Below are 181,365 nucleotides of genomic sequence, written 5' to 3' on the forward strand. Positions count from 1 at the left end.
AACAGAGTAGCCACCTACACCAGGATCTTTTGAGCCAAAGACCACATTATAGGGGCCCGGAAGCCAAGTATCCCCTTCTACAATAAAAGAATTATTTGTCCCCACCGAGAACAGCAAAGCCTTTTCATCTAAGCAGAAATTTCCATGAATCGTCGGAGCGAATTCATTTTGGCTCGTAAACATGGTATCTTTAAGGAATACATTTCCCCCGACATTAAAACCAGGTTGCGCCTGAGAGCCCATTCTGACGGAGCCTTCAAAATAAGCGTTTCCGGAAATTTGCATCGTCAAACTGTAAACATCGCCTTTGACATTAAGATTCTCACCCGTAAAACCGTTATTCGGGTAAAGATTTCCGCCAATACAAGCATTATGACCAACATGAATATTATTACCGGACAATTCCGCATTACCAGTGACAACGAAATTTCTCGACACCGTATTGGGGTTTCCATTCCAGTTTCCATTCACCAACATTGAAGTCGGATTCATATCACCGCTATTTTCCACGGAACTTCCAAAATAAGCGTAGTCAAAATCGGAATGGGCCTTTTTCTTACTTGCAGGAATATTAACCTTATACAAGCCATCTACTTTCAAAATGGCGATTTCCGTATGTTCAGCAGAATGATCCCTTGACACACCTTTAGAAATAATTTTCAGCTTATAGGTTGGGTTCTGTGTATCTACACCCGTAAGCCAAACAGAATAGTTCTGTTTAGCGGATTTAAGTTCAGCCAGCTGATTATCAATTCGTATGGGCTGATTATGGCCATCTTGATACTGTTTAATAAGAGCGCCAACATCATTCGCATGGAAAGTCATCCAGGCTCTTGTGGCGCTAATACCTGCGTCAGCACTTTGGAACGCTTCTCGTTTTTGCATACGACTTGCACTAGAAAAGCCCTCACTAGAAAGCCATTTCCAGGTAGCAGTAGCAGCAATAGTTGCAATCAGCATAAACAAAAGTACGGCGATCAAAGATACACCGGACTTATTAAGATTTAAACTCGTGCGCATAGGAATCTCCTTGCCTTAATCTCTGGGACCATTACTAGGAATCGGTATGACGATATCTACATTACCAGTTTCACCACTACCGCCATTTTTCACGCCTCGTTTAACGGTCAAAATCAACCTCAACGCTTTCACGTTCTTTTTGTCCTTGATAGGAACATTATGCACAGTCTCATCAAATTTGTAATTGGAAGTCGGAATTCTTTTCAAACGAAGATTCGATATAGTCAATTTTCCGCCAGCAACAACCGGAGAATAAATCGCAAAAGTAAATGCGAGACAAACTTTTTTCACGGTATCAGGAACCGTAAATCGCATGGTACGATCAATATTATTCGCATCCGTTGCCGTCGGCGGATAGAACATAAAGTCACTCATACCAGCCGGTTTCTGTCCTGCCAGGTTAATGAAGCCAACCTGCATATGGTCTCGGCCAGGCACAAACATCTGCATTTTCGCAGGAGATCCGTCATTAGCCGTTTGGGTATACGGAATTTTAAACGACACCTCATATTCTTCATGCGGATAGAACGTAAAATTATTTCCTTCATTCGAGCAGAGCGCCGACCATGAATCGCTTACTTCATCAGTATTTGCCAGCGCAATTACCTGCTGACTGGTTTTGTCTGATTCCAAAATCGCGCCTGTAGCCATATTGTAATTCGTGTGAAAACCACTCAAAGTAACAAATGTTCCGCCACTTGAAACATCAATCTGCGTAAAGTTTCCTTCTGCATATCTGGAGAAAAATTTGAATTGGTCACCATCTCCTGGCGGGAAAATTTGTTCTTTTTGATAATCTAATGAAGCCGCGTTACTCCTAATTAACGGAAGACCTGGCAACACTCTAAAATCAGTCACGCCTGTCGCCATCAAAACCGCATACGAATCCAATCCAGCCCCGTTCGTTCCTTGAGGAGCACAGGGAGCATCGTCCACAGTTGTGGAAGCCTTGCTTATAATAACGCATTGCCTTTTTAGAACAGTGTCGCCACCAACTACATCCAAGAACCACGAGACTTCTTCAACGGCTTGAAAAACTCCGTTATCGTTATACCGCATACGACGGAGAACCAAGCTATCTAATTTTGCTGTTGCCGCCGCACTAGAGTACACAAGCTTAAAGGACGACGAATCCTTGTTGTCATCAACAGCATTCGCAGGATCCATATATACTTCAGAAATATGAGCTGTATTAAACAAATCGTTTGCATCAGCAACATTTGCATCCATAGAACTTTTCGCACCCATCTGTGCGACATCCTCTCTTAACAGCATGCCTACATTTTCCGCTTCCTGTGTAGCACGAATCATATTATCGGTGCGAATACGGAACTTGGTCGAATTACTGAAAGCCTCTCCTGCAATTACAACGATAATGCCTACAATAGCCATGTAGACAAGGAGTTCCATAAGTGTAAAACCAGCCTTAGAGAACTTCATCGGATGACCCCCGAGACCGTAATAGATTGTATAGAACTTTTGAAATGCCAACTCACTTTAACATCAAGTCTTTTCGCATATACATGTTCTGTGCTATCCGTACCCAAAAGAAGCGAAGACGTTTTAGCAGTATATTCTGCATCCGGAGACACCGTAATTTCAGCGTCATAAACTACTTTCATAGTATTCGTGACGGTACCAGGTTGTCCCTTCCATTCTCGAACAATATTATGAACTTCTATCGGATGCAAAGAGCCATCAGCACCCATCAATTTATCATCCGACAGACTAGCAATTCCCAAAGCGCCCAAAGAATCAATCAAATTCTGAGCAACCTCCGTAGCACCATCACGTCCACGGATACGCAACAGAGCATCATGATTTCCACCCTGCAGGTTGAGAATAGCCATGTACATAAAACCAAGTACAGCAGCAGCTATCAGCGCTTCTACAATGCCAAAGCCTTGCTTATTTTTTAAGAACTTTCCCATAACACCACCTACACCTACAATTCTGTCCATGAAGACCAACCACCATTCGTCGGATCATTACCCACCTTCCACATGGGCTTGACACGATTCACGGTTCTTTCTTTGAGTACCGCTCCAAAAACCTCATCTGTACCATACTGGATGCAAATTCCCCCTTGTGGAGGCGTTGCCGAAAGACCCACACGCGGTTTAAACGATTTATCCGCCGAATAAGATCTACTAAACCAATTCACATCCACTACGCCACAAGTAGCCATACTTATGTATTTGCAGGGCGCATCAAGTTCAAGAGAATCAACAATACCACCTTTAGGGGAAGAACACGTCTCGTCATCGTCGTCGCGAACTACATATAGTTTTTGATCATTTCCCGGAGCCACCCTCAAACAAAGCACAGCCGAAAGCTGACTAGCCCTATTCGCTACCCTTTCTACAAAAGCAGCAGTGTTAATTGCAGCATCTTTCACGCGGGCATTCGCAACAGCTCGCTGCAGACCCGCGACACCCATTGCCGAGAGAACGCCCATGATAGAGACAACCACCAGGACTTCGACTAGGGTGTAACCCGCCTTAGCATAACAAGCTGTTCGCTTTGCAAACACCATATACCTACCTTACACAACTTTCCATAAAAATAGAACAAAGTACTGCGGGCGTCCGACTGCAGGCGTTTCCGACAGGCATATTCTAAAATAACTTATTTTTTTACAAAACGCTCAAAAATTTTACAAAATTGGCGAAATATTCAAAAAATCGCCATTTTTTTGTAAATTTTCTAGCAAAAAGAGTGTTTTTTCGCACACCCTCAAAGTTTGCAAGTTTTTTGTAAGATTACTTGGTGCTGTTGCGTTCCCCTAGCCTCATAACCGTTTTTTCTAAAAAGAGATTATTTTAAAGACAGGTTGTTTTTAAAAGGGTGTTTTATGAAAAGTATTCTGACCGCGGTCTCCACGAAGGCAGGCCTTGCCACCGTGCTCATCGCAAGCGCTGCAACATTGTCCACCGCAGCCATCAACATCACCGTTGACGCGCAAAAAGGCATCAAGAAGATTTCGCCGTACCTTTACGGGCGAAACATCGACAAAATCAGCGACGGCAACACCGAAGTCACCGCAGACGAATCCACATTCATCAACCAGATGCTCGATGCGGGCATTCACTTTTTACGCGCGAACAACGGCAACAACGCCACCCGCTACAACTGGCGTCGCAAAATGACGGTTCACCCGGACTGGTTCAACAACGTCTACTCGCACGATTGGGCGATTACCGCGCAAAAGGTTCTCGACAAGATGCCGGGTGTCGACGCGATGTACGCCTTCCAGCTCACGGGCTATGCAGCAAGCAGCACCGAATACAATTTCCCCGACTGGAACTGGTATCAGGAACACGGCTCTTATCCGTCGCAGACATTCGACCTCGCGGGCAGCGGCGAAGTTTCCGACGATGGCGAAACACTCATCAAGGCGGGCGACGCCTCGCTCTACAACATGGAATGGCCAGCCGACTCGACCGTCGCGATTATCCCACACTGGAAAGACGAACTTAAGTTCGACATGAGCCGTTTCAAGTACTGGAGCATGGACAACGAAATGGAAATCTGGCGCGGCACGCATTCCGACCTGGATTTGCCTGTCACGGGAGACTTTCTCGTTGAACGCTACATCGATGTCGCCAAGAAGGCCCGCGCCGCCTGGGGCGACATCAAGCTCACCGGCCCGGTGGTCGCAAACGAATGGTTCTGGTGCTCCGTGTCCTCGTACAACAAACAGGATAGACCCAAAGGCCCCGATCGCGATTACTGCTGGCTAGAATACTTCATCATGAAAGTTGCCGAGGCGCAAAAGTCCTCTGGCACACGTCTTCTCGATGTTTTCGACATTCACTGGTATCCGAGTGAAAAAGATTACGAATCGCGCGTGAACTGGCATCGAGTTCTATTCGACACCACCTATAACTATCCCGGAGCAAACGGGATCAAGATGGTGAACGGAGGCTGGGACAACGACAACCAAAAGGAATACATCTTCAAGCGTATCAACGACTGGCTCGAAAAATATTTCGGCAAGGATCACGGCATTACGCTCGGCATTACCGAAACCGACCTGAACGATTCTGATCCTATGGTGACAGCGCTCATCTATGCGTCTTTCCTCGGAACCATGCAGGACAACGGTGTCGAGATTTTCACCCCGTGGACCTGGGGCGACGGCATGTACGAAACGGTGCACCTGTTCAGCCGCTACGGCCACCCGAATCGTGTGCAGTCCACCTCCAGCAACGACTCGCTGGTGTCCGCATACAGTTCCATCAGCAACAAGGGCGACTCGCTTACGGTCATCTTCGTGAACCGCACCGAAAAAGACGCCCAAGACGTGAACCTCAGTCTCGCAAACTTCGCCTCCGACGGGACTGTCAAAACGCTCTCCTTGCAAAATCTCCAAGGCGAAACGTTCGTTTCGCATACGGAAAACGCGCTACAGGCAGGAACCGCGACAGCCACCGGCAACAAGGTTGCGCTCAAGCTCCCCGCAAAGTCAATTACCGCAGTACTGCTCACTACGTCAACGCCGACCGTCGTTGACGGCATCAGGCCCAAAGCCACGATTCGACCCGCGCCCCAATACGGAACCACAAGCCGCTTCGACACCAAGGGCCGAAACGTCACGCACACCCGCACAAGCCCCGGGTTCTACATTCTGCGATAATAAATAGATTCCACCTTAAAGCGGAATTTTCCGTATAATAAAGAAAGCGCCCTTTCGCAAGGAAAGAGCGTTTTTAGAGTTTTTAAGTATTTTCCTTACGCGTTGATGCTTCGCATCCAAGCCCCAGCGGCTCGGTCATGCCCGTGCAAGCACGGTCGCGACTCTCGCCTTGCTAGGCTTTAACAGTCGTAAACGAGAATGCTTCGCCGTCGGCGTCGTTGGCTTCGAGGCCATCGGCGGCGGCAGCCCAGGCAATCTTCACGGCCTGCGTCTCTCCGGCAATGTAAGCTTCGTTCTCCGCGACTGCTTGCTTGAATACGTCGCTTGCAGAGAACAGCGTCACTTCGATCTTGTCGGTGATGGCGTAGTTCTGGTCCTTACGGCGGTTCTGGATGCGGTTCACGAGTTCGCGGGCCACGCAGGCGCGGCGGAGTTCGTCCGTAATCTTCAAGTCCAGAGCCACGGTGAAGTGCTGGTTGGCTTCCACGGCCATGCCGTCGGCCACGATGCGGTTGAGCATCAAGCAGTCGGCTCCGACTTCACCGAATTCGAACTTAATCGTCTCCCCATTCTGCAGAGCCTTGATTTCATCAACCGAGAGGCTGTTCAGCTTGGCAGAAATCACCTTCATGTTCTTCGCGTAATCCGGACCCTTTGCCTTAATAGCGAGGAAGTTCGGCTTAGCAGAAAGCTTCACGAGCTTCGTCTCATCTTCCAAGAACTTCATTTCACGAACGTTGAGTTCTTCGAGGATCAAGTCCTTCATGCTCTCGGCGACGTTCTTTTCTTCGTTACCGTGAGCAACAACCGTCATGCTTGCAATCGGCATACGATTTTTTACGTTGTTCGTAGCGCGAATCACACGGCCCATTTCGACCATGCCACGCACCATGGCGATGCGTTCCACGAGCTTTTCGTCCATCAGGGACTTGTCGGCGCTCGGGAATTCGCAGAGGTGCACGCTCACCGGAGCATTGGCATCCACTTCGCGAACGAGAATCTGGTAGATTTCTTCGGCGAGGAGCGGGAGGAACGGAGCGAGAATCTTGGAGAAGTCTACGAGCACCTTGTACATGGTGGCGTAGGCGGCGTTCTTGTCGCCATCGTTTTCGGACTTCCAGAAGCGGCGACGACTGCGGCGCACGTACCAGTTCGTGAGGTCATCCACCGCGGCAATCACGGCGGGCACCACGTTGTACAGGCGGTAAGCCTTCATTTCCACTTCGACCTTGGCGGCCAAATCTTGCAGCGTTGCAAGCATCCAGCGGTCAAGTTCATTGTCGCTCTTGACTTCTTGACCCGGCTTCCATGTGAGCTGGCCCTTAGCGGCGTCAGCGTTGTGGTTAGACACAAAGAATGCCACAGCATTCCAAAGCGGCAACATCACCTGCTTCACGATGCCCTTCACACCTTCTTCACTGAAGCGGAGGTCTTCAGCCTTCAAAGCGGCGGAGTTGATCATAAACAAGCGAATGGCGTCGGCACCCGTGCGTTCGATGAGATCGTTGGGGTCCGGATAGTTGCGCTTGGACTTACTCATCTTGGAACCGTCTTCGGCCAAGATAATACCATTCACAATCACGTTCTTGAATGCGGGCTTCTGGAACAGAGCGTTCGAAAGCACGGTCAGCGTGTAGAACCAACCGCGGGTCTGGTCGAGGCCTTCGGCGATGAAGTCTGCCGGGAAGCTGCGTTCCACCAGTTCCTTGTTTTCGAACGGATAATGGCGGCTGGCATACGGCATGGAACCGGATTCAAACCAGCAGTCGAACACTTCAGGCGTGCGGCGGTAAACCTTGCCGTTCTTTTCAATCGTAAGCTTGTCCACGAAGTGCTTGTGCAGGTCGTCGAGCTTCACGCCGGTGAGTTGCTGCAGTTCTTCGATGCTGCCCACGGCAATCATGTCGCCGTCGTCAGAGAGCCACACCGGAATCGGCGTACCCCAGAAACGGTTACGGGAAAGGTTCCAGTCGCGGGCGCCTTCGAGCCACTTGCCAAAGCGTCCGTTCTTGATGTGGTCCGGAACCCAGTTCACGGTCTGGTTGTTTTCGACCATCCATTCCTTCAAAGTCTTGGTCACGCCATCCTTGCTCGTGACAGGGGCGTCAATCTTCAAGAACCAAGTCTTGAGGGCGCGGTAAATCAGAGGAACACCGGTACGCCAGCAGTGCGGGTAGCTATGGACAATCACGTCCTGCTTGAACACGCGGCCCTGTTCCTTGAAGTAGCGGATTATTTCCTTGTCGGCTTCCTTGGCACCCAGGCCCTTCCACATCGGGACCTTGTCGGTGAACTTGCCTTCGGTATCCAGCGGGTCGAAAAGGCCGAGGTCGAGTTCAGCACCCTTCTGGAAGTCTTCTTCACCGAAGGAAGGAGCGGTATGCACGGCGCCGGTACCGTCTTCGGTACTCACGTAGTCGGCGGGGTAAATCTTGTAGTGGCGGGACAGCTGGTCCGGCGTCACGAACGCATCGGAAATGCGGGAGAGCGGCTCGTAGTCCTTGCCCACGAGTTCGGAACCCTTGCAGGTATCCACGATGTTCGGGTTCTTGAAGTAGGCGGCGGTGCGGCTTGCGGCAATCCAGTACTTCTTGCCATCCTGCTCCACCAGGTTGTAGTCCATGTCCGGGCCCACAACGATGCAGAAGTTAGAGTACAGCGTCCACGGGGTCGTCGTCCACACGAGGATGCTCGTGTCCTTGAACTTGGGCTCGTTCGAGTTGATCGGGAAAATCAGCGTGAGGGACGGGTCCTGACGGTCCTTATAGCCCTGGTTCGTTTCGAAGTTCGAAAGCGGGGTCGCGAGAGCCGGGCTGTACGGCTGGATGCGGTAGCCCTGGTAGATGAGGCCCTTGTCGAAGCACTGCTTGAACACCCACCACACAGATTCCATGAAGTTCTTGTCCATGGTCTTGTAGCCCTTGTCGAAGTCGACCCAGCGGCCCATGCGGCGAACGGTCTTCTTCCATTCGCTGGTGTACTTGAGCACCTTGCCGCGGCAGGTTTCGTTGAACTTATCGACACCGAGCTTCTGGATTTCGGCAACGCCCGCGAGACCGAGTTCGTTCTGAACGAGAGATTCAATCGGAAGGCCGTGGCAGTCCCAACCGAAACCGCGGGGAACCTTCTTGCCCTTCATGGTCCAGTAACGCGGAACGATATCCTTGATGGTACCGGCAAGCAAGTGACCGTAGTGCGGAAGACCCGTTGCAAACGGAGGGCCATCGTAGAAAGTGTACGGTTCAGTTTCCGGACGGGAGTCCAGCGACTTCTTGAACGATTCATCCTTATCCCACAGGGCGAGCACGCGCTCTTCGATCTGCGGGAAGGTCTCTTCTTTCTTTACTTCACGAAACATGGGTTACCTCAAACCCCGCAGCACAGCGCTGCGGGCACTAAATTTTCGGCGGTAAATATAGAAATTTAATCAAGTCCTCTAATTCGGAATATTCCAAGTTGGAATAAGAAATTCCTTTTATTTTGGTTATCCAATATGGCATTTTTGCGCATAAACAAATATATTGATTATCAATAACCACCCTTAACGGTAATAGTTATGACAAATACAAATTCCAATCTCAGGCACATCGTGCTAATTACCCTATCCGCCGCAATCGGCGGGTTCCTCTTCGGTTTCGACTCGTCCGTGATTAACGGCGCGAACGGAGCCCTAAAAGCACACTTTCACGCGACAGACTATGAACTTGCCTGGTCCGTTTCGCTCGCACTGATTGGCGCTGCCATCGGTGCATTTTTTGCAGGTAAAATCGCAGACGCCTTAGGCCGAGTGCGTTGCATGCTTTTCGCATCGGATCTTTTCGTTTTAAGCGCCATCGGTTCGGGCATTCCCTTCGGCATTCCTGACTTTATCATGTGGCGCGTCATCGGCGGCCTCGGCATCGGCATGGCATCCATTATCGCCCCGATTTACATCGCCGAAACGGCGCCCGCCCATTTGCGTGGGCGTCTTGGTTCGATGCAGCAGTTCGCCATCGTGATCGGTATCTTCGTGGCGCTGCTGTCGAACTACCTGATCGTGCGCATCGCGGGTTCTGCCAACGCTCCCATGTTCGGCAACATCAAGGCCTGGCAGGTGATGTTCTGGGTCGAAGTCATTCCGGCCGTGATTTACGGTTATGCCGCCTGGAAACTTCCGGAATCGCCGCGTTACCTTGTCCGCAAGGGATACCTAGATCAGGCCAAGAAAGTACTCGCCATGATCAACCCCGAAGGCATCGACAAAGAAGTCGAAACGATTCAGTCCACCTTTAAAAACAAGAAACCCGCCAAATTTACCGACATGCTCGAAATTATTGACGGCAAGGAAAAGGTTTCGCCGGTTCTGTGGGCTGGCCTCGGCCTCGCCATTTTGCAGCAGCTGGTGGGTATTAACGTCATCTTCTATTATGGCACCATGCTTTGGCAGAGTGTGGGCTTCGGTGAAAGCGACGCTTTCCTCACGAGCGTGATTTCGAGCGGAGTGAACCTGGTGATGACCGTGGTCGCAATTATGCTCATTGACAAGATTGGCCGAAAACCGCTCTTGTTGATTGGTAGTATCGGCATGGCAGTCACCTTGAGCACACTTACGCTCTGCTTCATGAGTGCGGGCGAAAGCGGAAGCCTCCCGGGACATGCCGCCATCATCGCCCTGATTGCAGCGAACCTCTACATCACCTTCTTCGCCGCAACGTGGGGACCGGTCATGTGGGTGATGCTCGGCGAAATGTTCAACAACCGCATCCGTACCATCGCGATTGCCATTTGCGGACTCGCCCAGTGGTTCGCGAACTTCGTGGTCACCTGGACTTTCCCGGTGCTTACCGGCAAAGATGGTATTGGTGTTGGACCGACTTACGCCATCTATTCGTTCTGCGCCATCTTCAGTATCTTCTTCGTAGCGAAGTTCATCAAGGAAACGAAGGGCAAGGAATTGGAGGAGATGTAATTAGCTTGAAAAGCCGATTCCGGGGCAAGCCCGGAATAACATTAAAAAGCAAAAGGTCCTCGGCATTGCCGAGGACCTTCGCTTATAGTCTTTCGCTATTCAGCAGGATTACTTGACGTTCACCTTAGAGAGCTTGCCGTTCACGCGAACCAGGTAGATACCCTTGCTCGGAACAGTCACGGAAGCCTTGCCAGCGGCAACCAGCTTACCCTGCAGGCTGTACACAGCAATCTTTTCTGCACCGGCAGAGATATTCATGCCAGAGACAGTGAGCTTGGTTGCAGCCGGAGCCGTAGCAACAGCGTTGATGCCAGTCCTGATTTCGATACCAGTAATCTTGGCCGGATCAATCACATTGCCGCTTCCATCGAGGAATTCGATAGACTTGATGGAGAGTTCACCGATACCGCCCTTAGCGTCCTTAACTTCCCACTTGAAGCCAGTCACAGCGGTAACGATCTGAGAGCCTTCCGGAGCTTCATTCTTGTCAACCCAGCTCATAAGGCCACCAAAGTTATCGTCATCGAAGCCCTTGACACCCAGATCATACGGAGTCATGTCATAAGTCGTAGCCTTGTATTCAGAACTCGTCGGGACGAAAACACCCGGTTCAGCACCAGCTTCGGCAGTGAATTCGTTAAGGATAGCCATACGAATCGGACCAGATGCCTTCATGGTCACACGAACAGCCTTAATACCGAGAGTATTGAAGTTCACGCCCTTCTTGTCGTTAGCGAGGAAGGACATGGCGATACCGGCAGACGGATACTTGAGGAGGCCTGCTTCAGCCTTTTCCTTAGTCCATTCCGGTTCCGGGCCGATTTCCATGGATGCTTCAGCATAGATCTGACCATCTTCCTTGAGGAAGAGCGGAGAAGAACCAGAATCCGGAACCATCTTGGTACCGATATTGAGCTTGTCATGGTATGCACCCCAGTTCCAGAAGCCAGAAAGACCAACAGTCGTATCCTTGGGCTGCATCTGAGTACCACCGATTTCAGAAACGGACGGAGCCTTGCTCGGATCCGGAGTGAACTTGGTGAACTTGGAAATATCATAGAGGTTCGGCATGTTACCGGTCATGAGGAGGAGGTAAAGGAGGTTCAAAGTAGCGGGATAGTACTTTTCACCCGGATTAGAGCCTTCACCACAATTTTGAGCCTGTTTGCAGCTAGTAAGTGTGGAAAGAGCCTTATAGGTCGTGCCGAGGTAAGCCTTAGCGTCATCACCATCAACAGAAGAAGTTGCGAGGCCGAGACCGCCAGAGAAGGTAGAAGAAACAAAACGACGCTTGGTAGAGAGTTCCGGCTGACCATCAACATAATAGCCGGAGTTCACGCCACTAGCAGTGTGGGTAGTCGGGATAAGCCAATCAGAGACCTTCTTGTTAAAGGCCTTTGCATCGGAATTGCCATACCAGTAGTAGGCCCAAGCCATACGCCACGGAGTACGGGCTGCGTCATCGAAGAAGCCTGCATTTTCAGACTGAGCCACAGAGGCAGAAGTCTTGGTCGGTTGATGAGAGCTCCAGTCGCACCAGTCCGGGACAAGACCCGTAGAGGCATTCTGGCAAGCCTTCAAGTCAGAAGCAGTGGTAGAAAGCACGTTGGACCACGGACCAGAAGCGTCAACAGACTTGAAGAGTTCAAAGTTAGCGAGCGTACCATAGCTCGGGTTGAAAGCATCGTTCCACTGATTACCCGGCTTAACGTGGCCACCGTTAATATCGTTGGTGCCAATCCAAGAGATAATCTTCTTGGCATCGCTCAGGTAATTATCATTATTCCACTGCTTAGAAGCCATTACGAGAGCAAGAGCAGCGTCAACGTCTGCGTCAGTTGCGGAACCGGTACCGCCACCATCACCGATGCGCCAGTTCATACCACCGCCATTGCCGCCGTTGGATGTCCAGACGCCATAAATCTTTTTGAACATTGATTCATCGTCCATGTAGACGGTAATCAACATACCGTAAGCAATAGCTTCAGAAACGGTGGAACCAGTACCTTCCGGTGCATAAATCCAACCATTGCTGGGATTGTACCAAGCACCCTTCCACTGGTTATAGTGAGCCTTGATCATATCCGTATCGGCATACTCGATAGTCGTGCCGTGCGGATGTTTCATGTTCTGCGGGAACGGGTACTGTCCCGCATAGGCAGCGGCAGCCGTAAAGGCAAGTGCGCCGATTGCGAATTTGAAAATGTTCTTCATAGATTTTCCTTGTTAATGACTTTACACCCGTTTGTAAATATAAAATAGAACCTCCAAAGCGGTAAGGTCTGGATTGTAATAATTCAGTTGCAAAAGTGGCGTTTTTTGGTAAATTTCTAGGAATATAGTGATTTCGTTCACACTGCAAAGCGCGATTTTCGTTCACCAAATGTTCCCAAAATTTTTTCGGGAAATCATGTTCCGACGCAATGTTAACAGCAGGTTACTTTGCCGAATTTTGCGCCAACTTGGCTTTTGCCTTTTTGCGGCGCCAAACTTTGAACTCGCTATACAACGTACTGACCGTATAAATGAAAATCAAGAGCAGTATGGTGTTCTTGGGCTGATTCAAGTTGCAAAGGCCCCACGCAATCGTGATGATGGGCAAGTGAATCAGGTACGGATAGAACGAGGCGCGGCCAATTTTACGGACAATTCCGATACAGAAGAAACGAGCCATGAAGCCCTTGCCGGTCAAAAGCGAGACCAAGAAAAGGCCGTACAGCAAAATCGGGAGTGAATGGTGGAAGAAATAGTTGAAGCCGGGATTCAGTTCCGGGCGCATCAGAAACAGGCTTCCGTAAATGGCGGCAAGCATCACAAACTGGGCTATACCACTTGCAAAGTTTCGCTTGAGAAAATCGAAATGGCCTTCTTTGAAGAGTCTAAAGAGCACCATGCCGAACAGGTATTCAAATACGCGGACTGGCGCAAAAATGTGGAAGAAACGGTACTTGGCGTCGTAACTGTCGAACCAGAGATTGTCAGAAAGGCCGAAGAACGTAGCCCACAGAATACCCGGAATAAAGAGCGTTCCAAAGAGCACCCAAAGCGTACGATCGTTCTGTTTGAAAAGCCAGCGGCTGAACCAAGGTGTCACCGCGTAGCACACAAAAAAGCTGGTAAGGGACCACGAAGGTTCATTCAGTTTCATGCCCAAATCGGGCACAATGGACCAAGTAAGCGACAGGTGCAAAAACAGGCTTCGCCACGGGTGAGTCATCTTGGCAAGGCCCGCCGCGGCGCAATCACCGATTTCAGAGAGACCGGGCAGATGCGTGTAACCGCTGAACTTGAAGACAAGCACGATGAACATGAGGAGTGTCATGAAGAAGTGCAAGCGGTAAAGTTTCGAGATGCGGGCAAACATGAACGGGATTACAGGAATCTGGCGTTCCGGATCGCTGAACTTGCTTGCGAAAAGGAATCCGGCGAGCACGTAGAAGATGCCGGCTGCAAACGCCGGGGCATTAATGATAGGCATGATCCACTTGTAGTCGGACATGTAATTGAGGGCCGAAGAAGAGCCCAAGTGCAGCATCACGATGTTAATGCTTGCGAGGAGTCGAAGGCCATCGAGAGCCGGGAAATAATTCGGTTTTGCTTTTTCCATATAGAAGTAATAAAAATCTTTTTTATTATCACACTGATTCGGGAAATCTAACGATTTCCCTAGTTTTTAAAATTTGTTATTTTTTCCCATTTTAATGATTTTTCACCAAAATTTACCAACAAGCCTACTTTTTTGTTTGCAGCATTTAAATAATTCCAGTTCCAAAGCTTCTTGATATACCGGTTCAAGAAAGCCATTGCCCAGCTCATTATGAACTTCAAAGCAAGCTTTCAATATTTTAAAACTTTCTTCTTTTCGATAAATATTTACATCAGATTTGACGTTAGTCAAATCGAATTCGTGTGACACTTTTTTCATTTTTCAGCATCCTTTTGCATTTTGCTTTGTTGGCGGATGCGGGCAAGGGCTTTGGAGCGGCGGCGGGCAGTTTCCTGAAGGTCTACGTTTTCGTCATATTCATCGACAATTTCGCGACCGAGGATTTCTTCAAGAACGTCCTCTAGACTGACGATACCAGCAATGGCGCCCCACTCATCGACCACGCCCACGATATGTCCGCGTTGCTTTAGGAATCGGAGCAAAAGTTTGTCTAAGGTCAGGCTATCGGGAATGAGCTGCAGCGGGCGCATCATCTGACGAAGTTTGACATCGCGCATACCCTCGGCAAGCTTGTTGTAAGCGTCGCGGCGAAGCACAATCCCGATCCAGTTGTCTTTCTCTTTTTCGTAAAGCGGCACGCGAGAGAAAGGCCAGTTGCCACGTTCATCAAGAGTCTCGCCTATAGAAGAATCGGCCTTGAGCGAAAACACCACTTGACGCGGAGTCATGACTTTACGCACCGGCACCGATTTTAGAGCGAGAATATTCTTGATAACCACAGACTGCTGGCGATCAATGACATCTTCGCGGAGCCCGAGACTCACCAGGCTGTTGATGTCATCGATACTCACGTCTTTCTTGTCTTCTTTTTCGCGGGTCCAGTGCTTGGTGAGCGTGAGACAGAGCCAGATAATGCCTGTCCACGAAAGAACAATCGTGATGTAGTAGAACGGTACTGCGACCAAGGGGGCAACAATTTTTGCCTGCTTGACGCCAAGCGTTTTCGGCGTAATTTCGCCAAACAGAAGAATGAGCACGGTAAGAATTATCGGGAGCGACACCTGCCCGAGCGGTGGCAGATTTTTAACAGCCAGCGCCGTCGCAAGCGATGCACCCACCGTATTGGCAATCGTATTCACCACCAACACCGATGCAATGTATCGATCGATATTTTCTTTCACATGCACAATATAGCGTGCCGTAAACTTTTTCTGTTTTTGCAGTTGCTCAATAGTAGCAGGCGGCATGCTATAAAACGACGCCTCTGTTACCGAACAGAACGCCGAAATGGCAAGGCAGCCTAAAACAGTCAGAACGATATAAAGCATTATTCCATACCTAACAAAGCCGGTTCAAAAAGCGCAGGTTCGACCGCCCAAAGTTGCGGACGGCTCAAGTCATAAATGTAATCGGTCCAGTCCGACAGTTCATACAGCATCTTGGAACCAGAAGTCGGAAGTGTAAAGGAATGGCCGGAACCCAGCACCTGCAAATCCACATCGGTATTCTCGCCGATATCGGCAAGCTGTTTTGCGATATCAATGGCATCGTCAATTCCGCCGAGGCCGTGAACAAGACCCGCCGTAAGAGCCTTAAGGCCAATCATGACGCGGCCGCCACCGTAGGCGGTATCGACGGTCGCCTGCGGAATTCCCGTAGCCTTAGAAACGACACCCGTGAAGCGTTCGTAGAATTCATCCATGTATGCTTGCAACGCCGCCTTTTCGTTGTCCGTCCAGGGGCGTGTAAACGTGGTGGCGTCGGCATACTCATGTGTTTTTACAGTTTCTGCCTTGAGGCCAACCTTTTCCATTAGGCCCGAAGCATCGATTTTACCGCCATAGATACCAATGCTTCCTACAATGGCCATCGGTTCTGCAAGAATCTTGTCACCGGCGCAGGCGATATAGTAACCGCCCGAAGCCCCCATATAGCCGATGCTCGAGACAACAGGGATTCCCTGTTCGCTGACATGGCGGAGGGCGGCCCAAATTTTATCGGAAGCAATGGCGGAGCCTCCCGGTGAAGAAATACGCACGATTAAGGCTTCGGCACCGGTGGAGGGCAATTTGCGGAGCGATTCAAACACCGTACGTTCCATACGGGAATCGATGGTGCCATCGATATTGAGGAGCGCAATCCTTGCACGCGGAGTCCAGCTTTCGTTGAAGATCTTTTTGTCTGTCGGATACCACGTGCGGTACGCCGCATTCGGGTAATCGATATCGAAGAAGGTCTTCAATGCGTAAGATGGCACTTGATCCAGGTAAAGCAAGGTGTCTACAAGGCCCGCGCGCTTAGCCGCAGAAGCTGTCACCAAAGGTTCACTCGCCAAGGAATCCAAATGCTTGTATGCCTGGTCAGCATTCATCTTGGTTCCCACGCCACGCATCGAAATGTAAGTCTGCAGGGAATACCACAAATCGTTATACAGCGTATCGAAATTGGCGCGGGCTTCAGCCGACATGGAATCTGCAATGTAGGGTTCCACAGCGGACTTGTAAGCCCCATGACGGAGAAATTCAACCTTCACGCCCAATTTATCGAACAAGCCCTTATAGAAGAGAATGTTTCCGCCAAGGCCACGCCAATTCATGTGAGCCGAGGGTTCCACCACAATGCGGTCTACGTGCGCAGAGGCAAGCAATACCGCAGGACGAATATCATCCATATAGGCGATCACCTTGCTTCCACGGGCCTTGAGTTTTTTGACGTAGCGGTCAATTTCACTAGAAATGCCGATGTTACCCTTGTAGCCTGAAAAATCCAAAATAATCAGTCCGCAAGCCGGGTCGCGCAACATGTGTTCAAACAGGTTACGGACATGCCAGATGCAAATGGAATTCTTTCTAAAGAAAGCAAATTCCTCTTCCGTTTCCGAAACCTCCATGTCTAGCGGAACACGGACAATCTGCGCACTCAGAGAAGCGTTTGGATTGCGGGCACTGTGGTAACCCCAAGCACCCCCCTTGGGCAGCATGTCGTCATACACATGCAAGGCGACATTGTTGTAACCGCCGAAATTCGTGGAAAATGTAAGGCGGTATTCGTCATCGCCCTGCAACGGCATACGGAACCCCCAACGAACGCCGTAAAGCCCCAGTTCAAAAAGTAAGCGGTGGTCTTCGAAATCTTCGACATCGTAGCTTACGCTAAAGAGCGAGCCGAGACGCAAGGTAGCACCCAGGTTCTGCACGCGTTCGGGCGCTTGCGGGCCGGCATAAAGCACATTGTCGCAGGAGTAACCAAGCGAAATGAATGAAAGCGGCCGAAGCATGACACCCAAGTCAAGGCTCCATTCCGTCCCCGAATAATAAGACGTACGGACGGCGTTAACGCGTTCACCCACAAAAATCGCCCGATTCCACAAGGAATTTCCATGCGTCAAGCTCCAGCGGGAAATATCCAAACGGTCCGGGCCCCGAGTGTAATCAAAGCCTGCCGCCCAGTGCTCAAGATTTCCGCCAATACGGAAATTATTGATTTCATCGTCGTAATCGTAACTGACGAGCGCACCTTTGGAATCAAAGGCGTTAAGGCCTGCCGGGTTTCCCCAAATCCCATGTTCATTTTCGAGCGAAACAAAGCCCGACTCGCCAGGAATGTAGGCAAGGGCATGTGCAGCGCAAAACAAAAAAAGCGCCGGTACAAACTTATTTTGCATCAATTTCATTCGCTCACCCTTTTTTGTACAATTCACCAATCAAAGAAACCAGTGCGACCGCATAGCAGGCATCGTAAAAAGCACGATACCAACCGCATTCGGGAACATCATCTTGTGCCGCATTCTTATAAGAGCTCAAACAATTTAGAAAAGCCTGATGTTCTTTTTGCAGGGCGTACGCAGGACTTTCTTTGCGATAGGCACCCAAATCCAGTGTAACGGAACGACCGTTCATCGAAATTTCTAACGTACGGGAATCGGAGGCGGAGTTTCGGTCTGCTATAAATTCGGCCTTTAACGTTCCAAAGTCGTAGAAGGCATGGACGCGGTCATCCGATACATCCTCACAATGAAGCGACTTGTACATCAAGGCGTTCTTGTCGACAAAGTGACAAAGCAAGTCCATGTCATGGATCATCAGATCGTATTCCACGGAGACATCGCGGTTACGCGGCGAAAAACCGTGCGTTCGCGTAAACTTAAAACTCACCGGAGAGGCGTCTTGCTTTCGGAGATACCAGAATTTCAAGTATTCCTGCATTTCCTTGCAAAAGTCAGTCTTTGCAAATTCTTCAATTGCCGGGTTGAAACGTTCCGAATGTCCCACAAACACAAATGCGCCCCGTTCCAGGGCAAGTTTCTGATATTCAAGAGCATCCATCCCGGACACGGACACCGGCTTTTCCATAAGCACCGGGAGATTCGTTTCGATGCACTTTTTGACATACTCATCGTGCGTTACGGCAGGAGACGCAATGACAGCAAAGTCCGGAGTAAGCTTACCGGCAGCGATTTGTTCAAATAGGGCGCTAGCCTCTGCCGCCGTGTCTGCAACACCGATAAATTCGACACCATCGGCCTCGAGCAGCCGCTTGTGCCGCTCCCCCATGGTGCCATTACCAATCAGGATTGCCTTATAAGAACATGAACTTTGCATAAATCCCTAAAGTATGGCCCGTTTCCATTCCGAACAAGTGTCCACGATTCATTTCGTAAAAGAGGGCTGCTCCCAAGGAATTCCGGAAAATCGAGAAATAGTGGGCCGCATCGACGCGCAACCTAAAGCCTCGTTCCAGGTCATCCATTTTTTGATAGGGTTTGTCCAAATTCAAATTTCGGGATTCTTGAATACGCCAACGGTACAGGATAACGTAATCCAACTTCCAGCCAGAATATTCGTCAGAGTCCCAAAGTAATTTCCAGGAAAACGAACCCTTCAGCCCTAATTCGTCACCAGGCTGAAAATTTCGTTCTTCGAGGAACGTTAAGTATTCCAGCGCCGCTCCAATCGTCATTCTGCGGGATACATCATAAAGGCCATAGGGGGTAACACCGATTCGGTAAAAGCGATTTACCCGAGAACCTTCGCGAGGCGGAAGTCTCCAGTTGACATCGACACCCGCAAAGGAAAAGGGCATCAGTTTCACCCCTAAGTACGATTCATTGAGGCCGTTCACCTGTAGATTCACCCTTTCGTGAATCTGGTCGTGCGCCATCGTATTCCACTCGTAACTCACGAGTCGGTAGGCAAAATCGCCATAAACGCTAAAGCAGTTGCAAGGAGCAAATTCCCCCGCCATATTGATATCGCCGCTGTACACGTCATCGCGAAGTTCAGCAATGCCCCCCAGTAGCACGTAACTTTCGGGGGCACGCACCGGAGAAACCGTCTCACGAGCAAACAGCGAGAGGGGCATCAGAGCGAACAATAGAAACCCGAAGAGTTTCCGATTCAAAACAGGCAAACGCATAAATTACCTTCACAAATTTAAAAAAGATTGACTGACCAATTTTTTTCATCTAACTAAATTTGTCCTATGCTCCGATGGTCGGCCCTTCTCATCCTTTGCTTTTTATGCAGTTCCTGCGTCTGGAACGACCCCGAGGGCGATCCCAGCTATCTGCCGTGCGACGATTCGGAATATCCTTATGCCAATTTGCCTCGGTTTGTCATCGAGACTGAAGGCTTCGCGCAAATTCGTGATCGAGAAACAAAAATCCCCGCAAAATTGCAAATATACGGCAAAAATTCACCCGAAAGTGACGTTCTTGAATTGACCATCAGGGGCCGCGGAAACTCAAGCTTCAGGGGAATGCCCAAGCCAGGTTACAAGATCAAATTTGAAAAAAAGCAGGAACTTCTGGGAATGCCCAAAGACAAGGAATGGGCACTCGTCGGCAATTCCGCCGACAAGACTCTCCTCAAGAACTTTATCACATACAAACTCGCAGGCTGGCTCGGCGACGAATACACTCCGAGAAGCCAATTCGTTGAACTCTATCTGAACAGGCAATACCAAGGCGTCTATCAGTTGGTCGAAACGGTCAAAGTCGGCGAGCACCGAGTCAACATTCCCCAAAGTGACAGTTCCTTCCTGCTGGAAAGAGGCCCTACGGAACATGGCGGAGAACACTTCGTCATCACGGAACAAGGCACCAAATTCGAAATCAAGTCGCCCAAGGAGCCGACCGATTCCTCGACGGCTCTCATCAAGAAAGCTCTAAGCCAATTTGAAAATTACCTGAAAAGCGACAATCCGAAAGGCGAAATTACGGACTACCTCGACTTTGAGGATTACTTGCGCTACTACTGGATTCAGGAACTTTCCAAGAATATGGACGGAGCCTTTAGACGCAGCATCTTCTTGACTTGGCAAAAAGGGGACGTTATCCGCCTCGGTCCCGTCTGGGATTTTGACATAGCCTACGGAAACTGGGAAGTCGATTCCCTTCGCACCATAACCGACTGGTATATCCGTCCCAGCGGCTGGAACGGCCTAATTTTCAAGCGTGAAAAGCTTTGGCAGGAGGCAGCCCGCTACTGGGAAAAGCACCACGCTTTTCTCGCCACCGTCCCCGATTCAATCCTTAAGTACGCCAAGGAACTCGCACCGGCCACCAAGAACGAATTCAAACGCTGGCCTGTGCTCGAAAACACCGAAAACTGGACCTACAAAGAAGCTTACGACAGCTACGACGAAGCAATCGATTCACTCAACAGCTGGATTAACCAGCGAGTGGATTGGATAGACAATCACCTATAGGCGATAACTTTGCGGTATTCGTCCAAATACCGTAGCGCGGTCTTCTTGATGCTGTAATTTTGCATAACGTGCTGGCGGCCGAATTCGATGTTTTCGTCATTACGACCCTGTTGCACAAAGGCCGCAATTTGACGGGCGAGATCTTCGGGATTTTCGGACTCGAACGTATAGCCGATCAGTTGCTTAGCGCCATTTTTGACGACCGACATAATTTCTACGGGACCTTCGATATTACTCGACAATACAGGAACCTTGGCCACCATCGCCTCGGCAACAGTCAAGCCAAAGCCCTCATAGCGGGAAGGTTGGACAAACAAGTCGAAATTGCAGAGATTCTCGTAGATCCAATCTCTAGGTTTGTTGCCTTCGAAAACCACCAAGTCTTCAATCCCCAGGGATTTCGTCATGTTCTGCAGCAGTTCCCTACTGGAACCGTCGCCGACAAAGTGCATTTTAAAACTTTTTTCGCACAAATTATTATTCTTGATTTCGGCGAGAGCCTTTAAAAGAATGTCCTGACCTTTCTGCTTGATATAAAGCCTTGATACTTGAACAAAATGCAGCAAGCCGTCGTTAAAAAGCCCTGTTTTTTCACAATTGATGCTATCGCAGGAAATTCCGTTTTCAACTAAAATTGTTTCTTTGCCGGCCTGCATCCATTCTTCCTGAACGGCTTTCGATATTGCATAGCAAGCCTTGAAATATTTCGATTCGCCAAAATCGTTTGTGGTATTGTGAATGGTACGGACCATCGTCCATTTGCCAAAAATGAATCTCGCCATTTCATCATAATGGGCATGGACAATGTCAGGTTGGATCTTTCTAAGGAAATAATTGAGCTTGAGAATCGGGAGCGGGTTCTTGCTTTTGACTTTACGGCCACAACAATAGATACGGATACGCTTGTCCAAACGGGCCTGAATGGACTCGTCTAGCATATTGTTGATCACAATTAACGATATTTCATTACCCTCAACCTGTTGGTTGACGATATCTACTAGCATATTTTCGATGCCGCCAGTAGCAAGGCCCCATAAAAGGTGTACGATCTTCATAGTATTCTATAGTCCAATAATAGCTTTTTTCCCAATTTTCTATATTTGATGATGGTACAAGAAAAACTTGATCTCATGAAAAAAGTCATTACTTACGGAACATACGACCTACTACACCAGGGGCACATCAATTTGCTGAAACGAGCAAAGGCTCTTGGTGACTACTTGATTGTTGGTGTCACCAATGACAATTTTGACCGCGACCGAGGAAAACTCAATGTACGCAACAACGTTCTTGAACGAGTCGAGGCCGTAAAAGCGACCGGAATTGCCGACCAAATCATCATCGAAGATTACGTCGGCCAAAAAATTGACGATGTCCAGAAATACAATGTGGACATTTTCGCCATCGGTTCCGACTGGGAAGGCAAATTCGACTACCTGAACGAATTCTGTCAGGTCGTATACCTTCCCCGCACCGAGGGTATTTCCTCTACTATGCTCCGCGAAGAAACCCAAGACATCGTCAGGGTGGGTATCATCGGTTGCGGCCGTGTCGCCAACCGCTTCCCCAGCGAAGCGCAAGTCGTGAGCGGAGTGAGCATTTCTGCCGCCTACGATACAGATTTTGAAAAATGTTCCACTTTCGCAAAGCAATTCGATGGTATCACCCCCTGCAAGAGCCTAGACGAATTCTACAGCCAGGTGGACGCCGTTTACGTAGCGACCCCGCACCTGGAACATTACCAGTGCATCAAGGATTCCCTCCTAGCCAAGAAGCATGTCCTTTGCGAAACGCCCCTCGTCCTTGACGGATTGCAGGCAAAGGAACTGTATAATTTCGCCGAATCCAACGGTCTTATTTTGATGGAAGCCAACAAGACCGCTCATTGCCCCGCCTTCAACCACCTGATGGTCATGATCAAGTCCGGACTGATCGGCGAAGTCGTCGACATTGAGGCATCCCTTTCGCAGCTGCTGGACAAAGGGGGGCGCGAATTCGACCCGAAGCAGGCCGGCGGAGCCATGTTCGAGCAGGGGTCATACCCGTTACTTCCCATTCTCAAGCTGATGGGCGTCCAGTACGAAAGCCTGCAGCTTTTCTCACGCATCGAAAACGGCGTAGACATCCACACCAAGGGGGTTTTCCGCTACCCCAAGGCCGTATGCTCCTTCAAGGTGGGCCTGGGCGTAAAAACCGAAGGCGACCTGGTCATTTCCGGAACCAAGGGCTACGCCTACGTTCCCGCTCCCTGGTGGAAAACGGACTACTTCGAGCTGCGCTACGAGAACCCCAACGACAACAAGAAGTTTTTCTACAAGTGGGACGGCTTTGGACTGCGCTATGAAGTCCAAGAATTTATCAGTTGCATCTTCAACCATCGCTTTTCTTCTGCACGCCTGCGGCGTCGCGAAAGCATCCAGATGGCATTCATCATGCAACAGTTTAACGAACGAAAGAATTTCTACGAGATTTAGAGGTTGTTATGATCAATTTTACTGTAGGCCCTGTACAATCCAGTGACGCAGTACGCGCCATCGGCGCCGAGCAGGTTCCCTATTTCCGTACGGCAGAATTTTCGGAACTGATGCTCGAGAACGAACGCCTAATCAAGAAGTTTGCCAAGACCACTGACGACTCCAGGGTCGTATTCATTACGGGTTCTGGTTCTGCCGGCATGGAAACGGCCATCATGAACACCCTGACCCCCGCGGACAAGGCCATCGTCGTGAACGGCGGTAGCTTCGGCCACCGTTTCGTGGAACTCTGCGAACTGCACGAGATTCCCTTCGACGAAATCAAGCTCGCCCCGGGCAAGGCCCTGAAGGCTGAGCACCTCGCCGCTTACGAAGGCAAGGGCTACACCACCTTTATCGTGAACAAGCACGAGACCTCCACCGGCGTTCACTACGACATGCAGCTCATCAGCGATTTCTGCAAGAGGAACAACCTCTTCCTGATTGTCGACTGCATTAGCACCTTCCTGACCGACCCCTTCAACATGGCCGAACTCGGCGCCGACATCATGATTACGGGTTCCCAGAAGGCTCTCGCCTGCCCGCCGGGCATCTCGGTGATGGCCCTTTCGCCGAAGGCGCTCGCACGCATTGAACGCACAAAGTGTTGTTGCCAGTACTTTGACCTTAAAATCGCCCTGAAGAACGCCGAACGTGGACAGACTCCGTGGACTCCGGCCGTCAGCATTTTGCGCCAGATCAACGCTCGCCTCAAGGAAATTGACGCGAATGGCGGAGTCGAAGCCGAAATCGAACGCACGGCAGCTCTCGCCAAGTACTTCCGCGAACGCATCAAGGACATGCCTTTTGAAATCGTTTCTGAATCACTCTCGAATGCAGTGACTCCGCTTCACCCGACAACTGCTTCCGCCTACGACATCTTCCTCAAAATCAAGGACGAATACGGCATGTGGATCTGCCCCAACGGCGGCGAAATGAAGGAAACCGTATTCCGCGTGGGACACATCGGTGCGTTGACTACTGCCGATTACGACAAGCTGATAGATGCTTTCCGCGACCTGATGAAGAAAAAATTCATCTAACAGAATTAGGGTTTAGTATGAAACGAGTTATTACCTACGGAACTTTTGACCTTCTGCATTACGGGCACATCAATCTTCTGCGCCGCGCCAAGGCTTTAGGTGATTATCTCATCGTCGCCCTTTCGACCGACGAATTCAACTGGAACGCCAAGCAGAAAAAATGTTACTTCAGCTACGAAAAGCGCAAGCAGCTTCTTGAAGCAATCCGCTACGTAGACTTGGTCATTCCCGAAGAAAACTGGGAACAGAAGAAAACTGACGTCAAGGAATTCCGCATCGACACATTTGTCATGGGTGATGACTGGAAAGGTAAATTCGACTTTCTCAAGGAACAATGCGAAGTCGTCTATCTGGAACGCACTCCGGAAATCAGCACAACCCAAATAAAGAAGGATTTGGAATGTCGATAGTCGCAAAAATCAAAAGACGCATTAAAAGGCCTTTCAAGTCCTTTTACAATTACGTCACTCAAAAGAAGCTGAGGGAAGAAGTTGAATCGTTGCGATTCCAGGTGGAATATTTCAAGCACCATGTTGATATCGGACAAATAAAGCCCGCGACAGGCTACCTGCGCGAATACCAACTCAAGGAACTGAAGTTCACGCATGAAATCCTCGAGATGCTCAAGTCCTACGACATCAAGCCGTTCCTTGAAGGTGGCGCCCTGCTTGGCGCCCAGAGACACGGCGGGTTCATTCCTTGGGACGATGACATCGATGTGGGCGTGACCCGAGCCGACTACAACAAGCTCATTGAAATCGCCAAAAGGGACTTTGTCTGGATTGATTCTAGCAAGAAGACCGGAAACTACGCCGAATTTTACGACAACGCCATTCGCGCAAACCCGGGTAAATACGTCTTCTTGATGACGCCTTACTGCTTGCACCTTTACAAGGGCACCTGCCTTAAGGACGCACTTAACCTGGAATTCTTCTCGAACGACTTCGTGAAGGAAGGTGTCACCGAAGAAGCCTACATCGCTTACCGCGAAAAGATTATTAACTTCGTGCACGGGAAGCATTCCTGGAAAGAAATTTTCGATTTCTACGAAGCCGAACTGAAGAACAGCGAAATTTATTCCCTCGAAGAAACTTCGCGAATCACTCCCGGTATCGGCAACTGGGTCCTGACGGAATACAAGTTCCACGGATTTAGGAACTATAACGAACTGTATCCCCTGAAGCCGATTGCCTTCGAAGGCTCCACTCTGCCTGGGCCGAACGAGCCCGACATCATGCTCGACAAGCAATTCGGCAAGAACTGGAGAGGTTTCCCGAAGGATATCGGCATCCCCCACACCCTCAAGGACCTTAACGAATATTTGGAAACCATCGGTACGCCGATTGACTATAAAGAATTCTAGAAATTCCTTTTTTCAAAAAGCGCATTCATGAAGCAGATGACACTGAAAGACATCCAGCAGGTTTCGCTGGAAATTTTGAAAGAAGTTCATTCGTTCTGTACCGAAAACGGCATCCAATATTCCCTTGCCTACGGAACACTCTTGGGAGCCATTCGTCATAAGGGATTCATCCCCTGGGATGATGACATCGACATCTACATGACGCGTCCGAACTACGAACGATTCGTCAAGACATTCCGTTCCGCAAACGGTCTGAAAGTCATCGCCAAGCAAGACAGCTATATTGCCTTCGCTAGAATCTGCGACACTCAAAAGACGGGTACTTGCACGACTCTGCCCTGGACAAAAATCGAGGGCACTGGCATGTGGATTGACCTTTTCCCGGTAGACCCCGTCGAAGATGATGCCGACACCTATCAGGCAAAGCTGCAAAAAGCTCTCGATTTGTACGATCGCCAACTTGGAGCAAGAAGAGCATTGCCAAGCGTTTCATTGAAGCTTGGCCTCAAGGGTGCGCTTAAGCAAGTCTGCAGAAAACTGAAATACAGAAACTGCCGCCTTTCTGATATTAACGCTCAACTGGAGCAGCTATGCACTTCTGCAGCGGCCAGCGCAACGGCCCACTGCACCCAGCTGGCCTGTCCCGATGCAAACTGCATCGAGCACCTGCCCGCCGACTACTTCAACGACTATGTTGATGTCGATTTCGAAGGAAACAAGTTTAAGGCAATCAAGCAATGGGACGCCTGCCTTTCGAAGCTCTACGGAGACTACATGCAACTCCCGCCGGAAGAAGACAGACGCCAGCATAGCTGCGACCACACTCAGTTTTACTGGAAAGCGGAATGAAGAAAATCGCTCTAGACGAAATGAAGCGTATCCAGGTGGACATCTTAAAAGATGTCCATCAGTTCTGTATTGAAAACAACATTCATTACACGCTCATTTTCGGCACGCTCCTCGGCGCCATTCGTCATAAGGGCTACATTCCCTGGGACGACGACATCGACATCGCCATGATGCGTCCCGACTACGAAAAATTCGTCGCTCACTACAAGCATAAAGATGGTTGGTATCACGTCTACGACTTTCGCAAAGACAAAGACTACCACAACCCTTACGCCAAGGTGGCTGACACACGCACCATTCTTGAAGAAAACGTGTCCACAAAAGATATCGGGATCAACATCGACGTATTCCCCTTCGACTACATGTTCGACACCAAAGAAGAATGCAGGAATTTCATCCAGTCGCTCAACAAGCTGAAGACCCTTTTCCGCATCAAGTTGGTGAAACCGGGCAAGAAGAATTCCTGGTGGAAGCGCATACTGATTCGGCTTTCTAAGGTGGCCGCTCTGCCGTGGACCATAAGAAGCATCACCGAAAAGGAATACGCAAAGATCGGTGAATTGAACAATAGCTCGGCCCAATTTATCGCACTGCCAGTTGACCCTGAAAAAGACGCCGCCTTGCGTTCTATCGTGCCACGAGGCATGTTCGAAAACTTTGTCCAAGTTCCCTTCGAGGGCTCGGAATTCATGGCCATCGCCGATTACGACCAATGGCTCACGGGAATGTACGGAGACTACATGACGCCCCCCGCCAACAAGAACCGCACATCGCCCCACACCTTAAGCAACATCTACTGGATTTAGTTATCAAGGATTATCATGGGTATCGTTCATAAAGTTTACACCCTCCTCGGAGGAAAAGAAGGTTCCTTTCTTCAGAAGAAGTGGTCCAAATATTGTATCGGCAAAGACCTGAAAAGAAAGCAGAAACTGTTGCGTCAATACGGTATCGAAGCCCTGCAGGCATTCAAGGACGTCTGCCAGGAATCCGGCGTAGGCTATTGGCTGGAATTCGGCACCCTGCTTGGAGCGGTAAGGCACAAGTCCTTCATTCCCCATGATTTCGACCTGGACGTGGGCATCCTCGAAGATTCCTATACGGAAGACTTTGAGAAGAAACTGATTGCCAAGGGATTCGTCAAGGACCATTCCTTCGATATGGTCAAGGTGCCAACTGGCGAACGCAAGCCTTCGGAATACGCGTTCCACTACAAGGGCCTCGCCTTCGACATCTTCCTCGGCATCCGCGAAGGTGACACCCGCACCGTGTACTGCTACGAAGTCGAAAAAGGCGACGTTGTTTCTTCGGCAAGGTCTTACACCTTCAGCACCAAGGAACCGCTGTCTACCGTAACGATCAACGGAGTCGAATTGGGCGCCCCCGCCGACCCGGTCAAGACGCTGTCCATGTATTACGGCGAAGATTTTATGACGCCGAATCCGAACTGGACCGGCAAAAACGGCGGCAACAAGTGCGCCACCTACTACACCCCCGAAGAAATTACCGGCATCTTGATTAGGCCCAAGACCGATGTCAGATAAGAAGAACACGCCCTTTCTCGCTGCAGTCTGGAGCCTTCTCGAAAGGCTCTCTTCGCAGATTGTAAGTTTTGCCATCGGCATCGTTCTCGCCCGACTGTTGACCCCTAACGAATACGGCATTGTGGGGCTCACGACCATATTCATTTCGCTGTCCAACACGTTCGTCGACTCCGGCTTTGCGAATGGACTCATCCGTAAAATTGACCGTACCGAAAAGGACTTGGCGACCGCCTTCTACTTCAACGTAGTCGTGGGCCTTGTCGCCTATGCGATTCTCTGGGCATGTTCACCACTCATCGCGAATTTCTTCGACGAACCGCTGCTGATTCCGCTCATCAAGATTATCGGCCTCAGCGTTCTCCTCAATTCCCTCTGTATCGTCCAGAATGCCATCCTGACGGCGAAACTGAATATCAGACTTCAGACCATTATCGGTTTGTGCGGCCAGATTCCCGCCGGCCTCGTGGCAATCGTCCTCGCCTTTTACGGATGGGGCGTCTACACGCTCGCCCTACAGACAGTCCTCGCGGCCTTCATCCGCACCGTTCTCCTTTGGATTTGTGCCAAGTGGCGCCCGCGCGAAGGCTTCAGCAAGGAATCATTCCATTACCTGTTCGGATTCGGTTCCAAGCTGCTCAGCGCAAACCTCATCGGAACCGTCTTCAACGAAATCTATTCTGTCGTCATCGGTAAGTTTTTCACCAAGGCTGACCTCGGGTATTTCACGAAAGCAAACGGCCTAAGGTGCAATGTCAACTCCATCAGCTCCGGCATCGTCCAAAAGATTGCCCTACCCGTTCTTTCCAAGTACCAGAACGACACCGAAGTCCTTAAGGACCGTTTCCGCGAAGTCATGCGCCTGCTTGTCATGATCACGGCGCCCCTGTCAGCGATACTCTGCTTTACCGGGCGAGACATCATCGTTTTCCTCTGGACCGAAAAATGGCTACCGGCCGTCATCTTTTTCCAGATTCTTGTCACAAGTAACATCTGGAATCCAATTGGCCAGCTCAGCCTCAGCCTGTTGCAAGTCGTCAATCGCACGGGAACAATCCTGAAACTGGAATTCCCAAAGAAGTCCCTTTGCGTCCTCTTTATCGTTGTAGGTATTCAATACGGAGTGATTGGCCTTGCGTTCGCGCAATTCTTCATCAATTTCTCCGCCGCCCTCATCAACCTGTACCCCACCAAAAAGATTCTGCAATACAGCTACGCCATGCAGCTTTTTGACCTCGTCAAGTACATGCTCATTGCCTACCCGATTGCCTGGGGAATTACGAAGGGAATCCAGACCGACATTCACCTGCTGAACATCATCCTGTCAACAGCGCTCTATGTTCCGGCCTATTGCCTCGTACTCTACTTGATCCGCGACGCAATCGCCCTGAAATATTTCAACAAGATTTCGGCTAAATTCAAGAAGAAATAATCGTTATTCTTCTTCGGCTTCTTCTTCGGTCTTTTCGGAGAATTCATGAGTCTTGATCAACATCATGCAAAGGATAAAGAAGTAGTTCAGGTCCAAGCCAAGGAATGTTGATAAAGTGTAGCCGACAATGACAGCCATGGGCAAAGCCCAACGTCCCTTGCCCAATACCGGTTTGAGACTCTTGGCCATATACACAATACAAACGGTATAAGCAATAGCGCCCAAAAGGCCAAAGTCCACCAACAGCTGCAGCCATATACTTTCGGCGCCCAGCAAGTCCGCATCTACAGCCTTGACAAAGGTCCATGTGTACGCATAACCGCTACCCCAAATCGGCGAATTCAAGAAGAAGGGGATAATCACGGCGAACTGCATCAAGCGCATATCCAGACTGCTGCCTGCCACCGCCGTATCCGAATGAATAAAAGAATCTATCAGCGTCAGCATCCAATCACCTAAAATAAAGATAGCGCCACCAATCAGGCCAATCTTGAAAAGCATGAATTTCCCTTCTTTCATCACGACATTCATGATCGGGAACAACAAAATAAACACAGCGGCAAACACGGAACGCGAACCTGTCAACCAAGGCATGACCAAACAAGCCACCATGAGCATCTGTATATAGGGGTTTTTGTTCTTGGTCATATCACGGAATTGGAACAGGAAATATCCAAAAGCTCCTAGAGCCAAGCCCATAGACATCGGGGTATTGTAGACACTCTGCAATCGTTTCAGGCCAAAACGGACTTCCGTATAATTTAGAACGTTCTCGTTGACAATCCTCATCGTTATGATTTTTTCCAATATGGGGTTCTCGCCAAGAGCCAATTCCACCATGGCGTATATAATGCAGAATGCCATATAGGCGGCAAAACCGTACACGAGCACTTTCAAGTCGCGTTCTTCTTCAAAAACACACCACACTATGAACGGATAAACATAAACCGTATTCAAAATAAATATGCAGCTCGGCCAATGCGGTTCACCCAAAAGGTTCGTCACCACATAGGAAGCCAAGACGCATAAACTAGGCACCATAAAAGGATACGTACGGAATTTCGCTATAAAATTTGTCTTGATAGGCAACAAGACCGTCAGTCCCAAGCAGCAGAAATCGAGAATCGAAACATACTGTCCGTCATACGCCGGGAACATATGAAGAAGCAACGCAAAAGGAGCCAACAGCAAAACTGCCAGGCGGTAATTCAAGAGGGCAAAAACCCAGAAAGCTCCTATCAGGTAATAAATCATTGTTTCTTCTGCCCCCCCTTCATGTTCAAGCCCCAATAAACGCCCTGGAACAGGCGACGGATACCGAACACCATTTTATAGGGTAACCCTTTAGCGATGCAATATAGGAAAATTTTGTCCTTCTTCCGAACAACCGATTTTTCACGCAAGCCAAACTGATAACGACAAATATCTTCTACCAGCGAAGGAATTTTCGACTTCAGGGCAGAATCTTTTCCCTTTTCGACTTTCGCGAGGAAATTGAAACTACTCACCGCAAGCCTTGCAACAGCGACATCTTCAAGCAAAAAAGCTTTTGCCGCCACAGCATTCTTTCTCAATTCGTCAATCAAGGTAAACTGAGACAGATTCACTGCAGAATTGACAATGCTTCCCTGACGTTGGCGATAATGGTAAGAACATTTCCCAGTCAGGGCGCAACGTTCTATCTTGGTAAAAATATTTCGGGCCACGGGAATATCTTCGAATGCCTGGGTCGGATACTTCAAATCCGGAATCAAGTCCTTGCGATACAACTTATTCCAAGCCCATGCCGTCAACTTGCCATTAAAGAAATTGCGACGGACATCGGAGGCGTCCCAGCAGGAGCGTTCAGCGGCAAACGTTTCATATTCAGTAGGCCAGCCACATTCCCAATCCACAAAGACATTGCAAACAGCAACGGGAGCTTTATACTGCAGGCAGGATTCCAGAAGTTCCTGGAACATGTCCGGTTCGCACCAGTCATCGCTATCGACAAAACCGATATAGTCACCCGTGGCAACAACAAGGCCCGCATTGCGGGCATCACCAAGGCCGCCGTTCTTCTTATGGATGACTTTGATTCTTGAATCCTTTGTCGCCCACAAGTCGCACATTTCGGCGCAACGGTCCGGAGAACCATCGTCGACTAGAATAATTTCCAAGTTTCGGTAAGTCTGCTGGACAATACTTTCAACGCATTGATCCAAATAGGTTTCCACCTTATAGACCGGAATAACGACTGAAATCAGAGGCAAATCCTGAGTCATCGGCATTAACCATAAACAGACATCATCTGTTCCAAGTAATCGTCCTTGGAAAAATGCTGACGGAGAGGTTTCACGTCAAAGGAATAGTCTCCGGAAAGCATCTTGCGGATTTTCGCTTCAAGATCTTCGGCGTTACCCATCTCAAAAAGTTCGCCGGTCTTTCCCGGTTCGATCAGTTCGGGAATTCCGCCGATGTTTGCGCCCAGCACGGGAGTTCCGAGGCAAAGCGGTTCAATTACCGAGAACGGGTTGTTTTCGTACCATTCGCTCGGCACCACGCTGAACTTTGACTTGAGCAGCACGGACTTGCAAGTTTCCCAGTCGCTGTGTCCCATAAACCTAATCTGCTTTGCTGATGCGTATTTCGCCTTGAGTTCGTCCTCGAGCGGACCCGTACCGAGCACATAGAGAGTCGCCTCAATTTTCGGCGCCACGCGCAGCAGGGTTTCGACACCCTTTTCGTTGGAGAGACGTCCCACGAAGCAGTAGGATTTTTCGCGTTCCACCGGCCCATGAGCAAATTTCGATTCATCGACAAAATTATGGAGAGCAACCAGCTTCGAAGCATCGAAACCGCCCTGTTCCATTTTCTGTTTCATGAAATGGCTCGGGCAAATAAACTGGTCCACGCAACGTTCCAGACGTTCGCGGTTCCACGCCACGGCTTCCTTCTCGGCAATCTTGCTTGCAAGCCAGTTGTTCTTGAGGCATTTTTTCGCGGTGCAGTTCCGCTTGTTGCCACCGATGCAGTCTTCACAGATTTTACCGTTGCAGAGGCACGTATAGGCGGGGCAAACCAGCTTGTAGTCGTGCAGAGTCCACACCACCTTGATGCCGCGTGCGTGCGCAATTTCGGCCATTACAGGCGAAAGTTGCGTATGGATGTTGTTCAGGTGCAGCACGTCGGGCTTAAATTTATCAAGCAGCGCGGTAAATTTCCTTACGGTTTCTGCATCGCCAAACGGACGCTTGAACGCCTTGAGAAAAGCGACTGGTTTCTTCGGAGAAAAGGCGACCTCACTCGGCCAGTAGCTTTTCCATTCGCTGTCCTGGTTTTCGGGATAGTCCATCGCAAAGAAAGCGACCTCATGCCCCGATGCCTTGAGCAGGTTTTCCAGTTCTATAGAATAAACGCAATCACCACCGCGACGGTAGTAGAACTTGTTTGCAAGCAGAATCCGCATCGTGCGCTCACTACCCTTCGATTCTCAGGTCGCCCTGACGCGGATCCTGGCCGACATCGAATGTCGGAAACTTGGAGCAATCGATTTCCTTGCCGAACAGGCTCTTGAGTTTCGCCGTGAGCACCCACGGTGCCACGTGCGCAATGTACTTTTTCATCACCGGAGCGGCAGTACCCACCATCCAGCAATTCTTGGGGCAGGTACGCACCTTTTCGCGCACCTTCTGGGCCTGTTCGCTAAACCAGATTTCCTCGAAATTCTTCGCGTTATGGATGTTGCCCATGCTTTCTTGCCAGTAGCGCGGTTCAAGACCGTTGCAGGGGTAAACTTCGCCCCACGGGTCAGTAAAGAAGTTCACGGAACCCGCCTCGCAAGGGAGCATTCGCTTGCCGCCCTGAATGTACTTGATGAGACCCAGGTTGAAGAAAGCGCGGAACCAGGACTTCGGATGGTTTTCCTTGAGGAGGCGGTTCACCAGCTTGCCGATATTGTCGCAGAGTTCTTCCTTGTTACTGATCTGGTTGTCTTCCTTGTGGAAGTAGTAGCTGTTATGGAAGGCGGCCGTCGCGAATTCGAAATTCATCGAAAGGGCAAGTTCGTAAAGCGGAATCAAGTCGTTGCTGTTCCAGTTGCTGAGCGTCTGGCCAAAGCCGATATCCTTCACGCCCATTTCATGCAGGGTCTTGAGCGTCTTCATGCCGCGTTCAAAGCCGTCGTCGCGGCCGCGCAAGAAATTGTTGGTGCCTTCAAGGCCTTCGATGGAGACGCGGATGCCGATATTCGGGAAACGTTCGGCCAGTTTGATAACACGGTCTACCCACCAACCACTCGTACTGATCACGATGCGCGGGGCCTTGGTATAAAGGACTTCGACAATATCTTCCAGGTCCTGGCGGATAAACGGTTCACCACCGGTCACGTTTGCAAACTTGAGCTGCGGGAGGATTTCCAAATCCTTCGCCTGGATTTCTTCACTTTTCTTGGTCGGGTTCTTCCAGATGTTGCACATTTTGCAGCGCATCTGACAACGATAAGTTGTAATTACCGACACGTCCGTCGGCATCTGAATCTTAGAATTACAATGACTACAATTCGAGCAAGACATAAAACCTCAGCAAGCCTCCATTTCTACCCTAAAACAACCTCTATAATAATAGCAATTTAAGTCTGCCCGCCGACACCACGGCCTTGCTTTTCGCCAGCTTTCAGCAGGACTTTCAGGGGGACCGGTAAACAAAAAATAGCGACACCCGCGACAAATGCGTCCCCCCGTTCATCGGAACTGATACTTCCGGGCGAACGCACAGGTTTCCCGATTCAAAAACGAGCCCGCCCATAAAGCGCCGTTCCACATTCCTAAAATCGGGCAGGTTCTTCGCTCCCGCAAACACGCCAATTTCTTTCAGCGGAAAAGTCTGCGCATAAGCCTGATACCCGACCAAGCCCTTCAAAGAACTGTCGTAAAAAGGCATCAGCGTTCCTCCTACCTGCAAGTAGCGGTAATGCTGCCAAAGGACATCCAGACGAGCCCCCATATCGTAATAGTCTCGGTCATAGCGCATCCCTGCATACAGGGCGTAGCTTCCCACTAATCCCTCACCTAAATTCCAGCGGTAATAAGGCAACACGCGTACATACTGTTTTTCGGTTCCCTGAGTAAAAACCGAATTTTCGACTGCAACTCCAAAACGCGCCGCATACTCCATTCCCGCAAACACATAACGGTTATTCCGCATTCCCATCAGGTAAGAGAACGATTCTTTTGCAAACAAATTCACAGTACAAAGCAGCAAAGCAAGCAAGATTACCTTTCTCATAAGGCCCTCTGTATTTGGCGAGACAAGATTTCATAGCCTTCATCATTCGGATGCAGTCCATCCTTAAACAGATCCTCGCGAATTTCGAAATCGTCATCCAGGAATAAATCAAACACATCGATAAACCGGCTACCAGGAATTTCTTTTTTTAGGGCATCGCGAAGCAGGCCATTTTGAATTTCGATGTTTTCGTTTACAGAAGGATCTTCGTCCCCCATGAAATTCCTCGGCAAAACGGACAGGACGATTAGTAGGTCCGCCCCAATTCGTTTTGCACTCTTGATAAACCTGTCCTTGTAATCTTCACGCAAAAATTCAATGTTTTTAGTCGTTGTTTTCCAGTAGCCTATATCATTGGTTCCGATTAGAAGGACTGTCGTACGTCCTTTGCAATCGGACACATTCCAAGTATCCATCTGTTTCAGCCCCGCACCGCTAACCGCGTGCTTATGGACTATGTAATTGGGGAAATAGTATTCAACATCCCACAAGTACGTAATGGAATCCCCCACAAAGCACAGCTCATCTTCGCCTTTTTCAAAGGCACAGTCACTAAACACGATCGCCAAAAGAAATGACAGCAAGAGCCGTTTCATCTCAAGAAAAATCCGTTATCGATGAATGCCACGGAAGATTGTTTTCTTGACGGCAAAGGAAAACGCAATGGCCCCCGCCAAAGTCAGTACCAAGCAAACTAGGAATCGCGCAATTCCCGAAGAAATGGGTTCCAAAACATGAGCTTTTTCAATGGCCCTGAAGAACATCATGTGACACAGATACACTTCCATCGAGACTCCGCTCAAAAAGGCAACATACTTGTTTCTCATCAGGGTCCATTTGGCCGGACGCAAGCTGTCTGCAATGGCAAAGATAATCCACGAAACGAACACGAGCATCTTAAATACAAAAAGATCCTTTCCCAGAATAAAAAACAGGGCCGTGGTCAAAACCGCAATCGCAAGCGCCCACAAAACAGGAATCTTCTTGATTTTGTCAATATAAAGATAAATGATGCCGCCACTAACAAACATGGGCATGCAGAACAGAATACTCCACTTGCTCACGGAACGCACGACTAATTCGGGCCTCGAGAAATACGACGACGCAAAATACATCATCGCAATCGACAAGGCAAGAACAAACCACGCCCTTTTCTTGTTATCCATCAGGAATACGAAAAAGGGAAATATTGCATAGAAAACAAAAATCAGTCCGAGGAACCACCCCACCCCAATCACATGGATGTCCGGATTCGGCAAAAAGCCAAAAAAGAGCGTCAAGTCCGCAAAGGCCTCGATAAGAGATTCCTTTGAAAAGCCCAAGGCAACATCAATCAGAACCATCAATGCAAAGAAAGGCCATATCCGAAGGTAACGCCTCTTATAAAAAGTATTTAAATCAACTTGACGGTCTTTGAATTTTTGATAATAGGCGCAGCACATCGAAAACGCACTGAGCATCATGAACAGGAAAACATATTCCGACCCAAATGGGAGAAACTTCTGGAAGAAGAAATTTTCAGGCAAGTTCAAGTCCGCGTTCGAAAGAACGTGACAAATGACGACACCAATTACAGCAAAAGCCCTTAAGCAATCAAGCGAATCAAACCGATTCATAACCAGAAGTCAGCCTACTTCTTCCTGACGAGACTCTTGTACAGATCCATCGTCTGGTCAGCTATCTTGTCCCAATCGTAATGGTATTCAACAATATGCCTGAAATCCCTTTGTACGGGGCTTTCCATAAACATCGTCATCTTGTCGGCAAGTTCGTCGACGTCACCCAGTTCATAGAAGCACTCTTCAGGTAGCGGAACTTCCATGTTCGCCGGGATATCGCTCGCCACGACGTTCCTGTTGTAGCCAAGAGCCTCGAGCAATGCGATCGGCAGCCCCTCATGGTAACTCGGAATCACAAACAGGGACGCATTTTCAAAAAGGACCTGCAGTTCTTCGCCGTGAATAAAGCCAGGAAGGATAGCCCCGACTTCCGCAGCGTCGTTCTTCATCTTGGCCGCATAGTCTGATTCAAAATCAGCCGCACCGGCAATCACGAGTTTCACATCGACAAGGCTCGCCTTCTTGTAGGCTGCAATCAAGTCGTGGAACCCCTTTTCCTTGACGAATCTACCCAGTGCAAAAATGTAGCGTGTTCCTTCGAGCCCATACTTGCCAAGCCATTTCTTTTTCGTTTCTTCAGGAAGGGCAGACAACAAGGTCACGCCGTTGTTGATGCGGACCGTTGTTTTACAGTGGAATTTCTTCTTGAGCCACTCTTCCAGCAAATCCGAAATTACAATCACGCGATTAGAGAATTTCGTTCCCACGAATTCGCTAATTCTAAGAACCGCCTTCGCAAACCAGCCCCACTTGGCGCGGTTGTAGTCCTGACCATGATGGGTATAGACCACCTTCAAACCGGCAAGCCTGAATATGGGCGCTACAAAGGAAGGGCCAATCGCATGCAAATGGACAATGTCCGGTTTCCATGCCAAGACCTTATAAAGGCACCTAAACGTGTGGACGAATGTTTCTAGCCCCGCAATCTTGGGAGCATAAACAGGAACAACCTGCACACGCTTATATCTGTAAGGCGTCTTTTGAGGAGTGTAGGCCTTTCTTGCGAAAATGACAACCATGGCCCCACGGTCCACAATACGCGGATACAATTCCTGACAATGGGTTTCAATTCCACCCATAATATCAGGAATTCCGCGTGTACCTAAAACAGCAATTTTCAAGGTGACTTACTCCGCCTTCCCCTTACCAATACTTGATACTTCGAAACCGATCTTACGAAGGGCTTCCGCATCCAGGATGTTACGACCGTCGAATACGAAGGCTGGCTTAGCCATACCCTTGTAAATGCGGTTCCAATCCAGTTCAGCAAAGCACTTCCATTCGGTGCAAACCACCACGGCGTGTGCGCCTTCGGCGGCCTTGTACGGGTCTTCTTCAAACTGGACCTGGTCAATCACATCCTTCAAGTCGCGCTTGGCATCAGGAATAGCCTTCGGGTCGGTAACGACCGGCAGTGCATGTTCGGCGAGCAAATCACGAACCACCAAATTTGCAGGGCTTTCGCGGGTGTCACCTGTATTTGCCTTGAAGGCGAAACCGAACACGGCGATTTTCTTGCTAGCAATGGTGTTGAACATGGTCTCAAGCATGCGGTCCACCACGCGGTGGGTCTGCCATTCATTAATCTTAACCACCGATTCCCAGTAGGCGGCCACTTCGGGGAGTCCATAATAGCCACACAGGTACACGAGGTTCAAAATATCTTTCTTAAAGCAAGATCCGCCAAAGCCGATAGAGGCCTTCAGGAACTTGGGACCGATACGGCGGTCCTTGCCCATCACGTAGGCAACTTCATCCACGTCAGCACCGGTCTTTTCGCAGAGGGCACTAATGGAGTTGATAGAGCTGATACGCTGCGCCAAGAAGGCGTTAGCGGTAAGTTTCGTGAGTTCAGAGCTCCAAAGATTCGTCGTGAGGATTCGGTCGCGCGGCACCCAGTGGGCATAAACGTCAACCAGCTTCTGGCAGGCGGCAAGGCCCGATTCCGTCTGGTGGCTACCGATCAGCACGCGGTCCGGTTCAAAAAGGTCGTTAATGGCGGTTCCTTCGGCCAGGAATTCCGGGTTGCTGAGCACTTCAAAGTGCAGGCCCTTGTCGTTAGAATTCAGGATTCGTTCCATGGCGGCAGCGGTACGCACCGGAAGCGTGGACTTTTCCACGATAATTTTGCCTTCGTCGGCAATTTCCAAAATATTGCGAGCCGTCTTTTCCCAGTACTGCAAGTCAGAAGCCTTGCCGGCACCGTGGCCAAACGTCTTCGTCGGGGTATTCACGGAAACAAAGATAATGTCCGCTTCCTTGATCGCAGAGGGAATATCGGTGCTAAAGAAGAGGTTACGGCCGCGGGCACGCTTCACCACGTCATCGAGGCCGGGTTCAAAAATCGGGAGGTTGTCGCTGTTCCAGGCATCGATACGGGCCTGGTTGATATCGACCACAGTCACTTTCACATCGGGGCACTTGTCGGCGATAACAGTCATAGTGGGGCCACCGACATAGCCCGCGCCAATGCAAAGAATCTTGGTATTGTAACTCATAATGTGCCCAAATTTAAAAAATTACCGCCTTTCTGACCTTGATTATAACTAAAGAAAGCTTTATTGGGTATATCCGCAAGCGATATAAAGCAACTTTCCGTTCACGGGGCGTTCGCAGGGGATTTTTTGTAAAAACAAGTTAAAGAAACTCACTTGAAAACGGCGGTGAGCGATTCAATTTCGCCCGGGACAACCGTACGGGTCATCTCCATCACTCCGTCGCTCCATCCAGACCAAATGCTGCCGGCATTTGCCACTGCAGTGACCGTCACGGGGAACCCTTCAAAGAAATTGATGGTCATGGGACTAGCATCCAGCTTCAAGCCGTGAACCAGAATGGCACCCGAGCCGTTTACAGACAACGTTACGGGAGCTGCATGGCCAAGGCCAAAGAATTCCTGCAGTTCGCTGTAAATAACGCCGGGACGTTCTTCCGCAAAGTCCTTGATGTCATTCAACTGCTTCGTCATTCTCGATGCACTCAAGTTCCAACGCTTTTGGTCGCGAGGAATCTCCGATTCGATTTCAGACATCATTTTGTCGATTCGCTCCAACACCCGGGAACTTTCAAAGTTCATTTTCAGCAAGGCGGCCATTCGATTGATAAACGCAGCCTTGAAACCATCGTTTTCCAACATCCGACGGAGCAAAAGCGTGAATTCGGGGCCATTGGGCCAAGAAGGCCCATCTTCGGCAGTCGCAAACTCAAAAATGTTGTTCGTGTATTCGCTATAGGAATTCCCGTATCCGAAATCAAGATCGTACAAGAACCATTTCCATTTCGTTTGGGGACTCGTACCACGCCATTTTTTCAGGTTGTTGCCAGGCCAATCGCGATTGTTGGCAAATATTTCGGTATGCATGTAATTGATAAAATTATCCACGTCGATTTGCGATTCCACATAAGCAAAGTTTTCTTCGTTTTCTAGAGTGTGATATTCAAGCCAATCCATCAGGGCCACATAATCTGTTGCAGAACCCGCAGAGACAGAATTGTCCGCCTTCAGCAAGTCAATTTTTTCAGGATCGAGGCCGTAATGCGTCTCGAAGTAATATTCCGTCGAACGTTCGCGGATGCTATGGATGCCGTAGTATTCGCCATTGTAATACACCACCGCAAAACGGCCGCGCTGATAGTCCACCCCTAGCCCCTCGCTCACCGAACTTGCGAGCCTGTCGCGAATGTAATCGTTTCCAAAGTTGCTACCGTTGTTGCGAAGCAAAAATACCTTGAATCTGTTCAACTCCGGAAATTCAGGGAACAAGGCATACTTTAAACGACTGTCACCATACTTTTCACGGAATGTAATCGCCACCGACTTCTTGTCGTTTTGGCGGCTGTAATTTCCAAAAATCTTGAGGCCCGCACGTTTCGCAAATACAGGCGCATTCACGCCCGGTTCCATGAATTCCACCGTAACGGGAACTTCCTTGTCAAGCCAATAATTCGCGCCGTAATGCGGCTCCTTGCTCTGCGCAAAATGGCCTTCCATGTAGATTCCCGAATCCGGATCAAATAAGGAATTCGGATCTGCCGTCAAGAATACCGCCGGTACAGCAGGCGCACTTTCGAACACATAAGTGCGATTTGTTTCTTCGCCGGCGAGCGCCCCCGTCACAAAAGAAGCGCAGCGAACCGTCATTGTCGATTCAACCGTCAACGCCGTTGCGATAGTGGATTCTGCTGTAGGTGCAATGCCACCCGTTTCACAACGAACCGCCGCATTTTCCGGGAACGAAATCGCAAAGGGCTTATCGTAAAAACCAGAGGGAGGAATTTCCGTCAAAGTATCGAGCGCCGGCGATCGCAACGGCACCACCGATTGCGTTACAAGGCCATAAGGCGAAGCCTCGCCGAATCCAAAGCCAGGCATACCATCCAGAAGCGTTCCATAATTCCACGTTTTTCCCACAGGCATTTTCGGGTAGGCGACAGAGTCTACAATCGCTGTATCCGCATTCACCAAATACAGGTGCCCGCCCGACTTGTTCAACTTGAACGAAGCGTGCGGTTCATGCCCGCGGTTGCGAGCAATGTAGCTGAAAACCTTGACAGCCACTTCTTGAGACTCGTTCGCTTCCGGGCTCATTCGAGTACCGTAAATATTTTGAAGGTCCGGGAATGTTGTTCCCATCGGTAAAGGGGCACGGTACACCGTCGAAGAATCGCCCGTTCCCGTAAATACGATTTCATAGCCCTTCCAGTCATCGACATCGGGCTGCGTGAGCCTGAAAGATACCTTGCGGTCCTTGGTAATGTAAGCCTGCATCAAGATTTCGTTTGTCGCCGAAATATCAAGTACATCGTCCTTGTCCGAATTTCCCGTGCCTACAAATACAGCGATAGACGACCAGCCCAGTTCCTCATTTTCGCCAAGCCTCATCACGGCGCCAAAACGACGCTCGCCCTCTTCCTTGAAGCAATTTTTATTCCGGTCCGGCAAAGGGTCTGCATAGCTTTCTCCGGCAGGGTCATTCTGCGAATCCGTCCATGTCCAACACCCCGGTCCAATCATATCTAACGAATCATGAGCCAGTACATAATCCGGATAATTCTTGCCCGACATGAACACCAGCAAGAATGCATTCGGTGCAATTTTTGCATTGCCAAATTTCCACTTGAAAGGATCCGCCTGCGAATCGGTCAAATACATCCCTGACAAATCTACCGTATCAGCCGAGGTATTAAAAAACTCCACCCAACCAGCATCGTTTCCCTCATGGTCTTCATAGACGATATTGATGGGGTCCACTTCGGTAAACATGACCGCACCGCCGACAAACGGAAGCGTTTTTTGAGAATCCACCTTAGAGGTATCTTGAGGAACTTCATCTCCGGAAATCGGTTCCACCTTCGTCGATTGGCTATTCGAATCAGAACAAGCCAAGACTCCTGCCAATAACAATAAAAAACAAGAGAACGGACCAACAGCCCTACAGACTTGAGACGAAAGAAAACGCCAATACACCATGTATTAAATATATACTAAAAGGTCGACAATTGGCAATTAGTAAGATTTTCTTAAACCGGTTTCTTATTCTTTCTTCTGGGGCGACGCACAATAAAGAGGCAGGCGCCAATCAGCACGAGGCTCACCGAGATGACCTTACCCACAGGGAACATTTCAGAAAACACCAAAGCACCGGCAAGAGTCGGCACCGCAGCACCCACCGCCGCACTGAACGGAATAATGAACAAGGCTCGACCGCGAGAGAACGAGACCTGCGAATACAAGAAAGCGATGCCGTAAGTGACAATATAGCCCAGCGTCCTAAAATCCATCAAGAGGTACGCCACCGATGAAAGCTCAATATGGTCCAAGTCAAAATCCATCGCGAGGCTCTTATAGAATGCGGCCGAGAGTCCAAAGCCCACGCCCATAATCAGGGAGTCGACCATTTCACGGTCCTTGACCCACAAGTGGGCTACCAGTGTCACAGCAGAGAGACCGCCGGCATATGCCCAAAGCATGCCAATGTTCTGTACCGCGGTCGATTCACCCAAGTTTTCGACGGAGTACAAAAGTCCCGCCACCACAAAGCAAATCGCAATCACAATCCGCTTGGTCAAGGCCTCCTTCAAAATGCAAAAGCCCATCAGGGCGGTAAGCACCGGATTCAAGACCATCATCGGCTGCACCTGGCTCAAGTCGTACTGCGCCATGGCGATGTAATAGCCGAGCGTGGCAAGTCCCGAGCAGCAAATACCAAGCCACCAGAACTTGTTGGTGATAACGCCCTTAAAAAATTCCCATGGTTTCGAAGTGCCGCCCGTACGCTTGCCAACAGTAGACACGCCCGATTTTTCGAGAATGTTTCCGCAGGCAAAAAGGAACGCCGGTCCGATTGTCAACAGCAGAAAAAGCATCGATTAAAGTCCGTCGTAGATTTCCTGGTAGATCCAATAATTCCCCATGACGCGCTTTACGTAGTCGCGGGTTTCCCAGTAGCTAATGTCTTCGGCGCGGATATCCCAGGACTTGCCTTCACCGGCCGCCTGCCAGCGTTTGGTGGGCTTGGGACCTGCATTGTAGTTCCCCAGCACATACATGTAGTCGTCATTGTATTCGGCCTTCAAGTCAACCAAGTAGCGGATTCCCAGGCGAATGTTCATGTAGGCATTAAACAGCTGACGCGGCTCAAAATTCGGGATGCTTTCTTTTTCGGCGAGCATCTTGCCTGTTGCAGGCATAATCTGCAAAAGTCCGCAAGCTCCCGCCGGCGACATGATTTCAAAGTTGAAAATCGATTCCTGGCGCATCACGCTGTATACAAAGAACGGATCGATGCGTTCACCCGAATGGAACTTCACCTGGTCCATATACGGAACAGGGAACAGGTAATGCAGCACATCGATGGGCGGCGCCATCAGGCGACGTCGATCGATATTGTTCTGGAACTGACGAGCGAGGCGATACCCGGCAGCGGTTTCGCCCATTTCGTAGAAGAGTTTGCCGTATTCGTACAAGAAATCCAGACGTTTCGCGTTCTTCTTGCGGGCTTCGTCGTAAAGGGCGAAGGCCTGATCGCTAAAGCCGTACTGGAACAGTGTGCGAATGCGGTTGTAACGTTCCGGGTTGTAAGTCGTATCGGGCTTGCCCACCTTCTGCGAGGCACGCACCCAGGCAAGCGTCTGTTCCGGAGCCATACGAACGCCGTGTGCATACGGCACATCCTTTTCTGCCATCAGCTTGTATTCCACCAACTTCATGCGGCTGCGGTGAGCGTAGTATGCAAGCGGAAAATCGCGAATACAGTCGAGGTAAGCTTCGCGGGCCAAGGAATCCTTCCCGACTTTCATGTAGGCATCACCCAAGAACATGCGAGCGCCGCTTCCGCTCCACAGGAACGGTTCCTTAGTCGCATCGATTAGCGCCGGAATCGCTTCATTCCACTTTTCCTGTTTGAAGTACACAAAGCCAATACGGAACTTGGCCCACTGGCGCTTGATATTATTCTTAAAGCGTTTGTGCGAAAGCGTCTTGTAGCAGACAATGGCGCTATCGTACTGTTCCTTCTGTTCGTATTCGAAGCCCTTCACCCACAAATTGTTCGCGTTTTCCTTGCTGAACTGGTTAGCGTCTTGCAAGGCGGCATCCATCTTGCGGATTTCTTTTTCGTAGCGGCCGGCATTGTTACGGTAAAGGCGCAAAATGGACTGCATCCACAAGGCGCGCGGCTCTACGGATTCTAGCAGGAACTTGAACTGCTTAATGGATTCGTCTTCGCGCTTAAGCGTACGCAACGTCACCGCACGTTTTTCCCACAGCATAATGCGAGTCGCCATATCCAACGAACTCGGCGGGAGCTTTTTCTGCAAGGAATCTTCCGGCGGCGGGAGCGCCGCTTCCGGCGAAAGGGAAACTAGCATGGAATCCAGAATGTTGATAGAATCCAACAGAGTCAGGCATTCGTTGGCATTATCTTTGGCGCAAGCCATCCTGGCATAAGCCACCTTTTCTTCCAAAGTCTCGGGAGCGCCACGCACTTTGCGAAGCCTGCGGATTGCGGCAAAAGCGGAATCCTTGTAGTTAGAGGCACTCGTCAGGAGCCTCAGGTAAATTCGCTTTGCCTCTTTCATCTGCTTGAACTGTTCCAGATACTGGGCATAGCGATAACGCAAAGCCGCCGCATCGTCGGACTTCGGGTACTTTTCCACGAAAACCTTCAACGAATCCGCATGGGCGCGGTCACTCAACGTAGAGTCAGCCATCGCCGCCTCAATGCGTAACCTGGATGCAACGCGGTCAAAAGAAGCATCCTGGTCCAGATTCTTGTACAGTCCCAGCACCACGCGCATATTCTTGTAGTCACGCAGCTTGAACAGGCACTTGGCCATTCGCAAAATCACGGAGCCATCCAACAAGGCGTCGCGACCGCGCAGGGAATCGTAGGCAAAGTAGGCGCTGTCCCACTGTTCCTTGTAAAAGAACTGAGCCGCACGGGCAAAGTCACGCACGTTCTTGGGTTGCGACTGGTCTACGCTCAAAGCCTTCAGACGGTCGTAACGCACCACCACATCTTGGAACTGCGAAGGAGGAACTTGTTCCAAACGCTCATACGGATCCGGAGGTGTCAAAGGCATCGAAGCAATCAAGCTGTCTGTCGCCTGCATCGGAAGCGGCCCCGGTTGAGCAGAATCCTTCACCTGCGCCATAACCCCTGCGCAGAACACAACCACCAATACAATTAATTTTCTCATTTCTTATTCTTGATTTTTATTTCTTGCTGCTATCAACTTGACCAACAAAGCTCGATATGCCCAAGTCGCGAATCGTCTGAGCATATTTGTTGTGCATAAATGTATTCACGCTGTCGGCATCATCCATCTGCAAGACCGTCAGTGCAGAATCGCGCACATCTTCAAAGTTTATTGAACGGATGATTTTCTTGGTAGACATCACGCTCCACGGAGTCATCGAAAGTTCGTCGACACCAAGGCCCACCAGCAACAACACACTCAACGGGTCCGCACTCATTTCACCGCAAACCGCCACAGGGATCCCTTCGCGGTGTGCCGCTTGAACCGTCTGGTAAATCATGCTAAGTACAGCCGGATGATGAGGCTGGAACATATCCGTAATCAATTCGTTGGTACGGTCCACGGCAAGAGTAAATTGCACCAGGTCGTTCGTACCAATGCTAAAGAAATCCACTTCCTTAGCGAGCTTATCCACAATCATCACCGCAGCAGGCACTTCGATCATCACGCCGATTTTCACCTTCGCGACTTTCTTGCCCGCCGCTTCCAGTTCCTTACGGCACTTGACAATGCAAGCCTTTGCACGACGGAATTCCGTCATGCTAGAAATCATAGGCAGCAAAAGACGCAAGTTTTCTTTAGTGTTGGCCAACAACAGAGCCTTGAGCTGCGTGCAGAAAATATCTTCGCGGTCCAAGCACACGCGAATGGAGCGCCACCCCATGAACGGGTTCGATTCATTCACCGCCGTAATACCACTCACCAACTTGTCGCCACCGGCATCCAAGGTACGGATTGTCACCGGGCACGGGTGCATGGTTTCAAGAATGTAGCGGTAAGCATCGCGCTGTTCATCTTGCGTGGGAGCCTCGTTGCGCAAGAACAAAAATTCAGAACGGTATAGACCGATACCCGTCGCACCGAAGTCGGTCACCTTTTCCGATTCCGACGGGAGTTCAATATTGGCGTGCAAAGTAATGTACTTGCCGTCGCGGGTCATCGGTTCCAGCTGGCGCATCGTGAACAATTCACGGCGTTGCCTTTCAAAGATTTCCTGACGCTTGTAGAAATCCTTGATGTCTTCCTGGTTCGGGTTGATTACAACCTGACCACTCGAGCCATCAATAATGACCGTATCGCCCACTTTGACGAGGGCTGCAAAATTTCTCAAACCAGACACCAACGGAATCTGGAGCGAACGCGCCAAGATAGCCACATGGCTAGTACGGCCACCGGTATCCATGGCAAGCCCCGCCACCTGGCCAGGCTTAATGGACATCAACAGACTGGGCAACAGTTCGTGGCCAACCAGCACGACACCTTCTTCGGTAGCTACATCCTCAAGCACCGGTCCGGAGTCTTCCATGGCTGCCATCAAGCGGTTGTACACGTCCCTCAAATCAGCCGCCTTGTCGCGCATGGCCGGCGAATCGATCTGTTCAAACTTGTCAATGAAGGCGCCAAGAACCACATGCACCGCCCAACGGGCATTCTTGCGTTCCTTGCGGATTTTGTCTAGCACCCCGTTAATCAGAGTGGGGTCCTGCAAAATCATCAAATGAGTCGCAAAGATAAGGCTGTCCTTCATCCCTGTGCGACCTTCGGAAATTTCCTTAATCTGCGAAACTTCCTTAGTCGTCTTATGAACCGCTTTCAAGAAAAGCTGTTCTTCGTCAGCTAGACGGCTTTCGGGGAGAGTCTCTTCTACCACCGAAATTTTCCGGTTTGTCACCGGGAAAACGCACCCCATGGCAAAGCCCGGGGATGCAGGAACACCCTTTAAGACTGTTCGGGTGAGTTCCGGCTTCTTAGCAGGGTTCTTCGTTGAAGTGGTCATTAAACAGACTTTCCAACTGCGAAGCGACCTGTTCTTCGTCTTCGCCATCAATTTCAAACTTGACTTCGGATCCTGCAGGAATAGCAAGCATCATCACGTTCAGGATGCTCTTGGCATTAGCCTTGGAGCCTTCGAACACAATGAATATGTCACTCTTGGCCTGGCCGGTAATGTCCACTATCATCCCGGCAGGTCTAGCGTGTATCCCTAACTTGTTGGTTACCACCAATGTTTTTTCGATCATTGTTTTCCTCAGAAAAAATCCACGTTGATGTCTAGACCATCTTGTAAGATAATGCGCACCAAGCTGTCCGCCGAATGAACCGTCTTGACCAAGTCGTCATGCAATGTACGGTCGTTCAGCAAAATACCCACCGTGTTGTCCTTAGATTCGATCTTCTTCTGGACCTTCACGACGAGTTCGTCCAAATGGCTAGTCACCTGTTCCAGTTCGCCCAGCAACTTGTCGGCGTTACCCATCACCTTTTCGGTATTTGCAAACATATTGTCAATAGGCGGCTTAACGCCATCAATCAGGTCATTCACCTTCACCGTCACCCGGTTCAAGCCTTCAAGGCTCTTCCTAAGCTGCGGGTCGGCAGTATTCAGCATCACCAGCACGCGGTCTTCCAGCGTTTCGGCCTTCACAAGCAGCGTCTTGAAACGTTCCTGGAATTCCGGGTTCACAATCGTCTGGTTCAAGGCCTGCTTCACTGATTCCAAAAGCACCTTCGTCGAGTCGCAAACCTCGCCCACAAGACCAAGAGCCTCAGCAATACCGGCATCGAACTGACCCGTAATGGTATCACCCGGAGCAAAGTAGCTCGCCGAATCACCCAGGATCATGCCAATCTGGCGTTCGCCCATGATACCGATGTTTTGCACGCGGATTTCGGAATCCTTCGGGATTTTCACGTCGGTGCGGAGCCTGATGGTCACCACCACGCGGTGGCCAGCCAAGTCGATAGACTCGACCTTACCGAGCTTCACGCCATTCACCTTCACGGGGTCATCGAGCACCAGAGTACTCACCTGGGTGAATCGCAGGTAGTAGGTATTAAAGGTTTCGCGGGGGTCCTTCTCATTTAAGAAGAATATTCCAAAAACAAGAATAATCAGGGCTAGGATGACCACCAAGCCAACTGAAAAATAAAGAGCCGAATACTTTTTCATTTGAAACTTAATCTAGCATATTTTTGTATACAATACAGAAAAAAGCTCTCCGAAAGAGAGCTTTTAAGGCCAGATTTAAGGGGGCTACTCGTCGATTCGTACGATCGGACTGTTATTTTCGATGCCGTTCACATGGCGATCGAGCCAATCCAAAAGCAAGGCATCGCGTTCTTCCTTCTTGAGCAAGAACTTTTCGCGGCCCATTTTCTGCATGTACACGTCCAAATAGGTCATCAAAACGCCGCCGGCCACCGACACGTTCATCGATTCGGTAATACCGTACTGGGGCAGTTTGAATTCGTAATCGGCGTGGGCCAAGGTATCAGGGTGGTTCCCATGGAATTCACTTCCCAAATAGAACGCGGTCGGTTGGCTCAGATCCAAATCCAGAACAGAATTGGTGGTGTTTGTGCTGGCCACGGCAATCTTGTAACCCTTGGCACGGAGCTTTTCCATGCAAAGCATACGCTTCTTGTAAAGGTACAGACTCATCCACTTGTAAGATCCCTTCAGAATGGACTTGTTCACGCTGTAGGCGTTATCTTCTTCGATAATGTGGACGTCCTGGAGTCCGAACACTTCGGCAGTACGAATCACGGCCGAAATATTGTGAGGGTCGAACAAGTCTTCAAGCACCATGCAAAAATGCCTAGTACGGCGATCCACGACAGACGTCAAAAGTTCGCGACGGCGTTCCGTCACACGTTCCAAAAGGGATTCAAGAGTTTCGTTCGTCATTTCTTTTCCTTGATAGCCTGAATATCTTTCACCATGATAGGAACCGCCTGCATGTCCTGCTCACGCTTTTGGTTACGAGCCTTCTGCAGGCGTTCAAAATCACCGAGTTCCCAGTGGGCACCGTTCACCACTTCTTCAAAATCAAGTACATACTGAACATTGTCGGCAGATTTCAGCTGGGCACTCTTGAGCATAGGCTCCTTGTTGCCGCCAAAATACATACCGGCCGCCTTCTTGATGTCATTGACGATGTGTTCAATCTTCGTATTCACCACGCTCCGGAACACCTTCATTTGCATAATGTTGTTGAGCACGGAATTGCCAGGGAACACAATTGCGGTTAACTTGTACTTAATCTGGTTGCCAGGAATAGGATCCATGTCCAAGTAGGCAACAGCCGTTCCATGAAGAGCCCAGCGCAAAATCTTGGCATGTCCATATCCAAAGAACACATCGCGCATGCCTAGCTTTTGGCCAGCACTATCCTGCAGAGCCCAATAGAATTCGCCCGAAAGGCTACGTCCGTTACTACCGTTAAAGAAGCGCCTATTCGGATGTGTGTATTCGAGCGTATAGTTTTCGTCCAAGTAAGCGTTAATCAACAGCGCCGTAAACGGCATGTTGTCAAACAAGTACTTGATTACGTTTTCGTTCAACGGAAGCTTTCCCTCGTAAACGTACTCCACACGATACTGTCGACCGAGCCTAGCATAAATCTCGGGAACCATGGGAGCACCGGGAACCGCCTTGTAGCCGCGATTTGCAAGTTCCTTGAAAGGCTTGCAAAATTCGCCATCATACTTTACTTTAGGCCAAGGATGTTTGTCACCCACAGAGCACCCCGGAAAATCCATATCCATGCACTTTTTGAGTCCAGAGCATAGCGAACGCAAGTCGTCTTCGTTTTGCAACTGTTTAAGCAATTTGTGACGAGCGAGCGTATCTGTCGCAGGTCCTTCAGCCGCAAAGGCGCACACCCCGCACAGCAGGGCTACAGCCAAGGACTTCGCTATGTATGCAAGAATCTTCATTAATCCCTAAACTCCAGACTATCCTGTGGAATTACTGTAAAAGGCTTAATCGCATCAAGCTTCGAAACAGGGGCAACAATAGAAGTGGTCATTTTGTCCATGTCAAAATACTTTTTGACCATCGCCTTCACCTGGTCGGCAGTGACTGCATTAATTTCCTTCACGTAATCCAAGTAGTGGTCGTAAGTCTTACCGACCAGTTCACCCCGTGCGAAAATAACCGCAGTCGCCTCGGGGCTATCGAACAGACTCGGCAAGCTTTCGATCAGCGACTTTTTGGCCTGGGCGAGTTCTTCTTCGGTCGGGCCCTGCTCAGCGAATTCATTCACCACTTCGCGAATGAGCTTCAGGGCGAATTCCACCGATTCCACCTTGGTCTGCAAGGCAATAGTCACCATGGCCGTGTCGCGGTAGTCGTTACCCACCGAACTGTACACGCTGTAAGCAAGGCCTTCGTCGCTACGGACGCGATTCATCAGGCGGCTCGTAAAGCTGCCTCCACCCAAAATAAAGTTTGCCACCGCAGCCGGATAATAGTCGGCATGGGGTCTTTTCACAAAGGGCTGGTTCATAGAAATATTGGCCTGCGTAATGTCCTTATCCACCACGTAGATTCCGGGCTTTCTCAAGAACGAAAGCGGAGTCGGTTCCTGAAAGGGATTCTTCGCCTCTTTCTTTACGTTCTTTGCAACGGCGGCATTCCAGCTTTCAAAGAATTCCTTGAGCATCACGACTGCAGAATCCTTATCCACGTCACCCGAAAGAGCAAACAAGATACGGCCGTTGGCGAACACACCCTGGGCCATACGCTTAAGATCAGCCACCTTCACCTTTTTGTAGTCGGCAGCATTGGCGTCCCACAGTCTCGGGTTCGGAGCATAATTCACCTTGGAACGAAGCGCCGACAGCACCTTCGCCGGAGTATCATAACGGCGGTCATAGGCGGTCAGGAAATTCGCACGCATAATTTCAAACTGATCCTTGTCAAAGGCGGGAGCCGTCAGCACCTGCTTCGAAAGAGCCAACATATTCGGGAAATCCTTGGACAAACAGTCAATATCGAAAGACGCCGTAAAAGTTCCCACCGAAGACGAAATTCCGGCACTGATAAATTCCAAGGAATCGTCCAAAGCCTTGGCCGAAATTCCACCACCGCCACCACGACGCAACAAGCCTCCCATCATAGATGTAGCCGCTTCGTCCTTAAGCGCCAACGGAGCTCGGGGCTGTTCAAAATAGACCGAAAAATTCACCAGCGGAAGGCTTCGGTCACTCACGATATAGCCTGCGATACCCGGTGCGATTTCAACTCGGTAATCCTTGGGGTAAGGCGCTACGTACTTGTATTCCGGGAACTGAATATCTTTATAGCTTGCAGGAACTGCAGGCTCAGCCTTTTTTTCAACGGCAGGGGTTACCACCGTATCGGCTTGCACAGTTGCCGGTACAGGCTCCGTTTGGAGTTCCGGCGAACCAGAACAAGCAACCAAAGTGAGCGCCGAGGCAGCCGTCAAAAAGAAATCTTTCAAATCAAAGTTCATCATCATGAAAGATAGTAAATCAGCATATAAAACCACACAGATTCGAAATGCCTAACGGCATTTCTGATAAAAAAATAAATATTCAACCAACCGTGTAGCTCTAAAAAAAAGCTCTTGAAGCGTAATTCTTTTCTATCTTTCGCCACATGCCAGGCATTATCCGTTTTGCACCGAGCCCCACAGGCTTTTTACACGAAGGGCATCTGCTCTCCGCTCTTTACGTGTGGGCCGCCGCCCAAAAATGGAATCTCAAAATACACCTGCGCATCGAGGACCACGACCAAGGTCGCGCCCGCAAGGAATACATCGACGGCATCCGCGAAGACCTCGCCTGGCTCGGCTTCGAATACGACAGCGAAAGCATCCAAAGTTCCCATTTCGATTTCTTTCAGAAAATCCTCGACAAACTTACCGACAAAGGACTCGTTTACCCCTGCACCTGTAGCCGCAAGCAACTGCAATCCGAGAATCCCATCAGCGAAACCGGAGAGGTGATTTACCAAGGCAAATGCCGCACGCAAGTGTTGCCCTGTTGTAAGCCGCATAGTCTGCGCATCGTCATTCCAGACAAAGTAATCAACTGGCGCGATGAGCGGCTCGGCAACTTTAGCGAAGCCCCCAAAAAACAATGCGGCGATTTCCCGATCCGTGACCGCGACGGGTTTTGGACCTATCAATTCGCCGTCTGCATTGACGACCTTACCGAAGGTATCACCCACATTGTCCGCGGCGAAGATATCCGCAATTCTACCGCCCGCCAAATCGCCCTTTCAGAACTCATAGCCAATGTTTGCCAGAGCGAACCGGACCTTCATATTCCTCCGTACAGGCGCCCGCTGTATTTGCACCACCCCCTCATCGTAGATTCCTGTGGGAAAAAACTTTCCAAGCGCGAGCATGCCTATAGCCTCCGCCAAGACAAAGATGCAGGCAAGACACCGCCGGAAATCCTCGGGCAAATCCTGTACAAAGCAGGATTTTTACCAAACAACACCCCCACACCGTTAGAACAAGCGATTACAATCGTTTCAAAGCGGCTTTAAACACGTCTTTTACACTCCTTTTTAAAGCCCTAATTTCGCAACCGGCAATAAATTAGGTATATTCAAGGTATGTCTTCACCTTCTGCTATTGTCGCCAAAATTCGGCAAGAAGCCGCCCTCTTTGATTCCAAAGACCGTTTACTCTGCTTTTCGACCAAAAACGACTTACAGTCCCCTTTGATTACCGAAGCAGGAGACCTTTTCTACGAAAAGTGGTTGCAGGCTCATGGGCCCCTTCCCCTGGAATCCTTTTTCCAGGTTTCCCAGAATTTTACCGCACAGCAAAAGATAACCGCCCTGGACTCCATTACGGCGGTTTTACGTCATAAACTTGACGACTATGGTGAAACAGACCTTTACTTGCTTCTTGGCTTTTTAAAGTGGGATGGCAACGCCCTAGCCCCGAGCCTTCTGGTTCCGCTGGATTTCGACGCGACCAAGAATACGGTTTCCATTTCGGCCCGTCAACCCATCGAAAACGTGATTCTGCGCGAACGTCTCAAGGACTCCATCGCACTCCCCTCCGCCGAAGACGCAACCATCAACGGCAAGTTCAGCCTGCTCCTCTATTTTTCACAATTTGAAAAAGCTATTGCAGGCGAACGCAACTGGCGCTTTACCCGTCATGGGGTTTGTCTCGGATTCTTCAATTCCAACCTGCTGAATCTCAAGAAGCGCTACGACCAGGGCTTTTCGGAAAAAGCAATCGCCGGCAATCCGATTCTGACATCCCTCCTCCACGAGGACGGTTTCCAGACCCAGGAATCCCTGTTCGAAGAAAAAGACTTTGACAAGGTGTTCTCCCCAGCCGACCACCACTTCCTATACACTACCGATTCCCACACCAACAAGGTGACGGTGGATGCCGAAAACGAAAGCGCCTGCGCCTACGCCATTCAGGCCCTCCCCGGCACCGAGAAAATGAAGGTGGCCGCAAACATTGTAGCAGACCAAGTGGCCCAGGGCAAAAAGGTGTTGGTGGTCCACAAGCGTGCCGTCAGCAAACGAAACTTCCATAACGCATGGCGCCCGCCCTTCCGCAGTTTCCCGGACTCTAACCGTAGCGAACTGGAACAGAAAATCCGCACCATGCGGAACAGCTTCCTGGAATACTACGACGCCGTCAACAAGCCCATTCCGCCCACTAACGTCGTACTGGCGGACTTGTTGCGCGAATTCAAGGATGTCAAACCTCCTAAGAAGAAATTCCCCGACCGTATTTTCCGCGGAATCAACCAGCTTGATTTCAACGGCTATCAGGAACTCAAGAAAGACATCCAGACCCTGTTCGAATTGTACTTCGACAAAAAGGGAGTCAACGCCCGCAAGGCTTTCCAGGGAGTCAAGGTTGCAAACCTGTCCCCGGAACAGCAACAAATCCTTTCCGAAGAACTCCGCTGCGCCGCAGACCGCGCCAAGGAATTGGAACCAGTCATCAAGAAGATGGAATCAACGGGCCTCTTCCCCACCGGAATGTTCCTGACGGGAATGGTGGATATCCTTGAACTCCTGCGCGACAACTTTGACGAAAACACGCCGACTTTCGAGGACTGGCAGCTGCGTAGCCATAACTGGAACGCCTACAAGGACACGCTGACTCACCTCCCCGAAGCAGGCGACCAATGGGTGCGGTATCGCAGGCAGACCTCCGACATTTACACCGACAACGCTGTCGACGAAAACATCCAGAATGCCCGCGACGACTTTGCCGAATGCCAAAATATTTCGCTCAAGGGTCTTTCGGAACGTTACCGAACTTCCCGTAAGCGTTTGCTGCAAGTAATCCGCAAACCAAAGACGGTCGACTCCGATGCCAAGCTCCTGGACTTGATCGACACACTATTGGAATTGCAGGCCAACAAGAAGTCTTACAAAGAAAGCGCCGTACTCGGCAACCACCTGCTCGGACGCGATTGGCATTTCGAAGGCTCTAACTGGGTCGAACTGAACCAGAAGATCCAATACATTTACAATTTCCGCGAACAGCACAAGGACGATCCCAAGCTGGACTTACTCCTGCAGTTGCTGGAGCAATGGCACAACTTCAAGGAACTGCAACCGGAATTGTCAAACCTTTGGAATTCCGTCATCGAACTCCAGACGTCCATCAAGCAAATCAACAAGGACATGCAGCTTGAAACTCCGCTGGAAAGCCTGAGCATTGACAAATGGCTCGGCCAGATCCAGTCTTGGAGCGACAACTGGAACCATTTCGATATTCATCTGCAACTGGCAGCACATTTCAAAAAAATGGAAAGCTACTGCGGCATGGCCCTCGTCGAATACCTCAAGGACCCCGATAACGCAGATGCCGATTTCAGCAACGCCCTCGCCCACTATTGGACCGGGGCCCAGATTCAGGCGGCGACCAAAGCCTGCCCGAGCCTGTTCTCGGAAAGTCCTAAAACAAAGGCCCAAAAGAGCAAGGAATACCGCACGCTCTTGGACCAGTTCTCGGGAGCGAACTTCAAGGAACTGCACAACGCCGTCGATAGCGATCCGAGCGTTCTAACCGAAGTTTCTATCGCCGACGCACTTCGCATCTCCGACAAGCAATCCTTCGACATCACAATCATTCTCGATGCCGATGCGATTTCACTTGCTGAAGCTACGCCGATTTTACTTGCCGCTCCCAAGACCATTCTTGTGGGCAACCCCCGTAACCCGAGCCGCGAATACCTGCCCATTGACGCCTTCTACGAAGAATCCTTTGCTCGCAGCCCCTTCTTCCAGGAAAGCATTCTCACGGCAGCCCTTCGCCAGGGGGCACCGACCCGCGAACTCTGGTTCTCGGCACAATACAGCGACCCCGCCATTGTAAGTTTTGCAAACGAACGAATTTACAACAACGGAATCAAGCAATTCCCGCCTGCAAACAACGATATTTTCAAGGGCATTTCTATCAAGGAAGTCCCCGACAAGATTGAAGCGATTGCGCTTACCGCTATACGCCATGCAGAACGTCACCCCGAAAGAACTCTCGGAATCATCGCATTCCACCAGTCCACCTGTCAAGAAATCGAAGACAGCATCCGGGCCAAGCTGATTGCAGGTTCTGCAGCCGCAGCCTTCTTCGCAAGGCCCAACGCAGACATCCGCTATTTCGTAAAAACCCCCGAAAGGGCCGTGGATCAATTCCGCGACACCATTCTTGTCTGTATCGAAGCCGAAGGTGCCAGCGGACTGGCCGCCGACCACAAGGTCACGGTTTGTACAACGCTCGCAAAGCGCGAACTCCGCGCCTTTACCACCGAACTAGACCTTTCGAAGATTGCATCCCAAAAGAATTCGCTCTTCCGCGAATGGATCAACTTCATGCAATCCAGACAGTACGACCCTGTCGTGGATATTGAACCTGCGGTATCTCCGCTCCGTAACGAAATCATCCAAGTTCTTAAAGATGCAAATGTCGTCGTGCAGGAATACTCCTGCAAAGGCGGGATTCCCGTGGGCCCGGTCGTGGTCGATGCGAACAACCCCACCCATTTCTTGTCCCTCATCGAAGACGACTGCACGACGGAACGTTTCCGCGATTCTATCGAGGACCGCGATTACATCCGCCCGCTAATCTTGAAGCAATTCGGCTGGAAGGTCATGAACGTTTGGCTGCCGTTCTGGTACATGTCTAACCAAGATGAAGTCGGCCACCTGATTGCAACTATCGCCATCGAGCAGAGTGTGGCTCCCCCGCCCACGACTGAACCCGACGAAGATGACGGCTCCGATGTATTTGATGCAGCCACCCAGCCCATGACGGAACCCTATGTGGTGCAGCACCCCAAAATCGAGGGTACCGCCCACGACAAGCCGATCGCAGAACTCCCCATTGCCGCACTTATCACGCAGCTCAAGTTCTACGTCGACAGTGAAGCGCCCATTCACGAAGAAATCCTGAAGCAGCGCGTTCTGGAACTGCACCATGTAGACAGGGCAGGTCCTGTGCTACAGCAAGTTCTGACCGAAGCAATCCACCAGGGTTTGCAAAAGAAGCGCTTTATCAAGACCGGACCGTTCTACTATTCGCTCAAGGCCAAAGATTTGGTCGCACGCAACCGTTCGAACCGTCCGGACTTTGAACGCAAGCTTGCGTACGTGGCACCTGAAGAACGCGCCCTCATGCCGCAGAGTATGGACGAGCACGCCCTGAAGCAGGCCATGGGACTGTTAGAATAACGTACGATGTGTAACGTGGAACGGCAAATGTGGAATGAATAATTTCACATTCCACATCTCACACAGCACATTTTTATTTCACCTTCACGACAAAAGCGGTAATGTTGTAAGCGGAAAGCTCGCGGGCTTTGTCTTCGGCCGCCTTCTTGCTGCCCCATCCGCCGCCACGAAGCTTGTAGAAGGGAGCATCGAACACCACCTGAATAGAGTAACCGGTGCTCGCAGAAAGCTGGGCACGACGACGCTGGGCCGCATCGAAATCTGCCACCGATTCAAACTGGAGCATATAGTAGCCGTCAGACTTGGACGACTTTGCGGCTGCCTTCGGCACAGCCGATTCGTTCTTGGAACTGTCGCGCAAAGAAGCGCTCAGAACAGGCTTATATTCCCTGCCGCGGAAAAGGGAATCCAAATCGGTCGGTTCAGCGGCAAAGGCAACGGTGCTCAGGCACAAGGCAAATAAAATCTTTCGCATAGGTCAAATATAACAAAAAGCTCCCGTGAAGGGAGCTTTTCAAGTTCATTATGTCAGGGTTTACTTTCCTGCATTCAGGTAATCTGTTACAGGCTTCGGCGAACGCTTGATGCCCCATACAGATGTCGATTCCTGCTTTGCGTCCTTACCGGCAGAACCGAGCTTCACGTAAGAATTGAGCTTCACGATGTAGGCACCAGTGCCCACCACGCGGCCCTTGTCAGAACGCATGTTCCAACCGATGAAGTAGTTGCGGTCGTTACCGGCATCAATACAGGTACCGCCATTGAAGTACTGGATCGGCTTGCCATCGGGGCCAACAGCCGTGTTCTTCTTGTCGTCGCAGTAAATCTTCTGCTTCTTGCCGGCAACGAAGTTGCCCAAGTTAGTGAAGTACTGCACTTCGTAGTAGAAGAAGATGTCGTCGGCAGTGACCTTAGCCTTATCTTCGTCAGGGAGGCCGTTGTACAGAGCGTACATGTCAGCTTCGACGAAGTGACCCGGCTTACCGCCTTCAGCAGTGAAGACTTCGTTCTTGGTCATCGTGGTACGGTAACTGGTCACCGATACGGCAGGAACGTTATCGCCAGCCGGAGCGTTAGCCGTAGAGGCAAACTTGTTTTCGTGCACAGCCTTGTTAGCGTCACCCGTCACCGGAATCCAGATAGACGGCAAGCGCTTGGTTTCCTTGTAACCCGTCGGAGAGTTCCAGACATAGCCTGCATCTGCCGTAGAACGGATAGAATCAGCACCACCAATGGTCAGATCCACATCGTCAGACCAGATGATGTTTGCAAGGTCGCCAGCCAGACGCACATAGTCACCCACGTGCGGAGACACGCTACCGCGCATGTACATGAACTTGATACGGCCTTCGCCATTGGCAGAGCCCAAAGCCGGATCGCTCTGAGCGGTCACCACAGCAGAGGTGTTGCTCAAGGCAGAGGCATAGCGGGCATTTTCAGCCAAGTCAACTGCAGAATTCAGGTAGAAGTCCAGAGAACTTCTCTTGTTAGAAGTCGTCACGAGCTTGACCGGTTCAGACATGATCACCACGAGGCTATCGTAATCAGTCAGGTCGTCACCGTTCTTAAGAGTACGCACTTCGGCACGCAGCGGCACCGGAGCAATACGGTCGGTCAAGGCGCCAGAGAAGCCCTGCTTCACGTCGCGGCCCTTGTCCTGGAATATGGCGTAAGAATGAACCTTACCCACACCAGCCGTCTTGACACTCTTGGAAAGTTCGAGGTTGCCAATCGTGATCAAGTTGGTGCAGTAACCGCCCACGCCATTGTATTCAGTCAAGTTAGAGCAGTCGATATTGCTCTTGTCCACGTTCAGCAAGGCGTTACAAGTAATCGAGACATCCTTCGGAATGTTGGAGTAGCCTTCTTCAACCGGGTTGTGCTCTTCGGCAGAGGCAGAATCCCACATCACGCAAATCTTGGTCGGCAAGGAGTCCTGATGGAGACGACGGTCGTAGTAAATGGCGATAGAGTCGCCAATACCATCCAGGTATTCCTGGCTCATGCTGAAGTAAGGTTCAGGAATCTTGTGTTCCAGAGAAGGCGTAGCGCCACGCACGTCGAACACGTCAGCCAAAACCGGAATAGGTACCGGCGGTTCACGGAAGTAAATCGGGCTAAATTCAGCCTGAACAAAGTCATTGTATTCAGCAACGATCTTTGCCGGGTTGTTCACACCCGGATCCTTATCCCAGCGGTAAACCTTCAGGGAACGAACAGATACCGTAGCGTAACCATTTTCGAATTCGACTTCTGCAGGAACAAAGTCAATACCTTCAGAGGTCAAAGTGGCACTGCTATGAACCTTAAGGCCGTTGCAGTCTTCCAAGCAGGGGCTGTAGCTGCCATCGGCATTGGGTTTCAGAACAGCAAGGTAGAAGTCGTAAATAGAACCAGACCAGTATTCTTCATAAGAGCCGTCAGCCTGAGCCGTCATACCACTGACAGACTTGGCGTTTTCGCCAGCTTCAGGAATCTTTTCGATAAAGGTGATCTGCGGCAGGTAGAAGTTAATGGACATTGCCTTTTCACGACCAGTTACGCTGACCTTGAATTCCTTGATGGCAGCAGTCATGTCATCCATCGGAACAGTCACGTATACGGTATCGATACCGCTTTCACCGATCTGGAGTTTGTCCGTTTCTCTAATTCTTGTATAGGTTTCCGTTCCCAGGAGCGGATCCACGGTTCTCTTGTAGACAAGCAAGGCATTGTCGTGAGAAAGCGTGTATTCAACACCCTTTGCATCTTCCGGATAAATTTCCACATCCTTGGTGGCACCTTCGCCGGCAGCCACAGAAGAAACATAGACCGGAACCATATCGCCAGCCATAGCGGTGGTCTGCAAGACATACTTGCCACCCGGAATATCAACACCGTTGGTATCCTTGGCAACGCCATTAGCATAAACCACGTCCACTTCACCACTCATACGGAAGGTTGCCACCTTCTTGGTCTTGCCATCAATGTTGATAAACAAGGTGTAGCGGCCACCGCCAAGGCAAACCTTGGACTTGTCCACCTTCGGAGAAGTCAGAGAAGTCAAGTCAATACCGCACTTGTACACATCCGGAGTAGAGACGTTTTCAAAGCCAGGCACAGCCGGAGAGCTAATGGTGTTACCCTGGACCAAGGTAAAGGAAATGGGCAAGTTTGCATTCTTGATTTCTTCACCGCAGTACTTTTCTTCCTTTTCGGCACCGGTCATTGCAGAGGCGCAAGAGCCGTCACCCGTCTTGGTGTAGCAAATATCGTAAGACGTTTCAGCCGGATTGTCCTTGTTCTTGGCTCCCTTCACATCGATAGCAGTCTTCTGCTGGATGTACATGTTCGTCTTGATACGCACGTTACTCATCGTAGTACGGCGGTCGCAGAAGAAGATATCGATATCGTACTGGTTACCGACAACGAGTTCGCCACTGCGCCCCTTGAACTTATCCAAGTCAACGTAACCCGGAGCGGCCAAGTGGGTACCGCCAAGGTCCACGGCAAGTTTGTTGTCAATGAACACCCAAATGTCATCGTCGCCACGGAAGTTGAACTTCAGGCCCGGCTTGTGAGTGAACTTGGCATGAGATTCAAAGCAGTAATGCTGGTTACGTTCAGCAGACCAGCGGTAAGATGCACCCGGAGTAGACTGATCAATTTCAGTATCAGTTCCTTCCTTGAAGAAGTGCCAACCGGTCGGTGCGCTATTAGAGCAAGACCAACCCATCACGCAGGTACCATTCATACCGCCAACGAACTTCACGGCAAAAGCCATTTCTTCTTCATTGCCAGTATTGAACTTGCCTTCGCAATCTTCACCACCGTCCCAACCGGGGCCGTTACAAAGAATGTCAATCTTCGGCATGCCGGTCGCCGCGTCGATTTCGCGGAAGGCCGGGCCGTAGAACACCGGGCCTTCTGCAGCACGCTTGGTACGAGCTTCTTTAAGCGGCTTCTGGGTCGGGTCTGCAGCCAAAATGATTTCATTAGTATTTTGTTCTGCCGGATAGAAACCACCGGGACCATTGGCACCCGGGCTGTGGTAGAAGTCAGAGTCGAATTCCCACTTACCGTCATTAGAACGCTTGAAGGGCATGTCATAGCAGCTCTTCTCGTTTACGCCTTCGGAATAGTTGAACATCTGGTTGAAGAACTTGTCATTAATGAAGCACGTCTTACCCAAAGCACTCAATTTCGGCTTTTTCATAGCCTGCGGCAAGCTTGCATTAAGAGTATCTTCCACAAGGCCATGATGAACGCCAAGGCAAGCATTCACAGCATCAACGGCTTCCGTCTGAGAAACTCCTTGGGCGCCCCTCTGGCATCCTTCGCCACCGGCAGAATAGCAAGAGAAAGCCGGGTGCAAATCGGCATCAGTATCATAAATAATAGCAGCCATGGTGTAAGAGCAGGTCCCTTCGATACCTTCCACATCGGCAGCATGGTAGAAATAGCCGTTCGGGCTTTCACCCTTCTGTTCTTCGTCCGGAACAAAGAAGAGGGAGTCCGTATTTTCAAGAATCTGGCCCAGAGGAATAGGCGTTGCAGTTGCAGCCACTTCCCAGTTACCGTTCAAGCCAAGCATGTCTTCACGCAACAAATCATCGTCGCGGTAAAGGACCACGTCGTCGGTGATTTCTTCACCAAAGAACACATAAGAGTACCAGCCGCAAAGGTCTTCCACAGCCGTCATGGGCTTACCGGTCTGGCCACCATCCATACTGATCATGGGCACAGAAGACATCCATTCTTCCATGTCAGGCGGAATCATGACAAAGAAATACTTGGCATCCGGGGGGTTCGGTCCGAAAGAAGTCTTGTTGGCTTCTGCGGGATTTTCATAAATATAAATGACACCCGAGGTCATATCGGCACAGGTGAACGGGTCGGTCTGCTGCCAGCCGTCCTGGCCGCCACCGATGTTATAATCGACTCTCGTAATACCGGGGTCATTCCAGTCAGCCTTCATAAACCAGAACTTTTCAGCATACTGGCCACCATAGGTCAAGGCATCCAGCACATACCAGCCGTTTTCTTTCAAATCAGCCGATAGCTCGGTCTTGGTACCGTCAACCATGATGTACGGTGTTGTCCAAGAATCCGGGAGCTGTACATAGATTTTACCTTCGCACTTTAAAGCAAAGGCGTTCTGCACTCCTGCGAAAAGCAGACAGACACCCAAAGCCCACTTGCATAGGAGGTTCGTTGTTGTTTTCATCATTTTAGTTTCCATCGATGTTTTTACTTCAAACAGCGCATAACAAAAAGACGGCCTTTTTGAAATGCAATAGACCGCCCTCAAATTTACCCTTTTTTGACCAAAAAGCCAAATGATTTTTCTCGTTTTTTTGTGAAAAAAACGTGACTTTTGTGTACAGAAAGTTATCAAAACGAAACAAAGTGAGTTTCGTCACAAGAAAAAAAGCCCAGTGTAAAAATTCCTTTTCAACACTAGGCTTTTTGAAACTTTAACTCAGACTTACTTGGTCGCCGCTTTCAAGTATTCCGTGCTCGGTTTCGGGGAACGTCTAACACCCCAGACCGACGTACTTTCTTGCTTAGCTTCCTTACCAGAAGAACCGAGTTTTACATACGACTTAAGCTTCACGATGTAAGCACCGGTGCCCACTTCGCGGCCATTGTCCGCACGCATGTTCCAACCGATAAAGAAGTTGCGGTCCATACCGGCATCGATACAAGTACCGCCATTGAAGTACTGGATCTGCTTACCCGTTATCGGATCAATTTCGGTATTCTTCTTGTCGTCGCAGTAAATCTTATGAGCCTTGTGAGCAACAAAGTTACCCAGGTTGGTGAAGTACTGCACTTCGTAGTAGAAGTAGATATCCTGCGGAGTGACAGCAGCACGTTCTTCATCGGAAAGCCCGTTGTACAAGGCGTACATGTCAGCCTTGACAATGTGACCCGGCTTGCCGCCTTCTTCAGCCAAGATTTCAGCCTTGGTCATGGTGGTGCGGTAGCCATGCACCGTTACAGGCGGAACTTTTTCGCCAGCAGGGGCATTCGATGTAGACGCAAACTTGTTTTCGTTCACAGCGATTTCGGCATCACCCGTGACAGCCACCCACGGAGACGGCACGCGCGTCGTTTCGTTGTATGCCGTCGGAGAGTTCCAGTAGTAGCTAGCATCGGCAACGGCACGAAGCGTGTCGGCACCAATACCAGCAGCAATGTTAGTCGTATCAGACCAGAACACCGTGGTCAGGTTACCGCCAAGGCGCACATAGTCGCCCACGTGCGGAGACACGCTTCCACGCTGGTACATATACTTAATACGGCCATAACCGGTCTTTTCTTCGGAGCCCAAAGCCGGATCGTTCTGGGCAGTGACCACTGCAGAGCCACTCAAAGCAGACACAAAACGGCTTTCATCCGTTAATTCGATAGCCGAATTCAAGTAGAAGTCCAAAGCAGTTTTTTTGTTCGAAGTGGTCACAAGCTTAACCGGTTCAGACATAACAATCACAAGGCTGTCGTAGTCGGTTAGCTGATCACCGTTCTTAAGGGTACGCACTTCGGCACGCAGCGGAACCGGAGCGATACGGTCAATCACGGAACCCTTATAGCCTCTCTTCATCTTCTTACCCTTGTCTTCGAATTCAGCGTAAGAATAGACCCTACCCGCACCTGCTGTCTTGACCGATTCCGAAAGTTTGAGACCACCAATCGTAATCACGTTGGAGCAGTAGGCGGAATCTTCACGAGCCATAGAGCAGTCAATATTGTTCAAATTGACCGACACCAAGTCATTACAGAAAATCGAGTTGTCATTTACGTCATTGGAATAACCATCGGCATAGGGATTATGTTCCGTTGCCACGGTAGAGTCCCACATCACGCAAATGCGCGTGGGCAAGGAGTCCCTGTGAATACGACGGTCATAGTAAATAGCAACAGAGTCACCAATACCGTCCAGGTATTCCTTGTTCATGCTAAAGTAGGTTTCCGGCATTTTGAATTCCAATGTCGGCAAAGCACCCTTGGTATCGAATATATCCGCAAATCTCGGGAACGGTACCGGCGGGTTGCGGAAGTACATCGGATAGTAATCGGCAAATACATAGTCATTGTGTTCGGCCACAATCTTTGCAGGTTTGTTGTATGCCGGATCCAAGTCCCAACGATATTCCGTAAGCGCAGTAATAGAAATCGTGGCATACCCGTTCATAAAGTAGGGGTCGCTACCGGGCTCCAACGGATTCGTAATGATAATGTTCGGAGAAGTCTTGCCATCACCCACTCCCGCGTGAATATCAAATCCGTTACATTCTTCGATACACGGGCTATAAGAACCATCGGGATTCGGACGCACAATGGCTAAATACATATCATAGATAGAACCGACCCAGTATTCGTCATAAGAGCCGTCTGCCTTAGGCGACTGTCCGCTGACAGACTTGGGCGTTTCACCCGGTTCCGGAATGGCTTCGATAAAGGTAATCTGCGGCAAGTAGAAGTAAATGGTCGGGCCATTATCTCTACCCTGCACAGTCACCTTGAACGGCGTAATTGGCAGTTTCAGGTCTTCCATGGGCACAGTCACATAAAGGGTATCTACACCCGAATCGCCAATTTCACGCTGCGTACCCAAACGAACAGGCTTATATGCCTCGCCACCTGTAGCAGGGTCAATCGTCTTTTCAAACACCTGCAGTAACGGATCATGATTAAGCGTGTACTTCATTTGGGCAGCATCATCCGGGAAGATTTGCAGTTCGTCCGAAGCAGAACCTTCATCCGGCGGAGCTACGTTTGAAACATAAATCGGAACCATTTCGCCACCCATAGCAGATTCCTGTAACACATAAGAACCTCTTGGAGTAACATCACCCGTTTCATCATCAACAGAGATAGCATTACCGTTCTTGTAAATCACATCCACTTCGCCCGAGGTCTTGAAGCTCATGATCTTTTGAGTCTTGCCTTCAATCGTCACAAACAAGGTATAATAGCCACCCGGCAAACAAGTCTTTTGCTTGTCAACCTTGGGATAAGCAAAATCGGTCAGGTCAATACCGCACTTGTAAACACCCGGCTGGGTAACGCCTTCAAAGCCAGTGACCGTATTTACGCCGAACTTCTTGCCGCTCACAAGAGTATAAGAAGCCGTCAAGTGACCCGCATTGATTTCTGCAGCAAGTTCATCACCGCAGAAGGTCTTGTTTTCACCAATACCTGCTGCTGCTGCGCAGGAACCATCACCAGTCCTGGTAAAGCACAAGGTGTAGTCAGTTTCTGCAGGATTAGTCGCACTCCTTTTGCCCTTAGCCGAAATAGCGGTTTTCTGCTGGATGTACATGTTCGTCTTGATACGCACGTTACTCATGTCGGTACGACGGTCGCAGAAGAAGATGTCGATATCGTAGGTTTCGCCAGGAGTAAGCAAATTACCGGAAGCCCCCTTTAACGTATCCAGCTTTACGTATCCCGGAGCAGCCAAATGGGTACCACCAAGGTCCACAGCAAGCTTGTTGTCGATAAACACCCAAATGTCATCGTCACCACGGAACATGAACTGCATGCCAGCGCGGAAGGTGAAGTTGGCATGAGATTCAAAGCAGAACATCTGGTTGTTATCGTTCTCAATACGCAAATCCCAAGTGCTATTATCATAAACGTTGGGTTCCGTACCACTTGCAAATTCTCCATCAGAAACCGGATACAAGTCAATATAGGGGAATCCCGTATTCGGGTCAATGGCCGACCAGTCCGTCACGCCAGGGAACAGCTGTCTAGCCTTAACAGAAATATTATTCTGAGCCTGCGTTTTACCCTGTTCACCCACACCATAGCGCACATTGCCCTTGCCGGGTCTAGGAGTAGCCGCCTGCTTGCAATAGCCCGTGCAGGTCGGATCGGTCGCCAGGTCGTTCAACGGAGTAAACGCACCCGCAGGTTCGTTATAACTGTCATATTCCCACATGCCATCTTTAGTCTGCTTAAACTGAACGTCGCGGCAATGCTTCACGTTAACACCGGCGGTTTCCTCAAACATAACATTGAAAGCTTCTGCAGAAACAAAGCAACCGCTAGACGCATTGTAAGTCGGTTTTTTCGTCGTCGGGTCCAAAACGCTATTCACGATACCCGTGGTCACACCGATACAGGGCACGCTATTGTCGGCGCCAGCTCCCGGATAGTTATACTTCGCCGTTGGCGAATAGCATCCGTTCGAACCCACACGCGGATAAGCATCGCACGTAAAGGCGCCATGCATGCTGGCATCGGTATCGTAAAGGAAGGCAGCCAATTCGTAAGTGCAGTTACCATCTACATGCGGATCCACTTCCGTAATGGACTTTTCCAACATCAACTCTTCTACTTTTTCAGGATCGGCAATAAAGTAAAGCGTCTTAGACGTATACGAGTCATAGAACACATCCATCGGGAACGGCACTAAATTTTCGGCCTGCCAGCCTTCAACACCAATGGCGTCTTCCAAAAGTTCGTCGTCATCCTTGAAAATGATAAACTCTGACGGCAGAGTTTCGTCCATCCAAACCGCATAGTACCAACCGCACATATTGGGATCCACCTTCAACGGTTGAGCACTTGCAAAGGTTCCATCTCCCGACCACATCGGAACGGTGGACTTCCAAGCTTCATCATCGGGAACCAAGACATAGAAATATCTGATATCGGGAGCGGTGTTCATCACCAAAGTCGTATTCGCCTTTTTCGGATTTTCTAGCACATAAACGTCTTTCCCAGCACCAGGACACTTAATGTCACGATTGTTTTTCGGGAAGTTTGCATCGCCAGCATTAGCAGGAATAGCGTTCCAAACATTGGAAAGAATATATTTCATTCCCGCAGCCTTACTCGATTCAAGGGCGAAAGCAGTTTCAACATTATCGCCACCAGCATCGGCAAGATCATACTCATAATACCCTGTAGCAGCATTATAATAAGATCTTGTAACAAGAGCGTCGACATTGTTCATGGCGACGTAAAAATTATTTGGCCAATCATCAGGTTTCTTAAAGTGCAATGTACCTGCACAAGCAGCAACTGCGCTTTGCACACCAGCACAAAGCACACAACCAAACACGACCAATTTCCACCAAGAAATCTTTGCTTTTCTCTTCATATGACTTCCTTCCAACTGGCATACCAAAAAGACCGGTCTTTTTGGGACGCCAATATCCACCCGTAAAAATATCCTTTTCTGTTAAAAAACGGACATTTTTTTCTGTATTTTTCTTTACACAATCAAAAAGCCGTATATATAATCACGTAAAATTGGCGAATTTGAAAAAAATTCGGCAACTCCAAGCAAATCTGTAAACAAAAGTTTGCCGCAAGGATGGCATTTCCCCCCATTTGGACAGTCCACAAACAACCTATTCCCACCTGCGGTCTACAGTCCACTTATTTTACTACATTTCTGGGCAACACGGAGTGCTTATGCAAGACATGGACCGAACAATCGCCAGCGGAAACACCATCAAGTTGCCAGTCGCCCCCATGCGACCGCACCTGATCGTTTTGTACCCGCAAAACCAATTCAAGCAGATTCCGCTTGAAAAGGGAACGGTGGTTCTAGGTCGTAGCCAAGACGCCGACATCCGCATGGACGACGAACTGGTAAGCCGCAGGCACTGTGCCGTCACCTTCGACGGCATCGACGTGACCGTCAAGGACCTGGGCAGCACCAACGGCACCTTTGTCGATGGCACCCCGATTACAGAAAGCAAACTCGAGGATCACAACCGCCTGCAAATCGGCAAGATGGTTCTGAAAATCGACTTCAAGGATGCGAGCGAAGAAGCCTTTGACCGCGAACTTTACGAAGCCGCGACCATGGACCCGCTGACCAAAATCAGCAACCGCCGTCCCTTTATGGACAGGAGCCTCGGCGAACTCGCGCTCGCCCGCCGCAACAACTACTACGTTCACGCCATCATGGTCGACGCCGACCACTTTAAGCGCGTGAACGACACCTGGGGTCACCAGTGTGGCGACATGGTGCTCAAAGAAATCGCCCGCATTCTCAAAGAAGAAAAGCGCGAATCCGACCTGCTCGCCCGTTACGGCGGCGAAGAATTCGTGCTGCTTTTGAGCGGCATCGGCCCCGAAGACGCCAAAAAGAGCGCCGAACGCCTCCGCTCGGCAGTGGAAAGCCACCGTTTTTCGTGGAAAGACACAATCATTCCGGTAACGATTTCCTTGGGGCTCGCTAGCCGTCAGGGCGAAAATATCGGCAAAATCGAAGATTTGATTGCCGAATGCGACCGTCTGCTCTACGTCGCCAAAGAGAGCGGCCGTAACCAAGTTGCATTTTAATATAAAAAAGCTAAATTTGCGCCCGAAATGTCTAAACTGAATTCCGAGCGCCTCAATTCCTTTGGTTCTGCAAGTATCCCGAAACTGGTCTTGCAGTTCTCGGTTCCCGCTATCATCAGCATGCTGGTGAACGCCCTCTACAACGTAGTGGACCGTTTCTTTGTGGGCCAAGGCGTCGGCAGTCTCGGCATCGCAGGCATCACACTATGCTTTCCGATTTGCCTATTTATAATGGCAATGTCGATGATGGTAGGCGTGGGCGGCAACACGCTTTTTGCCATCCGCCTCGGTCAGAAGAAGTATATCCAGGCAAGCATCATCCTGAACAATTCCTTCTCGCTCCTGATTCTGATGGCAATTGGAGCGTTCACGCTGGGCGAAATCTTCATGGAGCCGCTCTTAAAGCTGTTTGGCGCAAGCGAGCAGACCCTGCCTGTCGCCAGCAGCTACATGCGCATCATTTTGTGTGGAGCCGCCTTCCAGACAATCGCCCCGGGCATGAACCACTTTATCCGTTCGATGGGACATCCGAAAACGGCCATGTTCCGCGAAATCGCGGGTGCTGTCACGAACATCATTCTCGACTACCTCTTTATCATGAAATTCCACTGGGGTATCGAGGGCGCCGCCTGGGCGACCATCGCATCGCAGCTGGTAGCCTCAGCTCTCATTACGCAATTCTTTGTCAAGAAGTCATCGCCAATCAAGATTCGCTGGCGCCACATGAAGTTGCGCGCCGCCTATGTGCGTAAGATTTACATTTTGGGTTTGCCGCCTTCGGTGATGCAGATTTGCAACAGCCTGATGAATGCGATTTTGGCCTGGAGCCTGACCACTTACGGAAACATCAGCGTCAAGACGACTGGCGCACTCTCCGGCGGCGACATGGCGATTTCAGCATTCGGCATTACCAACAGCATCATTTCAATCATCATCCTGCCGCTCCTGGGATTCGTTCACGGAACGCAGCCGATTATCGGATACAACTACGGGGCACGCCTCAATAGCCGCGTCAAGGAAACTCTCAAGTTCGCCTTCATTTACGCCGGCGGATTCATGTTCGTCACCTGGGCAGTCCTCATGTGGCAAGCGGAAACATTCGTGGCACCGTTTGCACCGAACGACCCCGAGCTCATCAAGCTTTCGGCCTGGGCCATGCGCATTTTTGCAGCCGCCTTCTTTATGATTCCCTTCGGCATGGTTTCGGGGAACTTTTTCCAGGGTACAGGAAAGGCATTCAGGGCCATGTTCCTGAATGCCTGCCGTCAAGTGATTTTACTGATTCCGTTTTTGCTGATACTGCCCCACTTCTTTGAGCTGAAGGGCGTGTTCATGGCGCAGCCCATTGCCGACACGGGTGCGGCTATTATCGGGCTTGCCATGCTTTGGCATGAACTGAAAAAGTTAAAATAGTTCTGACATAAAAAGGAGATCCCGGCTTCCCCGTTCCGAGGACCATATCCACTAAGCAGCAAAGCTGCAAGTGGATATTGGCAAGGCCGGGATGACATTTAGCGCACGTTTACGCGGCGGGTTTCGCGGGCAACCTTCACGATGTAGGAACCAGGTTTGAGGTTCGGAACAATCGTTTCAGCACCAGCGGTAACGCCCTGACGCACCACGCGACCCTGCAAATCCATAACCGCAAACTTAGCGAAAGCCGCATTCGTCACGGAAATAGTAAGTGCGGAGCGCATGTCGTTTCTGACCGCAAAGAGAGACTTAACTGCAGAAGCCACGGGCTTGATTGCACTATCATCTTCGCCTATACGGAACGACGTTACCTTCTTTGACTTGCCATCAATAGTCACAAACAAGGTGTAACGGCCATCCGGCAAAGTAGTAACCTTGGAAAGATCAATCTTAGGCTGCGAAAGATTCGTGAGGTCAATGCCACCCTTGTACACACCCGGAGTAGAAACCTTTTCAAAGTCAGCCACAGCGCTATCCTTAACAGAGCTTCCGTTGACCAACGTATAAGATATAATCGACGGAGCAATCGAATCGCAAATAGTCACAGGTTCAGTAGCCATTCCGCAAGTACCGACATTAGCCGACTTGGTGTAACAAATGCTATAAGACGTTGCAGACGGCTGTTCCGACATTTTTGCACCCTTTACGGTAATAGCAGACTGAGGCAATTGAGCCAGGAACATATTCGTACTGATTTCGAAATTGCTCATGGTCGTGCGGCGGTCGCAAGCAAAGATATCTACATCGTACTGCTGGCCGACTTCAAGTTTGCCGCTAGCGCCTTCAAAGGCATCGAGATCTACATAGCCCGGAGCATCTAGGTGGACTCCGCCCAAGTCAATGGCGAGTTTGTTGTCGATGAACGCCCAAATGTCATCGCCACCGCGAAGAGCTAAGCGAAGCCCCGGCTTGTGGGTAAACTTGGCATGTGTTTCATAACAGAAGTGATGGTTGCGTCCACCGGTTCCATCTTCTTTGACCAGGGATGTCCAACGGTATTCTGAGCCATTCGTCCCTTTCCTCACAAGGGAGTCGGTTCCATATTTAAAGAACGGCCAACCTTCAGGAGCAGCGTCGGGGCAAGACCAGCCTAACACACAATTATCAGGATATGTGCTCGGCATATTAAGAGCGGTCTGAATAAACTCTTCAGCAGTTGAACCATCAGCAAAAATGCCCTCACAATTATGTCCCTTGCTCCAACCCGGGCCATTGCACAACAAATCAAATACAGGAACGCCTTCCAAAGAATCGAGCTTTCTAAGCGATGGGCCATAGAACACCGGCCCCTCGGCATCGCGCTTGGTGCGAGCCGCCGAAAGAGGAGTCTGGTCCGGGTTTGCAAGTTTCACAGAAGCATCATCCGTTTGTTCTACCGGGAAGAATCCTCCAACAGCAGAGGTTCCTAACGGCATATAGTAATCGGAGCTGAATTCCCACCAACCGCCACGTTCCATGTGCGGAACCGGCATGTCATAGCAGCTCATTTCGTTTACGCCTTCAGTGTAATTGAACAGTTGGTTAAAGTACTTTTCATCAATAAAGCACTTCTTTCCGGCAGTAGTCAGCTTGGGCTTTTTCGTTGTAGGATCAAGAGTCGTTTCTACAAGTCCCGAAGTCACACCGATACAATCATTCACCGCTTTGAGAGCCGTTTCAAGGTCAACTCCTTGAGCACCGGCCTGGCAACCTTCACCCCCCTGAGCGTAGCAAGAGAATGCCGGGTGCAACTTTGCATCGGAATCGTAGACGATCCACGGAATCTCGTACGAACAAGTACCTTGAAGCACATCCGCTTCGGCAAAGCTATAAAGCCAACCGTCCTCATTGAGCTTTTGACTTTCGTCTGCAACAAAGAACACACTGTCTTTTCCCAATTCAAATATCTTTTTCAGGGGAATCGGAACCGCCGAGTCTCCCGTTTCCCAGTTGCCGTTCATGCCGAGCATATCTTCGCGGGCTGCGTCGTCGTCACGGTAGATTAACACGTTATCGGTAATTTCATCTTCGGCAAAGGCGTACTTATACCAGCCGCACATGAAACCATCCATTACCATCGGCTTGCCAGTTTTGCCACCATCAGTACTGATCATCGGCGCAGATGATACCCAATCTGCACTCCCAGGCAACAGTACAAGGAATTGTTTTGTAGAACCAGCCCAAGCCGCAGAACAAGCAAGGGCTGCACCAGCCATAACACATAAACATCTTTTCATTCGGACCTCCTAATTACTCCTAATTATTCCATAATGAACAAGCAAAATATATAAGAAAAACTTACTTTGTGCAAGCGATTTTTTTACAAACGATTTTGAAAAAGCAAAAAGATGTAACGTGTGTTACATCTTTTACTGCACAAAGAATATCAGGATTCAGCTAGTAAAGCTTCTTCATGTCGGTCAGTTCACCGCCCTTTTCGTGGAAGAGCACCAGCGAGCCTCCCTGCACCTTCTTGAAAATAGCGGTAAGCTTAGCAACCACATCGGCTTCTTCAAAACCGATTTCGTTGTAGGCGGTTTCGCCAATCACAATGCCTACGTTCACAAGATCCGGAGACTTGCGTCGCAGATAATTCAGCAGGTCTTCGTCGTTGTTGAGAATGTCTGTTGCGGTCGGCTTTTCAAGTTCAGCCGGGTCGCGTGTGCTCACCAAGAGGGGGTACATCGCATCAGAAATGACCTGCTTGGAGTTCAAATAGAACGTATTGCCCACGAACAAGCTAATGGAGTCGTTCAAAACTTGGCGAACTTCGAGAATCACGTCGCTCTGGGAAGAGGCTTCCTGGATTTCGAGTTTGGAAGGGCCGCAGGCCATAAAGGCAAGCGAAAACGAGACAAGGGCCATAAGGGCAAGTTTCTTCATGTTTTCTCCTTTCGGCATTGCAAGGGGCAACGCCTGTATTCCGCCCTTTAATATATAATTTATTTATGTAAAATGCGCATTGCACGCTCAATGAGCTCGGGTTTTAGGTCAAAAACGCGGCTCAGGGTTTCGACACGTGCCGATTCCTCGATTTTTTCGATACGGGAACCATTCGCATCGCGGGTCACGAGATTACCCTTCTGGTAATAGTACTGCACGCCACGTTCGCGGTCCAGGCGGTTGAGCACCGGGTAAGTCATCATTTCGCGGTAAAAACTTTCGTTCCAGTGCTGCTTGAATTCTTCGACGGAGACTCCCTCGACAGGGTATTCGAAGCGGAGTTTCATGGGGGCTCCCGCACCGCCCGTCCACAAGGCCATGCTGTCCATTGTAGGGCGGTCCAGCCTTACCGTATTCGGCACGAGCGGGAAAAAGGCTGTGCCCGTTCCCAACGGGGGCGGGAGCGGAATCGGGAGCGGATCAAAAATCAAATAGCCCGGGTCAAAGAGGAATTCGGAATGGATTGCAGTACCTTCGGATCGCAATAACGAAGCAGAATCGTCGTCGGGCAAAATGAGGGCGCAGTGAATGTTCTTTTCCTTGCGCTTGTGGCCCATGACAAGGCGCGGATTCAGTCCCATGTCTTTAAACACTTGGTACAAGTGCCAAGTCATGCTGAAGCAGGTACCGCCGCCCATCCAGGCGTCTACATCGTTCTGAAAACTGTCATCCAATTTTTGCGCGGCAGTAGAACTCCCCGTGGATTCCAGACGGATAATCTTCGTCAGGTTCTCGTAGGTAACTTTGGACAACTTGTCGCAGACGTCCTGGATTCTTTTCCATTGTTCGGGGAGCATGAGACAAATTTAGCTAATGGCGGCGGTTTGAATCGTGTAAAGAGCTCTTTCGGTAGATTTTCATGGTCTTTTTCAGGGGGGGCGGCATATAAATCCAAGAATTCCATTGAATTTATATGCATCATTTAATTTATCTAAAATCAATTGTTCGTCAAAAAGCATATAAAAGACACTTTTAGCGAAATTTATATGCACGAGAAATCAAGCACGTGATAAAAACAGCCCCAAAAATAATTTAATTTGTACGAAAAACGCATATAAATCCGGTCAAAAACCCATTTTATATGCTCACCCCTGTTTTTTGGGGTCCCATTTTCGGCAACATAGGCTCACATGAATCGTCACGCCTGCGGCTCGCGATGATGCACTTAAAGCAGCATCGAGATGCCGTCGACACCAAGAACGGTCACGCAAGCGACCACGGCAACGCCCACCAAGCCAAGGCCGAAAAGCGAGGCGACAACAGCTGCCACTAGGGCACACGCGCCCGAAAGTTTGCTGTCGGTCGAATAGAGAATCGCAGGCACAGTCATCGCGGCAAGTACCGTGTACGGCACATACGAAAGGAACGAACGCCAAAAACGGCTCTTGATTTTACCCTTCAAAAGTACGAACGGTACCGCACGCAGCAAGTAGGTAACGCCTGCCATTACAAGCAGGAACAAGAAGTAATCTCTTAAGTGCATGATTCCTCCTCGTCTTTAACCGGGAAAAATGCCGCCCCCAAAAGCGAAGCCACGAGCGCACAAATAATAATTGCAAACCCGACCGTCACACCGCTCAGTGCCGGAACGTACTTGAACGCAAGGCTGCAGGCTATCGCAATCAGCACGGCAACTAAAGTCGGGCGGTGCGCCTTCATTTGCGGCACCACGATGGCAATAAACATTCCGTACAAAGCAACGCCCAAGGCATTCGTCACGACCGCGGGCAAGATTTCGCCACAAACGGCACCGCACAATGTACCCGAAGACCAACCGATATACGGGAGCACCATGAGGCCTGCAAAGTAACGCGCCGTCACAGGCTCGCTCTGGCTTACGGCCAAGGCGTAAATTTCATCGGTGATTCCCGTAGCAAGCATCAGGCGCTTGAAAGTGCCAAACGAGGGTGCCACCTTTTGCGACAAGGAAATCGCCATCAGGCTATAACGCAAATTGATAAAGAACGTGGCAATTGCCATCTCGATAAATGTACCGGCAGCATCGGACATGATCTGCAACCCCGCAAATTGCCCCGCCGAGGTAAGATTCGTCATCGAAATAAAGGTGACCAGCGGCCAAGAAATCAACTTGGAGCCGGCAATTCCGAACGAGAAAGACACGGCAAAGTAGCCGAGCCCGATCGGAAGTCCGTCTTTTACACCATTCGAAAATTTCATGGGCACAAATATAGAAAAACTTTATAGCAAAACTATGCAGATATATAAATTTATGCATAAAAAATCCCCGCAGCGTGGACTTCTCGTCGCGGGGATTTCTTTTTTTAGGAGGGTACAATTACTTCACTACGATTCTTGCCGAGCGCGTTTGAGTCTTGCTAGAGACTCGCACCATGTAGTTGCCACGTTCCAACCTTGCAAGGCTAAAGCCCTTGGAGCCCGCAACCGGTTCATAGAAGGCAATCACCTCATGACCGATCATGTCGAACACCTGCACACGCACCATTGCCGGGCTAGACTGCACCACCGTCAACAGGTTGTTCGCATAGCCGAACTTGAGCATGCTTTGAGCAACATTCACGCTCGTGGTTCCACCACTCGAACTGCTTGCAGGAGGTTCAGCACTACTAGAGCTAGGCGGAATGACACTACTGCTGGATACAGGCGGTGTCACGCTGCTGCTCGATGCAGGAGGTTCGCTAGAACTGCTTACAGGAGGCACGACACTGCTGGAGCTTGCAGGAGGTACAACGCTACTGCTGGACACAGGAGGTGTTACACTGCTGCTCGATGCAGGAGGTACGCTAGAGCTACTTGCCGGCGGAACAACGCTGCTAGAGCTTGCAGGCGGCACCACGCTACTGCTAGACGCAGGAGGCGTCACGCTGCTGCTCGACACAACCGGAGGTTCGCTGGAGCTACTTGCAGGAGGCACGACACTGCTGGAACTTGCAGGCGGTACAACGCTACTGCTAGACGCAGGAGGTGTCACGCTGCTGCTGGAGACAACCGGAGGTTCAGAGCTACTAGATACCACAGGCACTTCAGAACTGCTGCTTACCACAGGAGGTTCGCTAGAGCTGCTTGCAGGAGGCACGCTAGAACTGCTTGCAGGAGGAACGACACTGCTGGAGCTTGCAGGCGGTACAACGCTACTGCTGGAGACAGGAGGTGTCACGCTGCTGCTGGAGACAACCGGAGGTTCGGAGCTGCTGGAGACAACCGGAGGTTCGGAGCTGCTGGATACCACAGGCACTTCAGAGCTGCTGCTAGAGACTACCGGAGGTTCGGAGCTACTAGACACCTCAGGCACTTCAGAACTGCTGCTTACCACAGGAGGTTCATCGCAAATATAATCATATACAGCCCTGTATTCGGTATCACGAGTCACATCGACGATTGTAGGATTCCAACCGGTAAAGTGGAAAGAACAATCATCCATAGTCGTATCCATCACCACCTCAGGAACATCCAAAGCATCAGCCTTTGTTCCATAGGCATAACTATCACCGTACCAACGATCTCGAATTGGATCATAGAACTCAACATAATATGTCTGTTCCTTACATTCAGACGAATTGGTCGCGATATATTCCATATCTGATTTCACGACATTTCCATCACCGACTATCTGAACCCATTTATCGAATTCATAATAGCAGGCAGGCGTTTCCTTCGTCGGGCCATAACTCGGAAGACTTACGACCTCATTGTAATAGTACGGTTCAGTTCTCCAAACAGATCCATCTTCACGTTTGAAGGTAACTGTATAGGTTCGCTTGTTGTTACCATAAAGGGCCTTATAAGTAACATCGCCAACGACAGTTCCGATTAAAGGATTCCAACCAGCAAATGTGTAGACATAGTTTTCATTCGATGCTCTGCCCGGAGCCTCAGGAATTTCAATATCATCCACCGAGGTGCCATATTCATAAACGCTCGAATCTAGCAGGGTTTCATCGTAATTTACGAATTTGACATAATACTTGCGAGTCGTAGACCTGTATGTAGCGGTGTATTCGACATCCTTAGCGACAGCGACCACAGCAGGCGACCAACCATCGAAAGTAAAGTCAAACTGCGCTGAAGATTCCTTGACCGGCGTTTCCCCGTCAAACACAGGCATATCACCCTCTGCATAGGTTTTTTGTGCCAACAGAGAACCATCCTCATTGCGCCATGTGACTACAAATTTATTGTTTTCAACGTAATTCGCCTTATATGTTGCAGCCTGAGTCACATCGGCAATTTCAGGAGTCCAACCCATGAACTTATACCCAGACTTCGCAGGAGCATTGGGCGTCACAATCGCCGACGCCAGCGTTCCATACTCGTAATCAGCGGCTTCAATAACCGATGTTTCATCTTCATCCACAAAGGTTACCGTGTACTTTCTGGGCGATTCATTATACGTTGCCACATATGTCACATCTTCTGTTACCTGATCAAGGAACCAACCCGCAAAGGTATAAGTCACCGTTTCGGTCGGATCCTTTTTCGGGTCAGCCGGAAGAGCAATGCTATTCACCGGAGTTCCATAATCGTAATACACCGCTTCTTTAAGAACGGTACCATCTTCGTCTTCAAATGCGACAGCATACTGACGGAGCGTACTATCAAATAGAGCCGTGTAGCTTGCGGAGCCCCTTATCGTATCCAAAGCCGGTTCCCACTTACCATTCCAATTATAAGTATGAGAAACAGTCATCGTCTTAGTCGGTATCAGCATCAGGTTTGCAATTGTGCTGCCATAACGATACCAACCGGTACCAAAATAATTATACATTCCTCCAGGCATACCAGAGTATCCGCTACCCAACAAAACTCCATCACCATTGTAGAAATTGACTTTATAGAGAATGTTGGCTACATAAGTGACATTACCTGTTACAGTCTTCAAACCCGGATCACCGCAATCTATACTTCTTCGTACAACTGGTTCTGGCAAGCCTGTTTCTTTATCATACGTATAATAGCTAGTCCAGACATACATTGTACACCATTCATCGCTATATTCATATTCGCCAGACTTGCTAGCAAGAACAGTCGCCTGCGACGGAGCATCGGTAATCGTTGCGCCATAGTCATACATCTTGCGAGAAAGTTCTGTACCATCATCATTGACGAATACCACTTCGTATTGCTTACGAGTTTCCTTGAACTTGGCTTGATATTCCATTGGTCCTGTCACAGCAGAGAGTTCCGGTTCCCAACCATCTTCAGGATCCCACGTGTAAGTAAATTCTTCTGTATCATACTTATAAGGCGTTTCCCATCCTTCATATACAGGTACAGAATCCTTGGACACTTCATATTGATATAGGACGTTATCACCATTCTTAAAGACGACGGTATACTTATTTTCAGAAGACTTGTATGCCGCCTTGACGGTGACAGGTCCAGTCAACGCCACATCACTACTCATTGCCGGCAACCAGCCAACAAATTCGTATTCTATGTTTTCACCCGTCTCATAACTATATCCCGATTCACGAGTCGGATTTTCTTCCGGCACCGCGATTTCGTTAAGTAACGTTCCCTCAGGATAGAACTGCACATATTCATCATTTACAGTTAAACTACTGCCATCATAGTTTTCAAATCGAACCGCATACTTTTTATTGTACTTGGGAAGAATTGTCATATCACTCCGAACAAAACCATCTCCTGTCTGGTCAAGATCCCAACCCGCAAATTCGTATTGGGTATCATAATCAGAATCTTTTTCAGGTTCGTCACTCGGCAGAGCGATTTCACTATAGGACGTTCCATACGGATACTCTATTTCATATTCACCATCGACGTAAACTGTATAGCCCCAAGCATCTTCAAAACGAACAGTATATTTACGTTCATGAGTTTCGAACTGCGCCGTATAGGTAGCATCTTCATGGGCCCAAGAATCAAATTCTGGTTCCCAGCCCGTAAATTCATATTCGTATTGCTCCGTAGACGTCTTTTCCGGGTAAGGGTCATCCACATATTCGCCATACGTATATTCACCTGAAGAGATTACATTACCTTCATCATCCTTGAAGGTGATTGTATATTTTACCTCTTGTTTACAGGTAAATGTTGCCGTATAAGATCTGTATTCTGTAGCCGGGAACAAGCCTTTTTCGCATTCCTCCTTCATACCATAATTAGAATCCATTACCCATTCGCAAGCAGACTTCCAATTATCGAATTCGTACTGACTACAAGACTCATCCGCTTCGCGAGTCGGAGTTCCGTCATACACAGGAGTCTTTCCGTATTCAACAGATTGACAATCATACATTCCGTATCCCTTTCCGTAACTGGAGCCCGGAATCGAGAAACAGATATTGAATGTTTTAAGGGACTTGTTAAATTGAACCTGATACGAGACATCGCCGTTTACAGGCGCTCGTTCCGGAGACCAACCCGCGAATTCATAATTATACTGTTCGTCACCACGCATATAAGCCAGGCTCCACAAATCTGTTTCGCCATTATACTCAGGCATTTCACCTTGAGCAAACTGAGCGCTATCCAGCAAATTTTCACCATCATAAAATTTCACGGCATAGCTCGGTTTATGCAAGCACCTGACATTATCCAATTCTAGGGATCCTTCGTCATCCAAATCATCCCAAACAAACTGAGTCAAATGCGAGAAGACTACAGAAGTTCTTTCTCCACCATTCCAGAAAGAACGACGATAAATTGTTGCGGTAGTCCAGCCTTCGCTACTTCCAAGGTAAGTTTCCAAGTGGTTATCGTTTTCATCATAGACGCTTCCTATACTGAATCTATGAGAAACTCCACGATAATCATACTGGATTGCATTACACTGGGACAGATCTAAAGATGTTCCATTCGATGCCAACGGCAATCCTACACCAATTGTGCCGTTGCAGTAATCACAATTTTGTTTGTAAGAAACCTGCAATGCCTTGCCACCATCTACATTTACGACCGTTTTGGAGATTTCAGATACATTGGTTGTACCACCTGCAGCGCTTTCGTCAAAGACATACCAATTCGTTCCCAATTTTGAAACGTCATCGCCATCTTCAAAATCGTCAGCGAGCCATGCTCCTCCTTCTGCAATTTCAACCATTGTTCCTGCCGGAACCGGTTTAGCCATAAATACAGCCGTATAGGTCGTTGTATCGGTCACAGGAGTATATTCCTTGTCCCAACCGACAAATTCATAAATATAATCCGAAGTCGCAGCCTTTTTCGGCTCACAATACTTACAATCCGGGGTTTCTCCCTTGCGCAACCATTCTTGATTGATTTCATTTCCCGAATCATCAACAAAACGAACCCTATAACTGTAAGACACCTGATAAACAGCACGCCCCTTTACGCGAGTGAAAGCGGGAGTCCAGCTATCTTCATCATAGCCATAACCGTCTTCTTGAGATTTAATCGGAATACGGGATTCAAGTTCATACGCATAGATTTCATCACCATACTCATACTGGAGAGAATCAATAACCGAGCCATCTTCATGCAAGAATACAATCCAATACTTTCTGTATTCTTCATCAAAGAGCGCCTCGTACACCGCATGACCTTCTACTTCATGAATCCCATCATACCAATGTTCCTGATCTTGCCAATCATAGAAAGAATAAACATAATTGGCCGAAGGATCCTTGAAAGGAGTTTCACCCGTATATTCCGGCGTTTCTCCCCAGGCATATTCACCCGTCTGCAAAATTTCAGAACCATTAACAAAGGCTACTGTATAGAGTTCTACATTTTCCTCTTCTTCGTCAACAACAGTCTTTGCATTATAGCTCGCCACATACGCAACATTTCCTGTCACTTCAGAAACATAGGGAATCCAGCCTCGGAAGCTAAAGGTCGTGTCGTTCTTGGGAGCACGAGTCGGATTAGCCGGCCTTACAATATCTTCGGGCATCGTTCCATAAGCATACTTCTTTTCACTTAAAACAGTACCATCATAATCGGCAAATTTGACTGTATACATATTGACAGTCGTATCATAAACTGGAACATAGCGAACCGATTCCGTTACAAGGGGCAGATTTTCAAAGTATTCCGTCGAGCAAACATAATCTGTCCAGTTGTAACAGTAATCGCCCTTTCCATAATTCTCGCACTCTTCTCTTTCCACTTCTTCACAACTACGTTTTCCCCATCCCTTAAAGGAATAGGTATTTCTAGAAGAAGGCAATTTTTCAGGAGTCATGCCCACATAAGCGGGAACCTGCCCGTATTCCAAATTCTGTCTCATCAACAGATCACCATCATCATCAACAAAATCCACTTGATAGGTGCGGACTGAACTATCCAAAACGGCTTGATAAGATGTTGCCGCGCTCACCGCACTTAATTCAGGAGTCCATCCATTGATATAATAGTTATAACGTTCATTTGAAAAACTATAGTCCCCATAATATGCCGGAATATCCCCTGCAAGGAACTCACCGCTATAAAGCAAAGTTGTTCCTGCATAGAAACTTACCGTGTATGCAGATTTGTGTAGGCAACGTACATTGGCAATTTCAAGGTATCCCGATGTACCATCATATTCTTGAACTTGCCACATCAATGCAGCCATGTTCTTTTGTACATCATTGATACTGGCTTCTATTCCCCACCAGTTAATTTCATCTTGATTCAATTCACTCCAATGAATCTTAGCCGTTCTCCAACTTGAGTTTTGGCCGACCCTTTTTCGATGGAAATTGCTTGCAACATCAATATCGCTTGCCACCTTGAAATAATGTTCCACATTTCCACGGTAATCATAAGCGATTTCGTTACAGTTAGACAAATCCTTCGTAGAATTGTCATTAGACAGAGCAGCCTTGATTTCGATGTACGGATCGTAACCTAAGGTACCAGAACCATCCAAAGAGTAATCCACTCGCAAAGCCTTAGAAGCGCCATCAACGCCCGCATTAGAAACGAACGTTTGTGCCACTGTAGTTTTACCCCCTTCATCAGGGTAAATCAACCATTCGCCGAATGCAGAATTCAAATCTTCATCTGCGAAGTTGTCGATAACGATAGAATCACCAACCGCAATATCAAGCGGTGTACCTGCAGCCCAAGCAGAAGTGCCTAAGCCAACGGTCAAAATAGAGCTAAGGATTGCGGTTTTCATGGTGGACCTCCGGGGTTTAGGTGAATTCCATGTTAAAACAACCTCAATATCAATTGTGAAAAATCGACATGTAAACAAATATATACCTGGAAATGAGACCCGGCGCTAGAAAAGACGATTTAGCCTAGTCCAAATTGGAATATTTTTATAACATTTCCGTAAGAAACGAAAGAACCCCGGCTAGACCGGGGTTCACGAAATCACTTGTCTTTTTGGACAAAAACGGCTTATTTAATCGAAATTCGGCGAATTAGGCTGTTAGAGCCTGCTCTCACGCGCACGATATAGTTGCCCTGGCGGAGCATGTCGAGGCTGACGGAGCCCTTTACCTGCTTAAAGCTTTCCACCGGGCGCCCCTGCATGTCGAACACGTCTAGACGGACCATTTCAGCACCCGACACATGGAGCGTGCGGTTTTCCACCGTCAGCAGAACCGGGCTTGTCACAGATGCTGCGGCAAAGGTCGTCTGTTCGGTTACGGTAAGCTTGATTTCATACTTTTCACCATTGATAGTCAAGGTGTCCGCATACTCGCCAGGCCTAAAGTAGTCCGGCACCGTAGTTGCGGAAACGACATACTCATTTCCAGACTGCGCCATGGTCACGAAATGCAAGTGATAAGTATTGCGAACAGCCGTTACCACATTCCGGAACACGATTTCTTCAAATTTGCCGTTTGGCACTGCAAACTGTTCTACGCTGCCAACCACCAACACATCGACATTCGAGGAGCTGCTAGATTCTTCAACACTGGAGCTAGATTCGACACTGCTGCTGGACGATTCCGGTTCAGAGCTAGAAGATTCCGGCACAGAACTGGAGGACGCAACAGAACTGCTTGACGACTTCGGTTGAGAACTCGAGGATTCAACAGAGCTGGAGGATTCTTCGCTCGAGCTAGAAATTTCTTCGGAGCTGGAACTAGATTCTACGGAGCTAGAAGACTCTATAGAGCTGCTGGACTTGGGCGCCACAACCATCACCTTCGCTGTAGCAGAGGCATTATTGTCCGGTCCAAAGATATCCAACTTCAAAGTGTACTCATGGTCACGGAGCGTTTCCTTGACGGCACCGGCAAGCGTAATCGTCTTCGTAGACTTATCCATCTGCAAGTTAATGGTTCCTTCGGGAAGGCCGCTCGCCACAATAGAATCCAAATATTGATAGCGGAATACAATCGGCAAAATGGAGTCGCCGGCGACAACCGTCTGCGTAGCGTTTTCTGCAACGACAACCGTTGTCGTAACAGGCTTATGCTTGACGGTAATCTTACCCGTTGCAGTCGTATTCGAATCAACTCCGGTCACAGCCACCGTGTAGGTAAACTCATGATCACGCAAGGATTCTTCAGAGGCTCCCTTAATGGAGTAGGTTCTAGCACTCGTATCAAGTACGCCTGCAAAACCTGTCGGAAGACCGGACAATTTAAGACCAGTCACGTTGTCGTTATAGCGATAGACAATTGGATTAATGGAATCGCCAGCAATAACGGTCTGGTTTGTATTACCACTAGTGAGTTCAAAAACAGTCACGCGCTTTACACTGGAGCTAGACGGAACAGAGCTAGAAGAAGAAACTACGTTGGAGCTCGATGACGCAGGCGTTGCCGCGCAGGCGGTGTATACCTTATTACGAATCGGAGCAAATACATTCTCGTTCACCCATTTACCGCTTTCCGAATAATTCCAAGCGCCACCACTAAAATAGGAAGCAGTTTCATTCTTATTCGATACAGACCAGTTTGCACCCGACAACTGATTTTTGGTCATCCACTGATACCAAACACTGCTATAATCTTTGTTAAAGCCACCATCGCCGCTCGGCGCAGAATTACCCCATTCGGTCACGAAGACAGAAAGTCCGCCTTGCATCGCCTTTTCGGCTCTAGCACCCTGGTCATCAGTCTTGTGACGATACGGGTCATCACCCGCATAGTAGTGGAACGAATATGCCACATTCGCATCATTGAGCGGTTCAACAAGAGCAGCATTGGTATACTGATCATAGTATGGAGTTCCCACCACAATCAGGTTGTCGGAATAAGTGCGAATTGTTTTGATAATCGTTTTTGCATACGGAGCAATTTTTTCTTTCCAGTAGTTTTGTGCTCCGCTCAAATCAAACCAGGCGTCAGAACAATTGTTCTTGGGTTCATTATAAATTTCAAAAATCACATTGTCGTAGCCGCCCCATTTTTGAGCCATATAGCTAAAGAACGACTGTGCATCACTCGTAATCTGTTCTGCACAATGACTATGGAAATCGATAATCACATAGATGTCGTTTTTAATGGCAGCCGTCACCACCGAATCCATCAAGTTCCTATGGAAATCCGTATTCGTAAAATAGTTCCCGTTCCCATTTTTCCAGTCGCCATCAACACCGACAGGACCACGAATCAATTGGATGTTTTGTTTTTCTACAAGTCCTGAGATCGTTTTTCCGTTCCAATAATCCGGTCCTTCGTCACCTTTAGCCATACTCCAGAAAAGGCTCATGCCCTGCACGGCAACTTCGTTACCGGCAGTCACGCCCTTACAGCTGCCATAGATACGTCCGTAGTTCTGAGAGTTTTTACCGGTCATCAGCTGACCGTACTGGCTGACGGGACCCACGCGGGTGGGTGTGATATCCGCAGCACCGAACGCCGTAGAAACTAAACCGAAGGCGAGAACGCCCAAACCAAATATCTTTGCACTAAAATGAATTGCCATATATCCTCTGATACACCAATTTTCGCAACCAAATTTAGATTATTAGGCCTTATTTTACACGTGATTTGAAGCACATAAGTTATTGATAATGTTTACATGAGTAGACAAGTTTTTAGCCGCGGAGGGCATAAGAAAAAAAGAAGCCCGGCTTTTAAGCCAGGCAACTAAACTGCGAGATGTCGCGAAACGAATTAGTTTTCGTTGTTGTGCATTTCCATCTGTTCGCGGTCCATCGTGTGCTGCAAGTATTCCTTGAAGTCACGGTCGATGTTCACACCGTCGAGGTCGAGGTCGTCGTTTTCCAACACGAACACGGCGCTCGGGTTATCGAGCCAGCCGACCACGTCCACCTGATCGAGTTTCATGGACTTGTCGCCTGCAGCCTGGGCAACGTATTCAATCTTGGACTTCTGAACCCAACCCTGTCCGCAAGGACCCTTCACGAGCACTTCCGTTTCGCCGTCCTTAAGGATCGTCAGTTCGTCATTGAAGCCTGCGGTACAAACAACGGAACCACCATCTTTTTCCTTGGTCAGGTCCACGTCACCCAGCTTAGATTTGACCTTCTTGCCAGCAGCGAAAGAAACGCTAACCATGAGAGCAAGAGCAATTAAAAGCACCTTTTTCATATCTTTCCTCAGAAACAGGTTAAAAACTTGACAATGCAGATACGAATATACCTTTTATTTTTGACTTTCGTCACAATTTCTTTTAAATTTTTGCGATATGAAGAAGATTTTACTTATTTTGGCCATCATTTTGGCACTTTTGGGCACCTTTTTGACCGTAAACCTCAAGTCGAGGATGGGCGAAAAGGCCCAAAACGGTCAAACCGTGCTCCTGGAAGTCCCCAAAGGAAGTTCTCCCGCTAAAATTTTCCAGATTCTAAAACAAAATGGAATTTGGAGCGACGACCTCGCCTTCCGGTTGACCATGAAGAGATTGAACCCGAGCCTCAAGGCCGGATGGTTCGAAATTCCCGCCGGGCTCACACTGCCACAAGTTCTGGACATTATCGCAAGCGGCAAGGTCGCCGTGCGACGCGTGACCATCCCCGAAGGTCGAGCCTCCTGGGAAATCCCCGACTACCTCAAGAAGGCTTATCCGAACCTGGACGAGAACCGCTGGAACAAGCTCGTCCAAGACCCGAAGTTCGCCCGCAGTCTCGGAGTCGAGGCCAACTCCCTGGAAGGCTACCTGCTCCCCGACACCTACCCCTTCCCGATTGACGCCGACGAAGAGACAATCCTCAAACACATGGTAGCAGCAAACCTCAAGGTCCGCGACGAAATGGAAAAGCGCCCGGGCTCCATGTGGAAGACTCTCGGCAACTGGCACAAGGTGCTCACGCTTGCAAGCGTGGTCGAAGAAGAAACCGGCATTCCCGAAGAACGCCCGCTGATTGCAGGCGTATTCCATAACAGGCTCCGCATAGGCATGCCGCTCGGGGCAGACCCCACGGTGCGGTTCATTTTCAAGAACTTGACCGGCCCTATTTACAAGAGCCAGTTGAACAGCAACAGCCCCTACAACACCCGCAAGTTCAAGGGACTCATGCCAGGCCCGATTTCTAACCCAGGACGCAAGGCGATCGAAGCGGCACTCTTTCCGGCCAAGACAGAAGCCCTGTATTTTGTCGCTAAAGACGACGGTTCCATGACACATTTCTTTAGCTCCAATTTGGCCGACCACAACAAGTACAAGGACGTCGCCGCCAAGAACCGCGGAGAATAAGTCAAAACATTCTAACTCATTGATAGTTGCAGAATTACAAAAGCAGCAGGTCTCTTGAAAAAAGAGGCCTTTCTTTTTGCTCCATAAGTGGCCTAAAGGAAAGCAAAATATAGTCCGCCAAATCCCTTTGGGAGCACCCCCTTATTTTCTATATTGGTGTTCAAACAAAAATCAACAAAAAGAAAGACTCGGCTGTCTGAATTTATGGCGTTGGCCAGCCGAGCAAAGAAGGAAAATCATGAGCGAAGCATGGAATGGCTTTGAGGGCGGACTCTGGCAAGAAGAAATCAACGTCCGCGACTTTATTCAACGCAACTATACCGCTTACGAAGGCGGCAAGGAATTTTTGGCTGGTCCGACAGACGCCACCGAAAAGCTCTGGGGTGAACTCCAGAAGCTGCAGGCCGAAGAACGCAAGAAGGGCGGCGTGCTCGATATGGACACCGATATCGTTTCGAGCATCACAAGCCATAAGCCCGGCTACATCAACGAAGGCCTCAAGGACCTGGAAAAGGTCGTGGGTCTGCAGACCGACAAGCCGCTGAAGCGCGCCTTCATGCCGTTCGGCGGCATCAAGATGGCCGAAGAATCCTGCAAGCAGTACGGCTACGAGCCGAGCGCCGAACTCCACAAGATCTTTACCGACTACCACAAGACCCACAACCAGGCCGTGTTCGACTGCTACACGCCTGAAATCCGCGCCGTCCGCAAGGCCCACTTGCTGACCGGTCTTCCGGACACCTACGGCCGTGGCCGTATCGTGGGTGACTACCGCCGCGTAGCCCTTTACGGTATCGACTACATCATCCAGCAGAAGCAGAACGACCTCGCCCACGTGGGTGACGGCACCATGACCGACGACGTGATTCGCCTGCGCGAAGAAGTCGCCGAACAGATCAAGGCCCTCAAGGCCATGAAGGTGATGGCCGCAAGCTACGGTTTCGACATTTCGAAGCCGGCTACCAACGCAAAGGAAGCCTTCCAGTGGCTCTACTTCGGCTACCTCTCTGCCATCAAGACGCAGAACGGCGCCGCCATGAGCGTGGGCCGTATTTCGACCTTCCTCGACATTTATATCGAACGCGACCTCAAGAACGGCGTGCTCACTGAAAGCGAAGCCCAGGAACTCGTGGACCACATGGTCATGAAGTTCCGCATGGTCAAGTTCGCCCGTATCGAATCTTACAACCAGCTCTTCAGCGGCGACCCGGTGTGGGCCACCCTCGAAGTCGGCGGTATGGGCCAGGACGGTCGCCCGATGGTCACCAAGAACGACTTCCGTTTCTTGCACACTCTCGAAAACATGGGCCCGTCTCCGGAACCCAACCTCACCGTCCTCTACACCAAGCGCCTCCCTGAAAACTTCAAGGAATACGCCGCCTACATCTCTGTGACGACCAGCTCGATCCAGTACGAAAACGACGACGTGATGCGCCCGGTCTGGGGTGACGACTACAGCATTTGCTGCTGCGTTTCTGCAACGCAGACTGGTAAGGAAATGCAGTTCTTCGGCGCCCGCGCAAACCTCGCGAAGGCTCTCCTCTACGCCATCAACGGCGGCAAGGACGAAGAAGGCGGCCTGGTGCCCGGCATGCAGATTGGTCCGGAACTTGCCCCGATTACCGGCGACGTGCTGAACTACGACGAAGTGATGCACAAGTACGACATCATGCTCGAATGGCTCGCAGGTATCTACGTGAACACGCTGAACCTGATCCACTACATGCACGACAAGTACTACTACGAAGCTGCTGAACTCGCCCTCATCGATACCGACGTGCGTCGCACATTTGCAACGGGTATCGCAGGATTCAGCCACGTGGTCGACAGCCTTTGCGCCATCAAGTACGCCAAGGTTTCCGTGGTCCGCGGCGAAAACGGCCTCGTGAAGGACTTCAAGATCGAAGGCGACTTCCCCAAATACGGCAACGACGACGACCGCGCCGACGAAATCGCCGTCTGGCTCCTCAAGGAATTCATCGCGAAGATTAAGAAGCACCACACCTACCGCGGTGCCGAACCGACCACGTCGATTCTTACGATTACCAGTAACGTTGTTTACGGCAAGGCCACCGGTGCCCTCCCCGACGGCCGCCCGGCTCACGCCCCGTTCGCTCCCGGTGCAAACCCGAGCTACGGCGCCGAAAAGAACGGTCTCTTGGCCTCGCTCAACTCTGTCGCCAAGCTCCCGTACGAATACGCGCTCGACGGCATCAGCAACACGCAGACCATCAGCCCGAACGCTCTCGGCCACAGCGACGATGAACGCGCCCAGAAGCTCGTGACCGTCATGGACGGTTACTTCGCCCAGGGCGCCCACCACCTGAACGTGAACGTGTTCGGCGTGGAAAAGCTGCTCGACGCCCAGGCGCACCCGGAAAAGCCCGAATACGCGAACTTTACCATCCGCGTTTCCGGCTACGCTGTCAAGTTCCTCTCGCTCACGAAGGAACAGCAGGACGACGTCATCAGCCGCACCTGCCACGGCGTGCTCTAAAAGACCGGACTGGCTAAAACCAACAGAATCCTTACTCTGAAGCCAGTCCTCTCGCAACCGCCCCCGGTTAACACCCGGGGGCTTTGTTGCTCACGGAATACCGCTCATTTAAAGCATATGAAAAAACGCCTCGGAAGTAAACTTCCGGGGCGTTTTGCTTTTATGGAGGAGAACAATAATGAAAATCGTTTGCGGTTCTAGATTCTAGATTACTCCGGTTCGCGGGTCATGAGCATCTTGCAGTAGCCACCTTCGACCACCACGTTTTCGGTAGAAAGGGAAACCTTTTCCATTTCCCAGTTACCGGCACCCCAGTGTTCCCTGTCAATGTCATCGCCATTGAAGTCATCTTGCCACAGCTGGATAAAGCCCTTTGTTGCTTCATCGTAAGAGTACACACGAACGTAGTCAATCCACTGCACCTGCGGACCGTTAGCGAGTTCATCACCCGTAAACTTGCCCACCCAGCCACTGCTCTTGGATGCCCAAAGATTGAAGCGCAGAGACTGATCTTCAGTCAAGAAGGCAACCTGGTCAGCATCGGCATGCGTACCGCGGCTAAGGCCAATCGAGTCGCGACGAACTTCGACGCTATCGATTTCCCAAGCAACGTAGTCCGGAGTCCAGATGATGGCATAGAGGTGGAAACCTTCGGTGGCATCGAAACCATATTCATGAATTGCTTCAGAAGAAGTGTTCTTCTTGATAGATTCATCACCTTCACGGGTAATGATATTGGACTGCCAAGAAGAGCCTCCCTTACCGAGAACTTCGATATCGATTTCGTTCCAAACATACGTGCCATTCCTGTAGGAATCATCGTAGTAAAGGAACATGGAGCTCACGGAACCCGGAATCGAAACCATCTTCATGCAAGCTTCGAAACGGCCATACTTGAACTGGTCCTTACCGGAAAGTTCAGCACCGTAGTAGTTGTACTTACCGGTCGGGCTCACTTCGGAGGGAACAACCGGAACAGTCAAATTCGTACGAGCAATAGCGTTACAGCCACTTGTGGCCGGCGGAGTTACAGGATCCGGAGTCACAACCGGATCAGGAGTCGGGTCAGTCGGAACCGGATTGGTTGTTGCAGGATTAGTAGCCGGATCGATCTGAGTCTGAGCAGGATCTGTCGGGGTGGTTGCCGGATCGGTCGTTGCAGGGTCTGCCGGAGTAGGATCTACAACGACAGCCGGATCAGTGGTAGGCGTTGTGTCAGCTGCAGCCGGGCTGCTACTATCATCATTACAGGCGGCAAACAGGCCAAGCGCGATAATCGGGAGAAGGAATTTCGTTTTCATAAACTACCTCGTTTCTTTGAATATAAATATACCCCCTTTTGAATGCTGCCGGTAGTCTTCGGAGCACAAATTAAGCATAACTGTACCAACTGTACCCACGCATATATTTCTACATTTACAATATGCTCGGACGAATCAATAAATTAGAGACCTTTGGCTCGGTAGACGGCCCCGGAGTGCGTTTTGTCGTATTCACGCAGGGTTGCCCCATGCGTTGCCAATTCTGCCATAACCCCGAAACGTGGGATTTCGGTGCACAAAGCGCCAATGGAATCAACAACGGTTCGTTCGAAATTTCTGCAGAAGATTTGCTCAAGAAAGCCCTGCGCTACCAAAGCTACTGGGGCAAAGACGGTGGCATCACCGTCAGCGGCGGCGAACCACTAGCACAAATGGATTTCATGATTGAATTCTTCGAAGCCGCCAAAGCCGCAGGTGTACACACCTGTATCGACACCTCTGGCGTAAACTTTGTTCGTAACGAACCCTACTTCGGCAAGTTCAAGCGCCTTATGGATGCAACAGACTTGCTCCTCGTCGACATCAAGAACATCGACCCCGTGGAGCACAAGAAACTCACCGGTCACGACAACAAGAACATCCTCGACATGTTCCGCTATCTAGATGAAATTCAAAAGCCCATCTGGATCCGCCACGTACTCGTACCCGGCGGCAGCGACAACGACGAGTTCCTTATCAAGACGCGCGAATTAATCGATACGCTCCACAACGTTGAAAAAGTCGAAGTCCTCCCCTACCATGCTTTAGCGCTTGCCAAGTACCAAGAACTCGGCATCGACTATGCACTCAAAGACGTAAAATCGCCAAGCCCCGAACGGATTGCAAACGCCAAGAAAATTTTAGGAATACTTCCATAACAGTAGGAAGTAGACAGTCGACAGTAGGAAGTAAAAAGGCTGCCTAGCGCAAGTGAAGCCATTTTGTCAGCGGAATGGCAATAATAAAATTTATAATAAAGTTCTCTACGAAAATGAAAAGCAAAGGAAGTTCAATTTCTGGAGTAAGATTTATCGAAATAGACCTCACTCCGCGATTCTCTGGATCAAGTATCAACATAACCACACTCATGACAAGTGCGAAAACAAAACACTTGATAAAATTTTTTATAAAGTCTTTTGATTTCTGTTGCATCGTGACGTACTAATATGAGTAAAGGCTAAAAGGCTTTTTGTAAAAAGTCAATACTTAACTAAAACGAAATTTTGCAGAAAAACGAGTGAGGCGAGGCGACCTTACCGGCCGTAGCGTACTATAGTACGTGAGGCCGGGGGCAACGAAGCATCGCGATGTGTTTTCAGCGAAATTTTAGCCCTTGATTGCGTCGCCCATCGAGAACATCGGCATATACATTGCGATTAGGAGACCACCGACAGCACCGCCGAGGAACACGATAATCAGCGGTTCCATCATACCAACGACGCCATCCACCGCAGCATCCACTTCTTCATCGTAGAAGTCTGCCAACTTCAAAAGCATGCCGCCAAGGTTACCGGTTTTTTCACCCACGCCCGTCATCTGGATCACCATGGGCGGGAAAAGGCCCGTTTCCTGCATAGGATCCGCAATACTCTTACCACCGGCAATGCCGATAGCAATTTTATTGATACCCTTTTCCACCACCTTATTCGTAACGGTAGAGGCCACCACCTTCAAAGAATCCATAATGGACACACCGGCGTTCAACAAGGTTCCCAGCGTTCTAGAAAAACCAGCCGTTGTCGATTTGATTTGAAGGTCTCCTAATTTAGGCACCTTCAACATAAACCCGTCAAAGGCAAATCTGAATTGAGGAACACGCATCGCCAACTTAAAACCTACGCCAACAACAATCGCACCGATAAACAAGAAGGCACCGTTATCGCGGAGGAAGTCGGAAATACTCATCACCGCCAACGTCGGAGCCGGAAGTTCTGCATCAAGGGCTGCGAACTGTTCAGCAAAGGTCGGCACCACGAAAGTCATAAGGGCAATCACCACCAAGATACCCACGATAACGAGCATCACCGGGTAAGTCAGAGCCTTTTTCACCTTACGTTTCAGGCGTTCGTTGTTTTCCAAAGTTTCTGCAAGACGAGCCAAGATGCCATCCAAGATACCACCCGCTTCACCGGCAGCCACCATGTTGGTGTACAAAGAGCTGAACACTTTCGGGTGCTGAGCCAAGGCATCGGCCAAAGAAGAACCACCGTTAATGGACTGCGTAATCTTGTGAACGACATTCTTGAGTTCCGGGTTTTCACACTGGTTCTCCAGAATGTTCAAGCACTGCAACATCGGCAGACCAGCAGAACTCATAGAAGAGAACATACGGGTAAAACGAGCAATTTCTGCAGGCTTGATACCCGAACCGATCTTGATCTTGATTTCTGTAGGTTTCTTCTTGAGACTTACAATCACCAAGCGGCGACGCATGAGCATGGCTTCGGCTTCAGCCTTGTCCTTTGCTTCAAGTGTACCTTCGAAATTGTTACCCTGGCTATTGGTTGCTTTATAAAGGAATTCTGCCATAAGCTACACACCTTCTTTCACAAACAATTGTTCCAACTGGTCCGGACTCGGAGAACGGGCAAGAGCATCGAAACGGTCGACCTTGTGGTTCTTCACCAAATCACACAAGCACATGTTCATGGTGTTCATACCGAACTTCTGGCCAATTTCAATCATCGATTCAATCTGGTGCACCTTGTCATCGCGAATCAGGGCACGAATACCCGGGGTCACGTTCATGATTTCGTATGCCATCACGCGGCCACCGCCAATGCGCGGGATAAGCGTCTGACATATCACGCCCTGGAGCACAAACGAAAGCTGCGTACGCACGGTCTGCTGTTCGCCCTTCGGGAAAGCATCCACCACGCGGTTGATGGTCTGCACACAAGAGTTGGTATGTAACGTTGCAAAAGCCAAGTGACCCGTTTCTGCAATCGTGAGTGCCGCACGGATTGTTTCAAGGTCACGCATTTCGCCGATAAGCACCACGTCAGGGTCCTGACGCAGCGCCATCTTAAGCGCCTGAGCAAAGCTGTTCGTATCGCTACCAACTTCACGCTGGTTAATCATACAACCCTGGTGCTTATGCAAGAATTCAATCGGGTCTTCCACCGTCAGAATGTGGTCGTGACGTTCCTTGTTGATCTTGTCGATCATGGCAGCCAAGGTCGTCGACTTACCGGAACCGGTAGCACCCGTCACAAGCACTAGGCCAGACGGGCGGGTTGTGAATTCGGCCAGAATTTTCGGAAGGCCGAGATCCTTAAAGGTCTTAATTTCAAGCGGAATAATACGCAAGGCCAAGGCCACGCAACCGCGCTGCAAATAAGCGTTCGCACGGAAACGAGCGAGGTTTGCAATACCGAAAGAGAAGTCGCATTCCTTCTGCTGTTCGAAAGTCTTCTTTTGGCTTTCGTTCATCAGACTATATGTCATGCGCATGGTTTCGTCCGGTTTCAGCTTGTCTTCACCAATAGGCGTAAGCTTGCCGGAAAGACGGATGAGAGGGGGCGCACCTGCCGTAATGTGCAAGTCAGAAGCGCCACGCTGGACCATTTCAGAAAGAAGATCTTGAATATTGTATGCCATGCTTAAGAATATAACTTAAAAAAGGCCAATTTTTCCATTAAAAACCCACATTTTTCAAAAAAAACGCTATTTTATTATTCTAGAATGGAACTTGGGCGTAAAATAACCTCCTCGCGAGGCGTTTTTTCCGTAGTATGCACGCTGCTTTTGGCGTTTGCAATCCTGTTTTCTGCATGCGGGCAGGAACACTTTCAGGCGGCACCCACCAAAATCGAAGACTTTAAAGGAAAACTGCTAGACGGCAGTCTTTCAACTTACCAAGCCGAAAAGGGAACCGTTACCTTAATCGCTCTTACCGCCTCGTGGTGCCCTGGCTGCCGCGCCGAACTTCCGTTACTCAAAAAACTTGACGAAGAATTTGCCGACAAGGGTTTCAAGATTTTAATGGTGAACGAAGACGACTCCCCTAGAATCGGAGCTAAGTACAACAAGGCTGCAGGAATCACCTGGACCACCTTCCACTGGAATTACGACATGATGAACGTGCTCGGAAATCCGGGCGTGATTCCCGTAACCTACCTCGTGAACGCACAAGACAGCATCGTGAAAATCAACGTCGGAGAATTCGACGAGAACAAGATGCGCAAGCTAATCGAGAAAGCCCTTAAGCAATAGGGCTTGGGAAGAGGATTACGTCCTTGATTTCCTTTTTTCCCATCGCAAGCATAAACAATCGGTCTAGACCTAGTGCCACGCCAGAACAGGCGGGCATTCCCGATTCAAGCGCTTCCAAAAAGTTTTCATCAATCGGCGGCAAGGGTTTGTTCATGCCGCGGCGAATTTCAAGGTCAGCAGCAAAGCGCCTGCGCTGTTCGGCTGCATCGGTGAGTTCCGTGTAGCCGTTGCAAAGTTCCACCTGGTCTACAAATAGTTCGAATCGACGCGCCCAAGTGAAGCCGTCTTCGCCCACGTACGTCTGTGCAAGCGCCGCCTGCGACTGCGGGTAATCTAAAATGAACTCGGGACCGTTCTTGGCAAGCGCGGGTTCTACCGCAAAAACCATCAGGTAATCCCACCAGTCTTCGCGGGACATGGCGGTACCATCGGCCGGGAGCGGAATTTCGCGGGCGGTACAGGCCGCGGCGAATTCTTCGCCCGAAGCCGTCAGCGGATTCACGCCGGCATAATTCTTGAACGCATCGATCCAGCGCGTGCGGCGAGCGTTAATGGGCTTACCGATAATTTCGGAAACGAGCGCCTCGACCTCGTCCATCAACTTTTCTTGCGGCATGCCCACACGGTACCATTCCACCATGCTGAATTCATTGTTGTGGTGGGCGCCGAATTCATCTTTGCGGAAAGACTTTGTAATCTGGAAAATGTCTCCGAACCCAGCCGAGAGCAAACGCTTCATGTGGAATTCGGGGCTCGTCATCATAAAATGCCTGCCCTCGACTTCGAAGTAATCCAGCTGAGGGTCGGTGCCACCCGCATTCGAAAGCGTCGGCGTTTCAACTTCCAACACCCCGCGACCCTCAAAGAAAGCACGCACCTTGTTCATCAAGGCTTGACGCTTTACCCAGGAATCTCGACTGCAAGTAGGAGAGAACATAGTGTGAGGTGTGAGGTGTGAGGTGTGGAGTGTGAGATGTGAGATGAGTGATTATTCATTACTCATTTCACATGACTCATTACACATCATTCAACAGCAGCGGGGGTGGGTTCTTCTGCAGGGGCTGCATTCACGACACAGCGAACAGAGAGCCAGAATTTCTTATCGACCGGAATGGCAGACACTTCTTTATCGGTATTGAACATGGAACGTGCGATACCGCGACCATCACCCACATCCTTGCTTGTCCAGAAGTAAGCACCTTCGCCCTGAATCACCGAGATGCCGTTCTTGTTGGCATAGCCACCGAACATGGCAGTGAAGGCGTAATCGTCAGAGCCGTTACTACGCAGGCGGACTGCAGCAGTGTTTGCACCGCCAGCATAAATTTCAAGCATTTTCCAGTCGTCATCGGTAGCAAGGCGAGTGCCTTCGGGGCAAGCCGTCAAAGCCGCGTCATGCGTATACAGGCGACCGTAGGTTGCGCAGTTTTCTTCTTCGCGGTCATAGCACATGGAATTTTCTTCAATCGCAAAGTTCAAGTTCTGCACAAACCAGCGCGTGCCATTGATTTCTTTAACTCTGTAAGTCTGACCATCGCGATTGTCTACGAACGATTCGAACACCGGGCAACGGGTTTCAAATTCCTTGGCGCCCAAAATAGAGTCCACCGCAGGCTGCCATGAGGTGCAGAAACGGAAGAGTTCACCACCCGGGAGCGCCGTAGAATCAGCCTTGTGCTTTTCAGCCCAGCGGTCTACGTAAGCTAGGTTAATGACAGCAGTATCCGGAATCGAAAGCGCCTTGGCAGAGGCCTGCATAATCTTCGAATACTTTTCAGCAGCGCTCTTCGGAGTCTTCCAGTAACCTTCGAGCAAGCCCTTGCGGAGCTTTTCATAAAGCGGAGAAGGAACCTTCACCTTGATAGTCGTATCGACAAAGTGTTCCGGCTTGGTAGCGCAAGCGGCTTCGCGAATGGTATCGCGCAGGCTGCCTGCCTTTTCATAACATTCTTCAATGCACTTGTCACGGGCTTCGCCCTTCTTCTTGGGGCAAGGAACCCAAATGCTCGTGTCGGCATCAACCTTGACCGGCTTGGCATAGCCCTTCGTCTTCAGAGCAACCTTCGCCACCGATTCCAAAGTTTCAAGAGCCTTCGTGTTGCCCGATTCGCCTTCCAGGAGCAAGAACGAAATCACCTCGGTACATGCATCCATGGCCTTGGCGTTGGCGCAGACCTTGGTGCCGTAACCATAAGAGAACTGCGATTGGCAATTCGAGAACGATTCGTAAGGCATGGCCTTGAAGATTTTTTCGTAGACCTTGACGGCATCGGTCGGCGTCATCTTGCCGCAATAGATTTCTTCGGCAGCACCCTTTTTCACGATTTTCTGGGCAGTAGCAATATCGCCGTTATCGACAGCATCGCGAAGTTCCGGCTGGGCAAAAGCAGTTGTAGCGCCCAAAGCAAGAACTCCCACACACAATACACCTCTAAGAATTTTCATTTTAACCCTCACAAAAAATTCCGCAACAAATATACAAAAAGTAAGAAGTAGGCAGTAGGAAGTAGACAGTGATTAGCGTTTTATAGCCAGCCATAAAACAAACATATAGCCCGGTACAGAAAATTCCTTTTAGCATTTTCTATATTTGGGCGCATGATTGATGCTGAAAAAATCCGCAACGAATTCCCGATGCTTGTCGCAGGTGATAAGGATGCAAAGCCTCTCGCCTTCTTGGACAGCACGGCCACCACGCAAAAGCCCGACTGCGTAATCGACGTGATGAACGACTTTTACCGCGAGCACTACAGTTCCGTAAAGCGCGGCGTGTACCGCCTGAGCGCTCGCACCACCGAAGCATTCGAAGCCACCCGCAAGAACGTGGCCAAGTTCATTAACGCCAAAACCGAAGACGAAATCGTATTCACCCGCGGCACCACCGAAAGCATCAATCTGGTGGCGTGGAGTTACGGTCGCAAGTTCTTCGAAGCGGGCGACGAAATTCTGATTAGCGGACTCGAGCATCACGCCAACATCGTGAGCTGGCAAATTGTCGCCGAAATGAAGGGCGCCAAGATTAAGGTCATCCCGGTTCTCGACAGCGGCGATTTGGACTTGAGCAAGCTTCCCGAACTTTTGAATGCGCGCACCAAGATGGTCGCCGTCACCCACGTGAGCAATTCCGTCGGTACCGTGAACCCGATTGCAGAAATTATCGCGACCGTTCGCAAGCTCGCCCCGCAAGCAAAGATTTTGATTGATGCCGCCCAGAGTTCAAGCCACATCAAGATTGACGTGCAAAAGCTGGACAGCGATTTCCTCGCCTTCAGCGGACACAAGATGTACGGCCCCACCGGCGTGGGCGTACTCTACGGCAAGTACAACGTTCTCGACAGCATGCCCCCCTGGCACGGCGGCGGCGAAATGATCAAGAACGTGACCTTCGAAAAGACGACTTACGCCGATGTTCCCGCCCGCTTTGAAGCAGGCACGCCCATGATCGCCGAAGTCATCGGCCTTGGCAAGGCCATCGAATGGATTAATGCGGTCGGCATCGAAAACATCCGCAAGCACGAAGAAGAAATTACGCAGTACGCCTTGGAACAGCTTGCCACTATCCCGCAGGTGAAAGTTCTCGGAAACCCGAAGGAACGTGGAGCACTCATCAGCGTAACACTCGACGGCATCGCCGTAAGTGACGCCGCCATGATCCTCGACGAAGAAAACGTGGCCGTCCGCAGCGGGCACCACTGCGCCCAACCTGTGATGGACCGCTTCGGCGTCGACGCCACGCTTCGTTTGAGCTTCGGCGCGTACACCCTGAAGCGCGACATCGACCGCTTTATCGCCGGCATCAAGCGCGTTCTCCGACTCTTCGGTTAACCGGGACTCGTATGGGAATCGAGAAAGGCATCTTTAACCGCACATCGCTCCTGCTCGGAGACGACGTGATGGGCAACATCTACCAGAAGCGCGTCATCATCTTCGGTCTCGGCGGAGTCGGCAGCTGGTGCGCCGAAAGCCTGGTGCGTTCCGGCATCAAGGAACTCGTGCTCGTCGATTCTGACCGCGTGTGCGTCACCAACGTGAACCGCCAACTGATGGCCACCACCAAAACCGTGGGCCAAGTCAAAGTCGAAGTCCTCAAGAATCGTTTGCTAGAAATCAACCCGCACGCCAACATTGTCGCACTGCAAGACATCTACGAAGAAGCGAATACGGACAAATTCCAACTGGACACCTTCGACTACATCATCGATGCCATCGACAGCCTCGAAAACAAGATGCAGCTGTTGTGGCACGCCACGCGCACAAAGGCCACGGTATTTTCTTCGATGGGGGCGGCCCTCAAAATGGACCCCACGCGAATCAAGGTCGCCGAATTCTGGAAAGTGGCCGGCTGCCCGCTCGCCCGTGCGCTACGCGACAAGTTCAAGAAAAAGAAAATGGCGCTCAAGAAAAAGGTACTGTGCGTCTACAGCGACGAACTCCTGAAAAACCGCGGCAAGAATTCCTCTTGCGGAACGGACGCCTGCATGTGCCCCAAGGTGCGCCACGAAAGAAGCGAAGCCGAACTCCAGAATGCAAACCTGGTCGATCACGAATGGTGCAGCAGTAAGGCGCAAATCAACGGCACCATGGCACACTCCACCGCTATTTTTGGATTCATGATTGCAGGCCTCGTGATGCAAGACATCTACAAGAAGGCCTTAGCAAGCGCCGAGTAAAAAGCTAGAATTCCGGCATGCTGAAATCGCCGTAAAGTTCACGACCGTCAAACACCCAGACCACCATCTTTTTTCCTTCCAAGAATTCCGAACGGTCTTTGAACAAGGTCGGACCATAGTTTCCGCCACCGATACGGCTGCGCGTAAACGTTTCTATCCCTGTCGCCTGAGCAATGTAAGCGCCTATATTGGAAGAACTATTCCAGCCAAAATCGGCATTGCTGTCGCCAATTACCACAATGGGAGCATCTTTGGATCCGCGGTAGCGTTTACCTTCCGCATCCACGGTCTTTAACACGCGCACATCGTAATCAGGGTAAGAATTGTACTTCAAGTGATAAAGATTTCCGGTACCGGGAACAACCGTATCGCGCAGGAACCATTCTTCCCTCGGAACATCCAAGTCCATCTCGTTGATGGAATCGGCAATCATTTGGGCAAGCAACTGCCGGCCGGCACTTGTATAATGGCTTTCGTACGCCTCGAACATGGGCGTTTCCTCGTTCTTTTCAAGAAACTCTTCTACCGCATCGACAACGACAACCCCTTCGTCTTGCAGTGCATCCACCCATTCTTCATATTGCGGAGCGACTATTCCTCCCGACAATTTTTCCGAATAATGTTCCGCCTCGATTTGTAGCTTGTCTGGAACAGGCACGACCACCAACTTGATACCGCGCGCTTCCAGCGAATCATTGAAGGCTACAAAAGAATTCAAGTTTTCTTTCCAGTCCACCACCAGGTTGACAAGACTTTCCTGCAGAAAAATCCAGTCGCCTTCACCGCTTACCGCACAGCGAGTCTCTTTCAGTTGTCCGCCACATTTTTCAATATCGGCCTCGATCTGTTCCTGAACGACCAACGGGATGAGCGGACGAGAAGAAAGGTAGAGCATGGCAAGCGCAACCACAGCCACTCCAAATCCAAAAATAAACCCCAAATGTTTCCTCAAAAACATGACAGGGCCAAATTTAGAATTTTTTTAGAATCCTTGGCAAAGGCCAAGCAGCCTCCATGCTTCGGCAGACGAACTGCTTTCGCATAAAAAGACGACAATTATTGTCGTCTACATTTTATATATTAAAAAATACTCCCCGCCTCGCGGGGATTGCATTTTGCAGGAGGCTTTATGGCGAATCAGGCTCGTGGCGAACGAATGATACAGATATTCGTCTACATGATGGCGCACTACAACAACCGCTACAGTGTAACAGACATTATGCAACATCTGAACTTCTGCGAAGATGATTTGCGGAGCATTCAGCGTGATATGCAAGCGCTTTCCAATATAGGGGGAGGCTACATCAACCGTATTGTCGAAAGCGGCAAAATCTATTACAAGGTGGCGCTTGAACGCGCGAATAAGCTCATATTTCCTGAATTCGGCGATACACTACTGCACTTCATGTTTCTGCAGCGCATTGCAAACATCTATCCGGCAACCTCGAACCTTATCGAAGACTTGACCAAGAGAATCACGCAGGACTTGCCCGCCAAGGAACAATCGACTTTAGCATATTACGCGAAGGAATTGAATGGACGCATCCTATTCATGGGTACGCCACCGAGCGTTGACGAAAACGTAGGCAAGAATCTGCCAATCATCCTCGATGCCATCCGCAAAAAACAGAAAGTACAAATCACCTACACCGACAACTGGGGCAACACAACCAACAAGCCTCGCATTCCACTGATGGTCGCCATCAATCAGGGCGAAATCTACATCGGCTGCGTATCGCAACACCTCCCCGACAAAACATACGCCCTCAAGCTCCGCCGCATCCAATCCGTAAAGCTTTTACGTGAACAATTCGCCGAAGACCCGAAAGTCGTTGAGACGCTCCGCAAGCGCATCCGCACAGGCACGCTGCTTTCGGGCGATCAGGACCAACAAGAAGAAAAAGTCGTCATCTATTTCCCAGGATACGCCAAGAACTTTCTACAAGAACGTCCCTATCACCCCAGCATGAAAATCAAGGAACTGGATTGTGGCGACATCCACGTGACCATGAAGGTCGCCGTCAACGGCCTGCTCAAGCAATGGGTCATGTACTACGGTTCCATTGCCGAAGTGCTAAAGCCCGCTAAGCTCCGCCAAATGGTACTTGAAAGTGCTAAAGACTTGGTGAAACTGTACGAAAGGAAGTCTACTTAATCCTGTCGCCGCAGAATTCTTGGCGACCACATTTTTTGCAGTGCGAGCCCATCCATAGCGTATCGAACTGTTCTATAGCAGGTTCAACAAGTGCAGGGTCATTCGTGAGGATTCCCGCCTCGAAGTTACGGCGTAGAGAGCTTTTCATGCCGATTCCCGCACCCGTCAAATTCGCAGAGCCAATATAAGCGGTTTCAAGATCGAAAATCATCATCTTGAAATGCACTCGCGGACACATTACGCGTTCCAAATCCGTCACCAGAATCGGGAACCGGTCAAAGTCCTCACGAAAATTCGGGCCAGGCTCCTTCGCATGAATCAAACGCACGCCCACGCCGCGTTTCAAAAGTGTAGCAAGTTGCCCCAGCAACGGAATGGCATCACCATCCTGTTTCACATACACATCCTTGATATCGGCAGTACCAATCCACAAGTTATTGCGGACCGACATGATTCGTGAAATCACTTCGGAATAGTGTTCTTCGTTTTGGATGTATTTAGTGAAAATGGACATCGCGGTAAATATAGATTTGTTAAACTCTACAACCCCAGCCTACGGCCTTGATGGTCGTCTTTATTGGCGAGTTCTTCGAGCATGTTCTGCAAGATGAGTTCTTTCGTACGCAGCTCATCAGGGACATATTCTAGCTTGCGGCGAACATTCTGAAAATCGCTAATTGCCACATTATCGCAACGAAGGATTTCCTTGGGGCAATGTCCCCCGAAAAATGTCGTCCAAGTTTTTGAAATTTGCGGCAGATCCATATAGTCAAACGCCAACTTCAGCTGAAAGCGTCTACGAATCGCCCAATCCAAGACATTCTCGTAGTTTGTCGCAGCAATCAGCATTCCGTTAAAGGAATCCATCTGGCAAATAAACTCGTTCACCAGAGTCACTTCCCAATGATTTTTCGCGTTGCCACGATTTTCAAAGAAACTGTCCGCCTCGTCGATAAACAGAATCGCATCACTCCGTTCCGCTTCACGGAACATCGCGCTAACATTATGTTCACTTTCACCCACATGGCACCCCAGAATATCGCTTGCCCGTTTCACGATAATCTCGCGATCTAGAATGTCATGCGCGACATGCTTTGCAAAAGCCGATTTCCCCGTACCGGGAGGACCATACAGGAATACATTCAAGTTCTCCCTGCGACCCGTCGCCTTCGAATCTTTCCATCGGGCATCAAAATTCTTGAGCATCGGCACGACATAATCAATATTCCGAATATCTCCACTCGAAATACGGACGCAATCCAGATTATAATCCGGCTTCGATTCCTGTGGCAAAGTTGATATACCCAAAAGTTTAGCATGCGAAGACGCAACTTCGCGAACCACATTTAAAGGCGACATATCCTGAGACTGCATCCGTTGCGCAAGCCGAACCGCCAAAGTGGCGCTCCCTGCCATCACCGGAATTTCCTTGGCGACACATTCGATTTCTTCGCTACGCATCATCGATTCCGCCTGTTGTGTTTTCAGAACGGACTGCCAAATCGCAATGCGTTCACTCTTGCTGAATGAGAAAAATTCTAGCGAATAATCGAAACGGCGACGGGTACTATTTTCAATCATCGCGATATTATTCGTAATCCAGATGACAGGCGTTTTCAGGCTCTCGAAAATAATATTCAGCAATCCCTTTTCCGCCTTATTCAAGACCAAGTCTGCCTCATCCATCAAGATGACGCCGCCACTCCGCTCACATTCCCAATCGGCCAAAAGCATCGAGCGCAAGCGCGTCTGCAAAAGGGATTCCTCGCTCATCGATTCTTCACCGATGCCCACCGAAAGCAGTGTAACATTCAACTCTTGCGCAATCGCCTTGGCAAGTTCCGTCTTGCCCGTACCCTCGCGACCATAAAAAAGGATGTTCAGTGGAGTGCCCCTCTGGTGCGATTTCAGCATCTGTAAAACAAAAGACGCCTGCGGATTCGTCTTGACTATCTGCTCATAGGGGACACACGGTTTTGCTGCCGGTCTGAAATCCATAATCTGCGACATATCTGAGAATCCATACAGATAATTGCTCACATCATCTGCCAGGTACAATTCCTTGCGTTTGATTCTCAAATCCGTATTGCGGAACGATTCTTCCATTTGGACCAGCTGGAACTTAAGAAGCGGACTCTCCTTGGAACAAAGTTCCTGAAGCGTTGCGCCATCAAGTCCTGTCAGCAAGGCAATTCGACTAAAGGCTCCACGCTCATTCGGGTCAAAAGTCTCCCCCTCTTTCACCCGAATGTTTTCTAACCTCAAATACAGTCGCTGATGGTTCCGAAGCCACAAATAAAGCACCAGTTCCACCGCCTCATCCGACAAATGGAAAAGACGCTTTAACTCAAAAGCGCGTTGCAAGGCTTCGTCATCGTGCGAGCAACCTTTTGCCAGCTTTTCTTTCACGCAATTTTCAATCATCTGCACGATAATCGGCCGCAGACAATCGTTCGCCCGCTCCAAATAAGCCATGATCTCAAAAAACTGCTGAGCAAAGCGAATATTCCTGGTCTCGTGATACGCCTCCAAAAGCTCCCGTACCCCATAATGCTTGTCATCAATCGAAGTCTTGATAGTACTCGAAAAATCAACCTGGTCGCGAATCTCGTAAACACGGTCCGCAAATTCGCCATAATAACGGACCGGCAAATAATTCTCGCAAAAACTGCGACAGCAACCATCCGGATACGCCCGCATAAAGCGCACCCAGTATTCCATAATCTTCAAGTCGATAAAAGAAGTCCTCGACTCCGCCTTCGCCGCAGGCGACTCCCCTTCTAACCGATTCAGCGCATTCCCGAAATAATTCTCTGCCGAATTCTGATAATGTAACTGCATAGCAAAACCTCTTGATTCTACTATGCAATATAAAAGAAGCGCATGACAATTAATGTCGTGCGAGAGGGAATATAAAAGAAATATATTTTTGGACTATTTAAGAATTGAATTTATTGTACAATTATGGCATCAAGTTCCTTTAAAAGGTCTAGCCCATCCGAATAATGAAATTTTTTCCCAATGCTTTCATCATTTTCCAACACGCACACATCGTCATTTAGCAACCACTTAAAAAATCTATTTTTGTATTTGAATTTTATGTCTGTGCCCCAAAAGAAATCGCAACCATCTATTTTTTGATCTGTATATATTTTTTCTTGTTGCTGAGGATTGGAATTTATTTTTCCACCATAGAACTTAGCAACAACTTTATTTCGATTATTCCCAATGTAAAACTTTTTCCATTCTTGTCCATTTCCACGACCGGCTATTTTCAACAAATAGTTATCACCATCTTTATCTAATTGATACCTATCTTTCACACCTGAAAGAATTTCTTCTACATCCTTGAACACATTTCTTTTCTCATCATTCCAAGATGTTCGGTCACATTCTAAATTCATCAAAAATCTATCAACACTTCCAACTACTTTATCATTCAATAAAATCGTAATCAGCCATGTTGGAATAGACGCATTAAAACAAACATAGGTCAAATCATTGAAATCAGATATTTTTTCTAAAAACATTTTAAGCAAATCCGTATTCTTTTCAACCGCACTAGCGTTTTCTTTTTCATCAAAAAGAATCTTAATCCGATTCCACTTTAAATCATAATTCGTCCAATCCACGGAGCCTTGTCCATTAAGGAACAAAAATTTTATAGAGCCTCTAAAAAAGGCGTACTTTTCAGCATCCGTAATCACTTCTTCCCAATTCTGATAGCCGGTACCATTCTGGCGTTTACAAACACCATCATATTTCCGCGCATTTCCATTTTCATCCAGAATTTGTTTAGCCTTTTCACATTCTTCGTAAAATCTTCTTGAAACAAGATTATTGCATTTTGGACATTTTTTCAACGATTCATACACATTATGGCTATCTATAGTTTGAATTGCTTCTATAGCCGCCCTTATTGCTTCCGTACTTCTAATCTGGGGATCTCCATCCATTTGTATGCCCGACACAAGATTCCAGACAAAACGCATCCAACGGCGGAGGGTTGTAGGTTCATAATCGCCATCTATAAAATATTTACAAATCGCCGAAAAAACTACACGGTGAACCTGACTTAACGTTGTAATTTTATCAGTTATTTTCACAATTTGCACATCATCTTTTACATCTTTTTTATACTCAGGAATAAACCTAAAGCTATCATCCCATCCACACAAAATGTTTTCTTCAAAATCTTTTATTTGACCAGTTTTTTTCAAAAGAACAATCTTGTCCAATATAACTTCTAATTTTTCAAAGCATTCAATTGGAATTGATTTATCGTAATATTCATACGGTTCAAATAACGAATATAACTCATTCTCATTGTTTAAGTATTTGTATGATTTATTTACATTTTCTCGTTGGCGAATTACCTTACCATCTATCTCTCCCTTACCGACCAATAAAACGGGTTTTCTATCATCATATTTGGCAATAATAAGTTCATTCCAAAAGAATCTATTGATGAAGGCTAAATATATATCATCTACTTCATTTTTCTTTGACCTTTTATCCCAAAAAACATTTATCCACATCGTATCCATTTTTATGGGAATACCTTGCTCGGGATCAAGCATTCGACTCCAACGATCTTTATTTGAACTGAGTTTCGATTGATTCTTTATATAACCAATCATATCTGCTTTAAAATTCTCAAAATTTGTTAGTTGTTTACCTCTAGCATTCATTTTAATATACAAGTCGTCAGAAAGACCAAAATCCTTAAGAGGTAAATGAGAGAAAACTATTTTCTTTTGTTCGGTCAAACACTTCCAATACAACAAGAATTTTTCATCATCTGTATCTTTAAAAATATTTTCAATACAATCAAAAGCATCAGTATTCTGAGAGACGTTTCTTCCAAGCATTCTCAACATAGACTGTATTGTGGGATCCAGTTTCCACGCAGAATAGAACCACGTTTGTTTTTCTATAAAATCAACTATACTCCCGTCTTTATATTTAGAGAAGAAATTAGAATTACACAAACTCCGGCAGAATTCACGCGAAGATATTCTCGTTTCATAGGTAAATCGATTCAATATTTTACAATTTTCATCCTTTAACACTCCTGCCATCAACGCAATATACCAATGCAAAAGCCATAACGTTGTAAGACGTTGTTGTCCATCAAGCGGATTCAACCTGGATCCTTCCGAACTGTAAACGAAATCTAATTTTAATTCATTTCGTTCATCATCCAACGCTTTTTTTAAATCATTCAAGAAAGTTTTGCGTAAATTTTCTTTACCTATTCGACCTTGAGCATAATCTCGTTGAATTATAGGAATTTCTATTTCATTATTTTTTATAAAATTCCAAAATGTAGTTGTATTTTCCATAATTATTCCCCCAACTCGTTTAAGCATTCCTCAAGACTGTTCAAATAACCTTCCGCATCATTTTTCGTCCAATAGTTTGGATCATTCATTGTTGTAGAATAATATTTCATGAAAACATGTTTAGTACATAAAGGAACAAATGATGATTTTGCATTTTTTTCTTCACCTATCTGAATTTTCCCATTGCCATCAAATTCAGGAATTGGAATCAATTTGCCTTTATCTTTACCAATAATAACACGTCTTTTCCCTGAAAAAATAGCATTTCCATACCCACGATTTGTCCCTGAATCCAAAAGAGTATAGTTCCAGATTCTATTTTTTTCTTGTATCGACCAATCATTCTTTTCAGGGAACATTTTTTTTACAGATTCAAATATCTTTCTTTTCTCATCTTCATCAACTTCAAAATATTTTTTTATACTTTCTTGAGTTCCACTATCCGCACCCAAGTACACATTTAGCAACCATTCTTTTTGCGTTTCAACATCATTCTCTGGATTTGTTGTATTCGAGTTTATATGTTCAACATCCCACTCTTCCAGTTTAAACAAATGGAACGGGAACTTATAAAACACCCCCATTTGGTATTTATCGTTTTTCAAATTATTTGCATTTTGATTAATGACTGTTTGGATGTTATGAAACAATAAAATTGGTTTACACTTTCGTTTATCGCTTCCATCTTCTTTATATTGCGCATCTAAAGGAGGACATTTTTCAATTATATTCTGTATACGGTCTTTCAGTTTTCCTTCAAACGATTTCTTATCAGAAGCTCCCTCCCATAGTTTTACAAATGTTTCTAAAGAGCCTTCTTTACAAGCAATTAAAAAACCGACATAATGATATATTTCCAAATCATTATACCATTCAGAAAAAATTCTAAAATAATCTTTTACGCATTTCCAACACGCATCAATGTTTTTCTTTTTTTCCTTAAACAATTCATAGAAATAGCGAAATGTTCTGTATTCATCATCCCCTATTTCCTTCAATTGCTTTTCATCTAAGCCAAATTTGTTTTGATCACAAATCAACTTAAAAATTAAATCTATTCGTGTTTGCGGATTATATCCCTTTTCATTCAAGAAAAGCCAAAATTCGTCATTTTGCAGAGTGTATTCAATATTATCCCACTCACTCGCCATCTCCTGCTGCCTTAATTTCAAATGATTTACTTCGTTCTTATCAAAATTAGAACTATTCAAAAATAAAGCTTTAATTAGTTCTGCATTTGTCAACGGAATCTTGCCAATATTCAAGCGAGTAAACACTTTTATCGGATTTTCCTCAACCGATTCATACCAAATAAACCTAACATTATTAGCTTTATCACATTGCGGTTCTTTGCCATCCAATTTATATGTAAGCAGCGCTTTACAAAAATCTGCCATGTTTACATCGCTGTTTTCAAGCCATTGTTCAACAACAATCGCTGCACGGCTCATATAATGAAAATCAATATATGAATTACATTCTTCGTGCACATCCGCTATCTTTTCAAGAAAAGATACTATTGACGAATCACTTGGTTCACGCTGATATTTAAATTGATAACATCCTGTTGACATCTTTAAAAGCTCAAGGACTTTTTTTACTTTTTTCAGTATGATATACATTGTAGTCAGGCGTTGCTGACCATCGATTACCTCATACCAAACTTCATCTATCGCAATATTATTGATTTTCTTTTCTTCACTTGACATTTCTCTCACAACAAGCGGCTGAACACAATAAAATTCATAATCTTTATTCTTTTTGTCTGCAAACTCCCACAAATCGTTAAGCAAATCTTTGACCTGCTGATCCGTCCAACGATAACCGCGCTGATAACTCGGAATAAAGAACTTCATTCCAAGAAGCTCTTTTACAGATTTTAATTCGATTTTATTTTCTACCATAAAATATTCCTATTCAAAACTTTTTAAATATAACCAAACTGAGTTAAATCACAATAATTGCCTTATTGGGAAAAGGTATATCTGCAACGTCGTTACTCCAGCAAATTTTTCAAGAATAATAGGTTTAAAAATCCAATAGACCAATATAATGTATAAAGAAAACACCGAAACAAAGGTAATGACATCCTTTGCCAAATAAATAACAAAATCCCATATTATCTCGTCAGATGTGCGTAATTTTCGAAATCGTGAAGAAAAATGCGCCCCAATTTCACACACCATATCATATACACTAGAGCCTGTAGTAGCTTGAGGGAATCTCCATTTAACGAACTCAATTATCCCTATTCGCATACTCCGTTTTTGTATAATTTTTATCGGTAGCATACAATATGAAGCCGATTCAACAACCGACCACAACAACATTGCAATAAACAGAAGTGATGACATCCATAGTGAACAACGTTCACCAAAGGGTGTAAAGACGGCTAAACAAACAGCAATTACACAAAAAGCCAATTTTATCTCGGCCTCTACGATAGTTTTCTTGAACTGCGAGCGCAATAGTTCGCGAAGCCTCGGCTTCAAAGCTTCGGGCGTTGCTTGTAACACGATGCCTGCCGCATCCGGCAACGTTCGCAATACAGAGCGAAGTTCCCCGAAAAATTTTTCACTTTTGTTTCCCATTATCTCTCATTATTTCATAATCAGCGCCACAATCGCAGCAATCAAACCGCCGAGCAACAGCGCGGTGATTACGACGGCGATGACCATAAACCATTTGGCGTATTTCAGGATTTTCACCATGGCACTATTTTGGTCCTTTGTGAACTGCTGGACCGCATTCATGGTTGCTGTCACAAGGAAGCCGACATCATCGAGCCAGCCAACTACGGGTATTGCGTCGGGCGCCAGGTCAATGGGCGACACGGTGTACAAAAGCGACATGATGACAAAGAAAACGGCGAGCCCCTTTTGCAAAGGGGATGCGCCGTTCATATCCATAACTTCGGGTTCTTTATCCATATTTTTCCTTCTTCTTTAAAAAGAAATATATCCTATTTTCTACAAAAGAGCACAAATCCCCACAAAAACTATAGTTTTCCCTCAAAAAACGTTATTTTGGGCACTCCAACTTGGAATAAGTTCCTTTTTTCAGCAGTCTTTCACACAGCGGATTGAATTTGCGCAAGAAAAGTCGTTCCAAAAGCGGTCAAGAACGGCATCGTCGTAGAAGTTGTCTAAGCAAACGCGGTACGCCCACTTGTTTTGCCCGACGGAACTCCAGAAGCGCGTGTGTCTGCCACGTGCTCCGCAAAAGCCGAATTCCTCCATGCAGCCTGCCGGATACGCCGTAAAACCGAAAGCATCGGTACTTTTACCGACAGGGAACAGTTCGTCTTCCTCCCAATCGTCTTTGGACTTTAACGCAAGAGCCGCCCCAAGGTAAGTTTCGGCACCATGCTCGCCCATTTCACATTTTGCGCCAACTGCATTAAACAAGTCTCGCCAATCGTCATTGTTCGGCAAGCGCCAACCTTTGGGGACCGCGGCTTCTGCAAATTTCCAGTAGTAGCACAAGCCATATTTCTTCACATCTGGGTCGCAGTTCCAATCGTAAGGCGGCGTTTCGCCATTCAAGCACAAATACCCCATGCCACCGGCATACGCCTGCGCGCCTTCGCTTTTATGCCGCAAGTTTTCGGCGAACCAAATCCGATTTCCGATTTTCACGGTGCGGTAGGTTTCACCGTCTCGCGGGTCTGTAAAATATGAGTTAGTCATAAGCACCACCTACATAATCAAGTTCACCACGAGTTTGGTCATGGTTTCGCGTTCTTCGGGTTTGCTTTCGGCGATGAGCAGCGTGAGCGTGACCAGAGCGCCATCGCTTACAATTTTGGAGCCATCCACACGATAAAGGATATCGTTGCGCGACATGTACCACAAGAAAATGAACGCAGCAATGCGCTTATTGCCGTCAACAAAAGAATGGTTCTTGACAAGCAGATACAGGAGTGTTGCCGCCTTCATCTGCACGGTCGGATAAAGTTCCTTGCCGTCGAAGGTCTGGTAAATTTGTCCGAGGGAACTCTTGAAAGACGCATCCTTTTCGACACCGAAGATTCCGCTGTCGCGGAATTTTTCCTTGAGCACAGCAATCGCTTCCATCGCCAACTCATAGGTGATGGGGCCGTTCGTTTCGCTGTAGTCCACACCTGTCTTCGGAAATTCCAGTTGCTGGTGGTCGTAACGGTCCAGGGTTTCAAGGGCCGCACGAAAGTCACCGATGACATTCGATATTTCAAGTTTTTCCAATCTGTTCATGACGAACTCCTTTTAGGGGAACATCACGAATATAGATTGAGCATGCGACAATTAGCGTCGTTTGCAGATACAAAAAATCCCCGCCCGAAGGCAGGGAAAATTTTCGACGGAAGCCCATGCTTTTCATTAGTAAATGAAAAGCATCTCTCTGTATTTCGGCAGAGGCCACATTTCGTCGGGGACAACCTTTTCGAGGCCATCGACGACTTTGCGGAGCGCAGCCATTGCATCGAGAATGCCTTCGTGCAGACCGTTCAGGCTTTCTTCCATCGTAGCGATGGCGGCACTCAGGTTCTTGACGCCTTCGCCGAGAGACTTCACGTAGGCATCGACGCCGGGGAAGCCTTGGTTGAGAGCCATTTCGTTGGTCTTGAGGGCGCTGGAGTAAGCTTCGACGACCTTCGGCAAGATGATGTTCTTGGCCATGTCGCGGCAGACTTCGCCTTCGATGTGGATGCGCTTGTGGAAATCTTCGACGTTGATTTCATAGCGGGATTCCATTTCGCGGCGGTTCATGACGCCATACTTTTCGAACAACTGAATATTTTCTTCCTTGGTGAGAGCCTTGAGGGCTTCCACGGAGGTGCGGATGTTCGGAAGGCCGCGGCGTTCGGCTTCGGCAACCCATTCATCGGTGTAGCCGTTACCGTTGAAAATGACGCGCTTGTGTTCCTTCACAATCTTCTGCAGGATCTTTTGCAGGCCCGTGTGGAAGTTTTTCTCATCAAGCTTTTCGAGCTGTTCCGAAATCATATCGAACGCTTCGGCCACGATGGTGTTCAGCACCACGTTCGGTTCGGAGCAGCTCTGGCTGGAGCCCGGAGCACGGAATTCGAACTTGTTGCCGGTGAAGGCGAACGGAGAAGTTCTGTTACGGTCGGTGGCGTCGCGCGGCAAAGCCGGAAGCATGTCGGCACCGATGCGGAGTGCGCCAGCTTGCTTACTGGACTTGGGCACGCCTTGTTCGATCTGTTCAATGACGTCCATGAGCTGGTCGCCGAGGAACATGGAGACAATGGCCGGAGGCGCTTCGTTTGCACCGAGGCGATGGTCGTTGCCGGCGCCAGCAGTCGTCATGCGGAGCAAGTCAGCATGGGTGTCGACGGCATAAATGATGGCGCAGAGCGTGGTGAGGAACACGGCGTTCTGGTGAGGGTCCTTACCCGGATTGAGCAAGTTACCCTTACCGTAAGACACGGACCAGTTGTTGTGTTTGCCGGAACCGTTCACGCCAGCGAAAGGCTTTTCGTGGAGCAAGCAAACGAGGCCATTCTTGTCGGCCACGTTGCGGAGCACTTCCATGATTTGCATGTTGTGGTCGCAAGCGAGGTTCACTTCTTCGAACATCGGGGCGAGTTCGAACTGGGCAGGCGCCACTTCGTTGTGGCGGGTCTTCGCCGGAATGCCGAGCTTCCAAAGTTCGATTTCCACTTCGTTCATGAAGTTCAGAATGCGAGCCGGAATACTACCGAAGTAGTGGTCATCCATCTGTTGGTGCTTTGCCGGAGCGGCACCGAACAGCGTGCGGCCAGCCTGGTACAGGTCGGGGCGTTGCAGGTAAAAGCGCTTGTCGATTAGGAAGTATTCCTGTTCGGCACCGAGCGTGACCGTCGTCTTCTTGGGACCCGCCTTGAAGCAGGTCATGAGGCGGCGGGTAGACTTGGAAAGAGCTTGCAAACTGCGCAGGAGCGGAGTCTTCTTGTCGAGCGCTTCGCCGGTATAGCTGCAGAACGCAGTCGGGATACAGAGCGTAGCCCCGTTGCCGTGGCGCTTGAGGAATGCCGGAGAAGTCGGATCCCAGGCGGTATAGCCACGGGCTTCGAAGGTGGAACGCAAACCGCCGCTCGGGAAGGACGATGCGTCCGGTTCGCCGACGATCAAGTTCTTGCCGCTGAAGGCCATGATGGCGCGGCAGCCGTCAGGTTCAAGGAAGGAGTCATGCTTTTCGGCAGTGGAACCGGTGAGCGGCTGGAACCAGTGCGTAAAGTGCGTGGCACCGCGGTCCATCGCCCACTTCTTCATGGCGTGGGCCACATCGCCTGCGATACTCGGATCGAGGGCAGCACCTTCGTTAATGGTTGCAATCAGCTTTTCGCAGACATCCTTGGGCAAGTATTCGCGCATGGCGTCGATGTTGAACACATCTTCGCCATAGAAATCCACATTCACCGGACCGGCCGGCTTGACGGGCGCGGTAGGGGCCTTTGCGATTTCGTTGATGGTCTTTTTGCGGTAGCTTACGCTCATTTTGAACCTCTTTTTTGCCGTTTTACGGCTGTTTTTCAATTTATGGAAGGAAATTAGGAATAAAAACGGGGTCTGGCACCCGAATTTTACAGGTTTTGAAACAAAATGTTTTACAATATTGTAAAAATAAGGTATATTATTACATTATTGTAAAGTAAAAAGGCTCTGACATAAAAAAGCTGATGCCGGGTCGTAGCCCGGCATGACTTAATGGTCAAGGAATGACGACTGAATCCGAAGAAATAGAGAGACTGAAAGCGGAGATCCGCGAGCTGCGCAATATCATCGACGAGAAGCCGGGCAAAATGGTCGGCAACAGCGGCGAGATGCGCGAGGTCTACAAGCAGATCAAGAAGTGCGCCAAGAACGACGCACAGGTGCTTATCTATGGCAACGACGGTACGGGCAAGGAACTCACCGCCCACACCATCGCAGAACTTTCTGCACGCAAAGAACAGCCCTTTGTCGTCATGGGTTGTGCGAACTTGAGCGAGGGTTTCGGCAACCCAGCGAACACCTTTGAAAGCGAACTCTTCGGCTACGAACGCGGCGCATTCATTGGTGCAAACAGCCGCCACTTGGGCAAAGCCGAAGTGGCGAACGGCGGCACGCTATTTCTGGACGATGTCTCGGCACTCAGCCCGAAGAACCAAGAGATTCTTCTGCGGTTCATGCAAGACCAAAGCTTCTACCGCCAAGGCGGCAATATTCGCCTGCATAGCGACGTGCGCTTGATTGCAGCGTCCAGCAAGAATCTGGAAAGCCTGATGCAGCAAAAACTTTTCCGAGAAGACTTATTTTACCGTCTGAACATCGTGCAGATTTCACTCCCCGACTTGGCGCAGCGCAAGAGCGACATCTTGCTTTTGGCGGAGCATTTTATTTCGCAAGTGAACCTGAAGTACGGCACGCACGTGGTGCGCCTCTCGACGCCCGCGATTGACATGCTCATGAGTTACCACTGGCCCGGCAACGTGCAGGAACTCGAAAACTGCATCGAGCGCGCAGCCCTCGCCACCAGCGACGACTGCATCCATTCACACAACTTGCCGCCCACCTTGCAGACCGACGAATCGGCCCGCAAGCCCATGCTCCCGAACCAAATTGCACCGCTATCGACGCTCATGGATACCTACGAAAAAGAAATCCTGAGCGAAGCGCTAAAAAGAAACGGCGGCAACATGTCTGCTGCCGCACGCGATTTAAGTATTTCGCCAAGAGTCATGCACTACAAAGTGCATCGATTGAACATTAATATATCGGAGTAGAATGCCGACCCTGAAACGAGTTCAGGGTGACATTGTTCAGGATGACAAGCTACTTAACGTTCACCTGGACGGCGTCCTTGCCGACACGCACCATGTAACTGCCCGACTTCGGGATTTCCACACGCTGAGAGCCATTGGATACCGTACCGCGCTTCACGACGCGACCATCCATGTCAAACACTGCGTAGCGGGAACCCATCTGAGCCTCTTCGATATTGAGAGCGCGAGCGTCAACAGCCACGTTGAAGCGTACTGCAAGCGATTTCAAAACAGCCTTATAGACGCCATCTTCAAGTTTCCACTTGACAAAGGCATACCTCACGCCATTCTTCGAAATTTCGTCAGGAATCACGCTCTTCAGTGCACGGGCAATCGTCGTATCGGCACGGTCCGTGTAGATTACCACCACTTCGCCAGTCTTTCCAGCGATCTCATAACGGATCGTCTTCTGGAACAGCGGATACAAGCTCTTGTTGCCGGCATCGGTTTCGCGCATTGCCTTCACGCGATCGCCGCGGCCCTTGGTCTTTGTATACCAACCATTGAAGACCCATGTTGTGTCAGACTTCATGACGGCATCGGGCAACAGAGTCACCTCGCCATAATTGTAGCCGTTGAACTTCGACGTCAACACAGCACCTTCGGGCAGGTGGAAGTTAATCACGTAGACAACATCACCCTTCGCAAAGACAGGCACGTAATATCCCGTCGATTCATCTTTTTCCCAACCGGCAAGAGTATAGGTATCATCCTTTCCTTTCACCTTGATGGGCGGCAAATGATTGTTCAAGGCGTCGTTGATCTTTTGTTCGATCTGCGACTTGGAATCCTGCGCACGGATGTCTACATAGATTGTATCCGTAGCACCATCACCATACTTGACGATAATCTGTTCCACGCGCAAAACGCCCTTGAAGTCAGGTTCGTAAACACCAGTTTCGGGATTCTGCTTCCAGTCAAGAACATAGGTAGAATCGCCATTGTCAGGTTTGCTCGGGAGAGCAATGCCGTTCTGTTCAAGAGCAGCGTTAATCTTTTCAACGATATCCTTGTGAACATCGGTCACGTGAATTTCCACATCGATGTGCTTTTCAGGATCATCCTGATATTTCACATCAATCGTATCCTTCTTGACCGTTGCATCAAAGACAGGTTCATACTGACCCGATGTAGGATTCTTTTCCCAGCCGTCAAAGGCATAAGTAGAATCCTTGTCTTCATCCTTGGTCGGGAGCGCAATGGGCGGCACATGACCCGCAAGAGCATCATTAATCTTTTCGTTAATCAAGGAATCAGAATCATCGTCACCCACAATCACATGGAGCGTATCACCGGCATCATTGTAAGCAACAACAATTTCCGGAGGTGTAATCGTCAAGGATCCATCGGTCACGTCAAAGGTCACGTCGAAGTTATTGTTCTTGTTCGTGAACATTGCACTCGTGAGACCCATAGCGTAAGTACCGCTCTTGGTCTTTTGAATCACAGATTCGCCACCGAAGACGATGTCGCTCGCTGAATACATTGCGTTGTTAATAGAGGCATCGTAGCCAGACACAACTTGCTGAGAACCGTTATAGGCATAAGTACCCGTGCGGCCCACTATAGAAACCGTCACCGGAGACTTCGTAACAGTAAGATCACCCTTGACCTCAGCAAGCGTGTAGTTTGTGCTCACATCGGTTCCTTCTTTCAGTTCATAAGTGAACGTATTTGCGCTTGTTCCAGCATCCGTCTGGGAGCCCGTTACCATAAAGTAGGCACCTTCATTAGGAGCAAAGCCGTCGCCACCCACCGTCACCGTCGGGGCGGTAAGAGCCGTACCATCGTACACCTTACTTGCGTCTGCAGACGTCAATGTCACATTACGCTTTTTAACCGTAAGATTGCCCTTGGTTACATTCACTTCGTAATTCATGTTCGCAGTATAACTTGCCGAAATCGCTTTCGGATAAGAGCCAGCATTCTTTACATTCGCATTCGAACGGTAATACTTGATGACGCCCAAGTCATCCGGATTGACAAGGCCCGTAACCTCGCCGGTAAACTCAGGATCCGCATCACCATAAAGTTTCTCAGCAGCACTTACCTTAATGGTAACGGCAGCCTTTGTCACGGTCAAAGTTCCAAGATTTTCTACAATCTGGTAGTTTCCTTGCTTGGCAGTTGCATCCCATTGAATGTCGTATGTATTCTTAGAAGAACCGACCATCTTCTGGCTACCCGTCGCCACCACCGTCGCCGTTTCACCATTGACAAAAACTGCTGTTACACCAGCTGTGAGCGGATTTCCATCATAAGCCTTTGAATCAGAAGCCGTCGTAATCGTCAGCGGAGCCTTGGTCACCGTCAATGTACCGGCGACCATGTTGATGGCATAATTGTCTGTAACATCAGAACCACCATTGGAAATCTCAACCGTTTTTACCGTATTAGTAACAGAACCAACATTCGTAATGGAGGCATCATTCATCGTAACAGACAATTCATCTCCAGAGCTCAACTTTGTAGCACATTCCGGGCAGGTGTAAGTTGCATTAACCAACGCCGTTCCATCATAGACTTTTGAGGAATCCTTTGCAGTTACCGTAAGAATCGTCTTCGACGTAACCATTATTTTTGTTGACGTCTTCGCTTCTTTAGTATAGTTCGGATTAGTGGCCTTGATATTGATTATCACGTATTCGTCCGGTGTTGCCGGCAGAGCCAATTCACCCAAGCTTTCCTTCCATTCGCCAGAATCGCCAATTCGGTAGAAGAAAGTTGTCGTGCCACTTGAAGCCGTACTCGTCGGGGAGCCCTTTATCGAGCCACCGACCGGCACATATTCATCTGCCATTGAAATGGTAAATGGTTCGCTTGTCGGCTTAATTGTAAGACCCGTAGACGGCGGAGTAATCGAGACTACGTTATAGTTCGCCGTCACATCGTTGCCATCTTCATCCCAAATTTTCACGTCGGCAGGATCGGTCATCACAGCCGGATAATCACCTGCATCCGTCGCTGTAATTTCGTAACCCACATTATGGGTATGATTAAGTCCAGTCGGCAGGCCCGAAGCATTCGCTGCACTTACCACATGAATTTCATCGCCCGTATAGGTCGTTGTTTCATTTTTACCGGCAAAGCTGACATCTCTCGGAGTAACCGCCAGCGTACAGCTTCCTCCATAATTGACGTCGAACTGGTCCGTCACCACTTCACCCGTCGTCTTGTTCACAATCGCAAAGCTTACGATATTCGCATCAATCGGACCGTCAAAGACATTCTTGATAGAATCCGTCACAATAACAGTCTTATAATCGCTACCAAGACTACCATTCGTCACCGATACAGTATATTTAGCGCCGCAGTTCTTGCCATTGTACTCGCAAGAATTGTCTTGGAGCGTAACAGTAACCTTAGTCTGACTCCATTTGGCATACAGCTTCACATCTCCATAAGGAGCCTTGATTTCCACTTTGGTAACCTTTTTGCCACCCACTTCAGCATCATACCAACCTTCGAACTTATAGCCAACCTTTGTCGGGTTCTTCAAGACAACATCTGAAGAATCCATCGTGTACGTGGTATCGTTATCCACATGATTCACGCCACCATCCAATTCATAGATAATCTTATAGGTCGCCTTTTCCCAATACGGGAACAATTCCACCTCTGCATTGTCCGTATATGTACCCAACAATTCGTACACCTTTGCGCCGCCATCCGTCGTGGCCCAACCTTTTTGTTCATATCCCGGATACTCAAACGACGCCCCAGGCAATGTAATCGGTTCGCCATATCTTTTTATAACCGGTTCCACAATATTATATCCGTCTACACCAGCACTTAACCAAATCGTATAAGTCCTGACGTTCCACTTGTAATAAAGGGACAAATTTCCAGTTCTTGAACCCGGTGCAATCTGTTCAGCCTTATTGGTAAAGGTTCCATCATAGAACCAGCTATCAAATTCCAAGCTGTCATTTTTATATTTCGGAGCCTTAAACAAAACATTGTCTTCAACCGTGTAATATCTCGGATTGTTTGCAGAATTGGTCCACCCCTCAGACAGGTTATATGTAATTTTATAGTGAGCCAAATCCCACTTGGCATAAAGCACATAGCTCTGCGTCAAGATAACTTTGTCATTGAGGTTATACAGGTTCTGACAATTTTCTTCAGTATACCAACCCGCAAATGCGTACCCTTCTTTACTCGGATTCACTGCAGGGCCCTTAGCATAGTCACCTTCTTCCACAAGCTCCACACTATAAACAGCATCATGACCCGTCATATAGGTAATCAGATACGTCTGCTGTTCCTTCCATTGAGCATAGAAAGTTTCATTTTTCGTGGCGATTCCATACTGGTCTTCGTTCAAGGCAGGTCCATTTTGTGTTTTAGCCCAACCCACAAAGTTATAGGTTTTGCCATTTGCCTTATACGTCGAAGGTAACTGAGCCGCACTGAATCCATGGAGCGTAATGGAATCCCCTCCAACAACGGCCTTTGTCAGCTGGGTCGCATCACTTCCTGTATTAAAGTCAAACGTTATCGTATAGGTCGTTACATCGCCCCACACCGCGTATACGGTCTTAGGGCTATAAACATATCCCAGGTTATCGTCTTTTTTAGTTGCCGTAGGCGACAAAGACCAGCCTTCAAATTTTTTGAATCCATTCGTAGGAATCGATATTTCATCAGGTGTAGCCAATTCACCAAAACGCAAATACTTTTCTGTCTTAGCGCCCGCAGCGAAAGTACCCCCGTTCGCATTGAACGTGATTGTATAAATCGTCTCGTTCTTATCGTTTTTCGACACACCCTGATTGGTAATATGGTCACCTGTAGACCATACCCCTTCACCAGAGCAAGTCGAATCCGCATTATTCCATTCGCCCTCGTTCAAGACACAGGCAATATGCTCCTCATTAAGGAACGCCACCGCATAAATTCCGTTTATAGAGCCCTGGGCAACACCCTGACCCACGTCATTCTGGTCATAATAGGTATTCTTAAAAAGGGTTGTATTTCCTTCATAACGCAGACCAACCACACCACCATCATGCGCCGTCAAATCATTAATGAACTTGCCTCCATCAAAAACACAAGATTCAATATTGACCTTATCTTTTGCCTGGCCTATAACGCCACCCACATAAGCTTCGCTTCCAGCAATTTGAATCGAAACAACGCTCAAGTTGTCTTTAATCAAGCCCGCATCTGCGTTGCCGACAACACCACCAACGGCCTGTCCCTTACCACTATTATAAAGAATACCCGACGCATAGCAACCTTCCACAGTTCCAGACTTTTGCCATGCTACAATCGTACCCACACTGATTTTATTCTTGTCGCCCTTAAGAATGGTCCCAATATCAACAGTCGCGATGATACTCACACTATCAAGAACAACGTTCTTTACGACACCTTCATGTAAGGCCGCAACAAAAGCGACATTCTGTCCATAATTACTATTGATTTCAGAAATATAATCACTGCTGACATACAGATTCTTGATGGTCACATGGTTACCATCAAAAATACCTCCATACAAAATCTCGCCCTTACCCGCAGCAATAGGGACAAAGGGTTTATGATTCATATCGATATAATCAGCCACCACCTTCGCATTAAATTTCACATGCGGTGACGCATAGTTTTTATCCTTCGTTTTTTCAGAAATCAATGTGATTGCATTGGAATTATTCTTGAAGAACACATCAACATTAGCAGCGATAGATTCTGCGGCGCCATCTTTAAAAATTTTCGCAATGCTGTCTAGATAATTATTTCTCGCACTATTGTATTTATTTGTAGAGTCCTTTAACTTATCCGTAGCAGCGGTATCTATAAAAGCCTGCTTTACCGATTGAGCATACGCATTTGCCTTCGCCGTATCAGCAGCAGTCATATTGGCACGAGCCAAAGAGTCTGCCGAATAGGCCTTGGCAATTTCTTTAGCAGCATAGATATTCACCGTATCGGAAAACCACGCCAGGTTTGCCGCGGATTCGATCAAGAAATAATCCTTGTCACCGATTTTTTGCGTTTTCGCCGGAGTCTTGGTCGTACCATCCCAGACATCTGCCCACGCAGATTGAATACCCACCATAAAAATAAGCAGGGCGAGCAACTTTCCAAGAGAAATCTTACCTGTATCCATAGACATCCTCTTATACGATCATCTTTCCGTTCCACAAAAACAAGGAAAACCCTTGAGATTCCTTCTTGCTGTAAAACTAATTATTTTTTTTTACAAATTCCATTTTTTTTAATATTTTTTTGCACAATGGCTATTTTTTACTTATTTTATGTATCTGAAACCCCATTTATGGGAGCTAAAGCATTATTATGACCATTATTCGCAAAATTTTGACTATTAGCAGTGTTCTTGCTGTTCTCGGGTTTGCCCAGGGATCTCCTGAACCGCCCCCTGACGATTGGGACACCACCACCGATTCTACCGCTACGGCCAACCAGCCGCAGACCGCCGCCGTGCAGGATTCTACGGTCAAAGCAGCAGACACATCTGCAGCCGTCGTTGCTGACAGCACAAAGCCAGCCGACACCGCCAAGGTAGCCGCCGCTCCGGCTGATTCTGCCAAGGCAGACACGACTGCCGCCGATAGTGCCGCACCGAAGAAGCCTCGCAACAAGATTACCTATGCCGATTACCAGAAAAGAGTCATTAAGGCCGCCAAAAAGCGTTCCAAGACGTTGCACCATGGTCTAAGCCTCGCCAGCGCAAACTACCACGACAAGAACTACTGGCACACGGACCACGATGCCAACTGGGGCATGGGTATGGGCATGTACTACTTCTACAGGCGCTATATCGGTAACTATCTGGGATTCCAAGGCAGATTAGGCGCCCTCTACCGCTACTCCCGCTGGAGCTTCGACGTAAGCGAACAGGACGAACAGCTTTCTTCTGGAGAAGAGTACACGCTGGTTCATAGCCTGGACCGCAAATACTACAATTTCTCAGCAGATATGCCTCTCACCGGAAAAGTAGGTTACCATGTCAAGGGAACAACCACCTTCCTTTTCGCAAGCTTGACTTTTGGACTGACCAAGCCCATTTACGAAATGACCGATACCGAGAACTGGCTCGACATCAAAACCAACGACAAGAAGCTTAAGGCCGACCTGGATTTGATTGACAAAGCCGGTCAGAGCCCGTTCCCGCTTTACGAAAGCCACCAGACCAACAAGTTCTTCTATATGGACGACTGGGAAACGAGCGGCTGGATTGGCCTGGGTATCGAAAGTAGACTGGTCTCGTTTGAGTTCCAGATGTTCGCCTTCGGAGGCGCAACGCAGAATGCAAACCACAGATATTATCACATCGGACACGACAGCAATCCAACCTGGCGCATGTTCCTGGACTTTAGCATAAAGTAATGAGGTAAGATTATGAATCAGAAAAGCTTTATGTTGAAACTCGCTTCTATTCCGCTTATTTCTTTGACCGCGTTCTGCTTTACGGCATGCGGAGACAATTCAATTGAAGCCGAAAACGAAAAACAGGCAAATTTCTCGTTTGACTTCGACGCGACACTAGACACTCTTGAAAGCCGCCGCGACAATATGGACTATTATAATTGCTACGAGAAGGCCAAGCGAGTCGTCTACAATTACAAGGTCCGTTGCGACAACTTTATCGACAAGTACCGTAGCAGCGATAACGACTCTGTCTTGAACCTCGAAACCGTCATCAGAATGGTGAAAGACAACGAGAGCTACAACGACAAGGGCAGTTTCATCGGCACTAGTAGCGACCCAGCGATCAATTACTTGCAAGTCACGAAAATGCTGAGCATTACACTTACCAGCTATAAGCAGACCACAGATTCTATTAGCGGAAGCGAAGAAGTTGGCGATCCGCAAATCAGGTTCCTGGTAAAGTCCTATATCGATTCCGAGCCCTCGGAATACGATCCGCTTTCGGCTACCGCCTTGGATACGCTAAACCTCAAGAGTTGGAAGGGCGAAAAGAAAGTCGCCATTCAAATTCCTCGTGGTATTGACGCTATCGACATTTGCCCCGTACTCAGGGACAAGAACGAACATGACGCCTACTATGACGACGAAGACCTGCTGAATGATTCGGACTGCATTTCGGTCACGAACTTGGGATTCTTCAAAGAAAACAATGTCAAGTCCCAGACGACAAAGGGCGCAAAAGCCTCTATCACCTGGGAATGGTTCATGTACTCGATAAAGTAGTCTAGTTGCCCTGAGCCTGCTTACGTGCGGCTTCACGCATACGTTTGCGGGCACGGGACCCAGGACGGTTACGGCCGATGGTGCGGCGCCCCAACTGATCCTGCGGATTCGCTTGTTGAACGCCTTCGCTCTTTGGAGCGGGGCGTTTTTCGTTTTGCGGTTTATTCTGCGGGCGGTTTTGCTGCGGGCGCTCCTTTTTGTTACCGGGCTTAGCCTGATTCTGTTTGCCGCGGCTGTTGTCACGACGCGGGAATCCGCGACCGCGGGCATTGCGCATTTCGCTTTCGGGAGTTTCCTTCTGCGGCGGCGGAAGCTTTTCGAAAATCGCCTTGTCGCCTTCGGGAATGCTGATGCGGGTAAGCTTTTCGATGGCGCGTAAATCTTGCTCTTCGTCAGGAGCGCAGAACGAAATGGCGATGCCGTCTTTACCTGCGCGGGCGGTACGGCCGATGCGATGCACGAATGTTTCGGGAACGTCGGGCAAGTCGTAATTGAATACGTGCGACACGTCGTCCACATCGATTCCGCGGGCAGCAATGTCGGTTGCGACCAACACGCGAATCTGTTCGCACTTGAAGTTTCCTAAAGCCTGTTGCCTGCGGTTCTGGCTCTTGTTGCCGTGAATGGCAGCACACTTGATGCCCGCCTTTTCGAGCACGCGCGTGATTTTGTCGGCGCCGTGCTTGGTGCGGCTAAAGACCAGCACCTTTTTCATTTCGGGGTGAGCGAGCAGCAGTTCCTTGAGGAGCGCGCCCTTGCGGCGTTTGTCGATGCGGTAGAGTTCCTGGCGAATGCGTTCAATCGGAGTGCTCTGCGGCGCCACCTCCACCCTCACTGGGTTCGGGCGCAGAATGGTTGCGGCAAGCTTCGTAATGTCTTCGGGCATGGTCGCACTGAAGAACAGATTCTGACGGTTCTGCGGCAACAGCGCCACCACCTTGCGGATGTCGTGAATGAATCCCATGTCGAGCATGCGGTCCGCTTCGTCGAGCACGAAGAATTCCAATGCCTTCAGGGATACCGCCTTCTGGTTGATTAAATCGAGCAGGCGGCCCGGAGTCGCGACCAGAACATCAACGCCGCGAATCAAGTTACGTTTTTGACTCACGTCGCTCACGCCGCCGAAAATGCAGGCGGTCGAAATCGCCGTGAACTGGGCGTACTGCTTGAAGCATTCTTCTACCTGAATGGCAAGTTCGCGCGTGGGCAAAAGAATCAGCGCGCGACAAGTCTTGGGTGCACGGAATTTGCCGGAATCCAGCAACAACTGCAGAATCGGGAGCGCAAAAGCCGCCGTCTTCCCCGTACCCGTCTGGGCGATTCCCAACAGGTCCTTACCCTCCAAAAGACTCGGAATGGACTTTTCCTGAATCGGAGTGGGTTGTTCGTAGCCGACAGCGCGCACGGCTCGCTGCAAGGGATTTGCCAGGGGAAGTTCGGAAAAAAGCATATTAATGCCAAATGTAGAAAAAGGGAATCCCTTTTTATCAGGATTCCCTTTTTTCGAGAGAGGTTTTGTTAAAACGGATTAAAGCTTGACCTTAAAGGACTTGCTGCCCACCTTGACAATGTACACGCCCTTGGCGCCCGTGTAAACCTTCTGCACGGCACCGAGACCGCGAGTGGTACGCACCTGGTGACCGAGGCTGTTGAACACGGTAATGCTCATGCCCTGAGCGCCGCCGACCACGATGTAGTTGTCAGAGGATCTGTAGACAGAGAGGCCGAAGTCGTTCTGAAGTTCGGCAGCAATAGCCATGCCATGGCAAGAAGGATCGAACGGATTAGCGTTGCAATCCACTTCGCCCTTGCTGGAAGAGGACTTCGGGCCCCACGGATTGGAGGCAGAAGAAGAGCTCTTGGCTTCGCTAGAAGAAGACTTCGGCGGTTCAACGCTGCTGGAGGATTCCGGAGAGGGACCTGCACCTTCGCCAGCGATCACGATATCACCTGCGTTCGGCACGGCGTCGAAGTACACATAGCCGCCGTCAATCTTAGATTCAAGCTTGGCGCCTGCCTGCGTGACTTCGGCCTTGGAAAGGCTAGTCTTCACCTTCAAGGAAAGCGGATAATCGTACTTGGAAATGTTGTCTGCAATGTTGTGAGTCAACTTAACGGTAGTGGTGCTGCCGCTATTAGAAACTTCAGCCTTCGATGCCTTGCGTTCCTTGATGTACATGGCAACGTGACCCATCGGGGCAACCCAAATGTCCTTGTCGTTCTGCTGGGCATACTGGAGGGAGCCTTCCATAGCGCTAGCATCGGTCGGAGAATAGTCAGCAAAGCCATTGGTCTTGCCCTGGAAACCATGCGTGAGGAATGCAACCCAGCCGCCCTGATTAACGGCCTTCTGCATATTGCCCTTGAAATCGCTAGTTCCCTGATTACCTGTCATGAGCGCAGAGGCTGCAGCCCAGTTGTTCGGACCATCCTTGCCCATAATATCGGAGCCGCCCTTCCAGCTTCCGTTACAAATTCTTCCCACAACGTAATTCTGCAGAACCTGGGAGTCACCCGGACTATCGCAGTTCGGGTATGCCAGCGTAATACAGCCATACTTCTGCTGAATCTTTTGGTTGATGGTTCCCTTAGACGAACCAATTTCGTTACCGGCCATCGTTCCACTGGGGTGGCTGTCGCTATGGCTTGCGATTTCGTGACCGGCAGCGGACAATTTCTGAACACCACTCCAGTTGAGCATTCCATTGTTGCCACCGCCATTGGCCCAATTAGTGACGATATTGAAAGTCGCCTTATAACCGTACTTTTCGAACATGGGAAGAGCGACATCGACATCGCTTTGCGGGCCATCGTCAAAAGTGAAGGAAACCGCTGCCTTGCGGAAACCCGACCAGGTTGCAATTTCAGCATCCTGAGCAAAAACCATGGAAGAACCCATGGCAATCAGCGCAGCAATAGAAATCTTTTTGTAATTCATACACTCACACCCTTTTTAGTGATTGATTTAATGTTCTACCCCGTTATAATATATATATGGGCTAAAACAATCGCAATAATAGGGCGACAGTATCCGTTGTTAGCAAAAACAACGAATGTAAACGTTCGGAAACGTTTCTGCTAAGCGAGTTTCTGGAAAAAATCCATCAGCAGGTAGAGAGCGGGGGCCGCGAGGTAAAAGGAATCGCAGCGGTCAAGCACACCACCGTGGCCAACAAACAGGTTGCCGGAATCCTTGGTACCACTCCAGCGCTTAAGGGCAGACATCAAGAGATCGCCCACCTGGCCCGCAACAGTCACCAAGACTCCAAGGCCAATAGCCTTTGCAAGGTCTATTTCCACATTGAAGCAACCGAGGGCGGCGCTGCACTTGGCCCAATAAGCCACCCAAGCAACCGTTGCTATAGAACCGGCGACAGAACCTTCCCAAGTCTTTTTCGGGCTGATGCTCGGTGCAAACAGGTGACGACCAAAGGGACCCTTGCCCGCCGCAAACTTGCCAAAGAAATAGGCCACCGTATCGCAAAGCCATACACCCGTCATCACAAGAATAAACGGATAGCAATGTTCAAAACCCTGGCCGTTGCCCATCATGAGCACGTTCATGCCACCCCAGAGGCCCACATAGAGCGGGGCGCCAAGCTGCATCACGAGCCACGGGAACAGGTGATCGATTTCGACCTTGGCGTAAGCCAAGCCAATATAAATCGCAAAAATCACGAGGAAGGTCATGCCCACCACATACGGCACGGCAGGCATTCCAAAATAGCCACCCTTGGAAAGAGCCCATGCGAGCGTCAGGGCCAAGGAAGATGCAAATGAAAGGTAGCGGGTATCGGGGCCCTTATACATTTTGCAAGCCATGCCGGCCCATTCCCAGGCACCGACACCGGCCAAAAAGCACATCAACCCTATACGGCTGTAGTCAGAGAACCACAGCAAAAAGAATACGATAGGAATGGCGACAACCGCCGTAATTACACGCTGCGCAAGATTACTCATGCAACACCTTTCCAAAACGTCTTTCTCGAGTATTGAAGAACTCGACGGCCTTCAAGAATTCTTCCTTGGTAAAGTCGGGCCACAGCGTATCGGTTACGTAGAATTCGCTGTAAGCGGCCTGCCAAAGCAGGTAATTCGAAAGCCTGAACTCTCCCCCGGTACGAATCACGAGATCCGGATCAGGAGCCCCTTTTAAATACAAATTCTTAGCGAAGAGCGTCTCGTCGATATCTTCGACCTTGATTGCCCCCGACGCAACTTGGGCGGCAATAGAGCGAGTTGCCTCGACAATTTCTTGCCTGCCACCGTAAGAAATGGCAAGGTTCAACTGCATGCCCGTATTGTTCGCGGTCTTGTCGATAGCAGACTGCAGGCTTGCACGCGGCTTTTCGGGCAAACGGTTCATGTTGCCAATCACCGTAAGCTTCACGTTCTTTTCCATGAGGTCGGGAATTTCCTTGACAACCATCTCGATCAAGAGGTTCATCAAGTAATCCACTTCCTTGCTGGGCCTGCCCCAGTTTTCGGAACTGAACACATACAACGTCATGTGTTCAAGTTTGAGGTTCACACCCACTTCGACGGCATCAATCGTCGCCTGGGTGCCCTTGCGGTGGCCCAGGAAACGTTCAAGACCGCGGCTACGGGCCCAACGCCCGTTGCCATCCATGATAATCGCTACATGTCTAAGCTGATTTGCCACGCAAACCCCGGACTACACCTTGAGGATGTCTGCTTCCTTTTCAGCGAGGAGGCTGTCGATCTGGGCAATAGCCTTGTCGGTAGCCTTCTGGATTTCGTCCTGTTGCTTTTTAACTTCGTCTTCAGGCAGTTCCTTGTTCTTCTTGAGGGCGTCGTTTGCATCGCGGCGAATGTTGCGGATAGCCACGCGGCCTTCTTCGGCATGCTTACGGGCAATCTTTGCGAGTTCCTGACGGCGTTCCGTGGTAAGAATCGGGAGGCTCACTCGAATGCAGTTGCCGTCCTTCATTGGGGTAAGGCCGATGTTTGCTGCAAGGATAGCCTTTTCAATCGGGTCGACCATGGTCTTTTCCCACGGGGACACAAGCAGCATGCGCGGTTCGGGCACAGAAACCTTAGCCACCTGGGAAATCGGAGTCGGCGTACCGTAGTAGTCGATGCGCACGTCGTTCAGGATAGCGGGGCTAGCCTGACCAGCGCGGATCTTCGAAAATTCACGTTCGGTGGCCTCGATGGCCTTGCTCATTTTATCAGAATAATCTGCCATAGTTTTTTGCGTGTTGAAAGGTTTTACTTACCAGTTACTAGCAGCGAAATATAGATAATTGAAATTACAGACGTAAAAAAAAGAGCATTTTTATAAGATAAAATTCTAAATTTGGCGTTATGCCTACTAAAAAGCCCAAAGTTTTCGTCGTTCATTTAGGATGTGCCAAGAACCAGGTCGATGCAGAAAACCTGGTCGGAGAAATGTTACACGCCGGTTTTGCAACTTGCGATACGGCCGCCAAAGCGGACTACATCCTGGTGAACACCTGCGGTTTTATCGAAGCTGCCAAGGAAGAATCCATCAACGCGATTCTCGCACAAATTAACGGCAAGAAGCCCAAGCAGAAGCTGATTGTGTCGGGCTGCCTTTCGGGCCGCTACGGCGACGAGCTCGTAAAGGAACTGCCCGAAGTCGATTACTGGGTGGGCACCTACAAACCGGGCGAACTTTTGAAGAAGATGGGCATTGTTGCCCCCGCCACTTGCGACGCCGAGAACCTGCCGCGCATGAACTTGGGCGGATTCAAGCACCACGCCTACCTGAAGATTGCCGAAGGCTGCAACCGCCGCTGCGCCTACTGCGCCATTCCGCTCATTCGCGGCAAGCAGGTTTCCCGCAGCATCGAAGACATTGTTGAAGAAGCCAAGGAACTTGAAGCACAAGGCGTCCAGGAAATCACGCTTATCGCTCAAGACACGACTTACTTCGGTCGCGAAAAGGGCAAGAAGGGCGGCACGCTCGCCCAGCTTTTACGAGCCATTCTCGACAACACAAACATTCCGTGGATTCGCACGCTTTACTGGTACCCCATGTTCGTTGACGACGAACTTTTGGACCTGATGGCAAGCGAGCCGCGCTTGGTGAAGTACGTGGACATGCCGATTCAGCATGCGAGCGACAACGTGCTCAAGAACATGAAGCGCAATTACCGCAAAAAGGAACTCGTGGACATTCTGCACAAGATTCGCGAGCGCATTCCGGGCGTTACGCTTCGCACCACGGTACTTGTCGGGTTCCCCGGCGAAACCCACGAAGACTTTGAGGAACTGATGGAACTGTTGGAAGACATTCAGTTCGATCACTTGGGCGGATTCGTATTCAGTCCCGAAGAAGGCACGCCCGTGATGGAAATGGACCTGCCTGCGGTCGACGAAAGCGAAGCCCGCGCAAGGCTCGATGCCGTGAACGACCTGCAAGAAGAACTCGACGCCGAGCACGCCGAGGCGATGATCGGAAAAACGGTCCGCATTATCATCGACCAGGTTGCCGAAGAAAGCGAATACCACTTTTACGGACGCACCGAAGGCAACTCCATGGAAAACGACGATATCGTGAAGGTGCTCGAGGGTGATGCCGATGTCGGCGAATTCCGCGATGCACTTGTGGTGGACGCCGAACCGCACGAACTGATAGTTAAGTTGGTTTAATTTACTATCTTTGATTCGCTCGCCCTTGTAGCTCAGTTGGATAGAGTGTCAGCCTCCGAAGTTGAAGGTCATGCGTTCGAATCGCATCAAGGGTATAAAAAAAGGCCCCTCATTGAGGAGCCTTTTTTCAATGCCAATGTAAGTCTTAGCGACCGGCAACGCCAGAGCGGGCTCTAGCCTTTTCACGTTCGCGACGACGCTTTTCGGTGTCATCCGGGAAGAGTTCCGGGAGAGCGTAACCAACGGCGATACCGAACACGATACCCGTCTTGCTCATACCCTTCGGATCCACCACACGGGAACCCCATTCGCCATCATCCCAAATGTACTGGGTATTACCTTCCAAGTCGGTCATCGGAGTTTCTAGCTTACGGAAGCTCGGGTTATCGGTTTCTGCGTCACCCGTTCCGTCATCCTTATTGTACCTGGCCGGAGTCTTGGCAAGTTTCGGAGCATAGTACATACCGATAGAGAACTGCAAGTAGTACCATTCATTGGTCAAGTAGGTAATGAGAGCATCAAACTGGAAGCCGTCCACCTTGATCAAAGCACGAACCTTGCTTTCATCGGGAATGATATCGTGGTCAAAGTAGACCGTACCGTAAGAAACAGACAAGCCCAAATGGAGCGGGTTCTTGGGGAACAGGTAGTAGTTCAAGCCGACCTTGTAACCCGTACCGCCTTCAAGTTCCCATTCGTCGAAGTCGTTGTCGGTACCCTTGGGCAAGAATCCGAAAGAACCGTACAGAGACAAATGGAACGGCAATATGTATTCAACACCGGCACCGATGCCCATACCCATACCGGTTTCACCCATAATCGGGTAACGGGAACCCATACCGATCTGGAAAATCAGACGGTTACGGAGCCAGTCGCGGCGACGTTCGGAGTTCGCGTATTCATCGAGACGCTGCTCTTCTTCAAACTTCTTGCGTTCGGCCATTTCACGGCGCTGGGCAGAGTTAATACCGACGTCATAGACTTCTTCCTCTTCTTCGTCATCGCCGGTAGCCATGGAAGCACGCGGAGCAGCTTCACCATCATCTTCTTGAGCAGAGGCAGGGGCGGAAATGAAGCCTTCGTCGTCCTCGTCAAAGTCGTCTTGAGCCCAGGACATGAAGGCGGTTAAGCATAAAGACAAAAGTACTTTCTTAAACATGAAAAAGCCTCAGATTATATAATCGCATTTGCGAATATAACTTTTAAGCGCGCAAATCGCACGCAACTTAATGTAAAAAAAGCAAAAAACACGCTTTTTGAAGGGTATTTTGGCATTATTTGGCCTCAAGCAATTTCGCCTTGATAGAGCCAAGCGCGATTTCGCATTCCATGAGGACAGGAATACGACGGTCGTCATCGGTCAACCAGATGAAAATGCGGCCTTTGGACACAAAAATTCCGTCACCATCCAGTACAGGTTCTACTTTGATGCAAGGGACTTCCCCAAGAACGCTATTGATGGTTTCGCGACCATGTACAATGACCTTAAGCTCATAGCGTTTTTTACCACTCACCGCCGAAAAACGGGAAACCTCGCCCACCTTGAGCGGGAGTGTACGCACCAGGTAGAACGCCGACATGATACTGTGTTCTTCGCCCTGAATAGCAACCGCCGTATCGGCAGAGCGCTTTACCTTGCGAGTTTTCATGTCGGTAAAGACGGTATCCGAGAGCCAGGCCTTTTCGCCCTTGCGGTCAAAACGAATTACGGAGGTGTTGTGGAACGTACCCTCGTGCAGGCGCTTGCGGAACACTTCGGTCATGAGGCCCTTGTTGCGTACGCGGGTGTACACCGTATCGTTGACCGGGTAGATTCGATTGATGGTCTTGTTGCCCGTCGCATACGTCAAGAATTCCGTCTTGCCATCCAAAGTCGGACGAACTTCGAGCGTCGCAGAACCAGCCGTAATGAACCCCCAACCAAGGCTGAAGGTCAGCTTTTCGCCCTTCATCCACGGGGCGTTGACCTCAGGAAGGTCGGGTTCACCGGCACAGGCAAAAGACAGCGCAAAGAGCAGCGCCGCGGTTAGACGAGGGAAGCGTAAGGAACGAAAAAGCATAAAAGATTAGGTGTGAGGTGTGAAGTGTGAGGTGTGAAGTTTCTAACTACACATTCAACACTCCACATTCCACATTGTGTTACCCTTCGATGTCTCCGAGGCTCTTGCGGTAGGCGACGAGCTTTTCGCGGACGCTTGCATCGGAGAGGGCGACGATGTGGGCGGCGAGGTAACCGGCATTCTTGCCGTTGCCGATGCCGACCGTTGCCACCGGGATTCCCGGGGGCATCTGCACGATAGAGTGCAGGGCATCGACGCCGTTGAGCGGGCCGCCGGCGCAGGGCAGGCCAATGACCGGAAGAATTGTGTGCCCTGCGAGCACGCCCGGAAGGGCTGCAGCGAGGCCAGCAACACCGATGAGGACCTGGAGGCCTCGCCCGGCGGCTTCGCGAGCATACTTCGCGGTGGCGTTCGGGGTGCGGTGAGCAGAGAGGATGTTGTATTCCCACACGATGCCGAAGCTGTCGAGCACGGCGGTAATCTTATCTACAGTTTCCTGGTCGGACTTGCTACCCGCAACGATACCGACCTTTGCATTCGGAACTTCATTAATCTGCATTTTTATTTCCTTGTTCAAATCATACAACAGAGCGCTTTCGATAAGCAAAACGCCCTTAAGCAAGAGATCCTTCGACTTCACTTCGTTTCGCTCAGGATGACACGTTTGGGGATTTTCTTACTTTTTCGCCAGTCGGGCCAAACCCTTCTTGCCGATGTCCTTGCGGTAGAACTTGCCTTCGAACTGAACCTTTTCGGCGGCTTCGTACGCGATGTCAAGCGCAGCCTGGAGCGTTTCGCCATGGCCCACCACGCCGAACACGCGGCCACCGTTAGTCACCAGCTTGCCGTCCACCATCTTGGTACCGGCATGGAGCACCTGGGCGCCGTTCTTTTCGGCTTCTTCGATACCCGTCACGACCTTGCCCTTTTCGTAAGAGCCCGGATAACCGGCGCTTGCAAGCACGACGATTGCGGAGTTGCCCTTCGGAGCCTTCGGGGCACCGAGCTTTGCGAGTTCGCCCTTTTCGGCAGCGTCGAACAACGCGAGCACATCACCGTCGTAGAGCGGGAGCACAATCTGGCATTCGGGGTCGCCGAGGCGGCAGTTGTATTCCACGACCTTCGGGCCCTTCGCAGTCACCATGATGCCCACGTAGAGCACGCCCGTGTAAGGCTTGCCTTCGGCGGCCATACCCTTGAGGGTCGGTTCGATAATCGTCTTCTTCACTTCGTCGAGGAGAGCGTCCGTCACCACCGGAGCCGGGCTGTAGGCGCCCATGCCACCCGTGTTCGGGCCCTTGTCGTCATCGAAGACGCGCTTGTGGTCCTGGGCAGAAGAGAGGATCACGTAGTCCTTGCCGTCGCAAACCACGAAGATGGAGGCTTCTTCGCCGTCCATGAATTCTTCGATCACGACCGTCTTACCGGATTCGCCAAAGACGGCCTTGTCGCCGAGCATTTCTTCGACAGCGTCGTTTGCTTCCTTGTCGGTCATGCAGACGATAGCGCCCTTGCCTGCAGCGAGGCCCGAAGCCTTCACCACGATCGGAGCCGGGTGTTCGGCGAGGAACTTCTTGGCGGAGGCGAGATCGGTGAAGGTCTCGAAGGCTGCCGTCGGCACGTTGTACTTCTTCATGATATCCTTGCTGAAGGCCTTGGAGCCTTCGAGCGCGGCAGCAGCCGCAGTCGGGCCGAAAGCGCGCAGCCCGCGACGGCGGAATTCATCCACCACGCCCGCGACCAGCGGAATTTCGGGGCCGATGACCGCGAGGTCAATATGCTCTGCTACGGCGAGGTCAGCAATGGCCTTCGGGTCGGCCACATCCACCGGCACGCACTTGCCGAGATTTGCCATGCCCGGGTTGCCCGGAGCGCACACGAGAGTGTCGCACAGCGGCGACTTCTTGACTGCAAGAGCGATGGCATGTTCGCGACCACCGCTACCAACGACGAGAATATTCATAAGCGAGTCCTTTACTGTTACGGAGGATAATGTAGAAAAAATGCAGGGAGCGAAAAAAAAGCTCTCATGTGACAAGCCCTTAATTTGAGTTGTTCGGAATTTCCGAACAGTTGACGAGACTAAATTTTTTCCAGTTCGTCTCTCATGGCGGGGCGATTCTTGAACCGCGACAGCCAAGATATTTTCAGCCGGTTGACTTCCGGGAGGCCGCCTTCGTACTTGAGCAGTTCGCCCGCTTCACGGACAACATTCCTGTATTCCTTACGGTTGCTGGCACGTTCCATTGCACCATCCAGATATTCCACGAACATCTTGACAAATTCCGCATTGTACTTGGGGCAGAGCGCCTTTCCGTAACGCTTGAAATAAAAAAAGCTCGGCCCAATCGAAAACACCCTGCAAAAAGTCGCATAGAGTTCATCCGTCATGTTTTCGTACGCAAGGACATCCATCAAAAATTCCCGTTTGGTAATCGAATTCAACAATTCAACCAGAGCGACTTTCCACTGTTGCTTTGGAACAAAGTCCTTGTACTCCTTGTAAAAATCCATTCTGGATTGCGCAACAACCATCGTTTTCAGCATGTCGCCGAACTTTTCTGTTTGGCCCGTCGCACGGTACATTTCTTTCAACTTGGCATGGACCTTTTCTGCAAGCCCCGACCAGTTTTTATGAGTATCCAGCAAGTGCCTTAGGCAATTCTCGGCTTCTTCGAAATTCGATTCTTCTACCAAAATATCGAACAGCAAAAAGGCGGAATCCGTAAATGTCGCGTAGCCGGCAAGATATTTCTTGACTTCGGAATTATCCATTTTCAGTTTACGCATTACGGTAGCGCGTGAACGGGCCCAGCCCCCAATGCGGTACGAGCGGATACTGTCACTCTGTTTTTCACTTTCGATAATCTTGTCGAAATACTTGAGTTTCGCCTTCAGGTCGGCCACACTGTTGAACGCCTCGTTGTACACATCCCACAGTTCGCCTTCCACAAGCCACATTTCCGTTTTCAGGATGTTGTTCTCTATCCACTTGCGGCATTCGGTAACGACATCGGCCGACGCCGTATTCAGGAAAAGCATCCAAAGGTTCTTGAATTCCGGCAGGAGAATCGACATTTCGCCGTTCGAGTCGTCAATGTTCAGGTTCCCGAGCTTTTTCGTGAAATGGACCAGGACCTTCTTGGCGCCGTCATTGTTTACAAACAGGCGTAGCCTTTCGATTCGCTCGAAAAGATTCAGCATGTCGTTCATGAAATAGCGCGCGTCGCGGTAAGCGATAAGGCCACCGTCGCGATACCTGCGGACGATGCTATCGAACTGGGCGGTAAGATCTTCAAGTTTTAGCGGTTGCATGGTTATTCCCGGCATCAAGTCTTCAAAGAATATGTTCTGTTTTTATTTGCTCCGTTGGGGACTATTTTATCTAACTCTCACCAATCGCCACATATTTCTGGATCCGGCTATTCGGCTTATCCGGAACAGTATAACGTATTCTTTTGTTAAGCAATGGCTTGAGGTACAATTTATCAAAACTCTTTCGGTCAGACAACTTCAAGAATGCCATCATCTCCTTTTTAGACCGAGGGATTCTACAGAACAAGACCAGTTCATTGCATTTAGTTTGTATATCATCTTGGGGGGCGACTTGGGGGGTGACTTGGGGGGTGGTCACGTCAAAATCCGAATTCAGCACATAATACACCGAGTCAACCGTTTTGCCCTTTTGTTTCAAAACGCCCATTTTTTTAAGAAAATCAAGGTTTAAATCAGCCAATTTCCGTTTTTCACCGACAATCTGCATATAAGTCAACGTATCAACTGCACCAACTTCACGGGCAAAAATCAAGGCCGAACGCTGACCCTGCGTAAGATTTTCGCCAAAGCCGCTAAGCCAAGCCTCGTCACCTTCATCAAAGAACTTGTGCAAGAGCAACCGAATCGTGAAAGTATCCTTTGTTCTGTCAGACTCAAACGTGGGCATCGAAAGCCCCGCCCCGGTCATCAAGCGACGCATGGTACGAATCCCCGTTCCCTTGAATTCCGCAAGGTTTGTCTCATGGAGAATCGAGGCAATCAACTGATTTCGTGTATCGCTCCCAGCGGTTCCAATTTCTTCTTGCGCCTTCAGAGAATACCCCGAATTAATTATTTCGATGCGATTGTTGTAGCGGATAATTTGAGTCGGACGGTTATGCCGATACGAACGATGCATAACGGCATTTACGATAGCCTCCCTTATCACGCGTTCCGGCAAGTCGGGTTTTGTCGTCGCGCGTATCTGCCCTTCTTTCAACGAAAAATTTTGAGGCAAATCCGACAAGACCGCATCAATCATCCTGTCAATCTGGAGCATAAGCGGCCCCATGAACTCAATCGCAGAAAAACGTTCATCGACATTTTCTACCCACTCATTTCCGCGCACGCGAATATAGTCCGTCCGCATCAACGGGTAAAACCGCCGAATAACACGCTTCGTTCCAAAAAGCATTACACCCGCAAATGTAAGGTTACCATCTTGCGTCAAGCATTCCAACGATTCCAAAAGTTCCCTGTCACTATAGTTGAGTTCTTCCGCCTTGGGATTAACCTCTTTGCGACATCTGCGGTAATACTTGACGGCATCCAAATCGACATCATCAAAACTTGTATTCTTGACAACAGAAGAATCGAAACTCGTATTATCTTGATAAAAGGCATACAAGTCTTCTTCTGTGCATCGTTGGTCGCTTGACCCGATTCGTCGCCATGCACCTTGCGGTAAACCCACGCTCTTGAAATACAGAGGTTTTTGTTGACTTGGGAGTTCCGGCACGAAAATTTTCAGCACATTCTTGCCATCAAGCTTTTCCACATCGATTCGCGGACGCACCGACAAATTGAACATACTCGCGCACCGCGTAGAAATATCCAACTGAGCCTTATCTGGATTTTCAACACCCTCAATCCAAAAACGATTGTCGAGCGCCTTGGTATCTTCACCAATCCCTAAAAGAATATACCCACCGCCAAGCCCAGGTTCGTTGCAAAACGAACAGACAGACTCCATCAACGACTGAGCCGAATCACTTTCGCCCTTGGCCTCAATCCACACGCATTCATCGGATTCGGACAACAGTTTATAGAGTTCTTGTGCAGTGTAGAGTTTCATTGTTTTCCTCTAATCCATGGGATTCCTATTCTACCTAAATATAACTCCATCCACTTGACACAAAGTGACAAAATGAGATTTTTCTCAACAGCGTAACAGCCACTTACGGAAGCGTATAATAATCAAGAATCAGGTCAACCGCACTTGCGTCCTTGAGGATTCGGTTTTCTATCTCGGGCATTGGCTCGGGTTCGTTTCTTTTTTCAAAGTCCTTGAGGTCCAAATACGTCGAAATCCTTAGACGGTTCTGAGGAGACAAGCCCATGACCGTTGCATAGACTTTTGCGTATTTTCTTTTATTATCTGTACTTGAATAGTCGAAATCTTTCAACTTCTGCATCAGCATAGTGCCTGTAGGGAATCCGTACGGGACACTGCAACCGGCACCTATGATAAAGACATCAGACATTATTCTTCGCCCTTTAAGTTTTTTGACACTTCTACTGCGGATATATGGGAATTCTCGACAATCAGCCCAATTACCTTCTGCTTATTTATACCGACATTTATACCGTCGCTTATACCGACATCAGCCCCTTCAATTGCCTCATTTTTGCCAATCAGGGCGCTTGATATTTCAAAGTTTTATTTTAAGAGCAGCAAGCTTTTCTCTTGGATTTAAGCTAGAGTATCGTCATTCGACACCGACAACAGACGCTTGAAATGGGACCAATTAAGATTGCGCACACATGTGTTCACAATCTCAAAATCGTTAAACAACAGATAAAACTTCCTGAAATATTGAACATTCCGTTTGCCGTAGCCATCCCCGAATTTTCTAGTCAAATCCTCCGAAATAAGTTCAATAAGCCGATCTCCGTATGCAGCCCTATTCTTCCCCTTCTGTTCCTGTTCGACAATTCTTCGCCCAATATTCCAGTTTGTGACTACAATGATTGAACTGACGGCGCTGTTAGCCGCATTCCTGGCGTTCTGGACAAGTTGAGCTATTTCGTCCAAGAACTTGCTTTCGCTTTTAGTCGCAACTTTCAGGTGTTTTACTTTTGGCTCAGTCATTTGTCATATTCCTTTATCCACATTCATGATTAAATATACATTCTCGCTAAGACATAATTTGACATTTCAAAGTTTTATTTTGGAGGGGCAGGTTTTGGACTATCGTCCCACCAGTGCGGCTCGGTCATATCAAACTTCGTTTGCTGCGACTCTCGCCTTGTACAGTTGTCCCCTCGCTCGCACGGCGTTGCTCGCTACCCCTTCGAGCGGGGACACCCCGCAACGCCCCGGCCTCAGAATGGACTTATTTCTGCATCAGCATAGTGCCCGTAGGGAATCCGTACGGGACACTGCAACCGGCACCTATGACAAAGACATCAGACAATGTTCACCACCCCATCGGTTCATAATCCACATTTTCTCTTTTTATTTTTTCAAAGCAAAACGAATGCTTTCCGAATAATCAGTTCCTGCTTCCGCATCAAATAACTGAGCAATGCGGGAAGCCACCTTTATCGTTTCATAAGCGGATTTTGCAGTACGAACATACAATGCAGTTGCAATTTGTTCGTAACCTGCTTTTTCAGCATAATTCTCATCATTTTCATTTCGATAAACGGCCTTTAGTTTCTCAGGAGTTACAGCTTTTTCAAACGCATCTCGATTATCTTCTACCAGCTTTTTACAAAGTGTCGGAATAAAATCATTCCATTTCTCAACACTAAATTCTTGGTCGTCTATCAAAAGTAAAGATGGTTTACTAAAAGTAAACTGAGCAGCATCCTCATCAAACTTATGAAGTTGGTTTTTATCTATGTTCTTTTTCTGATATTTGGCAGGAAAACTCCAAACCTTCATAGCTTCATCAGCAAGCATCTCGGAACGTTTATGAATATCTCCGGACCTCCACTCCTGAAAATCACATAACTTTTTTGAATAGTAGAAGTTAGACATCTTGTAAATGTCTTTCTTTTCACAGAACTGCTTATTTGATAATTCTGGATTGTAATTCGTCAAAGATAGATTTCCAAGTCTGTGTAAATTAGTTTCAAATTCCTGAATATCCGATTCATCCAAATAATTTCGCCAAGCATCATCAAGCGTTTGTGGCATCACATGTTCAATTGTGATTGTTTCATCATCAAACAGAGGTAATCCCTTCGGCATAGGAGAATGCATTTCAAGAATATAAAGTAGGTATTTCGTCCCCCTACTTCTCAATGTCAAATACATATCCTTATGAACAAGCGCATCCCTAAATTCCTCATCAGTCGGGAAAGCATAAGAGCCCTTACCAGATGTTATCGCCAGCCAAAAGGCATTAAGGAAATCATTTTCATAAGAAAAACCTTCTTTAGAACACTGCTCATCCAATCTTTGCATCACACTACCAGAGAACTGTCTATTAATACCCTGAGCTTTGCAGATGCGAGCTCTAAACGTCAATGAAGAAATTATGTCAACAACTTGTTCCATAATTTCCATAGATATCAGCCCTTTATCAAAGCGTTCAAATACATACAAAAGCAAGCTTCGAGATTTACTCGTTTCGTTAACAGTCAAAAGAAAGTATAATTTCTGACGAAGTTTAGACTCTTTTGCAATCACAACATCTGGTTTAAACAAAAAATTCTTGTAAATTTCGGCGCAATCTTTAAGGTCTTGGAAGCACGCTTCCATATTCGCATAATTATCACCGTTTGCATAGTTTGAATAATGAAGCTTAAATGCAGTATAAAGCGTTTTCTCATTAATATGGCTACGGCGCATATTGATATTGATTGCATCACTTCGTTTTTTGAAGACGAGATAGTCAACAAAAAATTGTTCCATATTATCAACACCAACAATATTTTCGATTTGGAACCAAAAATCGTTATAAAGAGTCGTTTGCTGTTCGTGATTAAATTGCATTAAGAAGTAGTTTCTTAACAAATCAACATTTGTCAAATCAAGACCAGTTGAATTCAAACTTTCAAAAATTTCCTGAGGGTTTTCCTTTTGGACCTCAAGTTCAATAATTGTGAGATTTCGGAGGCTATCCAAAACTAGATTGACATCTTTACCTTCTTTTATGTATTTTTCCAAATGTTCATAAAAGCGTAGATAGTTCCGATAGATTCTTGAGTCCTTTTGCTGAGCAGTCAGTTTATCAGCAGCCGTACTGTATGTATTTTCGAGAAGAATATGGTAAACCGCATCATCCCTCTTATTTAAATGCAGCTTAGTTTTCAAATAGTCCGTGTCTATACAATGGCCTCGATTATAGAAATAGCTATTCTGAATTTCCTCTTTGAGCGATTTTTCCTCAACCAGATCATGTAAAGCTTTTAAGAGCAGCGTTATACTAGTAAGCCTCTGTTATCCATCAATGATAGACTTTTCATGAGAAGAATAGGCCTTAAAGCAAATCGTGCCAAGGAAATGTTCGTTTCCAGATTCAATTACTCTCACAATATCTTGAAACAACTGATCACAATTGCCTTCGAGCCAATCGTAATTACGTTGGTAAACCGGAACTACAAAAACAGTTCGGTAGGCACTTAAAAATTCTTCTATACTACTATTGTGAGCTTGCATATAAACCTCGTTTATAATTGTATTTGGCCGGTTGAACTCTAGTACATTCGTTAAATCCGGCCATAATCTTTAACTCAAAAAACCGGCTCGCCCAAGAGGGCAATCCTTATGTTGATAATATACCTTAATAATATGAAGGATAATTCCAATTTTTCGTGGAATGAAGCGTTTTTAGGGAGAAAACTCACTCTGACATCAGTTTTCGGACGTAACAGACGCCAATAAGTAAAATTATTTTAACTAAATGCTATTTTTGGCTTAAAAAAAGCAAACCATCCACCATTGTTCAAAATTTTTGAACATTTTTATTAAATCACTATTGACTTACGCTTTCTGATATTGTATATTTGAACATAGAAAATAAATCAAAAGAAACAAACTTTCAAATCTAGGAGCGCCACCATGAAGAACAATATTCTCAAGCTGGAAATGTTCGAAGCCGTATGCAAGTGCGGTCATGTCGGGAGATCGCATTACATCATCAAAAGTTTCCCCCTGATGGCGCAGTCCAGAAAGGAGGCCGCTAGAATCGCCCGCGGGATACCGCGCGTAAAGCACGATTACCAAGACGCCATTTTGAACGTTTTCAAAATCGACAAGAAGCGCTACTTCGAACTGGTCGAGATAAACAACCGCGACCCTTACCTTCGTTGTACCTGCATCCAGGACCAGAACGCAATCGACCTGTCCGACCGATTAATGGACGAAGACCGTTCGAACCATTACTCCCCTCGTAAAGAAGAAAATAAAAAGACATTCTATTGCAACAAGCAAAAAATCCGCAACCAGAAAAAATACATGACCCGCTACTACGACATCGAAAAAATCAGCAACTACAACGCAATCGAATTCAACGACATCGCATAATGGAGACCATCAAGATGAAGAAAAGATTAGGCGATATTTCCAAAATTACCGGTGGCCAAATCACATCTAGGCTGGAAAAGAAAGAAATCGACGATCTCTTTGAGATTGTGTACGAATCCAACAAACCCAGGATTACACGCGAAGCCCTAGTTCTTGTCCCCAGGGCTATTTCGAACGGCTTTGTGGACAAATCCTCTTTGATGAAAATCACCTGCGAAAAAGAAATCAAAAAAGAGCACGACGCAACGGACTTAACGTTCTTCGTTAATGAAGACAAAATCACCAAAGCAGATACATTGGTTCTGAAACTGTCCACACCGTACGATGCCTGCGTTATCACGAAAGATGACGAGAACTTGATTGTCTCATCTTTTTGCGCATCCCTGACGCTTACGGATAAAGACGTTGATTTGCTTTATGTTCTCGCCTTTTTGAATTCAAAATTATATCAAGACCAAATCAAGGACCTCGCAGCAGGATCCGCCATCCCCTTAATTTCTGTAGGAGCAATCGAGAATGTACAAATACCTCTTCCACCAAAAGAGGAACAAGAAAAAATAGGAAAGGACTTCATAAACACAATGAAAAAAATCAAACTTATAAATAAAGTTGTCGCTTTAGAAAGCGAAAAGATGAACTCTATCTTCTACGGAATGGAGGGATAAGGCCATGAACAAAAGCTTTGCTAATGACTTTATACACGGCATGCTTCTCAACGGCGGTCCAGAGGGCGAATTAATCCCATATTCTAGGGCAAAAATAACCTTGATTGAATTACTTTTTTTCAAGGCGATGATGACAAGATCCGATTTTGCGAATATGCAAGGTCAGGAAGACTTTAATATAATGCTCGATTTCATGCGCATGTGCTCCTCAGGCGGAAGCGGATATAATGAAGAAGTTTTAAAAAGAACATTAAACATGTTCGAAAGAAACCACGGACTTCCCAGTGGAATTCTCGAAATAGATTCCTTCAAAAATCTCCTGCATAATCAATGGTATCTTATCAACGAAACGTTCTCTTTAAACATTCCCTCGCTGGAAGGCGATTACGCAACAAGCTTGGCAGATTTAATCACCCGTCCTCAAGACAGCAAGGACTCTGCCAACACCTATCTATATTACACAAACGAAAGCCTGCAGCAATTAGCAGCAGGAATCCTGAAAGTCAAGAACAATGAAACGTTTATGGATTGTTGTTGCGGAATGTTTTCTTCAGCGCTTTACAACGACGCCGCAAATTATATCGGCATAGAACTGGACAAAGAAATTGCGGGCATCGCTGCAATGATTCTGATTATGGCCAAGAAGAAATTCAATATCAAACACGAAAACTTCTTGGATTACAAAGATGAAAATGTTGCAGACAAGATTCTTGCCGATATTCCCTGTGGCACAGGAATGCCCCAAACAGAAAATCGTCCTTACGGCAAAAATACCGAAGCTTATTGTATAGAGAACGTTGTCAACGCTCTTAAAGACGGCGGCAAAGCTGTAGTTGTCTGCTTTGGGTCAATTTTGAGCAAACAGGATTCTTCGAAAAAACTGCGCGAGGCTCTTACAAAGGATCACTTGCAAGCAGTAGTCGCTTTGCCCCCGATGAACATCGGCACAAAATCAAATACCAATTTGATCGTTCTGCAAAAAAACTGTCATGCCAAGGAAATCAAGTTCATCAACGCATCGAATCTTGAAATTAAAAACAAGAATAGATTGACACTGAACGAATCTGATATATCAGACATCATCAAAAGCCTAGATGGCGAAAATGCTAATTGTTTTTCCGCAAGCATCCCTGTCGAAGATATTTTGAAATCCGATAGCATTTCTTGGACTCCGAACAGCTACGTAAAGGGAGATGAGAAAAGCAAAGGGCGTTCCATTGAAGAAATTGACAAGGATTTGAAAGAATCCTACAAAGAACTTAAGGATTTGTTTCTGAGTTAATTGTTGTTGTTCATTCTCATAATCGTTCGCCGACGGCGGGCGTTTTTTTGCAGTCGGGGCGTTGCGGGGTGTCCCCGCTAGAAGGGGTAGCGAGCAACAAGGTGCGAGCGAGGGGAAGGCATTCCCCTTAAAAAAATCGCGCGGGTCTATTGACAAACTGGATTTTTGAATCTATATTTAGTGCACAAGTGTGTAGTCTTTGGTATTTTTCCGCTTGTATGCCAGAGGAGTTGACGATGAAGAAAGATGTTGCGGCCAGTGCGGCCGGGGGCGTTGCGCCGAAAAAGCCCGAATTTTCCCTGATAGACGAGGATTTGCTCAAGTCGCGGATATATACCATCCGCGGGGTAAAGGTCATGCTCGACGCCGATTTGGCGGAGATTTACGGGTATAGCACGAAAGATTTTAACAGACAAGTCAAGAATAATATCGAAAAATTCGATGAAGATTTTCGGTTTCGGCTGAATTCAGAGGAATTTGAAATCTTGAAGTCCAAAATTTGGACCTCAAGTGATGAGAGCAAAGTTGAACCGCAAGGTATCTTGAGGTGCAAAAATTGCACCTCAAGTTGGGGTGGCGCCAGGTACGCTCCCTACGCCTTCACCGAGCAGGGCATCTACATGCTCATGACGGTGCTCAAGGGCGAGCAGGCGACCGCACAGAGCAAGGCCCTTATCCGACTTTTCAAGCAGATGAAGGACTACATTGCGGCGGAGAACAAGCAATTGCTAGGAAATGACGGAATTGCTCAAATCGCATTGCAGACTGCACAAAATACGAGGGATATCGCGAAACATTCTGCCGGTATTAGGGAACTTTCTGGTGAAGTCCATGATATGCGTGAAAATCTCGGAAAGGTGAACCTGGACCTGCAAAAAGTCATGGCGAATTTCGTCGACCCGAGCACCTTCAAGCACTTTCTGATTCTGAACGGGCAGCGGCTTGAGGCTGATGTCGCCTATACGCAGATTTACGGCATGGCGAAGAGGTCGGTGCTGATTGTAGATGACTACCTGGATGTAAAGACCCTCGATTTGTTGCGGTGCGTGGCGAAGGGTGTTTCTATCAAGATTTTCAGCGAACAGCACGGTCGCACCCGCCTGACCGAGAGCATGCTGGCGGATTTCAGGGCTGCCCGCCCGGATGTTGAACTTGACGATGTCCGCACCACGGGGAACCTGTTCCACGACAGGTACATCTATCTGGATTTCGGGACCGACAGTGAGAAACTTTTCCACTGCGGGGCTTCGAGTAAGGACGCGGGGAACAAGATCACGACCATCATGCAGCAGGAAGATATCGCGGGGTATCGTGCACTGTTTGGGAAGCTGCTGGAAGAGGGGGAATAAGGGCGCGCATCCATACACCCTCAAGGGGGCATTTTCGAATTACGTTTATGCATCCGGTTGTTGGCCGTCGTGCGCTTTCCATGCGCATTCCGTCACTTGCATATCCGTAAATCGAGCCGTGAAGCTGGAATTTTCCGGGCTGCATGCATATATGCCAAACCGAATTTTTCCGGCTCCTTCGAGCATGTGGCAAATCCGCATTTGAGAAAACTGCACCCCGTCTCGAGAACATTCTATGCAGTAGTCATCTTCGCGCCTGCTGAGCCTATACCACATGGATTTTACGTCTGCAGGAATCGCGGTCGTCGCCCAGTCTGAATACCCGCGGTTTGTCACGACAGAACCCAGGTGCTGAAATTTTTCATTCTCATATTCGACCGACGCCTTGAGCCAATTTTCCGAATCCAGATACAGCGCCACCCCGCACTGGTCGAAGCGATGACGACTTTCGGAAAAATCGGTTTTGGCGACAAAGGAAAAGAACTTTTCTTCTGTTTCAATCTGCAGAACCGGAGCGTTATCGTTTCTGAAATGATAGTAGGTCCTTTGCCAAAGGTCCGTATGCGGGGCGGTCACAATTTCGACGCATTCCTGATTGATGCTGTAGTTCCGGGGTTCCCTGACCCATTTCATTTTAGAAATATCAAACATTTCTGTAGCCTTTGAATTGACGCGCTTTGTTGCTATAATCTATAAAAACAGCTAGAGATTGCCAAGTCATCTCGCCCAGCGCCAAGACATTCTATATTTATCAAAAAATGGATCCCCTCCCTGACGGTCGAGGATGACAACAAACAAACCTGCAACGAGTTTATTATGGAAGAGACTTTCAAGACCAGAGGCGTTTGCGCGACAACGATCCAGTTTACGCGCGACGGAGACAAAATCAGGAACATCCGCTTTACGGGCGGATGCAACGGAAACTTGAAGGCAATCGCGAAGCTCTGCGAAGGCATGAGCGCCGAAGATATCGCGGCGAAGCTCTTGGGCAACACCTGCGGCGGGAAGCCCACATCGTGCGCCGACCAGCTCGCCCGCGCCGTGCTCGGGAAAGAAGCGTAATATCTTAATTATACGGGCAGTCCGTTTACTTTACTTGACAACAATCTGCCTTGTTTCGGCAAAACCCTGGCCATAAATTCTAAGGAGGAGTGTGCCGCGCGGCAGGTGGCCGAGGTTGATTGTAGTCGAAGCGCCTATATCAAGGGTTTCGAGCAGGTGGCCCATCATGTCGAATATCTGCAAGTTCGCACTGGGCACGCTTGCAAGAGTGACGCTCAATTCGTTGTTCACGAAACTTACATTGAACACATTTTGCACAACATAAATCGCAGTCGTATGTTCGCTTGAAGAACTTTCGGCAGCTTCACTACTACTAGACTCCGCGGCGCTGCTGCTTGATGCTACAGAAGACGAACTTGGGGAAACTTCGCTGCTGCTAGAGACAGAGCTAGAAGAATAGTCGGGATTTGCCGAAATGTTGACGGAGGCTTTAGCCTCGGCGTTATTGTCGTTGCCTTGTGCGGTTACGGTTATGGTCAGCACATGGTCACCGATATCTTGAGGAACGGTTCCCGTGATAATGACGAGATCCTTTTCTTTATCCTGATTGACTTCGAAGCCTTCGAGAATCCCATCAACGGTCGCTTTCTGCATGTGGGCATACCTGAACACGATCGGTTTGATCGCGTTGCCTGCAACGACATCTTGCGTTTCGTTTTCGATAGCGACTAACGTCGTTGTGAACTTTTTGTGTTTGACAGAAATTGTGCCGTTAAAGACGATGGAATCTTTTTCCGTAATGTAGGCTGCTAGTCTATAATTAAAATCGCCATCGGGATGGTCCTGGCCCGTGGCACCCGAAATTGTAATTATAGCAGATTCGTCGTCTATTTTTGCCGAAATTCCCTCAGGCACGCCAGAAAGATTTGCTTTAAGCAATTCTGTATAACCGAACACAATGGGTTCAATCTCATCGCTTGCGGTAACTGTTTGGTCAAGGCTTCCGCTGATATGCTCCACTTGTTCATTTAACGGAGTGACGTTTATACCGGTTGTGATTTGCAGGTATTCATGGGCATAATTCCCAGCTGCGGTAAATGACATTTCGTATTCGTGCCCGGGGGTGTTAGCCGGAATGCGACCGGATATGGTGCACTCGGCTTTACTGCTTGGCAGTGTACCGCAATCCAGTTTCAGTCCCAGCGTCTTGACCGTTGTATTTACCGGGTAATTGATATAAAAATCATAAACTCGATTGAGTTCCGTAATTTCGTAAACGACAGGTTCGATGAAGTCTCCCGCTTTTACCGTCTGCACCGACTTTCCGCTGATGAGCCTATGGCTTATGTGAGTATTGAATTGGGCTATGACGGTTTGCGTCATAGCCAATAGGGCAATTATGGAAACAATAATCTTATGCATAATCAGACTTCTTTTTGCGCATAATATAGCTCTTTTGCACGGAACCGAAACTTAATCACCCATCCAAATAATACCCACCGTTCTTCCGAGCACCCCTAAATTCAACTTTGCCCGATACGGTCAAAGCTTGCAACTGACGCTGAGTTGTTCGCAGGGAGAGGTTGAGCATCGAGGCCAGCGCAGGTGTATTGATCCCTGGGTTCACCCGGATTTCGGCGAGGATTCGTTCGGAGAGGTTTTCACCTGTTTCGCGGTGGCGTACGGCACCTTTTTTCTGTTTAAGGTTGTTCCGCAGCAGTCGCAACAGGTCTGCCTGTGTCGCAACGACGCAATCGGCGATAAAATTGACAAAAACCTTGTCATCGATGTGCGCCGTCTCTAGGGCCGACACGTATTCCATGCGCCTAATGGCAGGAATCAGCGCAATGGTGTACTCGCCGCGAAGCAGCGCAAGGTTCATCAGCAATCGCGCCACGCGTCCATTGCCATCGACAAAGGGATGAATGAACACGAACTTTTTGTGAACCTGCGCGGCGAATTCCACGGGATTCATCCTGGATTCGTTCTTGTTGAACCACGCGACGAACTTCTTCATCTCGGCACGAATTTTCAAGTGCGGCGTAACGGGGTAACGGCTCCCGCTAATTACGACGGGCACCTTGCGATAAATACCGGCCTTGTCCGCATCTATCTGCTGGTAAAACAGCCGATGCAGCATCAGTATGTCCGATTCTTCGAGAGTCTTGTTTTTTGCGAGTTTGTGAATATGATCGTACGCCTTGGCATGTCCAACGGCTTCGTACACGTCACGCAGAGGTTTCCCGTTGATGGTGAGTCCATCCTCGATAACGACCTTGGTCTCGGTTTCGGTGAGGCTGTTGCCCTCGAGGGCGTTACTCGTGTAAGTGAGTCCCACGCGGTAGAATTCCCGCAGGGACTTGAGCGTGTCCTTGGGAATCGGGCGGAACGACAGAAGTTCCTTATTGTTATCGGCAGCAATTTTCAAATACGGCGAAATCATCGAAAAACCTCGATTTATGCACCTAATATATAATTTTATACCGCCATAATCAACAATTTATACCGCCATTTGGCATTTTACACCGCCATTTTTAGCACAATTTACAGATTTACACCGCCAAAATGAGTTTTTGGAGCCCGTTACCGTTTCTTGAATACGACGATTTCGGCATCGGCGCCATTCTTGCCGTATTCGCTCACGAGAATGTAGCGTTCGTCGCAGGCGATTCCGAAGCAGCGGCCTTCGGCGTTTTGCTTTTCGACCTGGTTGCCCCAGTAGCTTGCGTTATCGTCTAAAAGCTTGACGCTGTTGCCGTTGATCTTGTATTCCTGATTGATGAACGAGCCCTGCAGAACAAAGAGGTTGTCAATTTTCGGCATGTCCTTGATGCCCAGCGCGTTGACTTCTTCAATAAACTTCTGCTTCATGGGCGATGTGGCATGCGGCAGTTGATCTGCCGGGAGACGCCAGCGCTTGAGTGTCGGGAAATACTTACGGAGTTCCGCCTTGTACTCTTCGCGGGTAAGGCTCTTGCCTGTATTCTTGTTGAATTCATCGACGAACTGCGAGCAGAATTCGACCATCTGTTCCATGTCGAAGTCGCCGGTGAATGCACCGTCTTTGTAGCAGTAGATGCAGTATTCTTCGTTCTTGCTGCCATCGGCGTTAGTGCCCAAGATTTCCGGTGTGAGCGGCATGCCGCAGCTCTGACAAAACTTCATTTCCATAAGTTCTCCTTTATTTAACACATACACGAATGTACACTATTTTAAAATTCTTGTCAAGGAACTTATTCAAATTATTTCAAAATTTGAGCAATCGGTTCCAGAGTATCGAAATTCACGAAGTCCACTTGCTTGCCGTAGGTGGCGATGAGGGCGCGGACTTCGGCGTTGCGCTCCGCTTCGGGGATTTTCGTGACCTTCGAATACAAAAGTTTCATCATGATTCTGTGTTTCAGGCTGAGTCTGGTGTAATCGATGGCGCCGCGAAGATGGAAAATCTTACTTTCGTCGTAATGCGATGTAGGAACCTGCTTCTTTAGGCAGCCCCTGATGTGGTAGACATTTTCGGCATCGGTCGGGTCGGCGAGACCGACAGTCGCGACAAACAGTTCCTGACTTGCAGAGAGGCCGCAAACCGTTTTCTTGAGGCCCATGATACCGCCTGCGCAAAGAGCGCCCAGATAGACGATGCGGTCATAGCCGGCAACGCTTTTCACGTCTTTAAAGAAAACTGCCTTGAGCCCCGTGATTTCGGCGAGGCGTTCAGCGTAGCGTTTTGTCGAGCCGTAGCGGCTTCCGTAGATGATAATAGTGTTCATCCGATTATAATCCTTTCTTCGAGGCTTTATCACACCACGTCATATCCCGCATCAGACAAGACTTTCAGCGCTTTCTCGAAATTTTCGGCTTTCACAAGGATATAATCTGTATTGAAAGTGGATATCGCAAAAATTCCAACGCCATTTTCTGCAAGAATAGCCGAGAGTTTCGAAAGGATACCTATAAGAGAAAAATCAAGTACACCCTGAATACGGAATCCTCGCCATCCATCATCTCGTTCAATAGTATTTTGAGGTACATCATCTGTTTTGCATACGAGGGATATTTCTTCGTCGGTCTTGCCAATGAAATAGAAATCCTTACCCGTATCGACATCACTAACGTCCGCTACTTTACAGACTGTTAGTTTGTGATCCAATTTCTTTATTACCATAAATTCAATCGTTTGTTAGAGTTTTACTTTCGTCGTTGACTATACTAAATACAAAAGATTTAGGACGTTCGCCTCCCCAAATTAACTCCAGGCCAGTAGCACCATGCAATAACAGCGGGAATGAGGGACGAGAAACATCGTAACCAAGTAAAGTCATTTAGTCGGAACGGAACAAAATGCGCGCCCCCAAGCGTTTTGGGATACAGAAAAAACTGAACGACCACAGGCCATGATCCCGGATCATCAAGGCGAAATGACGACGGAGTTTTATGCTTCACCGTCACAAGATTCAGCTGAACCGAGTCTGTACGTTTCTGTTTTTGTTTTTCCATCGTCCTAAATATACCCAAAAAACTTATCCCACGCCCAAAGTCTCCACAAATTCCGATTCGTTATCATCTATAAAACAGGAGTATATAATGCATTTTTTCTGAATTCTGCCAATCTTTTTTTCTAAATTTTTATTCATGACAAATTATTGTTCTTTATTACTACTTGTCTTGAGCGCCCTGTGTTTACAGGGATGTCCCTATATCGCTCATGATCCGTCAGATGCGCCGGAACAAGTGACGGCCGAAGATGTTCAAGGATGCTATTATAGCGAACCAGTTAATGAAGATACCTACATAGATAAAAAGCTCCCTAATGTAGAAGGCGAGCGTCCTGCCCAGGGACGTGAAAAACGTTTTGACAGGATTCTTTGTAAGGAAATCTGCTTTGAAGACGATAGCGCAACGGTCGTTGTACGCGGCTTCGCTTTGACTTACGACACCACGGGTCAATTTGTTGAGGACACCATTCCTTACACTCTTTGGGGCGAGACAATATCTCATAGAGACGGTATGGAAGTCCACACTATATGGGGATCAAACGAAACGGTTTATAGGGAAACATTCCCGGTGTCTTATTTGGAACCGAAAATAGACGGTATTTTCCACACAAACATTACGACCCACTTCCCTATCGGCACGAACACGGACAAACCATCGTATTATATAGGAAGTTTTAAATTCTTCGCGTCTTCAGCACTCAGTGAAGGAGTATTTTCGAAAGACGGAGCTTTTAGAAAAATATCCGTTACGCATTATGATTCCAAAGAGGAATTTTCTACAAAAGGATGGGATGTATGCAAAGGATTTTAACACTCGTCCTTTTTGTTTGCGGCTTTGCTAGCGCAGCCTTCCTAGATATTGACATCAAGGATAGCCGCCTCCAAACCGAGAATTCTGTTTATAAGCCCGGCGGAATACTAGGCTTCGCAGCTGAATTCGGCGTGTTCAACGAGCCGGAAAATATGGTGGACTACACTCTTGCCGTAGGTGTCAGCCGTTTCGGTTATTCCCATTCCGATGGCGACGTGAGCGTGTCTGCATGGGATATCTACATCAAGCCTTTAGTTTGGTCCGTGACGATAAAGCGGATTATGTTTGAGGTAAACACTGGTTTTGGATATGTTTTTTCAAAAAACAATTTTAATCCAGCACTAGTTGAAGATATGGAAGAAGAAGGATTCTCCCTGCAACAAACAAACTTTAAATATGGATATCGACTTGGATATCGCATAACAGACCAATTGCAGGTTTCAATGGTAGCCAATTACCAAGTCCTAATTTGCAACTGGCATGCCAATCCTGGCGGAGACGACACCATGATTACAGGCGGTTGGGGACTCAATTTCCAGTGGAATATCCCCTGGATTCCGTTCTAGGGCTATTTCAAGAAAAGCGAGAGTTTGCCGAAATCTAGAATCGTGATAAACACGAAGAAGCTGATGAAGAAGGCAGCGGCAACGTTTTGAATGATAGTCTGCGTCTTGGTGGAAAGCGGCTTACCGCGCAGCTTTTCGATACCGAGGAACATCAAGAGGCCGCCATCGGTAATCGCGAGCGGAAGCAGGTTCATGACGCCCAGGTTAATGCTGATGAGCGCAAGCAGCATCAAAAAGTCTTGGAAGCCGCTCATCCACACGTTACCCATCACGGCGACAATGGAGACCGGACCGGAGAACGCGTCAACCTTCACCTGCCCCTGGAACATGCGCTTGAAATAGCGGAAAATACTCGTGGTCATTTTCCAGCTAGTGGCACAAGTTTTCGTGAAGGCATCCACAGGACCGCGGCGCACAATTTTTGTTTCGCGGAAGAGCACATAGCCCATCTGGATGCCGACCATGTAACGCTTGTAATCTTCGTTGTAAACCGGCGTGAGCGAATTGGTAAGCGTATCGCCGTTACGGATAACGGTGATGTTCACGGGTTCGCCCTTGCTACCGTCGATAATGCGCACCACTTCTTCGTAGCGGGAAATATGTTCGCCGTTAATTTCAAAGATGGTGTCACCCACGGCAAGGCCCGCCTTTTCGGCGGCAGAGCCTGCCATCGGCGGCAAGCGCACAATCACGCGGTTGCGCGGGTAAATGCCAATGTCGCCAATTCCCATCGCAATTTCGGAGCTAGTAGAATCCTGCGCCGGAATCACGAGTTCTTCGGGGACAACCGTAATCGAGAGCGGTTCGCCGCCACGGTGCACGGTAAGCGGGACGCTTACGCCGAGACTCACGCCAATCTGTTCGCGGAAATCATCCCAGCCCTGAGTGGGCTTGCCGTTGATTTCGGTAATAGTATCACCGGGTTCAATACCAGCAGCAAGCGCCGGAGAATCTTTGGCGACAAAGCCCACGATCAAATCGTTCGTTGCCGGCTCTTCGACACCGACCATGTAAAGAACCATCAACAAGATGAAGGCAAACACGATATTGATGAACGGGCCCGCAAATGCGATCGCTGCGCGAGCGCCCACCGACTTGCCCATAAAATCGCGTTCGCCCGGGACCTGACCTTCCTTAAGCGTATCCGGGTTTTCGCCCGCCATGGCCACGTAACCGCCAAAGGGAATTGCCGAAATGCAGTATTCCGTTTCGCCGTGACGGTAACGAATCAATTTTTTGCCGAAACCGACGCTGAACGTATTGACCTTGACATTATTCCACTTGGCCACCAAGAAGTGGCCGAGTTCGTGAATGGTCACCAAGAAGCTCAAGCCAAGTAGGCCGAGCACAAACATCAAAACATTACTGAAAATCGATTCCATCGCAAGCCAATATAGAAAAATGCCGCCACCAACTTTCGCTAGTGCGGCATTTAGGAGTACGAGTGTTGTAAAATCGCCGATTAACGGATGCTGTTGCCGAGAAGATCAAAGCGCTTGCCGTTCTTTTCGACATAGAGCTTATGACCATTTTGGCGAAGGCGCGGAGCAGCCTTGTTTTGCATGCTGGCGGGCAAAGTTTCGTGAATTGCCGTAGTCATGGAGCTGCTCGAAACCCACGGATTCCATTGCGACGAACTCGAAGCGAGCGATTCCGAAGAGCTGGATGCCGGAGCGACAGAAGAGCTTGAAGCCACCTGAGAACTAGACGAAACTGCCGAGGAGCTCGATGAAGATACAGTAGACTTTCTTGCAACACCATTGGCGGCAAACGAGGGAGCATAACCGGCGTTCAGAGCTTCAAGAGCGCCAGCAAGGTAAGCAAGAGGTGCATTCCAGTTGATAGCGACTTCGTTCGTTGCGTAGCTGCAACGTTGGTCGGTATAAGCGGTCGCCGCATTGCCAGTTCTGTAATCGGCACACTTCCATTCGGCAGCAGAGCCAACGTCTTCGCCACCGGGCTGCGGGCCACCCACAAGCATACCCGGAATCGGATCTTCTACGTTGTCCGAAGTACTCGGGCGGTGGTGCGGCATCTTGGGAGACTTCATGCCGTAACCTGTAACAAATGACATGTCAAGCGGATTCTTGCCGAGCAAGTAATCAAGCACCTTGAGCGCTGCGGTGTAATACTTTTCGTCGCCGGTGAGGTAATAGGCATGCAAAAGCCATACGCCCTGATTGGAGGCCACGGCGTTGGAGCCCCACACAAAGTCATCTTTCGCCATCACCACGCCAAAGCCCGACTTGGTACGGTTCACGAAACCATCTGCAGTGCCCAAGATTTTCTGTTTGGCTTCGTTTGCATCGCCAAACACAGATGCATGCGTCGCCTTGCCATAAGTGGCAACGCCCGAAAGATCGCCCCAGTACGACACATATTCCGAAGAACCATTCTGCTTGTAAGAATTATCGCCCGTGGTAATGGCAAGTTCCGTGCCGGCAAAAAGTTTTTCGTCGGCCGCGTTGTTGCCTTCGTACGCACCCGTCGCCACATCGGAGGGGTTTGCGGTAAAGTGGTAGCTCATATTCGAAGAGCCCCAGCTATAAGCCTTCTTGGCTGCATCAAGGCACTTGGCGGCGTAATTGGAATCAAACGGCTTGTACACGCGCGCAGCAACCGCCATCACACCGGCAAAGTCAAGTGCGGCTTCGGCACTCTTACCGATAACATAAAGTTTTGCATTGTCTTGCGCAGGCATCACATCGCCAGGGAAAGCAAGAGAGGTTAGCTTATGATAAACGCTACCGTCATTGGCCTGCATGGTAAGCATCCAGTCCAAATTGTACTTGATTTCGGCGAGCAAATCCGGCAAAGTTCCATCGGCAGGAATATTCCACTTGGCCGTCTTGAAAAATTCCGGGAAGTGTTCGTAAAGCGAAAGGAGCGTGTAGGTGGTAATGCCCGAATTCACGATATAGCGTCCGTAGTCGCCGGCATCGTACCAGCCCTTGCTCGAATTGATAGTGCCCGAAGCGCCCGTAGAATTATGAAGTTCGACAGTCGCATTCGTATGGCCTGCAGCACGAGCCCACTTGCCCGCGTATGCACTTTCGAGAGCCATAGAGGCGCGCTGGTAATAGAACCACTTGATAGCAGCCTTGTAAACGTCGGCAAAGGTATTGTTCTTGACCACCAGATCTTGGCGAAGTGTCTGGCCGCCCACCTTAATGCTGTACTTGCCCTCGGCGGTCAATTTTGAAATATCGACCAGCTGTACATTCTGGCCGCTTGCATCCCAAAACGAGGCGACGCCAGGCGTTACCGTAAGCACCGTCTTGCCAGAGGCATCCTGGATTTCAACATTGCCAGAGGCTCCGACAAGCGAAAATTCCTTGGGATCGGAAGGGCGGAAACCCACCTGGTTAATGTAAGCGTTAGCGGCAAAGGCCGAAGACGCCAAAACAGACGCAGAAACTGCGACTAAAGCAAAAAATTTGTATTCCACAACATCCCTCTCTTTCGAGAAAACGCGTCACCAACGCGCGTGCGAGAGTAATATAAAGAAAAAAGCCTGCAAACGGTCCTACAAAAGCGCGTTTACAGGCAACAATGTATCAATTGTATCGGGCAATATTCCTAACCCGAGGATTCAATTATCTCAACCGGCGGAGGCCGCGGGGCATCGGAACTTCGGCACCATCTTCCTGCAACAGGTAAATGTTGTCGAGGCTAATGTAGCCCGTGCCGCTATGGCGAGCGCGCCAAGAGAAATTCTTGATTTGCTTCGGGTCGAGCTGCGGAATGGTCTTACCCCAGCCTTCCTGTTTCATATTTTCCCAGATGAGCGTGTCACGCATCCAGGAACCGCGAGTGTTCTTGAGGCGGATCATGAATTCATCGTAATCCTTGACCTGTTCACTTGCGATTTGCACTTCGAAATAGCCATCGGGATTGCTATGGTTCGTGGCGTAGTCGAACACGATACCCACGGAATTGTGAACTTCTTCGGGAATCACGTAGTAGGCGCCCGCAAAGTTCGGCCAGCCCTGCGTAGGCGGCTGCTCGATCATAAAGTCGTGGCGGATAAAGCCACCGTGCGGAGGAGCCCCGTTAAAGACCTTCGCACCGATAGTCGTTGCGTTGTCGCCGTTAGCGACCGGGAACCAGTCGACTGCATCGAGGCCGTTATCAAAGTTCTGCATCACGTGCGTGGTACGGTAAGCGCCGCGAACGCGGAATGGAATCTTGAGCACAGAAACCTTGCCACCCAAGCCCTGAACAGTCACCTGGATTTCGCGAGCAGCAGGATACACATCTTCGGGAATCGGGATTTGCACATGGAAACTTTCGATAGAAGCGTTCCACTTGCCATCATCGGGAACGGCACTCTGCAAGACCATGCCCCGCTTGCCCCAATTGCCAACCGTCACGGCGCCGTTCGTCAGCTGACCATTTTCCTGAATTGCCGTCACGAACAAGTCGATCGTATCGCCTGCCATCAGGACCTTTTTTTCGAGAGAGGCTGCCAAGAACTTCGGCTTCGCAGCCTGCGCCTTGGTCGCTTCGCTCAAGCCCACCACCTTCGGGTTGACTTGCACGACGGCAAGTCCAAACGGCGGCACCGTAATGTCCTTGCTCTTGCTCGGGTTAATGCGGCGGCCGCTCGGGCCCATTTTCGGGTACGGGTACGCCTTCTGCGAAGTGCCCACCCACTTGAACTGATCTTCGCCAAAGATTTCGACCTGTGTACGCACCAGGTCGCCCTTGCCGACTTCTTTAGAATTGCCCTTGACGCTTGCGCGGTCAATCTGCACCACCTGCGGGGCATCACTCAAGTTCACGATCATCACACGGGCTGAATCACCTTTGCCGATTGCGTAGGCTTCAATATCGGGGCTCGTCGATTCTACGGGCAACACCGCATAACCGTTTTCAAGGAAATCCATGTAGGTCATGTAAATGCCGTAGTATTCCGCCGTCGGCTCCAGAGACTTCCAATAATTCCAGGAGCCTTCCTTGGCGAGGGCCGTCATGCTAATGGTTCCCCAAGTGTCATCGGGGCCTTTGAACAAATTACCGAAAGCATCCCACGGAAGCACCTGCAAGCGATTTCCAAAGCGCATGGCATGCTGCGCAAAAATGCTTGCCACGGCAGAAGCCTGCGGGTAATCCATCAGCAGGCTAAAACCCTGCACGCAGGTACTGAATTCCGAGAGGAATACGCCGCGTTCACCTTCGAGATGGCGTTTCATCCACACATTGAGCGTATCCATATTCGGGCCCACATCGAGCATGGCCTTGAGCATTTCGGCAGGCTTCGGCTCGTTGGGCGTCCAGTACGGGTAATTGTGCAAGTCCACCACGTCGAGGTAACGCTTGCCGTCTTTCTTTTCGGCCTCGCCCACAATGCGCAAGAATTCTTCCATCCAGTACTTACCATCGAGCAAGCCGGCGCCCTTCTGCAGCATTTTATGCGTGCTGAACAGCGGGCCATGCAGAACGATTGTCGAATCGACAGCCTTCATGGCGCGGGCGTATTCCAGGAATCGTGCGGCGTAATGCCTTGCCGAAATCGGGCCGGATTCTTCCCATTCGCCGTCGAGTTCGTTGCCGATTTGCCACTGCTTAATGTTGTAGCCTTTTACTTTATTTGCATAACGCACCCAGGCGGCAGCTTCTTTCGAAGTTCCGGTTCCCGCATTCACGCAGATAACGGCTTTTGCGTTCGGAAGCGTCTGGATGTACTTCATGAATTCCTCAAAATCCCACTTGATGTCGGTCCAGTCGGTGCGGGCCTTGTCGCCATTGCGGGTAGACATCGCGTAGAACTTGTAGTTGTTACCGCCGAGCAAGTCGGTTTCGCCGCTATAAAGTTTCATCTCGCGAATCTGCACGCCCTTGCTAGGCAAATCAGCAGTCTTGAATTGAATGGCCACATATCGCGTGCGGAATTTAGACTTGTATTTGGTGGTCGCACCATTCACCTTGACCACTTTTTCAAGCTTCAGCTTGTTTTCGAGCGCCTGGTGCACGCCCGGATATTCGGCGTAATCTTCGGTCCAGTAGGCAATTTCAAAAGCCTTCGGGCGCAGCGTTCCCCAATCGATTTCCAACGAATCGACATTCACCTTTTCCGGAAATTCCACTACGACCCAAGGCGGGTCCACCGGGTCCAGGATTTCGCCCCACCACATGGTTTCCATTTTGCCGTCGGCCAGGTGACTGCGACGCACAAAGCCGTAGTTGTCCTTGGTGGTGCCGCGGTAAATCGTTTCGCCCAAGAAACCGCGCGCCCACTTGGTTTCATCGGCGGTCCAGAGGCCCGTGCTATCGTAGCTACCGATACCGTTCCAGTGGTAATCATTCGAAAGGCTGCCATTCGGGAATCTAAACAGCGTGTAACCGCCATCGACCAACGCAGACATCATGTCGTAATAACGGCTCGGCGGATTCCAAATCGCCAAGTCCGCAGACATCATGTTTTCTTTATTGATGACGACACCCGGATGCAAGTCATCGACCTTGATGACATTCTGAGCGGCAAATGCGGCGGAACCCAGAGAAAGCCCCGCCAAGGCTGCAATAGCTAAACGACTGGCAAAACGATTTTTCATAGAAACCTCTCGGGGTAAATATAGTAGGAAGTTAGAAGTAGGAAGTAGGAAGAAAAAAGAGTTCTATATAAAAAAGGAAATGCCGGAATAAATCCGGCATTAAGACTGTCTACTGTCTACCGTCTACCGACTACTTAACCCGATGTCCCTTCAGGTTGAAGCGCTTGCCGTTCTTTTCGACATAGAGCTTCTGGTCAACAAAGCGGAGCTGCGGGCCCTGCTTCACGTGAGCCTTGCGAGCGACAGCGGGCTTGATAGCATCGGTACTGCGAGCGACACCGTCCACAGCAAAGCTAGGAGCATAACCGTGGTTAATTGCTTCGATAGCGCCAGCGAGGTACGCAAACGGGGCATTCCAGTTGATAGCCACTTCGTTCGAAGCGTAGCTGCAGTTGTTGTCGACATAAGAGGTTGCCGGGAAACCGGTTCTATAGTCCTTGCATTCCCAAGTTTCAGAACCGATGTCTTCGCCACCGGGCTGCGGGCCACCCACAATCATTCCCGGCACAGGATCCTTCACCTTATCAGATGTACTCGGGCGGTGGTGCGGCTTCTTGGCGGACTTTGTACCAAAACCAGTCAAGAAAGACATGTCGAGCGGGTTCTTACCAAGCAGGTAATCCAGCACCTTGACTGCAGCCTGGTAGTACTTGGCTTCGCCAGTCAGGTAGTAGGCGTGCAACAGCCATACGCCCTGGTTGCCAGCAACAGCGTTAGAGCCCCACACAAAGTCGTTCTTAGCCATCACGACACCGAAACCCGTCTGGGCGCGATTCACAAAGTTGTCGGCCACCTTGAGCAAGGAATCCTTGGCGGCCTGAGCTGTATTGCCTAATTCGGTCGCATGCGTAGCCATGCCGTAAGTTGCAAGGCCACCCACATCGGCCCAACTCGGGATATTTCCCGAAGCATTGTTCGGCTTGTAAGAGGCATCGCCGGTAGAAACAAAGAGTTCCGTAGAGGCAAATTCCTTTTCATCACCGAGCCAGCGGTCGCCATATTCACCCGTCTGCACACCATTCGGGTTGCTGTAAGACTTGTTCGGGTTCTGGGCGCCCCAGGCATAAGCCTTCTTGGCAGCTTCGAGGCACTTGCTAGCATAAGAAGCATCGAACGGCTTGTACACACGGGCAGCTACAGCCATCACTGCGGCAAAGTCAAACGTGGCAGCCGAGCCCTTACCAATCACGTAAATCGGATCGATATCGTCTGCCGGCATCACGTCACCCGGGAATCCGAGAGAAGTCAGCTTATGGTAAACGCCACCATCAGAGGCCTGCATGGTAAGCATCCAGTCCAAGTTGTACTTGATTTCGGCGAGCAAGTCCGGGAGAGTTCCGTCAGCCGGAATGTTCCACTTGAGTGTCTTGAAATAGTCCGGGAAGTGTTCAAACAACGAAAGGAGCGTGTAAGTGGTAATGCCCGAGTTCACAATGTAGCGACCATAGTCACCGGCATCGTACCAACCCTTGGTCGAATTGATGGAACCGGATTCGCCGGTAGAGTTATGGAGCTGCACGCTTGCATTAGTATGACCGGCGGCACGCTTCCACTGACCGGCGTAGGTTTCTTCCAAAGCCATGGAGGCACGCTGGTAGTAATACCACTTCAAAGAAGCCTTGGTAACGTCTTCATAAGTGTTGGCCGCAATCTTGAGGTCCTTGCGAAGTTCCTGACCACCCACCTTGATAGAATAAGTACCCGGAACATTCAATTCCGAGAAATCGACCAACTGGACATTCTGACCGCTGGGTTCCCAATTCGAAGCCGCAGACGGAGTCACCTTCAAAACGGTCGCACCACTTGCGTCCACAATTTCAACATCGCCGTTACCGTCAACCAGGGCAAATTCCTTGGCATCACCTACGCGGTAACCAATCTGGTTAATGTACGCTGTAGCAGCAAAAGCCGCAGACGTAAGAGAAAGTACGACAGCAGCATACTGTTTTAAGCCAAATTTCAACATCTCGGACTCCTTAATGATTATTATGTAGCTACAAATATACCCCAAAAAAGGCGTAAGAGAGTTCTCTTACGCCAGAAATTGGACACAAGTGTACCCATTGTGTTATTTTTTCGCAAATTTCAAGCTTTTTTGTATTCCAGACGGGAATGAAACAACAATGGCATACGCCCCGGAAGGCAGCCACGACAGGTCCAGAGACCCGCGGAAATCACCCCTCCAGACAATTGCCCCGTTCATGGAGACGATGGCGCAACGGTATTCGCCGCCATTCCCGAAGGCCACCAACTTGTTACCGACCAAGCCGACATGAGCCAGCTGCTTCCAGCTCGAAGGCAGACGAGTCTGCACGGAGTCGTTATCCAAAGTATCGGTAACCGAGGAATCCGTTGCGGAGGTATCTACCTTCGCCGTATCCAAAGGTTCGACAATCTGCGATTTTGCTTCACGAGCCGTATTGAAGAAACTGATCATTTTGTTCAAGTTTTCGTCGACATACATTTCGGAACCACCATGGGTTCCTCCCGACACCGAAACAAGTTCCGTCACGACATTATGCTTTTTCAGAGAATCATAAAGTTCCTGGCTTTGTTCCTTGTTTACAATTTGGTCCGAAGTTCCATGGAACAAGATAATAGGCGGGTCGTCTTCGCTGGCATAGTACGGCGAACTGGCTACCATCCACTTATCCTTGTTGCCTTCGCGCTCGGCACCGATGAAGGCGCCTTCGTAAGTTCCGCTACCCATGAAATTATTGATAGGATTCATGGTGTAAATATCGGTCGGAGGAGACCAAAGCGACGCCGCATCGATACAGCTACTGAACTTGGTGAACTCCCCCAGGGAGCCCACCAAGTCCACCGTTACGGAACCGGACTTGCCTTCTTTCAAGCCACAGGTTGTAGCGACCAAACTGGAGAGATGTCCGCCCGACGAAAAACCGGACATGGCGATAAAAGATGTATCGATTTTGTATTTCGCTGCATTACCACGAATAAAGCGCACTACGGCCTTAAGATCATGCAACTGCGCCGGGTAAATGGCATCGCTTGCAGAACGATGGTTCGGAGTCACCACCGCATAGCCTGCCTTCAGGAGCGCCGCGCAAATCGTATTCAAATCGGCAGAACCCTTTTGATTGTTCATGCTCCAGGCGCTACCGTAAGTGTGAATCACAACCGGATAAGCATCCTTCGTTTCTTTGGGCAGGTAGATATCCAATGTATGGAAGGTCTTTCCGTCGTTCGCGTAATTCAAGTCGGCAAATTTTTCGGAATACTCCATTTTGCCTTGGCCTTGTTGACCGCCAAAACCTTGTGCAAACGCAGAAACCGCTACAGCAAGGCAGGTCGCCGCCGCTATAATTTTGTTCATACTCAATCCTTTTCCAAACAGGCAAAATGCCCATAAAATAATATAAATCAAAAAAGTCGCCCCATTCCGGAGCGACTCAAAATTCTGTTGTACAAGATTACAACTTACTTAATCAGGTCAAGCGTCAGGCGACGGGCTTCGGCGTCGGCTTCGAGCACCTGGTCGAGCGTCAGGTGACCCGTCACGTTCGGGGCACCGGCCATAATGGTTTCCACATGGCGCGGGATATCCGTAAACTTGAGGTTACCTTTAAGGAAGGCGTCAACGAGGACTTCGTTCGCAGCATTCATCATCGAAGGCACGATACCGCCACGGCGGCCCGCTTCAAAAGCCAAGGCAAGGCAGCGGAACTTGTTGAAGTCCGGTTCAAAGAAGGTCAGCTTCGCAAGCGTCGGCAGATCAATGCGCTTGGTATCGAGCGGCAGACGGTCGGGCCACGTGAGCGCCACCTGAATCGGAATGCGCATGTCGGGGGCACCGAGCTGGGCCATGAGGGAGCCGTCGCGGAACTGCACCAGCGAATGCACCATGGACTGCGGGTGAACCACCACCTTGATCTGGTCGTACGGAATGTGGAAGAGGAAGTGAGCTTCGAGCACTTCGAGACCCTTGTTCATCATAGAAGCAGAGTCGATGGTAATCTTCTTGCCCATGCTCCACACCGGGTGATTCAAGGCATCGGCCACGGTGATGTCTTCGAACTTTTCAATGGGCCATTCGCGGAAGGGACCACCGGATGCCGTAATTTCAAGAAATTCCACTTCGTGTTCGCGCTTGCCGCCTTCGAGGCACTGGAAAATGGCGCTGTGTTCGGAGTCAATCGGCGTGATAAAGGACTTCGGATTTTCGGCAAGCTTGTCCCAAATGACCGGGCCGGCCATGACCATGGTTTCTTTGTTTGCAAGGGCAACATGCTTGCCGTGTTCGATAGCGGTAATGGTCGGGAGGCAACCAACGGCACCCATCAACGAGTTGATGATGATGTCGGCCTTCGGGTCTGCGGCGAGTTCGCACAGGCCTTCCATACCGGCGAGCACCTTCATACCGATTTCTTTTTCAAGTTCCTTCGCAGCATTCGGATCGAACATGCACACGCGTTCGACCTTGTACTTGCGCACGATTTCGGCAACTTTGGCTACACTGCTGTTGGCCGCAACGGCGTAAAGATTGAAGATATCGGAATGCTGATGAATGACATCGACGCTAGAAGTACCGATAGAACCGGTCGCACCGAGAAGAACTACGTTTTTCATATTGAAGCCTCTTTTTTATACAGGTAAAAAGATAAAAAATATCTATTATTTAAACATGCTCGCAAACGAAGTTAACGCCCTGATTAAAAAACTCTCCCCGTTCATGGAAGAGGATTCAGAAATTTTCCGCGAGCTTATGACGTTTTTCGGGCAAGGTTCCAAGATTGACGTTCACCACGGCGACCTCTCTAAATTCCTGGGTCACAAGCGCCTTTACCGCGTGATTCGTCTGAAAGGCGAAAGCTACAAGGACTGCGTTTACCAGCTGGTGGACAATTATCCGGAATCGATGGAAGCGCTCGGAATGCTGCGCTATTACAAGGCACCCACAGGCCCCGTGCGCTGGGAAGAGGTAGAAGCCGCCGAAATTGCCATCGGCAAAGAACTCACCATGGCCGCCTACGGCTGGATGCCGGATGCATGGACTTTGTTCGAGAAAGGCCCGAACACAGAAGGCAATGAAGGCGGCGAGCACGAACTCGTCGCGATTCTTGCGTTTGATTTAGGGGAATAATCGCTACTTATAAAAGGAGATGACTCCCCGTTGCCGAGGATCATATCCACTAAGCAGCAAAGCTGCAAGTGGCTATTGAGGTCAAGCCCGGCATGACAAAGAAAGAACACTCAACTTATTGTTTCAGGAATTCGAACAGCGTGATTCCCGGAAGCTTACCCTTGCGGCTCGCCAGGTAGTCTTTCAGCGAAAGTTCAATCACCTGCTTTTTCCACGCAGCATGGCGCAGCTTCGGGAGTTCCCCGTTGCGGAAAATCACGAAGCCCGTATGCGTCGCATCCAAGTCATTTGCACTTGCGACAAAGGCAACCCCCGTCACCATCAGAGGGCCTGCGTAAGGTTTTGAAGCCATTTCTACCGCACGATTGTAAGGCAAGTAGCGCAAGTCCATCGGAGCATCCGGAGTTTCGTACTTGATCTTTTTCGCCTTGAAGAAATTCTGCTTGGGCATCGTGCGTTTGACAACGGTATCGCCCGGCACCTGCATCACGCGAGCAAACTTGCTATCGCTCACCCAGTCGGCCAGCAGGTAATGTTTGCGGTTCACGTAACCGATTTTACCGTCCTTGTAGCGGATCTTTTGGAGCGTATTGAAAATTTCGTTTTCGTTCGGCGACAGGGCCATCGCAAGAACATGTTCCAGATACGTCACGCAGTCGACCGAATCCATGTACACCAGCGGCTTGTTTTCGATGGAGTCAACGTAGCTTTCGCCCATAGGGCCAAGCTTATACGGCGTACCCTTCATGGACTTCGAAAAATAATCCAACCTTGCCGTAAGGCCAGCCACATTCTGGGCGGCAAGCCACATCTGCTTCATTCTCATGAGAGAGGCGTAATTATCGTTGGTGCGGTACACCAGTCTGCTCCACAAGGTATCCAGCACATCTTTCAACTGGGAATCCGGATTCTTGCCCGTTTCGTTCAAGTACATGGCCACCGCAAGGGTATCGCCATCGAGCGTATAAATGTAGCCTACCAGGCCGTGGACTTCGCCGATAAAGCCAGTCTTGAATCGAGTGAGCCAGGGGTACGGCAAATCAAGCATGCGCTTGCCGCCGGTACCGATTCCGGGGCCCGCAAAACTGTTGATGTAGTAGCTGCCCTTGGGGTGGCGCGCCATCTTTGCAAGCAACTTGGTCTCGGTAGAAGGCTTCACCTTGTTCTTGGGTGAAAGTCCGCAACCGTCCCAGACTTCGAAGTCAGCAGAATCAATTCCCATTTCGGCAAGGAATTTCATTTCCATCGCGCGGCCGCTTTCAACACTTCCGACACCTGTTTTTTGGGCGCCCAAATTGCGGAAGATCGTTTCGGCATGCAAGTTCTGGCTGCGTTGATTGATTTCGTCGAGAATGCTGAGGAACGGTGCCGCCGAATAAGTGTAAGAGGCAATCTGGATTCCCTCCTGCACATTGGGCTGCTCCTTGAAGGCTATCCCGCGTTCCTTGAGAGCGTGAATGAAGGCGGCCTTAAAGTACGCAATCGGGTTACGCACCGGGAGCACCAGCTGACTGGAATCCACGCCGATACCGATGGCGCCACCTATCGTGATTTCGGGTTTTGCAGAATCGAGCGCCCAAGTCCACTTGCGCTTTTTACCCGGAACCGTCACCATTTCATTTTTCAAAACGACATAGCCAACGTCAGGCACCACTTCGGCACGAGCCAAATCACCCACCTTCTGGCCGGGCTTAAATCGAATCATGGTGCAATTGTCGTTAAATCCGAGCGGTGCAATTTCGGCACCGTACCAGGCATCATAAAAATTCTTGCGCCAGTGTTCGGCGCGCCACGGGCCCTTGTAATAGCTGGAATCTAGAGTAATCTTACCCGAAATGGAATCTATCCCTAAAGCATGAATCGAATCAGCCATGGCATAAATCATATGGAACGGGTCTGCATAATAGCGGCCCGAAAAATTCGGATCGCCACCGCCACGGACATTGACGGTTCCGACAAAAGTCTTTTTGCGCACGCTACCGTTCAGAGAAACTTCGGTCTTGGGCGCGTAATCGAGCGGCAAGTAGTGAACCGCCGCCGCAGTCGTCAAAGTCTTGAGCGTACTTGCAGGCGTAAACTTTTCATCTCCGCGAATGTTACCTAATTCTTGGCCCGTTTTAACCGATCGTATCGAGAGTCCGTAACGGGCGCCAGGCACCACCGAATCCACGTACACCTGGAAAGAATCCAATTGAAAATTGGCAAGAGCGACAGTTGTAAAGAATCCAATTAAGGCAAAAATATTTCGCATAATTCTAGCGCTTGCGGAACCGACGAATAGAGAACACCAACAATAACACGACCGCAACAGCTCCCAAAGAAATCACCACAATAAGCCGCAAGCTAAATTCAGGCTGCACGCTGACCGAACCGAAACCCTTTTCGTACTTGGTTTCTTCGACCGGGGTTTCCAAAGCCGCAAGAATACGGCGCTTTACAGCGGATTCCGTTTCGGGGTCTTTGTACCCCAAAATGCCATTGATTTTCTGGTGAGCATCAAACACGTGACTCGCAATTTCTTCGTTCACGGAAGAATCTTGCTTGAGCAATGTACTCGCAATGGCAGACACCATGCTGTTCACCGTCATTTCGATCTCGCTCCATTCCGGAATGTTCTGGCTACTACGGCCATGATTTTCGAGACCGTCAATCAAATGATTGTAGCGAGGATCCTGCATCCAGATTCGAATCAAGCTCTTGTCGGGCGGAATGAAGCCGCACTGTCTAGAATAGAAATCGATATTGTCTGCACGGAGCATGAACAGGAACAAGTCGCGGGCCTTTGCATGCTTGATCGGGTTGCTGTTCTTTGGGAGCGTCAAATGGCTTCCGCCCACAAACGAGAAATTGCCGTACGGGCCCTTGGGACCGGTCACCGTAATCAAGCCGTCTTTGGCGAGCGGGCTATCTCTCAAGCCGCCCATTTCCGTGTCGAATTCAATTTTGCGGATCAATTCGGACGTACCAAAAATCATCAACTGTTCGGAACGCACAAAGCGGTCTGCACTCTGGGCCGAATTTTCCTTGAGGTTGTACGGCGATACGTCATGGTCGCGCAACAATTTCAAATAAAAACAAAGTCCCACCAGCGTCAATGGGTCTGCTAGGGCACTGCGGTAACCGCTATCGACTTCTGCAACGAAGTCACCGCCGTAATTCCAGAGGAACGGAGACATCTGCTGATAGCCCGTCCAGTCGTCCTTCACGCCAAATTCAAACGGCACCACCTCAACATCTTGCCGGTTAGTCACTTTGGCTTCCGAAATGGCCCGAAGCACGCCAAAGAACTGCGGGTAAGTTTCGATTTCGGAATCATGCAGCCCCAGTTCCAACCAAATACGTTCGTTCGCGAAGAACCCACGAATGTCGAGGAACCACGGAATCGAGTACACTAGAGTATCGCGACCGACATGACCAGATTTCATGGCCTCCGGATAAAAGCGACTTGTATCGACAGCGTCTAACAATTCTGTGACAGGGCTAATCATGCCGGCCTTGGCAAAGTACGGCACCCAGCTCGAGCCCAGTTGCAACACATCCGGGAAATCGGTCCCCGGGCCAGCGTCGTTTACCAAGACCTTGTTGAGTTCGGCGAAGGCGACTCCCCAATCCACGAACCGAATCTTGACCGGAGTTCCGCTTTGGCGCGTGTACTTTTTCATGAGTTTCTGAAGAGCGGCGCCAGCATTGATATCCTGGTCCATCACCCAAAGCACAAGCGTATCGGGAGGTGTCGGCATGGCCTTCAGTTCCGGCATAGCATGAGCAATCCCGCACAAGGCGAGTGTCATCACAAATAAAGCTATGCCGCAAATACGCTTCTTCATGGTTTTCTCTAAAATACTAATTCACCTTTGGCCGCTAGTGGGCAATTCTCAAAAAGTCTTCAAAGTAGCGCGGATACGTCTTATTAATGCAAGCCGGATCCATAATCTTGATCGGAACACCGCCCAGAGCCACCAGGCTAAAGCACATGGCCATGCGATGGTCGTTATAAGTTTCGATAGTCGCGGGCTGCAATTCAGCCGGCGGCGTAATCGTAATGGAATCGTTAGTTTCGCGGACTTCGGCGCCCACTTTGCGAAGTTCAGCCGCCATGGCCGCAATGCGGTCCGTCTCTTTGACGCGCCAGCTGGCAATCCCCGAAATGGTCATGGGGGCGTCGGCAAACAAGGCAAGCACTGCAACGGTCATGGCCGCATCGGGAATTTCGATAGCGTTGAATTCGCCGAGGCTCTTGAGCTTGCCCTGGGGGCCAACACATTCGACCCAATCGGGGCCCATGGCAATGTTTGCACCCATCTTCTTGAGCACATCGACAAAAGCGATATCACCTTGGCGGCATTCGGAGCCTACACCCAGCACGCGGACCTTACCACCTGCAATAGCCGCGGCAGCAAGCGGATAACTGGCGGAGCTTGCATCACCTTCGACCATATAGTCGCCCGGAGACTTGTAAACGCCCTGGGGCACATAAAAATCCTTGAGGTCGGCATGCTTGACTTCGATGCCGAAATGTTTCATGACGTCCAGAGTCAACAGAATATACGGGGCAGAAATCAGGTCGCCTTCCACATGAATGTGGAGCGGGGATTCTGCATAGGGAGCGCAAATCAAGAGAGCCGTCAGGTACTGGCTCGAAATATTGCCACGCACCGTAACAGAGCCCCCCTTGAGACCGTGAGCGTTAATACACACCGGCGGGAACCCGTCCGTTTCCATATAGTCGATATCGGCCCCCAGCATACGGAGTGCGTCGACCAAGTCGCGGATAGGACGTTCCTTCATACGTTCTTCGCCACTCAAATGGAACACGCCTCTACCCAAAGCTAGCGCGGCACAAAGCGAACGCATGGCTGTACCTGCGTTTCCCAGATAAAGGCCTGCCACATAGTTGTCATTTTCCATCAGGACAGACGGAGCATCGATAGGAGCGCCATTACCTTCGATTACGGCTTCGGTAAAGTCGTCGGTCATTTCCGCCTTGACTCCAAGAGCCTTAAGAGCCTCGCCCATGTAGCGGGTGTCATCGCTTTTCAACAAGTTGTGCAAGCGGGTGGTTCCTTCGGCAAGGGCCGACACCAAAAGCACTCGATTAGTAATACTCTTGGAACCCGGAACGCGAAGTTCTCCGTTATAAGACGACAAAGCAGGAATCTGAATATGACTGGGGCGAAAAAAAGGTGTATCCATGCCGATAAATTTATAAATTAAATAAGCTAACAGACTATATGGAGCGCTAAATGATGAGCGAAATCACAGACCTCAAATTCACCGTACGCTTTTCGGACTGCGACGAATACGGCAGACTCAAGCTTTCGCGCCTGTTCCAGTTTATGGAAGAGGCCGCCATCGCTGACGCCGAACGGGGCGGATTTGGCCTGTGGCGCATGATCAAGGCCGGCTACACTTCGGCCATTACTCGCATGAAGGTCCGCATCAATCACACTCCGCTCATGGGCGAAGAACTCAGCGTTTCCACCTGGATCAAGGAAATCTACAAAGACAAGGTAGTCCTCAAAGACTACGCCGTTGTCGATAGCCAAGGTCACGCTTTGGCCGAAGGCACTTCTTCTTGGATTCTCGTGAACTTGAAGACCGGCTTTGCAGAACCGCCGTCAAACAGTCCGTACCCCTTCCCCATTCAGCTTGAAAAGAGCGCCATGCCCGAGATGCTCTCGGTTTTGCCCATGGGTGAAGACCCGCAATTAGTTTATACAGAACGCGCCCGCAATAGCGACCTGGACTTGAATCACCATGTGAATCATTGCCGCTACGTGGAATGGATTTTGGACTGTTTAAGCAAAGAAGAAATCAAGGAACGCGGCATCCGCTCGCTGCAGCTGAACTTTGTGAACCAGGTGCCGCTCGGCGCGAACGTGAACATCATCCGCTTTAAGGATACGAACCACCACGTCGTATTCTTCGGCATGAACGCCGACATGGAAAAGAGCCCCACCACAAACCGCTGCCACTTTCAGGCCCGCGTAGGTTTCAGGGAATAACAAGCCCCACACCTGGCCACATTTCAAAGCTGAAACTCCCGTGCAGGTCGGTGCGATAGATTGCAGCTGAATCGCCCGTGACAATCCGGAGCCTGCTTAGCACCTCTTCTTTGGGATGGCCGTAGCGGTTATTTTTTCCGACCCCGATTGCCGCATACCTAGGGGTCACCTGTGCCAGAAACTGGAGCCCGCTACTGCCCGCGGAACCATGGTGCCCCACTTGCAATAAATCTGCCGACAAGTCGCGCGAGAGCTCCATCAGGCGGTTTTCGCCCACGGAATCCAAGTCTCCCATCAACAGGAACGAACTTTCACGCCCCGCCAGCGGTCCCATCATGGAACCAAGCACCACCACGCTCGCCCGATTTTCACCAAAGCGTCCGTAACTTACAGGCCACAGACATTCAAGCCTTAGCCCCTCGGCAAAGTACACCGAGTCGCCGCGTTCCAGCGTATCTACCGGAATCCTGTACCGCCGCGCCACCTTAAAAATACTGTCGCTCACGAAGCCCACCGCGGTGTCTAACCCCACCAAGAGGCGCCCGACCTTGAGCCGCCCCGACTCGATTGCCGCGCCCATTTCCATAAAGCCACCGCCGTGGTCCCGGTGAAAGTGGCTCACCAGCACCCAGTCGAGCGACTTGACGCCCCTCGACGCAAGCGTATCCATCAGTCCGGCGGAGTCGGGTCCCGTGTCATACAGGGCAAACCGCCCCTCGTTTTCTAGGAGCACCGCGAGCCCCTGCCCCACATCTAAAAATGTGATTCGCACCGGCTCCGGGCCCCCACTCCAACCGGAATCGTAGGTGCAGCCCGAAAAAAACAGTCCCAAAAACGTACCCCAAAGGGCCCCGCAGAGCAAAATCCACAGGTAAATGCAACGATTTGATTTTCGCGAAACATGCATAAAAGGCTTCCTTTTTCTAAAAGGTTTCTCTTATATACACGCTAAAATCCGCAAAACCGTTCAAAATCAGCCCTAAAAACGGCATTAGTTGGAATTTTTACTATATTTACCCTTAAACCGAGGTTTTTTATGCAATTACCCAAGTACAAAAAGAAAAAGCGTATCAAGCTGAAAGTCTGTCAGGAACCCGGCTGCGGCCGCGAATTCTGGGGCCACCCGATCGCCAAGTACTGCGAATTGCACCGCGACATCAAGCAGCGCCAGAAGCAGAAGAAGGACGTGGACAACATCGAGTCCAAGAACATCATCTTCCGCCACAACTACACGGAATCCATGGACCTCACCTTCAAGTGCTGTCTCGAAGGCTGCAACGAAATGTTCACTATCCGCGTGTTCCCGAAGCAGTACATTTACCCCCGTTTCTGCGAAGAACACCGCAACGATTTCAAGCGCGCAAACTACCTGCGCATCATTTCGAAGCTGAAAAACGACTAAAAAGGCGCATTTTACAAAAAAATTGCAGGGCCACCCTTGAAAATCGGGGTGGCTTTTTTATATTTGGGCTCACAATCATGGTGGGTGTAGCTCAATTGGTTAGAGTCCCAGATTGTGATTCTGGATGTTGTCGGTTCGAGTCCGGTCACCCACCCTTAAAAAAGAACCTCGCTAGCAAACTAGCGGGGTTCTTTTTTTAGTGAGGAGACAAAAGAGCTTTAGTCGTCTTCTTTTTTTGACGGATTGTAGGGTTGATTAAGCCAATTGAGGTTGACGCGGACTTCTACATAAGCGATACGCTCTTCAACATCCGGAGCCTCCCCAACGGTATATCGAATCATATATCCTGCAATAGCATAAATTTTATCTGTACCATACTCTGACCATACAAACATCGTGTCAAGCCAGACTTCATAATGAACGTTCGGATATCGAGGATCGTCCCATTCATCGCCATCCCACATTCTAGGATCATGCGTCAACATAACATTCCAAGAATATTTGTTTCCTTTTACAAATTCTGCCATATAGGCATCCTCGTCCATCAAGTATTCTTCTAAATTCGTTTGTTCATTTTCTCGATAAATTCTATCGTATTTTTCTTTATCCAAGGTTTCAGGAGTATTTTCTTCTAGAACATAATGGTAAATAATGTCATGAAGTTCGTGCCATTCCCTCGGATGAGAAGACTCCTTTGAAGATTCCTCATTTTCTGGGCTGGAGTATTCCTCGCCAAACTTTTCAACATACTTTTCAAATTCGGGAACCGCTTCCACGTTTTTCCACCCGGCCACATTTTTGCGAATCGTTTCCAGCGTGCCGTTTTCTTTGGCAGACTTAGCCCAATTGGCAATTTTGGTTTTCATTTCGTTATCCCACTCGCCCGTTTTAACATAAGAGTCACTCAACGAGTCTACAGTATAAGTAAGATGAGCATTCTTTTCAGGATCCGTCTGTGCCGTCAGGAGCACACTTGCAGCCAAAAGTGCTGCGTTGCCCTCTCCAGGCTTAAGGATATCCAAATCAGCAAAATCACCGACATCGTCTTTAATGTCAAACAGCGCAAGGATTTCCTTTTTCGCCAGTGCCTTTGCTTCTGCCACAGGCATTTTCTTTTGATTTACAAGATACTTCATGCGGTCGTATTCAAGCTGCGTAAACACGTTGACATTCACAGTGCTGCGATTTTCCAAATTAGCAAGGGCGCTCAGATTAACTAATTTCTTCGACTTTTCCCCTGTATGTTCATCTAGATAATAACCCCACACAACGATTTCTGCACATGGAGAAACCATGTTGAGATTTTCAACATTGATTACTCCATCTTCTATAACAACACTAAAATACCCAAACTCCGCGTCATAGCTTGTAGGCCTTAACGTTTCGCAATCAACTTCACGCACAAATCCATGGCCATCAACGAACGGGCCTTTCTGCGCTACGCCAGTTAAAGTCATATTCTTAATTGCATATTCTTCGACACTAGAAGAATCTGCTTTTTCGGAGCTTGAAGATTCGACCCTTGTTGTATCAGAAGATCCATTATTTTCCGAGCTTGAAGATTCGATTTTCTCGTTCTTTTCAGAGCTCGAGGACTTCGCCTTTTTATCTTTGCTTGCAACCGAAGACGAAGAAGCACCCTCATCGCCACCGGATTCCACGTCCTCGATATATTCTTCCGAGTCATCCCCGGCAACACTGCTGCTTTCGCTGGAGCAGCCCGTTACCATTAGAGATGTGCAGAGGTACATTGCCGAAACAGACAACAGGCCTGCACCCAGAACTTCATACCATTTGTTTTTCTTTTTCATTTTCCCTTCTTTGTTGGAGTGTTTTTGTATCCCTCACACTTACAAATATAGGTAGATTTTAAGATGTTAGAATACAAAATTAACGTTTTTATTCAAATTTTACGCATTTTAAGGATTTTATTAAATTTTAAGCAATTTAGAACACAAAGCACGTATCCCAAGAACACAAAGAAGAACGCTCACCAAAAAAAAGAAAAGGCCTCGCAAAATTGCGAGACCTTTCTGCTTTTTTAGGGTAGAAGACCTTTACTTTGACGTATAATAGACGCCCGCCAATTCTACAACGAACCCATAGCGGATTGTTCTAGAGCCGCTCGCGCTCACCAATACTTCCGGCACAGAAAATACGTATACATGGTACAAGGCATTCTTCAATACCATTTCGTAGCTATAAACAGGAGTCGTTTCGCCAATTTCACTCATATCTTCTTCATCGTACGGATACCCATACAGTTCGTTTCCTAATTCCACTATGCTTTTTTCGCTTTCCCCTCGATATTTGTATCCAGAACCACCATCCAGCCACTCCGACCTGAAACGATCCAAGCTATCCGTCGAGTACTGTTCAAAATCCGCAGCAAAAGTATATGTCCTCGGAACAGAGAATTCCGTTTCGTAAACATCGTGACGCGTTCTCCAAGTCACGACTACGGAATCACCAGGGCAATGCGCACTTGCAATTTCATAGTCATTTCCAAGCAAGTAATTCAGTTCATGGGGGAATTCCGTGTTAGGACATCCCGAGGTATCTTTTGGGGCAACAGAGGAATCTTTCGCCGTAGTCGAAGTATCCGGCTTTACGGAATTCGAATCACGAATGGAAGTATCACGTGCAGAGGAGTCGCGTACGATTGAATCGTTCGGCACTACAGAACTCGAAGAACGCAGGCTATCCAGCGACAGCGAATCACGAACAGACGAGCTAGAAACAAGCGTGTCACGAACAGACGAACTCGACTTCGGCGATACTGCAGAACTCGAAGATAACGTATCGGCCTTTACTTCGCTACTACTGGATTGCTTCGCTTCGCTCGCAATGACGTCGCTGGAAGACGACTCTTCGACAGAAGACGAAGATTCATCGCTAGAAGAAGACACTTCTTCGATCGAATCAGCCGGTTCTACAGCGGGAATGTACTTTTCGAACGCGGGAATTTCGTCAACATAATCCAGGCCTTCGATATTCTTGCGAATGGAATCAAGCTTGCCGTCTGCGACGACAGAGGCGGCCCATTCAGCAATCTCGGCCTTGGTCGTAGAATCTTTCCACTTGCCGCTTTCGGCAAAGGAATCGTCGAACTTGTCAAGACGCTTGACAAGCCCATCTGCATCTGTTCCAGACTGCATCATCACGCTTACGGCGAGGAGTGCTGCGTTTCCGTTACCAGATTCAAAGACATTCAACTTTTCCGATTCGTCAAATTCACCCTTGATATCGAATGCAGCAAGAACTTCCTTCTGCGCCTGAGTTTTTGCGTCGGCAAAAGACTTACTCTTGTTTGCAACAAGGTGCTTCACGCGTTCGTATTCCAGCTGCGTAAGCATGTTGACATTCACGTTCTTGCGATCCTTCAAATCGGTAATCGCGTGGATCGTAACCGCATTCTTGGACTTTTCGCCAGTCAATTCGTCAAAGTATTTGCCCGACACTTCGAACAAGGCGCATGTCGACGCAAAAGACATACTGTCAACAGCAAAGTCGCCCTTATCGCTCTTGACTTCGGTTTCAAAAATTTCGTCCGAAAGTTCCATGGTCTTACAGTCAATCCCCTGCACCGTCACGGTAGCGCCCTTCACGAACGGGCCCTTCTGGGCAACGCCAGCAACCTCGACATCCTTAAGAGCCACAAAGCCGGCATCTTCCGAGACGCCGCCTGCAACGCCCTTGTCATCGGTACTGGAGCATGCAGCAAAGAGCGACATGCCTATAAATGCAGAAGCAAAGGCCAAGTTTTTCTTGGCCGTCTTGCACAAGTTATTTTTCATTGTCTCCTTCCTTCTTAACTGAAGTCTTGCTTTCTTTTGCCAAAGGTTCACTCAGCGGGAACAGTTGCAAATTCAATCGGTAAACCTGTTCCGTCTCGTCGTCTTCCGAGGCAATCGCGATAATTCGGCGGCGGCAATCCGCAAGTTCCTTACGAATCCGTTCGTAAGATTTACGGGTGAGGCCCATGGTAAGGCCCGACATGTCGCGTTCCGAAAGCGGTAAATTGATTGCCTTTACGGCGAATTCGCCCATCTGGCGCTGCAAATCGCGGGCAGCCACAGGCACGGCGTCTACAGAGCCCATCGAAATCGCCTTGTCCGTCTGCTGGTAATTTCCGTCTTTGTCTTTTTTGAGGAGCTTCGCCCGCACCAAAAAGTCGAGCGTCTCCGTGACTTCGGCAGCGGTAATCGCAGGCTTAATCGCATGAGCCATTTCGAGCGGCTTTGCGCCGGGCATGTTTGGCGCGAGTTCTCGCAGCACCACGTTTTTCCACGATTTAAAATAATTGAACTCTTCGACCCCTAGCACACGCACCTTGTGAGCATTCGCCAGCGCACAGCGTTCCTCGAACGCGGCTCGTTTCGCCTCGTCCCCCTTCGCATGCGCGTACGAAACCATCAGCACAAAGTACGTGTGTTCGAACCCCACCAACCCCATAGCACTCGCTACGGAACCTGCAGCCCCTACGCTCAGGTTTTTCTTCCCCTCGCAGACATACTTCAGATAAACCGCCGACGAAAACCCTGCGTCGCGCGCAAAGTCTCGCCAGGTAAACGCAGAGGTGCGCTTACGTTCATCGTAATAGTCCTGAATGAACTTACGATAATCGGTATATTCTACAATCTCCTTCATGGTCACAAATATAGACTAATTTGCCACAAATGGGATACAAATTCGCTATTTTTATTCAAATTTTACTAATTCTGCAAAATTTTTAAAATTTCGCCAATTTCAAGAACACAACTCGTGTTCTAGGAGTACAAAAAAAACTCGCTAGCGCACTAGCGAGGTCTTTTTTTGATTCCGGCATAACGCCCCAGATTCTAACAGCCTACGGCTCCAGAGATAAGCTCTCTCTTCTTCCGCCTTCGAGCCCATTGATTTCAATTTCAGAAATCTAAGCAAACTTAGTCCTTTACACAACGGACCGAACTCCCGATATACTTGTTACTGTAGAACTTGCGTACAATGGTATCCGTGTACAATCTTATACCATACGCATAATTATCGTACTCATCGTACCATTCAGAAGTCCAAAAGGCAGCAGCCTCACCCACAAAGTCCTTGCTCCCCCAGCCACCAGCGGGCAACACAGTGAAGCCGAAATCATCCGTACCATTGCCGTCACTATTCCAGCCACTCGTAGACTTGAGCTTCGTGCCTGCAATCGAATCCCCACCAACCGCAGCGAGCAGCATTCTCCACTCTGCGAGATCGGGCAGGTGCCAGTCGCTAGGGCATGCATCCATTGCCGCAGTCCAAACATAAAGACGGCCATACTTTGCACAATATTCAGCAGAATCATTATAGCAGAAACTGGAATCAGTTTCAAAGTTCAGGTTTTCTGCCATCCACACCTGGTCGCCGATTTTCACGGTCTTGTAAGTTTGACCATCACGGTTGTCTGTCATAGTCCCCGTAACTACTGAAGAGGGATCTTCAGGAACTACAGAACTGCTGGACCCACTTGTCTCGCTGCTACTCGACTGTGACGAGGAAGAAGCTTCAGAACTAGAAGACTCTACAGAACTGCTGGATACGCTTGTCACGCTAGAACTTGAAGAAGGTCTTACCGGAGCAGTCGAAGGATCCCCCTTGACGCAACGGACACTTTGTCCATAAGACTTGCTATTCTGATACGTATAAGAATTGGTATAAACGTTGTTTATATTGAAATACCGGCCATCATTGGCACTGTATTCAGTAGCGCTCCAGTAATAAACATCCGAGCCCACCTTTTCCCATTTAGTAGCAGAAATTCTTCTTCCGGTCGGGAGAGCGGCGAAGCCGTAAAGATCCGTACCGTTATTGTGATCCGTCCCGGCGTCGTTCCATCCAGTCAACGCCTTGAGTGGTTCACCAGATACAGGGGCATTTCCTAATGCCACGCTCAATAGGCCCCATTCATAGATTGACGGCAAATGCCAGCCGTCAGGGCAAATTCCCTGCACAGCTCGATCAAGTCCGCACTTTTTGCCATAGCCGCAAACCAACGGCTCCTTGGAATCATTCGCCAAAGCAACCGAGTCAATCGCGGCGGCCCAGCTATAATAACGGCCACTCACCTTGCAATTTTTTTCATCATCATTGTAGCACCAGTTGCCGCCCTTCAAGCTCGGAGTCTTGACGCTATCGGCATAGTTCAGGTTCTCCGCCATCCAAACCTGCGAATAATTTGCATCTGGCACATCAATTTTTACAACTTTGTACACTTGCTTGTCGCGCGGGTCAACCATCGAGTCGTATTTGATGTTCGGATTCAGGCGGGCTTCCTTGGGAACATCCCAACTCCATCCTTCTGTCTTGACGCTGTCGTTAGATTCTTCCTTTGAAACGTTAGTGGCAAACGCATCAACCGCCGTCTCAAAATCGGGAACTTCGTTTGCGAATCCCCAATTCTCCATATTCTTGCGAATGGAATCCATCACAGCCTTCGCCACGGCATTTGCAATCCAGTCGATAATTGCTTTTTTCGTATCATCATCATTCCACGTGCCGCTTTCCGCAAAGGAATCGCTGAATTTATCCATACGTTCCGTAAGCGTTTTCACATCGGCATCGCCTTGCATCAGCACACTGATGGCAAGGAGCGTTGCATCTGCATCGCTTGTTCCAAAAATATCCAAATCTTCAAACTCGGTCGTATCGCCCGCCATACCGAACGCCGCAAGCACCTCGGTTTCAGCTAAGTCCTTTGCCTCGTCGAAAGTCTTGCCTTTTTCTGCCACATAATGCATTACGCGCTCGTATTCCAAGTTCGTAAGCAAGTTGACATTCACATGGGTACGGTCCTTGAGATTCGTCAACGCACGGAGCGTCAATTTATCCGAAACCTTCTTCCCGGTCATTTCGCTACGGTATTCGCCAGTCACTGCAACAACAGCACAGGTTGTAGACAAGTTCACTTTTTCTACAACAAATTCACCCATATTGTTTTTGACTTCGCCCTCAAAGACCTCATCCGTGAATTTCATTGTCTTGCAGTCAATTCCCTGCACCGTCACCGCGGAACCCTTCACGAACGGGCCCTTCTGCGAAACACCTGCCACGTCCAAATCCTTGACGGCAACAACGCCCGCATCCCCCGAAGCGCCACCGGCAACACTCTTGTCGTCGGAACTGGAGCAGGCTGCCAAGAGCGCCATAGACGCAAGCGCACAAATCGACATCAGGCGCAAGGCTAAATTGCGATTCTTCTCTCTCCTCATTTCGTTTCTCCCTTTTTATTCATCGTCTCGTTTTTAGGTTCAAGTCGTTCACTCAACGGGAACAACTGCACGTTCAGGCGGTAGACCTGTTCCGTTTCGTCTTCCTCCGTCGCAATCGCCACCACGCGGCGGTAATAATCTTCAGTCTCTTTCTTGATGCGTTCGTACGCACGACGCGTAAGCCCAAGCGTATAACCCGACATCATGCGTTCCGAAATCGGCAAATCAATGGACTTAAGGGCAAACTCCCCCATCTGGCGCTGCAAATCGCGAGCCGCCAGCGGCACGGCCTCCACAGGCGCCATTTTAATCGTCTTGTCCGTTTGCTGGTAGTTTCCACTCCTGTCCTTCTTCAGGAGCTTCGCCTTCACCAAAAAATCGAGCGTCTCGGAAACTTCCGCCGCCGAAATCTTCGGTTTGCAGGCATGGGCAATTTCCAACGGCTTTGCGCCGGGCATGTGCGGTGCCAACTCACGGATTACGGAATTTTTCCAAGACTTGAAATACTTGAATTCTTCGTCACCCAGCACACGCACCTTGTGAGCATTCGCCAGCGCGCAACGTTCTTCGAACGCAGCCTTTTTAGCTTCGTTGCTTTTTGCATGCGCATAAGATACCATCAAGACAAAGTATTCGTACTCGAAACCGACAAGCCCCATGGCATTTGCCACCGAGCCCGCCGAGCCGACGCTCAAATTCTTTTTCCCCTCGCAAACATACTTCAAATAGACATCTGACGAAAAACCCGCCTTCTGGGCGAACGCATGCCAAGAAAAAGCAGAGCAGCGTTTTCGTTCATCGTAGTAGTCCTGAATGAACTTACGATAATCAGTGTATTCTATGATCTCCTTCATGACTACAAATATAGATTCATTTGGTCTAAACAGAACATAAAATTATCGTTTTTAGCCAAATTTTACCAATTTCTTTAAAATTATCAAAAATCAAGCATTTTTAGAACATGATTTCATATTCTAGGAACATGCCCTAGAACACAAAAAAAATCCTGCGGAACTTTCCGCAGGATTCTTTCCTAACCATCCCCCTGCCCGAATCCTTCGGGTCCAAATCGGGGGAATGAATTTCACCTTAGTCTTTTACGCAACGGACCTCGTAGATAGTCTTTGCCGGCGGAGCGCTTGTCGGTTCTTCCGGTCCGAAGAATTCGCGATCTTCATCAAGAGAGAATCTACTGCCCCACTGGGCAATCTTATAATCACTTTCGTTTTCCGTAAAGCGCGGATACAAAAGCAATTCTTGAGTTTGAGCATCGCCTTGGGTAGCCTCTTCCAGTTTTTGCCATTCATAACTTTGGGGAAGATGCCAGCCTTCGGGGCATGCGCCTTGAACATATTCTTTGCGGAGCACCTTTTCCTTAATCTCAGAACGGTAAGCCTCCGACTCGCAAGTTTCTTCATCGGGCGCATCCAATGCCTGGCAAACATAATAAGGACTACCCATTTCCCCCATCGTAAACCATTCTTGAATGCCATCAGAACCCATGGAAGGCTTAAATCCCAGATTACTCACCATCCAAGAGACAGTCTCTCCATCTTTCATTTTGACATCCAAAGTCTTATAGATGGCCCCATCTCTGTCATCGACCAGCGTGCCGTATTTTCCTGCGGTATCCACAGGCGCATCGCCATTCGTTCTTGCGCCATTATACCACTTCCACACGCCATTGCGGCAAATATAGCCGTCCTTGACATCATCTAGATTTCCACAGTGGGCGCCAAGGCCCCATGCGGAATCCCAAGGAGCCGCGAACTGGTTGATGAGCTTTTCGAAATCGCTTATTTCGTCTGCACCCATATCGATCAGGTTACGCCGTGCAAGCTTATAGGCTTCGCCTTGATTCTCCATAGAAACGTTCTTCTTGAGTTCGTTCTTCAAGGTGGTATCATCCCAGACGCCGTCTTTCTCCAAATCCATGGCAAGCATGGCCATATTGGTCGTCACCTCGCCAATATCTTTGGCGGTAAGCATTATCAACGAAATGGCCAAGAGTTTAGCGTCACCTTCGCTACGGCCCATAATATCGAGCTGGTCGAAGGACTCGCCCTCATCGGAGAATCCGAATGCAGCCATCACTTCTTTTTCGGCCTGGCGCTTAGCGTCTTCAACAGATTTGCCCTCCTTGACTAGGTAACGAATACGGTCAAAAGACAAATGCGTCAGAACGTTAATATTCACGTGATCGCGATCTTGCAAATCAACAAGACTGTTCAATGAAATTTTTTGAGCAGAGGTATCCCGGGTTATTTCATCGAGATAGTAGCCGTTCGCATTGAGCCAGGCATAGCGATCGTCCAGGTTGACGTTTCTCAAGGAATACTCGCCACGGCTATTTTCAACCTTGGTAGAGAATTTAGCTCCCGTTTGGCGCAAGCGTTCGTCCATTCCATAAAGGGTGATTTCAGAACCCTTTAAAAACGGTCCTTTTTGCGATTTGCCAGAAATGGTTCTCGCCCCTTCTGACGACGTAGAGTTCGTTTCCGCCTGGCTGCAAGCCATCAAAGCCGCACCCACAGCAATCAGTGAAAGAATATGATTGATCCTTCTATACATAGTAACCCCCTATTCTGGATAAGACATCGTAACTAAGAAAAACATTATAACATCACTCGACGCATATTCCGTCTTGAAATCTCCCGAAAAATCGCCAGACTTTCTGAACATCTTGGCCAGAACATCTACAACTTCTTGGGCAGCTTCGCAACGGACACCTTCTTCAGCCCTCTTTTGCGCATCATTCATAGCCAAATCCAAGCCACTACTGATACGTTCCAGAGCCTTGCCGGCTTCACTCGTGTCGGTCACATCGAGGTTTTCGGAATCTTCAGAAATCCATTCATAACTGAAGCTCTTCATCAATTCAGCATGTGCCTGCTTCTGAGCTTCTGCAAACGATTTACCTTCTTTCACAAGATAAAGCGTGCGGCCGTATTCCAAGTGCGTAAACACGTTAATGTTTATTACGCCGCGGTCGCTAATATCCGACAACGCATTCAAGCTGACTTGGCACTTTGAATTTTCTTTCGTCGTTTCGCTTTTATAGTAACCGGTTGCAGTCAGCCTGACATACTGACTTTCCAAATTGATATCGTCGATGACAAAATCGCCTTGGTCGCTACGGGTCGTCGCAAAGAATTCGCGGCCAGTCGCCACAAGATTCCCTTCTGCCGAAGTTTCCTTGAGCACGATGTTGGATCCCGTCACGAACGGTCCCTTCTGCGCCACGCCAACAATTTTCTTGCTAGAAATGGCAACAACGCCTTCACTCTCTTCGCTCGTGCCGGCGGATTCAAAAGTAGAACAGGCCCAGAACGCCCCGCCAAAAGCGAGAGCGGCAAGACTCGCAAAAAACTTTCTCATACCATCCAAACTATTACGCATTTTCAGCCTCCTTTTTTCCCATAACAGGCGCCCTATTCAAATTTTCAGATAGCGGGAAAAGCTGCATGTTCAAGCGGCAAACTTTTTCCACCTTTTTGTCAGCCGAGACAATCGACACAATGCGTTTGCGGCACTCCGTGAGTTCCTCGATGACCTTTTCATAGCTTTCGGCAGTCATGCCCATGGTAATGCCGCTAAAGTGGCGTTCCGAAATAGGCAACTTGTCCAAAGCCTCGAGCGCGAATTCGCCCATCTGGCGCAACAGCGAATGCACCGCCACCGAGACAACCTTTAGGCGCCCCGTCGTAATCGAATGCGTCGTCTGGTGATAAATGCCCTTGGCATCTATCGTCAGGAATCCGGCATTCAAAAGGAATCGCAAGCTGCTGCTTACGTCAGCCGCCGAAATAGGCAACCGGCAAGCCTTCGCGATTTCGTGCGGTTTCGCCCCGGGCATCGCCACGGCCAATTCACGGACGACAGAATGCTTCCAGGTTTCGTAGAACGTGTACATTTCACTGCCGAGAATTTTCACATGGTGTGCCGAACTCAATGCTTCCATTTCTTCGAAACACTTTTTCTTTTCCCGGTCCGTCTTTGCGCTTTCGTATCGAACCATCAAGACGAAGTAGTCGAACTCAAACCCCAGCAACCCCATTGCCAAGGCCGTCTTCTTTGCTCCTTCCTCCCGAAGCCTTGTCTTGCCATCGCAAACAAGCTTCAGGTATGAACCCGATGCGAAACCAGCAATCTTTGCAAACTCGCGCCAGGTAAACGCCGACGTGCGCTTGCGTTCGCGGTAGTAGTCGAGTACGTACTCACGATAGTCTTTGTATTCAATAACTGATTTCATCATGACCATAAGATAGATTTATGCGGGCGGCCGTGCAACATTTTTGTTAAAACAAAAATGGCGAATTTAAGCGAATTTAAGCACTTTACAATTCAAGTTTAAAATTTTTAGTAATTCATAAAACAAAATTTGAATTTTATAAAACAAAAAAAGTGACCCGCCGGCATAGCCGGCGGTTCTTCATGGACGGGCATAGCCCTAGGATACTAGCAACGCGTCGCACGCGTTGACGGCCTGACACTG

Annotated in this window: 132 protein-coding genes, 2 tRNA genes and 1 pseudogene (1 of these 135 cut by a window edge); 38 read left to right on the forward strand and 97 right to left on the reverse strand. The window is 49.1% G+C overall.

All coding sequences use genetic code 11. The features are described from left to right. The 4 genes in view from B9Y58_RS07930 to B9Y58_RS07945 are tightly spaced (at most 15 nt apart) and all read right to left on the reverse strand, a layout consistent with a single transcriptional unit that may run on beyond the window. Nucleotides 1-1,020: the start of a pilus assembly PilX N-terminal domain-containing protein gene (locus B9Y58_RS07930; RefSeq protein ID WP_143154683.1), read on the reverse strand. 6,594 nt of this gene lie to the left of the window's left edge; 1,020 of the gene's 7,614 nt are visible here — the first part of the coding sequence; the start codon lies at nt 1,018-1,020; its stop codon lies off the left edge, out of view. Between the two features lie 15 nt (nt 1,021-1,035). Continuing rightward, nucleotides 1,036-2,460, reverse strand: a complete 1,425-nt coding sequence (locus B9Y58_RS07935) for a type II secretion system protein (protein ID WP_073056298.1) — start codon at nt 2,458-2,460, stop codon at nt 1,036-1,038. Beyond that, nucleotides 2,457-2,951: a type IV pilus modification PilV family protein gene (locus B9Y58_RS07940; RefSeq protein WP_073056316.1), complete on the reverse strand. Its 495-nt coding sequence runs from the start codon at nt 2,949-2,951 to the stop codon at nt 2,457-2,459. Before B9Y58_RS07940 ends, B9Y58_RS07935 begins: the two co-directional genes overlap by 4 nt. A gap of 14 nt (nt 2,952-2,965) precedes the next feature. Then, the gene (locus tag B9Y58_RS07945) at nt 2,966-3,556 is read right to left on the reverse strand and encodes a pilus assembly FimT family protein (RefSeq protein ID WP_073056296.1); all 591 of its coding nucleotides are present in this window, start codon (nt 3,554-3,556) and stop codon (nt 2,966-2,968) included. A 318-nt stretch (nt 3,557-3,874) separates the two neighbouring features. On the opposite strand from B9Y58_RS07945, the gene B9Y58_RS07950 reads away from it, so the two are divergent. Next, nucleotides 3,875-5,659 carry a glycoside hydrolase family 44 protein gene (locus tag B9Y58_RS07950; protein WP_083532297.1) on the forward strand — a complete coding sequence of 595 codons (1,785 nt, stop codon included), beginning with the start codon at nt 3,875-3,877 and terminating at the stop codon, nt 5,657-5,659. A 172-nt stretch (nt 5,660-5,831) separates the two neighbouring features. Here the strand turns inward: B9Y58_RS07950 and ileS are convergent, their stop codons facing one another. Further along, entirely contained in the window at nt 5,832-9,017 is a 3,186-nt protein-coding gene (ileS, locus tag B9Y58_RS07955; RefSeq protein ID WP_073056295.1) for an isoleucine--tRNA ligase, read from the reverse strand. 198 nt (nt 9,018-9,215) lie between these two features. On the opposite strand from ileS, the gene B9Y58_RS07960 reads away from it, so the two are divergent. Beyond that, entirely contained in the window at nt 9,216-10,607 is a 1,392-nt protein-coding gene (locus B9Y58_RS07960; RefSeq protein ID WP_073056293.1) for a sugar porter family MFS transporter, read from the forward strand. A 108-nt stretch (nt 10,608-10,715) separates the two neighbouring features. Here B9Y58_RS07960 and B9Y58_RS07965 read toward each other — a convergent pair whose 3' ends face one another. The 7 genes from B9Y58_RS07965 to B9Y58_RS07995 all read right to left on the reverse strand — a co-directional run bounded on the left by B9Y58_RS07965 (nt 10,716) and on the right by B9Y58_RS07995 (nt 19,689). Continuing rightward, nucleotides 10,716-12,821, reverse strand: a complete 2,106-nt coding sequence (locus tag B9Y58_RS07965; RefSeq protein ID WP_073056291.1) for a glycosyl hydrolase family 8 — start codon at nt 12,819-12,821, stop codon at nt 10,716-10,718. Between the two features lie 223 nt (nt 12,822-13,044). After that, complete coding sequence (locus tag B9Y58_RS07970) at nt 13,045-14,214, reverse strand: acyltransferase family protein (RefSeq protein ID WP_073056290.1); 1,170 nt, start codon at nt 14,212-14,214, stop codon at nt 13,045-13,047. Between the two features lie 102 nt (nt 14,215-14,316). Next, the gene (locus B9Y58_RS07975; protein ID WP_073056289.1) at nt 14,317-14,532 is read right to left on the reverse strand and encodes a GxxExxY protein; all 216 of its coding nucleotides are present in this window, start codon (nt 14,530-14,532) and stop codon (nt 14,317-14,319) included. After that, nucleotides 14,529-15,602, reverse strand: a complete 1,074-nt coding sequence (locus B9Y58_RS07980) for a hemolysin family protein (RefSeq protein WP_073056288.1) — start codon at nt 15,600-15,602, stop codon at nt 14,529-14,531. Before B9Y58_RS07980 ends, B9Y58_RS07975 begins: the two co-directional genes overlap by 4 nt. Next, nucleotides 15,602-17,947 (reverse strand): signal peptide peptidase SppA, encoded by a 2,346-nt coding sequence (sppA, locus tag B9Y58_RS07985; protein WP_233247920.1) that lies wholly within the window; start codon nt 17,945-17,947, stop codon nt 15,602-15,604. Before sppA ends, B9Y58_RS07980 begins: the two co-directional genes overlap by 1 nt. 4 nt (nt 17,948-17,951) lie before the next feature. Further along, a complete protein-coding gene (locus B9Y58_RS07990) occupies nt 17,952-18,875 on the reverse strand; it encodes a Gfo/Idh/MocA family protein (protein ID WP_073056287.1) in 924 nt (307 codons plus the stop codon). Continuing rightward, entirely contained in the window at nt 18,853-19,689 is an 837-nt protein-coding gene (locus B9Y58_RS07995; protein ID WP_143154682.1) for a hypothetical protein, read from the reverse strand. Before B9Y58_RS07995 ends, B9Y58_RS07990 begins: the two co-directional genes overlap by 23 nt. A gap of 66 nt (nt 19,690-19,755) precedes the next feature. On the opposite strand from B9Y58_RS07995, the gene B9Y58_RS08000 reads away from it, so the two are divergent. Further along, nucleotides 19,756-20,982, forward strand: a complete 1,227-nt coding sequence (locus tag B9Y58_RS08000; protein ID WP_073056285.1) for a CotH kinase family protein — start codon at nt 19,756-19,758, stop codon at nt 20,980-20,982. Here B9Y58_RS08000 and B9Y58_RS08005 read toward each other — a convergent pair. After that, complete coding sequence (locus tag B9Y58_RS08005) at nt 20,973-22,037, reverse strand: glycosyltransferase (protein WP_073056284.1); 1,065 nt, start codon at nt 22,035-22,037, stop codon at nt 20,973-20,975. The two genes, B9Y58_RS08000 and B9Y58_RS08005, sit on opposite strands and share 10 nt — an antisense overlap. A gap of 75 nt (nt 22,038-22,112) precedes the next feature. On the opposite strand from B9Y58_RS08005, the gene B9Y58_RS08010 reads away from it, so the two are divergent. The 8 genes from B9Y58_RS08010 to B9Y58_RS08045 are packed head-to-tail and all read left to right on the forward strand — an operon-like array spanning nt 22,113 to nt 29,723. Next, nucleotides 22,113-23,456: a Gfo/Idh/MocA family oxidoreductase gene (locus tag B9Y58_RS08010; protein ID WP_073056313.1), complete on the forward strand. Its 1,344-nt coding sequence runs from the start codon at nt 22,113-22,115 to the stop codon at nt 23,454-23,456. An 8-nt stretch (nt 23,457-23,464) separates the two neighbouring features. Further along, the gene (locus tag B9Y58_RS08015; RefSeq protein WP_073056283.1) at nt 23,465-24,538 is read left to right on the forward strand and encodes a pyridoxal-phosphate-dependent aminotransferase family protein; all 1,074 of its coding nucleotides are present in this window, start codon (nt 23,465-23,467) and stop codon (nt 24,536-24,538) included. Nucleotides 24,539-24,555: 17 nt separating this feature from the next. Further along, nucleotides 24,556-24,948, forward strand: coding sequence for a glycerol-3-phosphate cytidylyltransferase (gene tagD, locus B9Y58_RS08020; protein WP_072979340.1), 393 nt, complete (start codon nt 24,556-24,558; stop codon nt 24,946-24,948). Further along, nucleotides 24,939-25,901: a LicD family protein gene (locus B9Y58_RS08025; RefSeq protein WP_073056282.1), complete on the forward strand. Its 963-nt coding sequence runs from the start codon at nt 24,939-24,941 to the stop codon at nt 25,899-25,901. Before tagD ends, B9Y58_RS08025 begins: the two co-directional genes overlap by 10 nt. 27 nt (nt 25,902-25,928) lie before the next feature. Continuing rightward, entirely contained in the window at nt 25,929-26,750 is an 822-nt protein-coding gene (locus tag B9Y58_RS08030; protein ID WP_073056280.1) for a LicD family protein, read from the forward strand. After that, the gene (locus B9Y58_RS08035) at nt 26,747-27,556 is read left to right on the forward strand and encodes a LicD family protein (RefSeq protein ID WP_073056278.1); all 810 of its coding nucleotides are present in this window, start codon (nt 26,747-26,749) and stop codon (nt 27,554-27,556) included. Before B9Y58_RS08030 ends, B9Y58_RS08035 begins: the two co-directional genes overlap by 4 nt. Nucleotides 27,557-27,571: 15 nt before the next feature. Continuing rightward, the gene (locus B9Y58_RS08040; RefSeq protein WP_073056276.1) at nt 27,572-28,294 is read left to right on the forward strand and encodes a LicD family protein; all 723 of its coding nucleotides are present in this window, start codon (nt 27,572-27,574) and stop codon (nt 28,292-28,294) included. Continuing rightward, nucleotides 28,284-29,723: a lipopolysaccharide biosynthesis protein gene (locus tag B9Y58_RS08045; RefSeq protein ID WP_073056274.1), complete on the forward strand. Its 1,440-nt coding sequence runs from the start codon at nt 28,284-28,286 to the stop codon at nt 29,721-29,723. Before B9Y58_RS08040 ends, B9Y58_RS08045 begins: the two co-directional genes overlap by 11 nt. Before the next feature lie 3 nt (nt 29,724-29,726). Here B9Y58_RS08045 and B9Y58_RS08050 read toward each other — a convergent pair whose 3' ends face one another. The 18 genes from B9Y58_RS08050 to B9Y58_RS08135 form a co-directional block, all read right to left on the reverse strand. After that, nucleotides 29,727-30,977: an O-antigen ligase family protein gene (locus tag B9Y58_RS08050; protein ID WP_073056272.1), complete on the reverse strand. Its 1,251-nt coding sequence runs from the start codon at nt 30,975-30,977 to the stop codon at nt 29,727-29,729. Beyond that, nucleotides 30,974-31,993, reverse strand: coding sequence for a glycosyltransferase family 2 protein (locus B9Y58_RS08055; RefSeq protein WP_073056269.1), 1,020 nt, complete (start codon nt 31,991-31,993; stop codon nt 30,974-30,976). The genes B9Y58_RS08050 and B9Y58_RS08055 overlap by 4 nt, the downstream gene beginning before the upstream one ends. Next, nucleotides 31,993-33,171 (reverse strand): glycosyltransferase, encoded by a 1,179-nt coding sequence (locus tag B9Y58_RS08060; protein WP_073056267.1) that lies wholly within the window; start codon nt 33,169-33,171, stop codon nt 31,993-31,995. Before B9Y58_RS08060 ends, B9Y58_RS08055 begins: the two co-directional genes overlap by 1 nt. A gap of 10 nt (nt 33,172-33,181) precedes the next feature. Beyond that, nucleotides 33,182-34,276 (reverse strand): radical SAM protein, encoded by a 1,095-nt coding sequence (locus B9Y58_RS08065; RefSeq protein WP_199220971.1) that lies wholly within the window; start codon nt 34,274-34,276, stop codon nt 33,182-33,184. 112 nt (nt 34,277-34,388) lie between these two features. Further along, nucleotides 34,389-34,988: a hypothetical protein gene (locus tag B9Y58_RS08070; protein WP_073056263.1), complete on the reverse strand. Its 600-nt coding sequence runs from the start codon at nt 34,986-34,988 to the stop codon at nt 34,389-34,391. Further along, on the reverse strand, nt 34,985-35,584 hold the full coding sequence (locus B9Y58_RS08075) for an SGNH/GDSL hydrolase family protein (protein WP_073056261.1): 600 nt from the start codon (nt 35,582-35,584) through the stop codon (nt 34,985-34,987). Before B9Y58_RS08075 ends, B9Y58_RS08070 begins: the two co-directional genes overlap by 4 nt. Before the next feature lie 15 nt (nt 35,585-35,599). Next, on the reverse strand, nt 35,600-36,604 hold the full coding sequence (locus B9Y58_RS08080; protein ID WP_072799731.1) for an acyltransferase family protein: 1,005 nt from the start codon (nt 36,602-36,604) through the stop codon (nt 35,600-35,602). Nucleotides 36,605-36,618: 14 nt separating this feature from the next. Further along, nucleotides 36,619-37,728 carry a glycosyltransferase family 4 protein gene (locus B9Y58_RS08085; protein ID WP_073056259.1) on the reverse strand — a complete coding sequence of 370 codons (1,110 nt, stop codon included), beginning with the start codon at nt 37,726-37,728 and terminating at the stop codon, nt 36,619-36,621. Nucleotides 37,729-37,734: 6 nt separating this feature from the next. Then, a complete protein-coding gene (locus tag B9Y58_RS08090; protein ID WP_073056258.1) occupies nt 37,735-39,105 on the reverse strand; it encodes a nucleotide sugar dehydrogenase in 1,371 nt (456 codons plus the stop codon). A 149-nt stretch (nt 39,106-39,254) separates the two neighbouring features. Then, nucleotides 39,255-41,993, reverse strand: coding sequence for a CotH kinase family protein (locus B9Y58_RS08095; RefSeq protein WP_233247919.1), 2,739 nt, complete (start codon nt 41,991-41,993; stop codon nt 39,255-39,257). A gap of 134 nt (nt 41,994-42,127) precedes the next feature. Then, entirely contained in the window at nt 42,128-42,973 is an 846-nt protein-coding gene (locus tag B9Y58_RS08100) for an EamA family transporter (RefSeq protein WP_073056254.1), read from the reverse strand. A gap of 3 nt (nt 42,974-42,976) precedes the next feature. After that, nucleotides 42,977-45,307, reverse strand: coding sequence for a lytic transglycosylase domain-containing protein (locus tag B9Y58_RS08105; protein ID WP_233247918.1), 2,331 nt, complete (start codon nt 45,305-45,307; stop codon nt 42,977-42,979). 16 nt (nt 45,308-45,323) lie between these two features. Further along, nucleotides 45,324-47,144: a phosphoenolpyruvate--protein phosphotransferase gene (gene ptsP / locus B9Y58_RS08110; protein WP_073056251.1), complete on the reverse strand. Its 1,821-nt coding sequence runs from the start codon at nt 47,142-47,144 to the stop codon at nt 45,324-45,326. Then, nucleotides 47,116-47,388 (reverse strand): HPr family phosphocarrier protein, encoded by a 273-nt coding sequence (locus B9Y58_RS08115; protein ID WP_072799748.1) that lies wholly within the window; start codon nt 47,386-47,388, stop codon nt 47,116-47,118. The genes ptsP and B9Y58_RS08115 overlap by 29 nt, the downstream gene beginning before the upstream one ends. 8 nt (nt 47,389-47,396) lie before the next feature. After that, nucleotides 47,397-48,317 (reverse strand): MlaD family protein, encoded by a 921-nt coding sequence (locus B9Y58_RS08120; RefSeq protein WP_073056250.1) that lies wholly within the window; start codon nt 48,315-48,317, stop codon nt 47,397-47,399. Between the two features lie 84 nt (nt 48,318-48,401). Further along, a complete protein-coding gene (locus B9Y58_RS08125) occupies nt 48,402-49,055 on the reverse strand; it encodes a TrmH family RNA methyltransferase (RefSeq protein ID WP_073056249.1) in 654 nt (217 codons plus the stop codon). Further along, a complete protein-coding gene (locus tag B9Y58_RS08130; RefSeq protein ID WP_073056248.1) occupies nt 49,052-50,086 on the reverse strand; it encodes a hypothetical protein in 1,035 nt (344 codons plus the stop codon). The genes B9Y58_RS08125 and B9Y58_RS08130 overlap by 4 nt, the downstream gene beginning before the upstream one ends. Continuing rightward, a complete protein-coding gene (locus tag B9Y58_RS08135) occupies nt 50,086-51,633 on the reverse strand; it encodes a M16 family metallopeptidase (RefSeq protein WP_233247917.1) in 1,548 nt (515 codons plus the stop codon). The genes B9Y58_RS08130 and B9Y58_RS08135 overlap by 1 nt, the downstream gene beginning before the upstream one ends. Nucleotides 51,634-51,773: 140 nt before the next feature. Here B9Y58_RS08135 and B9Y58_RS08140 point away from each other — a divergent pair, with 140 nt between their 5' ends. Together B9Y58_RS08140 and B9Y58_RS08145 are read left to right on the forward strand one after the other, a co-directional pair. Further along, nucleotides 51,774-52,670 (forward strand): glutamate--tRNA ligase family protein, encoded by an 897-nt coding sequence (locus B9Y58_RS08140; protein WP_073056247.1) that lies wholly within the window; start codon nt 51,774-51,776, stop codon nt 52,668-52,670. 69 nt (nt 52,671-52,739) lie between these two features. Beyond that, on the forward strand, nt 52,740-56,843 hold the full coding sequence (locus B9Y58_RS08145; RefSeq protein ID WP_073056246.1) for a hypothetical protein: 4,104 nt from the start codon (nt 52,740-52,742) through the stop codon (nt 56,841-56,843). Between the two features lie 73 nt (nt 56,844-56,916). On the opposite strand, the gene B9Y58_RS08150 is transcribed toward B9Y58_RS08145, so the two are convergent. From B9Y58_RS08150 to B9Y58_RS08160, 3 genes are all read right to left on the reverse strand, one after another. Further along, entirely contained in the window at nt 56,917-57,318 is a 402-nt protein-coding gene (locus B9Y58_RS08150) for an SPOR domain-containing protein (RefSeq protein ID WP_073056245.1), read from the reverse strand. Nucleotides 57,319-57,378: 60 nt separating this feature from the next. Next, complete coding sequence (locus B9Y58_RS08155) at nt 57,379-62,052, reverse strand: fibro-slime domain-containing protein (RefSeq protein ID WP_158278352.1); 4,674 nt, start codon at nt 62,050-62,052, stop codon at nt 57,379-57,381. A 258-nt stretch (nt 62,053-62,310) separates the two neighbouring features. Beyond that, the gene (locus B9Y58_RS08160) at nt 62,311-66,942 is read right to left on the reverse strand and encodes a fibro-slime domain-containing protein (protein ID WP_073056241.1); all 4,632 of its coding nucleotides are present in this window, start codon (nt 66,940-66,942) and stop codon (nt 62,311-62,313) included. Nucleotides 66,943-67,259: 317 nt separating this feature from the next. On the opposite strand from B9Y58_RS08160, the gene B9Y58_RS08165 reads away from it, so the two are divergent. Together B9Y58_RS08165 and B9Y58_RS08170 are read left to right on the forward strand one after the other, a co-directional pair. Next, a complete protein-coding gene (locus B9Y58_RS08165; RefSeq protein WP_085534904.1) occupies nt 67,260-68,138 on the forward strand; it encodes a GGDEF domain-containing protein in 879 nt (292 codons plus the stop codon). Nucleotides 68,139-68,165: 27 nt separating this feature from the next. Then, nucleotides 68,166-69,551, forward strand: coding sequence for an MATE family efflux transporter (locus B9Y58_RS08170; protein ID WP_073056237.1), 1,386 nt, complete (start codon nt 68,166-68,168; stop codon nt 69,549-69,551). Between the two features lie 98 nt (nt 69,552-69,649). On the opposite strand, the gene B9Y58_RS08175 is transcribed toward B9Y58_RS08170, so the two are convergent. The 8 genes from B9Y58_RS08175 to B9Y58_RS08210 all read right to left on the reverse strand — a co-directional run bounded on the left by B9Y58_RS08175 (nt 69,650) and on the right by B9Y58_RS08210 (nt 84,943). After that, on the reverse strand, nt 69,650-71,827 hold the full coding sequence (locus tag B9Y58_RS08175; RefSeq protein WP_073056235.1) for a fibro-slime domain-containing protein: 2,178 nt from the start codon (nt 71,825-71,827) through the stop codon (nt 69,650-69,652). A 160-nt stretch (nt 71,828-71,987) separates the two neighbouring features. Continuing rightward, entirely contained in the window at nt 71,988-72,473 is a 486-nt protein-coding gene (locus B9Y58_RS08180; RefSeq protein ID WP_073056311.1) for a hypothetical protein, read from the reverse strand. 59 nt (nt 72,474-72,532) lie between these two features. Next, a complete protein-coding gene (locus tag B9Y58_RS08185) occupies nt 72,533-73,330 on the reverse strand; it encodes a hypothetical protein (RefSeq protein WP_073056233.1) in 798 nt (265 codons plus the stop codon). 368 nt (nt 73,331-73,698) lie between these two features. Next, nucleotides 73,699-74,016: an AzlD domain-containing protein gene (locus B9Y58_RS08190; protein ID WP_073056231.1), complete on the reverse strand. Its 318-nt coding sequence runs from the start codon at nt 74,014-74,016 to the stop codon at nt 73,699-73,701. Then, nucleotides 74,007-74,711, reverse strand: coding sequence for an AzlC family ABC transporter permease (locus tag B9Y58_RS08195; RefSeq protein ID WP_073056229.1), 705 nt, complete (start codon nt 74,709-74,711; stop codon nt 74,007-74,009). Before B9Y58_RS08195 ends, B9Y58_RS08190 begins: the two co-directional genes overlap by 10 nt. 118 nt (nt 74,712-74,829) lie before the next feature. Further along, on the reverse strand, nt 74,830-81,600 hold the full coding sequence (locus tag B9Y58_RS08200; protein ID WP_073056227.1) for an InlB B-repeat-containing protein: 6,771 nt from the start codon (nt 81,598-81,600) through the stop codon (nt 74,830-74,832). A gap of 227 nt (nt 81,601-81,827) precedes the next feature. Further along, on the reverse strand, nt 81,828-84,314 hold the full coding sequence (locus B9Y58_RS08205; RefSeq protein ID WP_073056225.1) for a cellulase family glycosylhydrolase: 2,487 nt from the start codon (nt 84,312-84,314) through the stop codon (nt 81,828-81,830). 191 nt (nt 84,315-84,505) lie between these two features. Beyond that, the gene (locus B9Y58_RS08210; RefSeq protein ID WP_073056223.1) at nt 84,506-84,943 is read right to left on the reverse strand and encodes a hypothetical protein; all 438 of its coding nucleotides are present in this window, start codon (nt 84,941-84,943) and stop codon (nt 84,506-84,508) included. A gap of 97 nt (nt 84,944-85,040) precedes the next feature. Between B9Y58_RS08210 and mltG the strand changes: the two genes are divergently transcribed. Further along, nucleotides 85,041-86,048: an endolytic transglycosylase MltG gene (mltG, locus tag B9Y58_RS08215; protein WP_083532294.1), complete on the forward strand. Its 1,008-nt coding sequence runs from the start codon at nt 85,041-85,043 to the stop codon at nt 86,046-86,048. Nucleotides 86,049-86,286: 238 nt separating this feature from the next. Continuing rightward, nucleotides 86,287-88,545 carry a formate C-acetyltransferase gene (gene pflB / locus B9Y58_RS08220; protein ID WP_073056221.1) on the forward strand — a complete coding sequence of 753 codons (2,259 nt, stop codon included), beginning with the start codon at nt 86,287-86,289 and terminating at the stop codon, nt 88,543-88,545. Between the two features lie 209 nt (nt 88,546-88,754). Here the strand turns inward: pflB and B9Y58_RS08225 are convergent, their stop codons facing one another. Beyond that, on the reverse strand, nt 88,755-89,846 hold the full coding sequence (locus B9Y58_RS08225) for a family 16 glycosylhydrolase (RefSeq protein WP_073056220.1): 1,092 nt from the start codon (nt 89,844-89,846) through the stop codon (nt 88,755-88,757). 122 nt (nt 89,847-89,968) lie between these two features. Between B9Y58_RS08225 and pflA the strand changes: the two genes are divergently transcribed. After that, on the forward strand, nt 89,969-90,724 hold the full coding sequence (gene pflA / locus B9Y58_RS08230) for a pyruvate formate-lyase-activating protein (RefSeq protein ID WP_073056219.1): 756 nt from the start codon (nt 89,969-89,971) through the stop codon (nt 90,722-90,724). Between the two features lie 448 nt (nt 90,725-91,172). Here pflA and B9Y58_RS08240 read toward each other — a convergent pair whose 3' ends face one another. Both B9Y58_RS08240 and B9Y58_RS08245 read right to left on the reverse strand, forming a co-directional pair. Beyond that, nucleotides 91,173-92,375: a type II secretion system F family protein gene (locus B9Y58_RS08240; RefSeq protein ID WP_073056217.1), complete on the reverse strand. Its 1,203-nt coding sequence runs from the start codon at nt 92,373-92,375 to the stop codon at nt 91,173-91,175. Between the two features lie 3 nt (nt 92,376-92,378). Further along, nucleotides 92,379-93,446, reverse strand: coding sequence for a type IV pilus twitching motility protein PilT (locus B9Y58_RS08245; RefSeq protein WP_073056216.1), 1,068 nt, complete (start codon nt 93,444-93,446; stop codon nt 92,379-92,381). Between the two features lie 147 nt (nt 93,447-93,593). On the opposite strand from B9Y58_RS08245, the gene B9Y58_RS08250 reads away from it, so the two are divergent. Beyond that, the gene (locus B9Y58_RS08250) at nt 93,594-94,061 is read left to right on the forward strand and encodes a TlpA family protein disulfide reductase (protein ID WP_158278351.1); all 468 of its coding nucleotides are present in this window, start codon (nt 93,594-93,596) and stop codon (nt 94,059-94,061) included. On the opposite strand, the gene epmA is transcribed toward B9Y58_RS08250, so the two are convergent. Together epmA and B9Y58_RS08260 are read right to left on the reverse strand one after the other, a co-directional pair. Further along, the gene (gene epmA, locus B9Y58_RS08255) at nt 94,051-94,998 is read right to left on the reverse strand and encodes an EF-P lysine aminoacylase EpmA (protein WP_073056214.1); all 948 of its coding nucleotides are present in this window, start codon (nt 94,996-94,998) and stop codon (nt 94,051-94,053) included. The two genes, B9Y58_RS08250 and epmA, sit on opposite strands and share 11 nt — an antisense overlap. An 86-nt stretch (nt 94,999-95,084) precedes the next feature. Further along, nucleotides 95,085-96,506, reverse strand: coding sequence for an FISUMP domain-containing protein (locus B9Y58_RS08260; protein ID WP_073056213.1), 1,422 nt, complete (start codon nt 96,504-96,506; stop codon nt 95,085-95,087). A gap of 153 nt (nt 96,507-96,659) precedes the next feature. Between B9Y58_RS08260 and B9Y58_RS08265 the strand changes: the two genes are divergently transcribed. Together B9Y58_RS08265 and B9Y58_RS08270 are read left to right on the forward strand one after the other, a co-directional pair. Further along, the gene (locus tag B9Y58_RS08265; protein WP_073056211.1) at nt 96,660-97,886 is read left to right on the forward strand and encodes an aminotransferase class V-fold PLP-dependent enzyme; all 1,227 of its coding nucleotides are present in this window, start codon (nt 96,660-96,662) and stop codon (nt 97,884-97,886) included. An 11-nt stretch (nt 97,887-97,897) separates the two neighbouring features. After that, on the forward strand, nt 97,898-98,731 hold the full coding sequence (locus B9Y58_RS08270; protein ID WP_073056209.1) for a tRNA threonylcarbamoyladenosine dehydratase: 834 nt from the start codon (nt 97,898-97,900) through the stop codon (nt 98,729-98,731). A 4-nt stretch (nt 98,732-98,735) separates the two neighbouring features. Here the strand turns inward: B9Y58_RS08270 and B9Y58_RS08275 are convergent, their stop codons facing one another. Continuing rightward, nucleotides 98,736-99,689, reverse strand: coding sequence for an alginate O-acetyltransferase AlgX-related protein (locus tag B9Y58_RS08275; protein ID WP_073056207.1), 954 nt, complete (start codon nt 99,687-99,689; stop codon nt 98,736-98,738). Between the two features lie 171 nt (nt 99,690-99,860). On the opposite strand from B9Y58_RS08275, the gene B9Y58_RS08280 reads away from it, so the two are divergent. Beyond that, complete coding sequence (locus B9Y58_RS08280) at nt 99,861-100,886, forward strand: helix-turn-helix transcriptional regulator (protein WP_073056205.1); 1,026 nt, start codon at nt 99,861-99,863, stop codon at nt 100,884-100,886. Here the strand turns inward: B9Y58_RS08280 and B9Y58_RS08285 are convergent. The 9 genes from B9Y58_RS08285 to B9Y58_RS08325 all read right to left on the reverse strand — a co-directional run bounded on the left by B9Y58_RS08285 (nt 100,879) and on the right by B9Y58_RS08325 (nt 112,710). Next, a complete protein-coding gene (locus B9Y58_RS08285; RefSeq protein WP_073056203.1) occupies nt 100,879-101,400 on the reverse strand; it encodes a phospholipase D-like domain-containing protein in 522 nt (173 codons plus the stop codon). The two genes, B9Y58_RS08280 and B9Y58_RS08285, sit on opposite strands and share 8 nt — an antisense overlap. 26 nt (nt 101,401-101,426) lie before the next feature. Further along, a complete protein-coding gene (locus B9Y58_RS08290; protein ID WP_073056202.1) occupies nt 101,427-103,727 on the reverse strand; it encodes an AAA family ATPase in 2,301 nt (766 codons plus the stop codon). Nucleotides 103,728-103,837: 110 nt separating this feature from the next. Beyond that, the gene (locus B9Y58_RS08295; RefSeq protein ID WP_158278350.1) at nt 103,838-106,231 is read right to left on the reverse strand and encodes a DUF262 domain-containing protein; all 2,394 of its coding nucleotides are present in this window, start codon (nt 106,229-106,231) and stop codon (nt 103,838-103,840) included. Between the two features lie 2 nt (nt 106,232-106,233). Further along, complete coding sequence (locus B9Y58_RS08300; protein WP_073056199.1) at nt 106,234-108,135, reverse strand: DUF262 domain-containing protein; 1,902 nt, start codon at nt 108,133-108,135, stop codon at nt 106,234-106,236. Nucleotides 108,136-108,183: 48 nt separating this feature from the next. Then, nucleotides 108,184-108,822 carry a hypothetical protein gene (locus B9Y58_RS08305; RefSeq protein WP_143154681.1) on the reverse strand — a complete coding sequence of 213 codons (639 nt, stop codon included), beginning with the start codon at nt 108,820-108,822 and terminating at the stop codon, nt 108,184-108,186. Nucleotides 108,823-108,831: 9 nt separating this feature from the next. Further along, nucleotides 108,832-109,161, reverse strand: coding sequence for a DUF1232 domain-containing protein (locus B9Y58_RS08310; RefSeq protein ID WP_083532293.1), 330 nt, complete (start codon nt 109,159-109,161; stop codon nt 108,832-108,834). A 129-nt stretch (nt 109,162-109,290) separates the two neighbouring features. After that, nucleotides 109,291-109,920 (reverse strand): FISUMP domain-containing protein, encoded by a 630-nt coding sequence (locus B9Y58_RS08315; protein ID WP_143154680.1) that lies wholly within the window; start codon nt 109,918-109,920, stop codon nt 109,291-109,293. A 9-nt stretch (nt 109,921-109,929) separates the two neighbouring features. After that, on the reverse strand, nt 109,930-110,463 hold the full coding sequence (locus B9Y58_RS08320; protein ID WP_073056193.1) for a type II toxin-antitoxin system death-on-curing family toxin: 534 nt from the start codon (nt 110,461-110,463) through the stop codon (nt 109,930-109,932). 126 nt (nt 110,464-110,589) lie between these two features. Continuing rightward, on the reverse strand, nt 110,590-112,710 hold the full coding sequence (locus B9Y58_RS08325) for a glutamine synthetase III family protein (protein ID WP_072799853.1): 2,121 nt from the start codon (nt 112,708-112,710) through the stop codon (nt 110,590-110,592). Nucleotides 112,711-112,931: 221 nt separating this feature from the next. On the opposite strand from B9Y58_RS08325, the gene B9Y58_RS08330 reads away from it, so the two are divergent. Further along, on the forward strand, nt 112,932-113,978 hold the full coding sequence (locus B9Y58_RS08330; protein ID WP_073056191.1) for a sigma-54 interaction domain-containing protein: 1,047 nt from the start codon (nt 112,932-112,934) through the stop codon (nt 113,976-113,978). Between the two features lie 49 nt (nt 113,979-114,027). Here the strand turns inward: B9Y58_RS08330 and B9Y58_RS08335 are convergent, their stop codons facing one another. Then, the gene (locus B9Y58_RS08335; RefSeq protein WP_158278349.1) at nt 114,028-120,129 is read right to left on the reverse strand and encodes an InlB B-repeat-containing protein; all 6,102 of its coding nucleotides are present in this window, start codon (nt 120,127-120,129) and stop codon (nt 114,028-114,030) included. Nucleotides 120,130-120,317: 188 nt separating this feature from the next. Between B9Y58_RS08335 and B9Y58_RS08340 the strand changes: the two genes are divergently transcribed. Continuing rightward, nucleotides 120,318-121,370: a hypothetical protein gene (locus tag B9Y58_RS08340; protein ID WP_073056188.1), complete on the forward strand. Its 1,053-nt coding sequence runs from the start codon at nt 120,318-120,320 to the stop codon at nt 121,368-121,370. Nucleotides 121,371-121,382: 12 nt separating this feature from the next. Then, on the forward strand, nt 121,383-122,195 hold the full coding sequence (locus B9Y58_RS08345; protein WP_073056186.1) for a hypothetical protein: 813 nt from the start codon (nt 121,383-121,385) through the stop codon (nt 122,193-122,195). Between the two features lies 1 nt (nt 122,196). Here the strand turns inward: B9Y58_RS08345 and B9Y58_RS08350 are convergent, their stop codons facing one another. The 5 genes from B9Y58_RS08350 to frr form a co-directional block, all read right to left on the reverse strand. Next, the gene (locus B9Y58_RS08350; RefSeq protein WP_073056184.1) at nt 122,197-123,645 is read right to left on the reverse strand and encodes a DEAD/DEAH box helicase; all 1,449 of its coding nucleotides are present in this window, start codon (nt 123,643-123,645) and stop codon (nt 122,197-122,199) included. 78 nt (nt 123,646-123,723) lie between these two features. Next, entirely contained in the window at nt 123,724-125,133 is a 1,410-nt protein-coding gene (locus tag B9Y58_RS08355) for a polysaccharide deacetylase family protein (RefSeq protein ID WP_073056182.1), read from the reverse strand. A 140-nt stretch (nt 125,134-125,273) separates the two neighbouring features. Beyond that, nucleotides 125,274-126,155 carry a phosphatidate cytidylyltransferase gene (locus tag B9Y58_RS08360; protein ID WP_073056181.1) on the reverse strand — a complete coding sequence of 294 codons (882 nt, stop codon included), beginning with the start codon at nt 126,153-126,155 and terminating at the stop codon, nt 125,274-125,276. Continuing rightward, nucleotides 126,148-126,858 carry an isoprenyl transferase gene (locus B9Y58_RS08365; protein ID WP_073056179.1) on the reverse strand — a complete coding sequence of 237 codons (711 nt, stop codon included), beginning with the start codon at nt 126,856-126,858 and terminating at the stop codon, nt 126,148-126,150. Before B9Y58_RS08365 ends, B9Y58_RS08360 begins: the two co-directional genes overlap by 8 nt. A gap of 12 nt (nt 126,859-126,870) precedes the next feature. After that, nucleotides 126,871-127,404, reverse strand: a complete 534-nt coding sequence (gene frr / locus B9Y58_RS08370) for a ribosome recycling factor (RefSeq protein WP_073056177.1) — start codon at nt 127,402-127,404, stop codon at nt 126,871-126,873. Nucleotides 127,405-127,523: 119 nt separating this feature from the next. Here frr and rimO point away from each other — a divergent pair, with 119 nt between their 5' ends. Next, nucleotides 127,524-128,834, forward strand: a complete 1,311-nt coding sequence (gene rimO, locus B9Y58_RS08375; protein WP_073056175.1) for a 30S ribosomal protein S12 methylthiotransferase RimO — start codon at nt 127,524-127,526, stop codon at nt 128,832-128,834. 21 nt (nt 128,835-128,855) lie between these two features. Continuing rightward, nucleotides 128,856-128,929, forward strand: a tRNA-Arg gene (locus tag B9Y58_RS08380). Nucleotides 128,930-128,979: 50 nt separating this feature from the next. Here B9Y58_RS08380 and B9Y58_RS08385 read toward each other — a convergent pair. The 10 genes and pseudogenes from B9Y58_RS08385 to B9Y58_RS14905 all read right to left on the reverse strand — a co-directional run. Continuing rightward, the gene (locus B9Y58_RS08385; RefSeq protein ID WP_073056173.1) at nt 128,980-129,993 is read right to left on the reverse strand and encodes a hypothetical protein; all 1,014 of its coding nucleotides are present in this window, start codon (nt 129,991-129,993) and stop codon (nt 128,980-128,982) included. A gap of 115 nt (nt 129,994-130,108) precedes the next feature. After that, nucleotides 130,109-130,894 carry a DUF3108 domain-containing protein gene (locus B9Y58_RS08390; protein WP_083532292.1) on the reverse strand — a complete coding sequence of 262 codons (786 nt, stop codon included), beginning with the start codon at nt 130,892-130,894 and terminating at the stop codon, nt 130,109-130,111. Between the two features lie 79 nt (nt 130,895-130,973). Continuing rightward, nucleotides 130,974-131,534 (reverse strand): 5-(carboxyamino)imidazole ribonucleotide mutase, encoded by a 561-nt coding sequence (gene purE, locus B9Y58_RS08395; protein ID WP_233247914.1) that lies wholly within the window; start codon nt 131,532-131,534, stop codon nt 130,974-130,976. Between the two features lie 36 nt (nt 131,535-131,570). Continuing rightward, nucleotides 131,571-132,857, reverse strand: a complete 1,287-nt coding sequence (gene purD, locus B9Y58_RS08400) for a phosphoribosylamine--glycine ligase (protein ID WP_073056171.1) — start codon at nt 132,855-132,857, stop codon at nt 131,571-131,573. 119 nt (nt 132,858-132,976) lie between these two features. Then, nucleotides 132,977-134,209, reverse strand: coding sequence for a hypothetical protein (locus tag B9Y58_RS08405; RefSeq protein WP_073056169.1), 1,233 nt, complete (start codon nt 134,207-134,209; stop codon nt 132,977-132,979). Between the two features lie 70 nt (nt 134,210-134,279). Continuing rightward, nucleotides 134,280-136,004 carry an ATP-binding protein gene (locus B9Y58_RS08410; RefSeq protein ID WP_073056167.1) on the reverse strand — a complete coding sequence of 575 codons (1,725 nt, stop codon included), beginning with the start codon at nt 136,002-136,004 and terminating at the stop codon, nt 134,280-134,282. 103 nt (nt 136,005-136,107) lie between these two features. Beyond that, nucleotides 136,108-136,413: a hypothetical protein gene (locus tag B9Y58_RS08415; RefSeq protein WP_073056165.1), complete on the reverse strand. Its 306-nt coding sequence runs from the start codon at nt 136,411-136,413 to the stop codon at nt 136,108-136,110. A 209-nt stretch (nt 136,414-136,622) separates the two neighbouring features. Then, complete coding sequence (locus B9Y58_RS08420) at nt 136,623-137,021, reverse strand: DUF1016 N-terminal domain-containing protein (RefSeq protein WP_073056163.1); 399 nt, start codon at nt 137,019-137,021, stop codon at nt 136,623-136,625. Nucleotides 137,022-137,387: 366 nt separating this feature from the next. After that, nucleotides 137,388-138,875 carry an HNH endonuclease family protein gene (locus tag B9Y58_RS15150; RefSeq protein ID WP_369828742.1) on the reverse strand — a complete coding sequence of 496 codons (1,488 nt, stop codon included), beginning with the start codon at nt 138,873-138,875 and terminating at the stop codon, nt 137,388-137,390. Nucleotides 138,876-138,887: 12 nt separating this feature from the next. Beyond that, nucleotides 138,888-139,541 (reverse strand): annotated as a pseudogene (locus B9Y58_RS14905) (DUF262 domain-containing protein); the annotation flags it as partial. Nucleotides 139,542-139,943: 402 nt separating this feature from the next. Between B9Y58_RS14905 and B9Y58_RS08435 the strand changes: the two are divergent. The 4 genes from B9Y58_RS08435 to B9Y58_RS08450 all read left to right on the forward strand — a co-directional run bounded on the left by B9Y58_RS08435 (nt 139,944) and on the right by B9Y58_RS08450 (nt 143,704). Continuing rightward, nucleotides 139,944-140,408: a hypothetical protein gene (locus B9Y58_RS08435; protein ID WP_073056158.1), complete on the forward strand. Its 465-nt coding sequence runs from the start codon at nt 139,944-139,946 to the stop codon at nt 140,406-140,408. A gap of 14 nt (nt 140,409-140,422) precedes the next feature. Next, entirely contained in the window at nt 140,423-141,073 is a 651-nt protein-coding gene (locus tag B9Y58_RS08440; RefSeq protein WP_158278348.1) for a restriction endonuclease subunit S, read from the forward strand. 4 nt (nt 141,074-141,077) lie between these two features. Next, nucleotides 141,078-142,355 carry an N-6 DNA methylase gene (locus B9Y58_RS08445; protein ID WP_083532291.1) on the forward strand — a complete coding sequence of 426 codons (1,278 nt, stop codon included), beginning with the start codon at nt 141,078-141,080 and terminating at the stop codon, nt 142,353-142,355. Nucleotides 142,356-142,591: 236 nt separating this feature from the next. Then, entirely contained in the window at nt 142,592-143,704 is a 1,113-nt protein-coding gene (locus B9Y58_RS08450; RefSeq protein WP_073056307.1) for an ORF6N domain-containing protein, read from the forward strand. Nucleotides 143,705-143,749: 45 nt separating this feature from the next. Here B9Y58_RS08450 and B9Y58_RS08455 read toward each other — a convergent pair whose 3' ends face one another. Further along, nucleotides 143,750-144,337 carry a DUF1349 domain-containing protein gene (locus B9Y58_RS08455; protein WP_233247913.1) on the reverse strand — a complete coding sequence of 196 codons (588 nt, stop codon included), beginning with the start codon at nt 144,335-144,337 and terminating at the stop codon, nt 143,750-143,752. Nucleotides 144,338-144,520: 183 nt separating this feature from the next. Between B9Y58_RS08455 and B9Y58_RS08460 the strand changes: the two genes are divergently transcribed. Continuing rightward, nucleotides 144,521-144,766 (forward strand): TIGR03905 family TSCPD domain-containing protein, encoded by a 246-nt coding sequence (locus tag B9Y58_RS08460; protein ID WP_072799897.1) that lies wholly within the window; start codon nt 144,521-144,523, stop codon nt 144,764-144,766. A 30-nt stretch (nt 144,767-144,796) separates the two neighbouring features. On the opposite strand, the gene B9Y58_RS08465 is transcribed toward B9Y58_RS08460, so the two are convergent. The 5 genes from B9Y58_RS08465 to B9Y58_RS08485 all read right to left on the reverse strand — a co-directional run bounded on the left by B9Y58_RS08465 (nt 144,797) and on the right by B9Y58_RS08485 (nt 148,868). Then, nucleotides 144,797-146,128: a T9SS type A sorting domain-containing protein gene (locus B9Y58_RS08465; protein ID WP_073056150.1), complete on the reverse strand. Its 1,332-nt coding sequence runs from the start codon at nt 146,126-146,128 to the stop codon at nt 144,797-144,799. Between the two features lie 55 nt (nt 146,129-146,183). Beyond that, a complete protein-coding gene (locus tag B9Y58_RS08470) occupies nt 146,184-147,149 on the reverse strand; it encodes a Fic family protein (RefSeq protein ID WP_073056148.1) in 966 nt (321 codons plus the stop codon). Between the two features lie 140 nt (nt 147,150-147,289). Continuing rightward, nucleotides 147,290-147,877: a zinc ribbon domain-containing protein gene (locus tag B9Y58_RS08475; RefSeq protein WP_073056146.1), complete on the reverse strand. Its 588-nt coding sequence runs from the start codon at nt 147,875-147,877 to the stop codon at nt 147,290-147,292. 71 nt (nt 147,878-147,948) lie between these two features. Continuing rightward, on the reverse strand, nt 147,949-148,473 hold the full coding sequence (locus tag B9Y58_RS08480) for a flavodoxin domain-containing protein (RefSeq protein ID WP_073056144.1): 525 nt from the start codon (nt 148,471-148,473) through the stop codon (nt 147,949-147,951). Nucleotides 148,474-148,502: 29 nt separating this feature from the next. After that, a complete protein-coding gene (locus B9Y58_RS08485) occupies nt 148,503-148,868 on the reverse strand; it encodes an ACT domain-containing protein (RefSeq protein ID WP_072979959.1) in 366 nt (121 codons plus the stop codon). Nucleotides 148,869-149,335: 467 nt separating this feature from the next. Here B9Y58_RS08485 and B9Y58_RS08490 point away from each other — a divergent pair, with 467 nt between their 5' ends. Then, nucleotides 149,336-150,010 carry a hypothetical protein gene (locus tag B9Y58_RS08490; protein ID WP_073056141.1) on the forward strand — a complete coding sequence of 225 codons (675 nt, stop codon included), beginning with the start codon at nt 149,336-149,338 and terminating at the stop codon, nt 150,008-150,010. Next, a complete protein-coding gene (locus B9Y58_RS08495) occupies nt 149,995-150,576 on the forward strand; it encodes a hypothetical protein (RefSeq protein ID WP_073056140.1) in 582 nt (193 codons plus the stop codon). Before B9Y58_RS08490 ends, B9Y58_RS08495 begins: the two co-directional genes overlap by 16 nt. A gap of 2 nt (nt 150,577-150,578) precedes the next feature. On the opposite strand, the gene rseP is transcribed toward B9Y58_RS08495, so the two are convergent. The 6 genes from rseP to dxr form a co-directional block, all read right to left on the reverse strand. Then, entirely contained in the window at nt 150,579-151,958 is a 1,380-nt protein-coding gene (rseP, locus tag B9Y58_RS08500; RefSeq protein ID WP_073056138.1) for an RIP metalloprotease RseP, read from the reverse strand. Between the two features lie 80 nt (nt 151,959-152,038). Continuing rightward, entirely contained in the window at nt 152,039-154,024 is a 1,986-nt protein-coding gene (locus B9Y58_RS08505) for a glycoside hydrolase family 9 protein (RefSeq protein ID WP_073056136.1), read from the reverse strand. A 148-nt stretch (nt 154,025-154,172) separates the two neighbouring features. Then, complete coding sequence (locus B9Y58_RS08510; RefSeq protein WP_073056134.1) at nt 154,173-157,133, reverse strand: glycoside hydrolase family 44 protein; 2,961 nt, start codon at nt 157,131-157,133, stop codon at nt 154,173-154,175. A 130-nt stretch (nt 157,134-157,263) separates the two neighbouring features. Next, nucleotides 157,264-159,099, reverse strand: coding sequence for a glycoside hydrolase family 9 protein (locus B9Y58_RS08515; RefSeq protein WP_073056132.1), 1,836 nt, complete (start codon nt 159,097-159,099; stop codon nt 157,264-157,266). Between the two features lie 102 nt (nt 159,100-159,201). After that, nucleotides 159,202-160,470, reverse strand: coding sequence for an alpha/beta hydrolase (locus tag B9Y58_RS08520; protein ID WP_233247912.1), 1,269 nt, complete (start codon nt 160,468-160,470; stop codon nt 159,202-159,204). Between the two features lie 104 nt (nt 160,471-160,574). Further along, nucleotides 160,575-161,723, reverse strand: coding sequence for a 1-deoxy-D-xylulose-5-phosphate reductoisomerase (gene dxr, locus B9Y58_RS08525; RefSeq protein WP_073056131.1), 1,149 nt, complete (start codon nt 161,721-161,723; stop codon nt 160,575-160,577). Between the two features lie 55 nt (nt 161,724-161,778). Here dxr and B9Y58_RS08530 point away from each other — a divergent pair, with 55 nt between their 5' ends. Next, entirely contained in the window at nt 161,779-162,237 is a 459-nt protein-coding gene (locus B9Y58_RS08530; RefSeq protein ID WP_073056129.1) for a hypothetical protein, read from the forward strand. A 115-nt stretch (nt 162,238-162,352) separates the two neighbouring features. Here B9Y58_RS08530 and dacB read toward each other — a convergent pair whose 3' ends face one another. Genes dacB through aroA form a run of 3 tightly spaced genes read right to left on the reverse strand, consistent with a single transcriptional unit; the run spans nt 162,353 to nt 167,430 of the window. Beyond that, the gene (gene dacB, locus B9Y58_RS08535) at nt 162,353-164,488 is read right to left on the reverse strand and encodes a D-alanyl-D-alanine carboxypeptidase/D-alanyl-D-alanine endopeptidase (protein ID WP_073056127.1); all 2,136 of its coding nucleotides are present in this window, start codon (nt 164,486-164,488) and stop codon (nt 162,353-162,355) included. Nucleotides 164,489-164,492: 4 nt separating this feature from the next. Then, nucleotides 164,493-166,064, reverse strand: coding sequence for an extracellular solute-binding protein (locus tag B9Y58_RS08540; protein WP_073056125.1), 1,572 nt, complete (start codon nt 166,062-166,064; stop codon nt 164,493-164,495). A 34-nt stretch (nt 166,065-166,098) separates the two neighbouring features. Next, complete coding sequence (gene aroA, locus B9Y58_RS08545) at nt 166,099-167,430, reverse strand: 3-phosphoshikimate 1-carboxyvinyltransferase (protein ID WP_073056123.1); 1,332 nt, start codon at nt 167,428-167,430, stop codon at nt 166,099-166,101. A 50-nt stretch (nt 167,431-167,480) separates the two neighbouring features. Between aroA and B9Y58_RS08550 the strand changes: the two genes are divergently transcribed. After that, on the forward strand, nt 167,481-168,242 hold the full coding sequence (locus B9Y58_RS08550; RefSeq protein WP_073056121.1) for an acyl-[acyl-carrier-protein] thioesterase: 762 nt from the start codon (nt 167,481-167,483) through the stop codon (nt 168,240-168,242). Here the strand turns inward: B9Y58_RS08550 and B9Y58_RS08555 are convergent. Further along, a complete protein-coding gene (locus B9Y58_RS08555) occupies nt 168,232-169,149 on the reverse strand; it encodes a ComEC/Rec2 family competence protein (protein WP_083532290.1) in 918 nt (305 codons plus the stop codon). The genes B9Y58_RS08550 and B9Y58_RS08555 overlap by 11 nt on opposite strands. Nucleotides 169,150-169,278: 129 nt before the next feature. Between B9Y58_RS08555 and B9Y58_RS08560 the strand changes: the two genes are divergently transcribed. Further along, on the forward strand, nt 169,279-169,644 hold the full coding sequence (locus B9Y58_RS08560) for a hypothetical protein (RefSeq protein ID WP_073056119.1): 366 nt from the start codon (nt 169,279-169,281) through the stop codon (nt 169,642-169,644). Nucleotides 169,645-169,724: 80 nt separating this feature from the next. Next, nucleotides 169,725-169,798, forward strand: a tRNA-His gene (locus B9Y58_RS08565). A 64-nt stretch (nt 169,799-169,862) separates the two neighbouring features. Here the strand turns inward: B9Y58_RS08565 and B9Y58_RS08570 are convergent. The 8 genes from B9Y58_RS08570 to B9Y58_RS08605 form a co-directional block, all read right to left on the reverse strand. Then, the gene (locus tag B9Y58_RS08570; protein ID WP_073056117.1) at nt 169,863-171,455 is read right to left on the reverse strand and encodes a hypothetical protein; all 1,593 of its coding nucleotides are present in this window, start codon (nt 171,453-171,455) and stop codon (nt 169,863-169,865) included. Between the two features lie 246 nt (nt 171,456-171,701). Continuing rightward, a complete protein-coding gene (locus B9Y58_RS08575; RefSeq protein WP_073056116.1) occupies nt 171,702-173,441 on the reverse strand; it encodes a hypothetical protein in 1,740 nt (579 codons plus the stop codon). Then, a complete protein-coding gene (locus tag B9Y58_RS08580; protein ID WP_073056114.1) occupies nt 173,431-174,294 on the reverse strand; it encodes a TIGR02147 family protein in 864 nt (287 codons plus the stop codon). Before B9Y58_RS08580 ends, B9Y58_RS08575 begins: the two co-directional genes overlap by 11 nt. 275 nt (nt 174,295-174,569) lie before the next feature. Further along, nucleotides 174,570-176,870, reverse strand: a complete 2,301-nt coding sequence (locus B9Y58_RS08585) for a fibrobacter succinogenes major paralogous domain-containing protein (protein WP_073056112.1) — start codon at nt 176,868-176,870, stop codon at nt 174,570-174,572. Further along, a complete protein-coding gene (locus tag B9Y58_RS08590; RefSeq protein ID WP_073056110.1) occupies nt 176,867-177,724 on the reverse strand; it encodes a TIGR02147 family protein in 858 nt (285 codons plus the stop codon). The genes B9Y58_RS08585 and B9Y58_RS08590 overlap by 4 nt, the downstream gene beginning before the upstream one ends. Nucleotides 177,725-177,959: 235 nt before the next feature. Then, nucleotides 177,960-179,441: an FISUMP domain-containing protein gene (locus B9Y58_RS08595; RefSeq protein ID WP_083532289.1), complete on the reverse strand. Its 1,482-nt coding sequence runs from the start codon at nt 179,439-179,441 to the stop codon at nt 177,960-177,962. Between the two features lie 9 nt (nt 179,442-179,450). Continuing rightward, the gene (locus tag B9Y58_RS08600; RefSeq protein WP_143154679.1) at nt 179,451-180,269 is read right to left on the reverse strand and encodes a hypothetical protein; all 819 of its coding nucleotides are present in this window, start codon (nt 180,267-180,269) and stop codon (nt 179,451-179,453) included. Then, entirely contained in the window at nt 180,262-181,125 is an 864-nt protein-coding gene (locus tag B9Y58_RS08605; RefSeq protein WP_083532298.1) for a TIGR02147 family protein, read from the reverse strand. Before B9Y58_RS08605 ends, B9Y58_RS08600 begins: the two co-directional genes overlap by 8 nt. Between the last annotated feature and the right edge of the window lie 240 nt (nt 181,126-181,365).

Origin of the sequence: Fibrobacter sp. UWB15, assembly GCF_900177705.1 — a bacterium.
Taxonomy (GTDB): Bacteria; Fibrobacterota; Fibrobacteria; order Fibrobacterales; family Fibrobacteraceae; genus Fibrobacter.

What these genes read in the sequence shown, in the direction of transcription:
- B9Y58_RS07935 (WP_073056298.1), bottom strand. Translation starts at nt 2,460, where the DNA reads ATGAAGTTCTCTAAGGCTGGTTTTACACTTATGGAACTCCTTGTCTAC.
- B9Y58_RS07940 (WP_073056316.1), bottom strand. Translation starts at nt 2,951, where the DNA reads ATGGGAAAGTTCTTAAAAAATAAGCAAGGCTTTGGCATTGTAGAAGCG.
- B9Y58_RS07945 (WP_073056296.1), bottom strand. Translation starts at nt 3,556, where the DNA reads ATGGTGTTTGCAAAGCGAACAGCTTGTTATGCTAAGGCGGGTTACACC.
- B9Y58_RS07950 (WP_083532297.1), top strand. Translation starts at nt 3,875, where the DNA reads ATGAAAAGTATTCTGACCGCGGTCTCCACGAAGGCAGGCCTTGCCACC.
- ileS (WP_073056295.1), bottom strand. Translation starts at nt 9,017, where the DNA reads ATGTTTCGTGAAGTAAAGAAAGAAGAGACCTTCCCGCAGATCGAAGAG.
- B9Y58_RS07960 (WP_073056293.1), top strand. Translation starts at nt 9,216, where the DNA reads ATGACAAATACAAATTCCAATCTCAGGCACATCGTGCTAATTACCCTA.
- B9Y58_RS07965 (WP_073056291.1), bottom strand. Translation starts at nt 12,821, where the DNA reads ATGAAGAACATTTTCAAATTCGCAATCGGCGCACTTGCCTTTACGGCT.
- B9Y58_RS07970 (WP_073056290.1), bottom strand. Translation starts at nt 14,214, where the DNA reads ATGGAAAAAGCAAAACCGAATTATTTCCCGGCTCTCGATGGCCTTCGA.
- B9Y58_RS07975 (WP_073056289.1), bottom strand. Translation starts at nt 14,532, where the DNA reads ATGAAAAAAGTGTCACACGAATTCGATTTGACTAACGTCAAATCTGAT.
- B9Y58_RS07980 (WP_073056288.1), bottom strand. Translation starts at nt 15,602, where the DNA reads ATGCTTTATATCGTTCTGACTGTTTTAGGCTGCCTTGCCATTTCGGCG.
- sppA (WP_233247920.1), bottom strand. Translation starts at nt 17,947, where the DNA reads ATGAAATTGATGCAAAATAAGTTTGTACCGGCGCTTTTTTTGTTTTGC.
- B9Y58_RS07990 (WP_073056287.1), bottom strand. Translation starts at nt 18,875, where the DNA reads ATGCAAAGTTCATGTTCTTATAAGGCAATCCTGATTGGTAATGGCACC.
- B9Y58_RS07995 (WP_143154682.1), bottom strand. Translation starts at nt 19,689, where the DNA reads ATGCGTTTGCCTGTTTTGAATCGGAAACTCTTCGGGTTTCTATTGTTC.
- B9Y58_RS08000 (WP_073056285.1), top strand. Translation starts at nt 19,756, where the DNA reads ATGCTCCGATGGTCGGCCCTTCTCATCCTTTGCTTTTTATGCAGTTCC.
- B9Y58_RS08005 (WP_073056284.1), bottom strand. Translation starts at nt 22,037, where the DNA reads ATGAAGATCGTACACCTTTTATGGGGCCTTGCTACTGGCGGCATCGAA.
- B9Y58_RS08010 (WP_073056313.1), top strand. Translation starts at nt 22,113, where the DNA reads ATGAAAAAAGTCATTACTTACGGAACATACGACCTACTACACCAGGGG.
- B9Y58_RS08015 (WP_073056283.1), top strand. Translation starts at nt 23,465, where the DNA reads ATGATCAATTTTACTGTAGGCCCTGTACAATCCAGTGACGCAGTACGC.
- tagD (WP_072979340.1), top strand. Translation starts at nt 24,556, where the DNA reads ATGAAACGAGTTATTACCTACGGAACTTTTGACCTTCTGCATTACGGG.
- B9Y58_RS08025 (WP_073056282.1), top strand. Translation starts at nt 24,939, where the DNA reads ATGTCGATAGTCGCAAAAATCAAAAGACGCATTAAAAGGCCTTTCAAG.
- B9Y58_RS08030 (WP_073056280.1), top strand. Translation starts at nt 25,929, where the DNA reads ATGAAGCAGATGACACTGAAAGACATCCAGCAGGTTTCGCTGGAAATT.
- B9Y58_RS08035 (WP_073056278.1), top strand. Translation starts at nt 26,747, where the DNA reads ATGAAGAAAATCGCTCTAGACGAAATGAAGCGTATCCAGGTGGACATC.
- B9Y58_RS08040 (WP_073056276.1), top strand. Translation starts at nt 27,572, where the DNA reads ATGGGTATCGTTCATAAAGTTTACACCCTCCTCGGAGGAAAAGAAGGT.
- B9Y58_RS08045 (WP_073056274.1), top strand. Translation starts at nt 28,284, where the DNA reads ATGTCAGATAAGAAGAACACGCCCTTTCTCGCTGCAGTCTGGAGCCTT.
- B9Y58_RS08050 (WP_073056272.1), bottom strand. Translation starts at nt 30,977, where the DNA reads ATGATTTATTACCTGATAGGAGCTTTCTGGGTTTTTGCCCTCTTGAAT.
- B9Y58_RS08055 (WP_073056269.1), bottom strand. Translation starts at nt 31,993, where the DNA reads ATGCCGATGACTCAGGATTTGCCTCTGATTTCAGTCGTTATTCCGGTC.
- B9Y58_RS08060 (WP_073056267.1), bottom strand. Translation starts at nt 33,171, where the DNA reads ATGCGGATTCTGCTTGCAAACAAGTTCTACTACCGTCGCGGTGGTGAT.
- B9Y58_RS08065 (WP_199220971.1), bottom strand. Translation starts at nt 34,276, where the DNA reads ATGTCTTGCTCGAATTGTAGTCATTGTAATTCTAAGATTCAGATGCCG.
- B9Y58_RS08070 (WP_073056263.1), bottom strand. Translation starts at nt 34,988, where the DNA reads ATGAGAAAGGTAATCTTGCTTGCTTTGCTGCTTTGTACTGTGAATTTG.
- B9Y58_RS08075 (WP_073056261.1), bottom strand. Translation starts at nt 35,584, where the DNA reads ATGAAACGGCTCTTGCTGTCATTTCTTTTGGCGATCGTGTTTAGTGAC.
- B9Y58_RS08080 (WP_072799731.1), bottom strand. Translation starts at nt 36,604, where the DNA reads ATGAATCGGTTTGATTCGCTTGATTGCTTAAGGGCTTTTGCTGTAATT.
- B9Y58_RS08090 (WP_073056258.1), bottom strand. Translation starts at nt 39,105, where the DNA reads ATGAGTTACAATACCAAGATTCTTTGCATTGGCGCGGGCTATGTCGGT.
- B9Y58_RS08100 (WP_073056254.1), bottom strand. Translation starts at nt 42,973, where the DNA reads ATGCTTTTTCTGCTGTTGACAATCGGACCGGCGTTCCTTTTTGCCTGC.
- B9Y58_RS08105 (WP_233247918.1), bottom strand. Translation starts at nt 45,307, where the DNA reads ATGAGAAAATTAATTGTATTGGTGGTTGTGTTCTGCGCAGGGGTTATG.
- ptsP (WP_073056251.1), bottom strand. Translation starts at nt 47,144, where the DNA reads ATGACCACTTCAACGAAGAACCCTGCTAAGAAGCCGGAACTCACCCGA.
- B9Y58_RS08115 (WP_072799748.1), bottom strand. Translation starts at nt 47,388, where the DNA reads ATGATCGAAAAAACATTGGTGGTAACCAACAAGTTAGGGATACACGCT.
- B9Y58_RS08120 (WP_073056250.1), bottom strand. Translation starts at nt 48,317, where the DNA reads ATGAAAAAGTATTCGGCTCTTTATTTTTCAGTTGGCTTGGTGGTCATC.
- B9Y58_RS08125 (WP_073056249.1), bottom strand. Translation starts at nt 49,055, where the DNA reads ATGACGAACGAAACTCTTGAATCCCTTTTGGAACGTGTGACGGAACGC.
- B9Y58_RS08130 (WP_073056248.1), bottom strand. Translation starts at nt 50,086, where the DNA reads ATGAAGATTCTTGCATACATAGCGAAGTCCTTGGCTGTAGCCCTGCTG.
- B9Y58_RS08135 (WP_233247917.1), bottom strand. Translation starts at nt 51,633, where the DNA reads ATGATGATGAACTTTGATTTGAAAGATTTCTTTTTGACGGCTGCCTCG.
- B9Y58_RS08140 (WP_073056247.1), top strand. Translation starts at nt 51,774, where the DNA reads ATGCCAGGCATTATCCGTTTTGCACCGAGCCCCACAGGCTTTTTACAC.
- B9Y58_RS08145 (WP_073056246.1), top strand. Translation starts at nt 52,740, where the DNA reads ATGTCTTCACCTTCTGCTATTGTCGCCAAAATTCGGCAAGAAGCCGCC.
- B9Y58_RS08150 (WP_073056245.1), bottom strand. Translation starts at nt 57,318, where the DNA reads ATGCGAAAGATTTTATTTGCCTTGTGCCTGAGCACCGTTGCCTTTGCC.
- B9Y58_RS08155 (WP_158278352.1), bottom strand. Translation starts at nt 62,052, where the DNA reads ATGATGAAAACAACAACGAACCTCCTATGCAAGTGGGCTTTGGGTGTC.
- B9Y58_RS08160 (WP_073056241.1), bottom strand. Translation starts at nt 66,942, where the DNA reads ATGAAGAGAAAAGCAAAGATTTCTTGGTGGAAATTGGTCGTGTTTGGT.
- B9Y58_RS08165 (WP_085534904.1), top strand. Translation starts at nt 67,260, where the DNA reads ATGCAAGACATGGACCGAACAATCGCCAGCGGAAACACCATCAAGTTG.
- B9Y58_RS08170 (WP_073056237.1), top strand. Translation starts at nt 68,166, where the DNA reads ATGTCTAAACTGAATTCCGAGCGCCTCAATTCCTTTGGTTCTGCAAGT.
- B9Y58_RS08175 (WP_073056235.1), bottom strand. Translation starts at nt 71,827, where the DNA reads ATGAAAAGATGTTTATGTGTTATGGCTGGTGCAGCCCTTGCTTGTTCT.
- B9Y58_RS08180 (WP_073056311.1), bottom strand. Translation starts at nt 72,473, where the DNA reads ATGAAGAAACTTGCCCTTATGGCCCTTGTCTCGTTTTCGCTTGCCTTT.
- B9Y58_RS08185 (WP_073056233.1), bottom strand. Translation starts at nt 73,330, where the DNA reads ATGCTCCCCGAACAATGGAAAAGAATCCAGGACGTCTGCGACAAGTTG.
- B9Y58_RS08190 (WP_073056231.1), bottom strand. Translation starts at nt 74,016, where the DNA reads ATGCACTTAAGAGATTACTTCTTGTTCCTGCTTGTAATGGCAGGCGTT.
- B9Y58_RS08195 (WP_073056229.1), bottom strand. Translation starts at nt 74,711, where the DNA reads ATGAAATTTTCGAATGGTGTAAAAGACGGACTTCCGATCGGGCTCGGC.
- B9Y58_RS08200 (WP_073056227.1), bottom strand. Translation starts at nt 81,600, where the DNA reads ATGAAAACCGCAATCCTTAGCTCTATTTTGACCGTTGGCTTAGGCACT.
- B9Y58_RS08205 (WP_073056225.1), bottom strand. Translation starts at nt 84,314, where the DNA reads ATGGCAATTCATTTTAGTGCAAAGATATTTGGTTTGGGCGTTCTCGCC.
- B9Y58_RS08210 (WP_073056223.1), bottom strand. Translation starts at nt 84,943, where the DNA reads ATGAAAAAGGTGCTTTTAATTGCTCTTGCTCTCATGGTTAGCGTTTCT.
- mltG (WP_083532294.1), top strand. Translation starts at nt 85,041, where the DNA reads ATGAAGAAGATTTTACTTATTTTGGCCATCATTTTGGCACTTTTGGGC.
- pflB (WP_073056221.1), top strand. Translation starts at nt 86,287, where the DNA reads ATGAGCGAAGCATGGAATGGCTTTGAGGGCGGACTCTGGCAAGAAGAA.
- B9Y58_RS08225 (WP_073056220.1), bottom strand. Translation starts at nt 89,846, where the DNA reads ATGAAAACGAAATTCCTTCTCCCGATTATCGCGCTTGGCCTGTTTGCC.
- pflA (WP_073056219.1), top strand. Translation starts at nt 89,969, where the DNA reads ATGCTCGGACGAATCAATAAATTAGAGACCTTTGGCTCGGTAGACGGC.
- B9Y58_RS08240 (WP_073056217.1), bottom strand. Translation starts at nt 92,375, where the DNA reads ATGGCAGAATTCCTTTATAAAGCAACCAATAGCCAGGGTAACAATTTC.
- B9Y58_RS08245 (WP_073056216.1), bottom strand. Translation starts at nt 93,446, where the DNA reads ATGGCATACAATATTCAAGATCTTCTTTCTGAAATGGTCCAGCGTGGC.
- epmA (WP_073056214.1), bottom strand. Translation starts at nt 94,998, where the DNA reads ATGTTCTCTCCTACTTGCAGTCGAGATTCCTGGGTAAAGCGTCAAGCC.
- B9Y58_RS08260 (WP_073056213.1), bottom strand. Translation starts at nt 96,506, where the DNA reads ATGAAAATTCTTAGAGGTGTATTGTGTGTGGGAGTTCTTGCTTTGGGC.
- B9Y58_RS08265 (WP_073056211.1), top strand. Translation starts at nt 96,660, where the DNA reads ATGATTGATGCTGAAAAAATCCGCAACGAATTCCCGATGCTTGTCGCA.
- B9Y58_RS08270 (WP_073056209.1), top strand. Translation starts at nt 97,898, where the DNA reads ATGGGAATCGAGAAAGGCATCTTTAACCGCACATCGCTCCTGCTCGGA.
- B9Y58_RS08275 (WP_073056207.1), bottom strand. Translation starts at nt 99,689, where the DNA reads ATGTTTTTGAGGAAACATTTGGGGTTTATTTTTGGATTTGGAGTGGCT.
- B9Y58_RS08280 (WP_073056205.1), top strand. Translation starts at nt 99,861, where the DNA reads ATGGCGAATCAGGCTCGTGGCGAACGAATGATACAGATATTCGTCTAC.
- B9Y58_RS08285 (WP_073056203.1), bottom strand. Translation starts at nt 101,400, where the DNA reads ATGTCCATTTTCACTAAATACATCCAAAACGAAGAACACTATTCCGAA.
- B9Y58_RS08290 (WP_073056202.1), bottom strand. Translation starts at nt 103,727, where the DNA reads ATGCAGTTACATTATCAGAATTCGGCAGAGAATTATTTCGGGAATGCG.
- B9Y58_RS08295 (WP_158278350.1), bottom strand. Translation starts at nt 106,231, where the DNA reads ATGGAAAATACAACTACATTTTGGAATTTTATAAAAAATAATGAAATA.
- B9Y58_RS08300 (WP_073056199.1), bottom strand. Translation starts at nt 108,135, where the DNA reads ATGGTAGAAAATAAAATCGAATTAAAATCTGTAAAAGAGCTTCTTGGA.
- B9Y58_RS08305 (WP_143154681.1), bottom strand. Translation starts at nt 108,822, where the DNA reads ATGGGAAACAAAAGTGAAAAATTTTTCGGGGAACTTCGCTCTGTATTG.
- B9Y58_RS08310 (WP_083532293.1), bottom strand. Translation starts at nt 109,161, where the DNA reads ATGGATAAAGAACCCGAAGTTATGGATATGAACGGCGCATCCCCTTTG.
- B9Y58_RS08315 (WP_143154680.1), bottom strand. Translation starts at nt 109,920, where the DNA reads ATGACTAACTCATATTTTACAGACCCGCGAGACGGTGAAACCTACCGC.
- B9Y58_RS08320 (WP_073056193.1), bottom strand. Translation starts at nt 110,463, where the DNA reads ATGAACAGATTGGAAAAACTTGAAATATCGAATGTCATCGGTGACTTT.
- B9Y58_RS08325 (WP_072799853.1), bottom strand. Translation starts at nt 112,710, where the DNA reads ATGAGCGTAAGCTACCGCAAAAAGACCATCAACGAAATCGCAAAGGCC.
- B9Y58_RS08330 (WP_073056191.1), top strand. Translation starts at nt 112,932, where the DNA reads ATGACGACTGAATCCGAAGAAATAGAGAGACTGAAAGCGGAGATCCGC.
- B9Y58_RS08335 (WP_158278349.1), bottom strand. Translation starts at nt 120,129, where the DNA reads ATGGATACAGGTAAGATTTCTCTTGGAAAGTTGCTCGCCCTGCTTATT.
- B9Y58_RS08340 (WP_073056188.1), top strand. Translation starts at nt 120,318, where the DNA reads ATGACCATTATTCGCAAAATTTTGACTATTAGCAGTGTTCTTGCTGTT.
- B9Y58_RS08345 (WP_073056186.1), top strand. Translation starts at nt 121,383, where the DNA reads ATGAATCAGAAAAGCTTTATGTTGAAACTCGCTTCTATTCCGCTTATT.
- B9Y58_RS08350 (WP_073056184.1), bottom strand. Translation starts at nt 123,645, where the DNA reads ATGCTTTTTTCCGAACTTCCCCTGGCAAATCCCTTGCAGCGAGCCGTG.
- B9Y58_RS08355 (WP_073056182.1), bottom strand. Translation starts at nt 125,133, where the DNA reads ATGAATTACAAAAAGATTTCTATTGCTGCGCTGATTGCCATGGGTTCT.
- B9Y58_RS08360 (WP_073056181.1), bottom strand. Translation starts at nt 126,155, where the DNA reads ATGAGTAATCTTGCGCAGCGTGTAATTACGGCGGTTGTCGCCATTCCT.
- frr (WP_073056177.1), bottom strand. Translation starts at nt 127,404, where the DNA reads ATGGCAGATTATTCTGATAAAATGAGCAAGGCCATCGAGGCCACCGAA.
- rimO (WP_073056175.1), top strand. Translation starts at nt 127,524, where the DNA reads ATGCCTACTAAAAAGCCCAAAGTTTTCGTCGTTCATTTAGGATGTGCC.
- B9Y58_RS08385 (WP_073056173.1), bottom strand. Translation starts at nt 129,993, where the DNA reads ATGTTTAAGAAAGTACTTTTGTCTTTATGCTTAACCGCCTTCATGTCC.
- B9Y58_RS08390 (WP_083532292.1), bottom strand. Translation starts at nt 130,894, where the DNA reads ATGCTTTTTCGTTCCTTACGCTTCCCTCGTCTAACCGCGGCGCTGCTC.
- purD (WP_073056171.1), bottom strand. Translation starts at nt 132,857, where the DNA reads ATGAATATTCTCGTCGTTGGTAGCGGTGGTCGCGAACATGCCATCGCT.
- B9Y58_RS08405 (WP_073056169.1), bottom strand. Translation starts at nt 134,209, where the DNA reads ATGCAACCGCTAAAACTTGAAGATCTTACCGCCCAGTTCGATAGCATC.
- B9Y58_RS08410 (WP_073056167.1), bottom strand. Translation starts at nt 136,004, where the DNA reads ATGAAACTCTACACTGCACAAGAACTCTATAAACTGTTGTCCGAATCC.
- B9Y58_RS08415 (WP_073056165.1), bottom strand. Translation starts at nt 136,413, where the DNA reads ATGTCTGATGTCTTTATCATAGGTGCCGGTTGCAGTGTCCCGTACGGA.
- B9Y58_RS08420 (WP_073056163.1), bottom strand. Translation starts at nt 137,021, where the DNA reads ATGACTGAGCCAAAAGTAAAACACCTGAAAGTTGCGACTAAAAGCGAA.
- B9Y58_RS15150 (WP_369828742.1), bottom strand. Translation starts at nt 138,875, where the DNA reads ATGCAATTTAATCACGAACAGCAAACGACTCTTTATAACGATTTTTGG.
- B9Y58_RS08435 (WP_073056158.1), top strand. Translation starts at nt 139,944, where the DNA reads ATGAAGAACAATATTCTCAAGCTGGAAATGTTCGAAGCCGTATGCAAG.
- B9Y58_RS08440 (WP_158278348.1), top strand. Translation starts at nt 140,423, where the DNA reads ATGAAGAAAAGATTAGGCGATATTTCCAAAATTACCGGTGGCCAAATC.
- B9Y58_RS08445 (WP_083532291.1), top strand. Translation starts at nt 141,078, where the DNA reads ATGAACAAAAGCTTTGCTAATGACTTTATACACGGCATGCTTCTCAAC.
- B9Y58_RS08450 (WP_073056307.1), top strand. Translation starts at nt 142,592, where the DNA reads ATGAAGAAAGATGTTGCGGCCAGTGCGGCCGGGGGCGTTGCGCCGAAA.
- B9Y58_RS08455 (WP_233247913.1), bottom strand. Translation starts at nt 144,337, where the DNA reads ATGAAATGGGTCAGGGAACCCCGGAACTACAGCATCAATCAGGAATGC.
- B9Y58_RS08460 (WP_072799897.1), top strand. Translation starts at nt 144,521, where the DNA reads ATGGAAGAGACTTTCAAGACCAGAGGCGTTTGCGCGACAACGATCCAG.
- B9Y58_RS08465 (WP_073056150.1), bottom strand. Translation starts at nt 146,128, where the DNA reads ATGCATAAGATTATTGTTTCCATAATTGCCCTATTGGCTATGACGCAA.
- B9Y58_RS08470 (WP_073056148.1), bottom strand. Translation starts at nt 147,149, where the DNA reads ATGATTTCGCCGTATTTGAAAATTGCTGCCGATAACAATAAGGAACTT.
- B9Y58_RS08475 (WP_073056146.1), bottom strand. Translation starts at nt 147,877, where the DNA reads ATGGAAATGAAGTTTTGTCAGAGCTGCGGCATGCCGCTCACACCGGAA.
- B9Y58_RS08480 (WP_073056144.1), bottom strand. Translation starts at nt 148,473, where the DNA reads ATGAACACTATTATCATCTACGGAAGCCGCTACGGCTCGACAAAACGC.
- B9Y58_RS08485 (WP_072979959.1), bottom strand. Translation starts at nt 148,868, where the DNA reads ATGGTAATAAAGAAATTGGATCACAAACTAACAGTCTGTAAAGTAGCG.
- B9Y58_RS08490 (WP_073056141.1), top strand. Translation starts at nt 149,336, where the DNA reads ATGACAAATTATTGTTCTTTATTACTACTTGTCTTGAGCGCCCTGTGT.
- B9Y58_RS08495 (WP_073056140.1), top strand. Translation starts at nt 149,995, where the DNA reads ATGCAAAGGATTTTAACACTCGTCCTTTTTGTTTGCGGCTTTGCTAGC.
- rseP (WP_073056138.1), bottom strand. Translation starts at nt 151,958, where the DNA reads ATGGAATCGATTTTCAGTAATGTTTTGATGTTTGTGCTCGGCCTACTT.
- B9Y58_RS08510 (WP_073056134.1), bottom strand. Translation starts at nt 157,133, where the DNA reads ATGAAAAATCGTTTTGCCAGTCGTTTAGCTATTGCAGCCTTGGCGGGG.
- B9Y58_RS08515 (WP_073056132.1), bottom strand. Translation starts at nt 159,099, where the DNA reads ATGTTGAAATTTGGCTTAAAACAGTATGCTGCTGTCGTACTTTCTCTT.
- B9Y58_RS08520 (WP_233247912.1), bottom strand. Translation starts at nt 160,470, where the DNA reads ATGAACAAAATTATAGCGGCGGCGACCTGCCTTGCTGTAGCGGTTTCT.
- dxr (WP_073056131.1), bottom strand. Translation starts at nt 161,723, where the DNA reads ATGAAAAACGTAGTTCTTCTCGGTGCGACCGGTTCTATCGGTACTTCT.
- B9Y58_RS08530 (WP_073056129.1), top strand. Translation starts at nt 161,779, where the DNA reads ATGCTCGCAAACGAAGTTAACGCCCTGATTAAAAAACTCTCCCCGTTC.
- dacB (WP_073056127.1), bottom strand. Translation starts at nt 164,488, where the DNA reads ATGCGAAATATTTTTGCCTTAATTGGATTCTTTACAACTGTCGCTCTT.
- B9Y58_RS08540 (WP_073056125.1), bottom strand. Translation starts at nt 166,064, where the DNA reads ATGAAGAAGCGTATTTGCGGCATAGCTTTATTTGTGATGACACTCGCC.
- aroA (WP_073056123.1), bottom strand. Translation starts at nt 167,430, where the DNA reads ATGGATACACCTTTTTTTCGCCCCAGTCATATTCAGATTCCTGCTTTG.
- B9Y58_RS08550 (WP_073056121.1), top strand. Translation starts at nt 167,481, where the DNA reads ATGATGAGCGAAATCACAGACCTCAAATTCACCGTACGCTTTTCGGAC.
- B9Y58_RS08555 (WP_083532290.1), bottom strand. Translation starts at nt 169,149, where the DNA reads ATGCATGTTTCGCGAAAATCAAATCGTTGCATTTACCTGTGGATTTTG.
- B9Y58_RS08560 (WP_073056119.1), top strand. Translation starts at nt 169,279, where the DNA reads ATGCAATTACCCAAGTACAAAAAGAAAAAGCGTATCAAGCTGAAAGTC.
- B9Y58_RS08570 (WP_073056117.1), bottom strand. Translation starts at nt 171,455, where the DNA reads ATGAAAAAGAAAAACAAATGGTATGAAGTTCTGGGTGCAGGCCTGTTG.
- B9Y58_RS08575 (WP_073056116.1), bottom strand. Translation starts at nt 173,441, where the DNA reads ATGAAAAATAACTTGTGCAAGACGGCCAAGAAAAACTTGGCCTTTGCT.
- B9Y58_RS08580 (WP_073056114.1), bottom strand. Translation starts at nt 174,294, where the DNA reads ATGAAGGAGATTGTAGAATATACCGATTATCGTAAGTTCATTCAGGAC.
- B9Y58_RS08585 (WP_073056112.1), bottom strand. Translation starts at nt 176,870, where the DNA reads ATGAGGAGAGAGAAGAATCGCAATTTAGCCTTGCGCCTGATGTCGATT.
- B9Y58_RS08590 (WP_073056110.1), bottom strand. Translation starts at nt 177,724, where the DNA reads ATGAAGGAGATCATAGAATACACTGATTATCGTAAGTTCATTCAGGAC.
- B9Y58_RS08595 (WP_083532289.1), bottom strand. Translation starts at nt 179,441, where the DNA reads ATGTATAGAAGGATCAATCATATTCTTTCACTGATTGCTGTGGGTGCG.
- B9Y58_RS08600 (WP_143154679.1), bottom strand. Translation starts at nt 180,269, where the DNA reads ATGCGTAATAGTTTGGATGGTATGAGAAAGTTTTTTGCGAGTCTTGCC.
- B9Y58_RS08605 (WP_083532298.1), bottom strand. Translation starts at nt 181,125, where the DNA reads ATGATGAAATCAGTTATTGAATACAAAGACTATCGTGAGTACGTACTC.